The organism is Pseudomonas sp. MOIL14HWK12:I1, from assembly GCF_000510705.1.
In the GTDB taxonomy this organism is placed as follows: Bacteria; Pseudomonadota; Gammaproteobacteria; order Pseudomonadales; family Pseudomonadaceae; genus Chryseomonas; species Chryseomonas oryzihabitans.
In genome coordinates, this window is record NZ_AZNY01000003.1 from 612105 (window position 1) to 833981 (window position 221877).

The 221877-nt window shown below is 66.5% G+C and carries 210 protein-coding genes, 2 tRNA genes and 3 pseudogenes (2 of these 215 running past the window's edge); 100 read left to right on the plus strand and 115 right to left on the minus strand.

The window, feature by feature from the left end; all coding sequences use genetic code 11:
• The 4 genes in view from PSEK12I1_RS0102780 to PSEK12I1_RS0102795 are tightly spaced (each overlapping or abutting the next) and all read right to left on the minus strand, a layout consistent with a single transcriptional unit that may run on beyond the window.
• A protein-coding gene (locus PSEK12I1_RS0102780; protein WP_027600624.1) for an SDR family oxidoreductase crosses the window boundary here: on the minus strand, positions 1–164 show its 5' portion. Its footprint begins 646 nt before the window's first position; 164 of the gene's 810 nt are visible here — the first part of the coding sequence; it begins with the start codon at positions 162–164; the stop codon falls past the left edge of the window.
• A complete protein-coding gene (locus tag PSEK12I1_RS0102785) occupies positions 151–834 on the minus strand; it encodes a TenA family transcriptional regulator (RefSeq protein ID WP_027600625.1) in 684 nt (227 codons plus the stop codon). The genes PSEK12I1_RS0102780 and PSEK12I1_RS0102785 overlap by 14 nt, the downstream gene beginning before the upstream one ends.
• The gene (locus PSEK12I1_RS0102790; RefSeq protein ID WP_027600626.1) at positions 831–2312 is read right to left on the minus strand and encodes an AMP-binding protein; all 1482 of its coding nucleotides are present in this window, start codon (positions 2310–2312) and stop codon (positions 831–833) included. The genes PSEK12I1_RS0102785 and PSEK12I1_RS0102790 overlap by 4 nt, the downstream gene beginning before the upstream one ends.
• On the minus strand, positions 2302–2976 hold the full coding sequence (locus PSEK12I1_RS0102795; protein ID WP_027600627.1) for a thermostable hemolysin: 675 nt from the start codon (positions 2974–2976) through the stop codon (positions 2302–2304). Before PSEK12I1_RS0102795 ends, PSEK12I1_RS0102790 begins: the two co-directional genes overlap by 11 nt.
• 131 nt (positions 2977–3107) lie before the next feature.
• On the opposite strand from PSEK12I1_RS0102795, the gene PSEK12I1_RS0102800 reads away from it, so the two are divergent.
• Complete coding sequence (locus PSEK12I1_RS0102800) at positions 3108–3329, plus strand: hypothetical protein (protein WP_027600628.1); 222 nt, start codon at positions 3108–3110, stop codon at positions 3327–3329.
• Here PSEK12I1_RS0102800 and PSEK12I1_RS0102805 read toward each other — a convergent pair.
• From PSEK12I1_RS0102805 to phoB, 3 genes are read right to left on the minus strand one after another with little or no spacing between them, the layout of a single operon-like run.
• Positions 3326–5077: an ATP-binding protein gene (locus PSEK12I1_RS0102805; RefSeq protein WP_027600629.1), complete on the minus strand. Its 1752-nt coding sequence runs from the start codon at positions 5075–5077 to the stop codon at positions 3326–3328. The two genes, PSEK12I1_RS0102800 and PSEK12I1_RS0102805, sit on opposite strands and share 4 nt — an antisense overlap.
• Before the next feature lie 55 nt (positions 5078–5132).
• Positions 5133–6446 (minus strand): phosphate regulon sensor histidine kinase PhoR, encoded by a 1314-nt coding sequence (gene phoR, locus PSEK12I1_RS0102810; RefSeq protein WP_027597381.1) that lies wholly within the window; start codon positions 6444–6446, stop codon positions 5133–5135.
• Positions 6447–6464: 18 nt separating this feature from the next.
• Complete coding sequence (phoB, locus tag PSEK12I1_RS0102815; protein ID WP_007159925.1) at positions 6465–7154, minus strand: phosphate regulon transcriptional regulator PhoB; 690 nt, start codon at positions 7152–7154, stop codon at positions 6465–6467.
• Positions 7155–7313: 159 nt separating this feature from the next.
• Here phoB and PSEK12I1_RS0102820 point away from each other — a divergent pair, with 159 nt between their 5' ends.
• The 7 genes from PSEK12I1_RS0102820 to PSEK12I1_RS0102850 all read left to right on the plus strand — a co-directional run bounded on the left by PSEK12I1_RS0102820 (position 7314) and on the right by PSEK12I1_RS0102850 (position 15234).
• On the plus strand, positions 7314–8108 hold the full coding sequence (locus PSEK12I1_RS0102820; protein WP_027597382.1) for an IclR family transcriptional regulator: 795 nt from the start codon (positions 7314–7316) through the stop codon (positions 8106–8108).
• Positions 8105–9058 carry a 2-dehydro-3-deoxygalactonokinase gene (locus tag PSEK12I1_RS0102825; RefSeq protein WP_027600630.1) on the plus strand — a complete coding sequence of 318 codons (954 nt, stop codon included), beginning with the start codon at positions 8105–8107 and terminating at the stop codon, positions 9056–9058. The genes PSEK12I1_RS0102820 and PSEK12I1_RS0102825 overlap by 4 nt, the downstream gene beginning before the upstream one ends.
• Entirely contained in the window at positions 9051–9677 is a 627-nt protein-coding gene (locus tag PSEK12I1_RS0102830) for a 2-dehydro-3-deoxy-6-phosphogalactonate aldolase (RefSeq protein ID WP_027600631.1), read from the plus strand. Before PSEK12I1_RS0102825 ends, PSEK12I1_RS0102830 begins: the two co-directional genes overlap by 8 nt.
• Before the next feature lie 114 nt (positions 9678–9791).
• A complete protein-coding gene (gene dgoD, locus PSEK12I1_RS0102835) occupies positions 9792–10940 on the plus strand; it encodes a galactonate dehydratase (protein WP_017642356.1) in 1149 nt (382 codons plus the stop codon).
• A 314-nt stretch (positions 10941–11254) separates the two neighbouring features.
• Positions 11255–12580 (plus strand): MFS transporter, encoded by a 1326-nt coding sequence (locus PSEK12I1_RS0102840; RefSeq protein ID WP_037006612.1) that lies wholly within the window; start codon positions 11255–11257, stop codon positions 12578–12580.
• A 91-nt stretch (positions 12581–12671) separates the two neighbouring features.
• Positions 12672–13724 (plus strand): SMP-30/gluconolactonase/LRE family protein, encoded by a 1053-nt coding sequence (locus PSEK12I1_RS0102845; RefSeq protein ID WP_027600632.1) that lies wholly within the window; start codon positions 12672–12674, stop codon positions 13722–13724.
• A gap of 109 nt (positions 13725–13833) precedes the next feature.
• Positions 13834–15234, plus strand: a complete 1401-nt coding sequence (locus PSEK12I1_RS0102850) for a sugar porter family MFS transporter (protein WP_027597387.1) — start codon at positions 13834–13836, stop codon at positions 15232–15234.
• A gap of 45 nt (positions 15235–15279) precedes the next feature.
• On the opposite strand, the gene PSEK12I1_RS0102855 is transcribed toward PSEK12I1_RS0102850, so the two are convergent.
• Complete coding sequence (locus PSEK12I1_RS0102855) at positions 15280–15726, minus strand: hypothetical protein (protein ID WP_007159917.1); 447 nt, start codon at positions 15724–15726, stop codon at positions 15280–15282.
• A gap of 231 nt (positions 15727–15957) precedes the next feature.
• Here PSEK12I1_RS0102855 and PSEK12I1_RS0102865 point away from each other — a divergent pair, with 231 nt between their 5' ends.
• Positions 15958–17166 (plus strand): aldose 1-epimerase family protein, encoded by a 1209-nt coding sequence (locus PSEK12I1_RS0102865; protein ID WP_037006615.1) that lies wholly within the window; start codon positions 15958–15960, stop codon positions 17164–17166.
• Between the two features lie 18 nt (positions 17167–17184).
• Here the strand turns inward: PSEK12I1_RS0102865 and PSEK12I1_RS0102870 are convergent, their stop codons facing one another.
• On the minus strand, positions 17185–17586 hold the full coding sequence (locus PSEK12I1_RS0102870; RefSeq protein ID WP_026083995.1) for an acyl-CoA thioesterase: 402 nt from the start codon (positions 17584–17586) through the stop codon (positions 17185–17187).
• A 487-nt stretch (positions 17587–18073) separates the two neighbouring features.
• On the opposite strand from PSEK12I1_RS0102870, the gene PSEK12I1_RS0102875 reads away from it, so the two are divergent.
• The 5 genes from PSEK12I1_RS0102875 (at position 18074) to gltP (ending at position 23812) form a co-directional block, all read left to right on the plus strand.
• The gene (locus PSEK12I1_RS0102875) at positions 18074–19381 is read left to right on the plus strand and encodes an MFS transporter (protein WP_169742418.1); all 1308 of its coding nucleotides are present in this window, start codon (positions 18074–18076) and stop codon (positions 19379–19381) included.
• 167 nt (positions 19382–19548) lie between these two features.
• On the plus strand, positions 19549–20748 hold the full coding sequence (fdhA, locus tag PSEK12I1_RS0102880; protein WP_027597391.1) for a formaldehyde dehydrogenase, glutathione-independent: 1200 nt from the start codon (positions 19549–19551) through the stop codon (positions 20746–20748).
• Positions 20749–20892: 144 nt separating this feature from the next.
• Entirely contained in the window at positions 20893–21255 is a 363-nt protein-coding gene (locus PSEK12I1_RS0102885; protein WP_231501031.1) for a hypothetical protein, read from the plus strand.
• Positions 21256–21321: 66 nt separating this feature from the next.
• Positions 21322–22152 carry an aldo/keto reductase gene (locus PSEK12I1_RS0102890; protein ID WP_027600635.1) on the plus strand — a complete coding sequence of 277 codons (831 nt, stop codon included), beginning with the start codon at positions 21322–21324 and terminating at the stop codon, positions 22150–22152.
• Between the two features lie 310 nt (positions 22153–22462).
• On the plus strand, positions 22463–23812 hold the full coding sequence (gene gltP, locus PSEK12I1_RS0102895) for a glutamate/aspartate:proton symporter GltP (protein WP_027600636.1): 1350 nt from the start codon (positions 22463–22465) through the stop codon (positions 23810–23812).
• Positions 23813–23863: 51 nt separating this feature from the next.
• Here the strand turns inward: gltP and PSEK12I1_RS0102900 are convergent, their stop codons facing one another.
• The gene (locus tag PSEK12I1_RS0102900) at positions 23864–24709 is read right to left on the minus strand and encodes an NAD-dependent epimerase/dehydratase family protein (protein ID WP_027600637.1); all 846 of its coding nucleotides are present in this window, start codon (positions 24707–24709) and stop codon (positions 23864–23866) included.
• Positions 24710–24860: 151 nt separating this feature from the next.
• On the opposite strand from PSEK12I1_RS0102900, the gene PSEK12I1_RS0102905 reads away from it, so the two are divergent.
• The 3 genes from PSEK12I1_RS0102905 (at position 24861) to PSEK12I1_RS0102915 (ending at position 29335) form a co-directional block, all read left to right on the plus strand.
• Positions 24861–25793 (plus strand): hydrogen peroxide-inducible genes activator, encoded by a 933-nt coding sequence (locus tag PSEK12I1_RS0102905; RefSeq protein WP_007159908.1) that lies wholly within the window; start codon positions 24861–24863, stop codon positions 25791–25793.
• Positions 25790–27865, plus strand: a complete 2076-nt coding sequence (recG, locus tag PSEK12I1_RS0102910) for an ATP-dependent DNA helicase RecG (protein ID WP_027600638.1) — start codon at positions 25790–25792, stop codon at positions 27863–27865. Before PSEK12I1_RS0102905 ends, recG begins: the two co-directional genes overlap by 4 nt.
• A 75-nt stretch (positions 27866–27940) precedes the next feature.
• The gene (locus PSEK12I1_RS0102915) at positions 27941–29335 is read left to right on the plus strand and encodes an aminoacyl-tRNA deacylase and HDOD domain-containing protein (protein ID WP_027600639.1); all 1395 of its coding nucleotides are present in this window, start codon (positions 27941–27943) and stop codon (positions 29333–29335) included.
• A 104-nt stretch (positions 29336–29439) separates the two neighbouring features.
• On the opposite strand, the gene rpmG is transcribed toward PSEK12I1_RS0102915, so the two are convergent.
• Together rpmG and rpmB are read right to left on the minus strand one after the other, a co-directional pair.
• The gene (gene rpmG, locus PSEK12I1_RS0102920; RefSeq protein WP_007159904.1) at positions 29440–29595 is read right to left on the minus strand and encodes a 50S ribosomal protein L33; all 156 of its coding nucleotides are present in this window, start codon (positions 29593–29595) and stop codon (positions 29440–29442) included.
• A gap of 11 nt (positions 29596–29606) precedes the next feature.
• Positions 29607–29843, minus strand: a complete 237-nt coding sequence (gene rpmB, locus PSEK12I1_RS0102925; protein WP_007159903.1) for a 50S ribosomal protein L28 — start codon at positions 29841–29843, stop codon at positions 29607–29609.
• Between the two features lie 383 nt (positions 29844–30226).
• Between rpmB and PSEK12I1_RS0102930 the strand changes: the two genes are divergently transcribed.
• A complete protein-coding gene (locus tag PSEK12I1_RS0102930; RefSeq protein WP_027597397.1) occupies positions 30227–31804 on the plus strand; it encodes an ABC transporter substrate-binding protein in 1578 nt (525 codons plus the stop codon).
• Positions 31805–31827: 23 nt separating this feature from the next.
• Here the strand turns inward: PSEK12I1_RS0102930 and PSEK12I1_RS23505 are convergent, their stop codons facing one another.
• The 9 genes from PSEK12I1_RS23505 to PSEK12I1_RS0102975 all read right to left on the minus strand — a co-directional run bounded on the left by PSEK12I1_RS23505 (position 31828) and on the right by PSEK12I1_RS0102975 (position 43954).
• Positions 31828–32157: a Na+/H+ antiporter subunit G gene (locus tag PSEK12I1_RS23505; RefSeq protein WP_017642340.1), complete on the minus strand. Its 330-nt coding sequence runs from the start codon at positions 32155–32157 to the stop codon at positions 31828–31830.
• A gap of 14 nt (positions 32158–32171) precedes the next feature.
• Complete coding sequence (locus PSEK12I1_RS0102940) at positions 32172–32441, minus strand: K+/H+ antiporter subunit F (RefSeq protein WP_007159900.1); 270 nt, start codon at positions 32439–32441, stop codon at positions 32172–32174.
• Positions 32426–32923: a Na+/H+ antiporter subunit E gene (locus PSEK12I1_RS0102945; protein ID WP_027597398.1), complete on the minus strand. Its 498-nt coding sequence runs from the start codon at positions 32921–32923 to the stop codon at positions 32426–32428. Before PSEK12I1_RS0102945 ends, PSEK12I1_RS0102940 begins: the two co-directional genes overlap by 16 nt.
• A complete protein-coding gene (locus PSEK12I1_RS0102950) occupies positions 32920–34419 on the minus strand; it encodes a monovalent cation/H+ antiporter subunit D (RefSeq protein ID WP_027600640.1) in 1500 nt (499 codons plus the stop codon). Before PSEK12I1_RS0102950 ends, PSEK12I1_RS0102945 begins: the two co-directional genes overlap by 4 nt.
• The gene (locus PSEK12I1_RS0102955) at positions 34416–34745 is read right to left on the minus strand and encodes a Na+/H+ antiporter subunit C (protein ID WP_027597400.1); all 330 of its coding nucleotides are present in this window, start codon (positions 34743–34745) and stop codon (positions 34416–34418) included. The genes PSEK12I1_RS0102950 and PSEK12I1_RS0102955 overlap by 4 nt, the downstream gene beginning before the upstream one ends.
• 1 nt (position 34746) lies before the next feature.
• The gene (locus PSEK12I1_RS0102960) at positions 34747–37554 is read right to left on the minus strand and encodes a monovalent cation/H+ antiporter subunit A (protein ID WP_027600641.1); all 2808 of its coding nucleotides are present in this window, start codon (positions 37552–37554) and stop codon (positions 34747–34749) included.
• A 434-nt stretch (positions 37555–37988) separates the two neighbouring features.
• Positions 37989–39422: an efflux transporter outer membrane subunit gene (locus PSEK12I1_RS0102965; protein WP_027600642.1), complete on the minus strand. Its 1434-nt coding sequence runs from the start codon at positions 39420–39422 to the stop codon at positions 37989–37991.
• A complete protein-coding gene (locus PSEK12I1_RS0102970) occupies positions 39419–42595 on the minus strand; it encodes an efflux RND transporter permease subunit (protein ID WP_027597403.1) in 3177 nt (1058 codons plus the stop codon). Before PSEK12I1_RS0102970 ends, PSEK12I1_RS0102965 begins: the two co-directional genes overlap by 4 nt.
• 141 nt (positions 42596–42736) lie before the next feature.
• Positions 42737–43954, minus strand: coding sequence for an efflux RND transporter periplasmic adaptor subunit (locus PSEK12I1_RS0102975; RefSeq protein WP_027600643.1), 1218 nt, complete (start codon positions 43952–43954; stop codon positions 42737–42739).
• Positions 43955–44236: 282 nt separating this feature from the next.
• Between PSEK12I1_RS0102975 and PSEK12I1_RS24715 the strand changes: the two genes are divergently transcribed.
• Positions 44237–44557, plus strand: coding sequence for a hypothetical protein (locus PSEK12I1_RS24715; protein WP_037006619.1), 321 nt, complete (start codon positions 44237–44239; stop codon positions 44555–44557).
• On the opposite strand, the gene PSEK12I1_RS0102985 is transcribed toward PSEK12I1_RS24715, so the two are convergent.
• Positions 44554–45474, minus strand: coding sequence for a LysR family transcriptional regulator (locus PSEK12I1_RS0102985; RefSeq protein WP_027597405.1), 921 nt, complete (start codon positions 45472–45474; stop codon positions 44554–44556). The two genes, PSEK12I1_RS24715 and PSEK12I1_RS0102985, sit on opposite strands and share 4 nt — an antisense overlap.
• 149 nt (positions 45475–45623) lie before the next feature.
• Between PSEK12I1_RS0102985 and PSEK12I1_RS0102990 the strand changes: the two genes are divergently transcribed.
• A complete protein-coding gene (locus PSEK12I1_RS0102990; RefSeq protein ID WP_027600644.1) occupies positions 45624–46640 on the plus strand; it encodes a zinc-dependent alcohol dehydrogenase family protein in 1017 nt (338 codons plus the stop codon).
• A 69-nt stretch (positions 46641–46709) separates the two neighbouring features.
• On the opposite strand, the gene PSEK12I1_RS0102995 is transcribed toward PSEK12I1_RS0102990, so the two are convergent.
• The gene (locus PSEK12I1_RS0102995) at positions 46710–47771 is read right to left on the minus strand and encodes an acyltransferase family protein (RefSeq protein WP_027600645.1); all 1062 of its coding nucleotides are present in this window, start codon (positions 47769–47771) and stop codon (positions 46710–46712) included.
• 303 nt (positions 47772–48074) lie between these two features.
• Complete coding sequence (locus PSEK12I1_RS0103000; RefSeq protein ID WP_027600646.1) at positions 48075–48371, minus strand: YciI family protein; 297 nt, start codon at positions 48369–48371, stop codon at positions 48075–48077.
• Between the two features lie 196 nt (positions 48372–48567).
• Between PSEK12I1_RS0103000 and PSEK12I1_RS0103005 the strand changes: the two genes are divergently transcribed.
• Complete coding sequence (locus tag PSEK12I1_RS0103005; protein ID WP_027600647.1) at positions 48568–49524, plus strand: sulfonate ABC transporter substrate-binding protein; 957 nt, start codon at positions 48568–48570, stop codon at positions 49522–49524.
• A 5-nt stretch (positions 49525–49529) separates the two neighbouring features.
• Here the strand turns inward: PSEK12I1_RS0103005 and znuB are convergent, their stop codons facing one another.
• From znuB to PSEK12I1_RS0103020, 3 genes are read right to left on the minus strand one after another with little or no spacing between them, the layout of a single operon-like run.
• Positions 49530–50315, minus strand: a complete 786-nt coding sequence (gene znuB / locus PSEK12I1_RS0103010; RefSeq protein ID WP_017642327.1) for a zinc ABC transporter permease subunit ZnuB — start codon at positions 50313–50315, stop codon at positions 49530–49532.
• Positions 50308–51078: a zinc ABC transporter ATP-binding protein ZnuC gene (gene znuC, locus PSEK12I1_RS0103015; protein ID WP_027597409.1), complete on the minus strand. Its 771-nt coding sequence runs from the start codon at positions 51076–51078 to the stop codon at positions 50308–50310. The genes znuB and znuC overlap by 8 nt, the downstream gene beginning before the upstream one ends.
• Complete coding sequence (locus PSEK12I1_RS0103020) at positions 51075–51560, minus strand: Fur family transcriptional regulator (protein WP_027597410.1); 486 nt, start codon at positions 51558–51560, stop codon at positions 51075–51077. The genes znuC and PSEK12I1_RS0103020 overlap by 4 nt, the downstream gene beginning before the upstream one ends.
• A gap of 65 nt (positions 51561–51625) precedes the next feature.
• Here PSEK12I1_RS0103020 and znuA point away from each other — a divergent pair, with 65 nt between their 5' ends.
• From znuA to PSEK12I1_RS0103040, 4 genes are all read left to right on the plus strand, one after another.
• Positions 51626–52606, plus strand: a complete 981-nt coding sequence (gene znuA / locus PSEK12I1_RS0103025) for a zinc ABC transporter substrate-binding protein ZnuA (protein WP_027600648.1) — start codon at positions 51626–51628, stop codon at positions 52604–52606.
• A 518-nt stretch (positions 52607–53124) separates the two neighbouring features.
• Positions 53125–53802: a response regulator transcription factor gene (locus PSEK12I1_RS0103030; protein WP_007159882.1), complete on the plus strand. Its 678-nt coding sequence runs from the start codon at positions 53125–53127 to the stop codon at positions 53800–53802.
• The gene (locus tag PSEK12I1_RS23515; RefSeq protein ID WP_028700289.1) at positions 53799–55193 is read left to right on the plus strand and encodes an ATP-binding protein; all 1395 of its coding nucleotides are present in this window, start codon (positions 53799–53801) and stop codon (positions 55191–55193) included. The genes PSEK12I1_RS0103030 and PSEK12I1_RS23515 overlap by 4 nt, the downstream gene beginning before the upstream one ends.
• Before the next feature lie 61 nt (positions 55194–55254).
• The gene (locus tag PSEK12I1_RS0103040) at positions 55255–55707 is read left to right on the plus strand and encodes a thioesterase domain-containing protein (protein ID WP_007159880.1); all 453 of its coding nucleotides are present in this window, start codon (positions 55255–55257) and stop codon (positions 55705–55707) included.
• A 62-nt stretch (positions 55708–55769) separates the two neighbouring features.
• On the opposite strand, the gene PSEK12I1_RS0103045 is transcribed toward PSEK12I1_RS0103040, so the two are convergent.
• On the minus strand, positions 55770–57473 hold the full coding sequence (locus PSEK12I1_RS0103045) for a penicillin-binding protein 2 (RefSeq protein ID WP_027597412.1): 1704 nt from the start codon (positions 57471–57473) through the stop codon (positions 55770–55772).
• Between the two features lie 129 nt (positions 57474–57602).
• Here PSEK12I1_RS0103045 and PSEK12I1_RS0103050 point away from each other — a divergent pair, with 129 nt between their 5' ends.
• Positions 57603–57917, plus strand: coding sequence for a YkgJ family cysteine cluster protein (locus PSEK12I1_RS0103050; RefSeq protein WP_027600649.1), 315 nt, complete (start codon positions 57603–57605; stop codon positions 57915–57917).
• A 153-nt stretch (positions 57918–58070) separates the two neighbouring features.
• Here PSEK12I1_RS0103050 and PSEK12I1_RS0103055 read toward each other — a convergent pair whose 3' ends face one another.
• Both PSEK12I1_RS0103055 and PSEK12I1_RS0103060 read right to left on the minus strand, forming a co-directional pair.
• Positions 58071–58475, minus strand: coding sequence for a YkgJ family cysteine cluster protein (locus PSEK12I1_RS0103055; protein ID WP_027600650.1), 405 nt, complete (start codon positions 58473–58475; stop codon positions 58071–58073).
• A 3-nt stretch (positions 58476–58478) separates the two neighbouring features.
• Entirely contained in the window at positions 58479–59051 is a 573-nt protein-coding gene (locus PSEK12I1_RS0103060; protein WP_027597415.1) for a xanthine phosphoribosyltransferase, read from the minus strand.
• Between the two features lie 180 nt (positions 59052–59231).
• On the opposite strand from PSEK12I1_RS0103060, the gene PSEK12I1_RS0103065 reads away from it, so the two are divergent.
• Positions 59232–61289 carry a methyl-accepting chemotaxis protein gene (locus tag PSEK12I1_RS0103065; RefSeq protein ID WP_027600651.1) on the plus strand — a complete coding sequence of 686 codons (2058 nt, stop codon included), beginning with the start codon at positions 59232–59234 and terminating at the stop codon, positions 61287–61289.
• A gap of 51 nt (positions 61290–61340) precedes the next feature.
• On the opposite strand, the gene PSEK12I1_RS0103070 is transcribed toward PSEK12I1_RS0103065, so the two are convergent.
• From PSEK12I1_RS0103070 to PSEK12I1_RS0103120, 11 genes are all read right to left on the minus strand, one after another.
• Entirely contained in the window at positions 61341–61607 is a 267-nt protein-coding gene (locus PSEK12I1_RS0103070; protein WP_027597417.1) for a hypothetical protein, read from the minus strand.
• Positions 61608–61696: 89 nt separating this feature from the next.
• Positions 61697–62803 (minus strand): curlin, encoded by a 1107-nt coding sequence (locus PSEK12I1_RS0103075; RefSeq protein ID WP_027600652.1) that lies wholly within the window; start codon positions 62801–62803, stop codon positions 61697–61699.
• 76 nt (positions 62804–62879) lie between these two features.
• Complete coding sequence (bioD, locus tag PSEK12I1_RS0103080) at positions 62880–63551, minus strand: dethiobiotin synthase (RefSeq protein ID WP_027600653.1); 672 nt, start codon at positions 63549–63551, stop codon at positions 62880–62882.
• Between the two features lie 5 nt (positions 63552–63556).
• Positions 63557–64354 carry a malonyl-ACP O-methyltransferase BioC gene (gene bioC, locus PSEK12I1_RS0103085; RefSeq protein WP_027600654.1) on the minus strand — a complete coding sequence of 266 codons (798 nt, stop codon included), beginning with the start codon at positions 64352–64354 and terminating at the stop codon, positions 63557–63559.
• A complete protein-coding gene (locus tag PSEK12I1_RS0103090; protein WP_007159870.1) occupies positions 64335–65060 on the minus strand; it encodes an alpha/beta fold hydrolase in 726 nt (241 codons plus the stop codon). Before PSEK12I1_RS0103090 ends, bioC begins: the two co-directional genes overlap by 20 nt.
• Before the next feature lie 7 nt (positions 65061–65067).
• Positions 65068–66243, minus strand: a complete 1176-nt coding sequence (gene bioF / locus PSEK12I1_RS0103095) for an 8-amino-7-oxononanoate synthase (protein ID WP_027597422.1) — start codon at positions 66241–66243, stop codon at positions 65068–65070.
• Positions 66244–66380: 137 nt separating this feature from the next.
• The gene (bioB, locus tag PSEK12I1_RS0103100) at positions 66381–67430 is read right to left on the minus strand and encodes a biotin synthase BioB (protein ID WP_027600655.1); all 1050 of its coding nucleotides are present in this window, start codon (positions 67428–67430) and stop codon (positions 66381–66383) included.
• A 425-nt stretch (positions 67431–67855) separates the two neighbouring features.
• Entirely contained in the window at positions 67856–69406 is a 1551-nt protein-coding gene (locus PSEK12I1_RS0103105; protein ID WP_027600656.1) for a phospholipase D family protein, read from the minus strand.
• Positions 69403–70683: an FAD-binding oxidoreductase gene (locus PSEK12I1_RS0103110; RefSeq protein WP_027600657.1), complete on the minus strand. Its 1281-nt coding sequence runs from the start codon at positions 70681–70683 to the stop codon at positions 69403–69405. The genes PSEK12I1_RS0103105 and PSEK12I1_RS0103110 overlap by 4 nt, the downstream gene beginning before the upstream one ends.
• Before the next feature lie 173 nt (positions 70684–70856).
• Complete coding sequence (locus PSEK12I1_RS0103115) at positions 70857–71666, minus strand: bifunctional 2-polyprenyl-6-hydroxyphenol methylase/3-demethylubiquinol 3-O-methyltransferase UbiG (protein WP_027600658.1); 810 nt, start codon at positions 71664–71666, stop codon at positions 70857–70859.
• A 67-nt stretch (positions 71667–71733) separates the two neighbouring features.
• Positions 71734–72222, minus strand: coding sequence for an Lrp/AsnC ligand binding domain-containing protein (locus PSEK12I1_RS0103120; protein ID WP_007159864.1), 489 nt, complete (start codon positions 72220–72222; stop codon positions 71734–71736).
• 157 nt (positions 72223–72379) lie between these two features.
• Between PSEK12I1_RS0103120 and dadA the strand changes: the two genes are divergently transcribed.
• The 4 genes from dadA to PSEK12I1_RS0103140 all read left to right on the plus strand — a co-directional run bounded on the left by dadA (position 72380) and on the right by PSEK12I1_RS0103140 (position 75910).
• Entirely contained in the window at positions 72380–73678 is a 1299-nt protein-coding gene (gene dadA / locus PSEK12I1_RS0103125) for a D-amino acid dehydrogenase (RefSeq protein ID WP_027600659.1), read from the plus strand.
• The gene (locus PSEK12I1_RS0103130; RefSeq protein ID WP_027597427.1) at positions 73653–74009 is read left to right on the plus strand and encodes a RidA family protein; all 357 of its coding nucleotides are present in this window, start codon (positions 73653–73655) and stop codon (positions 74007–74009) included. Before dadA ends, PSEK12I1_RS0103130 begins: the two co-directional genes overlap by 26 nt.
• A gap of 93 nt (positions 74010–74102) precedes the next feature.
• Positions 74103–75173 carry an alanine racemase gene (alr, locus tag PSEK12I1_RS0103135; RefSeq protein WP_027600660.1) on the plus strand — a complete coding sequence of 357 codons (1071 nt, stop codon included), beginning with the start codon at positions 74103–74105 and terminating at the stop codon, positions 75171–75173.
• 182 nt (positions 75174–75355) lie between these two features.
• On the plus strand, positions 75356–75910 hold the full coding sequence (locus PSEK12I1_RS0103140) for a cupin domain-containing protein (protein ID WP_007159860.1): 555 nt from the start codon (positions 75356–75358) through the stop codon (positions 75908–75910).
• Between the two features lie 647 nt (positions 75911–76557).
• On the opposite strand, the gene PSEK12I1_RS0103150 is transcribed toward PSEK12I1_RS0103140, so the two are convergent.
• Entirely contained in the window at positions 76558–77109 is a 552-nt protein-coding gene (locus PSEK12I1_RS0103150; RefSeq protein WP_027600662.1) for a DinB family protein, read from the minus strand.
• A 148-nt stretch (positions 77110–77257) separates the two neighbouring features.
• On the opposite strand from PSEK12I1_RS0103150, the gene PSEK12I1_RS0103155 reads away from it, so the two are divergent.
• Both PSEK12I1_RS0103155 and PSEK12I1_RS0103160 read left to right on the plus strand, forming a co-directional pair.
• A complete protein-coding gene (locus PSEK12I1_RS0103155; RefSeq protein WP_231501030.1) occupies positions 77258–78235 on the plus strand; it encodes a glycosyl hydrolase 53 family protein in 978 nt (325 codons plus the stop codon).
• A 283-nt stretch (positions 78236–78518) separates the two neighbouring features.
• Entirely contained in the window at positions 78519–81131 is a 2613-nt protein-coding gene (locus tag PSEK12I1_RS0103160; protein WP_027600664.1) for a cellulase family glycosylhydrolase, read from the plus strand.
• 768 nt (positions 81132–81899) lie between these two features.
• Here PSEK12I1_RS0103160 and rep read toward each other — a convergent pair.
• Both rep and PSEK12I1_RS0103170 read right to left on the minus strand, forming a co-directional pair.
• Positions 81900–83912, minus strand: coding sequence for a DNA helicase Rep (rep, locus tag PSEK12I1_RS0103165; protein ID WP_027597433.1), 2013 nt, complete (start codon positions 83910–83912; stop codon positions 81900–81902).
• A 199-nt stretch (positions 83913–84111) separates the two neighbouring features.
• Positions 84112–84804 carry a hypothetical protein gene (locus PSEK12I1_RS0103170; RefSeq protein ID WP_027600665.1) on the minus strand — a complete coding sequence of 231 codons (693 nt, stop codon included), beginning with the start codon at positions 84802–84804 and terminating at the stop codon, positions 84112–84114.
• Between the two features lie 173 nt (positions 84805–84977).
• Here PSEK12I1_RS0103170 and PSEK12I1_RS0103175 point away from each other — a divergent pair, with 173 nt between their 5' ends.
• Positions 84978–85562 (plus strand): flavin reductase family protein, encoded by a 585-nt coding sequence (locus PSEK12I1_RS0103175; RefSeq protein WP_027600666.1) that lies wholly within the window; start codon positions 84978–84980, stop codon positions 85560–85562.
• Between the two features lie 39 nt (positions 85563–85601).
• On the opposite strand, the gene PSEK12I1_RS25190 is transcribed toward PSEK12I1_RS0103175, so the two are convergent.
• The 6 genes and pseudogenes from PSEK12I1_RS25190 to PSEK12I1_RS0103200 all read right to left on the minus strand — a co-directional run bounded on the left by PSEK12I1_RS25190 (position 85602) and on the right by PSEK12I1_RS0103200 (position 90111).
• On the minus strand, positions 85602–86315 hold the full coding sequence (locus tag PSEK12I1_RS25190; RefSeq protein WP_371099482.1) for a methyl-accepting chemotaxis protein: 714 nt from the start codon (positions 86313–86315) through the stop codon (positions 85602–85604).
• Positions 86301–87563 (minus strand): annotated as a pseudogene (locus PSEK12I1_RS25195) (methyl-accepting chemotaxis protein); the annotation flags it as partial. The gene PSEK12I1_RS25190 and the pseudogene PSEK12I1_RS25195, both read right to left, overlap by 15 nt.
• 101 nt (positions 87564–87664) lie before the next feature.
• Positions 87665–87994 (minus strand): Arc family DNA-binding protein, encoded by a 330-nt coding sequence (locus PSEK12I1_RS0103185; protein WP_042134592.1) that lies wholly within the window; start codon positions 87992–87994, stop codon positions 87665–87667.
• A gap of 29 nt (positions 87995–88023) precedes the next feature.
• Positions 88024–88665, minus strand: a complete 642-nt coding sequence (locus PSEK12I1_RS0103190; protein WP_027600668.1) for a LysE family translocator — start codon at positions 88663–88665, stop codon at positions 88024–88026.
• 1 nt (position 88666) lies between these two features.
• Positions 88667–89437, minus strand: a complete 771-nt coding sequence (locus PSEK12I1_RS0103195; RefSeq protein WP_007159850.1) for a 2OG-Fe(II) oxygenase — start codon at positions 89435–89437, stop codon at positions 88667–88669.
• A 35-nt stretch (positions 89438–89472) separates the two neighbouring features.
• Positions 89473–90111 carry an alanyl-tRNA editing protein gene (locus PSEK12I1_RS0103200; RefSeq protein ID WP_027597439.1) on the minus strand — a complete coding sequence of 213 codons (639 nt, stop codon included), beginning with the start codon at positions 90109–90111 and terminating at the stop codon, positions 89473–89475.
• Positions 90112–90203: 92 nt separating this feature from the next.
• Between PSEK12I1_RS0103200 and PSEK12I1_RS0103205 the strand changes: the two genes are divergently transcribed.
• The 3 genes from PSEK12I1_RS0103205 (at position 90204) to PSEK12I1_RS0103215 (ending at position 93350) form a co-directional block, all read left to right on the plus strand.
• Complete coding sequence (locus PSEK12I1_RS0103205; protein ID WP_007159848.1) at positions 90204–91187, plus strand: LysR family transcriptional regulator; 984 nt, start codon at positions 90204–90206, stop codon at positions 91185–91187.
• A gap of 199 nt (positions 91188–91386) precedes the next feature.
• Entirely contained in the window at positions 91387–92787 is a 1401-nt protein-coding gene (locus tag PSEK12I1_RS0103210; RefSeq protein WP_037006622.1) for a sugar porter family MFS transporter, read from the plus strand.
• Between the two features lie 77 nt (positions 92788–92864).
• A complete protein-coding gene (locus PSEK12I1_RS0103215; protein WP_027597441.1) occupies positions 92865–93350 on the plus strand; it encodes a UPF0158 family protein in 486 nt (161 codons plus the stop codon).
• A 3-nt stretch (positions 93351–93353) separates the two neighbouring features.
• Here PSEK12I1_RS0103215 and PSEK12I1_RS0103220 read toward each other — a convergent pair whose 3' ends face one another.
• The 5 genes from PSEK12I1_RS0103220 to PSEK12I1_RS0103240 all read right to left on the minus strand — a co-directional run bounded on the left by PSEK12I1_RS0103220 (position 93354) and on the right by PSEK12I1_RS0103240 (position 99351).
• Positions 93354–93878 (minus strand): glycine cleavage system protein R, encoded by a 525-nt coding sequence (locus PSEK12I1_RS0103220; RefSeq protein ID WP_027597442.1) that lies wholly within the window; start codon positions 93876–93878, stop codon positions 93354–93356.
• A 59-nt stretch (positions 93879–93937) separates the two neighbouring features.
• Positions 93938–94996: a phosphorylcholine phosphatase gene (locus tag PSEK12I1_RS0103225; RefSeq protein ID WP_027600670.1), complete on the minus strand. Its 1059-nt coding sequence runs from the start codon at positions 94994–94996 to the stop codon at positions 93938–93940.
• A gap of 136 nt (positions 94997–95132) precedes the next feature.
• Positions 95133–96413 carry an MFS transporter gene (locus tag PSEK12I1_RS0103230; RefSeq protein ID WP_027597444.1) on the minus strand — a complete coding sequence of 427 codons (1281 nt, stop codon included), beginning with the start codon at positions 96411–96413 and terminating at the stop codon, positions 95133–95135.
• A gap of 219 nt (positions 96414–96632) precedes the next feature.
• Complete coding sequence (locus PSEK12I1_RS0103235) at positions 96633–98366, minus strand: OPT family oligopeptide transporter (RefSeq protein WP_027600671.1); 1734 nt, start codon at positions 98364–98366, stop codon at positions 96633–96635.
• A gap of 70 nt (positions 98367–98436) precedes the next feature.
• The gene (locus PSEK12I1_RS0103240; protein ID WP_027597446.1) at positions 98437–99351 is read right to left on the minus strand and encodes a LysR family transcriptional regulator; all 915 of its coding nucleotides are present in this window, start codon (positions 99349–99351) and stop codon (positions 98437–98439) included.
• A gap of 270 nt (positions 99352–99621) precedes the next feature.
• Here PSEK12I1_RS0103240 and PSEK12I1_RS0103245 point away from each other — a divergent pair, with 270 nt between their 5' ends.
• Together PSEK12I1_RS0103245 and PSEK12I1_RS24720 are read left to right on the plus strand one after the other, a co-directional pair.
• Entirely contained in the window at positions 99622–100602 is a 981-nt protein-coding gene (locus PSEK12I1_RS0103245) for an aldo/keto reductase (RefSeq protein ID WP_027600672.1), read from the plus strand.
• Between the two features lie 68 nt (positions 100603–100670).
• Positions 100671–100823 carry a hypothetical protein gene (locus PSEK12I1_RS24720; protein ID WP_169742412.1) on the plus strand — a complete coding sequence of 51 codons (153 nt, stop codon included), beginning with the start codon at positions 100671–100673 and terminating at the stop codon, positions 100821–100823.
• A 94-nt stretch (positions 100824–100917) separates the two neighbouring features.
• On the opposite strand, the gene PSEK12I1_RS0103255 is transcribed toward PSEK12I1_RS24720, so the two are convergent.
• Genes PSEK12I1_RS0103255 through PSEK12I1_RS0103265 form a run of 3 tightly spaced genes read right to left on the minus strand, consistent with a single transcriptional unit; the run spans position 100918 to position 103018 of the window.
• On the minus strand, positions 100918–101898 hold the full coding sequence (locus PSEK12I1_RS0103255; RefSeq protein WP_027600673.1) for a DUF3618 domain-containing protein: 981 nt from the start codon (positions 101896–101898) through the stop codon (positions 100918–100920).
• On the minus strand, positions 101895–102308 hold the full coding sequence (locus tag PSEK12I1_RS0103260; RefSeq protein ID WP_027597449.1) for a phage holin family protein: 414 nt from the start codon (positions 102306–102308) through the stop codon (positions 101895–101897). Before PSEK12I1_RS0103260 ends, PSEK12I1_RS0103255 begins: the two co-directional genes overlap by 4 nt.
• Positions 102305–103018: a hypothetical protein gene (locus PSEK12I1_RS0103265; protein ID WP_027597450.1), complete on the minus strand. Its 714-nt coding sequence runs from the start codon at positions 103016–103018 to the stop codon at positions 102305–102307. The genes PSEK12I1_RS0103260 and PSEK12I1_RS0103265 overlap by 4 nt, the downstream gene beginning before the upstream one ends.
• A gap of 374 nt (positions 103019–103392) precedes the next feature.
• Here PSEK12I1_RS0103265 and PSEK12I1_RS0103270 point away from each other — a divergent pair, with 374 nt between their 5' ends.
• On the plus strand, positions 103393–103923 hold the full coding sequence (locus PSEK12I1_RS0103270) for a Dps family protein (RefSeq protein ID WP_017639603.1): 531 nt from the start codon (positions 103393–103395) through the stop codon (positions 103921–103923).
• Here the strand turns inward: PSEK12I1_RS0103270 and PSEK12I1_RS0103275 are convergent.
• Positions 103905–105158 carry a DNA-binding transcriptional regulator gene (locus PSEK12I1_RS0103275; RefSeq protein WP_027600674.1) on the minus strand — a complete coding sequence of 418 codons (1254 nt, stop codon included), beginning with the start codon at positions 105156–105158 and terminating at the stop codon, positions 103905–103907. The genes PSEK12I1_RS0103270 and PSEK12I1_RS0103275 overlap by 19 nt on opposite strands.
• Positions 105159–105343: 185 nt before the next feature.
• Between PSEK12I1_RS0103275 and xylA the strand changes: the two genes are divergently transcribed.
• From xylA to PSEK12I1_RS0103295, 4 genes are all read left to right on the plus strand, one after another.
• Positions 105344–106660, plus strand: coding sequence for a xylose isomerase (gene xylA, locus PSEK12I1_RS0103280; protein ID WP_027600675.1), 1317 nt, complete (start codon positions 105344–105346; stop codon positions 106658–106660).
• Between the two features lie 115 nt (positions 106661–106775).
• The gene (gene xylF, locus PSEK12I1_RS0103285; protein WP_027600676.1) at positions 106776–107777 is read left to right on the plus strand and encodes a D-xylose ABC transporter substrate-binding protein; all 1002 of its coding nucleotides are present in this window, start codon (positions 106776–106778) and stop codon (positions 107775–107777) included.
• 63 nt (positions 107778–107840) lie between these two features.
• Complete coding sequence (gene xylG, locus PSEK12I1_RS0103290) at positions 107841–109397, plus strand: D-xylose ABC transporter ATP-binding protein (RefSeq protein ID WP_027597454.1); 1557 nt, start codon at positions 107841–107843, stop codon at positions 109395–109397.
• Entirely contained in the window at positions 109397–110533 is a 1137-nt protein-coding gene (locus PSEK12I1_RS0103295; protein ID WP_007159830.1) for a sugar ABC transporter permease, read from the plus strand. Before xylG ends, PSEK12I1_RS0103295 begins: the two co-directional genes overlap by 1 nt.
• Before the next feature lie 322 nt (positions 110534–110855).
• Here the strand turns inward: PSEK12I1_RS0103295 and PSEK12I1_RS0103300 are convergent, their stop codons facing one another.
• On the minus strand, positions 110856–111140 hold the full coding sequence (locus PSEK12I1_RS0103300; protein WP_017639596.1) for a hypothetical protein: 285 nt from the start codon (positions 111138–111140) through the stop codon (positions 110856–110858).
• Between the two features lie 289 nt (positions 111141–111429).
• Between PSEK12I1_RS0103300 and PSEK12I1_RS0103305 the strand changes: the two genes are divergently transcribed.
• Complete coding sequence (locus tag PSEK12I1_RS0103305; RefSeq protein WP_027600677.1) at positions 111430–112749, plus strand: Na+/H+ antiporter family protein; 1320 nt, start codon at positions 111430–111432, stop codon at positions 112747–112749.
• Between the two features lie 70 nt (positions 112750–112819).
• Positions 112820–113761 (plus strand): GNAT family N-acetyltransferase, encoded by a 942-nt coding sequence (locus PSEK12I1_RS0103310; protein ID WP_027600678.1) that lies wholly within the window; start codon positions 112820–112822, stop codon positions 113759–113761.
• Here the strand turns inward: PSEK12I1_RS0103310 and PSEK12I1_RS0103315 are convergent.
• From PSEK12I1_RS0103315 to PSEK12I1_RS0103335, 5 genes are all read right to left on the minus strand, one after another.
• Positions 113758–113988, minus strand: a complete 231-nt coding sequence (locus tag PSEK12I1_RS0103315; protein ID WP_027597458.1) for a DUF2934 domain-containing protein — start codon at positions 113986–113988, stop codon at positions 113758–113760. The genes PSEK12I1_RS0103310 and PSEK12I1_RS0103315 overlap by 4 nt on opposite strands.
• 175 nt (positions 113989–114163) lie before the next feature.
• On the minus strand, positions 114164–114991 hold the full coding sequence (locus tag PSEK12I1_RS0103320) for an AraC family transcriptional regulator (protein WP_027600679.1): 828 nt from the start codon (positions 114989–114991) through the stop codon (positions 114164–114166).
• A 36-nt stretch (positions 114992–115027) separates the two neighbouring features.
• Positions 115028–115339 (minus strand): AzlD domain-containing protein, encoded by a 312-nt coding sequence (locus PSEK12I1_RS0103325; protein WP_027597460.1) that lies wholly within the window; start codon positions 115337–115339, stop codon positions 115028–115030.
• Complete coding sequence (locus PSEK12I1_RS0103330; RefSeq protein ID WP_027600680.1) at positions 115336–116028, minus strand: AzlC family ABC transporter permease; 693 nt, start codon at positions 116026–116028, stop codon at positions 115336–115338. The genes PSEK12I1_RS0103325 and PSEK12I1_RS0103330 overlap by 4 nt, the downstream gene beginning before the upstream one ends.
• Positions 116029–116111: 83 nt before the next feature.
• Positions 116112–116870 carry a ParA family protein gene (locus PSEK12I1_RS0103335; RefSeq protein ID WP_027600681.1) on the minus strand — a complete coding sequence of 253 codons (759 nt, stop codon included), beginning with the start codon at positions 116868–116870 and terminating at the stop codon, positions 116112–116114.
• Positions 116871–117099: 229 nt separating this feature from the next.
• On the opposite strand from PSEK12I1_RS0103335, the gene PSEK12I1_RS23520 reads away from it, so the two are divergent.
• Positions 117100–117894, plus strand: a complete 795-nt coding sequence (locus PSEK12I1_RS23520) for an OBAP family protein (protein ID WP_028700288.1) — start codon at positions 117100–117102, stop codon at positions 117892–117894.
• A gap of 9 nt (positions 117895–117903) precedes the next feature.
• Here the strand turns inward: PSEK12I1_RS23520 and PSEK12I1_RS0103345 are convergent, their stop codons facing one another.
• Positions 117904–118968, minus strand: a complete 1065-nt coding sequence (locus PSEK12I1_RS0103345; protein WP_027600682.1) for a zinc ribbon domain-containing protein — start codon at positions 118966–118968, stop codon at positions 117904–117906.
• Between the two features lie 54 nt (positions 118969–119022).
• The gene (locus tag PSEK12I1_RS0103350) at positions 119023–119868 is read right to left on the minus strand and encodes a membrane protein (RefSeq protein WP_027600683.1); all 846 of its coding nucleotides are present in this window, start codon (positions 119866–119868) and stop codon (positions 119023–119025) included.
• 127 nt (positions 119869–119995) lie between these two features.
• Here PSEK12I1_RS0103350 and PSEK12I1_RS0103355 point away from each other — a divergent pair, with 127 nt between their 5' ends.
• Both PSEK12I1_RS0103355 and PSEK12I1_RS23525 read left to right on the plus strand, forming a co-directional pair.
• Positions 119996–120685, plus strand: coding sequence for a YoaK family protein (locus PSEK12I1_RS0103355; RefSeq protein ID WP_051399154.1), 690 nt, complete (start codon positions 119996–119998; stop codon positions 120683–120685).
• A complete protein-coding gene (locus tag PSEK12I1_RS23525) occupies positions 120682–122313 on the plus strand; it encodes a hybrid sensor histidine kinase/response regulator (RefSeq protein ID WP_051399153.1) in 1632 nt (543 codons plus the stop codon). The genes PSEK12I1_RS0103355 and PSEK12I1_RS23525 overlap by 4 nt, the downstream gene beginning before the upstream one ends.
• Here the strand turns inward: PSEK12I1_RS23525 and PSEK12I1_RS0103365 are convergent.
• Positions 122306–122947 carry a response regulator transcription factor gene (locus PSEK12I1_RS0103365; protein ID WP_027600685.1) on the minus strand — a complete coding sequence of 214 codons (642 nt, stop codon included), beginning with the start codon at positions 122945–122947 and terminating at the stop codon, positions 122306–122308. The two genes, PSEK12I1_RS23525 and PSEK12I1_RS0103365, sit on opposite strands and share 8 nt — an antisense overlap.
• Positions 122948–123066: 119 nt before the next feature.
• On the minus strand, positions 123067–124470 hold the full coding sequence (locus tag PSEK12I1_RS0103370) for a NorM family multidrug efflux MATE transporter (protein ID WP_027597465.1): 1404 nt from the start codon (positions 124468–124470) through the stop codon (positions 123067–123069).
• Between the two features lie 105 nt (positions 124471–124575).
• Between PSEK12I1_RS0103370 and PSEK12I1_RS0103375 the strand changes: the two genes are divergently transcribed.
• The 3 genes from PSEK12I1_RS0103375 (at position 124576) to PSEK12I1_RS0103385 (ending at position 127957) form a co-directional block, all read left to right on the plus strand.
• Entirely contained in the window at positions 124576–125505 is a 930-nt protein-coding gene (locus tag PSEK12I1_RS0103375) for a LysR substrate-binding domain-containing protein (protein WP_027600686.1), read from the plus strand.
• A 161-nt stretch (positions 125506–125666) separates the two neighbouring features.
• Complete coding sequence (locus tag PSEK12I1_RS0103380) at positions 125667–127637, plus strand: methyl-accepting chemotaxis protein (protein WP_037006627.1); 1971 nt, start codon at positions 125667–125669, stop codon at positions 127635–127637.
• 128 nt (positions 127638–127765) lie between these two features.
• A complete protein-coding gene (locus tag PSEK12I1_RS0103385) occupies positions 127766–127957 on the plus strand; it encodes a hypothetical protein (protein ID WP_027597468.1) in 192 nt (63 codons plus the stop codon).
• On the opposite strand, the gene PSEK12I1_RS0103390 is transcribed toward PSEK12I1_RS0103385, so the two are convergent.
• Together PSEK12I1_RS0103390 and PSEK12I1_RS0103395 are read right to left on the minus strand one after the other, a co-directional pair.
• Positions 127954–129444, minus strand: coding sequence for a YifB family Mg chelatase-like AAA ATPase (locus tag PSEK12I1_RS0103390; RefSeq protein ID WP_027600687.1), 1491 nt, complete (start codon positions 129442–129444; stop codon positions 127954–127956). The genes PSEK12I1_RS0103385 and PSEK12I1_RS0103390 overlap by 4 nt on opposite strands.
• Before the next feature lie 63 nt (positions 129445–129507).
• Complete coding sequence (locus PSEK12I1_RS0103395; protein WP_027597470.1) at positions 129508–129807, minus strand: accessory factor UbiK family protein; 300 nt, start codon at positions 129805–129807, stop codon at positions 129508–129510.
• Positions 129808–130200: 393 nt separating this feature from the next.
• On the opposite strand from PSEK12I1_RS0103395, the gene glnK reads away from it, so the two are divergent.
• The 4 genes from glnK (at position 130201) to sutA (ending at position 132924) form a co-directional block, all read left to right on the plus strand.
• Entirely contained in the window at positions 130201–130539 is a 339-nt protein-coding gene (gene glnK, locus PSEK12I1_RS0103400; RefSeq protein ID WP_003096476.1) for a P-II family nitrogen regulator, read from the plus strand.
• Positions 130540–130587: 48 nt separating this feature from the next.
• Positions 130588–131928 (plus strand): ammonium transporter, encoded by a 1341-nt coding sequence (locus PSEK12I1_RS0103405; RefSeq protein WP_027597471.1) that lies wholly within the window; start codon positions 130588–130590, stop codon positions 131926–131928.
• A gap of 172 nt (positions 131929–132100) precedes the next feature.
• Positions 132101–132520, plus strand: coding sequence for a secondary thiamine-phosphate synthase enzyme YjbQ (locus PSEK12I1_RS0103410; RefSeq protein WP_007159806.1), 420 nt, complete (start codon positions 132101–132103; stop codon positions 132518–132520).
• 71 nt (positions 132521–132591) lie between these two features.
• Positions 132592–132924: a transcriptional regulator SutA gene (sutA, locus tag PSEK12I1_RS0103415; RefSeq protein ID WP_007159805.1), complete on the plus strand. Its 333-nt coding sequence runs from the start codon at positions 132592–132594 to the stop codon at positions 132922–132924.
• 263 nt (positions 132925–133187) lie between these two features.
• Here sutA and PSEK12I1_RS0103425 read toward each other — a convergent pair whose 3' ends face one another.
• Positions 133188–133523 carry a hypothetical protein gene (locus tag PSEK12I1_RS0103425; RefSeq protein ID WP_007159803.1) on the minus strand — a complete coding sequence of 112 codons (336 nt, stop codon included), beginning with the start codon at positions 133521–133523 and terminating at the stop codon, positions 133188–133190.
• A 210-nt stretch (positions 133524–133733) separates the two neighbouring features.
• The gene (locus PSEK12I1_RS0103435) at positions 133734–133946 is read right to left on the minus strand and encodes a hypothetical protein (protein ID WP_027597473.1); all 213 of its coding nucleotides are present in this window, start codon (positions 133944–133946) and stop codon (positions 133734–133736) included.
• A gap of 305 nt (positions 133947–134251) precedes the next feature.
• Here PSEK12I1_RS0103435 and PSEK12I1_RS0103440 point away from each other — a divergent pair, with 305 nt between their 5' ends.
• Positions 134252–134590, plus strand: coding sequence for a cupin domain-containing protein (locus PSEK12I1_RS0103440; protein WP_028700287.1), 339 nt, complete (start codon positions 134252–134254; stop codon positions 134588–134590).
• Between the two features lie 187 nt (positions 134591–134777).
• Here PSEK12I1_RS0103440 and PSEK12I1_RS0103445 read toward each other — a convergent pair.
• The 4 genes from PSEK12I1_RS0103445 to PSEK12I1_RS0103460 form a co-directional block, all read right to left on the minus strand.
• Positions 134778–134853: transfer RNA gene (locus PSEK12I1_RS0103445), tRNA-Phe, on the minus strand.
• Positions 134854–134939: 86 nt separating this feature from the next.
• Positions 134940–135212, minus strand: a complete 273-nt coding sequence (locus PSEK12I1_RS0103450; RefSeq protein ID WP_027597475.1) for an oxidative damage protection protein — start codon at positions 135210–135212, stop codon at positions 134940–134942.
• Complete coding sequence (gene mutY / locus PSEK12I1_RS0103455; protein WP_027600689.1) at positions 135209–136273, minus strand: A/G-specific adenine glycosylase; 1065 nt, start codon at positions 136271–136273, stop codon at positions 135209–135211. Before mutY ends, PSEK12I1_RS0103450 begins: the two co-directional genes overlap by 4 nt.
• Positions 136270–138495, minus strand: coding sequence for an AsmA family protein (locus PSEK12I1_RS0103460; RefSeq protein WP_027600690.1), 2226 nt, complete (start codon positions 138493–138495; stop codon positions 136270–136272). Before PSEK12I1_RS0103460 ends, mutY begins: the two co-directional genes overlap by 4 nt.
• A 295-nt stretch (positions 138496–138790) precedes the next feature.
• Here PSEK12I1_RS0103460 and PSEK12I1_RS0103465 point away from each other — a divergent pair, with 295 nt between their 5' ends.
• The 9 genes from PSEK12I1_RS0103465 (at position 138791) to PSEK12I1_RS0103505 (ending at position 146197) form a co-directional block, all read left to right on the plus strand.
• Positions 138791–140455 carry an OFA family MFS transporter gene (locus tag PSEK12I1_RS0103465; RefSeq protein WP_027600691.1) on the plus strand — a complete coding sequence of 555 codons (1665 nt, stop codon included), beginning with the start codon at positions 138791–138793 and terminating at the stop codon, positions 140453–140455.
• 144 nt (positions 140456–140599) lie between these two features.
• Positions 140600–141193, plus strand: coding sequence for an imidazoleglycerol-phosphate dehydratase HisB (gene hisB, locus PSEK12I1_RS0103470; protein ID WP_007159790.1), 594 nt, complete (start codon positions 140600–140602; stop codon positions 141191–141193).
• Complete coding sequence (hisH, locus tag PSEK12I1_RS0103475; RefSeq protein ID WP_027600692.1) at positions 141193–141831, plus strand: imidazole glycerol phosphate synthase subunit HisH; 639 nt, start codon at positions 141193–141195, stop codon at positions 141829–141831. The genes hisB and hisH overlap by 1 nt, the downstream gene beginning before the upstream one ends.
• Positions 141831–142088 (plus strand): DUF2164 domain-containing protein, encoded by a 258-nt coding sequence (locus tag PSEK12I1_RS0103480; protein WP_027600693.1) that lies wholly within the window; start codon positions 141831–141833, stop codon positions 142086–142088. Before hisH ends, PSEK12I1_RS0103480 begins: the two co-directional genes overlap by 1 nt.
• Positions 142089–142119: 31 nt before the next feature.
• Positions 142120–142857, plus strand: coding sequence for a 1-(5-phosphoribosyl)-5-[(5-phosphoribosylamino)methylideneamino]imidazole-4-carboxamide isomerase (hisA, locus tag PSEK12I1_RS0103485; protein ID WP_027597481.1), 738 nt, complete (start codon positions 142120–142122; stop codon positions 142855–142857).
• 10 nt (positions 142858–142867) lie between these two features.
• Positions 142868–143650, plus strand: a complete 783-nt coding sequence (hisF, locus tag PSEK12I1_RS0103490) for an imidazole glycerol phosphate synthase subunit HisF (protein WP_007159785.1) — start codon at positions 142868–142870, stop codon at positions 143648–143650.
• Between the two features lie 29 nt (positions 143651–143679).
• The gene (locus PSEK12I1_RS0103495; RefSeq protein ID WP_027600694.1) at positions 143680–144441 is read left to right on the plus strand and encodes an ABC transporter substrate-binding protein; all 762 of its coding nucleotides are present in this window, start codon (positions 143680–143682) and stop codon (positions 144439–144441) included.
• Positions 144442–144490: 49 nt separating this feature from the next.
• A complete protein-coding gene (locus PSEK12I1_RS0103500; protein ID WP_027597483.1) occupies positions 144491–145252 on the plus strand; it encodes an ABC transporter substrate-binding protein in 762 nt (253 codons plus the stop codon).
• A 183-nt stretch (positions 145253–145435) separates the two neighbouring features.
• Entirely contained in the window at positions 145436–146197 is a 762-nt protein-coding gene (locus tag PSEK12I1_RS0103505; RefSeq protein ID WP_027597484.1) for an ABC transporter substrate-binding protein, read from the plus strand.
• A 17-nt stretch (positions 146198–146214) separates the two neighbouring features.
• Here the strand turns inward: PSEK12I1_RS0103505 and PSEK12I1_RS0103510 are convergent, their stop codons facing one another.
• From PSEK12I1_RS0103510 to PSEK12I1_RS0103525, 4 genes are all read right to left on the minus strand, one after another.
• Positions 146215–146976 carry a divergent polysaccharide deacetylase family protein gene (locus PSEK12I1_RS0103510; RefSeq protein ID WP_027597485.1) on the minus strand — a complete coding sequence of 254 codons (762 nt, stop codon included), beginning with the start codon at positions 146974–146976 and terminating at the stop codon, positions 146215–146217.
• On the minus strand, positions 146973–148316 hold the full coding sequence (locus tag PSEK12I1_RS0103515; protein ID WP_027600695.1) for a S41 family peptidase: 1344 nt from the start codon (positions 148314–148316) through the stop codon (positions 146973–146975). Before PSEK12I1_RS0103515 ends, PSEK12I1_RS0103510 begins: the two co-directional genes overlap by 4 nt.
• A 29-nt stretch (positions 148317–148345) precedes the next feature.
• Complete coding sequence (locus PSEK12I1_RS0103520) at positions 148346–149629, minus strand: murein hydrolase activator EnvC (protein ID WP_027600696.1); 1284 nt, start codon at positions 149627–149629, stop codon at positions 148346–148348.
• A 133-nt stretch (positions 149630–149762) separates the two neighbouring features.
• Positions 149763–150374 carry an NAD(P)-dependent oxidoreductase gene (locus PSEK12I1_RS0103525; protein WP_027600697.1) on the minus strand — a complete coding sequence of 204 codons (612 nt, stop codon included), beginning with the start codon at positions 150372–150374 and terminating at the stop codon, positions 149763–149765.
• A gap of 182 nt (positions 150375–150556) precedes the next feature.
• On the opposite strand from PSEK12I1_RS0103525, the gene PSEK12I1_RS0103530 reads away from it, so the two are divergent.
• The 3 genes from PSEK12I1_RS0103530 to secB are packed head-to-tail and all read left to right on the plus strand — an operon-like array spanning position 150557 to position 151764.
• Positions 150557–150976 carry a rhodanese-like domain-containing protein gene (locus PSEK12I1_RS0103530; protein ID WP_007159777.1) on the plus strand — a complete coding sequence of 140 codons (420 nt, stop codon included), beginning with the start codon at positions 150557–150559 and terminating at the stop codon, positions 150974–150976.
• A gap of 41 nt (positions 150977–151017) precedes the next feature.
• Positions 151018–151272 carry a glutaredoxin 3 gene (grxC, locus tag PSEK12I1_RS0103535; protein WP_007159776.1) on the plus strand — a complete coding sequence of 85 codons (255 nt, stop codon included), beginning with the start codon at positions 151018–151020 and terminating at the stop codon, positions 151270–151272.
• Between the two features lie 27 nt (positions 151273–151299).
• Positions 151300–151764 carry a protein-export chaperone SecB gene (secB, locus tag PSEK12I1_RS0103540; RefSeq protein ID WP_007159775.1) on the plus strand — a complete coding sequence of 155 codons (465 nt, stop codon included), beginning with the start codon at positions 151300–151302 and terminating at the stop codon, positions 151762–151764.
• Between the two features lie 45 nt (positions 151765–151809).
• On the opposite strand, the gene rarD is transcribed toward secB, so the two are convergent.
• From rarD to PSEK12I1_RS0103565, 5 genes are all read right to left on the minus strand, one after another.
• Entirely contained in the window at positions 151810–152697 is an 888-nt protein-coding gene (gene rarD, locus PSEK12I1_RS0103545) for an EamA family transporter RarD (protein WP_027600698.1), read from the minus strand.
• 540 nt (positions 152698–153237) lie between these two features.
• Positions 153238–154212: a serine/threonine protein kinase gene (locus PSEK12I1_RS0103550; protein WP_007159773.1), complete on the minus strand. Its 975-nt coding sequence runs from the start codon at positions 154210–154212 to the stop codon at positions 153238–153240.
• A 110-nt stretch (positions 154213–154322) separates the two neighbouring features.
• Positions 154323–156212, minus strand: a complete 1890-nt coding sequence (locus tag PSEK12I1_RS0103555) for a PhoX family phosphatase (RefSeq protein WP_027600699.1) — start codon at positions 156210–156212, stop codon at positions 154323–154325.
• 65 nt (positions 156213–156277) lie between these two features.
• The gene (locus PSEK12I1_RS0103560; RefSeq protein WP_037006630.1) at positions 156278–157015 is read right to left on the minus strand and encodes a ComF family protein; all 738 of its coding nucleotides are present in this window, start codon (positions 157013–157015) and stop codon (positions 156278–156280) included.
• A 58-nt stretch (positions 157016–157073) separates the two neighbouring features.
• On the minus strand, positions 157074–157370 hold the full coding sequence (locus PSEK12I1_RS0103565) for a hypothetical protein (protein WP_007159771.1): 297 nt from the start codon (positions 157368–157370) through the stop codon (positions 157074–157076).
• Between the two features lie 112 nt (positions 157371–157482).
• On the opposite strand from PSEK12I1_RS0103565, the gene PSEK12I1_RS0103570 reads away from it, so the two are divergent.
• Together PSEK12I1_RS0103570 and PSEK12I1_RS0103575 are read left to right on the plus strand one after the other, a co-directional pair.
• Positions 157483–158184, plus strand: coding sequence for an alpha/beta fold hydrolase (locus PSEK12I1_RS0103570; protein ID WP_027600701.1), 702 nt, complete (start codon positions 157483–157485; stop codon positions 158182–158184).
• A gap of 70 nt (positions 158185–158254) precedes the next feature.
• Positions 158255–158842, plus strand: a complete 588-nt coding sequence (locus tag PSEK12I1_RS0103575) for a cupin domain-containing protein (RefSeq protein ID WP_081737515.1) — start codon at positions 158255–158257, stop codon at positions 158840–158842.
• Here PSEK12I1_RS0103575 and PSEK12I1_RS0103580 read toward each other — a convergent pair.
• Both PSEK12I1_RS0103580 and PSEK12I1_RS0103585 read right to left on the minus strand, forming a co-directional pair.
• Positions 158839–159261 (minus strand): DUF1810 domain-containing protein, encoded by a 423-nt coding sequence (locus PSEK12I1_RS0103580; RefSeq protein ID WP_027600703.1) that lies wholly within the window; start codon positions 159259–159261, stop codon positions 158839–158841. The genes PSEK12I1_RS0103575 and PSEK12I1_RS0103580 overlap by 4 nt on opposite strands.
• Positions 159262–159331: 70 nt before the next feature.
• The gene (locus tag PSEK12I1_RS0103585; RefSeq protein ID WP_027600704.1) at positions 159332–160666 is read right to left on the minus strand and encodes an MFS transporter; all 1335 of its coding nucleotides are present in this window, start codon (positions 160664–160666) and stop codon (positions 159332–159334) included.
• Positions 160667–160830: 164 nt separating this feature from the next.
• On the opposite strand from PSEK12I1_RS0103585, the gene PSEK12I1_RS0103590 reads away from it, so the two are divergent.
• From PSEK12I1_RS0103590 to PSEK12I1_RS0103655, 14 genes are all read left to right on the plus strand, one after another.
• The gene (locus tag PSEK12I1_RS0103590; protein WP_027600705.1) at positions 160831–161154 is read left to right on the plus strand and encodes a thioredoxin family protein; all 324 of its coding nucleotides are present in this window, start codon (positions 160831–160833) and stop codon (positions 161152–161154) included.
• 146 nt (positions 161155–161300) lie between these two features.
• Positions 161301–163106 carry a phenylacyl-CoA dehydrogenase gene (locus PSEK12I1_RS0103595; protein ID WP_027600706.1) on the plus strand — a complete coding sequence of 602 codons (1806 nt, stop codon included), beginning with the start codon at positions 161301–161303 and terminating at the stop codon, positions 163104–163106.
• Positions 163107–163293: 187 nt separating this feature from the next.
• Positions 163294–165063, plus strand: a complete 1770-nt coding sequence (locus PSEK12I1_RS0103600) for an acyl-CoA dehydrogenase C-terminal domain-containing protein (RefSeq protein ID WP_027600707.1) — start codon at positions 163294–163296, stop codon at positions 165061–165063.
• 359 nt (positions 165064–165422) lie between these two features.
• Positions 165423–165581 (plus strand): YqaE/Pmp3 family membrane protein, encoded by a 159-nt coding sequence (locus PSEK12I1_RS24215; RefSeq protein ID WP_007159763.1) that lies wholly within the window; start codon positions 165423–165425, stop codon positions 165579–165581.
• A gap of 262 nt (positions 165582–165843) precedes the next feature.
• The gene (locus tag PSEK12I1_RS0103610; protein WP_027600708.1) at positions 165844–169380 is read left to right on the plus strand and encodes a response regulator; all 3537 of its coding nucleotides are present in this window, start codon (positions 165844–165846) and stop codon (positions 169378–169380) included.
• A 3-nt stretch (positions 169381–169383) separates the two neighbouring features.
• Positions 169384–170202: a protein-glutamate O-methyltransferase CheR gene (locus tag PSEK12I1_RS0103615; protein WP_027597501.1), complete on the plus strand. Its 819-nt coding sequence runs from the start codon at positions 169384–169386 to the stop codon at positions 170200–170202.
• A gap of 1 nt (position 170203) precedes the next feature.
• Positions 170204–170791: a chemotaxis protein CheB gene (locus PSEK12I1_RS0103620; RefSeq protein ID WP_007159760.1), complete on the plus strand. Its 588-nt coding sequence runs from the start codon at positions 170204–170206 to the stop codon at positions 170789–170791.
• Complete coding sequence (locus tag PSEK12I1_RS0103625; protein WP_027600709.1) at positions 170784–171980, plus strand: hybrid sensor histidine kinase/response regulator; 1197 nt, start codon at positions 170784–170786, stop codon at positions 171978–171980. Before PSEK12I1_RS0103620 ends, PSEK12I1_RS0103625 begins: the two co-directional genes overlap by 8 nt.
• 96 nt (positions 171981–172076) lie before the next feature.
• Positions 172077–172895 carry an NAD(P)-dependent oxidoreductase gene (locus PSEK12I1_RS0103630; RefSeq protein WP_027600710.1) on the plus strand — a complete coding sequence of 273 codons (819 nt, stop codon included), beginning with the start codon at positions 172077–172079 and terminating at the stop codon, positions 172893–172895.
• 11 nt (positions 172896–172906) lie between these two features.
• Complete coding sequence (locus PSEK12I1_RS0103635; protein WP_027600711.1) at positions 172907–173785, plus strand: SMP-30/gluconolactonase/LRE family protein; 879 nt, start codon at positions 172907–172909, stop codon at positions 173783–173785.
• A 155-nt stretch (positions 173786–173940) separates the two neighbouring features.
• Positions 173941–175200, plus strand: coding sequence for an acyltransferase (locus PSEK12I1_RS0103640; protein WP_177323729.1), 1260 nt, complete (start codon positions 173941–173943; stop codon positions 175198–175200).
• A 58-nt stretch (positions 175201–175258) separates the two neighbouring features.
• Entirely contained in the window at positions 175259–175840 is a 582-nt protein-coding gene (locus tag PSEK12I1_RS0103645) for a DUF4337 domain-containing protein (RefSeq protein ID WP_027600713.1), read from the plus strand.
• Between the two features lie 135 nt (positions 175841–175975).
• A complete protein-coding gene (locus tag PSEK12I1_RS0103650; RefSeq protein ID WP_027600714.1) occupies positions 175976–176227 on the plus strand; it encodes a helix-turn-helix transcriptional regulator in 252 nt (83 codons plus the stop codon).
• Positions 176227–177414, plus strand: a complete 1188-nt coding sequence (locus PSEK12I1_RS0103655; RefSeq protein WP_027600715.1) for a type II toxin-antitoxin system HipA family toxin — start codon at positions 176227–176229, stop codon at positions 177412–177414. The genes PSEK12I1_RS0103650 and PSEK12I1_RS0103655 overlap by 1 nt, the downstream gene beginning before the upstream one ends.
• Before the next feature lie 330 nt (positions 177415–177744).
• Here the strand turns inward: PSEK12I1_RS0103655 and PSEK12I1_RS0103660 are convergent, their stop codons facing one another.
• From PSEK12I1_RS0103660 to PSEK12I1_RS0103685, 6 genes are all read right to left on the minus strand, one after another.
• Entirely contained in the window at positions 177745–178671 is a 927-nt protein-coding gene (locus tag PSEK12I1_RS0103660; RefSeq protein ID WP_027600716.1) for a DUF5655 domain-containing protein, read from the minus strand.
• Positions 178668–180299 (minus strand): hypothetical protein, encoded by a 1632-nt coding sequence (locus tag PSEK12I1_RS0103665; RefSeq protein WP_027600717.1) that lies wholly within the window; start codon positions 180297–180299, stop codon positions 178668–178670. Before PSEK12I1_RS0103665 ends, PSEK12I1_RS0103660 begins: the two co-directional genes overlap by 4 nt.
• Position 180300: 1 nt before the next feature.
• Complete coding sequence (locus PSEK12I1_RS0103670) at positions 180301–181632, minus strand: restriction endonuclease subunit S (RefSeq protein ID WP_027600718.1); 1332 nt, start codon at positions 181630–181632, stop codon at positions 180301–180303.
• On the minus strand, positions 181632–183839 hold the full coding sequence (locus tag PSEK12I1_RS23535) for an N-6 DNA methylase (RefSeq protein ID WP_037006631.1): 2208 nt from the start codon (positions 183837–183839) through the stop codon (positions 181632–181634). Before PSEK12I1_RS23535 ends, PSEK12I1_RS0103670 begins: the two co-directional genes overlap by 1 nt.
• 62 nt (positions 183840–183901) lie before the next feature.
• Positions 183902–184102, minus strand: a complete 201-nt coding sequence (locus tag PSEK12I1_RS24220) for a helix-turn-helix domain-containing protein (RefSeq protein WP_081737514.1) — start codon at positions 184100–184102, stop codon at positions 183902–183904.
• 137 nt (positions 184103–184239) lie between these two features.
• Positions 184240–185121 carry a competence protein CoiA family protein gene (locus PSEK12I1_RS0103685; protein ID WP_027600719.1) on the minus strand — a complete coding sequence of 294 codons (882 nt, stop codon included), beginning with the start codon at positions 185119–185121 and terminating at the stop codon, positions 184240–184242.
• Positions 185122–185303: 182 nt separating this feature from the next.
• Between PSEK12I1_RS0103685 and PSEK12I1_RS24225 the strand changes: the two genes are divergently transcribed.
• Positions 185304–186157 (plus strand): IS5 family transposase gene (locus tag PSEK12I1_RS24225; protein ID WP_155951386.1). Its coding sequence is split into 2 segments (ribosomal slippage): positions 185304–185646 and positions 185646–186157, totalling 855 coding nucleotides; the frame shifts between segments, so codons are not numbered across the junction.
• Here the strand turns inward: PSEK12I1_RS24225 and PSEK12I1_RS0103695 are convergent.
• The 7 genes and pseudogenes from PSEK12I1_RS0103695 to rpsU form a co-directional block, all read right to left on the minus strand.
• On the minus strand, positions 186154–186468 hold the full coding sequence (locus tag PSEK12I1_RS0103695) for a DNA-binding transcriptional regulator (protein WP_027600721.1): 315 nt from the start codon (positions 186466–186468) through the stop codon (positions 186154–186156). The two genes, PSEK12I1_RS24225 and PSEK12I1_RS0103695, sit on opposite strands and share 4 nt — an antisense overlap.
• Positions 186413–186809 (minus strand): annotated as a pseudogene (locus PSEK12I1_RS0103700) (toxin). The gene PSEK12I1_RS0103695 and the pseudogene PSEK12I1_RS0103700 overlap by 56 nt, the downstream one beginning before the upstream one ends.
• A gap of 47 nt (positions 186810–186856) precedes the next feature.
• Positions 186857–187930 (minus strand): site-specific integrase, encoded by a 1074-nt coding sequence (locus tag PSEK12I1_RS0103705; protein WP_027600723.1) that lies wholly within the window; start codon positions 187928–187930, stop codon positions 186857–186859.
• A gap of 128 nt (positions 187931–188058) precedes the next feature.
• Positions 188059–188135, minus strand: a tRNA-Ile gene (locus tag PSEK12I1_RS0103710).
• Positions 188136–188239: 104 nt separating this feature from the next.
• Entirely contained in the window at positions 188240–190093 is a 1854-nt protein-coding gene (gene rpoD / locus PSEK12I1_RS0103715; RefSeq protein WP_027597508.1) for an RNA polymerase sigma factor RpoD, read from the minus strand.
• Between the two features lie 76 nt (positions 190094–190169).
• Positions 190170–192077 (minus strand): DNA primase, encoded by a 1908-nt coding sequence (gene dnaG, locus PSEK12I1_RS0103720; RefSeq protein ID WP_027600724.1) that lies wholly within the window; start codon positions 192075–192077, stop codon positions 190170–190172.
• Positions 192078–192228: 151 nt separating this feature from the next.
• Positions 192229–192444: a 30S ribosomal protein S21 gene (rpsU, locus tag PSEK12I1_RS0103725; RefSeq protein ID WP_007159750.1), complete on the minus strand. Its 216-nt coding sequence runs from the start codon at positions 192442–192444 to the stop codon at positions 192229–192231.
• Positions 192445–192649: 205 nt separating this feature from the next.
• Between rpsU and tsaD the strand changes: the two genes are divergently transcribed.
• The gene (tsaD, locus tag PSEK12I1_RS0103730; RefSeq protein ID WP_027600725.1) at positions 192650–193675 is read left to right on the plus strand and encodes a tRNA (adenosine(37)-N6)-threonylcarbamoyltransferase complex transferase subunit TsaD; all 1026 of its coding nucleotides are present in this window, start codon (positions 192650–192652) and stop codon (positions 193673–193675) included.
• A gap of 45 nt (positions 193676–193720) precedes the next feature.
• Here the strand turns inward: tsaD and plsY are convergent, their stop codons facing one another.
• Positions 193721–194290: a glycerol-3-phosphate 1-O-acyltransferase PlsY gene (gene plsY / locus PSEK12I1_RS0103735; protein ID WP_007159748.1), complete on the minus strand. Its 570-nt coding sequence runs from the start codon at positions 194288–194290 to the stop codon at positions 193721–193723.
• Between the two features lie 110 nt (positions 194291–194400).
• Here plsY and folB point away from each other — a divergent pair, with 110 nt between their 5' ends.
• Together folB and folK are read left to right on the plus strand one after the other, a co-directional pair.
• Positions 194401–194754: a dihydroneopterin aldolase gene (gene folB, locus PSEK12I1_RS0103740; protein WP_027600726.1), complete on the plus strand. Its 354-nt coding sequence runs from the start codon at positions 194401–194403 to the stop codon at positions 194752–194754.
• Positions 194751–195284 carry a 2-amino-4-hydroxy-6-hydroxymethyldihydropteridine diphosphokinase gene (gene folK / locus PSEK12I1_RS0103745; protein ID WP_027600727.1) on the plus strand — a complete coding sequence of 178 codons (534 nt, stop codon included), beginning with the start codon at positions 194751–194753 and terminating at the stop codon, positions 195282–195284. The genes folB and folK overlap by 4 nt, the downstream gene beginning before the upstream one ends.
• A gap of 243 nt (positions 195285–195527) precedes the next feature.
• Here folK and PSEK12I1_RS0103750 read toward each other — a convergent pair whose 3' ends face one another.
• From PSEK12I1_RS0103750 to PSEK12I1_RS0103800, 11 genes are all read right to left on the minus strand, one after another.
• Positions 195528–196655 carry a multifunctional CCA addition/repair protein gene (locus PSEK12I1_RS0103750; RefSeq protein ID WP_027600728.1) on the minus strand — a complete coding sequence of 376 codons (1128 nt, stop codon included), beginning with the start codon at positions 196653–196655 and terminating at the stop codon, positions 195528–195530.
• A 52-nt stretch (positions 196656–196707) separates the two neighbouring features.
• Entirely contained in the window at positions 196708–198249 is a 1542-nt protein-coding gene (locus PSEK12I1_RS0103755; protein ID WP_027600729.1) for a SpoVR family protein, read from the minus strand.
• Complete coding sequence (locus PSEK12I1_RS0103760; protein ID WP_007159743.1) at positions 198246–199517, minus strand: YeaH/YhbH family protein; 1272 nt, start codon at positions 199515–199517, stop codon at positions 198246–198248. The genes PSEK12I1_RS0103755 and PSEK12I1_RS0103760 overlap by 4 nt, the downstream gene beginning before the upstream one ends.
• 76 nt (positions 199518–199593) lie before the next feature.
• Entirely contained in the window at positions 199594–201516 is a 1923-nt protein-coding gene (locus PSEK12I1_RS0103765; protein ID WP_007159742.1) for a PrkA family serine protein kinase, read from the minus strand.
• 378 nt (positions 201517–201894) lie between these two features.
• A complete protein-coding gene (gene glpE / locus PSEK12I1_RS0103770; RefSeq protein WP_027597514.1) occupies positions 201895–202221 on the minus strand; it encodes a thiosulfate sulfurtransferase GlpE in 327 nt (108 codons plus the stop codon).
• The gene (locus tag PSEK12I1_RS0103775; protein WP_027600730.1) at positions 202218–203039 is read right to left on the minus strand and encodes a symmetrical bis(5'-nucleosyl)-tetraphosphatase; all 822 of its coding nucleotides are present in this window, start codon (positions 203037–203039) and stop codon (positions 202218–202220) included. The genes glpE and PSEK12I1_RS0103775 overlap by 4 nt, the downstream gene beginning before the upstream one ends.
• Positions 203040–203047: 8 nt before the next feature.
• Positions 203048–203434, minus strand: coding sequence for a Co2+/Mg2+ efflux protein ApaG (gene apaG / locus PSEK12I1_RS0103780; RefSeq protein ID WP_007159739.1), 387 nt, complete (start codon positions 203432–203434; stop codon positions 203048–203050).
• 34 nt (positions 203435–203468) lie between these two features.
• Complete coding sequence (rsmA, locus tag PSEK12I1_RS0103785; protein WP_027597516.1) at positions 203469–204260, minus strand: 16S rRNA (adenine(1518)-N(6)/adenine(1519)-N(6))-dimethyltransferase RsmA; 792 nt, start codon at positions 204258–204260, stop codon at positions 203469–203471.
• A gap of 231 nt (positions 204261–204491) precedes the next feature.
• A complete protein-coding gene (gene pdxA, locus PSEK12I1_RS0103790) occupies positions 204492–205487 on the minus strand; it encodes a 4-hydroxythreonine-4-phosphate dehydrogenase PdxA (protein ID WP_027597517.1) in 996 nt (331 codons plus the stop codon).
• 50 nt (positions 205488–205537) lie between these two features.
• Positions 205538–206833: a peptidylprolyl isomerase gene (locus PSEK12I1_RS0103795; RefSeq protein ID WP_027597518.1), complete on the minus strand. Its 1296-nt coding sequence runs from the start codon at positions 206831–206833 to the stop codon at positions 205538–205540.
• Entirely contained in the window at positions 206814–209618 is a 2805-nt protein-coding gene (locus PSEK12I1_RS0103800) for an LPS-assembly protein LptD (protein ID WP_027597519.1), read from the minus strand. The genes PSEK12I1_RS0103795 and PSEK12I1_RS0103800 overlap by 20 nt, the downstream gene beginning before the upstream one ends.
• A gap of 119 nt (positions 209619–209737) precedes the next feature.
• Between PSEK12I1_RS0103800 and PSEK12I1_RS0103805 the strand changes: the two genes are divergently transcribed.
• Genes PSEK12I1_RS0103805 through PSEK12I1_RS0103815 form a run of 3 tightly spaced genes read left to right on the plus strand, consistent with a single transcriptional unit; the run spans position 209738 to position 212183 of the window.
• A complete protein-coding gene (locus PSEK12I1_RS0103805; protein ID WP_027600731.1) occupies positions 209738–210760 on the plus strand; it encodes an aminoglycoside phosphotransferase family protein in 1023 nt (340 codons plus the stop codon).
• The gene (murU, locus tag PSEK12I1_RS0103810) at positions 210757–211422 is read left to right on the plus strand and encodes an N-acetylmuramate alpha-1-phosphate uridylyltransferase MurU (protein ID WP_027600732.1); all 666 of its coding nucleotides are present in this window, start codon (positions 210757–210759) and stop codon (positions 211420–211422) included. The genes PSEK12I1_RS0103805 and murU overlap by 4 nt, the downstream gene beginning before the upstream one ends.
• On the plus strand, positions 211419–212183 hold the full coding sequence (locus tag PSEK12I1_RS0103815; protein ID WP_027600733.1) for a DnaJ domain-containing protein: 765 nt from the start codon (positions 211419–211421) through the stop codon (positions 212181–212183). The genes murU and PSEK12I1_RS0103815 overlap by 4 nt, the downstream gene beginning before the upstream one ends.
• Here the strand turns inward: PSEK12I1_RS0103815 and PSEK12I1_RS0103820 are convergent.
• Positions 212158–213168 carry a DUF3530 family protein gene (locus PSEK12I1_RS0103820; protein WP_027600734.1) on the minus strand — a complete coding sequence of 337 codons (1011 nt, stop codon included), beginning with the start codon at positions 213166–213168 and terminating at the stop codon, positions 212158–212160. The genes PSEK12I1_RS0103815 and PSEK12I1_RS0103820 overlap by 26 nt on opposite strands.
• Before the next feature lie 138 nt (positions 213169–213306).
• Here PSEK12I1_RS0103820 and rpe point away from each other — a divergent pair, with 138 nt between their 5' ends.
• From rpe to PSEK12I1_RS0103855, 7 genes and pseudogenes are all read left to right on the plus strand, one after another.
• The gene (gene rpe, locus PSEK12I1_RS0103825) at positions 213307–213984 is read left to right on the plus strand and encodes a ribulose-phosphate 3-epimerase (protein WP_027600735.1); all 678 of its coding nucleotides are present in this window, start codon (positions 213307–213309) and stop codon (positions 213982–213984) included.
• A pseudogene (locus tag PSEK12I1_RS0103830) lies at positions 213981–214830 on the plus strand (phosphoglycolate phosphatase). The gene rpe and the pseudogene PSEK12I1_RS0103830 overlap by 4 nt, the downstream one beginning before the upstream one ends.
• A gap of 72 nt (positions 214831–214902) precedes the next feature.
• Positions 214903–216381, plus strand: coding sequence for an anthranilate synthase component I (trpE, locus tag PSEK12I1_RS0103835; RefSeq protein ID WP_027600736.1), 1479 nt, complete (start codon positions 214903–214905; stop codon positions 216379–216381).
• A gap of 10 nt (positions 216382–216391) precedes the next feature.
• Complete coding sequence (locus PSEK12I1_RS0103840; RefSeq protein WP_027597527.1) at positions 216392–216985, plus strand: aminodeoxychorismate/anthranilate synthase component II; 594 nt, start codon at positions 216392–216394, stop codon at positions 216983–216985.
• Positions 216986–218035, plus strand: coding sequence for an anthranilate phosphoribosyltransferase (trpD, locus tag PSEK12I1_RS0103845; protein ID WP_027600737.1), 1050 nt, complete (start codon positions 216986–216988; stop codon positions 218033–218035).
• Complete coding sequence (trpC, locus tag PSEK12I1_RS0103850) at positions 218032–218859, plus strand: indole-3-glycerol phosphate synthase TrpC (RefSeq protein WP_007159725.1); 828 nt, start codon at positions 218032–218034, stop codon at positions 218857–218859. The genes trpD and trpC overlap by 4 nt, the downstream gene beginning before the upstream one ends.
• A gap of 269 nt (positions 218860–219128) precedes the next feature.
• The gene (locus PSEK12I1_RS0103855) at positions 219129–220910 is read left to right on the plus strand and encodes a BCCT family transporter (protein ID WP_027600738.1); all 1782 of its coding nucleotides are present in this window, start codon (positions 219129–219131) and stop codon (positions 220908–220910) included.
• A 58-nt stretch (positions 220911–220968) separates the two neighbouring features.
• Here the strand turns inward: PSEK12I1_RS0103855 and crp are convergent, their stop codons facing one another.
• Complete coding sequence (gene crp / locus PSEK12I1_RS0103860; protein WP_027597530.1) at positions 220969–221613, minus strand: cAMP-activated global transcriptional regulator CRP; 645 nt, start codon at positions 221611–221613, stop codon at positions 220969–220971.
• A gap of 209 nt (positions 221614–221822) precedes the next feature.
• Between crp and PSEK12I1_RS0103865 the strand changes: the two genes are divergently transcribed.
• Positions 221823–221877: the start of an OsmC family protein gene (locus PSEK12I1_RS0103865; RefSeq protein WP_007159722.1), read on the plus strand. The gene runs 368 nt beyond the window's last position; only the first 55 of its 423 coding nucleotides appear in the window; the start codon lies at positions 221823–221825; the stop codon falls past the right edge of the window.

Genomic DNA, 221877 nt, shown 5'->3' on the forward strand with positions numbered 1-221877 from the left:
AGGCGCAACCGGCCACCCAGGCGCTCGGCCAGGGGCTGCAGGGCGCGGGTGTCGCGGGCGACCGCCAGCACCTGGGCGCCGCCGGCGCAGAGTTGTTCCACCAGCGGCAGGCCGATGCCGCCGCTGGCACCGGTCAGCAGGATACGGCAGTCAGGCAGCTGCATGGCGCTGCTCCGGTTGCTGGCCGGCGCCGGGCAGGGCGCGGAACATGTCGGCATAGAGGCGATAGACCACCTTGGACACGTGGATCACCGCGGCCTGGTCGGCCGGATCGTCCAGGCGATCCATCAGCTGGCGGTAGGTCGCCATGTGTTCCTGGTCGAGGCTGCCGTGGGAGTCCAGGTAGCTGAAGGCCGTCGCCGGCAGGCCCAGCTGGCCGCGGATGGCGCCGGCGGCCTGGGTAGCCAGGGCGATGCTGGTGCCCTCGAGCACATTGACCATGCCGAACAGGCCGACCGGATTGTCGCGGGCGATGAAATCGTAGAGATAGGCCACCATCAGCTCGATGGGCAGTTCGGGGCGGCTGGCGCGTACCGCCTCGGCGTTGCCGCCGCAGGCGGCGATGTCACTGAGGATCCACTGGTCGTGGCCGTATTCCTCCTCGATGTATTCGCAGACCGCGCAGCGCAGCCATTCCAGCCGCGCCGGCAGGCGGGCGCCGCAGGCCATCATCAGCGGCGCGGTGTGGCGGACGTGGTGATAGGCCTGGCCGAGAAAGGCGACATAGCTCTCCAGGGCGACGTTGCCGCCCAGGGCGGCGCGGATGATGGGCACCTCGAACAGCGCCTGGCGTTCCACGGCGGTTTCGGCTTGCAGGGTGGCGAAGAAACTCATGCTGGTACCTCCAGAAGGTGCGAGAGCAGGGCCGCGTGATGCGCCTGGATGGCGTCGCGGCGAAGGCGTCCGGTCGCGGTGAGCAGGCCGTTGGCGGGGGTGAAGGGTTCGGCGAGGCGGCGCCAGGCGCCGATGCGGGCATAGTCGGGCAGGCGCTGGTTGAGGCGGGCGACCTGGTCGGCGAGCAGGCTGTCGGGCAGGTCCGGCTGCCGTGGCCAGAGCAGCGCCACCAGGTGCCGGGCACCTTCGCCCTGCACATAGGCCTGGGCGATGGGGCCGCCCTGGGTGAGTTCGGCCTCGATCCAGCCCGGATCGACATTGCGTCCCGAAGCCAGGCTGAACTGGTGTTTCTTGCGGCCACGCAGATGGAGATAGCCGTCGGCGTCGAATTCGCCGAGATCGCCGGTGGCCACCTCGTCGGTGGCGCTGCCGGGCTCGCCCAGGTAGCCGGCGAAATCGACGCCGCCGACCAGGATCTCGCCATCGGCGGCCAGGCGCAGGCGCACGTGGGGCAGCGGTTGGCCGACGCTGCCCGGGCGGTTGGCCTCAGGGCGATTGAGAGCCACCACCGAGGCGCACTCCGACAGGCCATAGCCCTGGAACAGCGGCAGGCCCAGGGCGCCGGCGCGGGTCAGCAGCGCCTCGCTCAGCGGGGCTCCGCCCACGGCGGCGAAGCGCAGCCCGTCCAGGCGCAGCAGCCCGCGTTCGCCCAGCTCCACGAGTCCCTGCAACAGCTGGGGCATGAGGATCAGACTGTGCGGCTGGCGCTCCTGCAGGCAGGCGGCCAGCTGGGCCCAGTCGATGCCGGCGGAGCCGCGGACACCCTGGTCCTCGGCCTTGAGCACCACCACCTCGGCACCGGCCAGCAGCGCGGCATAGACCCCGAGATTTTCCAGCAGGATGCCCAGCGACAGGAGCACCTGATGGCGTCGGGGCGCCAGGGTGCCGCTGGCGGCTTCCAGGCTGGCGGCCACCCGCAGCAGTTGTCCGGCCTTGAGGCAGACGCCCTTGGGGGTGCCGGTGGTGCCGGAGGTGTAGGTGAGCTTGGCGGTGCCCGCCGGCAGCGCGGTGGCTGCCGCGGCTGAACGCTGCCAGCCGTGGGGCCCCTCGCTGAAGCCTGCCGCGGTCCATTCCGCGGCGCGCTCGGGATTGCCCAGCAACAGATCGGCGCCACAGTCCTGCAGGACATGGGCGCGCTGCGCCGGGCTGAAGAAGTCCGGCAGGATGATGCAGGGCAGTCCGGCGCGCAGGGCGGCCAGGTCCCAGGCCAGCAACTCGGGCCCATTGGGCAGGTCCAGGGCCAGTCGCTTTATGCCGTGCTCGGTCAGCCAGGTGACGCGCCGGGCGATCTCCCGCCACAGCCGCAGATAGCTCCAGGTCTCCTGGGCGCCGCTCAGCGCGGGGCGCTCGCCGTCCCAGGCGACGTGGCGTTCCAGGGCCAGGAAAAAATCACTGACGGAGCGGGCTTCAGGCGACATGGCAGTCTTCCTCGCCAAGGGTGGGAAGGCCCAGGCGGGCGAAGATGCCGGCCTGCAGCAACTGTTGATAGCCCTGGTGGATGTCACCGGCGCAGACCTGGGGAGCGTTGGCGTAGTAGGAGCCCCAGCTCTCGCGCTCGGCGCCCAGGCAGGCCGGATCGGCCGCGCCCAGCACCTGGGGCGCCAGGCCGAGGCGATGAAAGCTGTTGATCAGGCGGGTGGCGCCGGTAAAGGTCACCCAGCGCCGGCCGCTGCGGGCCAGCAGCCAGGTGGTGACGACGATCAGCAGGCGCGCCTGGCCCGGACCCAGCGCCGCCAGATTGCCGACCTCCACCACCTCCGCGCGCTCGATCGGCCGACCGAGCGCCGCCGCCACCTGGGTCTCCACCGGCTGGGGCAGATAACGTTCGAGAAACAGCGACTGGTCCAGCGCGGAGCGGATCCCCACCGCCGCCTGCAGCACACCCTCGGCATCGCGCAGGGCGAGCAGCAGCGGCAGGAAGTGGCTGATGCGGGCGCCGTGCTCCAGGGCGAAACGCGCGCCGATGAAGGCTTCGGTCGCCTGCCGGCCCGGTGCCTCGCGCGGCTCCAGGCGGGCCAGCAGCGAACCGCTGCGGTCGGCCAGGGTAAAGCTGTACGGGGACTGCCAAGTCACGTCGAGCATCGCGACCTCTCCGGGGGAATACGAGGCGCAGTCTTGGCGGGCAAGCTGAAGGCAATCTGAAGCGCCGCTTCATCGCAGCTTCAGGTTGCCGGGCTAGGGTCGCCTTCCATATCCCCTGGTGGAGCCCTGCCATGTCCGAAGAAGAGCCCCTTGCTGCCGCTCCCGAGGAAGCCGCCGACAGCCACTGGCCGCTGGTGCGGATCCTGGCGGGCATCCTCGCCAGCGCCCTGATCGGCGGCGTCGGCCTGCCTCTGCTGGATGCCACCCGCGGGCCCTGGGATGCGGCGACCCTGCTGGTGACCGGGCTGCTCGGCTGGGGCTTCGCCCTGCTGGTGACGCTCTGCGTGCGCTAGCCGGCTGACTCCGGCGCGGCCGGCAGCCGCAGGGCAAAGACCGCGCCCTCGGCGCCGTTGCGGGCGGCCAGGCTGCCGCCCTGGGCCTGGACGATGGCCGAGGACACCGCCAGGCCGAGTCCCAGGCCTTCGCCGACCGGCTTGGTGGTGAAGAAGGGATCGAACACCTGGTCCAGGTGCTCGGCGGCGATGCCGCCACCGTTGTCGGCCACCTCCAGCAACCAGCTGTCCCCCTCCCGCGCGAGGCTGACCCGGACCTGCGGCCGGGGTCGCTCCGCCACGGCGTCGAGGGCGTTGCGCAGCAGATTGACCAGTACCTGCTCCAGGCGGATGGGATCGCCCAGCAACCAGGCCGGGCGCGGCAACTCCAGGATCAGCTCCACGGCCAGCTCGGCACGGCGGGCCTCCAGCAACTCCAGCGCCTGATCCACCACCCGCGCCAGATCGACCCGCTCGCGCAGGCCGGCGGGGGTCTTGCGCGCATAGGTCTTGAGGTGGGCGGTGAGACCGCTCATGCGGGTCAGCAGGCCATCGAGACGTTCCAGGGCGGCGCGGGCCTCGTCCAGCCGCCCGTGATCCAGCAGCAGGCGCAGACTCGCCAGGTGCATGCGTTGGGCGGTGAGCGGCTGGTTGAGTTCGTGCACCAGGGCCGCCGACATCTGCCCTAGGGCGGCCAGCTTGGCGGCCTGCACCAGGCCGTCCTGGGCGGTGCGCAATTCGGCGGTGCGGGCCTCCACCAGCTGCTCCAGCTCCAGGCGGCTGCGCTGGCGCAGGCGTTGCAGCCGGCGCCGTTGCGCCCAGAGGAGACCGGCGCAGACCAGCAGCAGCCAGACGCAGACGGCGGCCAGGGCCGCACCCGGACCGCCACCCTGCAGGTCGCGGGTGGGCCGGAGCAGGTGCAGGGTCCAGCCTTCGCTGGGCAGCGGCAGGCTGTCCCAGAGGTAGTCGGCGCTGCCTTCGGGGGCCTGGATGTGGGCCACCTGACGCTGCTCGCCGAGCACCCGTTCCTGGCGATAGGGCAGGGGTTGCAGGGTGCGCCGGTCGTATTGGCGGGTGGTGGCCAGTTCCGCGCGATCGGCCGGGGTCAGCTCGCGCAGCAGGCGATAGCGCCAGGCCGGGCGATTGGCGGCAAAGACCACGCCGCGGGCATCGCTGACCAGCAGCACCTCGGGGTGCTCGCCCCAACGCGCCTCGATGGCGGGGAATTCCAGCTTGACCACCACCGCGCCGAGAAAGCGCCCCTGGGCGTCCAGCACGGCATGGGAGAGGAAATAGCCGGGAATGCCGGTGGTGACCCCCACGGCATAGAAGCGTCCGCTGCCGCCGGCGAGGGTTTCGCTGAAATAGGGGCGGAAGGCGTAGTTGTGGCCGACGTAGCTGGTGGGCAGCCGCCAGTTGCTGGCGCCGATGGCCAGGCCCGTGCGATCCAGCAGTTCCAGGGTCGAGGATTGCGCCGCCGTGTTCAGGCGCTCCAGCTTGAGATTGAGGTGTTCGGTGGTGGCGGCGTCGGGCGGGGTGGTGAGGGCGGCGATCAGCTCGGGGTCCTGGGCCAGCACCGCCGGCAGGGCGCGAAAGCGGTCGATCAGGGTCTGCAGGCCGCTGGCGTGGAGGCGCAACTGCTCCTGGCCGAGCAGGCTGGCCTCGGCCAGGCTCGCCTGCTCGGCGCGGTGCCAGGCCTGGCTGCCCAGCAACAGACAGCCGATCAGGGCGAGCAGCAGGACCGGCAGCAGGCGCAGGGCTGGGGGCATGGCAGGAGACCGTGGCAGGGATGGCCGGACGATAGCACGGCGGGGAGGGGACGGCTCAGGCCGAGGCGGCGGTGCGCTGGGCGATCTGTTCGGGCTGGAAATCGCAGGTGAAGCAGCTGCCCTCGCCAGGCACGCTGTGGATGTCCAGGCCGCCGCGATGACGGATCAGCACGTGCTTGACGATGGCCAGGCCCAGGCCGGTGCCGCCGGTGCTGGAGGCGCGGCTGGCGTCGAGGCGATAGAAGCGTTCGGTCAGGCGCGGCAGGTGGCGGGCGTCGATACCGGGACCATTGTCCTGCACCGCGACATGGGCGCCTGCGGCGTCCTGCCAGGCACGCACCCGCACCTCGCCGCCTTCGGGGCTGTACTTGACCGCGTTGAACACCAGGTTGGAAAAGCAGCTGCGCAATTCGGTCTCGCTGCCCAGCAGGGCCAGACCCGGCTCGCATTCCAGGCTCAGGCGATGGCCCACGGCGCCGGACAGGGCGCGACCGTCCTGCAGGATGGAGGCGAGCAGCGGCTCCAGGGCGACCGGGCGGTTGTCGGCGGGATAGTCGGTGGCTTCCAGGCGGGCCAGCAGCAGCAGATCGTCGATGGTGTGCTGCATGCGTCCGGCCTGCTGCTGCATCTGCCCCAGCGCCCGCCGCCAGCGTGGAGTGGCGTGGTCGGCGTTGTCCAGCAGGGTCTCCAGGTAGCCGGTGATCACCGTCAGCGGGGTGCGCAATTCGTGGGAGACGTTGGCGACGAAATCCTTGCGCATCTGTTCCAGCTGATGGACGCGGGTCACGTCGCGCACCAGCAGCAGCCGATCGCCTTCGCCGAAGCGGGTGACCAGGATGTGCAGGTACTGGTCGTCGTTGAGTGGGGAGGCCAGTTCCAGCGGCTCGCCATAGTCGCCGCCGAGAAAATAGTCGGAAAAGCGCGGATGGCGCACCAGGTTGGTGATGGGCTGGCCGAGGTCCTGGGGCTGACGCAGGCCCAGCAGGGTTTCCGCGGCGCGGTTCCACCATTCCAGGTTGCCATGGCGATCCACCAGGATGATGGCGTCGCGCAGGGCCTCGGTGGAGGCCTGGGCGCGACCTATCACGGCGAGCAATTCCTCGCGCTGGCGCTGTTCGTGGCGCTGGCGCCGATAGAGCCGGTCGAACACCTCGCCCCACAGGCCCTCGGCTTCCGGCGGCGCGCCCGGGGCCTCGCTCAGCAGCCAGGCCTGCAGGCGCAACAGGTGCCTCAGGGTGACCGCCAGATAGACCGCCAGTCCCAGGGCCACCGCCAGGCCGACATGGCCGAAGGGCCAGCCGGCCAGGGCGCAGCCGGCGACCACGGTCGACAGCTGGGTGGCCAGGCGGGAGCGCCAGTTGATGTTCACGGCGGCGGTGATCCCGCGTCAGAGTTTGGTGGAAAAGCGATACCCGGTGCCGCGCACCGTCTGTACCAGGTTCTCGTAGGTCTCGCCGAGGGCCTTGCGCAGGCGGCGGATGTGCACGTCCACGGTACGTTCCTCGACATAGACGTTGCCACCCCAGACCTGATCCAGCAGCTGGCCGCGGGTATAGGCACGCTCCTGGTGGGTCATGAAGAACTGCAGCAGACGGTATTCGGTGGGGCCCATCTCGGCGGGCGCGCCGTCGATGGTCACCCGGTGGCTGATCGGATCGAGGATCAGGCCGTTGACCTCCAGCGGACCGTCGTTCTCCAGGTGCCCGGTGCGGCGCAGCACGGCCTTCAGGCGCGCCACCAGCTCGCGGGGCGAGAAGGGCTTGGTGATGTAGTCGTCGGCACCGGTCTCCAGGCCCTGGACCTTGTTGTCCTCGTCACCCTTGGCCGTGAGCATGATGATGGGGATGGCATCGGTCAGCTCGTCGCGCTTGAGGCGGCGGGCCAGTTCCAGGCCGGAGGTGCCGGGCAGCATCCAGTCGAGCAGGATGAGATCGGGCTTGCGATCGACGATCAGGGCGTGGGCGTCCTTGCTGTTGTCCGCCTCCAGGCATTCATAGCCCGCCATTTCCAGGGCCACGGCGATCATCTCGCGAATGGGCGCCTCATCGTCGACGATCAGGATGGATTTACCCGTCATGGAGCGCTCTGCCTCTCGAGTCCTTGCAATGTGCCGTGCATTAGATAGCGCCAATATTGCAGCTATGTGACAAGGCTGTCATATCTAACTTCTATCCCAACATATGGGATGACGTATCACATATTGAGATTTGCCGAAGAGGCTTCTAGAGTGAAGGCCATGAACGACAACAATTCCAACAAGGGCGAAGCGCCCAGCGGGGCCCAGGCCCTGTTCCGCGGCCTGGCCGTGCTAGAAGCCGTGGCCGCCGGGGCTGACAGCCTGGCCCAGGTCGGTGCCGCCATCGGCTGCACCCGCAGCACCACCCATCGGCTGGTCGCCGCCCTGACCCAGGCGGGTTATCTGCGCAGCGATGGCGGGCGGCTGATCCTCGGCAGCCATCTCATCGCCCTCGGCTACCAGGCCCGCGAGCAGCTGCCGCTGACCGGTGTGGCCCGGCCCCATTTGCAACGCCTGGCCCAGCACTGTGGCGACACCGTGCACCTGGGCGTGCGCGAGGGCGGCGATGTCCTCTATCTCGACAAGCTGCCCGGCAGCCGTGGCCTGGAGATGAGATCCCGGGTCGGGCTGCGCATGCCGCTGGCGCTGACCGGGGTCGGCAAGGCGCTGATGCTGGATCTCGCCGAGGGCGAGTGGGAAGCCCTCTATGGCGAAGGCGTGGCCCGGCGCACCGGCCAGCCCGGGCTGCGCGAGGATTTCCTGCCCTGGGCGGACTACCGTGCGCGGCTGCGGCGCCACGCCGCCGAGGGCTATGCCCTGGATCTGGAAGAAAACGAACTGGGCATCCGTTGCGTGGCCGCGCCCATCCGCGGCGCCGACGGCGCCATCGTCGCGGCCCTCAGCGTGGCCAGCGCCATCCCCTACATGCCCGAGGCGCGGCTGCACGAGTTGCAGCCCGAGGTCACTGCCTGCGCCCGGGCCATTTCCCGCGAACTTGGCTGGAGCCCCGCATGACCGCCACCCCGCACCTCATCGGCCTCGACTGGGGCACCTCGTCCCTGCGGGCCCAGCTGTTCGACGCCCAGGGCGCCGTGCTGGAAACCCGCAGCCGGCCCTGGGGCATCATGCATGTGCCCGACGGCGACTTCGCCGCGGCCTATCGCGCTCTGGTGGGCGACTGGCGCGAGGCCCAGCCGGACCTGCCCGCCATCGCCTGCGGTATGGTCGGCAGTCGCGGCGGCTGGCGTGAGGTGCCCTATGCCGACTGCCCGGCCGACGTCCACAGCCTGGCCGCCGGCCTGCTGCGCCTGGACACGGGCTGCGGCGACCTCCACCTGGTTCCCGGAGTGATGCAGCGCGGCGCCTTGCCCAACGTCCTGCGCGGCGAGGAAACCCAGGTGTTCGGCGCCCTCGAACTGGAGCCGGACCTGGCCGCGGAGGCCCTGCTGGTGCTGCCCGGTACCCACAGCAAGTGGGTGCGGGTGCGCGACGGTCGTCTCACCGACTTCGCCACCTACATGACCGGCGAGTTGTTCGCCGTGCTGCGCGAGCATTCCATCCTGGGTCGTCCGGCCAGCGAGGCCGGTCCCGAAGCCAGTGCCGAGGCCTTCCGCCTGGGTCTCACCACCGCCCGCGACGCCGGCGCCGAGGGCCTGTTCGGCCGCCTCTTCACCGCCCGCAGCCGGGTCCTGGCCGGCGAACTGGGCGCGGCGCACAGCCTCGACTACCTCTCCGGCCTGCTGATCGGCGAAGAGCTGCGCAGCCAGGTCGCCGCCCTCGCGGGCGCCACCTGTCCACCCCTGGTGCTGATCGGCGACGCGGCGCTCTGCCAGCGCTATCGCGACGCCCTGGCGCTATTCGACATCCACCAGGTCCGCCTGCTGGAGCAGGCCACCCGGGCCGGGCTCTGGCGCCTGGCCCAGGCCGCCGGCCTGCTCCCCACCTCTGGAGGCTCCCATGCTTGATACCTATCTCAAGGACCTGCCGCTGATCGCCATCCTGCGCGGCGTCACCCCGGACGAAATCGTCGCTGTCGGCCGCGCCCTGCATGACGCCGGCTTTCGCGTCATCGAGATCCCGCTCAATTCGCCGCAGCCCTACGAGAGCATCCGCCGGCTCACCGCCGAGCTGGGCGAGAGCTGCCTGATCGGCGCCGGCACGGTGCTCACCGAAGCCCAGGTGGCCGAGGTGGACGCTGCCGGCGGCCGCCTGATCGTCTCGCCCAACGCCAACCTGGCGGTGATCCGCGCCAGCAAGGCCGCCGGCCTGGTCAGCGCCCCGGGCGTGGCCACGCCCTCGGAGGGCTTCGCCGCCCTCGACGCCGGTGCCGACAGCCTCAAGCTGTTTCCCGCCGAGCAACTCGGCCCGGCGGTGGTCAAGGCCTGGCGCGCGGTCTTTCCCAAGGAGCTGGCGCTGCTGCCGGTGGGCGGCATCACCCCGGACAACATGGGCCCCTACGTGGCCGCTGGTGCCAACGGCTTCGGCCTCGGCTCGGCGCTGTACAAGCCGGGCCTGAGCGCGGCGCAGGTGAGCGCCAATGCCCAGGCGTTTGCGGCTGGGTGGGCGGCGGTAAAGAACGCTTAAAGCTCGCGGTCATGGACCGCTCCTACAGATACCCGGTGCCTCCGTAGGAGCGGCCCATGGCCGCGATTTATCCAATCTCCTCGATCCAACAATTCAAATCGAGAATTCCTGACCATGAAGATCACCAAACTCACCACCTATGTCGTCCCGCCGCGCTGGTGCTTTCTCAAGATCGAGACCGACGAAGGCATCCACGGCTGGGGCGAACCCGTGCTGGAAGGCCGCGCCCACAGCGTGGCGGCGGCGGTCGAGGAACTGGCCGACTACCTGATCGGCAAGGACCCGCGCAACATCGAAGACCACTGGACGGTGCTCTACCGCGGCGGCTTCTATCGCGGCGGCGGCATCCACATGAGCGCCCTGGCCGGCATCGACCAGGCGCTGTGGGACATCAAGGGCAAGGCCCTGGGCGTGCCGGTGCACGAACTGCTCGGCGGCCAGGTGCGCGACAGCATCCGCGTCTATTCCTGGATCGGCGGCGACCGCCCGGCGGAGACCGCGGCCCAGGCCCTGGAGCGCCAGGCCAAGGGCTTCACCGCCATCAAGATGAACGCCAGCGAAGAGATGCAGTTCGTCGACACCTACGACAAGGTCGACCAGGTGATCGCCAACGTCGCCGCCATCCGCGACGCCTGCGGACCGCACTTCGGCATCGGCGTGGACTTCCATGGCCGGGTGCACAAGCCCATGGCCAAGGTGCTGGTGAAGGAACTGGAGCAGTTCCGCCTGATGTTCATCGAGGAGCCGGTGCTCAGCGAGCACCACGAGGCGCTCAAGGAGATCGCCCTGATGAGCAACACGCCCATCGCCCTGGGCGAGCGGCTGTACTCGCGCTGGGACTTCAAGCGCATCCTCCAGGAAGGCTACGTCGACATCCTGCAGCCCGATCCCTCCCATGCCGGCGGCATCACCGAGACGCGCAAGATCGCCAACATGGCCGAGGCCTACGACGTCGCCATTGCCCTGCATTGCCCGCTCGGTCCCATCGCCCTGGCGGTCAACCTGCAGCTGGACGCCAACTGCTACAACGCCTTCATCCAGGAGCAGAGCCTGGGCATCCACTACAACCAGGGCAACGACCTGCTCGACTACATCAAGAATCCCGAGGTGTTCGACTACGCCGATGGCCACGTGAAGATTCCCCAGGGGCCGGGGCTGGGCGTCGAGGTCAACGAGGAATTCGTCAAGGAACAAGCCGCCATTGGCCATCGCTGGCGCAATCCGATCTGGCGGCACAAGGACGGCAGTTTCGCCGAGTGGTGAGAGACGCCCTCACCCCAACCCTCTCCCCAAGGGAGAGGGGGCAAGAGCAGGAGCGCGGAGTTTCGCTCTCGTTCGGACCGTCCCCTCTCCCTCTGGGAGAGGGCCAGGGTGAGGGAAAGCCGGACCACCGCCGCTGACCCCTCACCCCAACCCTCTCCCAAGGAGAGAGGGAGCAAGAACAGGAGCGCGGGGCTCGACCTCCGCACCGACCATCCCCTCTCCCTCCGGGAGAGGGCTAGGGTGAGGGCCGCCCCAGCAGCCTGACCCCAGACATCGACAACGCTCGCCACAACGTCAATTACAGGACCCGAGCCATGCCCACTCCCACCCACGCCTCCCCGGCGGCGGCCGCGGCCGCGCCGACCCTGGCCAAGCCCAGTCGGGCCCGCTTCTTCATCATGATGCTGCTGTTCGTCACCGTGGTGATCAACTACCTCGACCGCAGCAACCTCTCCATCGCCGCGCCGCACCTGGCCCAGGACCTGGGCATCGAGCCGGTGCACATGGGCCTGATCCTCTCGGCCTTCGGCTGGACCTACGCCGCCATGCAGATCCCCGGTGGCTGGCTGGTGGACAAGGTCGCCCCGCGCATCCTCTATCCGGTGGCCATCGCGCTCTGGTCGCTGGCCACCATCGGCCTGGGCTTCGTCGGCAGCTTCATCGGCCTGATCATCCTGCGCCTTGCCGTGGGGGCCCTGGAAGCACCGGCCTATCCGATCAACAACCGGGTGGTCACCACCTGGTTTCCCGAGCGCGAGCGGGCCACCGCCATCGGCTTCTACACCTCCGGTCAGTTCGTCGGCCTGGCCTTTCTCACCCCGGTGCTGATCTACCTGCAGCAGACCTTCGGCTGGCATATGGTCTTTGTCGTCACTGGTGGCGTCGGCATCCTCTGGGCGGCCATCTGGTACCTGGTCTATCGCGAACCCAAGGACTTCCGCGGTGCCAATGCCGCCGAGGTCGCGCTGATCCAGGAGGGCGGTGGCCTGGTCGACCTGGAACAGAAGAACCGCAGCCGCGCCGCCTTCCAGTGGCGTGACCTCTGGAGCGTGCTCAACAAGCGCAAGCTCTGGGGCATCTACATCGGCCAGTTCTGCCTCAATTCCACCCTCTGGTTCTTCCTGACCTGGTTCCCCACCTACCTGGTGAAATACCGCGGCATGGACTTCATCAAGGCCGGCTTCCTCGCCTCGCTGCCGTTCCTGGCCGCCTTTCTCGGCGTGATCTGCTCGGGGCTGCTGTCGGACTGGCTGATCCGTCGCGGCGCCTCCGTGGGCCTGGCGCGCAAGCTGCCGATCATCGGCGGCCTCCTGATCTCCACCAGCATCGTCGGCGCCAACTTCGTCGACTCGCCCGCGCTGATCATCGCCTGCCTGGCACTGGCCTTCTTTGGCAACGGCCTGGCCTCCATCACCTGGTCGATGGTCTCGGCCATGGCGCCGGAGCGGCTGATCGGCCTCACCGGCGGGATGTTCAACTTCATCGGCAACCTCTCGGCCATCTGCGTGCCCATCGTCATCGGCTTCCTGGTCAAGGACGGCAGCTTCGCTCCGGCCATCGCCTTCATCGGCGTGACCGCACTGATCGGCGCCCTCTGCTACGGCCTGGTGGTGGGCAAGGTGGAACGTCTGCCCGAATAAGGGCGACTAAAGTTGCGCCTTCCGCTCTGGTTGCGGAGGCGCTCTGCCACCGGCCGTGCCGGACCCATAACGACAACAAAGGAGTCTCCCCATGCCACTCGCCCGTCGCACCTTTCTTGGCGTGTCCCTGGCCGCCTCGGCCGGTCTGGTCGCCAGTCGCGCCCTGGCCGACGACAAGTTCGGTCTCACCCGCAACTGGGAGGGCAAGCCGCCCATCGTCATGCCCGATCCGGCCTGGGAGATCCACGACCCGGCCTTCAAGGGCCGCCTGGGCAACGCCTTCGTCGAACGGCTGTGGTCCGGCGGACTCTGGACCGAAGGCCCGGTGTGGATGGCCGACTGGCGCTGCCTGCTGTTCAGCGACATCCCCAATGCCCGGGTGATGCGCTGGAGCGCCGACGACGGCCATGTCAGCGTCTATGACGACCAGTCCCACAACGCCAACGGCCACACCCGTGATCGCGAGGGTCGACTTATCAGCTGCGAGCACGACAGCCGCCGCGTGACCCGCCGCGAGTTGAATGGCAGCGTCACGGTGCTGCTCGACCGCTTCGACGGCAAGCCGCTGAACGCGCCCAACGACGTGGTGGTCGGCGCTGACGGCGCCATCTGGTTCACCGATCCGGGCTACGGCATCCTCGGCGCCTACGAGGGCCACAAGGCCGAATTCGAGCTGCCCACCAACGTCTATCGCATCGATCCCCAGGGCAAGGCCACAGTGGCGGTGGGTGACTTCGGCCGCCCCAATGGCCTGGCCTTCGCGCCCGACGGCAAGCGCCTCTACATCAGCGACACCGCCGGCGGCGGCAATCCCGGCAAGCCCAATCACCTCAGGGCGTTCACCGTGAAGGACGACGGCACCCTCGGCGGTGGCGAGGTGCTGATCGACGCCAAGGAGCAGGGCGTGATCGACGGCTTCCGCGTCGACAGCGACGGTAACCTCTGGTGCAGCTGGGCCGGCTCGGCCGAGCAAAACAGCGTGCGGGTCTTCACGCCAGGCGGCCAGCCACTGGCCACCCTGCACCTGCCGGAAACCGTCTCCAACGTCGAATTCGGCGGCCTCAAGGGCAATCGCCTGTTCATCACCGGCGGTGGTTCGCTCTATGCCACCTATGTGAACGCCCAGCCCGCGCGGCTCTGGTAGGGGCTTCTCATCAGCCGAACCAAGGGTCGTTGGACAGGTCTGTAACAAACGGATACGGAACGACCCGCGACAACAAGATCGCCCACAAGGCGAGCGAGGAGCCTCAGTCATGAGCAACACCACTACCCACGCCGACGGTCACGTCACCGAAAAGGCGCAGCCCAAGGCGATCTTCGCCTGCCTGATGGCCGCCCTGGCCGGCCTCATGTTCGGCCTCGACATCGGCGTCATTTCCGGCGCCACCAAATTCATCCAGCAGGAATTCCAGATCTCCGATCAGGTGATCGAGTGGATCGTCTCCAGCATGATGGCCGGCGCCGCCCTGGGTGCGCTGGGCGCCGGTTCGCTGTCGGCCAAGCTGGGTCGCAAGAAGTCCCTGATGCTGGGCGCCATCCTGTTCGTCATCGGCTCGATCCTCTGTGGCCTGGCCACCTCGCCGACCATGCTGATCTTCGCCCGCTTCCTGCTCGGCCTGGCCATCGGCATCGCCTCCTTCACCGCGCCGCTGTACCTGGCCGAGGTCGCCCCGGAAAACATCCGCGGCTCGATGATCTCGCTGTACCAGCTGATGATCACCGCGGGCATCCTGATCGCCTTCCTGTCCAACACCGCCTTCAGCTACTACGAGGCCTGGCGCTGGATGCTCGGCATCATCGCCATCCCCGGGGTGCTGTTCCTGATCGGCGTCTTCGCCCTGCCGGACAGTCCGCGCTGGCTGATCATGGCCGGGCGCAAGCAGGAGGCCATCAAGGTCCTGCACAAGCTGCGCGGTGACGAAAAGGTCATCCAGCAGGAAGTCGCCGAGATCGAAGAGCAGCTCAAGGTGCCGCAGAAGGGCTGGTCGCTGTTCAAGGAGAACGCCAACTTCCGCCGCTCGGTGGGCCTGGGCGTGCTCTTGCAGGTGGTACAGCAATTCACCGGCATGAACGTGGTGATGTACTACGCGCCGCGCATCTTCGAAGGCATGGGCTACGACACCGCCGCCCAGATGTGGTTTACCGCCGCGGTCGGTCTGACCAATGTGCTGGCCACCTTCATCGCCATCTTCCTGGTCGACAAGTGGGGCCGCAAACCCATCCTCTATACCGGCTTCGTGGTCATGGCCGTGGGCCTGGGCGTGGTCGGCACCATGCTCGGCATGGGCAACCTGAGCCACGGCCAGCAGACCTTTACCGTGGTCATGCTGCTGATCTTCATCGTCGGCTTCGCCATGTCGGCCGGTCCGCTGATCTGGACCCTGTGCTCGGAAGTCCAGCCGCTCAAGGGCCGCGACTTCGGTATCGGCTGCTCCACCTTCACCAACTGGATCGCCAACATGATCGTCGGCGCCACCTTCCTGACCATGCTGGGCACCCTGGGGCAGGGCACCACCTTCTGGATCTATGCCGGTCTGAACGTGGTGTTCATCTTCCTGGTGTTCCTGCTGGTACCGGAGACCAAGGGCGTCACCCTGGAGCGCATCGAACGCAACCTGATGCAGGGCAAGCGCCTGCGCGACCTCGGTCAGTAGGCTCGAGCGCACAGGAAAACGCCCGGCGATGCCGGGCGTTTTTCATTACCGATCCCAGTGCTTGTGTCGGTGCTTGGCGTGCTTCCAGCCCTTGCCGGGGTGGTCGCGATAGCCCCGATAGCCGCGATCGTCACGTCCGCTGTCGCCCAGGTTGTTGCCCAGGGCACCGCCGGCACCGCCCCCCAGGGCCGCGCCGACCAGACCGCCGGTGCTGCCACCGACTCTATTGCCGATCACGTTGCCGCCCGCCGCGCCCAGGCCACCGCCGATGGCGGCCTCGGTTCTATTGCGCCGGTCAGCGCCCAGTACACCACCTGCTGCACCGCCGACGCCGGCACCGATGGCCGCACCGGTGCTGCCGCCGACCTGCTGGCCGACCAGAGTACCCAGTACGCCACCCACGGCGCCGCCGAGTCCGGCTTCGGTATTGCCCGCATACGCCGGGGCAACGCCCGCCAGGGCAAGCAACAAGAACAGGGCTGAAGGTTTCATGGAGTCCACTCCGTGGTAGAGACGAGCCGATCCTCGGCAAAAATCGCTGCCCTGGCAAGTACCGAACGGTCGTTTGAATGGTAAAGGTTGTCTTTACCCATTCCTTTGATTTCCCTGAACAAACCTATACGGAAATCGTCGGTCTCGCGCCTTTTCAGGGTCTGGAACGAGGTCTGCAGCCGGGCCCAGGCTGGTCTAGACTCAAGGCGATCGCGCCGCCAAGGGGACTCCATGATCCATGCTCGTCTGCTGTCCGGCTGTCTCCTGTTCCTTGTCAGCGCCAGCGCCTCGGCCTGGGAATACACCCTCATCGCCCCCGACAAGCCGGTGCAGAACTGGAGCATCAGCAGCGATCGCCTGGGCCTGCGCGATGGCCTGGCCTTCGCCGTCGGGGTGCACCGCCTGAGTGGCGGACGCCAGGAAGGCTCGGTGCTGATCGAGATCGACACCGGCGCCCTGCAGCTCACCGTGGTGGCGACCCGCGGCATGAACGTCCTGCGCGCCCAGGCCGGCACCCTGCGACTGGGCTGGGATTCGCCGGTGCGCGAGGTGGTCAATCCGGCCTTCGTCAACCTGGAGAGCCGCAATGGCCTGGGCTGGCTGGAAGGCTTCAACGAACTGGTGGCGCGCGCCGGCTTCGAGTGGGTCGGCCACCCCGGAATGGACCGGGGGCAACTGCTGACCCTGCACGGTCGGGCCAGCTACCTGCCGGCCAGCCAGGTGGTGCTGACCATCGACGAGCAGCCGCCGCACCGCATCAGCCTCAAGGGCGTGCTGCACGAGGAGGCCTTCAAGCAGGCCAACTTTCGCATCGACACCGAACTGGTCACTCACGCCGGGGCCACCGGCTTCACCCTGCACGATCGCCTGACCAACCAGGGAGCGCACGCCGCCGAGTACCAGGTGCTCTATCACAGCAATTTCGGGCCGCCGCTGCTCGGTGAAGGCGCCCGGTTCGCCGCGCCGGTGCGGGAGGTGTCACCCTTCGATGCGCGGGCGCGCCAGGAGCTGGCGGATTGGCAGACCTATCGCGCGCCCACGCCGGGCTATGGCGAGACGGTCTACAACCTCTATCCCTGGGGCGACGATCAGGGGCGCAGCCTCGCGGTACTGCACGATCGCAGTGCCCACCAGGGCGTGGCGCTGGCCTTCAATGTGCGGGAATTGCCGGTCTTCACCCTGTGGAAGAACACCGATGCCAAGGCCCAGGGCTATGTCACCGGCCTGGAGCCGGGCACCAGCTTTTCCTACAACCGCAGCCAGCAGCGGGCCCTGGGGCTGGTGCCGCGCATCGAAGCCGGCGGCACGCGCGACTTCACCCTCGACTATCGGCTGCTGGCCACCGCCGCCGAGGTCCGGCAGGCGCTGGAGCAGGTCGAAGGCATCCGCCACGGAAGGCCGACCCAGGTGCGCGAGGCGCCGCTGGCCCGGGAGCCCTAGCGGCAAGGCCGGCGGGTGCTAGCGCCGCGCGGGCAGGGGGCGGGTGCGGCCGCTGCCATCGATGGCCACGAAGACGAACACCGCCTCGGTCACCTTGCTCCACTCGCTGGACAGCGGATCGTCGCTCCAGACCTCGATGAGGATCTGGATGGAGCTGCGGCCCACCTCCAGGGTGTTGGTATAGAAGGAGAGCTGTGCGCCCACGGGCACCGGTGTCATGAAGGCCATGCGATCGATGGCCACGGTAGCCACACGCCCGGCGGCCAGGCGACTGGCCATGGCGCTGCCGGCCAGGTCCATCTGGGCCACCAGCCAGCCGCCGTAGATGTCGCCGAAGCCATTGGTCTCGCGGGGCAGCGCAGTGATCTGCATGGCCAGGTCGCCCTGGGGGATGGGATCTTCTTGTTCGAGCTCTTCGATCATGACAGGGCCCTCGGGAGCCCGGATAGGTAGGTAACGTTCAGCATCTGCACGCAAGAATGCTGCCAATCTCTCGGCGGAGATCGTTAGGGGGCTACAGTATAACGCCTGGGGCAGGGCGGCTCGACCGCTTTTGCACCAGGATGGAACAGCCATAGCTCGGCAGATGGGCCCTGAATGGGCACTGAATGAATAGCGGAAATTCCTTGCAGATTTGCTATCGTGGAGACCGTGCACGGCCAGGCAATCCAGAGGGCCCTGCACGTCCGATGATCAGGTAATGATCGGTAGACCTGCTGCCGCCGTGCTCCACAAGAGCGCAGGCGGCGCGGTGCAGGTCCGGCGCCCATCCGGCGACCCGCCCGATCCCTGCCAGCCGCTCCAGGCGGACGGTCACTCGGGGCCGCGTCTTGTCCGCTACACCCGGAGGGATGCCAGAGGCCGAATTTCCTTTGCGCTCCTCTCTTGTCCGGGATCCTCGATGAAACTGCAATCCGCCTCTGCGCCGCTCACGTCGCGCCCTCTGGGCCGCAACGACTACAAGACCCTCTCGCTGTCCGCCCTGGGCGGCGCGCTGGAGTTCTACGACTTCGTCATCTTCGTCTTCTTCGCCGCGGTGGTGGGGAAGCTGTTCTTTCCCGCCGACATGCCCGACTGGCTGCGACAGATGCAGACCTTCGGCATCTTCGCCGCGGGCTATCTGGCACGTCCGCTGGGCGGCATCATCATGGCCCACTTCGGCGACCTGCTCGGGCGCAAGAAGATGTTCACCCTGAGCATCTTCATGATGGCCCTGCCGACCCTGGGCATGGGCCTGATGCCCACCTATGCGCAGATCGGCGTGGCCGCGCCGATCCTGCTGCTGGTGCTGCGCATCATCCAGGGCGCGGCCATCGGCGGCGAGGTGCCCGGCGCCTGGGTGTTCGTCTCCGAACACGTCCCCGGCAAGCACGTCGGCTATGCCTGCGGCACCCTGACCGCCGGTCTCACCTTCGGCATCCTGCTCGGCTCGCTGATGGCGACCCTGATCAACACCGTCTTCACCCCGGTGGAAGTGGCCGACTACGCCTGGCGCTTTCCCTTCCTGATCGGCGGCGTCTTCGGCCTGTTCTCGGTCTACCTGCGCCGCTGGCTGCACGAGACGCCGGTGTTCGCCGAGCTGGCGATCCACAAGTCGCTGGCCGAGGAAGTGCCGCTCAAGGCCGTGCTGCGCGACCACCGCAGCAGCGTGATCCTGTCCATGCTGCTGACCTGGATGCTCACCGCCGGCATCGTGGTGGTCATCCTCATGACCCCGACCCTGCTGCAGACCCAGTACGGCTTCTCCGCCGCCCTGGCGCTCAAGGCCAACAGCCTGGCCATCGTCTTCCTGACCCTGGGCTGCATCGTCTCCGGCGCCCTGTCCGATCGCTTCGGCAGCGGCCCGGTGTTCATCGGCGGCGGTCTCATCCTGGCAGTGGCCAGCTGGGCGCTCTATGCCGGTCTCAAGGTCCATCCGGAATGGCTGTTCCCGCTCTATGCCCTGGCCGGCGCGGCGGTCGGCGTCATCGGCGGCGTGCCGCGGGTGATGGTGCTGGCCTTCCCGCCCAAGGTGCGCTTCTCGGGGCTGTCGTTCTCCTACAACGTGGCCTACGCCATCTTCGGCGGCCTGACCCCCATGGTCGTCACCCTGATGCTCAAGCAGCATCCGCTGGGCCCGGCCTGGTACGTCATGGGCCTGGCCCTGCTGGGCGTGGGCATCGGCTGCTACCTGCTCAGCCGCGAGCGCCGCGCCGCCGCCCTGGCACCCGCCTGATCCCGGCCGGTCATGCCGCCCGCCGTGGCGGCGTGACCGGGTTGGCCAGGCCGACCCGCAGGGGCGACCTCGGCATCGCCAAAAACGCCATCCCCACAGACGCCGCGCTTCGCGAGGACTAGGCTCGAACCGCTAGAGCCAGTCCAACAATAACAGCGAGGTGCAACATGTCCGGTAATCGTGGCGTCGTCTATCTGGGCGCGGGCAAGGTCGAGGTGCAGACCATTCCCTACCCGAAGATGGAAACCCCGCAGGGCAAGCGTATCGACCACGGCGTCATCCTGCGCGTGGTCTCCACCAACATCTGTGGTTCCGACCAGCACATGGTGCGCGGCCGGACCACTGCCCCCGAAGGCCTGGTGCTCGGCCACGAGATCACCGGCGAGGTCATCGAAGCGGGTCGTGACGTCGAGACCCTCAAGGTCGGCGATCTGGTCTCGGTGCCCTTCAACGTCGCCTGCGGTCGCTGCCGCACCTGCAAGGAGCAGGACACCGGCGTCTGCCTGACCGTCAATCCCTCGCGCGCCGGCGGTGCCTACGGCTACGTCGACATGGGCGGCTGGGTCGGTGGCCAGGCCGAATACGTGCTGGTCCCCTATGCCGACTTCAACCTGCTCAAGCTGCCGAATCGCGACGCGGCCATGGAAAAGATCCGTGACCTGACCTGCCTGTCCGACATCCTGCCCACCGGCTACCACGGCGCCGTCACCGCCGGCGTCGGTCCGGGCACCAGCGTCTATGTCGCCGGCGCCGGCCCGGTCGGTCTGGCGGCGGCCGCCTCGGCCCGCCTGCTGGGCGCCGCCGTGGTCATCGTCGGCGACGTCAACCCGGTGCGCCTGGCCCATGCCAAGGCCCAGGGCTTCGAGATCGCCGACCTGTCCCAGGACACCCCGCTGCACGAGCAGATCGCCGCGCTGCTGGGCACGCCGGAAGTGGATTGCGCCGTCGACGCCGTTGGCTTCGAAGCCCGCGGCCATGGTCACGAAGGCGCCAAGAGCGAGGCCCCGGCCACGGTGCTGAACTCGCTGATGGGCATCGTGCGGGTAGCCGGCAAGATCGGCATTCCCGGTCTCTATGTCACCGACGATCCGGGTGCGGTCGATGCCGCCGCCAAGCAGGGTGCCCTGAGCATCCGCTTCGGTCTGGGCTGGGCCAAGTCCCACAGCTTCCACACCGGCCAGACCCCGGTGATGAAGTACAACCGCCAGCTGATGCAGGCGATCATGTGGGATCGCATCAAGATCGCCGACATCGTCGGCGTGCAGGTGATCACCCTGGACGAGGCCCCCCGCGGCTACAGCGAATTCGATTCGGGCGTCCCGAAGAAATTCGTCATCGATCCGCACAAGCTGTTCAGCGCGGCCTAGCTATTGCACTAAGGATTTTGCCCGAGACTGCTGGCCATTTGGCATTTCTCGGGCAAGCCGTGCAGTCGTTTGGCGCACCAGGGGGTCTATCCCGCAGCGTCCACTTCGGGCGCTGTTTTTTTTGGTGCCACAGACGAGGCCAACATGACCCCGAATGTCCGTTCGACCCTTCACCGTATCCTTCCTTCACTGCTGGTGGCGGCCCTGTTGCTGCTGGGTAGCAACCCAGCCCGCGCCGAGGGCGGAGTGTCCTTTCGCTTCGCCGAAGAAGGACAGGGCTGGATGCTGCGCGGCCCGGTCGATGTGCTCAAGTGGCCCTTCGTCTACGACCGCAGTCGTGAGCGCGCGCGCAACACCCTGACGCGGCTGGACGGCGACACCCAGGTGCGGGTGATCGAGACCCGTTCCTTCCAGCGCTGGAAGCGCATCGAGGTGCAGCAGGACGGCCGTACCCTGCTGGGTTGGGTCGAGAGCTACAGCGTCCCCGAAGCCGTGCGGCTCGACTGATCGGGAGCAAAAGGCCACTGCCGCCAGTCACACCTCTGACAGTCATCAATCTCAGAGGAGCGACGCATGTCCGCGATCACCCGTCTTCAGCTCAACGACGGTCACCACATTCCGCAATTCGGCCTGGGGGTCTGGCAGACCCCGGCCGAAGAGACCGCCCAGGTGGTCAAGACCGCCCTGGACCTCGGCTACCGCCACATCGACACCGCCGCCATCTACGGCAACGAAGAGGGCGTCGGCCAGGCCATCGTCCAGGCCGGTCTGCCGCGTGACGAGCTGTTCGTCACCACCAAGCTGTGGAACGCCGACCAGGGCTACGACAGCGCCCTGCGCGCCTTCGACACCAGCCTGGCCAAGCTGGGTCTGGAGCATGTCGACCTCTACCTGATCCACTGGCCGCTGCCGGAAAAGGGCCTGTTCCTCGACAGCTGGAAGGCGCTGATCGAATTGCGCAACCAGGGTCGGGTGAAGTCAATCGGCGTGTCCAACTTCCGTCAGGCCGACATCGAGACCCTGCTGACCGAGACCGGGGTGGTGCCGGTGGTCAACCAGATCGAATGCCATCCGCTGCTGCAGCAGCAGGAGCTGCGCGACTTCAACACCTACAAGGGCATCGCCACCGAAGCCTGGAGTCCGCTGGCCCAGGGTGGCGAGCTGCTGGGCAGCCCGGTGTTGCAGCAACTGGCGGCCAAGCACGGCAAGACGCCGGCCCAGGTGGTGCTGCGCTGGCACATCCAGCTCGGCAACATCATCTTCCCCAAATCCAAGACGCCCAAGCGCATCGAAGAGAACATGCAGATCTTCGACTTCGCCCTGGACGACGAGGACATGCGGCAGATCGCCGGGCTGAACCAGGACAAGCGTCTGGGTCCGGACCCCGCGACCTTCAACGGCTGACGTTCAGGGGGCGCCGCGATGAGCGGCGCCTCTGTATGCCTGGCGCGCAAGGCGCCAGTGCCTGTATGCTGCGCGGCCCTTTCGGGACACCTCATGCCGGATCGGCATAGGGCAGGCGACAGCGGCATTAGACATACCCCGTTACCCTCTGGCAAAAGTGTGACGCCTTGGTGCTCCCAGTCCTTTTCGAGCACCGTTTCCGCAGCCTGAACGCACCCTCTCGTTGGCGTTGCATGCGCTTCGCGCATCACGACCCGACACGGTGACGTTCGTCCCGAACTCCATCCAAATAGAACAAAGGTGTCGGTACATGACCAAGCCCAAGCTCAGCCTCGCGTGGCAGATCCTTATCGGCCTCGTGCTGGGGATCGCCGTCGGCGCACTGCTCAACCACTTCAGCGCCGAGAAAGCCTGGTGGATCTCGAACGTCCTCAAGCCGGCCGGCGACATCTTCATCCGGCTGATCAAGATGATCGTGGTGCCCATCGTCATCGCCACCCTGGTGGTCGGCATCGCCGGCGTCGGCGATTCCAAGAAGCTCGGTCGCATCGGTCTCAAGACCATCCTCTACTTCGAGATCGTCACCACCCTGGCCATCGTCGTCGGCCTGTTCTTCGCCGACAGCGTGCAGCCCGGTGCCGGCATCGACATGAGCACCCTGGGCACCACCGATATCTCCCAGTACCAGAAGACCACCGCGGAAGTGCAGCATGACCACGCATTCATCGCGACCATCCTCAACCTGATCCCGTCCAACGTCTTCGCCGCCGTCGCCCGTGGCGAGATGCTGCCGATCATCTTCTTCGCGGTGATGTTCGGCCTGGGCCTGGGCGCCTTGCCGGAAGCCACCCGCGAGCCGGTGGTGCGGGTCTTCCAGGGCATCTCCGAGGCCATGTTCAAGGTCACCCACATGATCATGAACTACGCCCCCATCGGCGTCTTCGCGCTGATCGCGGTGACCGTGGCCAACTTCGGCTTCGCCTCCCTGCTGCCGCTGGCCAAGCTGGTGGTGCTGGTCTACGTCGCCATCGGCTTCTTCGCCCTCGGCGTGCTGGGCCTGGTGGCCAAGCTGTTCGGCTTCTCGATCTTCCGCATCATCCGCATCCTCAAGGACGAGCTGATCCTGGCCTATTCCACCGCCAGTTCGGAAACCGTGCTGCCGCGCATCATCGAGAAGATGGAGTCCTATGGCGCGCCCAAGTCCATCACCAGCTTCGTGGTGCCCACCGGCTATTCCTTCAACCTGGACGGCTCCACCCTCTACCAGAGCATCGCGGCGCTGTTCATCGCCCAGCTCTATGGCATCGACCTGTCGCTGAGCCAGCAGCTGCTGCTGGTGCTGACCCTGATGGTCACCTCCAAGGGCATCGCCGGCGTGCCGGGCGTGTCCTTCGTGGTGCTCCTGGCCACCCTGGGCAGCGTCGGCATTCCGCTGGAAGGCCTGGCCTTCATCGCCGGTGTGGATCGCATCATGGACATGGCGCGCACCGCCCTGAACGTGATAGGCAACGCCCTGGCCGCCCTGGTCATCGCCAAGTGGGAAGGTCTCTATGACGCCGAGAAGGGCGCCGCCTACTGGGCAGCCCTGCCGCACCTGAAGAGCACCGCCAAGGTCGAGGAGCGTCCTCAGGCCACCCGCGGTGAAGCCCTGCGCGACTGAGTGGCTGGCTAGCTGAGAACGGAGCCCGGCCCTGTGCCGGGCTCCGTCGTTTCAGCCGGCGAGAATGGCCGCGTAGCCCTCGCGATAGCTGGGGTAGCGGGGCGTCCAGCCCAGGGCCCGGGCGCGGGCGTTGCTGCATCTCTTGCTGCCGGCGCGGCGCAACTGGGCCTCGTCGGACCAGAAGGTGATGCCCAGGCGCGCCCGCAGCCAGTCGACCACCTCGTCCAGCGGCGCCGGATCGTCGTCCACGCCCAGATAGAGATCATCCAGGGCGACCCCTTCGCGATCCCGCTGCAGCAGCAGCGCCAGCAGGCCGGCGGCGTCCTCGACATGGATGCGATTGCCATACAGCGGCGGCTCGCGGGTCACCCGGGAGCCCTCGCGCACCTGGCGCAGCAGCGCCTCGCGTCCCGGGCCATAGATGCCGGTCAGGCGGACCACGCTGGCGGGCAGGCCACTGCCCAGCGCCAGGTCTTCCGCCTCGCGCAGGATGCGCCCGGAAAAGCGCTCGGGTTCGGCGGGAGCGGTTTCGTCGACCCAGGCGCCATCGCCCTGGGCATAGACGCCGCTGCTGGAGACGAACAGCAGGCGCTGCGGACGCTGGTCGCAGGCGGCCAGCCAGCCGAGCAGGTGGCGCAGGCCCTCGACATAGGCGGCGCGATAGCCGGCTTCGTCATGGTGGGTCGCGGCGGTGGCATAGACCACCTGGTCGAGGGGTTCGCGCGGCCAGGCGGCCGGCGGCGTGGCCTCGGCGAGATCGCCCGCGACCGGCAGCAACTCAGCGGGGAGGGCGGCGACAGTGCGCCTGAGGCCGAAGACCCGGTGGCCCTGGGCGACCAGTTGCAGGCCGAGACGGCTGCCGACATCGCCGCAACCGGCGATCAGGATGGTGCTCATCGGTGTTTCCTTCTGCAAAGGCCGGGACAGACGGCCAGGGTAGCCTGCGCCCGGCCGTGGTCCAACCCGAGAGCGCTGCCAGCTGCCCGTCGCGCTTGGCCGTTGATAGAGACAGCCGCTAAGATTGGCCGGCACCCCATGGAATTTGACTATGACCCTGACTGAACTGCGCTATATCGTCACGCTCGCCCAGGAACAGCACTTTGGCCGAGCTGCCGAGCGTTGCCACGTCAGCCAGCCGACGCTGTCGGTCGGCGTCAAGAAGCTCGAGGACGAGCTGGGCATTCTGATCTTCGAGCGCAGCAAGAGTGCCGTGCGCCTGACCCCCACCGGCGAGGGCATCGTCGCCCAGGCGCAAAAGGTGCTGGAGCAGGCCCAGGGCATCCGCGAGCTGGCCCAGGCCGGCAAGAACCAGCTCACCGCGCCGCTGAAGATCGGCGCCATCTATACCATCGGGCCCTATCTCTTTCCGCACCTCATCCCGCAGCTCAATCGGGTGGCGCCGGAGATGCCGCTGTACATCGAGGAAAACTTCACCCACCTGCTGCGCGACAAGCTGCGCACCGGTGAGCTGGATGCCGTCATCCTCGCCCTGCCGTTCAACGAGCCGGACGTCCTGACCCTGCCGCTGTACGACGAACCCTTCTATGTGATGATGCCGGCCCGGCACCCCTGGACCAAGCTCAAGGCCATCCCGCAGAACCAGCTCAGCGACAAGAGTCTGCTGCTGCTGGGTGAAGGCCACTGCTTCCGCGACCAGGTCCTGGAAGCCTGTCCGACCGTGCGCAAGCACGAGGAAAACAAGAATTCCACGGTGGAATCCTCTTCGCTGGAAACCATCCGCCACATGGTGGCCTCCGGCCTGGGCGTCTCGGTGCTGCCGTTCTCGGCGGTGGAGAGTCACCACTATGCGCCGGGGATCATCGAGGTGCGCCCCTTCGAGCGGCCGGTGCCCTATCGCACCGTGGCCATCGCCTGGCGCGCCAGCTTTCCGCGGCCCAAGGCCATCGAGGTGCTGGCCGACTCGGTCCGCCTGTGCTCGGTGGCGCGGCCTGAAGCCAAGGGCGTCGTGCAGCCGGCATGAGTGAACTGGCCGCGACGCCGGTCACCGCCCTCAAGGGGGTCGGCGCCGCCCTGCAGGAGAAGCTCGCGCGGGTCGGCCTGGAAACCCTGCAGGACGTGCTCTTCCACCTGCCGCTGCGCTATCAGGATCGCACCCGCATCGTGCCCATCGGCGCCCTGCGGCCCGGTCAGGACGCCGTGGTGGAGGGCATGGTCGCCTCCGCCGAGGTGCTCATGGGCCGGCGGCGCAGCCTGCTGGTGCGCCTGCAGGACGGCAGCGGCACCCTGTCGCTGAGATTCTTCCACTTCAGCCAGGCGCAAAAGGACGGCCTCAAGCGCGGCACCCTGCTGCGCTGCTATGGCGAGGTACGCCCGGGCGCCTCGGGCCTGGAGATTTACCACCCCGAATACCGCGCCCAGGACGAGAACGCCCCGGCGCCGGTCGAGCAGACGCTGACGCCCATCTACCCGACCACCGAAGGCCTCACCCAGCTGCGCCTGCGCCAGCTCAGCGCCCAGACGCTGGAGCGACTCGGGCCCGAATCCCTGCCCGACTGGCTGCCGCCGGAGATGGCCGCGCACTATCGCCTGGGTCCCCTGGCCGATGCCCTGCGCTACCTGCATCGACCGCCGCCGGACGCGGACCTGGAAGAGCTGGCCGAGGGCCGGCACTGGGCCCAGGAGCGGCTGGTCTTCGAAGAATTGCTCACCCACCAGTTGTCCCTGCAGCGGCTGCGCGAGACCCTGCGCGCCCAGCGTGCGGTGCCCCTGCCGGCCGCCCGCCGGCTGCCACAGTTGTACCTGGACAACCTCGGCTTCACCCCCACCGGCGCCCAGCAGCGCGTCGGGCGCGAGATCGCCCATGACCTGGCCCAGCCCGAGCCCATGCTGCGGCTGGTGCAGGGCGACGTCGGCGCCGGCAAGACGGTGGTCGCGGCCCTGGCCGCCCTGCAGGCCATCGAGGCCGGCTACCAGGTGGCGCTGATGGCGCCCACCGAGATCCTCGCCGAGCAGCACTTCCTCAACTTCCAGCGCTGGTTCGCCGCTCTGGACATCGAGGTGGCCTGGCTGGCCGGCAAGCTCAAGGGCAAGGCCCGCGCCAGCTCCCTGGAGCGCATCGCCGCCGGGGCGCCCATGGTGGTGGGCACCCATGCGCTGTTCCAGGACGAGGTGCGTTTCGCCCGCCTGGCGCTGGTGGTGATCGACGAACAGCACCGCTTCGGCGTGCAGCAACGCCTGGCGCTGCGCCAGAAGGGCGTCGACGGTCGCCTGGCGCCGCACCAGCTGATCATGACCGCCACCCCCATCCCGCGCACCCTGGCCATGAGCGCCTATGCCGATCTGGACACCTCGGTGCTCGACGAACTGCCGCCGGGACGGACGCCGGTCAATACCGTGAGCGTCACCGACAGCCGTCGCGAGGAAGTCGTGGAGCGGGTGCGCGCCGCCTGCCACGAAGGGCGTCAGGCCTACTGGGTCTGCACCCTGATCGAGGAATCCGAGGAACTCACCTGCCAGGCGGCCGAGACCACCTACGAGGAATTGCAGCTGGCCCTGGCCGAATTGCACGTCGGGCTGATCCATGGACGCATGAAGCCGGCGGAAAAGGCCGCGGTGATGGCCGAGTTTAAGGCCGGCAACCTGCAATTGCTGGTGGCCACCACGGTGATCGAGGTGGGGGTGGACGTGCCCAACGCCAGTCTGATGATCATCGAGAATCCCGAGCGCCTGGGTCTGGCCCAGTTGCACCAGCTGCGCGGCCGGGTCGGGCGGGGCAGCGCCGTCAGCCACTGCGTGCTGCTGTTCCATCCGCCGCTGTCGCAGATCGGTCGTGAGCGGCTGGCTATCATGCGCGAGACCAACGACGGCTTCATCATCGCCGAGAAGGACCTGGAGTTGCGCGGCCCGGGCGAGATGCTGGGGACCCGTCAGACCGGCCTGCTGCAGTTCAAGGTGGCCGATCTGATGCGCGACGCCTATTGGCTGCCGGCGGTGCGTGATGCCGCCCAGGAGTTGCTGGCCCGCTGGCCCAGTCATGCCGGTCCGCTGCTGGAGCGCTGGTTGCGCCATGGCCAGCAATACGGCCAGGTTTGACAAAGCTTATACAGACGACGCTACCTACGGAGCCGAATGGTTATACTCCAGGGCGTACGTGAGGAAGAAAATGCCATGACCGATGTAGCGCTCGCTTCGCCCCTCCCTGAGGTTCCCCCTTCGATCCAGCAGTTGCTCGCCCAGTTGAACCTGGCCTATCGGCCGGTCCCGGCGACGACGCGCCTGCCGCAGGCGAATCGGGTACACACGGTGCTTCTGAGCGACAGCGTCGGCATGCTGCTGGTGCTCTTGCCCGAGGATCAGCTGCTGGACCTGCGCCGGCTGGTGGAATTCACCGGGCGGCAGCTGGCAGTGGTGGCGCCGGAGCGGCTGATGCGCACCCTGGAGCGCTACGAACTGGATGTCCTGCCGGGGCTGCCGTCGCTGACCAATTCCCCCTGCCTGTATGACGAGCGACTGCTGGAAGCGCCGCGCCTGCTGCTGGAATCCGGTGAGCGCTCGCTGCTGCTGGAAGTTGAAACGTCTGACTATAGGCGCCTGCTGAATCAGGCCACCGCGGGCAGCTTCGGCATCCCGGCGGCCGGTATCCAGCCCAATCTGCGGCAACCGGAACGCGACGAGGCGGAGATCCTGCATGCCGCCACCGCCTTCACCGCGCGGCGCATCCGCCAGCGCCTGGAGGAGACGCTGGAGATCCCGCCGCTGTCCAAGACGGCGGAAAAGGTCATCAAGCTGCGGGTCGATCCCGAGGCCACGGTGGACGATCTGGCCAACGTGGTGGAGACCGATCCGGCCCTGGCGGCCCAGGTGATCAGCTGGGCCGCCTCGCCCTACTATGCCGCGCCCGGCAAGATCCGCTCGGTGGAAGACGCCATCGTGCGGGTGCTGGGTTTCGACCTGGTGATCAACCTGGCCCTCGGCCTGGCCCTGGGCAAGACCCTGAGCCTGCCCAGCGACCAGGCCCAGCAGGAAACTCCCTACTGGAAGCAGGCCATCTACACCGCCGCCCTGATCGAGGGCCTGGCGCGCTCCATGCCGCGCGCGGAGCGGCCGGAGATGGGCCTGGCCTATCTCGGTGGCCTGCTGCACAACTTCGGCTATCTGGTGCTGGCCCACGTCTTTCCGCCGCACTTCTCGCTGATCTGCCGCCACCTGGAAGCCAACCGCCAGCTCGATCACCAGGTCATCGAGCACCACCTGCTGGGCATCACTCGCGAGCAGATCGGTGCGGCCCTGATGCGCTGCTGGGAAATGCCCGAAGAGGTGGTGACGGCGCTGCGCTTCCAGGGCGATCCGGGCTACCAGGGCGAGCAGGCGGTCTATCCCAACCTGATTTTCCTGGCCGTGCAGCTGCTGCGCGCCGAGGGCATCGGCAACGGCCCGGCCCAGCCGATTCCCGACGAGCTCTATGCGCGGCTGAGCATCGATCCGGCCAAGGCGCGGGAGTGCATGCAGAAGATCCTTGGCGCCGAAGCCGCCCTGCGCGAGCTGACCGGTCAATTCAAGTAGCGGGCCGAGCGGCCTCCGGCGCCCCGGGCGCCGGAGCTGCCGGGCCGGACGCCAGACAACAAAAAACCCGCCGAGGCGGGTTTCTTGTTCAAGGGGGCGATCAATTACTTGATCTTGCCTTCCTTGTACATGACATGCTTGCGCACGACCGGATCGAATTTCTTGATTTCGATCTTTTCGGGCTTGGTGCGCTTGTTCTTGTCAGTGGTGTAGAAGTGGCCGGTGCCGGCACTGGAAATCAAACGGATCAATTCACGCATGACGAATCCCCTTAGAATTTTTCGCCGCGGCTACGCAGCTCGGACAGTACGGTTTCGATACCGCGCTTGTCGATGATACGCATGCCCTTGGCAGAAACGCGCAGACGCACGAAGCGCTTCTCGGATTCTACCCAGAAACGGTGGTGCTGCAGATTCGGCAGGAAACGACGACGGGTTTTGTTGTTAGCGTGGGAAACGTTGTTCCCAGTAATCGGACCCTTACCGGTTACTTGGCAAACTCTCGACATGGCTCAGCCCTCATAAACCTCATGCCAAACCCGGCATGGGTTGGCCGCTTGTAACTGTATTGATTCCTGTTTTGACGGGGAGAGCCGGCAAACGCCGGGGACCTGAAGCGGCCATACCCCGAAAAAAGAGCGCTGTTTTATACCAGAAGTACTCGGGCATAACAAGGTAGGGCGACGGATGAAATGCCCGCGCACCGGGCGCTGTGCGGGCCCGGCCGGAATGCCAACCGTTCGTCGGTCGGAAGCATTGTGACGGACGGACGGGTGGTCTAGTTTAGAGCGACTGCCAAACTCAATCCACGTCCGCCAGACGACCGCCCTGTCCGCCGTTGCCAGTCATCCGTGCGCCGTCTGCCCACTTCGGCTATACAAGGAATCGTTCTATGCGTTTCGCCGCCTTGCCACTGCTCTTTGCGCCCCTGCTGGCGCAGGCCGCCACGCTCAGTGTCTGTACCGAAGCCAGTCCGGATGGATTCGATGTGGTGCAGTACAACTCTCTGACCACCACCAACGCCTCGGCCGACGTGCTGATGAATCGCCTGGTGGAATACGATGCCAGCGAAGCCAAGCTGGTGCCGAGCCTGGCGCAGAGCTGGACGATCTCCAACGACGGCCTGACCTACGACTTCGCCCTGCGTCCGGACGTGAAGTTTCACCAGACCGACTACTTCACCCCCAGCCGTACCCTGACGGCCGACGACGTGGTGTTCAGCTTCCAGCGCATGCTGGACAAGGACCATCCCTGGCACGGGGTGGCCAAGAGCGGCTATCCCCATGCCCAGTCGATGCAGTGGCCCAAGCTGATCAAGAGCGTGGAAAAGACCAGCGACCTCGGTGTGCGTATCGTGCTCAACAGCCCGGACGCCACCTTCCTGCCGACCCTGAGCATGGGCTTCGCCTCCATCTACTCGGCCGAGTACGCCGAGCAGTTGCTCAAGGCCGGCAAGACCGAGCAGCTCAACGACGAGCCCATAGGCACCGGTCCCTTTGTCTTCAAGCGCTACCAGAAGGACGCCGTGGTGCGTTACGCCGCCAACCCGGACTACTTTGGCGGCAAGCCCAAGCTGGACGGGCTGATCTACGCCATCACCCCGGATTCGGCGGTGCGCCTGCAGCGACTCAAGCGCGGCGAGTGCCAGATCGCCCTGTCGCCCAAGCCCCAGGATCTGCAGAGCGCCCATGAGGACAAGAGTCTGCAGGTGCTGCAGACGCCGGCCTTCATGACCGCCTTCGTCGGCATCAACACCAGCCATCCGCCGCTGGACAACATCAAGGTGCGCCAGGCCATCAACCTGGCATTCGACAAGCAGAGCTATCTCAAGGCGGTGTTCCAGGACACCGCGGTGGCCGCCGACAACGTCTATCCGCCCACCACCTGGGGCTATGCCAAGGACGTGCCGGCCTATCCCTATGACCCGGCTAAGGCCAAGGCGCTACTGGCCCAGGCGGGCCTCAAGGACGGCTTCAAGACCACCATCTGGACGAGACCCAGCGGCAGCCTGCTCAATCCCAATCCGCAGCTGGGCGCGCAGATGCTGCAGGCCGACCTGAAGAAGATCGGCGTCGATGCGCAGATCCAGGTGATCGAGTGGGGTGAACTGATCCGCCGCGCCAAGACCGGCGAGCACGACCTGCTGTTCATGGGCTGGGCCGGCGACAACGGCGATCCGGACAACTACCTGACGCCGCAATTCTCCTGCGCCTCGGTGCAGTCGGGCCTGAACTTCGCCCGCTATTGCGACAAGACCCTGGATGGCGCCATCAGCAAGGGCAAGACCCTGTCCGACCAGATGGCGCGGGCCACGGTGTACCACCAGGCGCAGCGCATCATCCACGACCAGGCGCTGTGGCTGCCGCTGGCGCACCCGACGGTGACGGTGCTGGCCAAGAATGGCGTCGAGGGCTACCAGCCCAATCCCTTCGGCCGCCAGGACTTCAGCAAGGTCAGCGGCGGTCGCTAGCAGCGCGTGCGGCGCGGCCAGCCCTAGCGCCAGGGTTGGCCGTCGGTGCGCTCCACCTGCTTGACCTTCTGCTGGATGGCGGCACGCGCCAGCATATGGGCGCTGACCGGCGCGGTGATGAAGATGAACAGGGCGATCAGCAGCTCGTGCAGGCTGAGGCCCTCGCCCTGGACACTGAAGAACAGCATCGAGGCGATGATGGTGCTGCCCACGCCCAGGGTGGTGGCCTTGGTCGGACCGTGCAGGCGCATGAAGAAGTCCGGCAGCCGGTACAGGCCAATGGCGCCGATGAGGGCGAAACTGCTGCCGATGAGCAGCAGGGCGCAGATCAGGAGTTCGAGCCAGAAGGGCATGGGATAGCGCTCCGTTAATCGATGATTTCGCCATGCAGCATGTGCTTGCCCAGCGCCACGGTGCCGACGAAGCCGGTCACGGCAATGAGCAGCGAGGCCTCGAAGAAGACGTCGGTGGCCAGCCAGATGCCGAACAGGATGATGATCGCCAGGACGTTGATATAGAGGGTGTCCAGGGCCAGCACCCGATCCGGGATGTCCGGTCCCTTCACCAGGCGATAGACGTTGAGCACGGCGGCCACGCCCATCATCCCCATGCACAGCAGGGTCACGTAGGTGAGCATTCGAAGATCTCCTTGAGTGGGGCCTCATAGCGCGTCTTGACCTGGCGGATCACCTCGTCCTTGTCGGCGACATCCAGACCGTGCAGCAGCAGGGTCTTGCGATCGCCGCTGAGGCCTGACGACACGGTGCCGGGGGTGAGGGACACCACGCAGGCGAGCAGGGTGAGCAGGAATTCGTCCTCGATGTCGATGGGGACCTCGATGAAGGCGGGCTTGAGCGCCTCGGTCCGCCCCAGCACCAGCCGTGCGACGTGCAGGTTGGCGACGATGATGTCGTACAGCACCACCAGCATGTAGCGCAGCAGGAGCAGGGGGCGGCGCAAGCGGGGGGCGTGCAGCAGGAAATCCTGGCAGAGCAGCGGGATGCCCCAGCCGAGCAGCAGGCCCAGCAGCAACTGGCCCAGGCTCAGGCTGTTGTTGAGCAGCAGCCAGGTCAGGGTCAGCAGGACGGTGAGCAGTGGGTGCGGTAGCCAGCGCTTCATGGGCCAACTCCCCGGACGATATCGAAGTAGGGTGCGACGTCCAGCAGTTGCCGAGCGGTCTCCAGGGCGTAGCCATGCAGCGGCGCCGCCAGCGCCATCAGCAGCGGGCTACCCAGCAGCAGGCCGAGGGTGGCGGTGAGCTGGATGGGATCGAGGCGGACGTCCAGGGCCGCGCCTCGGCCGCGCCAGAACAGCGTGGTCCCGGCGCGGGACAGGGCGATGATCATGCCCAGTCCGCCGAGCAGCACCACCGGCCAGATGATCAGCGCCGGCCAGGCGGTGCCGGTGGCCTGCAGCAGCATCACCTTGCCGAGAAAGCCGGGGAAGGGTGGCAGCCCGGCGACGGAGACCGCGCCCAGAAAGAACAGCCCGCCGAGCAGCCGGGGGTGCGCCAGCGGCGGACCGCTGCCGAGGGTATCGCCCTGGACACCGCGCTGCTGGGCGATGAGATCCGCCAGCAGGAACAGGGCGCCGGCGATCCAGGTGCTGTGCACCAGATAGAAGAGACTGGCGGCGAGTCCGGCGACGCTACCCAGGGCCACGCCGGTCAGCAGCATCCCCACCGAGATGACCACCAGATAGCCGAGCAGGGTCTTGAGGTGATGGGCCGCCAGGGCGCCGAACACCCCGGCGGCCAGGGTGACCGCCGCCAGCGGCCAGAGCCAGGGCAGCACGTAGTGGGCGAGGGGACCGGCGGCGGCGCCGAACACCAGCAGAAAGACCCGGACGATGGCGTAGAGCCCGACCTTGGTCATGATGGCGAACAGGGCGGCGACCGGCGCACTGGCCGCCGAATAGGCACTGGGCAGCCAGAAATACAGCGGCAGCAGGGCGCCCTTGAGGCCGAACACCACCAGCAGCAGGAAGCCGGCGGCGGCCAGCAGCGGCGCCTGCGCGGGATCGGCGTTGGCCACCCTCAGGCCCAGATCGGCCATGTTCAGGGTGCCGAGCAGGCCATAGAGCAGGCCGATGCCGATCAGGAACAGCGCCGAGCCCACCAGGTTGAGCACCACATAGTGCAGGCCGGCGCGCACTCGGGCCGGTCCCGCGCCGTGCACCAGCAGGGCATAGGAGGCGATCAGCAGGATCTCGAAGAAGACGAAGAGGTTGAACAGGTCGCCGGTGAGAAAGGCGCCGTTGATGCCCAGCAGCTGGAATTGGAACAGCGCGTGGAAATCCGGACCGCGGTTGTCGTCGCCGCGGCAGGCGTAGAGCGCCGCGCCGGCGGCCAGTACCGCCACGGTCGCCAGCATCAGCGCGGCCAGGCGATCCAGCAGCAGGACGATGCCGAAGGGCGCCGGCCAGTCGCCCAGGGCATAGACCTCCAGCTGGCCGCCGTTTGCCCGCTGCAGGAGCAGCAGCGCCAGCGGCAGCAGGGTCGCGGTGGCGAGCAGCGACAGCCCGCGCGCGGTACGGGCGGACAGCCGCGGCCGCATGAGCAGGAAGGCACCCATGAACAGCGGCACGAGGATCGGCAGGATGATCAGGTGCTTCATCGGCGCGGCTCCTCGCCATCCACGTGGTCGGTGCGCAACTCGCCCAGGGCGCGCAGCGACAGGGCGACCACGAAGGCGGTCATGGCGAAGCCGATGACGATGGCGGTGAGCACCAGCGCCTGGGGCACCGGGTCGGCCTGCTCGGCGGCCTGGCCGATCACCGCCGGCACGCCGGTGCGCAGGCGACCCATGGCGAACAGGAAGAGATTGACCGCATAGGAGAGCAGGGTGAGGCCGAGCACCACCGGATAGAGACGCGCCCGCAGCAGCAGGTAGACGCCGCTGGCGGTGAGCACCCCGAGGGCCGTGCAGAACAGGATTTCCATGCTAGAGCACCTCCTGGCTGGAGCCGTCCGTGTCCTTCTCGTCCCGGCTGACGTGGCCCAGGTTGGAGAGGATCAGCAGGGTGGCGCCGACGACGGCGAGGTAGACCCCGAGATCGAAGATCAGCGCGGTGGCCAGTTCGGTCTTGCCGATCAGGGGGATGGCGAAGTAGTCGAAGGCGGTGGTCAGGAAGGGCCGGCCGAACGCCAGCGAGCCCAGCCCGGTGAGGGCGGCGATCAGCACCCCGAGGCCGCAGAGCGCGTGGTAGCTGATCGGCAGGCGCCGCTGGGTCCAGGTCACGCCGTGGGCCACGTACTGCAGGATCAGGGCAATGGCGGTGATCAGGCCGGCGATGAAGCCGCCACCGGGCAGGTTGTGGCCGCGCACGAAGATGAAGGCCGACACCAGCAGCGCCAGGGGCAAGAGCACCCGCGCCACGTTGTTGAGGATCATCGGGTGGCTGTCGCGCGACCAGGGCGTGCCCTTGGGATCGACCAGCGGATGCGGCAGGTGCAGGTGCTTGAGCAGGCCGTAGACGCCCGCCGCGGCGATGGCCAGCACGGTGATCTCGCCCAGGGTGTCGAAGCCGCGGAAGTCCACCAGGATGACGTTGACCACGTTGTAGCCACCGCCCCCGGACACCGAGTTGGCCAGGAAGAAGTCGCCGATGCCCTCATAGGGGCGGGTCAGCACGGCATAGGCCAGCAGCGCCACCAGCAGCCCCAGGCCGCCGGCCAGCAGCACGTCGCGCAGGCCGCGCAGGCTGCTGGATTCGATGGGGGTGCGATCGGGCATGAAGAACAGCGCCAGCACCAGCAGGATGATGGTCACCACCTCCACCGACAGCTGGGTCAGCGCCAGGTCCGGCGCCGAATAGCGGGCGAACAACAGGGACACGATCAGGCCCACGGTGCTCAGGGTCATCAGCGCCTTGAGGCGGTTGCGGTGGAAGAACACCGTCAGCACCGCGGTCAGCATGAGGATGCCCAGGCCCAGGGCGGTGAGCGGATCGAAGGGCGACAGGGCGACCGGGCCGTGGAGGCTGTCCAGGCCGGACAGCGCCGCCACCAGCAGCACCAGGGTGGCCGTCAGCATCAGGGCGATATAACCCTGCAGCGAGCCGCTCTCCAGGCGCCCGGTCAGGCGCTGGGCGAAGCCGATCAGCCGATTCAGGCCCTGTTCGAAGACCAGCCGCGCATCGACGTCGGGCAGGCCTTCCTGCCAGCGGAACAGCGGCTGACGGAAGGCATAGACCAGCACCCCGCCGACCATGGCCAGGATGCTCATCACCAGGGCGGTGTTGAAGCCGTGCCAGATGGCCAGGCTGTAGTCGGGCAGGCTGCCGCCGAGGGCGGCGCTGGCGCCGGCGGCCAGCAGCGGCGCCACGGTGTAGCCGGGCACCACGCCCACCAGCAGGCAGAGCAGCACCAGGATCTCCACCGGGATCTTCATGTAGCGCGGCGGTTCGTGGGGCGGATAGTGGGGCAGGTCGCGTGGCTCGCCGTTGAAGAAGACGTCATGGATGAAGCGCAGCGAATAGGCCACCGAGAAGACCCCGTAGAGCACCGCCACCGCCGGCACGATCCAGCTGAAGCTGCCGAACAGGCCGTGGTTGAGGGTCTCGTTGAAGAACATCTCCTTGCTCAGGAAGCCGTTGAGCAGGGGCACCCCGCCCATGGCCGCGGCGGCGACCATGGCCAGCACCGCGGTGTGCGGCATGTAGCGCCAGAGGCCGGCCAGGCGGCGCATGTCGCGGCTGCCGGTCTCGTGGTCGATGATGCCGGCGGCCATGAACAGCGAGGCCTTGAAGGTGGCGTGGTTGAGGATGTGAAACACCGCCGCCACGGTGGACAGCTGGGTATCGAGGCCGAACAGCAGGGTGATCAGCCCCAGGTGGCTGATGGTGGAATAGGCCAGCAGGCCTTTGAGGTCGTGCTGGAACAGCGCCAGGATGGCGCCCACCACCAGGGTGGTGAGGCCGGTGAGGGTGACGATGTAGAACCACCACTCGGAATCGGCCAGCGCCGGATAGAGGCGCGCCAGCAGGAAGACCCCGGCCTTGACCATGGTCGCCGAGTGCAGATAGGCCGAGACCGGCGTCGGCGCGGCCATGGCCTGGGGCAGCCAGAAGTGGAAGGGGAATTGCGCGGACTTGGTGAAGACGCCCAGCAGCACCAGGATCAGCGCCAGTGGATAGAGCGCATGGCCGGTGATCAGCGGGCCGGCGGCGAGGACGTCGCTCAGCTCGAAGCTGCCGACGATATGGCCGAGCAACAGGATGCCGGCGAGCAGGGCCAGGCCGCCGCCGCCGGTGACGGTCAGCGCCATGCGTGCGCCCTGGCGGGCTTCCCTGCTGTGGCTCCAGAAGCCGATCAGCAGGAAGGACGACAGGCTGGTCAGCTCCCAGAACACCATCAGCAGCAGCAGGTTTTCCGCCAGCACCACGCCCAGCATGGCGCCCATGAACAGCAGCAGGTAGGCGAAGAAGCGCCCGACCGGCTCGTCCTTGCTCAGGTAGTAGGTGGCATAGAGGATCACCAGCAGGCCGATGACCAGGATCATCAGGGCGAACATCAGCCCCAGGCCGTCCAGGCGCAGGCTGAGATTCAGCCCCAGCGCCGGCAGCCAGTCGACCCGGTGCAGCAGCACGCTGCCGTCGAGAACCGCGGGCAGTTGCGTGGCCAGCAGGGCCAGGGCCAGGGCGGGGGCCACGGCGGTGCCCAGGGCGCAGGCGCGCCGGCCGAAGCGATCGGTCGCCAGCGACAGCAGTGTTCCCAGGAAGGGCAACGCGATGATCAGCGCCAATACCATGCCTGCATCCTTTAGCTGAGCCGCCTCACGGCGGTTGGTAGATGGGGCTCCCTAGAGGCCTCGAGCGGCATTCGATCCCCGCGCCGGGACGCTTGCCGGGACGGCAAGGGGCGCGCGAAGCGATCTCTGAGTTTCGTACAAGAACCGGCGGTTTAATAACCTAAGGTGATAATAAAAGAGAGACCACAGATTCCTAGGCCTGTCTCCCTTACAAAATATTAGGAAACAGCCGCAAGGCGTCCAGCCTGGGGGGCAGGCACCGGCGGGCCGGGGCCCGGACCTCTTTGAGACCTCTGCAACGGGCTTTTGCTCGCGTCGCCGGGCAGGGGGTGCCCCGCTGCGGTGCCAGGGGCGTCGCAGCGGGGCGGGGGGAAGAAAAAAACCGACACGCCAAAGGAGCAGGGGAACACGCGTGCCGGGGGTAAGCGCCGGCGTCAGAGCGCCGGCGCGGGGGAAGCGTTGCCCTGGGCGAGACGCGCGGGTTGCACGTCCCAGCCGCCACCCAGGGCCTTGTAGAGGGCGACGATGCCGCGATAGAGCTCGATCTCGCCCTGGGCCTGCTGGTCCTCGGCGGCCAGGCGTTCGCGCTGGGCGTCGAGCAGCACCAGGAAGTCGGTGCCCCCTTCGCGGTAGCGGATCTCGGCCTGGTCGGCGGCGGCGCGGCTGGCCACCGACTGACGGATCAGCGCCTGCAGGCGCTCCTGGCGACGGCCGTAGTCGCTGAAGGCGTTGGCGCTCTCTTCCAGGGCGGTCAGCACCTGCTGCTCGTAGTTGGCCAGGGCTTCTTCGGAGCCGGCGCGGGCGCCGCGCAGGCGGGCACGGACGCTGCCCAGGTCGAAGGCCGGCCAGGTGATGCTCGGGCCGAGTCCCCAGGCCCGGGCGGCGCTGCTGCCGATCTGCGAACCGCGCCCGGCGGTGAAGCCGAGAAAGCCCGAGAGGCTGACCCGCGGGAAGAGATCGGCGGTGGCCACGCCCACGTCGGCGGTGGCGGCGGCCAGCCGGCGTTCGGCGGCGGCCACGTCCGGCCGGCGGCGCAGCAATTCGCCGGGATCGCCGATGGGCAGGCGCTTGGCGATGGCCGGCAGGGCCTTGGGTGAGAGATCCACGCTGAGGGCATCCGGGCGCTGGCCGAGCAAGGTGGCGATGCGATTGCGCGCGCGGGTGGCCTGGGCCTGGAATTCCGGCAGGCTGGCTTCGGTGGCCGCCAGCCGCGCTTCGCTGCGCTGCACGTCCAGGTCGCTGCCCATGCCTTCGTCCCTCAGGGTCACGGTCAGGCGGCGCGCTTCGCGCTGGTTGCCGAGGTTGTCGCGGGCGATGCGTTCGCGCAGCTGGGCGCCGCGCAGATCGCCATAGGCGTCCACCAGCTCGGCGATCAGGCTGACCTGCAGCGCGGCGAGATCCGACGCCGCGGCTTCGGCGCGGGCATCGCTGGCTTCCAGGGCATGGCGGACGCGCCCGAACAGATCCAGCTCCCAGGCCATGTCCAGGCCCAGGTCGTAGCGGTCGCTGTTGACCCGTTCCTCGGTGAAACCGGGTTGCTGGGCCTTGCCGAGCTGGCTGCTGGCACGGCTGGTGACCGTCGGATAGAGGTCGTTGGCGTCGTCGTCGCGCAGGGCACGGGCGGCGCGCAGCCGGGCGAAGGCGGCGCGCAATTCGCGGTTGCCGTCCAGGCTGCTGGCCACCAGGGCGTTGAGGGTCGGGTCCTCGAACTGGCGCCACCAGAGCGCCTCGAAGCGGCCCTGGTCGTAGGCGCTGGGCTGCTGGCTGGCCTTGAGCTGGACGGGTACCTGCTCAGGCGCCTGGTAGTGCGGGCCGACGGCGCAGGCGGAGACCGCCAGCGCCAGCAGCAGGGGAGCGAAAGCCTTCATGCCTGGGCCTCCTGGGCAACGGCGGAGCGAGCCTGGCGACGCTCCACGAAGGCGCGTACCAGCACATAGAAGAGCGGCGTGAGCAGCAGACCGAAGAAGGTCACCCCGAGCATCCCGGAAAACACCGCGACGCCCATGGCGTGGCGCATCTCGGCGCCGGCGCCGGTGGAGGTCACCAGGGGCACCACACCCATGATGAAGGCGAAGCTGGTCATCAGGATGGGCCGCAGGCGCAGGCGGCAGGCCTCCAGCACCGCGGCGACGCGGTCCTTGCCGGTGGCCTGCTGGTCCTTGGCGAACTCGACGATGAGGATGGCGTTCTTGCACGCCAGGCCCACCAGCACGATCAGGCCGATCTGGGTGAAGATGTTGTTGTCGCTGCCGGCCAGGATCACCCCGGTGATGGCCGAGAGCAGGGTCATGGGCACGATCAGGATCACCGCCAGCGGCAGGCTCCAGCTCTCGTACTGGGCGGCCAGCACCAGGAAGGCCAGGAGCACGCAGAGCGGGAACACCAGCAGGGCGGTATTGCCGGAGAGGATCTGCTGGTAGGTCAGCTCGGTCCATTCGAAGGTCATGCCGTTGGGCAACTCCTGCTTGAGCAGCCCCTCGATGGCCGCCTGGGCCTGGCCGGAGCTGTAGCCCGGCGCCGGCGCGCCGTTGATCTCGGCGGTGAGGAAGCCGTTGTAGTGCATCACCCGGTCGGGACCGGCGGTATCGCTGACCTTGACGAAGGTGGACAGGGGCACCATCTCGCCACGGTCGTTGCGCACCTTGAGCTGGCCGATCTGCTCGGGTTCCAGGCGGAAGCGCTGGTCGGCCTGGACGTTGACCTGGAAGGTACGGCCGAAGCGGTTGAAGTCGTTGGCGTAGACCGAGCCCAGGTAGGCCTGCAGGGTGTCGAAGATGGCGTCGATGGGCACCCCGTGAGTCTTGGCCTTCTCTCGGTCGATGTGGGCATCGATCTGCGGCACGTTGACCTGGTAGCTGGTGAACAGCGACTCCGGCGCCAGTTCCGGCAGCTGCCGGGCCTTGGCCAGCACGCTCTGGGTCTGGGCGTAGAGTTCTTCGTAACCCAGGTTGCCGCGGTCCTCCACCTGCAGGCGGAAGCCGCCGATGCTGCCCAGTCCCTGCACCGGCGGCGGCGGGAAGATGGCGATGATGGATTCCTGGATGGCGGCGAATTCGCCGTTCAGCTGGGCGGCGATGGCACCGGCGGACAACGAGGGATCACGGCGCTCCTCGAAGGGCTTCAGGGTCACGAAGACGATGCCGCTGTTGGGGCTGTTGGTGAAGCCGTTGATGGACAGGCCGGGGAAGGCCACGGTGCTTTCCACGCCCGGATGCTTGAGGGCGATGGCCGACATGCGGCGGATGACCTCTTCGCTGCGATCCAGGGTGGCGGCATCGGGCAACTGGGCGAAGGCCACCAGGTACTGCTTGTCCTGGGGCGGCACGAAGCCGGTCGGCGTCTTCACCAGGCCCAGGCCGGTCAGGCCGAGCAGCACCACATAGAGCACCAGTACGATGGAACCGCCGCGCAGCACCCGGCGCACGGCGCCGACGTAGCCGTGGCTGGCTTTCTCGAAAAAGCGGTTGAAGGGGGCGAACAGCCAGCCGCCGAATAGCCGGTCGAGCAGTCGCGAGAAACGGTCCTTGGGTGCGTCGTGGCCCTTGAGCAGCACCGCGGCCAGGGCCGGCGACAGGGTTAGGGAGTTGAAGGCCGAGATCACCGTGGAGATGGCGATGGTCAGGGCGAACTGGCGATAGAACTGCCCGGTGAGACCGGAGATGAAGGCGGTCGGCACGAACACCGCGCAGAGCACCAGGGCGGTGGCGATGATGGGCCCGGTCACCTCGCCCATGGCACGGCGGGTGGCGGCCACCGGATCGAGGCCGAGGCCGATGTTGCGCTCGACGTTTTCCACCACCACGATGGCGTCGTCCACCACGATGCCGATGGCCAGCACCAGGCCGAACAAGGACAGCGCATTGAGCGAGAAGCCGAAGGCGTGCATCACCGCGAAGGTGCCGATCAGCGACACCGGCACCGCCGCCAAGGGAATGATGGAGGCGCGCCAGGTCTGCAGGAACAGGATCACCACCAGCACCACCAGGATGATGGCTTCGAACAGGGTGTGCACCACGGCTTCGATGGAGCCGCGCACGAAGATGGTCGGGTCGTAGACGATCTCGTAGTCCATGCCCTGGGGGAAGCTCTGCTTGAGCTCGGCCATCTTGGCGCGCACCTGGTTGGACAGGTCGATGGCGTTGCTGCCGGGGCGCTGGAAGATCGGGATGGCCACCGCCGGCTGGTTGTTCAGCAGAGATCTCAGGGCGTACTGGTTGGAGCCCAGTTCGATGCGGGCGATGTCGCGCAGCCGGGTGATCTGGCCGTCGCTGCCGGCGCGCACGATGATGTTGGCGAATTCTTCCTCGTCCACCAGGCGGCCCTGGGTGTTGATGGCCAGCTGGAAGCTGGTGCTGCCCGGGGCCGGCGGCGCGCCGAGGGCACCGGCGGCGACCTGGCGATTCTGCTCGCGGATGGCGGTGACCACGTCGCTGGCGGTCAGGCCGCGCGAGGCCACCTTGTCCGGATCGAGCCAGACGCGCAGGGAATAGTCGCCCATGCCGAACAGCTGGACGTCGCCCACGCCGTCCAGTCGCGCCAGCTCGTCCTTGACGTTGATCAGGGCGTAGTTGGACAGATAGAGCATGTCGTAGCGCTGATCCGGCGAGGTCAGGTGCACCACCATCGCCAGGTCCGGCGAAGCCTTGTCGGCGGTCACGCCGAGGCGCTGCACCTCTTCCGGCAGCTTGGGCAGGGTGCGGGTGACGCGGTTCTGCACCTGCACCTGGGCGGTATCCAGATTGGTCCCCAGGGCGAAGGTGATGGTCAGGGTCAGCTTGCCGTCGGCGGTGGACTGGGACGACAGGTAGAGCATGTGCTCCACGCCGTTCATGGCCTGCTCCAGGGGCGCGGCGACGGTCTCGCCGATCACCTTGGGGTTGGCGCCGGGGAAGGTGGCGCGCACCACCACGGTGGGCGGGACGACCTCGGGGTATTCGCTGATCGGCAGCTGGAACAGCGAGATGGCCCCGCCGATCAGGATGATCAGCGAGAGCACGGCGGCGAAGATCGGCCGGCGGATGAAGAACTGGGAGAAGTTCATCGGGCTTTCCTTGGGCAACAGGCGGCCGTCGCGTCCATCGCGGCCATGGGCCGCTCCTACGGTAGGAGCGGTCCATGACCGCGATAGACGCGATGCCTGGACGGTGAAAGTCTGAAATGGGAAGAAGGTTGAGCCTGGGGTCTAGCGACTACCCACCTTGAGCGGCTGGGTGGGCGCCGGCAGGCTGGCGAGGACCGCGTCGCGCTGGCGCTTGAGGGCGGCCAGGGTGGTGGCATCGGCCATGGGCACCGACTGGGCGTCGACGGTCATGCCCGGACGCACTCGCTGCAGGCCGTTGACCACGATGCGATCGCCGGCTTCCAACCCCTTGCGCACGATGCGCAGACCTTCCAGGCGTGGGCCCAGATCGACGTTGCGATAGGCGGCCTTGTTCTGGCCGTCCACCACCAGCACGAATTTCTTGCCCAGGTCGGTGCCTACGGCGGCGTCCTGGATCAGGGTGCCTTCGTAGGTGCCGCTGCCCACCAGCCGTAGCCGGGCATAGAGTCCCGGGGTGAAGCGGCCGTCGGCATTGTCGAACACGGCGCGACCGTGGATGGTGCCGGTGCGCGGATCGAGCTGGTTGTCCATGAAGTCCATGTGGCCTTCGTGGGAGAAGTCGTCTTCGTTGGACAGCGCCAGGTAGACCGGGCTGGCCGCGCCGCGCTGGCCCTGGCGGGCGAGGGCCTGCTGCTTGAGGAAGACGCGCTCGTCGGCGTCGAAATAGGCATAGACCTTGTCGGTGGAGACCAGGGTGGTGAGGCGGGTGTCTCCGGCGTTGACCAGGTTGCCGGCAGTGACCTCCGCACGGCCGACGCGCCCGTCGATGGCGGCGCGGACCTCGGTGAAGCCCAGATTCAGGCGCGCGGCGTCCAGTTGCGCCTGGGCGGCGGCGACGCTGGCCTTGGCTTCCTGGGCGGCGCTGCGGCGGGCCTCGACGATTTCCGCAGAGATGGCGTTGCTGCTGCGCAGGCGTTCGCCACGGGCGGCTTCGTCGGCGGTGCGACTGGCGTTGGCGCGGGCCTGTTGCAGCTCGGCTTCGAGGCGCTTGACCTCGGCCTGGAAGGGGCGCGGATCGATCTGCAGCAGCAGGTCGCCGCGCTTGACCCGGGCACCCTCGTGGAAGAGCACGCGGTCGACATAGCCGGAGACGCGGGGACGCACCACCACGGACTCGGGCGCTTCCAGGCGGCCGGTCACCTCGTCCCATTCCACCACCGGTTGGCGCAGCACCTCGGCGGCGCTCACCTTGGGCGCGGGCGGCGCGGCGCTGGCCTGGGGATGGGAATCGCCGCAGGCGGCAAGGAACAGCGTGGAGGTCAGGGCCAGGGGGCCGAGGGTTTTCGCGAAGAGATCCATGTTCGAGTCCGCCCGAGGTGGAAAGAAGTCAGGGAGGCGAGTCTGCCGCCGGGGAAGGGCGCCGACGAATCGAAGGGCTCGAACTCATTTATCGATGACGATGATGGTTTTGCTGTAGGTATCGTTGGCGGTGATGGCGCTGAGCGTAGAGCGGCGACCTAGAGCCCTTCAGCTCGGCGTCCGCCCTGGGCTAGAGTGGCTGGCTGCAGACCCTGTCCTTGCCCAAGCGCGCCGCGGTGGTCGCCAGGCCCCGGTCGAGACCCCCGCCGCAGGAGGATGACGATGTCGCTATCCCGCTACACCCCGGTACTGGTCACCGCGCTGCTGGCCAGCGCGGCAACGGCCGCCCAGCCGGTCTTGCCGACGCCTGTGCCCTCCCATTCCGACTACCTGCTCCTGGCCGGCAACGGAGGAGCCGGCGGTGCGGGTGGCGCAGGCGGTAGCGGCGCGCTACCGGGCAAGGGCGGTAGCGGAGGCCAGGGTGGTGCCGCCGGACCTGGCGGCGTTCCCGGCGCCAAGGGTGCGGACGGTGCCGAGGGCGCCGTCATCCCTGAGCGTCGGACGCCTCGCGGCGATCAGGAGCCCGACGCCGACAAGCGCTAAAGACTGTCCGGATCGCCAATGAACATCTGGATGCGCGACCTCAGCCAGCGCTCGCCGGGGTCGTGATCCTGGGCGCCGCTCCAGGCCATGGGCAATTCATGGCTGCCGTCGCGCAGTTCTTCTGGCGGGTCTTCGTACCTCAGGCCACCGGTGCTGGCCAGCAGGCGCGCGGTGTAGTCCGGCACCATCACCAGCAGATCGGTTTCCGCCAACAGCGAACCCAGGCCGTTGAACTGGGGCACCGCCAGCACCACCCGGCGCTGGCGGCCGAGCTTGTCGAGCAATTCGTCGATATAGCCGGTGAGGTCACCGGCATAGGACACCAGGGCATGGGGCCGCGCGCAATATTCGTCCAGGGTCAAGCGCCCGGGTTTGCTGTCGGCGCGCAGCACCTTGAAGCCGAAACGCCGCACCGGCCGCCGCTTGGCATTGGCCGGCAATTCCTCGGTATAGCCCACCGCCACGGTGATCTCGCCGGAGGCCAGCATGCCGGCGGCGGTCAGGTAGTTCATCCGGCGCACCACCAGGGTGGTGCCCGGCGCCTCGATGCGGATGCGCCTGAGCAGCGGCGGCAGGAGGGCGAATTCGACGTCGTCGGAGAGGCCGACGCGAAAGACCCGGTCGGCGCTGGCCGGCTCGAAACTCTGGGTGCGGCTCACCGCGCTGGAGATCTGGTCCAGTGCCGGCGACAGCAGGGCGGCGATCTCCTGGGCCCGCGGCGTGGGTTCCATGCTGCGCCCGGTGCGGACGAACAGCGGATCGTCGAACAGGGTGCGCAGCCGTGCCAGGGCCGCGCTGATCGCCGGCTGGCCGAGAAACAGCTTTTCCGCGGCACGGGTGACGCTGCGCTCGAGCATCAGGGTCTCGAACACGATGAGCAGGTTGAGGTCGACGCGACGCAGATCGGTACGGTTCATTCGGGCCCCGGCAGGGAGTGGATCGATACCCCCGATGTCCATTATCGATGGGGATGCATAGAATCCTAAGGGAAGGCTGGTTAGAGTCCTAGTCATAGCAGTCCGCCTCGGCACACGTCCCGGGGTTGGCATCAACGCGAGGTAATGCCATGTCCCGCCTGATCCAGTTCACCGAATTCGGCCCGCCGGAGGTGCTCGCCTGCATCGACCGGCCCACGCCCATGGCGGGGCCAGGCGAGGTGCTGGTGCGGGTCCAGGCCATTGGCGTGAGCTGGTACGACGTGCTCTGGCGGCAGAATCTGGCCCCCGAGCAGGCCGTGCCGCCGGCCGGTCTCGGCTGCGAGCTGGCCGGGGTGGTCACCGCCCTGGGCGAAGGCGTGGCCGACCTGGCGGTGGGCGATCGCGTAGCCAGCTTCCTGGGTCACGACATCAATCGCTATCCGGCCTATGGCGATGACCTGGTCTATCCGGCCACCTCCCTGGTGCGCTACCCGGACGTGCTCACCCCGGTGGAAGCCGCGGTGCACTACAACCCGCTGCTTACCGTCTATACCGCGCTGATGCACCAGGCTCGGCTGCAACCGGGCGAATGGGTGCTGATCACCGATGCCAGTCGCTGCTGCGGTCCGGCCTCTATCCAGCTGGCCAAGGCCCTGGGGGCCCGGGTCATCGCCAGCACCCATGACGCCGGCGACCGTGACTACCTGCGCGAACTGGGCGCGGAAAGGGTCATCGCCGCCGAGGAAGAGGATCTGGTCAGCCGCATCGCCAGCATCACCGACGGTGTCGGCGTGCACGTGGCCCTGGATGCCCTGGGCGGTCCGCAACTGGCCCTGCTCGGCGAGGCCATGGCGCCCCGCGGTCGGCTGCTGCTCTACGGCCTCAATGGGGGCAACCAGACCCCGCTGCCGGCCTGCGCGGCCTTCAAGAAGAAATTCAAGCTGTACATCCACTGCGTCCAGGACTTCACCGGCCAGCCGGAGATGGGTCTGGAGGCGGATTGCGCCGCGGTGCGCGAGGCCCTGCAGCACATCGACCAGCTGACCCGCGATCGCCTGCTCAAGGCGCAGATCAAGCAGGTCTTTCCCTTCGAGCAATTCGTCGAGGCCCACCGCTGCATGGAGCAGTGCCCCACCCGGGGTCGGGTCGTGCTCAGCGTCGACTGATCCGCCAGACAATGAAAAAACCCACGCCAAGGCGTGGGTTTTTTATGGCGGGTCGTCCGAGCCGGGCGCCTAGGCGGTGGCTTTCTTCTGCAGCGGCGGCGTAGCCCGATTGACCCGGGTCTTGGCGCCAAAGAAGGCCACGCTGAGGAAGTGCAGCGGACTGATGCGTTCCAGCACCAGCTTGAGCGCCACCGGCAGGAACAGGCCCATGACCATGCTGACGGTAAAGACCACCCAGACGTCATGCACCTGCAGCTTGTTCAGCACGATGCGGGCACCGGCGGTGCCGAAGACGTGGAACAGGTAGATCTCGAAGGAGAAATAACCCAGCCAGGCCAGCGGCTTGAAGTAGAAGCGGCGGGCGATCAGCAGGCTGATGGCGGCCAGGCCCAGAGCGGTGCCGACCACGGCCATGTCGTTCTCGTCGAGATCCACCAGCTCGAACAGATAGGCCTGGTCGATGATCACCAGGATCGCCAGGGCCACGGCCATGGTGGTGACGTTGCGCTGGGTGATGAGTTGCGCGCCGAAGCGGTAGAGACCCAGGCCCAGGAGGAAGAAGGGGAACAGCTGCACCGCCTTGTAGAGGCTGAACAGGTCCGGGAAGCTCTCCCAGGCGAAGGACGCCGCCAGCGCCACGGCGAACACCAGGCCGAAGTTGCGCAAGGTCAGCAGCAGGCCGGCCTTCTCCAGCAGGGCGATCACCACGAAGATGCAGAAGATCGACTGCAGGAACCAGAAGTGCGCATAGCTGAAGAAGTAAATGCTGAAGATGTCGGTCAGCTGCGGCTTGTAGTTGGTGTTGGGCACGGCCATCTGCAGGGCGAAGAACAGCGTCGACACCACCAGCAGGGGAATCCCGATGCGTTTGAACTTGCCTTGGTAGAAGCGCGACAGGTCGCTGCCGGTGTTTACCGGGCGCAGCGCATAGACGTAGCCGGAGATGGCGGTGAACAGCGGCATCCGGACATAGACGAGCGAATCGTAGAGATAGCGCAGCACGGAGTCGTCGGGCACCTTCATGCCCAGGGTCGACGAACTGCCGATGACGTGGCCCGCTACCATCAGAAACAGCGCCAGTCCGCGAATCGTCTCGATGCGCAGATCCTTTTCAGGCGTGGTCTTGGTCATGCTGAGTCCTCTGTACTAGCTAAGCGAGACAGCGTTTCCACAGGAGTGGGAAAGGATGTCGGCGCATCAGATCATCTGAGCCCGGTGAGCTTAGGCTAGTTCGTTAGCTTCCTTGCGGTAGCGCCGGGAAAACTCGGGCTTTTCTTGCGCTGCATCACTTTTCTGTGAAGCGATTCCTAGAAGTGTGAACTTGCAACGGCTGCGAACGGCGTTGATTAAGGTGGCATTTTGCCAGGCTTAAGGGCTTCTTAAGCCAATTCGCGGTAGGGCGGAGGCGGCCGGTCAGGCCGCCCTGGAGAGCACCTAGACGAACGCCTTGCCGTCCAGAATCGCCTTGCGCCAGCGGGTGATGCGCACCTCGCCGGGCAGTCCGGCGCTGGTGAAGGGATCCCGGGCGATGAAGGCTTCGGCTTCGGCGCGGGTTTCCACATCGACGATGTAGACGCTGCCGGTGGCGGTCTCGCCGTCGTCGCTGAGCTTGGCGCCGCAGGCCAGCAGCGCGGCGGCGTTCTCGCGCAGGAAGTCCAGGTGGGCCGGGCGATGCTGCTGGCGCAGGGCCAGGCTGTCCGGCTTGTCGAAGGTCTCGATCAGAAAAGGCATGGCAGGCTCCGATAGGATCGGCGACCCCGGTGGTCGCCGCTGGCGCAGGGTGGCGCGATCCTGGGGCCAGCGTCAATCGGACCTTGGCCGACCCTCGCTGCCTGGCTGGGCATAGCCTTAGCAGAGAAACGTATTAAACATTCGGGTCTAGATAGGCCAGGCTGACCTTTCCAAATGGAATATAAGGAAGGTCGCCATGTTTCGCTCCTCTCTTCGACGCTGGCTGGCGCGGGGCGCCGTTCTGTTGCTGGCGCTCGGGATGCTCGCCCCGGTCCAGGCCGCCGACCAGGCGCTGCGCATCGGCTATCAGAAAGGCGGAGGTCTGCTGGCCGTGCTCAAGGCCCAGGGTACCCTGGAGCAGGCCCTGGGCGCCCAGGGCTACCAGGTGAGCTGGCGCGAATTCCAGGCCGGGCCGCAACTGCTGGAGGCGCTCAATGCCGGCAGCATCGACGTCGGCTATACCGGCTCGCCACCGCCGATCTTCGCCCAGGCGGCCGGGATCGACCTGGTCTACCTGGGCGCCGAACCGGCCAGCGAGGCGGTGGAGGCCATCCTGGTGCCAACCGCCTCGCCGATCCGCGACGTCGCCGGCCTCAAAGGCAGGAAGGTGGCGGTGCAGAAGGGATCGAGCGCCAACTTCCTGCTGGTCGCCGCCCTGGAAAAAGCCGGGCTGAGCTTCAAGGACATCCAGCCGGTGTATCTGCCGCCTGCGGATGCCCGCGCCGCCTTCGTCAATGGGTCGGTGGACGCCTGGGTGGTCTGGGACCCCTATCTTGCGGCCATCCAGCAGAGCCAGCCGGTGCGCGTGCTCGCCGACTACAAAGGGCTGCTGCACGCCAACAGCTTCTATGAGGGCTCCCGCCGCTTCGCCGACGCCCATCCCGAGGCGATCCGCCTGCTGCTGGCGGAACTGGCCAAGGCTGGTGCCTGGGCCAATACCCACAAGCCGGAGGTGACACGCATCCTGGCCGAGCAGATCGGACTGCCGGAAGCGGTGATCGCCACCTGGCAGGCGCGTACCGGTTATGGTGCGACGGCGCTGACGCCGGCGATCATCGCCACCCAGCAGCAGACCGCCGACATCTTCAAGGCCCAGGGGCTGATCCCCCGGGCGGTGGACGTCAGCCAGGCGGTCTGGCAGGCGCCGCGCTAGAGGGCCTAGGCGCGGCGGGGCAACAGGTAGCCCAGCAGGAACATCCCGGCGGCGGCCACCACCACCGAGGGGCCGGCCGGGGTGTCCTGGTACCAGGACAGCGTCAGCCCCAGGCACACCGCGGCCATGCCCAGCAGGCTGGCGCCACAGGCCATCTGCTCCGGGCTGCGGGCGTGGCGCTGGGCGGTGGCGGCGGGAATGATCAGCAGCGAGGTGATCAGCAGCACCCCGACGATCTTCATGGCCACGGCGATGACGATGGCGACCAGCAGCATCAGCGCCAGGCGGATCCAGGTCACCGGCAGGCCTTCGACCTGGGCCAGTTCCTCGTGCACGGTGATGGCCAGCAGCGGCCGCCACAGGCAGGCCAGGGCTACCAGCACCAGGGCGCTGCCGCCAAGGATCCAGCGCAGATCGCCGGGACCCACCGCCAGCAGATCGCCGAACAGGTAGCTCATCAGGTCGATGCGCACCTCGTGCATGAACGACAGCGCCACCAGCCCCAGTGACAGGGTGCTGTGGGCGAGGATGCCGAGCAGGGTGTCGGCGGCCAGCCCCCGACGACGCTGCAGCACCACCAGCACCACGGCGAGGGCCAGGCAGCCGACGGTGACGGTCAGGGTCGGGCTGACATCCAGCAAGAAGCCCACGGCGACTCCGAGCAGGGCGGCATGGGACAGTGTATCGCCGAAATAGGCCATGCGCCGCCAGACCACGAAGGAGCCGAGGGGACCGGCGACGAGGGCGAGGGCGAGACCGGCGAGCAGGGCATACAGCAGAAAATCAGCCATGCTTGCAGTGGGCTCCATGGACATGCGGGGTCTTGACCACGCCGCCATGCAGGTCGTGGGCGTGATCGTGGTGGTGGTGATAGACCGCCAGGTTGCGCGCGCTCTGGCCGAACAGCGCCTGATAGGCCGGATCGCCACTGACCTGCTCGGGATGGCCCGAGCAGCAGATGTGCCGATTCAGGCAAATCACCTGGTCGGTGGCGCCCATCACCAGGTGCAGGTCGTGGGACACCATCAGCACGCCGCAGCCATGGCGCTCGCGCAACTGGCCGATCAGCCGGTACAGCTCGCTCTGGCCATTGATGTCGACGCCTTGCACGGGTTCGTCGAGCACCAGCAGCTCGGGCTGACGGAGCAGGGCGCGGGCCAGCAGCACCCGCTGCAACTCGCCGCCGGAAATGCTCTGCAGAGGGCTGTCGATGACGCCTTCGGCGCCCACTTCGCCGAGGGCGGCCAGGGCACTGGCGCGATTCACGCCCGGCACCAGGCGCAGGAAGCGCAGCACCGACAGCGGCAGGGTGGCATCCACCTGCAGCTTCTGCGGCATGTAGCCGATGCGCAGCCGCGGGCGACGCCAGACGCTGCCGCGATCGGGCGTCAGCAGCCCGAGCACGCTGCGCACCAGGGTGGTCTTGCCGGCGCCATTGGGGCCGATGAGGGTGACGATGCGGCCGGGATCCAGGGTCAGGCTGACCTGCTCGAGCACCGGCTGGCCGGCAAAGGTCACGCCGACCTCCTGCAGCCGGATCAGCGCCTCGCTCATGCCTGCTTCCGGCAGGCGGCGCACTGACCGACCACTTCCACGGTCTGGCCTTCGACCTGGAAGCCCACGGCGCTGGCGCCGTCGAGGATCGCCTGGTGCACGGCCGGCTGTTCCAGCTCGATGCTCACCTGGCAGCTGCGGCAGATCAGGAACTGGCCCTGGTGGGCCTCGCCGGGATGGTTGCAACCGACGAAGGCGTTGAGGGAGGCGATGCGGTGCACCAGGCCGTTCTCGACCAGGAAATCCAGCGCCCGGTAGACGGTGGGCGGGGCAGCGCGGCGGCCGTCCTGCTCGCTGAGCACGGCCAGGATGTCGTAGGCGCCGAGCGGCTTGTGGCTTTGCCAGACCAGCTCCAGCACCCGCTTGCGCAGCTCGGTGAGGCGCACGCCGGCGCGGCTGCAGAGGGCGTCGGCCTCGGCCAGCGCGTGGGCGACGCAGCGCGAATGATCGTGGGGCCGAAAGGCCAGGGGGGCGTCGGTCATGAAACAGTACCTTGGGAGCCAGGACGTTATTATATTGCACCTCTCTTAAGAATCGGGATTTTCACGTGCCGCGCCTCCTACCCCTCGTCGCCTCCCTGCTGCTCGCCTGCACCCTGCTGCCCGCCCAGGCCGAGGTGAAGGTGCTCACCAGCATCAAACCCCTGCAACTGATCGCCGCCGCCATCCAGGACGGCGCCGGCCAGCCCGCCGTGCTGCTGCCGCCGGGTGCCTCGCCGCACCACTACGCCCTGCGGCCCTCGGACCTGCGCCAGGTGCGCGAGGCCCGGCTGGTCTACTGGATCGGCCCGGATCTGGAGGCCTTCCTGCCGGCGGTGCTCAAGGAGCGCCAGGGCCCCAGCCTGGCCGTCCAGGAGCTGCCCGGCTTGCACCTGCGCCGCTTCGGTGCCGAGCATGCGGACGCCCATGACGACGATCACGGCGACGAGCACGAGCACGAGCACGAGCACGGCGAGGAGCAGGGCGGCGAGCCCGAATACGCCCACGACCACGATCATCGTCCGGGCAGCCTGGATGCCCACCTCTGGCTGAGCCCGGCCAATGCCCGGGTGATCGCCGCCCGCGTGGCCGCCGACCTGAGCCAGGCCGATCCGGCCAACGCCAGCCGCTATGCGAGCAACCTCAAGGCCTTCGAAAGCGGACTGGCCGCCAAGGACCAGGCCCTGCGCACCCAGCTGGCGCCGCTGGCCGGCAAGCCCTATTTCGTCTTCCACGAAGCCTTCGACTACTTCGAGGAAGCCTATGGCCTGAGCCATCGCGGCGTCTTCGCCCTGGGCGCCGACGTCCAGCCCGGCGCCCGCCACGTGGCCGCCATGCGCGACGAACTCAAGGCCGCCGGGCCGACCTGCGTCTTCACCGAGCCGCCGCTGCAGCCAAAGATCGCCACTACCCTGAGCAGCGGCCTGCCGGTGACCCTGGTGGAACTCGATCCCCTCGGCGCCCGCATCCCGGCCAACGCCGGCGGCTATGCCCAGCTGCTGCAGAACGTGGCCGACACCCTGGGCGGCTGCCTGGGCAAGCTGCCCTGAGGCCTCGTCCGGCGGCGGATCGGCCGAGGCCACCGTCCGTCGCTCTCGGGCCACTTCGCGGCCGTTCAGCTAGCGTTCAGGACGAGTTCAGGCAGCGTTCAGGGCCATTGGCCTAATCTGCAACTGTCAGATCAGCAACGCCGAGGTCGCCCGGATATGTTCACCCTAGCGCAGCTCCCGCTACGGCAGATCGTCCGGACACTTCGACCCGACCTGGCGATGTTCATCCTTGTAACTCCACTACAGGGTCACCAAGTCAGCTCTGGTCCCCTGTAGCCGTCTCGCGACGGAGCCGTCCCCCAACGGCAGTTTCCGATCCCCATGAAGTGCTCCTTACCTCTCCAACTGGAGAGGTTTTTTTTGCCCGGAACAAAGTCAGTGATCCCAGCCATTCCCTTCCCGCTCTCGCCGCCGGCCGGCTCCAGGCGCCATAATCGGCACCAGGGCGCCGCTGCGCGAAGCACGCGACAGGCGCAGTCGCGGCCAGAGAACGTCTCGTTAGCTGTTCAGGAGTCTGCATGAAGATCCTCGTCGTCGAAGACGAAAACCTGCTGCGCCACCACCTCAAGGTGCGTCTGGGTGAAGCCGGTCATGTCGTCAATGCCGTGGCCGATGCGGAAGAAGCGCTCTACAGCGCCCGCGAATTCCATCACGATCTCGCCATCATCGACCTGGGCCTGCCCGGCATGAGCGGTCTCGATCTGATCCGCCAGCTGCGCAACCAGGGCGCCACCCTGCCGATCCTCATCCTCACCGCCCGCGGCAGCTGGCAGGACAAGGTCGAGGGGCTCGGCGCCGGGGCGGACGACTATGTGGTCAAGCCCTTCCAGTTCGAAGAGCTGGAGGCGCGCCTCAACGTGCTGTTGCGCCGTTCGGCGGGTTTCGTCCAGCCGAGCATCCGCGCCGGTTCGCTCAAGCTCGACCTGGGCCGCCAGCAGGCCTTCAACGAAGAACAGCCGCTGCAGCTGACCGCCTACGAATACCGCCTGCTGGAGTACCTGATGCGCAACCACCAGCAGGTGATCACCAAGGAGAGGCTCATGGAGCAGCTCTACGACGATGACGGCGAGCACGACAGCAACGTCATCGAGGTGCTGGTGGGGCGCCTGCGGCGCAAGCTGGAGGCCAGCTGCCAGATGCAACCCATCGAAACGGTCCGGGGCCGCGGCTACCTGTTCACCGAGCGCTGCCAGTGATCCGTTCCTTTCGCGTGCGGCTGCTGCTCAGCGCGGCCCTGCTGGTCAGCGTCTGCCTGGCGCTGATCGTGCCGGCGATCCGCAACGCCTTCGACCGCACGGTGGAAAACTTCGTCGCTGCGCGGCTGGAGGCCAACGCCAACACCCTGATCGGTGCGGCGCGCGCCATCGACGGCCGGCTGGCGATGCCGGAGATGATCGCCGAAGAGGTCTTCGACCGGCCCGGCTCGCCGATCCTCGGCTATGTCTACGACCAGAACGGCCGCCTGCTGTGGCGCTCGCGCTCGGCGATCAAGGAGCGGCCCAACTACAAGCCGACCTTCGACGGCGGCGGGGTCAAGCTGGTCAAGGCCACCGACGACCAGGGGCAGGGCTTCTTCGTCTTTGATCGCGAGGTGCTGCTGGGCAATCCGCCGGTGGCGGGCTTCAGCGTGGTCACCATGCAGCCGGCCGAGGAATACGAGCGGCTGCGCGCCACCTTCCTGCACCAGGTGATTCTCTGGCTGGTGGGGGTGCTGGGCGCCCTGTTGCTGCTGCTGGCACTGGTCATGCAGTGGAGCCTGCGCCCGCTGCGCCGTCTCAGCCAGCAACTCGATGCGGTGGAGACCGATCAGCGCGAGCTGCTCGACGAAAACAACGTGCCCAGCGAGATCAGCCGGCTGATCCGTTCGCTCAACCGCCTGCTCGACCACGAACGGCTGCAGCGCGAGCGCTATCGCGACACCCTCGGCGATCTCGCCCACAGCCTCAAGACGCCGCTGGCGGTGCTGCAGGGGGTGACCGAGGAATTGCGCCGCCGGCCGCAGCTGGATCAGGAGGTCGGCACCCTGCAGACCCAGATCGAGCGCATGAACCAGCAGGTGATGTACCAGCTGCAGCGGGCCACGCGCCAGGGCGGCGCGGTGCTCAGCCGGCCGCTGGAGCTGGCGCCGCTGCTGGAGTCGCTGTTCAGCACCCTGGACAAGGTCTATGCCGAGAAACGCGTCCAGGCGGAAATGGACCTGCCGCCGAATCTGCGGGTGCAGGCCGAGGAAGCCGCCATGCTGGAGGTGTTCGGCAACCTGCTGGAAAACGCCTATCGGCTCTGCCTGACCCAGGTACGGGTCAGCGCCCGTCGGCACACCGAGCACTGGATCCTCGACATCGAGGACGACGGCCCGGGGATTCCCGCCGAGCGCCGCGAGAGCGTGCTGCGCCGCGGCATGCGCATGGACAGCCGGCACCCCGGGCAGGGCATCGGCCTGGCCGTGGTGCAGGACATCCTCGAAGGCTATCGCAGCAGCCTGACCATCGACGAATCGAGTCTGGGCGGCGCCCGCTTCCGCTTCCGCCTGCCAGCGGCCATTTCCCCGGAGCGGCCTTCCTTGGTGCACAATGGCGCCAGGACGTGACCCATGGGTCATGGCTTGCGTCTGCTCCTGATAGTGAAATTCTGTCTGTAAGGACCCCGGCATGAGCCGCGACTGCCGTCATCTCGAATCCCTGTTGCACCACGATATTCCCATCACCAAGGCCCTGGGCCTGGAAGTCCGCGACTGGAGCGAGCAGCGCCTGCAGCTGCATGCCCCGCTGGACGCCAACATCAACCACGCCAGCACCATGTTCGGCGGCAGCCTCTATTGCGTGGCCGTGCTGGCCGGCTGGGGCTGGCTGTACCTGCGCCTGCGCGAAGCCGGCATCGAGGAAGGCCATATCCTCATCCAGGAAGGCCAGATCAGCTATCCGCGACCCATCACCACCGATGCCCTGGCCTATGGCGAGCCGCCCGAGGCGCGCGCCTGGGAACGCTTCGAGACCACCTTCCGCCGTCGCGGGCGCGCGCGCATCACCCTGCAGTCGCGGATCGTCAGCGAGAGCGGCGAGGACGGGGTGCGCTTTACCGGTCAGTACGTGCTGCACCGCTGAGAGCGGACGCGGCATGCAAAAGGGCGACCCTGGGGTCGCCCTTTTTCGTTTCCGTCAGCCGCTCAACCGTGGGAATGCGGTTCGGTCTTGGCCTGCTGGGCGGTATTGGTGTCGGGCAGGTTGTCCGGCGGCACGGCCAGGGCGCGCAGGGCGCCGGACATGATCTCGCTGAAGGTCGGCGCCGAGACCAGGCCACCGAAGTAGCCTTCCTTGGTCGGGGTATCCAGCATCACCGCCAGCACCAGCTTGGGATCGGCCGCCGGCGCCATGCCGACGAACAGCGAGCGATAGGCGTGCTCGGTGTAGCTGCCGGAGCCGGCCTTGCGCGCGGTACCCGACTTGCCGGCCACGTGATAGCCGGGCACCCGGGCGCGGATCACGCCGCCTTCGTCTTCCACCACGTGGTTGAGCATGGCGCGCAGGCGCCGGGCGATGGTCGGGTCCATGGCCTGGACGCTCTGCTGCTTCTGGTCCTTGAGCAGGGTCAGGGGGGTCAGCAGGCCGTCGTTGGCGATCACCGAATAGGCCTGGGCCAATTCGGCGACGTTGACCGCCAGGCTGTAGCCAAAGGACATACTGGCCGTGGCGATCTGCGACCACTTGGTGTGGCCGGGCAGGTAGCCGGCGTTCTCGCCGGGAAAGCCCAGCGCCATGGGATTGCCGAAACCGACCCGGCTGAGCTGTTCGTAGATGGGCAGCGGGCCGATCTGCAGGGCCACCTTGCTCATGCCGATGTTGGACGAGTTGAGCAGCACCCCGGTCATGGTCAGCACGCCGCGCTTGGCCACGTCGTGGATGGTGTGACCGTCGATGGTCATCCAGCCCGGCGCCACGTCCACGGTGCTGTTCTCGTTGAACTTGCCCGAGGCCAGGGCCACCGACATGCTGAACGGCTTGATCACCGAGCCGGGCTCGAAGGCGTCGGTCAGGGTGCGGTTGCGCATGTTGGGGATCTGCAGGGTGGCGCGGTTGTTGGGGTTGTAGGAGGGGAAGTTGGTCATCGCCAGGATCTGGCCGGTCTTGGGATTGACCAGCACGGCCGACCCGGACTGGGCGCCGAACTTCTCCACCGCCGTCTGCAGGGCGCGATAGGCGATGAACTGCAGGCGCAGGTCGATGGACAGGGCCACGTCCTTGCTCGGTTGCGGCTGGCGCACCACGCGGATGTTCTTGACCACCGAGCCGCGCGGATTGATCAGCACCTCGCGCACCCCGCCGCGACCGGCCAGCCAGTCTTCGAAGCCCAGTTCCAGGCCCTCCTGGCCATGGCCGTCGATGTTGACCATGCCGATCACCTGGGCCACCAGGTCGGAGCTGGGGTAGTAGCGCTTGTACTCCTTGATCTGGCGCACCCCGGGCACGCCGAGGGCCATGATGTTCTCGCCGTCGATGGGCGACAGGGCCCGCGCCAGGTAGAGGAAGTGCTTTTCCGGATGGCCGAGGATCAGGTTGCGCAGTTCGGCTTCGGGCTTGTGGATGGCCTGGGCCAGGCGCCCCAGCTGGTCGGCGCTGTCCTGCATCTCGGACGGATTGCACCAGATGGTCACCACCTCGGTGGAAACCGCCAGGGGCGCGCCGTTGCGGTCGGTGATCATGCCGCGGGTCACCGGAATGGCGATGTGACGCACCGAGCGGCGATCGCCCTGGTCGCCCAGAAAGGCGGCATCGAACAGCTTGAGGTAGGTGATGCGGCCGGCGACCACGCAGGTCAGCAGGACCAGCACGACGACCACGACATAGAAGCGATAGCGGGGTGCGGCCGTCATGGCGGCTCCTGCGCGAGAAGAGGGCTTGGGCATGGTCACAACTGGTTACAACCGTCAGGGACGCGCATGGTAACTGCTCCAGCCATCGGCCGGAAACCGCTGGGCGGTCGGGGGCGGTACACTGCGCACATGAGCGACATCCCCCTGCACGATCTTTCCACCCCAACCGTGACCTGCGAGAGCTGTCAGGCCTGGTGCTGCCGCCAGGAAGTCCTGCTGTTCGACGATGCCGGCGTGCCCGCCCGCTACATCGAGGAAGACTGGACCGGTACCCGCATGAAGCGCCTCGACGACGGCTGGTGCGCCGCCCTGGATCGCGAGCAGATGAATTGCAGCATCTACGAGGTGCGGCCCTGGGTCTGCCGGATCTTCGACATGGCCGGCCCGGAGTGTCTGGAGGAGCGGGCGGATATGAAAAGGGCGATGGAGAGTGGCGATTTCTAGCGGCTCGCCTGAAAGGCTAGGCCGTCGGGAAGTCTTATCGCGGCCATGGGCCGCTCCTACAGGAGATGAGGCTTTTGTAGGAGCGGCCCACGGCCGCGATAGTCCAAGTCAGAGCGGTCGCTACGGCGCACCGGCATGGCCGCGATCAGGGATTCAACGCAGCTTCTGCGGCTTGTAGGCGCAATACCCCGGGCGCGGACCGACCCTTGGGTGGTTGCGGCAGGTTTCCGGACGCTGGTCGTAGATGGTGCACAGCCGCGTCTTGGGATGCAGGTAGACGCAGTCGTTGTTGGACAGCCGCACCAGGGTGAACAGCCCGGTCTTGGCGTTGAGGCGCTCGACCACGCCGTCCTTCTTGAGTCGCTTGGCGATGTCCTTGAGCGGCTCGCCCTTCTCGAATTCGTCCACCACGCCCATGCGGATCAGATCGGACAGGCGGGCTTCCACCGGCAGGGTGCAGCAGCTGGACACGCAGTCCAGGCACATGGCCTTGTCGTAACGGATCCAGGTTTCGGTGCGATCGAGATCGGCCCCGAGAATGCGCAGTATCTGAGCCATGGCTTACTCGGCGAAGGTGACCTGACCATCGGCCAGGGAAGCGACGCGGGCCAGGGATTCGACGCGATAGCCCTGGGCGTCGAGTTCGGCGCGACCGACCTGGAAGGACTTCTCGATGACGATGCCCAGCCCTGCGACCTGGGCCCCGGCCTGACCGATGATGGAGATCAGCGCCTTGGCCGCCTTACCGTTGGCGAGGAAGTCGTCGATGATCAGCACCCGGTCGTCGGATGACAGATGCATGGTCGAGACGGCTATGGTGCTCTCCGTCTGCTTGGTAAAGGAATAGACGCTGGCCACCAGCAGGTTGTCGGTCAGGGTCAGCGACTGGTGCTTGCGGGCGAAGATCACCGGCACGCCCAGCTCCAGTCCGGTCAGCACCGCCGGGGCGATCCCCGAGGCTTCGATGGTCACGATCTTGGTGATGCCGGCGTCGGCGAAGCGGCGGGCGAACTCCTGACCGATGTCGCGCATCAGCGCCGGATCGATCTGGTGGTTGAGGAAGGCATCGACCTTGAGCACCTGCTCGGAGAGTACTTGGCCTTCGCTGCGAATCTTGGCTTTGAGGCGTTCCACGCGGACGGTCCTTTAACGGCAACGCCCGGGCCTGAGTGCAGGACCGGGTCTGGGAATACGGGAGGGCGGCGATTGTGCCCTATCTTTCAAGAAAGTCGTTAGTTTGCCGACAAATCGTCCTATAGCTATCCGCAACGGATAGCCGACGCTTGCCGGTGGCTGGCACAGGAGTGGTCGAACATGGGTGTTTTGTTGTCACCGGGTATGCGCGTGCTGAGCCAGTTCGGCTTCGCCCGCAAGTTCGCCCTGCTGCTGGTGCTGTTCATCCTGCCGCTGGCGGTCAGTCTCTGGCTGCTGGGCGCCGATTTCCAGGCCAAGCTGGCCACTGTCAGTGGCGAGCGCAGTGGCGTGCGACTGCTGCAACGGCTGGATGCCGTGGAAGAAGAACTCACCCTCCGGCGCAACCTGACCGCGCGCTGGAAGGCGATCGACACCAGTCGCCAGGAGACGCCGGCCGTGCAGGCCGCCATAGCCGCTCTGGAAAGTCGCAACGACAGTCGGCGCGAGCGGCTCGCCCAGCTCGGACAGCAACTGGAGAGCGAAGGGGCCAGCGCCGATGTGCAGGCGCGCTTCAAGACCCTGCAGCAGGCGCTCGCCGGGCTGGAGGTCAGCGATCTGCGCAGCCTGGGCTGGTGGCCGGACGGCTACGACAGATTCACCGCCGCCCTGGGCGCCGTGCAGGCGCTGCGCGAGGAGATCGCCCTGGACAGCGGCCTCATCCTCGATCCTTGGATGGAAACCTACCTGCTGATGCAGATCGGCACCACCCAGTCGGTCGAGTTGTACGAGCGCCTTGGCCGCCTGGCCAGCGTTGGTCAGGCCAGTGTGGTCTCCGGCCAGTTCAGCCTGCAGAGCCGCCTGCAGTTGCGCGATCTGCGCGCCCGCGTCGGCGATTCCAGCGAGAGCCTGGCCAAGGTCGCCGTGCTGCTCGGCAACAAGCTGCCCGCCGACATGGCCGGCTGGAAGGATGATTACCAGAAGCTCAGCAGCCAGCTGGACGCCAGTCTCAAGACCCTCGATCAGGGAGTGTTCGGCGGCGAGATCACGCTCAAGCCGGAGCAGTTCGAAGCCACCCTGGACGGGGTCCTGCAGGGGCTGCAGACCTTCCGCCAGCAGACCCTGAAGAATCTGGACCAACGGCTGCAATACTATGGCGCCGATGCCGTGCGCAGCTTTGCCGCCATCGCCGCCGGCTTCGGCCTGCTGCTGGTGGTGACCTGCTACCTGCTGCTGTGCATGCAGGCCGCCATTCGCGGCAGCGCCCGGCGCATCACCAACTTGGCCGAAGGCCTGCGTGACGGCGACCTGACCCGTTCGGCCCAGGTGACTGGCCAGGACGAACTGGCCGAGATCGGCCGCGCGCTGGACCTGGCCGTGGTGCAGCTGCGCGGCAGTCTGCAGGCGGTCGAGCAGGAGAGTCGCCAGGTGGGCACGGCGTCCGGGGAGCTGGGTCAGCAGGCCGAGGCGGCGCTGGGCGCCGTCGAAGCCCAGCGCCAGCAGATCACCCAGATCGCCACCGCCGCCACCGAACTGGCCGCCACCGCCCAGGGCGTGGCCCAGAGTTGCGAAGAGGCCGCCGGGCGCGCCGAGCAGATGCGCGGCATCGCCGAGGCCAGCCAGAGCGACAGTCGCCAGACCACCGCCAGCATCCAGCGCCTCAACCAGCGCCTGGACGAGACAGCTGCGGCCATGGCCCAGGTCAATGCCCAGGCCGGGCAGATCCAGCAGGTGGTGGACGTCATCCGCGGCATCGCCGAACAGACCAACCTGCTGGCGCTCAACGCCGCCATCGAGGCGGCCCGGGCCGGTGACCAGGGAAGGGGCTTCGCGGTGGTCGCCGACGAGGTGCGTTCGCTGTCGCAGCGCACCCAGGCTTCCACGGCGCAGATCGCCGGGACCGTTGGCAGCCTGAGCGGCACCGTGGCCCAGGCCGTGTCTCTGATGCAGGAGGCCTGCGGCCAGGCCGCCAGCGATGCCCAGTCGATCACCGGGCTGGGGCGGCGGCTGGAAGAGATCGCCGAGTCGGTGCAGGGCGTCTCCGACACCCTGGTGCAGATCGCCACCGCCGCCGAACAGCAGGCGGTCACCGCCGACCAGGTCAGTGGCAATATCCAACAGATCGATGGGGCCGCGGCCGATCTGCTCGGCAATGCGCGCACGGTGCAGAGCACGGCGGTGGGTCTGGAGGCGGGCAGCCGCACCCTGACGGCCAACACCACCCGCTTCCGCCTGGGCTAGCACGCAAAAGGGGCGCCTTTCAGGGCGCCCCTTCTACTCAAAGCTTTCTGATCAGGCCCGGGTATCGAGCAGCCGGCCCAGGGTTTCCTGCGAGGCCTGCATGACCTTGGTACCGGCCAGCGCCTGGTACTTGCCGACATCCAGATTGACCAGCTCGCTGGCCAGATCGGCCTGGCTGTTGGTGGTCGCGCCCAGGGCTTCCTGTTCGTTGCGCGCCGTCTGGGAGGCGAGGGCGGCACCGGCCTTTTCGACCGTGCGGCTACCGTTCTGGTAGGCCTGCACCCCGGCATAGAGCGAATTGCTTGAAGTCACGTTCATGGACAGGGTCCTCGACGGTGATGTCAAAGGGCTATTGAAGCAGCTTTGACGCCAAAGAACCAGCAGTCCCTGTCACCGCCTGTGTCCGGCTATTGCTGGATCGTCGCCCGATTGCCCTGGCCGCTCTGGCGCAGGTCGAGGCTGTTGCCCGCACCGGCCTGACTGATGGAGGCGTACTGGCTGGCGCCCTGCTGGCTGACGCTGACCTGGGCGTCGCTGGCCAGTCCCGCCTGCAGCAGATGGCCGTCGCCCAGTTGCTCGACACTCAGCTCGAGGTTGTCGCCCACCCCGACCGCACTGATCTCGTTGTCGTTGCCCTGGGTAGTCAGGGTCAGGCGCGAATCCTCACCGCCGATCAGGACGCCGGCGCTGTTGCGATTACCCTGCTGCTGCAGTTCGAGGCGGTTGCCATTGCCGGTCAGATTCACCTGGACGGCATTGTCGTCGCCGAGTTGCCGCGCGCTGACGCGCTGGGGGCTGGCGTCGAGGCCGTTCTGCTGCACCGCCGCCTGGTTGCGGTTGCCGATCTGGATCAGCTGGACGTCCTGCTGCCGCGCGCCCTGGCGAGCGCCAGCGCGGTTGTCGTCGCCGCGCTGCTCGACCACCGCCCGGTTGGCGGTGCCGCCCTGCAGCAGCTCGACCTCGTTGCGCGCGCCCAGGCTCAGCACCTCTTGGAGGTGATCCTCGCCCACCTGCCTGAGTCGCGCCGCGCTGTCGCGACCGTCCTGGAACAGATTCAGCCCGTTGCGCGCGCCCTCCTGCTCGATGCGCAGCCGCTGGTCGTCACCGCCCTGGCGCACCAGGGCTTCGTCGAGCAGGCCGCGCTGGACGATCTCCACCGTATTGCGCTGGCCATGGCCCTGGTAGACATAGGCGTGGCTCTGGCTGGCTTCGCCCTGGTCGATGCTGACCTCGCGCGCGCCACCGGCCGCCTGGGTGACATTGGTGAAGTTGCCCACGCCGCCCTGCTCGACGCGGGTACGGTCGCCCCGGGAGGCGCTCTGGGTGAGATAGGCCTGGCTGGCACGACCGCTCTGGCTGACCTCCAGGGTGCCCTGGCGGGTATCCGGCGCCTGGCTCAGGAAGGCGCCGAGGCGCTCGCCGCGCTGCTCCACGCGGGTCTGGTTGTCCAGCGCCCAGGTGGTGCTGGTCAGGCCGAGCAGGCCCAGGCAGGTCAGGAACTTGAAGGTAGGCACTCGGGCGATCCGGCAGCGGCAGACAGGGCAGTCTGCCGCCGGCCCGGCCCACCGGCCATCGCCCGAAAGACTGATATCAGCCGGGCAGGCGCAGGTGCGCGGCGACCGCCGCCGGCGTGGCCGCGGCCAGGTACGGCACCGTGCCCAGGCAGGGCGCCGGCAGGCGTTCGTGCAGGGTGGCCAGGTTGTTGTCCAGGCGCAGGGTGGCCGGTGCCACCAGGTTGGCCACCCAGCCGGCCAGGGTCAGGCCGTCGGCGAGGATGGCCTCGGCGCTGAGCAGGGCGTGGTTGATGCAACCCAGGCGCACGCCCACCACCAGGACGACCGGCAGACCCAGCTCGCGGGCCAGATCGGACAGGGACTCCCGGCCGGCCAGGGGCACGCGCCAGCCGCCGGCGCCTTCCACCAGGGTGAAGTCGGCCTGCAGCGCCAGGATCCGCCGCACCGGGGCGGCCAGGGCGGCGACGCTGAGGTCGATGCCGGCTTCGCGGGCTGCCAGATGCGGGGCGATGGCGGGTTCCAGGGCGATGGGATTGATGTCGGCGTAGTCGAGCGGCAGCGAGGTCTCGCCGAGCAGGGCCAGGGCGTCGCCGTTGCGCAGGCCCGCGGCGGTCCGTTCGCAGCCGGAGGCCACCGGCTTGACCCCGGCGGTGGCGAGACCCTGCAGCCGGGCCCGGTGCAGCAGGCCGGCGGCGATGGTGGTCTTGCCGATCTCGGTGTCGGTGCCGGTGACGAAGTAGGCGGACATGGGGGTCATTCCTTGCGCAGCAGGACGTGGATCACCTGGTAGGTGGCGGGCAGGCCGGCGGGCTCGCGCAGGCTCTCGTAGGCCTGGGTGAAGGCGGCCAGGCGCTGGCGACCGGTGAGGCCCTGGGGACGTCCCTGGTTGAGGTTGTGGGCGCCGATGGCCTTGAGGTGCTGGGTCAGGGCGCGCAGATCGGGGAAGTGCAGCCGCTCGGGCGCGACCTCCAGCGTCAGCCCCTGCAGGCCGCTGGCCTGGGCGGCGGCGACATAGGCCGTCTGGGGGCGGAAGCGATTGACGTGCACCTGGTCGTCCACCCGGGCCCAGCTCTGGCGCAGTTCGTCGAGGGTGCCGGCGACCAGGCTGCTGAAGGCCAGCACGCCACCCGGGCGCAGGATGCGCCGCGCCTCGGCGAGCACCCTGGGCAGGTCCGGACACCACTGCAGGGCCAGGCTGGAGACGATCAGATCGCAGCTCTCCGCCCGCAGCGGCAGGCGTTCGGCGTCGGCGGTCAGGTAGTGGCCGGCACCGGCGCCCTGGGCGCGGGCGTGGCGGAGCATGCCGGGCGCCAGGTCCAGGGCCAGGCCTTCGGCCTGCGGATGACGGCGGGCCAGGGCGCGACTGCAATAGCCGGTGCCACTGCCCAGGTCCAGCCAGCGTTGCGGGTCAAGAACCGGTAGCCGGGCGAAGAGGCCGTCGGCGACCCGGCGTTGCAGCAGGGCGGCGCCGTCGTACTGCGCGGCGGCGCGGGAAAAGGACAGCGCCACCTGGCGCTTGTCGGGCAATACGTCAGCCATCGCGTCCTGCATAGATGAATTCACGGATACGGGTGGCCACCTCGTCCGGGCGTTCCAGGGGCAGGCCATGGCTGGCGTGCTCCAGGACCTCGACCTGAGCATTGGGCAGCTCGTCGCGCAGTGCCTGGGCCGCCGCGGCCGGCACCAGGGCGTCGTGGGCGCCGAACAGGTGCAGCTGGGGACCGCTGAAGGCCTGCAGGGCGGCGCGGGTGTCCAGGCGTGCCAGCAACTCCAGGCCGGCGATGACCACCTCGGGCTCGATCTCCGGCAGGGTCACCTGCAACTGGCGGGCGAGGGTGCGGCTGTCGCGGGCGCCCTGGGCCACCAGCAGGGTGAAGCGCCTGAGGGTCTGGTCGGCATCCAGCGAGCAGGCCTCGAAGAAGTCGGTGAAGACGCTGCGCGCCATGGCGGTCTGCCAGCCGGCGCGGGCGACGAAGCAGGGATTGCTGGCCAGGGTGATGAGACCGTGCACGCCCTGGGGGCGGCGCAGGGTGAATTCGCTGGCGAGCATGCCGCCCAGCGACCAGCCGGCCAGCCAGCCGCCTTCGGCGATGCGGGCTTCCAGGTCGGTGAACCAGTCCTGGGTGTCGGCCAGGGCCGGCAGCGGCTCGATCAGCACGTCGAGAAAGGGGGCCTGCTCGACGAGTTCGTCACGCAGGGGCTCCAGCGGAGCACTGCCCAGGCCCCAGCCGGGCAGCAAGATCAGGGTATCGCGCATTGGTCGGTCACTTATCCGCGTCAGGCGGTAATTCGGCCATGGCCTGGGCCAGAGCGTCGAGCAAGAGGTCCACGTGCGCTTCGCGATGGGCCGCCGTCAGGGTCACCCGCAGACGGGCACTGCCGGCCGGTACGGTGGGCGGTCGGATGGCGGTGACCAGGATCCCGCGTCGGCGCAGGGCGGCGGAGAGTGCGAGGGCGCGCGCGCTGTCGCCGACCAGGATCGGCTGTATCGGCGTGGCGCTGAGCATAAGGTCCAGGCCGAGGGCCGTCGCGCCCCTGCGGAATCTCTGGATCAAAGTGTGCAGAAGCTCACGGCGCCAGCCCTCCTCACGGACGAGCTGCAGGGCGGCGAGGGTGGCGCAGGCCACCGCCGGCGGCTGGCTGGTGGTGTAGATATAGGGGCGGGCGAACTGGATCAGCGTCTCGATCAGTTCCTCGCTGCCGGCGACAAAGGCCCCGGCGGTGCCGCAGGCCTTGCCCAGGGTGCCGACCAGCACCGGGACCTGGCCCTGATCCAGGCCGAAGTGCTCGACGATGCCGCCGCCGCTGGCGCCCAGGGTGCCGATGCCGTGGGCATCGTCCACCAGGGTCCAGGCGCCGTGGCGCTGGGCGACCTCGCAGAGCTCAGGCAGGGCGGCCAGATCGCCGTCCATGCTGAAGACGCCGTCGGTGACCACCAGGGTGTCGCCCTCGGCCTTGGCCAGGCGCGTGGCCAGGCTGGCCGGATCGTTGTGCAGATAGCGGCCGAAGCGCGCGCCGCTGAGCAGACCGGCGTCGAGCAGGGAGGCATGGTTGAGGCGGTCTTCCAGCACGGTGTCGCCACGCCCGACCAGGGCGGTGACGGCTGCCAGGTTGGCCATGTAGCCGGTGGAGAACAGCAGGGCGCGTGGCCGCCCGGTGAGGTCGGCCAGGGCTTCTTCGACCTGGTGGTGCGGACCGCTGTGGCCGATCACCAGGTGCGAGGCGCCGCCGCCCACGCCCCAGCGCTCGGCGCCCGCGCGCAGGGCGGCGATCACCTGGGGATGATTGGCCAGGCCCAGGTAGTCGTTGCTGCAGAAGGCCAGCAGGGACTCGCCATCCACCACCACCTCGGGGCCCTGGGGCGCTTCCAGCAAAGGGCGGCGCCGATAGAGGTGCTCGGCGTGACGCTGGGCCAGGCGGGCGGCGAGGTCGAAGGCCATGGGGAGTCTCGGTAGCGTTGGAAGGCCCCTCACCCCAGCCCTCTCGCGAGGGGAGAGGGGGTGGTCTGGAGCGCGGGTTGGGCGGTGGTTTACCCTCACCCCGGCCCTCTCCCAGGGGGAGAGGGGAACGGCAGGGGTCAGGCGGTGGCGGCGTCGTAGAAGAGTTCGCCGTTGCGCTGCTCCACCAGGGCCTGCTCGATGGCGGCCTGGTGCACCTCGTCGGCGTGCTCTTCGCGGGCTTCGGGCTGGATGCCGAGGCGGGCGAACAGCTGCATGTCCTTGTCGGCCTGGGGATTGCCGGTGGTCAGCAGCTTCTCGCCGTAGAAGATGGAGTTGGCGCCGGCCAGGAAGGCCAGGGACTGCATCTGCTCGTTCATCTGCTCGCGACCGGCGGACAGGCGCACATGGGACTTGGGCATGAGGATGCGCGCCACCGCCAGGGTGCGGATGAAGTCGAAGGGATCGACGTCCTTCTCTTCGGCCAGCGGGGTGCCCTGGACCTTGACCAGCATGTTGATCGGCACCGACTCGGGGTGCTCGGGCAGGTTGGCCAGCTGGATCAGCAGGCCGGCACGGTCGTCCACCGACTCGCCCATGCCGAGGATGCCGCCGGAGCAGATCTTCATCCCGGCTTCACGAACGTAGGCCAGGGTCTGCAGGCGCTCGCCGTAGGTGCGGGTGGTAATGATGTTGCCGTAGAACTCCGGCGAGGTGTCCAGGTTGTGGTTGTAGTAGTCCAGGCCGGCGTCGGCCAGGGCGCGGGTCTGCTCCTGGTCCAGGCGGCCGAGGGTCATGCAGGTCTCCAGGCCCAGGGCCTTGACGCCCTGCACCATCTGCAGCACGTAGGGCATGTCCTTGGCGGAGGGATGCTTCCAGGCGGCGCCCATGCAGAAACGGGTGGAGCCGATGGCCTTGGCCTCGGCGGCCGCCTCCAGCACCTTCTGCACCTCCATCAGCTTTTCCTTTTCCAGACCGGTGTTGTAGTGGCCGGACTGGGGGCAGTACTTGCAGTCTTCCGGGCAGGCGCCGGTCTTGATCGACAGCAGGGTGGAGACCTGCACGCGATTGGGATCGAAGTGCTGGCGATGCACGCCCTGGGCCTGGAACAGCAGGTCGTTGAAGGGCTGCTGGAACAGGGCGCGGACTTCGGCGAGAGTCCAGTCGTGACGCAGGGCGGTAGCGCTCATGGGAGATCCTCGATGCATAGGACGGCCGGGTGCCGGAGCGGGGCCGATTAATGCGGTCGACCTTAGCCGAAGTCCTGGTCGACTACTGCTCATAAAATGAGCAATTGCCGGATTTTTCGCAGGGAGATTGATGGGGTGTGGTTTGGGACACGGTGGCGCGTGGATCGGGTCCGTTGAGCTTCACCGGGTTCGGTACGGGGTAAGTCGTAGGACTAATGCCAATCGCGGCTATGGGCCGCTCCTACAAAGGCATCACTCCCTGTAGGAGCGGTCGCTACGGCGCACCGGCATGGCCGCGATAAAGACGGTTGCTCCTACAGCAGCCGGATATTCCGTAGGAGCGGCCGCAGCGGCGGACCGTCATGGCCGCGATAGCCCCAACCTGAGCGACCTGGTTGGCTTCGCTACGCTCAGCCCAACCTACGTCAGAGCATCCGCTCCAGCCCCACGGCCTTGACCACCCAGGCGTTGAAGCGGCGCCAGGCGCTGCCCGGTTCGTGGTGCAGCACCCGCGGCTGGCCGTCGCGTTCGCTGACCCACTCCAGGCGCACCTGCCCGCGATCCTCGACGCGCTTGACCGCATAGGAGACGCTCGGGTCCATGCCCTGCCGCATCAGCTGGCGCAGGCGACCGGTGAGGACCGGGCTGTCCACCAGGACGCCGACCTCGGTATTCCACAGCACCGAGCGCGGATCGAAGTTGAAGGAGCCGATAAAGGACCAGCGCCCGTCGATGGCCATGGCCTTGCTGTGCAGACTGGATTCGGATTCGCCAAAGCTGTAGGGCAGCGCGGATCGCTTCTGGTCCGGGCGGGCGCGCAACTCATAGAGCCTGACCCCCTGGGCCAGCAGCGCCGCGCGATAGGGCGCGTAGCCGGCGTGCACGGCGGGCACGTCGGTGGCTTCCAGGGCGTTGGTCAGCACCCGCACATCGACGCCGCGGGCGGCCAGGCCGCCCAGGTAGGCGACCCCCTGATTCATCGGCACGAAGTAGGAAGAGACCAGCAGCAACTCGTGCTGGGCGCCGTCCAGGGTCGGTTGCAGCTGATGGGTGAGCAGCAGCTGCCAGTCCGGTTCGTCCTCGGCCAAGACCTTGCGCGGCGCATCCCAGAACGCCTGGGCGTGGGCCCAGGTCAGCTCCTGCAGCCAGCCGTCGAGCTGGGGCGCGGTGGCGTAGCGCCGCAGGCGGTTGTACAGCGCCAGGTCGCGGGTGCGTTCGCTGTCGAGGTAGTGATGCAGCCGCGCGCGCGGCCGCACCAGGGCGGTGGGCGAGGGGGCGAACCAGCGCAGCCGCCGGGCCGGCTGGCTCAGCGGACTGTTCCAGTACTGGTCGAAGCTGGTGCCCAGCTGGCGCGCCACCGGGCCGGCGGCGAGCAGGTCGAGATCGGTGAAATTCATCTCCGGGCGGGCATCGAAGTATTCGTCGCCCAGGTTGCGTCCGCCGACGATGGCCACGCTGTCGTCGGCCAGCCACAGCTTGTTGTGCATGCGGCGGTGCTGGTGGTTGAGATCCACCAGCCGGCCCAGGGCCCGGGTCGGACCGGTGCTGCGGCCCAGGTGCAGCGGATTGAAGACGCGGATCTGCACATTGGGATGGGCCGCCAGCACGGCGATCTGGTAATCGTTGCCGTCGCTGCTGGTGTCGTCGATGAGGAAGCGGATGCGCACGCCGCGATCCGCGGCCTTGAGCAGTTCATTGACCAGCAGCCGCGTGGTCAGGCCGTCGTGGACGATGTAGTACTGGATGTCCAGGCTGCGCTGGGCCTTGCGGATCAGCTCGGCGCGGGCGGTGAAGGCGTCGGTGCTGGTTTCCAGCAGGCGCAGTCCCGACAGACCCGGATGGGCGGCGCCGGCGGCGCGCACCTGGCTGTCCAGGGCGGTGCCGGCGACCGGCAGCACCTGGGAGGCGTGGCGCGGAATCGACGTGGCGCAGCCGGCCAGCAGCGCCAGCAGCAGGGGGACGAGCAGGCGGATCACAGGCTGTCCTTGAGGCGATACCAGAGCATGCCCAGGGCCAGCAGCGGCGACCTCAGGTGGCGACCGCCGGGAAAGCGCGCATGGGGCACCCGGGCGAAGAGGTCGAAACCGGCCGACTGAGCCAGGATGGCCTCGGCCAGCAGGTGACCGGCCAGGTGGGTGGCGTTGACCCCATGACCGGCATAGGCCTGGGCATGGAAGACGTTGGGGTGCTCGCGCAGCCGACCGATCTGCGGCAGGCGATTGGCGCCGATGCCGATCATGCCGCCCCAGGCGTAGTCGATCCGCACATCCGCCAGTTCGGGGAAGACCTCCAGCATCTTCGGCCTCATATAGCCGGCGATGTCCCGGGGATCGCGCCCGGAATAGTGGCAGGCGCCGCCGAACAGCAGGCGGCGGTCGGCGGAGAGGCGGAAGTAGTCCACCGCCACGTTCTGGTCGCAGACCGCGCGATTGCCCGGCAGCAGCCGCGCGGCGCGCTCGGCGGAGAGCGGCTCGGTGGCGATGACATAGCTGCCGGCCGGCAGGACCTGGGCGGCGAGGTCGGGTTGCAGGTCGTCGATATAGGCGTTGCAGCAGAGCACCAGGGTGTCGGCGCTGACCCGGCCGCGGGCAGTGTGGACGCGCACCCGGGGGCCGTATTCCAGGCGGGTGACCTGGCTGTCTTCGTGCAGCTGCACGCCCAGCGCCCGGGCCGCGGCGGCTTCGCCGAGGGCCAGGTTGAGCGGATGCAGGTGGCCGGAGCCCTCGTCGATCAGAGCACCCTGGTAGCGCTCGGAACCCACCACCTCCCCCAGGCGGGCCTTGGGCACCAGTCGCAGCGGATGGGGGTAACCCAGCGCCTGCAGCGCGGCATGCTCTTCCTGCAGGTGCCGCCAGTGGCGCGGCTTGTTGGCCAGGTCGGCGAAGCCCCAGGTGAGCGCGCAGTCGATGCCGTGGCGGGCGATGCGCTGGCGTACCCGATCCACCGCCTCGAAGCCCAGCCGCTTGAGTTCGCGTACCCCTTCGGCACCTATGACCGACTCGAATTGCTCGACGTCATGGCCGACGCCACGGATCAGCTGACCACCGTTGCGGCCGCTGGCGCCCCAGCCGATGCGGCGGGCTTCCAGCAGCACCACCCGGGCGCCCCGCTCGGCCAGCTCCAGGGCGGTATTGAGCCCGGAAAAGCCCCCGCCGACCACGCAGACATCCGCCTGGACCTCGCCCTCCAGGGGCGGAAAGTCCAGGTCCAGATTGGCGGTGGCGGCGTAATAGGAAGGCGCGTGGGGCTGCATAGGCGGCGTCTGATTTAGCAGGCGAAAGGGACGAGAGCCTGTTCAAAGTCTTGCGAGCTAGAGCCAGACAAGGAGAACAGACTTGAGGAAGCGGAGTTTACACAGAGTAAATGAGCATTCCGAAAGTCTGTTCGACGCGGTTTGGCCGACGCGCAGCTGACTTTGAATAGGTTCTAAGCCGTCGGGCGTTGGGCGACCAGGGTAAAGCTCATCGGCAACTGGGCGGTCTGGCCGATGTAGCCGTCATAGTCGGCCTCGCGATTGGAGTGCGGATGCTCTTCCAGCCGTTGCAGCCTCAGTCCGGCGTCCAGGCAGGCGGTGACGATGGCCCCCAGGGTATGGATATGCCAATAGCTCGGCGCGCCCTGGCCGTGATCCAGGCCGTCGTAGGTGATGAGGTCCGCGCTGACCAGCGGCTCGCGGCGGAAGTAGCTGTAGCGCGGCACCAGCGGCTGGTCCGCATGGGGCTCGAAGACTTCCAGGAAGGGATGGGTCTCGTAGATCACCAGGCGTCCGCCCGGTGCCAGCAGGCTCTGCACCGCGGCGAAGAAGGCCGGCAGGTCCGGCATCCAGTTCAGCACGCCGATGGTGATCAGCACCAGGTCGTGCTGGCCGAGCCCGGCGGGCAGGGCATAGATGTCGGCGGCCACCAGTCGCGGCGCCAGGCCCGCGGCTGTGGCCAGCTGCTCGCCCTGGGCGAGAAAGGCCGGCGACTGGTCGATGCCCAGGGCGGGCCGGGCGCCGAAGGCCGCCAGGGAAAGCAGTTCGCGGGCATTGTTGCAGCCGACCTGGGCGCAACTCAGGCCGCGGATGTCCAGTGCGGTGAGGGTGGCGGTCAGGCAGGCATCGAGGACCGAGAAGCCGGGTTGGCGAGCCTGTTCCAGCAGGCGCTGCCAGTCCTCGCCCTGGGCATGCAGCGGCGCCGACACCTCCCAGGCCTGGCGATTGGCGGCGGTGATGAGCTGACGCTGGTGGGGATCCATGGGCGGCCTCCTTGGCTGTCGATGCAAAACCCGCAGCCTAGACGGTGAACCCCGGGGTCGCCAGCCGTCAGTCCGGCACCGGCAGGCTCAGGGTCTCCTTGATCTCCTCCATCACGATGTAGCTCTTGGATTCGCGCACATGGGGCAGCTTGAGCAGGATGTCACCCAGCAGCTTGCGATAGGAGGCCATCTCGGAGATGCGCGCCTTGACCAGGTAGTCGAATTCGCCGGAGACCAGGTGGCATTCCAGCACCTGGGGCAGCTTGAGCACGGCGCGGCGGAATTCCTCGAAGGTGTCGCCGGACTTGTAGTCCAGGCTCAGCTCGACGAACACCAGCAGCCCGGCCTTGAGGTGCTGCGGATTGAGGCGGGCGTTGTAGCCCTGGATGATGCCTTCGCGCTCCAGCCGGCGGACGCGCTCGGTGCAGGGCGTGGTGGACAGCCCCACCCGTTCGCCCAGCTCGGTGAAGGAGATGCGGCCATCGTCCTGGAGGATGCGCAGGATGTTGCGGTCGATCTTGTCCAGCTCGCGTCTGGCCTGGTGATGGGTACGCATCGCGGGGGTCTCTGCCAAAGGGGTCTTTACCGGAAAATTACTCCGAATATAGGCAATTCTTCAGTGATTAGCACTGCGAGCGGCTTTCTATACTTGCCGTATCTGCCTTCATTCCGACGAAAGCCGGCGAAATCCTCTCACCGGCCAGGAGCTAGCGATGCGTGTACTGGTTTTGGGGAGCGGCGTCATCGGCACGACCAGCGCCTACTATCTGGCCCGTCAGGGTTTCGAGGTGGTCGTGGTCGATCGCCAGGCCGGTCCCGCCCTGGAGACCAGCCATGCCAACGCCGGTCAGGTCTCGCCTGGCTATGCCTCGCCCTGGGCCGCGCCCGGCGTGCCGCTCAAGGCGCTGAAGTGGCTGTTCCAGAAGCATGCGCCCCTGGCCATCCGCCTGACCGGCGACAGCAACCAGTACCTGTGGATGGCGCAGATGCTGCGCAACTGCACCGCGGCGCGCTATGCGGTCAACAAGGAGCGCATGGTGCGGCTGTCCGAATACAGCCGTGACTGCCTCGACGAGTTGCGACAGGACACCGGCATCGCCTACGAAGGCCGCCAGCTGGGCACCACCCAGATCTTCCGCACTCAGCAGCAGGTGGAGGCCGCGGCCAAGGACATCGCCGTCCTGGAGCGTTCCGGCGTGCCCTTCGAATTGCTCGACCGCGACGGCGTGGCCCGGGTCGAACCGGCGCTGGCGGCGGTCAAGCACAAGCTGGCCGGCGGCCTGCGCCTGCCCAACGACCAGACCGGCGACTGCTTCCTGTTCACCAATCGCCTGGCCGAGGAAGCCCGCCGCCTGGGCGTGGAATTCCGTTTCGGCGCCGAGATCCAGCAACTCAGCGCCAATGGCGATCGCATCGACGGCGTCAGGGTCGATGGCGAACTGCTCACCGCCGATCACTACGTGCTGGCCCTGGGCAGCTATTCGCCGCAATTGCTGGCACCCCTGGGCATCCGTGCGCCGGTCTATCCGCTCAAGGGCTACTCGCTGACGGTGCCCATCGTCGATGCCGCCATGGCACCGACCTCGACCATCCTCGACGAGACCTACAAGGTCGCCATCACCCGCTTCGACGATCGCATCCGCGTCGGCGGCATGGCTGAGATCTGCGGCTTCGACCTGAACCTGGATCCGCGCCGCCGCGCGACCCTGGAAATGATCACCGGCGATCTCTATCCTCGCGGTGGCGACCTCGCCCGGGCCAGCTTCTGGACCGGTCTGCGACCCGCCACCCCGGACGGGACCCCCATCGTCGGCGCCACCCGCTATCGCAACCTGTTCCTCAACACCGGGCACGGGACGCTGGGCTGGACCATGGCCTGCGGCTCCGGTCGCCTGCTGGCCGATCTGATCGCCCGCAAGCAGCCGCAGATCAGCGCCGAGGGTCTCGACATCTCCCGTTATTCCGCTACCCAGGAGTCCCCGCGCAATGCCCGTACAGCGTCTGCACACTGATCGCCGCCTCAGCGAAATCAACATCCACAACGGCACCGTCTACCTGGCCGGCCAGTTGGCCGACGACTTTTCCGGCGACATCTATCAGCAGACCCGCGAGACCCTGGCCAACGTCGATAAATTTCTTGCCGAGGCCGGCAGCGACAAGCAGCACATCCTGGTGGTGACCATCTTCCTGCGCGACATCGCCCTGCACTTCGAGGGCATGAACCGTGCCTGGGACGAATGGGCCGCCCAGGGCGCCACCCCGGGTCGCACCACCGTCGAAGCCAAGCTGGCCAAGCCGGACATCCTGGTGGAAATGAACGTCATCGCCGCCGTCAAGGCGTAAGACCGCTAGTCCCCCTCTCCCCCTGGGAGAGGGCCGGGGTGAGGGCGTTGTCCAGCCCTCCTGTCCCTCACTCTTCCCCTGCCGAGACCTCCCATGCGTCCCGCCCGCGCCGTCATCGACCTCGCCGCCCTGCGCCAGAACTATCGCCTGGCACTTGAACTCTCCGACGCCCGCGCCCTGGCGGTGATCAAGGCCGATGCCTATGGCCATGGCGCCGTGGCGGTGGCCAGTGCCCTGGCGGGCGAGGCCGACGGCTTCGCCGTGGCCTGCATCGAGGAGGCCCTGGAACTGCGCGCCGCCGGGATCCGCGCGCCCATCCTCTTGCTGGAAGGCTTCTTCGGCATCGACGAGCTGCCGCTGATCGCCGAGCACGAGCTCTGGACGGTGATCCACGCCGACTGGCAACTGGAGGCCCTGGAGCGGACCGCCCTGTCGCGACCGCTGCAGGTCTGGCTGAAGCTGGATTCGGGCATGCACCGGGTCGGCTTCTTTCCCCAGGACTATGCCGCCGCCTACCGGCGACTGCTGGCCAGCGGCAAGGTCAGCGGCATCGTCAAGCTGACCCACTTCGCCCGCGCCGACGAACCGGACAGCCCGGCCACCGCGGCGCAGATCGCCACCTTCCGCGCGGCCACCGAGGGCCTGCCCGGTCCCACCAGCCTGCGCAATTCGCCGGCGACCCTGGGCTGGCCCCAGGCGGCCGGCGACTGGGTGCGCCCCGGGCTGATGCTCTATGGCGTCTCGCCCTTCGCCACGGCCCAGGCCGCCGCCGAACGCCTGCAACCGGTGATGACCCTGACCTCGCGGGTGATCGCCGTGCGCGAACTGCCGGCTGGCGAGCCAGTAGGCTATGGCGCCCGCTACGTCACCGCCGGGCCGACCCGGGTCGGGGTGGTCGCCCTGGGCTATGCAGACGGCTATCCGCGCCATGCGCCCAACGGCACCCCGGTGGCCATCGAAGGGCGTCCCGGCCAGCTGATCGGGCGGGTATCCATGGACATGCTGACCGTCGACCTCACCGATCATCCCCAGGCCGGGGTGGGCAGCGAGGTGGAATTCTGGGGCCGCCAGGTGTCGGTGGCGGACCTGGCCGAGCGCTGCGACACCATCCCCTACCAATTGCTGTGCAACCTCAAGCGGGTGGCGCGCAGCTATCGCGACTAGGCCCTGGACGGGGCCTTTGCCCGCTGCCGCCGCCAGGCGAGTGCCGCCCGGGGGCCACACGTCCGCCGTAGTGTTGTAAATCTCGAACAGCGTTGCCATGATGCTGAACACCGTGCCACGGCACGCCCTCAGCGCGTGGCCTGGCCACGTCTCACCCGCCTGCTCGAGGAGTCTTTTCCACCTTGGACGTCGGTGCCCGCCTGCAAACCATCCGTACCCTCAAGGGCCTGTCCCAGCGCGAACTCGCCAAGCGTGCCGGGGTGACCAACAGCACCATCTCGATGATCGAGAAGAACAGCGTCAGCCCCTCCATCAGTTCGCTGAAAAAGGTGCTGGCCGGCATTCCCATGTCGCTGGTGGAATTCTTTTCCCTGGACCTGGAGCAGGACACGCCGACCCAGGTGGTCTATCGCGCCAATGAGCTCATCGACATCTCCAGCGGCGCCCACACCGTGCGCATGCGCCTGGTAGGCCGCGCCCATCCCAGTCGCGCCCTGGCCTTTCTCGACGAGACCTATCCGCCCGGCGCCGACACCGGCGAAGAGATGTACGCCCATGAAGGCGAGGAGGCCGGCCTGGTGGTGGAAGGCCGCCTGGAGCTGACCGTGGGCGGCGAGGTGCACATCCTCGAACCCGGCGACAGCTACTACTTCGAAAGCAGCCGCCCGCACCGCTTCCGCAATCCCTTCGAAGCCCCCGCCCGGCTGATCAGCGCGACCACCCCGGCGAATTTCTAAGCGCTTGCGCTATGGCGGTCGCAGGGTGGAAAACGGCGCAGCCTTTTCCACGTTGAAGTGAGTGTCTGGGGCGGCCCTCACCCCAACCCTCTCCCGGAGGGAGAGGGGGCTATCCGAGTGAGCGCTCGAGTTCCTCTGTCCGCGTAGGGTGGAAAACGGCGCAGCCTTTTCCACGTTGAAGTGAGTGTCTGGGGCGGCCCTCACCCCAGCCCTCTCCCGGAGGGAGAGGGGGCTGTCCGAGTGGGCGCTCGAGTTCCTCTGTCCGCGTAGGGTGGAAAACGGCGCAGCCTTTTCCACCTGGAGGCCGGTGCCTGGGGGCGCCCTCACCCCAGCCCTCTCTCGGAGGGAGAGGGGGCTGTCCGAGTGGGCGCTCGAGTTCTTCTGTCCGCGTAGGGTGGAAAACGGCGCAGCCTTTTCCACCTGGAAGCCGGTGCCTGGGGCGGCCCTCACCCCAACCCTCTCCCGGAGGGAGAGGGGGCTGTCCGAGTGGGCGTTTGTCCCCAGCGCTCCTGGACAGATCGCGATCGGCCGCCGCGATAGGAATTTCAGCAGCGAATCGCGGCCATGGGCCGCTCCTACAGGGGGGATGCTTTTGTAGGAGCGGTCGCTACAGCGCACCGGCATGGCCGCGATAAAGACAGTTGCTTCTACAAAGCAGTCCCCCACAACGCCTCCTCATCGATCCCCAGCGCCGCCAACTCCGCCCGGCGTAGTGGTTCGTCCTGGGCGAGAAAGAATTCGTCCAGTTGCGGTGGCGCCACGCCGCTGGCCAGGAGCAGGGCGTGGGCCTGGCCGCGGTGGTGCAGCTGGTGCACGAAGAGGTGCTGCAGGGTGCGCAGTCGCCCTTCCCGGACCGGGCCGCTGGCGCGGGGCAGGGTGATGAGCTGGCTCAGTTGCGGCGGAGCGAGGCCGCGGCACAGCGCGATCAGGCGCTGGTCGCTGGCGGTCTGGGCTGCATGCAGCGTCGCCAGGTCGGGCCAGTCCGTGTCCTGGTAGGGCCGGGGCTGGTCGTGCAGGGCATCGAGATAGAAGCGATCCACGTCGAGCAGATGGCCGAGCAGGGCCCAGAGCGAGCCGAAGAAGGCGGCGGGTTGGGGCGCCCGCAGGGCTTCCGGTGACAAACCGGCGCAGGCCGCCAGCAGGCGATGGTTCGACCAGCGATTGTTGCAGGCCTGGGCCAGCAGCAGGAGAGCGGTCATGGGCAGGTCCTCGACAAGGCGCGCGGACACCTACTGTAACGCGCCTGGTTGTGCGGGGGGTCGCAGCCTGGAGGCGTCCATGATTGAGGGGCTGTCGGCACTTTGCCATGCTCCGCCGCTCTGCTGCCCACCTGCAAGGATGCGCCTGATGCCTCGAATGTTGCCCTGGTTGGGCCTGGTCGCCGCCCTGTGCCTGGGTGGCCCGGTCCGCGCCGCCGAATCCGTCGCCCTGCCCGAGCTGCCCTACATCCCCCTGGGCGTGGTCGGTCACGACAACAACGCCGCCTATCCCGATGCGCAGATGGAAAGGCGCCTGCAACTGCTCGACCGCTACAACCTGCGCAGCTACCGCTCCGGCGAATTCCTGTTGCTGGATCAGCCGCGCCTGGATCGCCTGGTGGCCCTGGCCCGCCAGTACCGCATCACCCTGCGACCGGTGATCACCCAGCAGCTGACCCAGGCCCAGGCCTATGCCCTGGCCAAGCGCTATGCCAAGGACATCAAGATCTGGGAGATCGGCAACGAGCAGGATCACTCGCGGGTCGGCGCGGGTATCCGCATCAGTCGCCTGGTGGACATCTACCGTGGCATCCGCCGCGCCTCCGACGAATTGGACGCCGGCCTCAAGACCACCATCAACGTGATGTCCTGCAATTCCTACGACACCGGGCCCAAGGCGCGTTGCCCGGGCGATCGCCTGGGCTCCATGTGGTTTCTCGATCAGGCCAAGGCGGCCGGCTTCGATTTCGACTACATCAGCTTTCACTACTACCCGCACTACCAGGATCGCGGCCACTGGATGGATCTCTACCTGGGGCAGATGCGCGCCATGGCGGAAAAGTACCGGACGCAGATCTTCTACAACGAGGTCAATTGCGCGGAGATCTACAAGGGCACCACCGACGGTGGCCGGCCGGGGGATCGCAGCTGTTATGACAGCCTCGAATACATCCTCTCCGAGCTCAATGGGCGCTATCGCGACATCGTCCGCGAGATCAACGTCTACGAGCTGCTCGACGAGCCGACCCATCCAGTTGCCCATGAGCGTCACTTCGGGCTGATGTACGACCTGGACCGGCCCAAACCGGTCATGGAACTGGTCCGTCGCTATGCCGGCACGCCCTGAGCCGCCAGAAAGCGGACAAACCTGACTTTATCGCTGGGACAGGTCTTTCGGGTGACCAGACGGTCACCGACGAACGGTAGACAAAGTGCCATCATCGGCACCGTACATCTGGCAAAACGCTGCGTTTACCCCTGCTTCGTGATGGCACGGGTTCTTATTGGTCTAGCGCTTGCACTAGGCTTTGCAGGTGTTGGGGAAACGATCTTCCCCGGCAGTTTTCCTGCTGTACCGAGGTGGGATGCACGGATCGAATCGCGCACCTCGGCCTATCTGGTTCCTTTGCATGACAATCCTTAGCTCCATCTCCCGCCGCCTGCCGCGTCAGGCGCTGCTCTTGCCTGCCCTGTTCGCCACCGCTTCGCTTGCCACCTCCGCCCAGGCCGTTGACCTGGTCGGTCTCAACTTCTCCGGCGCCACCTTCGCCGCCCAGATCCTGCCCGGTGTCAACGACCGCAACTTCATCTTCCCGGCCGAGAGCCATTTCCAGCAGTGGAGCGCCAAGGGCGTGAAGCTGGTGCGCTTTCCCATTCTCTGGGAGCGCCTGCAACCGTCCATGGGGGTCAATCTCGATCCCACCTATGCCGGCCTGATCGATCGCACCCTGGGCTACGCCCAGAAGTATGGCGTCAAGGTCATCCTCGATCTGCACAACTACGCCCGTTACCAGGGCAAGGTCATCGGCGCGGGCGAAGTCCCCTACGAGGCCTTCCAGAATCTCATGACCCGCGTCGCCCAGCGCTGGGGCACCCATGCGGCGCTCTATGGCTACGACATCATGAACGAGCCCCACGACGCCGTGAGCAACTGGCCGACCGCTGCCCAGTACGGCATCGACGGTGTGCGCGTGGTCGATTCGACCCACCCGATCTTCATCGAAGGCAACGGCTGGGCCGACACCACCCGCTGGCCGCAGTGGAACGATGCGCTGCTCAAGCTCAAGGATCCGGCCAACAACCTGATCTTCATGGCCCAGGCCTTCTTCGACACCAGCCTGAACGTGGCGACCCTCTCGCCGAGCTATGGCGTCGAGCGCCTCAAGCCCTTCGTCTCCTGGCTCAAGACCAACAACAAGCGCGGCTTCATCGGCGGCTTCGGCGTACCTGACACGGATGCGCGCTGGTTGCCCATCCTCGACGGCATGCTGGCCTATCTGAAGCAGAACTGCATTCCGGCCACCTACTGGGCCGCCGGCCCGGGCTGGGGCACCTACAACCAGGCGGTCGAGCCGATCAATGGCAAGGACCGTCCGCAGTGGGCGGTGCTGGCCAAGTACCTGGACAAGGACAGCTGCGCCGGCATCGGCCCGCAGGTGACTCCGACCGCTACCACGCCGCCCAAGACCGAGACCGCTACCAGCGGCGCGACCGCCGGCAGCACCGGCGGGACCGGGGCCTCGGGCACTGCCGGGGCGACCACCGGCACCACCACCGGCGCCGTGCCCGCCACGGGTAGCGGCACCACGGGCACCACCACGGGCGGTGCCACGACAGGCGCTACCACCGGTGCGGCCACCGGTACCACCGCCAACGCCGCGACCTCGTCCAAGCTGACCACTGTCGAGCAGCTCTACCTGGCCTACTACGGTCGAGCGGCCGATGCCGGTGGCCTCAACTACTGGGCCTCGCGCCTGGCCAGCGACATGAGCGTCGAGCAACTGGCAGCCACCTTCGCCGCCAATGGCGAGTCGACCGCCCTCTATGGCGCGCTGAGCGGCGCCGCTCTGGTCAACCAGGTCTACCAGAATCTCTATGGCCGTAGCGCCGACAGCAGCGGCAGCGCCTTCTGGACCAGCCGCCTGGCCAATGGTGTCACCTCCCGCGCCAATCTGCCGTTGGAAGTCCTGCGCGCCGCCGCTGGCGACGACAAGACCGCCTTCGACAAGAAGGTGAGCGCGGCGCTGGCCCAGGGCACTGCCACCACGACCACGCCGACCCCCGCGGCCAGCGTGCAACCGGTGCAGAACGTGGTCCAGCCGGTTACCGGTGGGACTGTTGCCTCGGCTCCGCTGAGCGGCTACAAGAACATCCCGCTGGGGGTGGTCGGCCACGACAACAGCGCGGCCTATCCGCCGGCCGAAATGGAAGCCCGCTTGCAGGTCCTGGCTGCGCGCAACCTGCGCACCTATCGCTCCGGCGAGTATCTGGTGATGAACCTGCCCGAGCTGGATCGGCTGGTGGCCCTGGCCCGCAAGTACAACATCACCCTGCGACCGGTCATCACCCACAAGCTGACCCAGGCGCAGGCCTATGCCCTGGCCAAGCGCTACGCCAACGACATCAAGATCTGGGAAGTCGGCAACGAGCAGGACTATTCCAAGGCGGGAGCGCAGGATCGCATCAACACCCTGGTCGGCATCTATCGTGGCATCAAGCAGGCCTCGGACGAGCTGGGCGCCAACCTCAAGACCACCATCAACGTGATGGCGTGCAACTCGGATGACCGCACCGCCACCGCCCGTTGCCCGGGTGATCGCAATGGGGCCATGTGGTTCCTCGACCAGGCCAGGGCGTCGGGCTTCAACTTCGACTACATCAGCTTCCACTACTACCCGTACTTCGATGACAAGGGCTACTGGATGGACATGTACCTGGGGCAGATGCGCGCCATGGCCACCAAGTACAAGACCAAGGTGTTCTTCAACGAGATGAACTGCGGCAACGTCTACCAGGGCAACACCGACGGCGGCCGTGACGGCGATCGGGCCTGCTACGACAGCGTCAAGCAAATGCTCACGGTGCTCAACACCAGCTACAAGGACGTGGTGGCCGAGATCAACGTCTACGAACTGCTCGACGAGCCGAGCCTCTCGGTGATCCACGAGCGCCACTTCGGGATGATGTACGACCTCAAGCGTCCCAAGCCGATCTTCGACATGGTGACCAGCTTCGCCAAGTAAGACCCCGGCGCGGCCAGACCGCCGCCCCCGCTACCTGACCGGTAGCGGGGGCGGTGTCGTTTTGGGGGTTAGAAATGGGGGGAGGGTGTCAGTCCGGCGTGGGGCGGGCCCTCACCCTGACCCTCTCCCAGGGGGAGAGGGGACTGCTCGGCGTGGGGCGAGTCACCGGAGTAACTTCGGACGCCCCCTCTCCCTTTGGGAGAGGGCCGGGGTGAGGGTGTCAGTCAGGCATGGGGCGGGCCCTCACCCTAACCCTCTCCCAAGGGGAGAGGGGACTGATCGGCGTGGGGCGAAGCCTGGGATGACTTCGGACGCCTCCTCTCCCTTTGGGAGAGGGCTGGGGTGAGGGTGTCAGTTCAGAGTGAAGCGGGCCCTCACCCTAACCCTCTCCCAAGGGGAGAGGGGATTGCTCGGTGTGGGGCGAGTCACCGGAGTAACTTCGGACGCCCCCTCTCCCTCCGGGAGAGGGCTGGGGTGAGGGTGTCAGTCAGGCCTGGGGCGGGTCCTCACCCTAACCCTCTCCCAGGGGGAGAGGGGACTGATCGGCGTGGGGCGAAGCCTGGGATGACTTCGGACGCCCCCTCTCCCTCCGGGAGAGGGCTGGGGTGAGGGTGTCAGTCAGGCCTGGGGCGGGTCCTCACCCTAACCCTCTCCCAGGGGGAGAGGGGACTGATCGGCGTGGGGCGAAACCTGGGGTGACTTCGGATACCCCCTCTCCCTTTGGGAGAGGGCTGGGGTGAGGGAGCCACCCACTGGAGACCTTCCTCCTCAACCCCGCTTGAGCATCGCCCGCATCGCCGCAAGGGCATCGTTGCCGCGGGCGGCCTTCTGTTCCTGGGGCGCTTCTTCCAGACCTTCCCACTGCAGGTCCTCGGGCGGCAACTCATCCAGGAAGCGACTGGGGGTGCAGTCGATCAGCTCGCCGTACTGCTTGCGCCGGGTGGCATAGGTGAAGGCCAGGGTCTGGCGCGCGCGGGTGATGCCCACGTAGGCCAGGCGGCGCTCCTCCTCGATGGTGTCGGCCTCGATGCTGGAGCGGTGCGGCAGGATCTCCTCCTCCATGCCCATGATGAACACATAGGGGAATTCCAGGCCCTTGGAGGCGTGCAAGGTCATCATCTGCACCCCGTCGGCGCCTTCCTCTTCCTCCTGCTGGCGTTCGAGCATGTCGCGCAGGACCAGCTTGGCGATGGCGTCCTCGATGGTCATCTGGCCGTCTTCATCCTTTTCCAGGATGTTCTTCAAGGCATCCAGGAGGAACCAGACGTTGCCCATACGGAAGTCAGCGACCTTGTCGGAGCTGGCGTTCTGGCGGATCCAGTTCTCGTAGTCGATGTCCATCACCATGCTGCGCAGGGCGCCGATCGGATCCTCACCCGCGCAATTCTTGCGTACCCCGTCCATCCAGCGCTTGAAGCGCCCCAGGCGTTCGGTGAAGCGGGCGTCCAGGTGCTCACCCAGGCCGATCTCGTCGGCGGCGGCGTACATCGAGCGATCCCGGCTGCCGGCGTAGTTGCCGAGCTTTTCCAGGGTGGTGGAGCCGATCTCCCGGCGCGGTACGTTGATCACCCGCAGGAAGGCGTTGTCGTCGTCCGGATTGACCAGCAGGCGCAGGTAGGACATCACGTCCTTGACCTCCTGGCGGGCGAAGAAGCTGGTGCCGCCGGAGAGCCGGTAGGGGATCTGGTGGTGCTGGAGTTTCAGCTCCATCAGCTTGGCCTGGTGGTTGCCGCGATAGAGGATGGCGAAATCCGCGTAAGGCCGCTGGGTCTTGAGGTGCAGGGTGAGGATCTCCAGGGCGATACGCTCGGCCTCGCCGTCCTCGTTCTTGCAGCGCAGCACCCGGATCGGATCGCCGTGGCCCATCTCGCTCCACAGCTGCTTCTCGAACACGTGGGGATTGTTGGCGATGAGCACGTTGGCGCACTTGAGGATGCGGCTGGTGGAGCGGTAGTTCTGCTCCAGCATCACCACCTTGAGCGAGGGGAAGTCGTCCTTGAGCTGCATCAGGTTTTCCGGCCGCGCACCGCGCCAGGCATAGATCGACTGGTCGTCGTCGCCCACCACGGTGAATTGGGCGCGCTCCTGCACCAGCATCTTCACCAGCAGGTATTGGCTGGTGTTGGTGTCCTGGTATTCGTCCACCAGCATGTAGCGGATGCGATTGCGCCAGCGCTCCAGCACCTCGGGGTGTTCCTGGAACAGCTTGACCGGCATCAGGATGAGGTCGTCGAAATCCACCGCGTTGTAGGCCTTGAGGGTGCGCTGATAGTGCAGGTAGACCACCGCGGCGGTCTGCTCCTTGGGGGTGCGCGCCTTTTCCAGGGCCTCGTCCGGCAGGATGAGGTCGTTCTTCCAGTTGCCGATGTAGTTCTTGATCTCGTCCAGGCCGTCGTCGCCCTGGTATTCCTTCTGCATGATGTCGGTGAGCAGCGCCTTGATGTCGCCCTCGTCGAAGATCGAGAAGCCGGGCTTGTAGCCCAGATGCGCGTACTCGCGGCGGATGATGTTCAGCCCGAGGTTGTGGAAGGTGGACACGGTCAGGCCGCGGCCTTCGCCGGCCTTGAGCAGGCTGGCCACCCGCGCCTTCATCTCGCGCGCCGCCTTGTTGGTAAAGGTCACGGCGCAGATGTACTGGGCGCGGATGCCGCACTGCTGCACCAGGTAGGCGATCTTGCGGGTGATGACGCTGGTCTTGCCGGAGCCGGCACCGGCCAGCACCAGCAGGGGACCGCTGATGTAGGCCACGGCTTCGGCCTGGCGGGGGTTGAGCTTGGACATGGCGGACCGGGGTGATGACGCTGGGCAAGAATTCTACCAGCGCCGGTCCCCGCGGTCAGAGCCTGATTCAAAGTCTGCTGCGCGTCGGCCAACCTGCGTTGAAAAGGCCTTCGGAATGCTCATTTACACTATGTAAACTCCGCTTCCTCAGGCCTTTTCGCCTCGTTTGGCTCTAGCTCGCGAGACTTTGAACAGGCCCTTAGGGCTTGGGCGGTGGCGCGACGAAGGTCAGCTGGCGCGGATAGCCGTACTTCTCGCCTGGCAGTACCGGGCTGTCGAGAAACACGCCCATGCTGCGACCGAATTCGCTGACATGGGTGACGGCATAGTCCTGGCCATCGGCCAGGCGAACGATGGCGCCCGGCTTGAATTCCTCGCGATTGCGCTCGGTGACCGGGATGGAGATGCCGGCGGCCTTGCGGTAGATGCCCTTGAGCCAGTCCTGGTTGGTGAAGTCGTTGATCGGGGTGTTGAAGCGACCCGGCAGGCGCTGCAGATGGCGTCCGGTGCCGGGGGCGTCATCCACCGCCAGGCGTCTGGGATAGCCCACGGTCTCGGCGTCCAGCGGCTTGCCCTCGACGAACACCGCCAGGTTGTCGCCGACCCGCTGGACTTCGGTGATGGCGCGCCATTCGCCATCGCCCAGCTGGACCTGGCGGCCGCTGATGAAGCCTTCGACGTTGGCCGGGGTGGCCGGAATGGTCAGACCGGCCACCCGGCGCAGGACGCCGCGATCCCAGTCTTCGTTGCTGAAATCGTTGATGGAACTGGACAGCAGCGGCTGGGTGAGCGGAGCGCTGTGCGCCGGCTTGGCGACCTGGGCATGGGCCAGCGGCAGACCCAGGCAGCAGGCGCAGAGCAGCAGGAGGGAGCGGGCCAGGCAGGTGGGCATAGGGGTCATCCTTAACGCAGGTTTCTTGTTGGTCCCGGGCCGGGAGTGGGCGATAGACCCCTGATGTCTCCCGGCGTTTGGCGAGCGCGTCGCCAAGCGGCAATTTTTTACCCGCGCGGCGCCGAACGGCAAGGGCTGCGTTACCCTGGGGCTTTTCCCGCCGGAGTCCCTCCATGAATTCGACCCTTGCCGCCGTCCCCCTGGCCAAGGCCTATCGGCTGCTCAACCACGGTCCCACGGTGCTGGTCAGCGCCGCCCATGCCGGTCGGCGCAACGTCATGGCCGCGGCCTGGGCGATGGCGGTGGATTTCGAACCGGGCAAGGTGGCGGTGGTGCTGGACAAGCAGACCTGGACCCGCGAACTGCTGGAGGCCGAGGGCAGCTTCGTGCTCAGCGTGCCCTGCGCCGCCCAGGTGGATCTGGTGCAGACGGTGGGCAACACCAGCGGCCGCGAGCTGGACAAGTTCGCCGCCTACGGCATCGAGACGCTGGCGGGCGAACAGGTCAGCGCGCCGCTGATCGCCGGCTGCGTGGCCTGGCTGGAATGCCGGCTGCTGCCCGAGGCGCACAATCAGCAGGACTACGACCTGTTTCTCGGCGAGGTGGTCGCCGCCCGGGCCGATACCCGGGTGTTTCGCGAGGGGCGCTGGGATTTTCGCGGCCAGGACGGCCTGCGCACCCTGCACCACGTCGCCGGCGGCCATTTCCTGGTGATCGGCGACGGCATCCAGGGGCAGCTGTTGACGCCCAAGGTCTGAACCCGACGACGCCAGCGCCTGGCGTCGTCGCGAGCAGGGTCAGACGCGGAAGCGCGCGACCATCTGCTGCAGATCGCCGCCCAGGCGGGCCAGCTCGTTGACCGAGGCGGCGGCATGGGCGTTGGCGGTGGCCGACTCCTCGGCCAGGCCGCTGACCTTGACCACGTTGCCGTTGATCTCCTCGGCCACCAGGCTCTGCTCTTCCACCGCGGTGGCGATCTGCTGATTGAGACTCTGGATCTCCGCCACCGCCTGGTAGATGACCTCCAGGGCGCGCTCGGCGTCCTGGGCCAGGGTCACGGTGCCCAGGGTGCGGTCGCGACTGGCCTGCATCCGCGCACTGGCTTCGGTGGTGCCCTGCTGCAGGGTGGCGATGAGTTCGCCGATTTCCTGGGTGGACTCCTGGGTCCGTTGCGCCAGGGAGCGGACCTCGTCGGCCACCACGGCGAAGCCGCGGCCCTGTTCACCGGCGCGGGCGGCTTCGATGGCGGCGTTGAGCGCCAGCAGGTTGGTCTGCTCGGCGATCGCCTTGATCACGTCGATGACGCTGCCGATGCGACCGCTGGCACTGTCCAGGCGCTCCATGGCATCGCTCAGGCCCTGCACCTCTTCGGCGGCCAGGGTGATTTCCTCGGCCGCGCGCTTGACCGTGCGGCTGCCTTCGCGGGCCATGCTGTCGGCGTTCTGCGCGGCGCTGGAGGCGTTGGCGGTGTTTTGCGCCACGTTGTGCACCGTGGCCGCCATCTCGTTCATGGCGGTGGCCACCTGCTGCATCTCGTCGCGCTGCTGGGTGACGCCGCGGCTGGTCTGGACGCCAAAGGCCGAGAGTTCGTCGGCCGCGCTGCTGAGTTGCCCCACGCCATTGGCGATGCCCCCGACCAGCTGACGCAGGTCATCGGCCATGGCCTGGGTGGTGCGTTGCAGTTCGCCCAGTTCGTCGCGGCGGCTCACCTCGTTGCGCTGGGTGAGGTCGCCGGCGGCGACGCGCTTGAGCATGGCCATGGCGGTCGCCAGCGGCTGGGTGATCTGGCGGGTGATCAGCCAGGCGGCGGCGATGCCGATCAGCAGGGCGATCAGGCTGCTCAGCAGCAGCTTGAGCAGGGCGGCCTGGCGCTCGGCGGCGGCGGACTTGAGCTGACCCTCGCCCAGCTGATCCAGCAACTGCACCAGCTTGTTGCCCTGCTCCTGCAGACTGGCGACGGCGGCCTGGGCCTGACGGTTCTGGGCGACGATGGATTCGAAGAAGGCGCGATAGCGGGTCACGTCCTGGGTGGCGCTGTAGAGGCGGGCGGCGGTGTCGCCGTCGATCTGCTTCTGAGCAGTGGCCAGCGTCTTGAGCAGCTCGTCGATGACCTTGAGGGTCGCCTGGGACTTGCTGTCATCCGGGGTGCCGAGGAAGCGACGGATGGCCAGACGCACACCGACCATCTGCGCCTTCATCTCGGCCAAGGCCTTGAGGTCGGCGGTGCTGTAGCTGCCACCCGGGGAAAAGACCAGCTCGAACAGCTGATCGAGGGTCTCGGTAACGGTGTCGGAAACCTGGGTCAGTTCCTTCTGCGCCCCGGCGCTGGCCTGGTTGGCCTGCTGCAGGGCGGCGAAGCGCTCCTGATAGGTTTTCATCTCCCGCTGGATATCCTGCAGGATGGCGACGTTGGCCGGGTTGGTCAGCAGGCTGAGGCCCTTGCCGATGTCTTCCGTCACGCTAGCCAAGGTGGCCTGTTGCCGGGTGGCATTGGCGGCGCTAGGATCGAGCAGATAGGCCTTTTCGTCGATCCTGACGCTGAGGACATCCGCCTTGAGCTGACCGCTGTAGCGCGTCTTGTTGATGCGCTCGAGCAGGGTATTGGCGGTGAAATAGCCGAACAGGGCCACCACCGTCACCATGACCAGCAGGGCGCCGAAGCCCAGGGCCAGCTTCTTGGAAATGCCGAGATTGCTCAGCCAGGAGGCTTTGGATACAGACATGGGGATTCCGGAAGAGAGTGCGAAGACCCCCTTCATCGGCTGTCCCGATCGATACTTGAAAGCCGCACGTCAGAGCCGCCTGGTTGGCGGCTCCGGAACCGACGGCCGGTTCGCTGCGGGGCCCGAACCGGCCGGATTCAGGCGGTTTCGCGCGTGTTCACCGGCACGGGCAACTCCAGCTCCAGCACCGAGATCAGCGCATTCTGCTGACGCTCGTTGAGCTGGCGAAAGCGCTGTAGCAGCAGTTGCTCGCTGGCATTGAGCAACTCGTCGTCCGCGTCGACCTGCTGCTGCTCCAGCACCCCGTCCTGCACCAGGCTGCGTTCCAGCCAGGCGACGATCTCGGTGTTCATGCTGTGGCGATGGGAGCGGGCCACGGCGGCGATGCGTTCACGCATTCCATCGGGCAGGCGGACGACGAACTTTTCCGTGGGAATACCAGCGGGAGCGCGGTGGACGTAGGGCATGGAGGACCTCCAAGACGAATGGACTGACGTCAAAGCGCCGACAACAGCAGTCGACCGGCGAAGAAAACCAGCACCAGGCCCATGGCTCGTTCGAACCAGTGGCCCAGGCGCAGGAAGGTCTGGCGAACGCGCGGACTGGAAAACAGCAGGCTGACCAGGGCGAACCAGCCGGCGTTGACCGCGCACATCCACAGGCCATAGAGGCCCTGGACGGTCAGTGGCGTACTGCCGCTGACCACGGTGGTGAAGATGGCCAGGAAGAACAGGGTGGCCTTGGGATTGGTGGCGTTGGTCAGGAAGCCGGTGAGGAAGGCCTTGCCGGGCGACTGCCGTTGCAGATCGGCCTGCTGCCACTGGCTGTCGTCCAGCGGCGCGGCGGTGGGCTTGCTGCGGATCAGGTTGAAGCCCAGCCAGAGGATGTAGGCGCCGCCGACCACCTTGGCGACGCCCAGCAGCCAGGGCGTGGCGTGCATCAGGGCGCCGATGCCGAGCAGGGTGTAGAGCACGTGCACCGAGATGCCGGCGCCGATGCCCAGGGCGGTACAGAGGCCGATCAGGCGGCCGAATCTCACGCTCTGGCGCACGGTCACGGCGAAGTCCGGACCGGGCGCCAGCACGGCGAGGAAGTGGATGGTCGCCAGGGCGAGGAATTCGCTCAGGTAGGGGGACATGTCAGCTCCAGTACGTGAGGGGTTCGGCCGCCCCGCGATAGCCGACGAAGCACGACAGCGACAGGCGCGGCTGGTCGTTGCCGGGGGTCACGGCGTGCATGCGGCGGGAATTGAAGAGGATCAGATCGCCCGGTTCGGGGCGGATGGTCAGGCAGGGCGGGCCGAGCCGGTCGGGTTCGATGCCGTAGCTGTCGCCGCGCATGGCGTCGAAGGCCTCCGGCGACAGCTCGCGCGACCAGAGCTGCAGTTCGCCGCCGACACTGGGCATGGTCAGGTAGACGTTGCAGGCCAGCTGGGCGACCAGGCTTTCGGCTTCCTCGCTGCCCGGCGCGTCCTTGGCGAAGATGTCGTGGTGGGCGAGAAAGCGCACCCCCGGCTTCACCACCCGCGACAGGCCGACGTACATCTTGCGGCCCCAGAGGGTCTGCAGGCGGGCCCCGGCCGGCCAGACCTCGTCGAGGGTGCAGCGCACCAGGTCGATGGGATTGAGGTAGGGGCGGCAGCGGCGGCGCAATTCTTCCAGGTTGCTGGTGACGCTGGCGAAATAGTCGTCCATCTGCGCGCGCTGGTGCTCCGCCTCGTAGAAGGCCATGCCGATGCGGCCGATGCTGGGGGCGTTGGTGTAGGTGGCGAAGCCGTTGCCGAGGATCTGCTGGCCGAGGTCGTCGGCCAGCGGACGCGGCACGAAGTGGCGCACGCGCACGGCCAGCAGGCGTTCATCGGTGAGACGGAGCAGACTCTCGGTGTCGAGAGCGTCGAGTTCGAGCAGCATGGCGCTTCCTTTCTGCGGGTGAGGTGAGCGGTTGATCAGGCGCCAGCCATGTCGTAGCTCACCAGCAGGCGTCCCTTCTTTTCCTTGACGCCCAGGGCGCTCAGGGCACCGACCGCGCGCAGGGAGCGCACGTGGGTTCCGCCGCAGGCATAGCGCGCCACGTCCTCGCCAAAGCGCACCTGGCGCTGGCCATCGGCCTGCACCTCGATCTGCAGCGGCAGGTCTTCTTCCACCAGGGCGTCGAAGTGCGCCTGCAAGGATTCGACGTCCAGGGCGCAGGTATCCTCGCCCGGAATGAATTCGATGCGGCCTTCGCCCGGCCAGTGATGGGCCTTGACCGGCTTCCAGCCATGGGTCTCGCCGATGTGACCGAGCAGGTGCCCGGCCGAATGCAGCCGCGAATGCAGCTGGCGCCGGCCTTCGTCGACCCGGGCCAGCACACGGCCGGGCGGCAGGGGGCGGGTGGTGTGGTGCAGGATACGGTCGCCGTCCTGGACCACCCGGGTCACCTCGGCGGTGCCGATCCAGCCGGTGTCGCTGGGCTGGCCGCCGCCCTGGGGATGGAAGGGCGTGGCCAGCAATTCGACGACATAACCGTCCTCGGCGGCGCTACAGGCGTGGACCTCGACCTCGGCGATCAGGCTGTCGCTCAGGAAATACAGGCGCTCGGTCATACGTCTACTACCTAGAAAACGAGAAACATCCTCATTCTAAAGAGCGCACGCAAGGGTGATAATCCACCCTCCCTCCAAAGGAATTTTGCGCTGTGAGCATAAATCTTCCCCTGCCGCTGCTCAGCGAGATGGCCATCTTCGTGCGGGTGGTGGAGAGCGGCAGCTTCTCTGCGGCGGCCCGTCAGCTGGGTCTGACCCCATCCTCCACCAGTCGCAGCGTGGCGCGCCTGGAGAAGGCTTTGGGCACCCGGCTGCTCAATCGCAGCACGCGCAAGCTGCGCCTGTCGGAGGCGGGGGAGGAGGTCTATCGGCGCTGCAGCGACATGGTCGGCGCCGCGCGGGCGGTGCTGGAGGTCAGTGGCCAGTTCAACCAGGCGCCGGCCGGCATCGTCCGGCTGTCGGTGCCCAAGGCGGTGGGGAGCACGGTGATCCATCCGCACATGGCCGACTTCCTGCGCCGCTATCCGGCGGTGGACGTGCAGTTGCTGCTGGAAGACCGCTATGTCGATCTGATCGACGAGAACGTCGACCTGGCCATCCGCATCACCGATCGGCCGCCGCCCGGGCTGGTGGGTCGTCAGCTGCTGACCATCGAGCACCTGCTCTGCGCCACGCCGCAGTACCTGGCCGAGCACGGTCAGCCCGCCCATCCCCGCGATCTGGCCGGGCACAGCTGCATCTACCTGGCGGAGGAACCGGCCGATTCACGCTGGAAGTTTCGCCAGGGCGCCAAGGTGGTCCACGTCAATGTGCGCGGTCGCTATGCCGCCAATCACACCGGGGTGCGCCTGGACGCGGTGCTCAACCACATCGGCATCGGCAGTCTGCCCCTGTTCACCGCCCAGGCGGCCCTGGCCCGTGGCGAGATCATCCAGGTGCTGCCGGAGTGGTCCTTTCTGCCGCACTACCACGGCGGCGCCTGGCTGCTCTATCCGGCGACGCGCCACCTGCCGCCCAAGCTCAAGGTGTTCATCGACTTCCTGGTCGAGCGCCTGGGCGATCAGGCTCTGCGCCCGGGGCAGGGCGCAGCGGCGCTGCCCGAGCAGCGCTTCCAGGAACTGACCATCGGCAGCTAGCCGCTGCCGGTCGCCAAGCGTGATGCTTTTCACAAGTCCTGTTACAACTGGCATCATTAGGTGAAACGATTCACCTAACGTTTCTCTGCCTGCCGCATCGCGCTTTTCCCTGGGCCATGCTCCCCCACGGCCCGCCCGCGCGGGTGGATCAGGTCGCCGCCGCGATCCTTGCCCTGGCAAAACAAGAAAGGATTTCCCCATGCTCGCTTCATCACCCTCGCTCGCCGCACCCGTGGCGGCCACCCCGCGCAAGGGGCTGGTCGTGCTCATCGCCGTGATCGCCGCCCTGGGCGGTCTGCTGTTCGGCTACGACACCGGCATCATCGGTGTCGCCCTGCTCGGCCTCGGCCGCGAATTCGCCATGGACGACACCGTGAAGCAACTGGTGACCGGCGCCATCATCTTTGGCGCCCTGTTCGGCTGCCTCGGCACCGGTCCGATCTCCGACCGCCTCGGCCGCCGCAAGACCATCATCGGCGTGGCCCTGGTGTTCGCCCTGGGCTCGGTGCTCTCGGCGCTGTCGCCCAACGTCACCTTGCTGATCCTGTCGCGCTTCCTGCTCGGCCTGTCGGCCGGCAGCTCCACCCAGATCATCCCGGTGTACATCGCCGAGGTGGCGCCGCCGGAGCACCGCGGCAAGCTGGTGGTGCTGTTCCAGTTCATGGTGGTGTTCGGCATCACCGTGGCCTATTTCACCGGCTTCGCCCTGGACGAACACTGGCGCTGGATGTTCGGCCTCGGCCTGGTGCCGGCGCTGATCCTGCTGGCGGGCATGGCGGTACTGCCGGAGAGTCCGCGCTGGCTGCTGGTCAAGGGTCGCGAGGGCGACGCCCTGGCGGTACTGGAACGGGTTCGTGGCGGCGCCGCTGCCGCCCAGGCCGAACTGGCCGAGATCAAGACCGTGAGCAACGCCCCGGAAGGCAACTGGAGTGACCTCTTCTCGCCCTGGGTCCGTCCGGCCCTGCTGGTGGGCGCCGGCATCGCCATGTTCTCGCAGATCACCGGCAACAATGCCCTGATCTACTACGCACCGACCATCCTTACCCAGGCCGGCTTCTCCGACCAGACCGCGGTGCTGGCCACCGGCTGCAGCACCATCCTGGTGGTGATCATGACCGTGGTCGGCAGCTTCCTGGTGGATCGCATCGGTCGTCGCCGCTACCTGCTGACGCTGATTCCCGGCTCCATCATCGCCCTGGCGATCATGGGCTACCTGTTCCAGGGCGCCGGTCCCCAGACCGATGTCGAGCGCTGGACGGTGGTGGCCTGCCTGGCCGCCTACCTGATGCTCAACTGCGGCGGTTTCGGCGTCTGCATCTGGCTGATCAACGCCGAGGTCTATCCGCTGTTCGTGCGCGGCAAGGGCGCCAGCGTCGGCGCCTTCAGCCACTGGGGCTTCGACCTGCTGGTGACCCTCACCACCCTGAGCCTGGTGACCAAGCTGGGCGCCGCCCATACCTTCTGGCTCTATGCCGGGATTTCCCTGGTGGCGCTGCTGTTCATCTGGCGCCTGGTGCCGGAGACCAAGGGCAAGAGCCTGGAGCAGATCGAGCACGACCTGCGCGAGCGGCGCTTCTTCCCCTATCAGCGGAAAGGCTGAACGCAGCTTCCGGTGCCAGGTCGCAACAGGAGCGGAGATAGAACTCCGCTCCTGTTCGCCTGTGCCGGAGTCCTGCCATGCGCCCCCTCACCCTCGACCTCGATCTGCTGGCTGCCGCTCTGGACAGCCGGGAGCGAGGTACCCACTTCCTCGACCTTGCCAGCGGCGCCCTGCGCCTGCTCGATCCGGACGATCTCAGTCTGGAAGAACGCGAGGAACTGGAAGATCCCGAACGCTACCTGCCGCTGCCGCGCCTGACCCAGGACGATCGCCTGGAGCTGCGCGAGGCCTTTCTGCACCAGCTGCGCCATCCCCACGCCCAGCCCTTGCTGCGCGCGGCCCTGGAGAGTCGGCGACCGATTCGCACCTTCGACTACGAACTGGAGCTCTTCCCCTCGGTGCGCGAGGCCTGGCAGGCCTTCGCCCTGAGTCGCCTCAAGGAGGAGGTGCTGGTGCTGCTGGACGAAGCCGGCCTGGAAGCCCTGCCGGCGGACGGGCGGATGCCGCTGCCGGACGATGTCCCCGAGGGCATCCGGCGACGGCTGGAGAAGGGGCGGAGCTAGGGCCTAGTCGTGCCCGTGGCGATAGAGCTTGAGCTCCACCATCAGGTCGTCGGTGAGGGTTTCCAGGTGGGCCTGCAGCGCCTCGAGTTCGAGGTCCGCTGGGAGCGCCAGCAGGGCGGTGGCGTGGAACAGCACCTCGCTGCTCATGGGTGCCGGGCGGGTCTCGGTGGACAGGCGTTCGACGTTGACCCCGACCTGGTGCAGCGCCCGGGTGATGTCGCGGACGATGCCGACCCGGTCATTGCCCAGGAGATCCAGCTGCACCAGAGGCGCACCCACCGGCGCCGGCTGGCCGGGTTCGCCGACCAGGATGCGCAGGCCGGGAATGGCCAGCTGCTGCAGCGTCTCCACCAGGCCATTGCGCAATTCCGGTTCCACTTCCACCGAAAGGATGCCGGCGAACTGGCCGGCCAGGTGGGCCATGCGGCTTTCCAGCCAGTTGCCGCCCTGGGCGGCCACGCAGTCGGCCAGGGCTTCCACCAGACCGGGGCGATCGGGGGCGATGACGGTCAGGACCAGGTGTTCCATGGCGGGCTCCAGGGCGGGCTGAGGGAGTCCCCAGTCTAGCCCGCCCGATCGCTGCGGGCCTACTGGATGTCTTCGGGCTTGACGATCACCCAGTGCTTGTCCGCGTTCACCGCCACCCCGGCCTTGGCCTGGCCTTCGGCGTTGCTCTTCATCATCGCCTCGATCTGGGTGCGGTACTTGGACTTGCGGTCGATCCACAGGTGGATGCCGTTCTTGGCGGCGTCCACGCCCTGGAACAGCATGGGGCCGTCGCTGACCGGGGTGTCGCCGCCGACCAGGATGGGTTTCTTCCAGGGATCTATGTAGGTGAGGATGGCCGCGTACTTGCCGGCGAACCAGGTGGCCGGGGTCCAGAGGTAGGGCGTGACCTGCAGCTTCAGGTTGGCCTGGGGATCGTACTTGCCTTCGGCGATCTGCTTGCGGGCGGTGGTCAGGGCGCCGGTGGCCGGGTCCTTGAGCAGGGTGGTGACGCCAATGACGTTTTCCGGTTTCACGCCGTAGCCGTAGTGCGGATCGGACGCCACCATGCGCACCAGCTCCTCATGGGCGGCACTGATCACATAGACCTCGATGCCGTTCTCCATCAGCTTGTGATAGAGCTCCTGCTGGCCGGTGAAGGGCTTGGGCGGATTGATCTCCACCGTCTCCACCTTGTCGTCCTTGCCGTAGTAGGTGGCGGGGATCGGCTTGCCGTAGGCCATCAGCTCGTCGACGTAGCCCTTGAGCTGCTGCAGGGTGAAGCCGGAAAACACCTGGGCGACCCAGGGGTAGCAGACCAGGTCGTCGACCTCGCACAGCCGGTAGTAGTAGCTGTTGAGGCTTTCCTTGTGGCCACCGACATCCTTGAAGGGAATCAGCTTGAGCGAAGGGTCGAGGGTGTCGCGGGTCAGCACGCCCTTCATCTCCAGGAAGGGCAGCAGGGCCTCTTCCAGGTCGTAGCGATAGCTGGTGTTGTCCATGTCGAACACCGCGTAGTTGCCCTGGTTGGCATTGGCGGCGATCAGGGCGTCGAGCTGGCGGGCGGCATCGGCCGGCCAGTGGGTCAGCTCGGTGGCGGCAGCGGTGAGGCTGAGCAGACCGCCGGCCAGGCCGGCGAGAAGGCGGGGAAGGGTGGACATCGGCGGACTCCGGCACGGCGACCGCGGTATGCGGTCATCTGGTCTAGACCATAACAAAAGGTCATGACAGTTCGATGCGCGGAGCGACCTGGGTGGACGCGAGAGCGGCAGGACCTGCCGCTCTGCGACAGGGCTGTCAGGCCGTGACGGTCTTGAAGCGCGGCTCGGTGTTGCCCTTGAACAGGGTCAGGGTCGCGACCAGGCCGAGGACGGCCGCTACGGTCAGCCACATGCCCGGGGCGGCCTTGTTGCCGGTCTCCTGGATCAGCCAGGTGCAGACCATCGGGGTGAAGCCGCCAAAGGTCGCGGTGGCCAGGCTGTAGGCCAGGGAGAAGCCGGTGGTGCGCACATGGGCAGGCATCACCTCGGTCAGGGCTACTACCATGCCACCGTTATAGGTGCCATAGAGGAAGGACAGCCACAGCTCGACCATCAGCAGGCGCGAGAAGCCCGGGGCGTGGGTCAGCCAGATCATCGCCGGGTAGGCGGTGAGGATGGCCAGTACGGTGGCGAAGATCAGCAACGGACGGCGGCCGATGCGATCGCTCAGGGCGCCCATCACCGGCAGCCAGATGAAGTTGGAAACACCCACGCAGGCGGTGACGATCAGGCTGTCCAGCGCGGTCAGGTTCAGCTCGTGCTTGCCGAAGGTCGGGGTGTAGGCGGTGATCAGGTAGAAGGAGGCGGTGGTCATGGAGACCATGGCTACGCCCGCCAGCACCACGCCGAAGTTCTGGCGGATGGAGGTCATGGTTTCGCCGAAGGTCGGGCGATGCTTGCGCGCCTCGAATTCCGGGCTCTCTTCCAGGGAACGACGGATGATGAACAGGAAGGGCACGATCAGGCAGCCGATCAGGAAGGGGATGCGCCAGCCCCATTCACCCATTTCGGCGGGCGACAGCCAGTGGTTGAGCAGCGCGCCCAGCACGCCGGCGAAAACCACCGCGACCTGCTGGCTGGCGGACTGCCAGGAAACGAAGAAGCCCTTGCGGCCGGGGGTGGCGATCTCCGACAGGTAGACGGACACGCCGCCCAGTTCGACACCGGCGGAGAAGCCCTGCAGCAGGCGGCCGAGCAGCACCAGCAGCGGTGCGGCGACACCCAGGGTGGCATAGCCCGGCACCACGGCGATCAGCAGGGTACCCAGGGCCATCAGCGCCAGGGTGACGATCAGGCCGTGGCGACGGCCGTGCTTGTCGATGTAGGCGCCGAGGAAGATCGCCCCCAGGGGGCGCATCAGGAAGCCGGCGCCGAAGGTGGCCAGCGACAGCATCAGGGAGGCGAGTTCGTTATCGCCGGGAAAGAACGTCTTGGCGATGGCCGTGGCATAGAAGCCATAGACCATGAAGTCGTACATTTCGAGGAAGTTTCCGCTGACGACGCGGAAGATGGATTTGGCTTTCGAGGTGGTGGCCATGACTGCTAGCTCGGATTGGGTTTGTTATGGAGACAGCTCGCGCAGGGCGCCCAGACCTCTCGCGGGTGGGTCGCGCTATTTGTAACCTTATGTGTTGCAAAAGCGCGCTGGCAAGCTGAATCGGACCAGAACCCCCGAATTTCATGGGTTTGAAAGGTTATTGAAAGCTTCGCGACATTACGTCTGGAAATTATTGTCCAGTTGACACGTTGTCGCAGTTCAGGATGCGAGCATTTGCCAGAAAGCCGCCCCCACCCCGGCCAGACTTTCCCCGGCGATGAGGCCGGCCGCGGCGGCCAGGGCGAAGCGCTCGGCCAGCCCCGGTGCCCGCCAGCGCACCAGGGCGGTGAGCAGTGCGCCCAGGGTCATCATCAGCGACACCGAGGCCGGCAGGATGAAGGCCAGCCCCAGGGCCGCCGAGCTGGGCAGCCAGTGCGCGCGACGGCTCGGCAGCAAGGCTTCGGCCAGGCCCAGCAGCAAGCCGGCCAGGGCGCCCAGGACGATGCCCAGGCGCATGGCCCCGTCGAGGGCGCCCAGGCCCTGGGTCAGGGTTTCCGCCACCGCCTTCCACTGGGCCACCGCCGGCGCCGGCCAGGCGGCGCCGAGCAGCAGTGCCTGGGGATCGGGAATCAGCAGCCGATAGGTGAGCACCCCGGTTACCGCACCGAGCGCGATGCCCAGGCACTGGGCGACCACCTGCTTGGCCGGGGTGGCGCCGATGGCCTGGCCGACCTTGAAGTCGTTCATCAGGTCGGTGCTCTGGCCCGCCGCCCCGCCCGCGGTGTTGGCGCCCATGAGGTTGATGTTGACCTGCCCGGGGGCGGCCAGGCCAAAGGTCAGCTGCGACAGCTGGCCGATGGCGCCGATGGGGGGAATGCCGGTGGCGCCGACCACCCGCGCGGCCATGGCGGCGAGAAACAGCGCCAGGGGCAGGGCCAGCAGGGCCAGCCAGGGATCTATGCCGAACAGCCGCACCTGCAGCAGCACCACCAGCAGAGCCGCCGCCAGCAGCAGCGCCAGCGGCCAGGCGCGCGGCCGCTGCCAGCCCTGGCGACGGCGTTCGGCGCGGGGCAGGGTGATCAGCCGCACGGCCAGCGCAGCCAGGGTGGCGCTGACCATCAGACTCACCCCGGGCCAGAGTAGCCATTGCACCAGGAAGGCGTATTGCGGACCGCTGGCCTCCGCCGGCAGCGCGGCGACACCACTGGCTAGCAGCCAGGGCGCGACACCGCCCCAGGCCAGCAGGGTGCCGAGCAGCAGTGACAACCCGACCCTCAGGCCGATGATGCCGCCAAAGCCGAGCAGCAGCAGCGAGGGATCGAAGCTGAAGGTCAGGCGTTCCAGGGCTGGCGAGGGCGCGACTCGCGGCAGCGTCCAGGCGAAGGTGTCCACCAGCTTGACCGCCGCCGACAGCGCCAGGGCGCCCAGCAGCACCCGCAGGCGGGCCAGGGCTTCGGCGCCACTGGCATAGACCTGGCGCAGGGCTTCCAGGGTGGCCAGGCCCTCGGGAAATTTCAGGCTGGCATCGGCCAGCAGCAGGGGCCGGAGGTACCAGGCCACCCAGATGCCGAGAAAGCTCACCGCGAACACCCAGCCCATCAGCGGCAGGGTCGGCAATTCCTGGCCGGTCAGCAGGGTGTAGGCCGGGATGGGCGCGACCAGGCCGCCGGAGACGATGCTGGCCGCCGCCGAGGCCACGGTCTGGTTGATGTTGCTCTCGTGCAGCGTCCAGCCCGGTTGCTGCAGGCGGCGCCCCAGGCGGTGCCAGAGACCGTAGCTCACCAGCAGGGCGATGATCGACATGTTGAACGACCAGCCGATCTTGAGGCCGGCATAGACATTGGCCGGGGTCAGCAGGATGCCCAGCAGCGCCCCGGTGAGCAGCGCCCGGGGGCTGAGTTCGCGCTCCACGGGCAGCGGCAGGTCGGATGCGGCGGCGTTGGCTGCGGGCAAGAGGGCCTCCTCGGTCAGGCAATCATGGCGTGGTCAGGGGACCCCCGGGCGCGGCGGTTGGTTCGCGCCCTCAGGGGTGGCGTCCGGTCCAGGTCTGGCGCAGGGCCTCGATCAACTGGCGCAGGCCGGGTGGCGGCTGGCGCCGACTCGGGTAGTAGATGCACAGCGGCGCGCCGGGCGAGGCCCAGTCCGGCAGCACCTGTTCCAGGCGACCGTCGCGCAGTTCGTCGGCCACCCGCCATTCCAGGCAATAGGCCAGGGCCAGGCCGTCGAGGGCGGCCTGGATCGAGGTCTCGGTCTCGTTGACCGTGAGCGGACCCGGCACGTCGATCGTCCGGGTGCTGGCGCCACTGCCCAGCTCCCAGCGATAAAGGGCGCCGCTGCCCAGCCGCAGGCGTACGCACTGGTGGTCGGCAAGCTCCTCCGGCTGCTGCGGCCGGCCGTGGCGCGCCAGGTAGGCGGGGGCGCCCACCACGATCCAGCGCAATTCGTCGGTGAGCGGCAGGGCGACCATGTCCTGGGGCACGGTATCGCCATAGCGGATGCCGGCATCGAGGCCGTCGGCGACGATGTCCACCGGGCGATCCTCGACGCTGATGTCCAGCTGCAACTGCGGATAGGCCGCCAGCAGCCGGGGCAGGGTCGGGGTCACCAGCAGCCGCGCCGCATCCCGGGGCACGCTCAGGCGCAGGCGGCCGACCGGGGCGTCGCGGTGCTGGTCCAGTTCGCCCAGCGCCTCGCCAATCAAGGCAAAGCCCTGTTCGAGTTTTTCCGCCAGCGCCGCGCCGGCCAGGGTCGGTACCACCGAGCGGCTGGTGCGATTGAGCAGCTTGACCCCCAGGCGCGTCTCCAGCTGGCGCAGGGCATGGCTCAGCGCCGAGGTGGTGACGCCCAGCTCGATGGCGGCCTGGCGAAAGCTGCGCCGCCGGACCAGGGCGACGAAGACGTTGAGATCGGCCAGTTCGCCGCGGTTGAGGGTCGGCATGTACAGTCCTCGCGCGATAAGAGCCTGTCCAAAGTCTGCTGCGCGTCGGCCAAACGGCGTTGAAAATGCCCTGGAAGGCCAGCCCCGTCGGAATGCTCATTTACCATTCGTAAACTCCGCTTCCTCAGGCATTTTCGCCTTGTTTGTCTCTAGCTCGCGAGCCTTTGAACAGGCTCTAAAGGTCAAGCGTTCGTTGAGCCCTATTCAACGCCTTTTGAATTAGCCTCACAAGGCTAACCCTTCCGACTGGCGTCTTCGCCTGGAGATCCTATGAGTGAAACCCTGCGTATCCCGGGTATCGATACCCCCGTTTCCCGCATCGGCCTCGGTACCTGGGCCATCGGTGGCTGGATGTGGGGCGGTACCGACGAAGCCCGTTCCATCGAGACCATCCGCGGCGCCGTGCATGGCGGCATCAACCTGATCGATACCGCGCCGGTGTACGGCTTCGGTCGGTCCGAGGAGATCGTCGGCAAGGCCCTGGAAGGCATCCGCGACCAGGCGGTGATCGCCACCAAGGTAGCCCTGGAGTGGCCCAACGAAGAGGTGCGCCGCAACGCCAGCGCGGCCCGCATTCGCCAGGAGGTGGAGGATTCCCTGCGGCGCCTGCGCACCGATCGCATCGATCTCTATCAGGTGCACTGGCCCGATCCCCAGGTGGCCCACGAAGAAACCGCGGGTGAGCTGGAGCGCCTGCGGCAGGAGGGCAAGATCCTCGCCATCGGCGTGAGCAACTATTCGCCCGAGCAACTGGAGGCCTTCCGCCAGTTCGCCAATCTGTCCACCGTGCAGCCGCCCTACAACCTCTTCGAGCGCGCCATCGAGGCCGATGTGCTGCCCTATGCCCAGCGTCACGGTCTGGTGGTGCTGGCCTATGGCGCGCTCTGCCGCGGCCTGCTGTCCGGACGTATGCATGCGCAGACGCAATTCGACGGCGATGACCTGCGCCAGGGCGATCCCAAGTTCCAGGCGCCGCGCTTCGCCCAGTACCTGGCCGCGGTGGAGGCACTGACCGCCTTTGCCCGCGAGCGCCATGGCAAGTCGGTGCTGGCCCTGGCGGTGCGCTGGATCCTCGACCAAGGGCCGACCATCGCCCTCTGGGGCGCGCGCAAGCCCGAGCAGTTGCAGGGCCTGGACGAGGCCTTCGGCTGGCGGCTGTCCGCCGAGGACCTGGCGGCCATCGACGCCATCCTCGCCGAACACGTCAAGGATCCGGTGGGGCCGGAGTTCATGGCGCCGCCCCTGCGTTGATCGGCGGGGCCAGGGCACCCTGGCCCCGCCGCGTTGCCTAAGCTACTCAGCCACAAGAGGTGAGGATCATGGCCAAGCGCGACGATCTCGATCACAAGCCGGAAAACGCCGGCAAGGTCGGCGAGACCCACAAGGAACTCAACCAGGGCGGTGAAGAACAGCGCCCGCAGGACAGCAAGCGACCCGAGCAGCCCAAGGAGAATCCGGATCCGGGTTACTGATAGGGGCACGGAAAGTGAAGGCGCCCGGGTGCAGACCCGGGCGCCTTCGTTTTTCAGGACCGGGGTCAGCGGCTGACCTCGGCCATCCTGCCGGTCAGAAGCTGCGTGGCGGCGTGGCCATGCCGCTCTCGTCGCCGACCGCGCCCGGGGTATTGCCGTTGGCCACGGTACGGCCGACATTCATGCCCGCGGTTGCCTGGGTGGCGCCGAGGGTGCTGCCGGTGCCTGCCCTCGGCGAGCCCGCCATGGACTCGACCCCGGCGTCGGGATCGTTGCCCAGATTTTCCGGCGCAGGAGTGCCCGTGTCCGCCGGCTGGCTGCGGTGGTCCTGGCTGGCCTGGCGCGCCTCTTTCGCCACGTCCTGGCCTGCCGCCTTGACCTGCTCGTAGCCACTGCTGGCGGCCTGCTTGGCCTTGGCGGTCAGCTTGTCGCTGTGCTTGCCCAGGGCGCGGTCCTCGGTCTCGGTGCGTGGCAGGGCAGCGCCCAGCAGGGCGCCGAGGGCGATGCCCAGCGCACCCACCACCAGAGGTTGCTCGCGTAGCAGGGTATCGAAGGTGCCCTTGAGCTGTTGCGCCTGGTCCGTCAGGGTGTCCTTGGCCTGCGCCGCGGTATCGCTCAGCCGCTCCCCGGTCTGGGAGGCCTTGGCCGAAACGCTCTCGCCCAGGCCGGTCACCTTGTCGCGCACATCGTGACTGCCACGGTTCAGGGAATCGCGGGTATGGCCGGCGCTGTTGGCGACCGAGTCCAGCGCACCGGACAGCTTGTCCTTGAGCGGAGTGCCCGTGGTGGCCGGAGCCGGCGTGCGATTCTGTCCCAGCGCCAGCCACAGCAGGCCCACCGAAGTCAGCACCGCCGGCACCGGATTGGCCTTGAGGGTATTGCCCAGGTTGTGGGCGAATTCGCCGCTGTGGCCCTTGGTGTAGGACAGTGCTTGATCGAACAGCTGGCCGGGCGACAGGCGGCTTTCCAGGGCGCCCACCAGGTCTTCGATACGCTCGCGCTTCTGGTCGATCTCGCGCTCGAGCTCGTCGGGATTCTTGCGGGATTCCTGATCGATCTGATCGGTGATGCTCATTGTGCGGCCCTCCGTACGGCGTCCTTGTCCTTCTGCAGGCTGTTGACGGTGCGATCAGGGGTGAAGTGGGACGGCTCGAACTGCTTCTTGCCCGACTGCACCATGATGAAACCGATCACCATGACCACGGCGCCCACCAGCAGGGCGGCGGCCCAGGGCGTGAGGTACTGGGAGAGGAAATAGACGACGCCCATGAGCAGCACGATGAAGCCGGCCAGCAGTACGATGGCGCCTGCGGCGACGCCGGCCACGCCGGCCTTGGTGGTGCGCAGGGATTCGCCCAGTTCGGCCTTGGCCAGGGCCAGTTCCTTGGTGAACAGCGCCGGCACTTCCTGGACCAGCTGCTTGACCAGGCCGACGACCGAGGTGTCGCCCTCGGTGGGGCGCGGAGTGGGGTTGTCGTTGATCATGGCTGCTTGCCTCCGCTCAGGGTGGGTCGATCCAGCTGGCTGGATGAGGTGCCGGTGTTCAGGTTGCTGTCGCTGCGGGCCGGGTTGATCGCCGCGCCACCGATGGGATCGCCACCACGGGTGGTGGTCGGGGTATGGAGGTCGGGACCCTTGGGAATGTTGTTGGTGTGGATGACGTCGGCACCCGCCGCCGGCTCCACCAGTTCGTTTTCCGCCGCGACCGAGGGGGTGGTCAGTGAGGGCACCGCGTCCGCGCCGCCGACGCGCGAGCTGCTGCCGGTATCCGGCTGGCTGGAGGCCTTGAGAAAGCGCGACAGGCCGAAGCCGATGGCGATGCTGCCGGTCAGGAACAGCGCCGGGTTGTCGCGGGCCAGGGTGCCGGCCTGCTGCAGCAGCTGCTCGGCGTTCTTGCCGCGCAGATCCTCGGCCAGACCGGTCAGGCTCCGGGCCATGTCGCTGACATAGTGCGCCAGGCCCAGGGTGTCCTTGTCTTCCAGTTCGTCGGCCGCCGCCTGGGCGCTCTGGGCAATGGCACCCAGCTGGTCGGCCGCGGTGTCGCGGTAGTGCTCGAAGTGGGCGGCACCTTCCTGCTTGGCGTCTTGCACCGTGTCCTTGGCGACCTCTTTCAGGTCATGCAGATGGGCCTCTGCCGTAGAACCGTCCTTGGTCTGCGAGGGTTGTCCCTGGGCGGGATTGAGGGGCGTCGTCATACGCTGTTACCTGTGTGCAGAACCTTGTCGTGGCCGGCAGAGAGCTCTCGGCGACCGTTCGTGTGCCTTGCCTTTTAGGTGACCGGGCGGAACGAGCAGGGGTTCTTACGCGGCGTCGGTTTGCTGGCAAAGCTGACAAACGGTTTTACCTACACATCTAGCTACAAGCGCAGCGGCCGTGGCGAAAGAGGGCCTCTGGGACGGGCAATGAAACGCAGTCGCAACATAGGCAACCATTCGTCATGCCCATGGTGGCGATATGCAAATTCGATGAACGATTTTTCGTCCGGTGCGGTCGATTTCTGCAGACGTTGATGTTCGCGCCAATGCAAGCGAACCCCTTTTCCTCTTCACGTCCTGACAGGAGATCTCTCATGGCCGTTGCCAATGCCAAGCAAGAACTCAAGACCGTTTCCAGCGTCAAGCAGAAGGCCCATCAGGGCGAAGACGCCACCCTGCAGAACCAGCAGGCCGTCGGCGAAGCCCTGGCCGTGCTGCTCTCCGATGTCTTCGCGCTGTACATCAAGACCAAGAACTACCACTGGCACATGAAGGGCTCGCACTTCCGCGACTACCACCTTCTGCTGGAAGAGCAGGCTACCCAGCTGTACGGCATCACCGACCTGATCGCCGAGCGGGCGCGCAAGATCGGCCAGCCGACCGTGCGCTCCCTAGAGCAGATGGTGCAACTCAAGCGCCTGGCCAGCAGCGATGCCACCGATCTGTCGGCGGATCAGATGCTGACCGAGCTGCATGACGACAACCAGTCGCTGGCGGCCTACATGCGCACCACCCACACCCTGACCGACGACGCCAACGACGTCTCCACCACCAGCCTGCTGGAAGAGTGGATCGACCAGGCCGAAGAGCGTGCCTGGTTCCTGGGTCAGACCGTCGGCAAATAAGCCGCGGTAGCGACCTGAAAGCCCGTCTCCGGACGGGCTTTTTCATGGGCGCTCGCCAGGGGTCTGGGATTCGACTGGTACTGCCGCGGGGTGCAGCCGAATTCCCGGCGAAACACCGCGTGCAGGTACTGCGCCGAGGTGAAGCCGCAGCGCCGGGCGACCTCGGCCAGGCCCGGCGCCTCTTCCTGCAGCGCCACGGCCGCGGCGGCCAGCTTGAAGCCGAGGATCTCGTCGTGGACGCTGCGCCCCAGCTCGCGGCGAAAGGACGTCTCCAGCGCCGAACGGGAGATGCCGACATAGCTGGCCACCTGCTCGGTCTTGATGCCCTGGCAGGCGTACTGGCGGATGAAGTGCAGGGCGCGCATCACCTGGGGATGGCGCACCGGCTGGTGACGACTGGAAGCCTGGACGTTGATCCCCTCCGGCGGAATCAGCACCCGTGGCGCCCCCAGTTCGACGCCGTGCAGCCGCTGGTGCAGCAGGCGCGCCGCCTCGCGGCCGATGGCCTCGGTACCCTGGATCACCGAGGTCAGGGGCACTCGGGTCAGGGTGCGCGCCAGGGGATCGTTGTCGATGCCCACCAGCGCCACCTGTTCCGGCACCGGGATGCCGGCGGTGAGGCAGGCCTGCAGGAGTTGCCGCGCCCGGGCGTCGGTCACGGCGAGGATGCCCACCGGCTTGGGCAGGGCCTCCAGCCAGGCGATCAGCTGTTCCACCGCCGTGTCCCACAGCGGTGCGCTGGTCTCCAGGCCGCGATAGATCTCCACCGGCAGGCCGTCGCGGCGGAGCAGGGCGGCAAAGGCCGTCTCGCGCTCGCCGGCCCAGCGATTGGTGTCGGCGGCGGGCAGGCTGAAGCAGGCGAAGCGGGTCAGCCCGGATTCGATCAGGTGGTCGTAGGCCAGGCGTACCAGGGCGGCGTTGTCGGTGGCCACGTAGGGAATGCCGGGCGGGTAGTCGCCAGGGGTCGCGTAGGAGCCGCCGACGGCAACCACCGGCAGCGCGCTGTGAGCCAGGGCGGCGCTCACCGCCGGGTCGTCGAAGTCGGCGATGATGCCGTCGCCCTGCCAGCGCTCGATGCCCTTGAGCCGGCAGAGGAAATCCTCTTCCAGGAACAGATCCCAGCGCGCCCGGGTGCCGCTCAGGTAGTTGCCGATGCCGGCGAGGATGCCTCGGTCGTAGATCTTGCTGCCGTTGAACAGCAGGGCGACGCGGTGGACGGGCGGCTGGCTGGGCATGGCGGCGTTTCCGGCAGGAGGCGCGGGCGGGGCTCCAGACTACGACCGCCGCCTGCGCGCCTCAAGCGGCAAAATCGCACCTGGCTCTGGTGATTTTCACAATAGGCAGCCCGGGCAGCGGCGCTACCATCGACGCAAACCGGTACGCCGTATCGGGTGCGACAGATAAGAACAAGGACAACGCCATGGCTTATTTCCCCAATGTCGAAAAGGTCTGCTACGCCGGTCCCGACAGCGATTCCCCGCTTGCCTTCCGCCACTACGAAGCCGACCGCCTGGTCATGGGCAAGCCCATGCGCGAGCACCTGCGCATGGCCGTCTGCTACTGGCACACCTTCGTCTGGCCAGGTAGCGATGTCTTTGGTCAGGGCACCTTCCAGCGGCCCTGGCAGGCAGCGGGTTCGCCCCTGGAGCAGGCCCGCGCCAAGGCCGCCGCCGCCTTCGAATTCTTCAGCAAGCTGGGCGTGGACTACTACTGCTTCCACGACACCGACGTCGCCCCGGAAGGCGCCAGCTTCGCCGAGTACCGCGAGAACTTCGCCCGTCTGGTGGACGAGCTGGAGCGCCACCAGAGCGACACCGGCCTCAAGCTCCTGTGGGGCACCGCCAACTGCTTCAGCCACCCGCGCTATGCCGCCGGCGCCGCCAGCAATCCCGATCCGGAAGTCTTCGCCTGCGCCGCCACCCAGGTCTGCACGGCGATGAACGCCACTCACCGCCTGGGCGGCGAGAACTATGTGCTGTGGGGCGGCCGCGAAGGCTACGAGACCCTGCTCAACACCGACCTTGCGCGCGAGCGCGAGCAACTCGGCCGCTTCATGCAGATGGTGGTGGAGCACAAGCACCGCATCGGCTTCCAGGGCGATCTGCTGATCGAGCCCAAGCCCCAGGAACCGACCAAGCACCAGTACGACTATGACGTGGCCACCGTCTTCGGCTTCCTGCAGCAATTCGGGCTGGAGAAGGAGATCAAGGTCAACATCGAGGCCAACCACGCGACCCTGGCCGGGCACAGCTTCCAGCACGAGATCGCCAGCGCCGTGGCCCTCGGCGTATTCGGCAGCATCGACGCCAACCGCGGCGATCCGCAGAACGGCTGGGACACCGACCAGTTCCCCAACAGCGTCGAGGAAATGACCCTAGCGATCTACGAGATCCTCAAGGGCGGCGGCTTCACCCGCGGCGGCTTCAACTTCGACGCCAAGGTGCGCCGCCAGAGCCTGGACGACGTCGACCTGTTCCACGGCCACGTGGCGGCCATGGACACCCTGGCGCTGTCGCTGGAGCGCGCCGCGGCGCTGTTGCAGGACGACCCCCTGGGCAAGTTCAAGGCCGAGCGCTATGCCGGCTGGGACCAGTCCCTCGGTCAGCGCATCCTCGGGGGCCAGCTGAGTCTGGAACAACTGGCCGAGCACACCTTCAGCCAGGGCCTGGTGCCCCAGCCGGTGAGCGGTCGCCAGGAGCTGCTCGAAGGCGTGGTCAACCGTTACCTGTATCGCTAGCGACCGCGAGCGGGTCGGCAGAAAAGCCTGGCTGACCCGCTTGTGCAAGCGCGCTGAATCGTTACACTCAAATCCGTTCTCTCGCTCCACAACAACAATAACCAAGGACGCCACCATGACTTTCAAGACGACCCTGCTCGCCGGTCTGCTCGCCCTGTGCACCACCGGTTTCGCCCAGGCCGACGCCCAGCATCCCAAGATCGGTTTCTCCATCGACGACCTGCGCCTGGAGCGCTGGGCCCGTGACCGCGACTACTTCGTCGCCGCCGCCGAGCAACTCGGCGCCAAGGTCTATGTGCAATCCGCCGACGCCAACGAGCAGCGCCAGCTGTCGCAGATCGAGAACCTGATCTCCCGCGGCGTGGACGCCATCGTCATCGTGCCCTTCAACGCCACGGTGCTGAACAACGTGGTGGCCGAGGCCAAGAAGGCCGGGGTCAAGGTGATCTCCTATGACCGCCTGATCCTCAACGCCGACATCGACGCCTACATCTCCTTCGATAACGAGAAGGTCGGCGAGATGCAGGCCGGTGGCGTGCTCAAGGCCCAGCCCAAGGGCAACTTCTTCCTGCTCGGCGGCGCGCCCACCGACAACAACGCCAAGATCCTCCGTCAGGGCCAGATGAAGGTCCTGCAGCCGGCCATCGACAAGGGCGACGTCAAGATCGTCGGCCAGCAGTGGGTCAAGGAGTGGAACCCGACCGAGGCCCTGGCCATCGTCGAGAACGCCCTGACCGCCAACGACAACAAGATCAACGGCATCGTCGCCTCCAACGACGCCACCGCCGGCGGCGCCATCCAGGCCCTGGCCGCGCAGAAGCTGGCCGGCAAGGTCGCCGTGTCCGGTCAGGACGCCGACCTGGCCGCCATCAAGCGGGTGATCGCCGGGACCCAGACCATGACCGTCTACAAGCCGCTCAAGCTGATCGCCTCCGAGGCGGCCAAGCTGTCGGTGCAACTGGTGCGCAACGAGAAGCCGGGCTTCAACTCCAGCTACGACAACGGCACCAAGAAGGTCGACACCCTGCTGCTCACCCCCACCGAGCTGACCAAGGCCAACGTCGACCTGCTGGTCAAGGACGGCTTCTACACCCAGGCCCAGATCGACGGCAAATAACCACTGGCCACCGGCTGGCCGTCTGACGCCTGGCGTCGGGCGGCCCCTGGGCAAGGAGCGGCCATGGCCGACTATCTGCTGGAAATGCACGGCATCGCCAAGAGCTTTGGCGGGGTGCGGGCGCTGGATGGCATCGATCTCAAGGTGCGTCCGGGCGAATGCGTAGGGCTGTGCGGCGAGAACGGCGCCGGCAAGTCCACCCTGATGAAGGTCCTCTCGGCGGTCTATCCCCACGGCACCTGGGAAGGCGAGATCCGCTGGGACGGGCGACCCCTGGAAGCCCAGTCCATCGCCGAATCCGAGGCGGCCGGCATCGTCATCATCCACCAGGAACTGACCCTGGTGCCCGATCTGTCCGTGGCCGAGAACATCTTCATGGGCCACGAACCGCGCCGCTTCGGCGGGCGGCTAGACTATCCGACCATGCTGCAGCGCTCGGCCGAGCTGATGCGCCGGCTCAAGGTGCCGGACATGAACGTGGCCCTGCCGGTGTCCCAGTACGGCGGCGGCCTGCAGCAACTGGTGGAAATCGCCAAGGCGCTGAACAAGAACGCCCGGCTGCTGATCCTCGACGAACCGACCTCGGCGCTCACCACCTCCGAGATCGCCGTGCTGCTGGACATCATCCGCGACCTCAAGGCGCAGGGCGTCGCCTGCGTCTACATCTCGCACAAGCTCGACGAGGTGGCGGCCATCTGCGACACCATCACGGTGATCCGCGACGGCAAGCACATCGCCACCACGCCCATGGCCGAGATGGACATCGACCGCATCATCACCCAGATGGTCGGCCGCGCCATGACCAACCTCTATCCGCAGATCCCCCATGAGATCGGCGAGGTGATCTTCGAGGCGCGTCACTTCACCTGCCTGGACGTCGACAATCCCCAGCGCAAGCGCGTCGACGACGTCTCCTTCGCCGTGCGCGCCGGCGAGATCCTCGGCATCGCCGGGCTGGTGGGCGCCGGGCGCACCGAACTGGTCTCGGCCATCTTCGGCGCCTACGACGGCCGCTACGAAGGCGAGGTCTGGCTCAATGGCCAGCGCATCGACACCCGCACCCCGCTGAAATCCATTCGCGCCGGCCTCTGCCTGGTCCCGGAGGATCGCAAGCGCCAGGGCATCATTCCCGACCTGGGCGTGGGCTCGAACATCACCCTCACGGTGCTGGACCGATTCGCCCACCTGAGTCGCATCGACAGCGAGGCGGAACTGTCCTGCATCGACACCGAGATCGCCCGGCTGCAACTCAAGACCAGCAGCCCCTTCCTGCCCATCACCGGCCTCTCCGGCGGCAACCAGCAGAAGGCGGTGCTCTCCAAGATGCTGCTGGCGCGGCCCAAGGTGCTGATCCTCGACGAGCCCACCCGCGGCGTCGACGTCGGCGCCAAGTTCGAGATCTACCGACTGATCGGCCTGCTCGCCGCGGAGGGCGTGGCCATCGTCATGGTCTCCTCGGAGCTGGCCGAGGTGCTCGGCGTCTCCGACCGGGTGCTGGTGCTCGGCGAAGGCCGGCTGCGCGGCGATTTCCCCAATGAGAATCTGACCCAGGAGCGGGTACTGGCCGCGGCCCTGGGCACCACCGAACGGGCGGTCGCCCAAGCCCGGGAGCACTTCTGATGCACGCCGTGAAACAGCTGTTCACCCGTTACAAGATGCTCGCCCTGCTGATCGCCGTGGCCCTGATCTGGCTGTTCTTCAGCTGGCAGACCGAAGGCGGCTTCGTCACCCCGCGCAACCTCTCCAACCTGCTGCGGCAGATGTCCATCACCGGCATCCTCGCCTGCGGCATGGTGCTGGTGATCATCGCCGGCGAGATCGACCTCTCGGTGGGCTCGCAACTCGGCCTGCTCGGCGGGGTGGCGGCGATACTCGACGTCACCTACCACGTACCCCTGCCGATCACCCTGCTGGCGGTGGCCGCCGGTGGCCTGCTGATCGGCCTGATCAACGGCTATCTGAGCGCCTATCGCGGGATACCGTCCTTCATCGTCGGTCTTGGCGGCATGCTGGCCTTTCGCGGCGTGCTGCTCGGTCTCACCGGTGGCGTCACCGTCGCCCCGGTGTCGCCGGAACTGGTCTACCTCGGCCAGGGCTATCTGCCGCCGGCCGTGGGCAGTGCCCTGGGCGTGCTGCTGTTCGCCGTGGCCGTGGTGCTCACCTGGCGCCAGCGCAGCAAGCGCAAGACCCTCGGCCTGACCCTCGCGCCGCTGTGGCGCGACGTGCTGCGGGTGGTGGTGATCGGCGTGGTGCTGGCGGCCTTCATCCAGACCCTCAACCGCTATGACGGCATCCCGGTGCCGGTGCTGATCCTGCTGGTGCTGCTCGGGGTGTTCAGCTACATCACCAGCCAGACGGTATTCGGCCGGCGCATCTATGCGGTGGGCAGCAACCTGGAAGCCACGCGGCTGTCGGGCATCAACGTCCAGGCGATCAAGCTCGGCATCTTTGGTCTGATGGGCGTGATGTGCGCCCTGGCCGGTCTGGTCAACACCGCCCGCCTGGCCGCCGGCTCGCCTTCGGCCGGCACCATGGGCGAACTGGACGCCATCGCCGCCTGCTTCATCGGCGGCACCTCCATGCGCGGCGGCTCGGGCACCGTCTACGGCGCCCTGCTCGGCGCCCTGGTGATCGCCAGCCTGGACAACGGCATGTCCATGCTCGACGTGGACAGCTACTGGCAGATGATCGTCAAGGGCGGCATCCTGGTTCTGGCCGTCTGGGTCGACGTCAGCACCCGCACCAGCCGGCGCTGAGCGGGATGACCAGTGGTGGATGAGGCTGCGCCGTCATCCACCCTAAGACAAAGCCTCCATCTCACTCCAAATGACCCCCTCTCCCTCAGGGAGAGGGCCGGGGTGAGGGCACAGCCAACGCCCACTCTTTCCGGCAAGCGCCGTCCGTAGCGTGGAAAACCGCAAAGCGTTTTCCACTGGCTGACTCGGGATCCGAGGTGGATGAGGCTGCGCCGTCATCCACCCTACGGCAAAGCTCCCTCTCACTCCGTATCGCCCCCTCTCCCCCTGGGAGAGGGCTGGGGTGAGGGAGACTCAGCCTGCGCTCAACCCCCAACCCCGCTCAACTCTCGAACCGCTGCACCCGCGGACCGCGCTGGCGCAGGTCGGCGAGGCTTTCCGGGCTCAGGGTGCCGATCGCCCGATCGAGGTCGCGCTGCAGGTCCTTGATTACGGTGGCCAGGGTGGCGGTGCATTCCAGGCTGCACAGGGGAATGGCCTTAGTGACCGTGACCGCGCGGGCGGTGTCGGTGACGGTGAACAGCAGAGTACGATCGGCGCGACGGGGGACCGCCAGGCAGGAGTGCGGACTGAAGGCGGTGATCAGCATGTCGATGGCGTCTTGCATGGGCAGTTCGTCCTTGGCGTGACCGTGAAAGCGTCCGCGTCAGACGCCTTCCGTCCATGAAAGGTTCACTCCAGAGCGCCTGCATTAAGGTGGGGTCATGCCAAGGCATACGGCACGTCGGCTCGCCCGGCTGCAAGCGACTCGCGCCAGGCGCCGCCAGGGCTTTTCCACCCGCCCGCGGCAGCGGCCATTGTGGATAAGCCGTACGCCCCGCCATCCATCCCCGGCCTTTGACGCCCGCGCCGGGCTGCGGCAGAGTGCGCGCCCCTTTGGTGGTGCGGAGTCGGCGATGAATGCGGTGGTGGTGGCGGTAGGACTGATGCTGGTCCTGAGTCTGGCGCGGGTGCACGTGGTGGTGGCGATGATCGCCGGCGCCGTGGCCGGTGGTCTGGTCGGCGGCCTTGGGCTGGAAGGCACCCTGCTGGCCTTCAACGCCGGCCTGGGCAATGGCGCCAAGGTGGCGCTCTCCTATGCGCTGCTGGGCGCCTTCGCCGTGGCCATCAGCCAGTCGGGGCTGGCGCACATGCTGGCCGATCGCGCCCTGGCGCTGATGGAACGCCAGGCGGCCCAGGGCGGACGCTCGCTGCGCTGGGCGCTGCTCGGCCTGCTGCTGGCGGTGTCCATCGCCTCGCAGAACATCCTGCCCATCCACATCGCCTTCATCCCGCTGCTGGTGCCGCCGCTGCTCTATGTGCTGACGCGCCTGGAGCTGGATCGCCGGCGGCTGTCCTGCGTCATGACCTTCGGCCTGATCGCCCCCTACATGTTCCTGCCGGTGGGCTTCGGCAGTCTCTATCTGCACGACATCCTCCTGGCCAGCGTGGCCCGCGCCGGGGTGGACGTCAGCGGCGTGGACCCCAGTCGCGCCATGCTGCTGCCGGCCCTGGGCATGGTGGTCGGCCTGCTGCTCGCGGTCTTCGTCAGCTATCGCCGGCCGCGACAGTACGATCTCAACCTGGTGGCGCGCACCGAGCGGGCCGACCGTCCCTACAATGGCCGCACCCTGCTGGTGGCGCTGATCGCGGTGATCGCCGCCTTTGGCGTGCAGCTCTGGCTGGACTCCATGATCCTCGGTGCCCTGGTCGGCTTCGTGGTCTTTACCGCCACCGGCGTGGTGCGCTGGCGCGAGGCGGACGACCTGTTCAGCGAGGGGGCGAAGATGATGGCGGTGATCGGCTTCATCATGCTCACCGCCGGCGGCTTCGCCGAGGTACTGACCGCCACCGGCCAGATCAAGGACCTGGCCGCCACCGCCGCCGGCCTGATCGGCGACAACCGCGCCCTGGGCGCGCTGCTGCTCCTGCTGCTGGGCATGCTGGTGACCCTGGGCATTGGCTCGTCCTTTTCCAGCGTGCCCATCCTCGCCGCCATCCTCGGCCCGCTGTGTCTGCACCTGGGCTTTTCGCCGCTGGCCATCGTCTGCCTGATCGGCACCGCCGGCGCCCTCGGCGACTCGGGTTCGCCGGCTTCGGATTCCACCCTGGGCCCCACCTCCGGCCTCAACGTGGACGGCCAGCACAGCCATATCTGGGACACCGTGGTGCCGTCCTTCCTGCACTTCAGCCTGCCGATGCTGCTGTTCGGCTGGGCCGCGGTGCTGCTGCTGTAACCGGCGATTGCCGCCCGGGCGCAAAGCTCCAGCCGGGCGGGTCCAAGGCCTACAGCCAAGGAGTCGCCCCATGTCCACCCCCGCCTTCAGTGTCGAACCCCTGACCGCCGCCGACCTGCCGGCCACCACCGAGGTGGTGCGCCTGGCCTTCGCCACCTGGATGGGCGCCGCCGAACCGGGCGAATTCTGGAACGACCGCGACTATGTGCGCAGTCGCTTCGCCGCACCCCACACCGCCTGGTTCAAGGCCCTCGACGGCGCGCGGCTGGTCGGCGCCATCTGCGTCACCCGCTGGGGGCGCCACGGCATCCTCGGCCCGCTGGCGGTGCATCCGGACTACTGGGACGCCAAGGTGGCCAAGGCGCTGATGGGCGCCGCGGTCGCGCAGCTCGATGCTTGGCAGCTGGTGCATGCCGGACTCTTCACCTTTCCCGACAGTCCGCGTCACCTGGGGCTCTACCAGGGCTTCGGCTTCTGGCCGCAGACCCTGACCGCGGTGATGGCGCGGCCGGTGCAGGCGCAGGCCGCGCCGCCGGCGCTGCGCTTTTCCCTGGCGGCCGAACCCGACCGGCTGCTGGCGGCCTGTGTCGACGTGGGTCGGGCCAACGCGCCGGGGCTGGATGTCTCCGCCGAGATGGCCGCGGTTCGCGCGCAGGGGCTCGGCGAGAGTCTGCTGCTGCAGGATGCGCAGGGCCGGGCGGAGGGCTTCGCCGTCTGCCACTTCGGGCCCCACAGCGAGGCGGGTACCGGGGTCTGCTATGTGAAGTGCGCGGCGGTGCTGCCCGGCGCGGGCGCGGAGGCGCGTTTCGCCCGGCTGATCGCCGCCTGCGACGGCCTGGCCCGGGACCACGGTCAGCAGCGACTGCTGGCCGGCGTCAATACCGCTCGCCGGGGCGCCTACCAATGGCTGCTGGCTCAAGGCTTTCGCAGCGAGATCCTGGGCATCACCCTGCACCGGGGCGACGCCCATTACGATCACCCCGAGGTCTGGCTGCTGGACGACTGGCGCTAGGCCTTGGTGCTGTCTTCAGGAGTCTTCTTGCGCGAGCGGCTGCGCGGCTTGGGTGCCGGCGGGGCGACGCTGCTCTGGATGCCGCCGACCTGGGTCAGGTTGTCGTCGGGTTGGTCTTCCAGTTCGCGATTGGCCTGGAACCAGTGCTCGAAATCCTGGCCATGGGGACGACCTTCGCGTTCCCAGATTTCATAGGCGCGCTGGCGGATGCGTTCTTCGAGGGTCATACCGGTAACTCCAAAGGGGCAGGGGAGAGCGGCCGGCAGCGCCGGCGCTCTTCCTGACTAGGCCCGAGGCGACCGGAAAAAGTTTCTCCGAGGCTTGCGGTGAGTCAGGCGCCGTTGCCGCTTGCCGGGCTCTGGCAGGCCGCTTTTGCGGGCAGGACCGTTCGTCGGGCCCTGGCTAGCCCTGCCAGGCGCGGCGGTAGGCGCCTGGCGCCACGCCGTAGGCCTGCTTGAACTGGCGAGTGAGATGGCTCTGGTCGGCAAAGCCCAGCTGCAGGGCTACCTCCAGGGGCGCCCAGCCGGCACGCAGCAGGCCCTGGGCGCGGGTCAGTCGCTGCTGCTTGAGCCAGGCGTGGGGCGGCAGGCCCGTCGCGCGGCGGAACACCCGCAGGAAATGAAAGGGCGACAGCCCTACCGCCTGGGCCAGTTCTTCGAGGCTGGGCGGTTGCTGCAACTGCTGGCCGAGCAATTCACGGGCGCGCTGCACCGCCAGGGGTTCGCGGCCCGGTTCCGCCAGGGCGCCCAGGCGGGCATGGCGGCCGAACAGCAGGAGCAGCGCCTCGCGCCAGGCGGTCTGCTGCTCCAGCGCCTCGGCGCCACCATCGGCCAGCCGATGCAGCTGGCCGAAGGCCGCGCTCACCTGAGGGTCGTGCAGCACGCTGGTGGCGAAGGCCGGGGTGGCGTCCAGCGGGCGTCCCAGCTCGGCGAACACGGGGCCCAGCTGCGCCAGCGTCGGATAGAAGCCGCGGTACTGCCAGCCTTCCTCGACCGCCGTGGCCCCGGTGTGCAACTCGTCCGGATTGATCAGCACCATGCTGCCGGCCGCGGCCAGGTGCTCGGCGCCGCGGTGGCGAAAGCGCTGGGCGCCGCGCTCGATCACGGTGAACACATAGCCTTCGTGCACATGGGGCGCAAAGCGCTGACGGCGATAGCGGGCATACAGCAGCTCGACGCCGCCCAGGCCGCGGGCCGGCCAGAGGCGGGCGTTTTCTTGTTGTCCGTTCATGGCTCTCTCGTGGCCCCGATGGGTTCCACCTTCGGGCTAGAGGAGCCAGCGTAGCAGGTAGAACACGCCCATGCTGAGGATCACCGTGGTCAGCACCCGTCGCGTCCAGAGCATCAGCCCCACCGCGGTCAGGGCCGCCAGCGGGTAGGGATCGACCAGGGTCGCGGCAAGCGACGTTTCGCCGGAGAACAGGATGGGGCCGCAGATGGCGGTGAGCATCCCGGGCACGGCGAATTCCAGGAAGGTGCGCAGGTTGCGGCCCAGGCGCAGCGGCAGGCGCGGTTCGAGAAAAAGATAGCGATTGCAGAAGACCAGGGCGGCCATGCCGAGCACGGTGGCGAGGATCATGGCAGGCGCTCCCGCAGGCGGCGGACCAGAAAGCCCACGCTCATCCCCGCCAGGCCGCCCAGCACCAGGGCGCCCTGCCAGTGCAGGTGATGCAGCCACACCGACACCAGCAGCGCGGTGAGCACGCAGGCCACGGTGGCCAGGTCGCGCACCAGGGGCACCACCAGGGCGATGAAGGTGGCGGCGATGGAGAAGTCCAGGCCCAGGGCACCCAGGTTGGGCAGCACCCGCCCCAGCAGCAGCCCGGCCAGGGTGAAGAGATTCCACAGCAGATAGAAACTCAGGCCCATGCCCAGGGCGCGCCAGCGGTCGAAGCTGGCCGGTTGCTCGGCATGGTTCAGGGCGAAGAATTCGTCGGTGAGCAGGAAGCCGAAGCCCAGCCGCCAGGGCAGCGGCTGGGGCGCCAGGACGCGTCTCAGGTGCAGGCCATAGAGCAGGTGCTGGGAGGTCAGCAGCAGGGTGGTCAGCAGGATGGCGGCGAGGCCCGCGCCGGCCTTGAGCATGCCCAGAGCCACCAGTTGCGCCGCCCCGGCGAACACCAGCAGGGAAAAGGCCTGGCCTTCCAGCACGCTGAGTCCGGTCTCGATGGCCAGGGCGCCGACCAGGAGGCCCCAGGGCGCGCAGGCCAGCGACAGCGGCATGATCTGCCAGGCGCCCTGGAGGAAGGCGCGGCGGCGGGAAGCGGTCATCGGCACGGCTCCGGAGGGCAGGGGATACCCAGGGTGCCGCGCCGCGTCGCCGCCGTCTTGAACGTTCTTGCGCTGGGGCGCCTTCAGCCTTCCAGCAGGGCGAACAGTTCCAGGTACTGCCGGGTCAGCTTGTGGCCCGGGTCCAGGTGGATCAGCGGGCGATGCTGCTGGTGGGATTCGCGCATCTTCACCGAAGACATCAGCGGCGCCGCCAGCACCGGCAGGTCACGCGCCTGGAGTTCCTCGATCAGCTGCCGCGGGGTGCTGGCCTGGGCGTGGTACTGGTTGATGACGATGCCCTCGACGGCGAGCTTTTCGTTGTAGTCCTCGCGGATCTCCTCCAGCTCCTCGATCAGGTCGTAGAGCGCCTGCTGGGCGAAGACATCGCAGTCGAAGGGGATCAGGCAACGATCGGTGGCGATCAGCGCCGAGATGCTGTAGAAATTCAGCGCCGGCGGGGTGTCCAGGTAGATGCGGTCATAGTCTTCGCCAAGCTTGTCGAGGTACTTGGCGAGCTTCTGGATCTTGTACTTGGATTCGAGCTTGAACTGCAGCTCGGTCAGCTCGCCCGAGGCGGCGATCAGATCCAGATTCGGCCAGGCGGTGGCGTGGATGTTGGCCTGGGCCTTCTTGCCGCCGCTCAGGGTCTGCTTGAAGAAATCGGCGATGCCGTGGGGCAGGTCGTCGCCCACCTCGCCGGTGAGGTACTGGCTGGAGTTGGCCTGGGGATCGAGGTCCACCAGCAGGGTGCGATAGCCCTCGTGGGCGCTGATGGCCGCCAGGTTGCAGGCGATGCTGGACTTGCCGACACCGCCCTTCTTGTTGAAGACCACGCGGCGCAGGGCATGACCGGAGGGAGAGCTGTGTGCGTTCATTGAGTCGTCCCGACAGTGAGAGGAGCCTGGGTGCAAAGGTGTGGCTGTGGCGTTTCGCTTATACCGAAAGGCCAGGCGCGGACGATGACGAATTTATGGCCGTTGCATGACATTCGTATGACGAGCCTAGCGCAGCGGTGGAACCTAGGCGTCTGCCCGGGCTTCGAACTCGGCAAGCTCCCGTCGAGAATGCGCCATGACCCTCTGCCGACTCCCCGCCTTGCTGCTGCTCGCCTGCGCTCCGCTGGCCCAGGCCGCCAACGACACCCAATCGCCGGTCCCGGTGCCGGGTGCCCCCGCCCAGACCGATACCCGGGTGCTCGAAGCCGGCGCCGATGTCCTGCAGCGCAAGCCGCCCATCGCCGCCCTCAACACCTACCTGGACGGCTTCCACTTCTACAACGGCCATCCCCACAGCCAGATGGAGGCCCATCACTATTGCAGCGTCTTGGGCGAAGAGATGTTCCAGTGCGTGATCTACGACGGCAACGTCGCCGATGCCAAGCTGATGGGCGTCGAGTACATCATTAGCGAACGGCTGTTCAAGACTCTGCCCGAGGCCGAGAAGGCGCTCTGGCACAGCCATGTGCACGAGGTGAAGTCGGGCCAGCTGGTCGCGCCCGGCGTACCCCAGGTGGCCGAACACCGGCTGATGGACAAGCTGGTGCATACCTACGGCAAGACCTGGCATACCTGGCATACCGATCAGGATCTGGAGCTGCCCCTGGGCGTGCCTCAGCTGATGATGGGCTTCACCGCCGACGGCCAGCTCGATCCCAAGCTGCTCGCCGAGCGTGATCGCCGCCTGGGTATCTCGTCCAGCGAGACCAGGGCCGCCCGTGCCGACCTGCCGACCCCCGCGGTCGCCCCCGGCGCCAATGCCTGGCAGCAGGGCCAGGTCATCCAGCTGCAGGACCCCACCGGCCAGTTGCACAAGCACGACGGCGAGCACACCGAAAAGGGCGTCAATACCAGTTCGAGCAAGCCCTGAGGCCTGCCATCAAGGCGCGCCCGCCAGACTTCGCTCGGACCCACGCGCCGCCGTCCCGCAGGCGTGGCAGAAATGCGCGAAGGCGCTCTTGCGCGTCTGGCAGGCGCCGCAGTGGTCATGCAGGCCGATGCCGCAATGGGGGCAGAAGTCGATCCCCGGGTCCTTGAGGTCCACCGGTCGCTCGCAGCCCGGGCAGACGCCCTTGGCCAGCCGCGCCAGGGCGGTGTCGTAGTGCAGCTCTTCGCGTCTGACGGTGTCCGGCTGGGCTTCCTTGAGCGCCAGGCGGGCGCGATAGTCCTGCAGGGCGCGGATGGCGTAGCGCCCGCCCAGGACCGTCAGCAGGATGCCCACCAGATAGCGCACATAGCCGCCATAGCTGGGCAGATAGGGCACCAGCTCGACGAAGAAGGCGAACAGCGCGAAGAAGATGAAGCCCCAGACGAAGGGCCACCAGGTGCTCTTGCGCTGGCGGACGAACAGCCAGGCAGCAACGGCGAGCAGGGGAAGCGTCAGCGCCAGGCGATAGAGAAAGACCCGCAGTTCGGCCTGCTGGCGGGCGTCGAGCCAGGCCTGCTGGGCCGCGTCGCTCAGCTCGACCAGGCTACGCGCGGCGGCGGCCGCGTGCTGCTCGGCATCCAGTAGCGCCTGCTCCTGGCGTTCGACCTCCTGCTCGGCGGCGCGCTCGCCGGCCTTGAGCGCGTCCAGGGCGCGGCTGCGGGCGATCAGCTCGGCGTCCTGCTCGGGGCGCTGGGTGGTCTGGCGGGTCGCCAGCCAGTTGTCGAAGGTCTCGCGATTGGCCGTGTAGCTACGCGCGGCGGCGGCCTGCTGCAGCTGGGCCTGGTCGAGGGCGTCCTGGGCCGCGCGCCGGGCCTGGTTCGCCTGGCGCTGGTCCGCTCGCGCCGTGGCGGTGGCTGCCGGATCCATGAAGTCTTCCAGACCCTGCTGGCGCTCCACCTGGGGCAGATCGCCGACCAGGGTGCCGCCCAGGCCGATGAGAAAGCCGGCGAACACCAGCGCCAGCAGCCAGAGGCCGCGGTTGAACCACTTTTCCGAGAGTCGCAGCGATTTGCCCATGGGTCCCTCCAGGTCGAAAGAAGGCACAGCTTAGCCGCTCCCCGGGTGCCCCGCTCAGGCCAGCTTGATCGCCACCACCCCGGCGACGATGGCCAGGCCGGCGCAGACGCGCCCCAGCGGCAGACTCTCGTGCAGCCAGAAGACCCCGATCAGCAGGGCGAACAGCACGCTGGTCTCGCGCAGCGCCGAGACCAGGCCGATGGGCGCCTGGGTGGTGGCGACGATCACCAGACTGTAGGCCAGCATCGACATGACCCCGCCAGCCAGCCCGGCGCGCCAGTGCGGACCGAGTCCGGCGAAGGCCGAGCCGCCGCGACTCAGGCGCAGCACCAGCGCGGCCACCACGCCGTTCACCGCGAACAGCCAGAGGGCATAGGCCACCGCATCACCGCTGGCGCGCGCACCCAGGGCATCGGCCAGGGTGTAGGCGGCGATGAAGCTGCCGGTGGTGAAGGCGCAGACCAGCAACGCCAGGCTGGGCGGCGTGCCGCGCCGGGCCCCGAGCAGCGCCATCAGGGCGAGACCGGTCACCAGCAGGCCGAGACCGAGCAGGGCGGGCGGCGACAGCACTTCGCCGAGGGCGAGAAAAGCCACTCCGCTGACCAGCAGCGGGGCGCTGCCGCGGGAGAGCGGATAGACCTGGCCCAGGTCGCCATAGCGATAGGCGCGGGCAAGAAAGGCGTTGTAGCCGATGTGCAGCAGGGCGGAGAGGGCGATCCAGGGCCAGGCCGCGGCCGCGGGCAGGGCCACGAAGGGCAGGGTCAGCAGGGCGGCGACGCCGGCGCCGATCTGGATCAGGCTGGCGGTGAGAAAGCGATCGAGGCCGATCTTGAGCAGGGCGTTCCAGCCGGCGTGCAGCAGGGCGGCGAGCAGTACCAGGGCGAACAGGGGCGTGGTCACGAGGCCTCCGGCCAGGCGGGTCCATCAGTCTAGCCCAGGGCGCCTTCCGGAGCGTCGCCCATGGCGTCGGGGCGCGTCACGTCGCACACTGATGGCCGTCTTTTTTCGCTCAGCCAGGATGGCTGCCATGCACACCTCTTCCCCCCTTCCACCCGCCGCTCTGCCGGTCGCGCCGCGCCACGGCGCGGTCGGCCTGGCGCTGGTCGCCGGCCTGTCGCTGCTGGCCGGCATGACAGATGCCATCGGCTTTCTCGCCACCGGCGATTTCGTCTCCTTCATGAGCGGTAATACCACCCGTCTAGCAGCCGAGGTGGCGGCAGGCCGCTGGGCTGCGGCGGGGCACCTGGCGCTGGCCATCGGCACCTTCGTGCTGGGCAATGCCGGCGGCGTGCTGCTGCAACGGCTGACCCGCCAGCGCGCCTGCCTGCTGCTCGGCCTGCTGGCCCTGCTGTTGGCGCTGGCGGCCAGTCTGCCCCTGGGCCCGCTGGCGCTGCTGACCGGAGTGTTCGCCATGGGCATGGTCAATGTGGTGGTGGAGCAGGTCTATGGCCTGCCCATCGGCCTCACCTACGTCACCGGCGCCCTGTCGCGCTTCGGGCGCGGTCTGGGTCACTGGCTGCTGGGCGAGCGGCGACGCGGCTGGCGCATCCAGCTGGTGCCCTGGCTGGGCATGCTGCTCGGCGGAGTGCTCGGCGCTGCGCTGGAAGCGGGACTGGGCCTGGCGGCCTGGTACGCCAGCGCGGCCCTGGCCGCGACCCTGGCGGTGATCTTTCGCCTGATCCCGCGGGCCTGGCAACTGGGCTATCTGGCGTCATGAGCGCCGCGACCGAGACCCTGGGGGTCAGCGCCCGCGATCCCGAACTGGGCCAGGCCAAGGTTCGGCTGGCCTTCATCCTGCCGGCCTCGACCTACATCATTGGCGCCTGGGCCTGGGGGCTGTTCGACACCGCCATCCTGCTGGCCAACCTGCTCTGCTACGCCCTGTTCGCCGTGGCGGCCATCGGCCTGTTCGTCGAGGTCCGGCGGCGGCCGGGGGTCAAGCCCTGGCGACGGCTGCTGGCCATGAGCCTGGACTTCAGCGCCATCACCTTTTCCTCCATCACCAGCGGCGAGGCCCTGCTGCCGCTGTTCGGCGTGCTGCTCTGGGTCACGGTGGGCAATGGCCTGCGCTATGGACGTGGCTACCTGCTGCTGGCCACCGGACTGTCGCTGACCGCTCTCGCCGCCATCATTGCCGGGATGCCCTTCCTGCAGCGCTATCCGACGGTGGCCCTGATGATGCTGATGACCGCGCTGCTGGTGCCCGGCTACGTGCATTTCCTGCTGACCCGCATCCAGGATTCGCTGCGCGAGACCCAGGCGGCCAACCTGGCCAAGGCGCGCTTCCTGGCGCAGGCCAGCCATGACCTGCGCCAGCCGATCCATTCCATCGGCCTGTTCACCGCCTGCCTGCGCGACGGCCAGCTGAGCGCCGATCAGGGCCGGCTGGTCGACAACATCGACCGCTCCCTGCTCGGCGTCGAGCAGCTGTTCCGCTCGCTGCTGGACATCTACACCCTCGATCAGCAGCAGGTCAGTCCGCGGCGCACGGTGGTGGACCTGGATACCCTGTTCGGCGACCTGGTGCGGCAGAATGCCGAGGCGGCGCGCTGGGCCGGGGTGGAGATCCGCTGGCGCGCCTGTGGGCTGCAGGTCTACAGCGACCCGGCGCTGCTGCTCACCTCGCTGCAGAATCTGCTGTCCAACGCCCTCAAGTACGCCCCGGGCAAACCTCTGCTGCTGGCGGTGCGCCGGCGCCAGGGCCAGCTCGCCCTGGTTGTCTACGACCAGGGACCGGGCATCGCCGCCGAGCACCTGCCGCACCTGTGCGAGGAGTTCTACCGGGTACGGGAGACGCGCGATCGCGACATCGAAGGCGTCGGCCTGGGGCTGTCCATCGTGCAGCGCATCGCCACCCTGCTCGATCTGCAGCTGACCATCCGTTCGCGCCCCGGCCGCGGTACCGCGGTCAGGCTCCAGGGCCTGCCGCTGGCCACCTTGCCGCTGGAAGCGCGGCCACGGCCGGTGAACGGCCCCCAGCACCTGCTCGCCGGCTGGCGGGTGCTGCTCATCGAAGACGATGCCAACGTGCTGCTGGCCACCGCGACCCTGCTGCGCAGCTGGGGTTGCGAGGTCACCACCGCCACCAGCATCCCCGCCGGTGCCGTGAATTGCGACCTGGTGATCACCGATTTCGATCTGGATCGCAGCGCCTCGGGCGCCGACTGCATCGCCTATCTCAATCGGCTGCAGGGCCGGCGCATCCCGGCCATCGTGGTGACCGGGCACGACATTCCGCAGGTCCAGCAGGCGCTGGGCGACGCCGAGATCCCGGTGCTGGCCAAGCCGGTGCGACCGGCGGAATTGCGCGCCCTGCTGCTGGCCTTTCGCGTCGCGGCTAGCTGAGCGAGCGCTGGGCGCCGAGGCCGGCCTTGGCGCCAAAGGCGGCCGCCGCCGCGCGGGTGCCGACGCCCAGGGTGCGCAGCAGCGCGGAAACATGGATGCGCACGGTAAAGGGCGAGATGGCCAGGATCCGGGCGATCTCCTTGTTGCTCAGGCCCTGAGTGATCAGGCCGAGGACCTCCAGCTGCCGCGGCGTCAGCGCCTGCAGCCGGTGGTCGGGCGCCAGACTGGCCGGAGCCAGATTCGGCATGGCATAGCGCACCACTGGTTGCCCGGCGAGGCAGTCGGCGATCGCCTCGGCCATGGCCGCTGGCGGCAGCGCCTTGCCGATGAAGCCATCCACGCCCGCCGCCAGGATATGCTCGATCACCGTGGCGTCTTCCAGCATCGAGACCACGATCAGGGTGCTGCGCTTGAATTCCTGGCGCAGGGCGCGCAGCGAAAAGCTCAGGTCCTGGCCAGGATAGAGCAGGTCCAGCAGGAGCCCGCTGGGCGGCTCGCCCTGGCGTGCCAGTTCCAGGACCTGTTGCAGGCTGTCGGCCTGCTCCACCTGCGCCTGCGGCTGCAGTTGGCGCAGGATGCGCACCAGGCCTTCACGAAACAGCGGATGGTCGTCGGCGACGATGAAACGTTGCATCTCTGGCTATCCTGGGGGCCCTGGACACCGGGCGCTACGCCGGGGTGGCCCAAAATGTCTAGTCTAGCGCAGGCCCCAAGGGTGGACCACTTGGTAAAACGCTTGGGCTGCCGCAGCGCTCAGCCGTCTTGCGCCAGGCCACGCGGCGCGGCCAGCGGCTCCGACAGGTCCTGCACGGCACCTGCGCCCAACTGCCGCCGCATCAGCCACTCGAAGGCGCCGGTCAGCAGCAGCGCCGCACAGGCCAGGCCGAATGCCAGGCCCCACCAGACGCCATGGGGGCCGATACCCAAGCGGACGCCCAGCAGCCAGGCGCCACTGGCGCCGATCAGGCAGTAGCAGAGCAAGCCGCCGTAGAAACCCAGGCGCGCCTGGCGGATGCCGCGCAGTGCCCCCTGGGCGATGCTCTGGGTGCCATCGAAGATGACGAACACCGCCGCGATCAGCACCAGCTGCCGCGCCAGCTCACTGACCGGGCTGTGGCCATCCGGCAGAAACAACCCCACCAGCCAGGTGGGAAAGCTCCAGAACAGCAGGGCGATGCCCAGCATCACCAGCGCGCCGCCGCCGATGGCCAGCCGCCCCACCAGCAGGGCCTCGCGCGGCCGCCCGGCGCCCTGGTGCTGGCCGATACGGATGCTGGTGGCGTAGGAGAGGCCGGCTGGCAACATGAACACCAGATACACCAGCTGATTGGCGATCTGATGGGCCGCCAGGGCGGTGGCGCCGAGGGCGCCCATGCACAGCGCCGCGGAGAGGAACAGGCAGGCTTCCACCGCATAGGTACCGCTGATCGCCAGGCCCTGGCCGAGGGTGTCGGCGAGGGCACGACGATCCGGGCGGCGCAGATAGCGGCGCAGGGGATAGGCGGCATAGGCCGGATGGCGGGCGATATACAGCGCCAGGCCCAGGGCCGCGCCATTCATCACCACCGCGGTCACCGCGCCGATGCCTGGCAGCCCGGGTTGCGGCAGGCCGCCCCAGCCGTGCAGCAGCGCCAGGTTGAACAGGGCGTTGAGCAGCGCCGCCCCCAGCACGATGGTCAACACCGGTCCGGGTCTTTCCAGGGCGCTGGTGAAACCCCGCAGCGTCATGAACAGCAGATGGCCGGGCAGGGCGAAGGCCAGGCAGCGCAGGAATACCCCGGCCGCCTGGCGACTCTCTTCCGGCTGGCCGGCCAGGGCCAGCAATGGCTCGATATGCCACAGCAGGGTGCCGGCCAGCAGTGCCAGCACCGCGGCGATCCAGATCCCGGCCGCCGTCACCGCTGCCACGCCCTCGGTATCGCCCGCGCCCCGGCGCAAGGCCGCCAGGTTGGCCACCGCGGTGATCACCCCCACGCAGATCACCGAGACGAAGGAATAGACCGCCGCCCCCAGGCCCCCGCCGGCCAGGGCGGCCGGGCCCAGGCGGCCCATCATCAGGGTGTCGGTGAAGACCATGGCCACATAGGCCAGCTGCGCACCGATCAGGGGCAGGGCGAGGCGCAACAGCGCGAGCAACTCGTGACGCGGCAGAGACATGGGTGGATCTCGCTGAGCAGGGCCGACTTTGACAAGAACTCATTGTTGGATGCGGTCGCGCCTTCCACAATCGGAAAATAGCCATGCCATCCATGAGTCAGAGTCATGTCCGACGTCCCCTCGCGGCTGCCGCCGCTGTATGCCCTGCGCGCCTTCGAGGCCGCCGCTCGCCATGGCTCCTTTACCCGCGCGGCTCAGGAGTTGTCGCTGACCCAGAGTGCGGTCAGTCGCCATGTGCGGACGCTGGAAGAGACCTTTGGCTGCCGCCTGTTCGAGCGCGCCGGCCGTCAGCTGGCGCTGACCGAGCCCGGCAAGCTGCTCCTGCCGGGGCTGAGCGAGGGCTTCGAGGCGTTGGCGCGGGCCTGTGGCAATCTCGCCGTGGCCGAGGGCACCCTGAGACTCAAGGCGCCCACCACCCTGTCGCTGCGCTGGCTGCTGGCGCGGCTGGCGCGCTTTCGCCAGCTCAGTCCGCAACTGGACATCCAGCTCACCAGCGTCTGGATGGCCAGCGACCGGGTCGACTTCGTCCACGAGCCCTTCGATTGCGCGGTGCTGCTCGGTGATGGCCGCTTCCCGGCGGACTGGGAGGTGGTGCCGCTGTTCGAGGAGTGGCTGGTGCCGGTCTGCTCGCCGGCCGCCGCGCGTGAAGGCGTCTGGGACCCGGCGCGCCTGCAGCGGGAAGAGCTGCTGCATCCCACCTTCGACCGCCGCGACTGGCGCCGCTGGCTGCAGGCCATGGGCCTGACCCAGGCGGTGCCCCTGACGGGTGGCCAGGTGTTCGACACCCTGGAGCTGGGCATGGCCGCTGCCGCGCGGGGCTACGGGGTGTCCATCGGCGATCTGGTGATGCTGGCCGAAGACGTGGCGGCCGGACTCATCGCCTTGCCCTGGCCCGAGGCGGTGGCCAGCGGCGATGCCTATTACCTGGTCTGGCCGCGCAATCGCCGGGGGCAGGCGCGCTTTCGCCAGCTGGCTGACTTCTTGCAGCGCGAAGTGGCGTCCCAGAGCCTTCCGGAGGTCATTCGCCATAAATAAGGCGCCAGACTGCTGTCATTGGCTTTAGTTCATCGTACCTCTGCCGATAAGATAACAGTTAACCCCTAAGAAGACCGCCCTAGAGCGGTCGGTCGCCTGATATAGCCCTTGCCCTCAAATTCGTACTGCCCTACAGGGATGTAGGCGCTTTGGAGCCCCCTATGGTCATTTCCCCGCGTCGTAGTATCGCCCGACAACTTGCCTTGGCCCTCAGTCTGGTACTGATTGTCGTGATCGCCGGCAGCTGTCTGTTCGCCCTCCATGCCCTGAGCGTGTCCATCGAAGGCACCCAGCGCAAGCACCTGGGCAGCGAGGCCCGACTGCTCTCCGATCAGCAGCAGACCTTTCTCAGCACCCTGAAGATCAGCACCCAGCGCCTGGCCAACCTGTTCGAGCGCCGCTTCGATGGCGGCCTGAGCCTGGCCGGCGAGCGACTGCCCCTGGGCAGCGCCACGGCCCCCGCGCTGCTGTTCGCCGGTCAGGCGCTGAACAGCGACTTCAGCCAGGTCGACGACTTCACCCGGCTGACCGGTGGCGTCGCTACCATCTTCGTGCGCGATGGCGACGACTTCACCCGTATCACCACCTCGCTGAAGAAGCAGGACGGCAGCCGCGCCATCGGTACCCAGCTCGATCGCAAGCACCCGGCCTATGCCGGTCTGCTGCAGGGCCAGAACTACGTCGGGCGCGCCCAGTTGTTCGGGCGCTCCTACATGACCCAGTACACCCCGGTCCGCGACGGCGCCGGCAAGGTCATCGCCGTGCTCTTCGTCGGCTTCGACTACACCGACGCCCAGGCCCAGCAAATGGCCCAGCTGACCCAGCTGCGCATCGGCGAGACCGGCTCCTTGGCCCTGCTCGACGAGCAGGGCAACTGGCTGGTGCCGCCGGCCAATGCCAAGCAGGCCAACGAGCTCCTCGCCGCCCTCAAGAACGATCCCAAGCAGCACGAACACACCTGGCAGGACGGCAACGAGGACTTCCTCAGCGTCAGCGCGCCGGTCGCCGGCGAAGGCTGGACCGTGGTCGCCACCCTGCCCAAGGCCGAGCTGGACGCGCCGGTGCACGCCGTGGGCCTGCGCCTGGCCATCGGCAGCCTGATCGCCCTGGTGCTGGCGGTACTCGCCTCGGTCGTCCTGCTGCGCCACAAGCTGAAGCCGCTGGGCCAGCTGGTGGAGCGGGCCCAGGCCCTGGGTCGCGGTCAACTCAGCGTGCGGGTCGAGGCGCGCAGCCACGACGAGATCGGCGAACTCGCCCGGAGCTTCAACCAGATGGCCGATGCCCTGGCCTCCACCGTCGAGCAGGTCCGTGGCTCTTCGCGCGCGGTCACCGAGCGGTCCCAGCAACTGAGCCAGCTCTCCGACCAGACCCTGAGACGCTCCGCCGAGCAGTCCAGCCAGATCGACAGCATGGCCAGCGCCGTGGAGGAATTCAGCGCCACCGCCCAGAACATCGCCGACGGCATGCAGCGCACCGAGCGTCTGGTGCAGGAAAACGCCCAGCAGACCCGCACCGGTACCCAGGCCATGCAGGGCGCCTCGGGCGCCCTGGAGCAGATCGCCGATTCCCTGGCCAGCACCGCGGAACTCATCAAGGGCCTGGACGGCCGCTCCCAGCAGATTGGCGGCATCATCGGCGTCATCAGCGGGATCGCCGAGCAGACCAACCTGCTGGCGCTCAACGCCGCCATCGAAGCCGCGCGGGCCGGTGAGCAGGGCCGCGGCTTCGCCGTGGTCGCCGACGAAGTCCGGCAGCTGGCCGGTCGCACCAGCGAAGCGACCCGCGAGATCTCGCAGATGATCGGCGCGGTGCAGGGCGAGACCCAGCGCGCCATGGGCGCCATCGACGAAGGCAATCGCCTCATGGAGCAGGGCCTGGCGCGTAACGCCGACGTGGCCCAGGCGCTGCGCAGCATCGACCAGCAGGTCGCCGAGGCGGTGGAGCAATTCTCCGGCATCGCCCAGGCCACCGCCGAGCAGAGCACCACCGCCACCGCCCTGAGTCGCAACATCCAGGCGATCGCCGTGGACAACGCCGCTCAGCGCGATGCCGCCGAGGTGCTGGCCGGTACGGCGGGCGAGCTGCGTCATCTGGCGGAAGACCTGAGCGCCGAAGTAGGGCGCTTCAGCTGACCGGACCTTTCCGGCAGCAGCGAAAGGGAGGCTCAGGCCTCCCTTTTTCATTCCTGCGCACCTTGGCCCTTGCCTGGCCGCAATACTCTGACTACTGTATGCAAATACAGTATAAGCGGAGGGGTGTCATGGGCGTATCCAACGAGGCGGTGCAGGCCGTCGAACGCATGCTGACCACGCTGCGGGCGGAGCGGGACGACTATCGGGAGCTGGCCCACCAGTGGCGGGCCATGTGCTTCGAGCTGGCGCAGGAAAACCAGGCGTTGCGCGATCGCCTGCAGGAGCCGCCACGCCACTACGGCCCGCCTGCCGGCGCCTAGTGACTCGCCCGATACTGCAGGGCTTCCGCCATCTGCGGTCGCTGGATCTCGTCCTCGCCGGCGAGATCGGCCAGGGTACGGGCCACCTTGACCACCCGGTGCAGGGCGCGCAGGGACAGATTCAGGCGTTCCCCCGCACCTTCCAGCCAGCGCTGATCGGCCTCGCCAAGGGCACAGACCTGGTGCAGCTGATCGAGACCGAGCAGGGCGTTGGGGCGACCCTGGCGCGCCAGCTGGAGGGCGCGGGCGTCGGCCACCTGGCGTGCGGCCTCCGCCGTGGTGAGTTCGCTGACCACTGAAGCGCCCAGGCGCAGGTGCTCGCGGGCCACGGTCAGGTGCAGGTCGATACGGTCCAGCAACGGACCGGAGAGCTTGCCGCGATAGCGCTGGATCTGCTCCGGGCTGCAGCGACAGCGGCCGCTGGGATCGCCCAGATAGCCGCAGGGGCAGGGATTCATCGCCGCCACCAGCTGGAAGCGCGCCGGAAAGCGCACCCGCTCCCGCGCCCGGGCGATGACGATCTCGCCACTCTCCAGGGGCTCGCGCAGCACCTCCAGCACCTTGCGATCGAATTCCGGCAACTCGTCGAGAAACAGCACCCCGCGGTGGGCCAGGGTGATCTCGCCGGGACCGGGACGGCTGCCACCGCCCACCAGCGCCGGACCGGACGCCGAATGATGCGGCTGGCGAAAGGGTCGCTGCGGCCAGTGTTCAAGCGGCTCGGGGCCGGCCACCGAATGGATGGCGGCCACCTGCAGCGCCTCTTCTTCGTCCAGGGGCGGCAGCAGTCCCGGCAGGCGACTGGCGAGCAGCGTCTTGCCGGTTCCCGGTGGGCCGGCCAGCAGCAGGTTGTGGGCACCGGCCGCGGCCACCACCAGGGCGCGCTTGGCCGCGTGCTGGCCCTGGACCTCGGCGAGATCGGGATAGGGCAGCGGGGTGCGCAGCAGGCCACTGGGCTGATAGGGCGCCAGTACGGCCTGGCCACTCAGGTGACCGGCGAATTCCAGCAGGTGATCGACCGCCAGCACTCTGAGGCCACTGGCCAGGCAGGCTTCCTCGGCATTGGCGCGGGGCACCACCAGGATCCGCCCGGCGGCCCGGGCCGCCAGCGCTGCGGGCAGCACGCCGCGCACCGCCCGCACCGCGCCCGACAGGGCCAGTTCACCCAGGCACTCGTAGCCGTCGAGGCCCTGCGCCGGCAGCTGCCCGCTGGCGGCGAGGATGCCGACGGCCAGGGCCAGATCGAAACGCCCGCCGTCCTTGGGCAGGTCGGCGGGCGCGAGATTGAGGGTGATGCGGCGACTGGGGAATTCGAAGCCGGCGTTGAGGATGGCGCTGCGCACCCGATCCTTGGCTTCGCGAACGGCGGTTTCCGGCAGCCCGACCAGGGTGAGGGCGGGCAGGCCGTTGGCCAGGTGCGCCTCGACGACCACCGGCGGCGCTTCCACGCCCACCTGGGCGCGGGTATGAACGAGGGCAAGCGACATGATCTCTCCTTGATCGTGATTCGCCAGACTCAGGGCTGCACCATCCTGGCGCGCCCTTGGGGATCAGTCGGCGGGCGCGACGTCCGTGGCCGGGGTAACCGGCGGCTTGACCTCGGCGGTTTGCGGCTTTTCCAGCTCGGTGAGGCGCGCTTCGAGGGCTTCCAGGCGCGCACGGGTGCGGGCCAGCACGGCCATCTGGGCATCGAATTCGTCGCGGCTGACCACATCGAGCTTGCTCAGGGCGCCTTGCAGCAGTGCCTTGAACTGGCTTTCGATCTCGGCCTTGGGCAGCGGCGAGTCCTGACCGAACAGCCGGCTGGCCTGCTGAGTCAGGGAATCGAACAGCGAACGGGTCGTGGACATGGTTATCCCCTGCAATGGATCAAAGCTCGAGTGTAGCACAGCGGGCTTCCGGCCCTCCGGCAGCGGCCTTGCACCGCTTTGGTGCCAACCCCGGCCCAGAGCTGTTCGCTGTTGGTGCAAAGTCCTGCCCGCAGGGCCAGGTCCTGCCCCTTCAGGAGGCGCGCCAGCCGGGCTGGCGCTCGAAATCCGTACGCCTTCACAAACCTGGCAAGCTTTCTGCTACTGCCGATGCAGAGACGGGCGTCAGAGGGCGCCTGGGGTGGAGGCGCGCTCTGGCCGCTTCTGCCGTGACCGCGGCGATTACCACGCCAACGGTTAAACAGACGGTCACTGCGCTAGACTTGGACCGGGGTTTGTTTTCCTGGGGCCAGTCAACTCAATCGGGAGAAGTTCATGAAACTAGTCACCGCCATCATCAAGCCGTTCAAGCTCGACGACGTGCGTGAGTCGCTGTCCGAGATCGGTGTGCAAGGCATCACCGTTACCGAGGTCAAGGGCTTCGGCCGTCAGAAGGGCCATACCGAGCTCTATCGCGGCGCCGAATACGTCGTCGACTTCCTGCCCAAGGTCAAGATCGACGTCGCCATCGCCGACGATCAGCTCGACCGCGTCATCGAGGCCATCACCAAGGCCGCCAACACCGGCAAGATCGGTGACGGCAAGATCTTCGTGGTGAATCTCGAGCAGGCCATCCGCATCCGCACCGGCGAAACCGACACAGACGCCATCTGACGCCTTAACCGACCGCCCAACCCCACACGAGCCCCAGGAGAAACAACGATGACTCTGCGCACCTACGCAGGGCTAGGAGCCCTCATGTCTTTCGTAGCGCTGCCGGGCCTGGCCATGGCCCAGGAAGCGGCTGCGGCACCAGCCATCAACAGCGGGGATACGGCCTGGATGCTGGTCTCGACGGCCCTGGTGCTGTTCATGACCATCCCGGGTCTCGCGCTATTCTACGGCGGCATGGTGCGTGCCAAGAACGTCCTCTCGGTGATGATGCAGTGCTTCGCCATCACCGGTCTCGTCAGCATCCTGTGGATGGTCTACGGCTACAGCCTGGCCTTCGACACCACCGGCATGGAAAAGGGCGTCACCAACTTCAATTCCTTCATCGGCGGTCTGGGCAAGGCCTTCCTGTCCAGCCTGCAGCATGATGCCGTGACCTCGGCTACCGCCCTGTTCCCGGAAAGCGTCTTCGTCACCTTCCAGATGACCTTCGCCATCATCACCCCGGCGCTGATCGTCGGTGCCTTCGCCGAGCGCATGAAGTTCTCCGCCATGCTGGTCTTCACCGGCCTGTGGTTCACCTTCGTCTACGCCCCCATCGCCCACATGGTCTGGAGCGGTGACGGCGGCCTGATGTGGGACTGGGGCGTGCTGGACTTCGCCGGCGGCACCGTGGTGCACATCAACGCCGGTGTGGCCGGTCTGGTCGCGGCCCTGGTCCTGGGCAAGCGCAAGGGCTATCCCACCACCCCCATGGCGCCGCACAACCTGGGCTACACCCTGGTCGGTGCCGCCATGCTGTGGGTCGGCTGGTTCGGCTTCAACGCCGGTTCCGCCGCCGCCGCCAACGGCACCGCCGGCATGGCCATGCTGACCACCCAGATCGCCACCGCCGCTGCCGCCCTGGGCTGGATGTTCGCCGAGTGGATCACCCACGGTAAGCCGAGCGCCCTGGGCATCGCTTCCGGCGTGGTCGCCGGTCTGGTCGCCATCACCCCGGCCGCCGGTACCGCCGGCCCCATGGGCGCCCTGATCATCGGCCTGGCCGCTGGCGTGATCTGCTTCTTCACCGCCACCAGCCTCAAGCGCAAGCTCGGCTACGACGACTCCCTGGACGCCTTTGGCGTGCACGGCATCGGTGGCATCGTCGGCGCCCTGCTGACCGGTGTCTTCGCCGCTCCGTCCCTGGGTGGCTTCGGCACCGTTACCGACATCGGCGCCCAGCTGTTCATCCAGTTCAAGGGCGTGGCCTTCACCATCGTCTACACCGGCATCGTCACCTTCGTGATCCTCAAGGTGCTGGACGTGGTCATGGGTCTGAGAGTCAACGAAGAAGAGGAAACCGTAGGTCTGGACCTCACCCTGCACAACGAGCGTGGCTACAACCTGTAAGCCACCACTCTGGAAAAAGGCGCCGCGAGGCGCCTTTTTCATGTCCGCCATACGGCTGGAACAACCGCCATCCTGCTGTGTCTAGACTGCACGCAAGCGGTGAGCAATCACCGCTTTGCTTTTCCGATCGTCGCGCTAGAATGCGCGCCCAGTCAGTCGGCGGGGGTTGTTCATGTGGCTGCAGCGGAGCTTTTCCCTGCGCGCGCGGGCGCGTGGTTTCCATCTCGTCACCGCTGAGGTGCTGGAGCAGCTGCCCGAGCTTGGCGAGTGCCGGATCGGCCTGCTGCACCTCTGGCTGCAGCACACCTCGGCCTCGCTGACCATCAACGAGAATGCCGATGGGGCGGTACGCCGCGACTTCGAGCGGTTCTTCAACCAGCTGGTGCCCCAGGGACAGGCCGGTTACGAACACGACTATGAAGGGCCGGACGACCTGCCTGCGCATTTCAAGAGCAGTCTGCTCGGCTGCAGCCTGAGTCTGCCGGTCCAGGCGGGTCGCCTGGCCCTGGGAACCTGGCAGGGCATCTACCTGGGCGAGCATCGCGACCAGGGTGGCGCACGGCGACTGATCGCGACGCTGCAGGGCGAATAGCCAGGAATTTTTTTTAGGAGGCCGCGTCAAAACGCGCGGTCCGATTTTGCCAAAGTGTGTGGAGGCGGTTTATGAGCGACGAAGATCTGGAGCAGGACGACCTGGAGACAGGCGCGGAAGAAGAGGGCGATAACGAAGACTTCGCTGCCGCAACCGACGACGCCGAGCAAGAGGAAAGCGGGGACAGCGAAGCGCCCGCGTCCGGGAGCAAGGCCAAGAAGAAGCGTGAAGCCGAGCCCGAGGAATTGCCTTCGGTGGAAGCCAAGCAGCGCGAGCGGGATGCGTTGGAAAAGGCCATGCAGGACTTTCTGGCCCGCGGTGGCAAGGTGCAGGAAATCGACGCCAATGTGGTCGCCGATCCGCCGAAGAAGCCCGACAGCAAATATGGCAGTCGTCCCATCTAGGACCGTGCCATACCGCCTTCGAAACCCCGCCTCGGCGGGGTTTCGTCTATCTGGCGATCACAACAGCGCCATCACCATGATGAAGCCGGTGAAGGCTGCAGCCATGGTCGCAAGGCAAGCCATGCAGATTACATCATCTCTCTCATACATGTTGGCAGCGCCCTAAAGCCTAATGGGTGATGGCATTCTGCTCCTCTGGCAAACATCTCCCTGTGTGGCTCATCGCAAAAGGCCATCATCTCGCCGTCGTGATGCCAAGCAGTTCACCAATGGCGCGGGGGCCCGTAATAGGGACGGGGTTCATAGGCCGGCTGGTAGGGGTAGTAGCCCGGTGGCGCCGGCCGCCAATGGGGCGCGGCATAGCCGGGCTGCGGATAGGGCTGGTAATAGCTGTAGGGATAGCGATCCCTGCGGTAATAGGGGTGGTGCCGGTGATGCCGTCGAAATTCGCCCGCCGGCAGGAATTCGCCGCCCTCGGCGACGGCTGCGGGGCCGCCTGCCCAGGGTTGCCCACGCTCGGGGCCCTCGTAGGCGGCGGCCAGGCCGCTGGCGGTCAGGGTGGCGGTCAACAGCAGAATCAACGACGCTCGCGATGCCATGGTGCTCTCCTCGCGGCGCTCGATAGGCCGCGTCACCATGAAACACCTTTGGCGGTCAGCGGACGTCAGGCCAGGTAAAGGTCTGGTAAGGCCGCCCGTAGGCTCAGGCCCAGTCCAGGCCCTGCATGCCCACGGCGACGATGAGCGCCATGGCCAGCAGGCCGATGCCGCACATCAGGATGGTCAACTCCAGTTGATCCAGGCGCCGCTTCATCCCTGCCACCAGTGCCATAGGGTAAAGCCGATCAGCGCCATGACCAGGCTGAGAAACAACCGGTTCAACCAGAGGCTGACGCCACTCAGGAGTCTGAGCCAGAAGGGTGCGGCGGGCTCGACGGCGCGCGGGTCGGGTTGAGCAGCGGCGTCCTGGGGGAGAGCGCCGGGCAGAGCGGGAGCGACGAGGGGAAGCGAGGGAATGGGCATGCAGCGAGCGCCTCCGTGCGCCTGGTGCGAAGTCCGACTGACCACAGCGGTCAGCCAAGGTCGAGCGGCACCCTGGACGGGCTGCCACTGCTGCGATCGATCATCGCCGAAATCCCCTGCAGCCGGGAAACGACCTCCTGAAACCGTCGGGCGGATCGCACTCCTGACCGCAAATAGCCGCGGACCCGGTGGCCTGGCCGCGGGCTCCGAGTGCGGAGGAGCCCTGCGCGGCTTGAGCGCCCGTGCGGACCGGTGCAGGCTGGATGACCTCGGCGCCCTGGCGCCAGCCCCGGAGGGAAAACGTCATGAGCAATCTGTTTCGCGACCTGCCCGATGCCTCCGCGGCGGAGGTGTTCACGGCCCTGCTGGAGCGGCCCGGCTGTCGTATAGAGCGGATCGTCTCCCAGGGCCAGACGACGCCGGCAGCGGCGCCCTGGCGGCAGGCCCATGAGGAATGGGTGCTGCTGCTGAAGGGCGCCGCGCGGATCGCCCTGGAGGGGCGGGAGGTGGCACTCGAACCGGGCGATACGCTGTTCATCCCGGCTGATGTCGAGCACTGGGTGACCTACACCGATCCCGCGGTAGCCACGGTGTGGCTGGCGATCCATCTCGGTGCGGTGGACGAGGCTTCAGCACCCGCGTGAGCAGAGCGGCACCGAACTCTTCAGACCAGGCGCCCGCAGCGCGGGTCGTTGCAAAGACGTCCTGAGCGGCAGGGAAGGGACGCGCCCGGGGTTTGGACGCGAGCGGGTAGGAATCGCAGGCACAAAAAAACCGGCGCTAGGCCGGTTTCTCTGATTTCCAGATCCCGCAGGATCCGGAAGCTTGTCTTGGTGCCCAGGGACGGAATCGAACCGCCGACACGGGGATTTTCAATCCCCTGCTCTACCAACTGAGCTACCTGGGCAACGGGGCGCATTAAAAGCGTTTCTCGACCTTGTGTCAACAGTGAGCCCAAAAAAATTTAGATTTTTCGGGCGCTTAGCCGTCGACTCAGGCGCTGGGGGGTACGTAGCCCTCGGCCTGGGCGTAGTCTTCACCGGACAGGAACTTGTCCATCTCGGCCTGCAGGAACTTGCGATCCTCGGTGTTCATCATGTTCAGCCGACGCTCGTTGATGAGCATGGTCTGGTGCTTCTGCCACTCTTCCCAGGCCTGCTTGGAGACGTGCTGATAGATGTCTTCGCCCTTGGCGCCAGGATAGGGCGGACGATCGAGGCCAGGCAGCTCCTGCTTGTGCTTGCGGCACATCACGGTGCGGGTCATGCGGGTTCTCCTTTGAGCGCCTGCTCGGCGCGCTTGAGCAGTTTCTGCACCGGGGCGGCAAGGCCCAGGCGCGGCGGGGAGGCGAGGTTATACCAAAGCCAGTCGCCCTCGGCCACGCGGTGCTGGCGGTGGTCCACCTGGACCAGCCAGGGTTCGATGGCCAGCTGGAAGTGACTGAAGGTGTGCACCAGGCCGGGCAGCGCCTGGCGTTCGTCGATGACCAGGCCCTGGCGTTCGGCGAGGGCTTCGAGCTCGGCCACGTCGGCCACCTCCGGCGGCCCCCAGAGACCGCCCCAGAGACCGGTCGAGGGGCGGCGCTGCAGCAGCACGGCGTTGGCGTCGTTGACGAACAGCGGCATCAGCGTCTGCCGCTGGGGCAGCGTCTTGCGCGGCTTGGGCGTGGGAAACTCGGTTTCCTGGCCCAGCAGGTGGGCGCGGCAGCCCGGCTTGACCGGACACAGCAGGCAACTGGGCTTGCTGCGGGTGCAGAGGGTGGCGCCCAGGTCCATCATCGCCTGGGTGTAGGGGCCGACCCGCTCGCGGGGCATCAGCCTGTCGGCCACGTCCCAGAGGCGGCGGGCCACGGCGGGTTCGCCGGGATAGCCGGCGGTGGCGGTGTAGCGGGCCAGGACGCGCTTGACGTTGCCGTCGAGAATCGGCGCGCGGATGCCCATGCTCAGGCTGGCGATGGCGCCGGCGGTGGAGCGACCGATGCCGGGCAGCTCGGCCAGGGCCTCGACGCTACGGGGAAATTCGCCGCCATGGCGCTCGACCACGGTCTTGGCGGCCTTGTGCAGGTTGCGCGCGCGGCTGTAGTAGCCAAGACCGGTCCAGAGGTGCAGGACCTCGTCTTCCGGGGCGGCGGCCAGCGCCTCGACGGTGGGCAGCGCCTGCATGAAGCGATCGAAATAGCCCAGCACGGTGGCGACCTGGGTCTGCTGGAGCATGATCTCCGAGACCCAGACCCGATAGGGCGTCACGGCCTGTTGCCAGGGCAGATCCTTGCGACCGTGCAGGTCGTACCAGGCCAGCACGGCGGTACCAAAGTCGTCATCAGTCATCGACGTTGCAACAGCCCTCGGATGGCGTTCTGGATGTCGGGACTGATCTTATCACCGAGCTTCTCTTCGATTTTTTCGTTCAGACGATTGCCGGCGGCGCGGGCGACGATCTGGCCCATGGCTTCGCGATCCAGGCGACAGGCCTTGGCGCCCAGTTCCAGGGGGCCGCGGCACTGCAGGGGCCACTCGATGTCGGCATAGCGCTCGCCGACCTGGCAACCGGGGTCGGCGGCGGCATTGGTGTCGCCCTGCACGGTGATGCCCAGGCGGTAGTCGAGACCGAGGGTGCGCAGGTCGATGTCGCCCGCGCCCTTTACCGCAAGGCCGGGCACGCTGACGCTGAGGTCCTGGTTGCGGGCCACGCCGTTGACGATGCTGAGGCTGCCGCTCAGCTGGCGGAAGGGGGTGTTCTGGCCGCCATGGGGCAGCTCCAGCGGCTTGCGATTGAGCAGGGCGATGCCCTGGCACAGCTGGCTTTCGACATTGGCGTCGATCAGCTGGCCGTTGCGCAGGGCGAAGCGCGCGGTACCGCCCAGGTTGTCGATCAGGCTGCGCTGGCTGGCGCCCGAACTGCGCAGATCGGCGTCCAGGTCGAGCAGCCCTTCCACCGGCGGCTTCTGGCCCTGGGCCTGGAGGATGCGCTCCACCGGTACACCCTTGATGCGCTCGCGGGCGGTCAGTTGCGGCTGGACGCCCCGCACGTCGAGGGCGCCCTCGGCTGCGAAGCGCCCGCCGAACAATTCGCCTTCCAGGGCGCTGAGCTGCAACTGGCCATCGGCGGCCCTGGCCTTGAGGCTGGCGCCTTCGAAGGGCAGGCGATTGAGGGTCAGGTGCTGCAGGCCGAGATCGACCTCGGCGTCCAGGCTGCGCAGGCGCTCCACCGGCAGCAGGGTCTCCTGGCTCCAGGCGTGCTGGGTCGGGGCCTCCGGCAGCGGCGAATTGCCCTGGGTGGCGATGGCATCGACCTGGGCGACCTCTTCCTGGCGTGCGCCATTGGCCTGGCGCGCCGCGGCGGCCTTGGCCGGCAGGTAGCGATCCAGGTCCAGGCGGTCGCCGCTGAGCTGGACGCGCAGGGCGCGGCGGGCGATGTCGGCCACGGCGACCCGGCCCTTGAGGGTGCTGTCGTCCAGCTGGAAATTGAAATCGTCCAGCGCCAGGGCGTTGCGGCTGGCCTGCACCTGGGCATTCATCTCGAAGCGCTGCAGGGTCTTGGCATCGGCCATGGCCGGCAATTCGACGCCGATACTGTCGAGGAAGGCGCGCAGGTCGAGGCGAGCGATGGAGACGCGCCCGGCCAGCTGCGGATCGCTTTCCAGGCCGGTGAGCTTGAGATCGCCCAGGGCCTTGAGGTCGTTGGCGGTGAGCTTGAGGCTGGTCCACTCGGCCGTCTGGGCGCGGCGGTCGACGGCCAGTTGGCCGCTGGCGGAGTAGTTGACCAGCTTGCCGTTGAAGGGCTCGCCGCTGGCGTCGCCGGTCAGCTGGAGGTCGTCCAGGGCGTACTGCTGGCTGGCGGGATCGAAGCGGAATTTGCCGTTGAGCAGCACGGTGGCGTTGACCGGCGGCTGGGTGGTGCTGGCAGTGCCGGCCAGCTTGATGGGAATGGACGTGCCGGCGTAGATGGCACCGGTCTCTAGGTCGATGCCGTCGAAGGCATAGCGCGCGCCGCTGCGGGCGTCGCTGTATTCGACCCGCGAATTGCGCACGGTCAGGCTCTCGACATTGAGCTTGAGCGGCTGGCGACCCGCGCTCGGCTCGCCTGGCGCGGAGGCGCCGCCGGAGGTATCGGTAGGCGCGGCGCCCGTGTCCGCCTTGGGTGCCGGGCGGCCGATCTCGGCCCAGTTGGTGCGGCCCTGCTCATCGCGACTGGCGGTGAGGTCCAGGCCGTCGATCTTGATGTCGCTCATCTCCAGGTCGCGCCGCAGCAGCAGCGGCAGCAGGCGGACCGAGAGGATCAGCCGCTGCACCTGGGCCAACTGGCGATCCGGGGTGGCGGCGCTGGCCAGGGTGGCGTCGTGCAGTTCGACGCCCAGCCAGGGAAACAGACTCCAGCCGATGTCGCCCTTGAGTTGCAGGTCGACGTTGGCCTTGTCGCGCGCCAGTTGGCGGATCTCGTCCTTGTAGTCGTTGGGATCGACCAGGTGGGTGAGGGCGAAGCCTACGGCGACCAGCAGGAGCAGCAGGCCGACGAGGACGATACCCAGCACTTTGGCGAAAGCTTTCATGACGAGGAAATTCCTGTTCCGGCGGGCGATGGCGCGACTGGCCAGTATAGGGGCTCGGCCGGCCCCGATGACATCGAGGTGTCGGCGCTGTGACAGCAGTGGTACTCGCCCGTTTCGTCGGATGACTGATGCCGCCCGTACCCTGGTAAATCAGCAGGGCTGGCAGTTGGCCAGGGTGCGCTTTAATGTCGCGCACCTCTGGTCGGTTGGCGCCGTTTCTTTGACTCGTTTAAGGGGAAGCGTGCAGGGAATGTCCACCGGCCTGGACGCTATACACTAGAAAAGGGCTGAACCCATGAGCACTACTCTCACTGCTGGCGGTGTCGCTTCGGCACGTCCGGCTTTCCTTTCCAAGGAGCGCATCGTCGCCCGGCCCGGTTTCAACCGCTGGCTGGTCCCGCCGGCCGCCCTGGCCATCCACCTGTGCATCGGCATGGCCTACGGCTTCTCGGTCTTCTGGCTGCCGCTGTCCAAGGCGATCGGCATCACCGCCGCCGTGGCCTGCCCGGTCGAGATGGGCTTCTTCGAGCAGATCTTCAGTGCCACCTGTGACTGGAAGATCTCCCAGCTCGGCTGGATCTACACCCTGTTCTTCATCTTCCTCGGCTGCTCCGCCGCCCTGTTCGGTGGCTGGCTGGAACACGCCGGTCCGCGCAAGGCCGGGGTCGTCTCGGCCCTGTGCTGGTGCGGTGGTCTGCTGATCTCCGCCCTGGGCATCTATACCCACCAGATCTGGATGCTGTGGCTGGGTTCGGGCGTGATCGGCGGTATCGGTCTGGGCCTGGGCTACATCTCGCCGGTGTCGACCCTGATCAAGTGGTTCCCGGACAAGCGCGGCATGGCCACCGGCATGGCCATCATGGGCTTCGGTGGCGGCGCCATGGTGGGTGCCCCCCTGGCCGACCTGCTGATGCGCCACTTCGCCTCGGCGACCGAGGTCGGCGTCTGGCAGGCCTTCCTGGTCATGGCGGTGGTCTACTTCGTGTTCATGATGAGCGGTGCCCTGGGCTATCGCGTACCGCCGACCGGCTGGAAACCCGCCGGCTGGACGCCTTCGACCAAGAAGGCGCAGAACGCCATGATCACCAATCGCCACGTCCACGTGAGCAAGATCTGGGGCATCCCGCAGTTCTGGCTGGTCTGGGCCGTGCTCTGCCTGAACGTGACCGCCGGCATCGGCATCCTCGGCATGGCGTCGCCGCTGCTGCAGGAAGTCTTCGGTGGTCGTCTGCTGGGCAACGGCCTGGCCTACGGTGAACTCAGCGCCGATCAGCTCAAGCAGATCGCCGCCATCGCCGCCGGCTTCACCGGTCTGCTGAGCCTGTTCAACATCGGCGGTCGCTTCTTCTGGGCATCCTTCTCCGATTACATCGGCCGCAAGATGACCTACTTCGTCTTCTTCACCCTGGGTTTCGTGCTCTATGCCATCGTGCCCTGGACCGGTCACCTGGGCAGCGTGGCGCTGTTCGTCTTCGCCTTTTGCCTGATCCTGTCCATGTACGGCGGTGGTTTCGCCACCGTGCCGGCCTACCTCGCCGACCTGTTCGGTACTCAGATGGTCGGCGCCATCCACGGTCGCCTGCTTACCGCCTGGGCCGCCGCCGGCGTCTTCGGTCCGGTGCTGGTCAACTACCTGCGCGAGTATCAGCTGAGCATGGGCATCCCCCGCGCCCAGGTGTACGACATCACCCTGTACATCCTGGCCGGTCTGCTGGTGCTGGGCTTCATCTGCAACCTGATGGTGCGTCCGGTGGCCGACAAGCACTTCATGACCGAGGCCGAACTCGCCGTCGAGCGCGCCAATGGCCACGACAGCAACGCCGGCAGCGCCCAGGTGCTGGAGTGGAGCGCCGATCCCAAGACCAAGCCGCTGGCCATCGCCGCCTGGCTGGCCGTGGGCATCCCGCTGGCCTGGGGCATCTGGATCACCCTGCAAAAGACCGCCGCCCTGTTCAGCTGAGTCACAGCCGAACCGGACGGTAATGGGGCGTCCCCACGCGGGCGCCCCTCGCGGTGGGACGCCTCGTCCCGCCGCGCTTTCGATCCAGCCCCCGCGCCCCTATAATATCGGCCCTTTCGCCCACCGATTTTCGCGGAGCAGGCTATGGCCGAACGCAAGGCAACCGTCGAGCGCAACACCCTGGAAACCCAGGTCAAGGTATCCCTGGATCTGGACGGCACGGGCGCAGCGCGCTTCGACACCGGGGTCCCCTTCCTCGAGCACATGCTCGACCAGATCGCCCGCCACGGGCTGATCGACCTCGATATCCACTGCCGCGGCGACCTGCACATCGACGACCACCACACGGTGGAAGACATCGGCATCACCCTCGGCCAGGCCTTCGCCAAGGCGGTCGGCGACAAGAAGGGCATCCAGCGCTATGGCCATGCCTATGTGCCCCTGGACGAAGCCCTGTCGCGGGTGGTCATCGACTTCTCCGGCCGGCCCGGGCTGCACTGGAACGTGCCCTTCACCCGCGCCACCGTGGGCCGCATGGACGTCGATTTGTTCCTCGAATTCTTCCAGGGTTTCACCAATCACGCCCAGGTGACCCTGCACGTCGACAACCTGCGCGGCGTCAACAGCCACCACCAGATCGAGACGGTGTTCAAGGCCTTTGGCCGCGCCCTGCGCATGGCCCTTGCCGAAGACCCGCGCATGGCCGGCGTCATGCCCTCCACCAAGGGGTGCCTGTGATGCAGACGGTAGCCGTCATCGACTATGGCATGGGCAACCTGCACTCCGTGGCCAAGGCCCTGGAGCATGCCGGTAGCCACCAGGTACTGGTGACCGGCGATCCCGCGGTGATCCGCGAGGCGGACCGCATCGTCCTGCCCGGCGTCGGCGCCATCCGCGACTGCATGGCCGAGATCCGCCGCCAGGGCATCGATGAGCTGGTCCGTGAAGTCAGCCAGGACCGCCCCTTCCTCGGCGTCTGCGTCGGCATGCAGGCGCTGATGCAGCGCAGCGAAGAGAACGGCGGCGTGGATTGCATTGGCCTGTTCCCCGGCGCCGTACGGCGTTTCCCGGGCGGCATGCAGGAAGAGGGCGAGAGCCTCAAGGTGCCGCACATGGGCTGGAACGAGGTCAGCCATGTGCTCGACCATCCGCTCTGGCACGGCATCCCCGATCGCGCCCGCTTCTATTTCGTGCACAGCTTCTATGTCGAGGCCGGCAATCCGCGCCAGGTGGTCGGTCGCGGCCACTATGGCCTGGATTTCGCCGCGGCGCTGGCCGACGGCTCGCGCTTCGCCACCCAGTTCCACCCCGAGAAGAGCGCCGACTGCGGCCTGCAGCTCTATGCCAACTTCCTCGCCTGGGACGGCCGCTGGTAATGGCGCGCAAGCCGCCCGCGCCGCTGGTGACGCTCGATCCCGAGCAGAGCCAGCGCCTGGTCACGGCCTTGCAGACCCTGCTGGACGACCGCTTCGAGGTCCGCCTGGGGCGGTTCGAAGTCGAGGAGCTGCTGGATTTCTTCGCCCGCGAGTGCGGGCCGCTGTACTACAACAAGGCGGTTGCCGACGTGCAGACCCTGCTCAGGGAGCGTGTCGACAGCCTGGAAAGCGACATCTGGGCGCTGGAAAAGCCCTAGATCGCCCTCACCCCCGAGCCAAGGTATTGCCATGCTGATCATCCCCGCCATCGACCTCAAGGACGGTGCCTGCGTCCGCCTGCGCCAGGGGCGCATGGAAGATTCCACCGTGTTCTCCGACGATCCCGTGGCCATGGCCGCCCAGTGGGTCGACGGTGGCTGCCGCCGGCTGCACCTGGTGGATCTCAACGGCGCCTTCGAAGGCCAGCCGGTCAATGGCGAGGTGGTGACCGCCATCGCCAAGCGCTATCCCGGCCTGCCGATCCAGATCGGCGGCGGCATCCGCTCGCTGGAGACCATCGAGCACTATGTCCGCGCCGGCGTCAGCTACGTGATCATCGGCACCAAGGCGGTCAAGCAGCCGGAATTCGTCGCTGAAGCCTGCCGCGCCTTCCCCGGCAAGGTCATCGTCGGCCTGGACGCCAAGGACGGCTTCGTCGCCACCGACGGCTGGGCCGAGGTCAGCGAATTGCAGGTCACCGACCTGGCCCGCCGCTTCGAAGCCGACGGCGTCAGCGCCATCGTCTACACCGACATCGCCCGCGACGGCATGATGCAGGGCTGCAACGTGCCGGCCACCCGCGCCCTAGCCGAAGCCACCAGCATCCCGGTGATCGCCTCCGGCGGCATCCACAACCTGGGTGACATCCAGAACCTGCTCGACGCCCGCAGCCCGGGCATCATCGGCGCCATCACCGGTCGGGCGATCTACGAGGGCACCCTCGACGTCGCCGAGGCCCAGGCGCTGTGCGACAACTTCAAGGTCTGAGGACTCAGTCATGGCGCTGGCGAAACGCATCATCCCCTGCCTGGACGTGGACAATGGCCGCGTGGTCAAGGGCGTCAAGTTCGAGAACATCCGCGATGCCGGTGATCCGGTGGAGATCGCCCGCCGCTACAACGAGCAGGGCGCCGACGAGATCACCTTTCTCGACATCACCGCCAGCCACCAGGGTCGTGATACCACCCTGCACACCGTGGAGCGCATGGCCAGCCAGGTGTTCATCCCGCTGACCGTGGGCGGCGGCGTGCGCACCGTGCAGGACATCCGCAACCTGCTCAATGCCGGCGCCGACAAGGTGTCGATCAACACCGCGGCGGTCTTCACCCCGGAGTTCGTCGGTGAAGCCGCGGCGCGCTTCGGTTCCCAGTGCATCGTGGTGGCCATCGACGCCAAGCGCGTCAGCGGCCCCGGCGAAACCCCGCGCTGGGAGATCTTCACCCATGGTGGACGCAAGCCCACCGGCCTCGACGCCGTGGCCTGGGCGCAGAAGATGGAAGGCCTGGGCGCCGGCGAGATCCTGCTCACCAGCATGGACCAGGACGGCATGAAGAACGGCTTCGACCTGGGCGTGACCCGCGCCGTCAGCGAGGCGGTGGGCATCCCGGTGATCGCCTCCGGCGGCGTCGGCAATCTGCAGCACCTGGCCGACGGCATCCTCGAAGGCAAGGCCTCTGCGGTGCTGGCGGCGAGCATCTTCCATTTCGGCGAATGCACCATTCCCGAGGCTAAACGGTACCTGGCCGAAAAAGGGATTGTGATACGCTCCACAAAATCTTAAGCACCGGCGGTGCCGGCAGGGAGAGGGGCGTGCGCAAGGGAATCTGGGCCTGCTTGGCCGGTTTGCTGCTGGTATCGACGACTGCGGTCAGGGCGGAGCTACCGGCGGGTTATCAGCTGACGCTGCTGACGGAAAACTTCCCGCCCTACAACTTCTCCGTGGATGGCAAGAACTTCGCCCGCGAGGGCGAGCTCAAGGGCATCGCCGTCGACATGGTCCGCGAGATGTGCCAGCGCGCCGGCATCTCCTACAACCTCACCCTGAGATTTCCCTGGGAGCGGATCTACGGCATGGCCCTGGATCAACCCGACCACGGGGTCTTCGTCACCGCCCGGCTGCCCGAGCGCGAGGGGCTGTTCAAGTGGGTCGGCCCCATCGGCCCGGACGACTGGGTGCTGCTCGGGCGCGCCGACAGCCACCTGCAGCTGCGCAGCCTGGACGACGTCCGCAAGCAGCAGCTCAAGATCGGCGCCTACAAGGGTGACGCCATCGCCGAGAGTCTCGCCCAGCAGGGCTTCCAGCCGGATCTCGCGCTGCGCGATCAGGAAAACGTACAGCGCCTGGTCAAGGGACAGATCGATGTCTGGGCCACCGGTGACCCCGCCGGCCGCTACCTGGCCCGCCAGGAAGACGTGACCGGACTCAAGATGCTGCTGCGCTTCAACAGCGGCGAGCTGTTCCTGGCGCTGAACAAGCAGACCCCCGACGAGGTGGTACAGAAGCTGCAAAAGGCCCTCGACGAGATGCGCCAGAGCGGCGCGGTTCAGACCATTTTCAATCGTTATCTGTGATCCCGGCGGGCCGAGCGATCGGCGCGGACGGTCGCCTGAGGAGAGAGCTATGCGCAAGTCCTGGTTGGCCATCGCCGCCGTACTGTTGAGTTGCACCCTGGGCCTGGGGACGGCCCGGGCGGAATTGCCAGCGGGCTATCGCGTGGTGCTGCTGACCGAGAACTTCCCGCCCTTCAACATGGCGGTGGACGACAAGAATTTCGCGCGTGACGATGCCATCGACGGCATCAGCGCCGATCTGGTGCGCGAAATGTTCAAGCGCGCCGGGATCGACTACAACCTCTCGCTGCGCTTTCCCTGGGATCGCATCTACAACCTGACCCTGGAGAGCCCCAACTACGCGCTGTTCTCCGTGTCGCGCACCGAATCGAGGCTGCCGCTGTTCAAGTGGGTCGGGCCGCTGGGCAAGACCCGCAAGGTGTTCATGGCGCTGTCCGGCAGCACCCTCAAGGTGCCGGACCTGGCCACGGCGGCCCGGCTGCGCGTCGGTGCCTACAAGAATTCCGCGGTGAGCCTGATGATCCAGGAGAAGGGCATCGTTCCCATCGATGCCCTGCGTGATCAGGAGAACATCGCCAAGTTGCAGAAGGGCGAGATCGACGTCTGGGCCACCACCGACGTGGTCGCCCGCTACCTGGCCAAGCAGCAGGGCGTCAGCAATCTGCAGACCCTGCTCAGCTTCCAGGAATCCGACCTCTACCTGGCCTTGAACAAGGACACCCCCGACGAGGTGGTGACCCGCCTGCAGCAGGCGCTGGATGCCATGCGCCAGGAAGGTCTGGTCGACAGCATCACCAACAACTATCTCTAGTGCGCCGCCTGGCGGTGGGCGTGGACGCGAGGGGCCAGGAGTTCCGGATCGGCCAGGCGGCCAGACCGGGATCGACTCAGGACTGACGACCGCGGCGCAGCCAGCGGCAGTGAGCGCTGAATGTTGTAAAGGGATATTCGACGAAACCTCGGAAATGCGGCCGTGCGTCGCCAGGGAGTTGCAATGCAAAAGCTGTGGTTGCGTCTTGCAGGTGTAGTCTTGGGTTGCACCCTGGGTCTGACCCAGGCCCGTGCCGAGTTGCCGGATTACTACCAGGTCGTGCTCCTGACCGAGAATTATCCTCCCTTCAACATGTCGGTCGATGACAAGAACTTCGCCCGCGATGACGCCATCGACGGTATCGCCACCGATATCGTCCGCGAGATGTTCAAGCGGGCCGGCATCAAGTACAGCCTTTCGCTGCGCTTCCCCTGGGACCGCATCTATCGGCTGACCCAGGAGACGCCCAACTACGGCCTCTTCTCCGTGGCCTACACCGAGGCGCGCAAGGATCAGTTCAAGTGGGTGGGCCCTTTCGGCCGCTCGAGCTGGACCCTGCAGGCGCTGCCTGGCAGCAAGCTGGACGTCAAGACGCTCAAGGACGCCGCCCGCTATCGCATCGGTACCTATCGCAACGATGTGATCAGCAAGACGCTGACCGCCCAGGGCATTCCGGTCATCGACGCCCTGCGCGATCAGGAGAACGTCGACAAACTGGTGAAAGGCCAGATCGACATCTGGGCTACCGCCGATCCTGTCGGCCGCTATCTCGCCAAGCAGCAGGGGGTGACCGGCTTGCAGACGCTGCTGCGCTTCAACGAGGTGGATCAGTATCTGGCGTTGAACAAGGACACCCCTGACGAGGTGGTGATACGCCTCAGGGCGGCGCTGGAGCAGATGCGCAAGGAAGGAGTGATCGACAGCATCACCAACAACTACCTCTGACGCCTGGAGGCCGCTCGCTAGCGATAGCGACCGGCGCGGCCGTGCCCGGGCATGGCCTGGTTGGCCCGCAGGGCGATCATCTGCGGCAGGTCGATGACCTCCACGCCCTGGGCCTTGAGCAGCGGCAACTGCTGGGCCAGCACCGCCAGGGTCGCCGGGTGCGGATGGCCGATCAGCACCGCGCTGCCCTGGCGCTGGGCCAGGCGCACGCCTTCGGCCAGCTGGGCCGCCACCGCCGCCGGGGTGGCGTCGTTGTCGAGAAAGACATCGCGCGAGACGCTGGCCAGGCCGATCTTCTGGGCTTCCGCCGCGGCCACGGTGGCCGCGCTGGTGCGGCTGTCGAGAAACAGCAGGTGACGCTCCTGCAGGACCTGCATCAACTCGGCCATGGCGGGGCGGTCCGCGGTCATGCGACTACCTTCATGATTGTTCACCCCATCCGCCTCGGGTACCCGTTCCAGCGCCCGGTCCAGGCGTTGCAGGCGCTCGGCCGAGGACATCTCCGGATGCCAGGCATAGGGACCGCCGGCCGGGTCCATGGGCAGGTGCAGCAGCACGGTGCGTCCGGCGCGGTGGGCCACGGTGGCCAGTTCGGCGGCGTAGCGGGTCTCGGGGATGATCGCCAGGACCACCGGCGCGGGCAGGGCCAGGACCTGCCGATCCCGCGCCGGATTCTGCCCGAGGTCGTCGATGACGATGGTCAGCTGCGCGGTGGCGGCCTGGGCGAGGGTGCCGACCAGGGCGAGCGCCCCGGCCAGTAGCCAGCGTCCCGCCCTCACGGGGTATGGGTGACGTTGAGTCCCTTGAGCAGCGACAGCGCCTGGGAGAGCTGGAAGTCGTCATCCTGCGGCCGCGGACTCTGGTTGGGCGCCTTGCTGCCGGTGGGCCGATCGGCGCCGCCATTGCCATTGCCCAGGTGACCGGCCAGATCGGCTTCGCGGAAGTATTCGTCGCCGCCGCTCTGCGGGGTGACCTTGGCCGGCGCCACGGCGATGTCCGGGGTGATGCCCTGGGCCTGGATGGAGCGCCCGCTCGGCGTGTAGTAGAGCGCCGTGGTGAGCTTGAGCGCGCGGTCGTTGTTGAGCGGCAGCACCGTCTGCACCGAACCCTTGCCGAAGCTGTCGGTGCCCATGAGGATGCCGCGCTTGGAATCCTGCAGGGCACCGGCGACGATTTCCGCGGCCGAGGCGCTGCCGCCATTGATCAGCACCACCAGGGGCACCTTCTCGCTGGGATCGGCGGCATCGGCCGAGAAGCGCAGCTCGGAGTTGGGCAGGCGGCCCTTGGTGTAGACGATCAGACCGTGGGTCATGAAGGCATCGGCCACCTCGACCGCCGACTGCAGGACCCCGCCTGGGTTGTTTCTCAGGTCGAGGATCAGGCCCTTGAGCTTGCCCTTGTTCTCCTGACGCAGCTTGCCGAGCGCCTTGACCGTCTCTTCGCCGGTATTGACCTGGAACTGCGAGATGCGCAGCAGGCCGTAGCCGGATTCGAGCAGCTGGCTCTTGACGCTGTTGACCTTGATCACCGCCCGCGCCAGCTTGACGTCGAACGGCTGGCCGCCACCGCGGACGATGGTCAGCACGATGGGGCTGCCCGGCTTGCCGCGCATCTTGTCGACGGCTTCGTTGATGGCCTGGCCCTTGGTGGGCTGACCGTCGATCTTGACGATCAGGTCGCCCGGTTGCAGGCGCGCCTTGGCCGCCGGGGTGTCGTCGATGGGCGAGACCACCTTGATGAAGCCGTTCTCCTGGCCGACTTCCAGGCCCAGGCCGCCGAATTCACCGCTGGTGGTTTCCTGCAGTTCGGCGAAGTCCTTGGGTTCCAGATAGGCGGAATGCGGATCCAGGTTGCTGAGCATGCCCTTGATGGCGTTCTCCAGCAGGACCTTGTCCGACACCGGCTCCACATAGGCGGCCTTGATGCGGTCGAACACCTCGGCGAAGGTGCGCAGCTCGTCCAGCGGCAGCGGAGCACTGGCCGGTGCCGCGGGCGCGGCGCCCGGTGCGACCGGCGTCACCGCAGCCGGCGTGCTCTGCGACGATTGCGCCTGGACGACTCCGACGCCGCTGAACAGCAGGGCGAGGACCAGGACGGTGGGACGAAAGCGATGCGGCATGTGCAGCTCCTAAACCGAGGTGTGTCGCACTATCCCTGAGCACGGCACCAGATGACCGGGTCCGTCGGGCGGCCCTGTTGGCGGATGGCGAAGTACAAGGCGGAGGCTTCCTGACCGCCGCTGGCGCCGACGGTCGCGATGGCATCCCCGGCCTTGACCACGTCACCCGCAGACTTGAGCAGGCTCTGATTATGTCCGTACAGGCTGAGATAGCCATTCCCATGATCGATGATAACCAGTTGGCCGGCGCCTCTTAGCCAGTCGGCGAAGACCACCCGGCCATCGTGCACCGCCTTGACCCGGGTACCGGCTCCGGCTGCGATCAGGACACCGTCCCATTTCGCGCGGGGGTCGTCGCCGCGGGCACTGCCGAAACGCGCCACCAGACGGCCATCGACCGGCCAGGGCAGCTTGCCGCGGGCATTGGCGAAGGCGCCGCCATAGGCAGGTGCTGCACTAGACACCGCCAGTTCCGGGGCGTTCGAGGGGCGCGGGGCTTTCGGCTCGCTTTGCGCCTGGCGCCGTGCCGCTTCCCGTGCTTCGGCGGCGCGGGCTTCGGCCAGTTGCCGCTGACGGGCTTCCTCCGCTTCGCGGGCCTGGCGCGCGAGGGTTTCCTCGATGGTCTTGAGCACCTTGTTCAGCGCGGCCTGATCCTGCTCGCGGTTCTCGATCTCGCGACTCTTGTCGCGGTAGTCCGCGTTGATCTTGGCCAGCGCCGCCTGGCGCTCCTTGCGTACCTCGGCCAGCTCCGCCTGACGCTTTTCCAGGTCTTCGCGACGGGCGACCAGGTCGCTCTGCTCCTGCTGGATGCCCTGTTCCACCTCGCGGATCTCGCGCAGGGTGTCGTTGAAGGTGGCGAGCTGATCCAGCCGGGTGCGATTCAGGTAGTTGTAGTAGGTGAGGGTGCGGCTGACCTTTTCCGGATGCTCCTGGTTGAGCAGCAGCTTGAGGTATTCCTGGCGTCCGCTCTGGTAGGCGGCCCGCACCTGCACGGCGATCAGCTGTTGTTGCTCAGCGCGAGACTGGTCGAGCTTCTTCTTGCGCCCGTCCAGCTCTTGCAGCTTTTTTTCGCCGTTCTCCAGCTGCTTCTGCAGCGAGTCCACCTGCTTTTCCAGCTCGCCCATCTGGGTCTCGGTGCCCTGCAGCTGCTTCTGCACGCCGGACTTCTCGGCCTGCACCTGCTTGAGGACCTTCTGCATCTCCTGGATTTCCCGGCGGGTCTGCTCGATCTGCCGCTGGGTATCGGCGCGATCGTCGGCCAGGGCGGGAGCGAGAACGCTGGCAAGCAGGAGAAGGGCGAGAACACGGCGCATGCGAGGTCGTACGTTTCTAGGGCGAAGCGCCTAGTATGCCCGTCACATCCGGCAAAAAAAACGGCAAGGCACGCCGTTCAGCGTTCACGGCCCGACCAGGCGGCCAGGCTGCGAACGAGGGGGCATTTCCGTTTCAGTAGCCGACGGTGAAGCGGGTACGGTGATGAACGGGACGTTCGACCTCGTCGAGCAGGGCCACGGCGAAGTCTTCGTAGGAGATGTGGCTGTCCCCGGCCGCATCGAACAGCAGGGTATCGTCGCCCAGGCGGAAGCGGCCCGTGCGGGTGCCCGGGGCGAAGACCATCTGCGGACTGACGAAGACCCAGTCGAGGTCGCTGACCCCGCGCAGGGCGTCCAGGGTAGCGATACCGGCCCCGGCTTCGCTGCGGTATTCCGCGGGAAAGGCCGGCGCATCGAACAGTCGCGAGCCGTCCGGCAGCTTCAGGCTGGCGGCGCCGCCAACGATCAGCAGGCGCGGGATGCCAGTGGCTCTGGCGAAGTCGATCAGCGTATCCGGTGCGATGTCGGCGAATCTCAGGCTGCTGACCAGCACGTCATGGCCGGACAGCGCCTTGGCCGCCTGCGGATCCTTGGCGTCGCCGGCAACCACGTTCAGGTCGGCACGGGACGCCAGGCGCGCGGGTTCCCGCACCAGGGCGGTGACCCGGTGGCCACGGGAGAGGGCTTCATCGAGCAAGCGACTGCCGACGTTACCGGTGGCGCCGAGCAGGGCGATGGAGGTCATGGCTGGATTCCTCGTAAATGAAGGGAAGCCAAGCCTAGGCAGAGCGACGGAAGCCGCCAAGGAGGCAGTTCGGGATGAGCTGGTTACCTGCGGATAACCCGGGGGCGGCGAGGGTATGGCGCCATCGGGGGGCTGTGTATACTGGCCAGCATTTTTAGCCCTCCTTGGATAGTTCTTTCATTATGGAATTTCTCGGTCGGGTGGTCGAATTCGCCACCCATCATCCGCTGCTCGTCGCCGCCTTCCTCGCCATCGTCGCCCTGATGCTGTTCAACGAGACCCGTCGGGGCGGGCGCAGCCTGTCCACCGGCGAACTCACCAACCTGGTCAATCGCGAAGAGGGCGTGGTGCTCGACATCCGCCCGAGCAAGGACTTCGCCGCCGGGCATATCGTCGGCGCGTTGAACATCGCCCAGGAGAAAGTCGCCAGCAGCCTGTCTCTACTGGAGAAGCACAAGGCCAAGACCCTGATCGTGGTGGACAGCGCCGGCCAGCAGGCCGGCGCCGTGTGCGGCGATCTGCAGAAGGCCGGCTTCACCGCCGCTCGGCTGAACGGCGGCATCGCCACCTGGCGTGCAGAGAATCTGCCCCTGGTGAAGTGAACCCCTAGCGTGGCCGCCTCATCGGCCACTGGAGACCGCGCATGTCTGACGTCGTCATCTATACCAGTGCCTGGTGTCCCTATTGCCATCGTGCCAAGCACCTGCTCGATCGCAAGAACGTGGCCTACCGGGAAGTCTCCGTCGACGGCCAGCCGGCGCTGCGCAGCGAGATGGCCCGCAAGGCCGGTCGCACCAGCGTGCCGCAGATCTGGGTCGGCAGCACCCACGTCGGCGGTTGCGACGATCTCTATGCCCTAGACCGAAGCGGACGTCTCGATCCGCTGCTGTCCGCCTGACCAACACTCATCACTCAAGGCCCTACCATGACCGACCAAGCCAATGGCGCCCAGGAAGACGGCGCTCAGTTCTCCCTGCAACGCATCTACATCCGCGACCTGTCCTTCGAAGCGCCCAAGAGCCCCGAGATCTTCCGTCAGGACTGGCAGCCCAACGTCAACCTGGACCTGGCCACCCGCCAGAAGACCCTGGGCGACGACTTCCACGAAGTGGTGCTGACCCTGACCGTGACCGTCAAGAACAACGAAGAGACCGCCTTCATCGCCGAAGTGCAGCAGGGTGGCATCTTCCTGATCAAGGGCCTGGACGCCGCCTCCATGGCCCATGCCCTGGGCGCCTTCTGCCCCAACATCCTGTTCCCCTACGCCCGTGAAGCGCTGGACAACATGGTGGTGCGTGGCTCCTTCCCCGCGCTGATGCTGCAGCCGGTGAACTTCGACGCCCTCTACGCCCAGGAACTGGCGCGCATGCAGACCGCCGGCGAAGCCTGATCGGCGCCGCTGCGGTGACGAACGCCCCTTGCCAGGGGCGTTCTGCTATCTGGCCTTCAGCTTGCGACTGGCGCGCCAGAGATCGAAGCTGAACACGGCAAGGCCCGTCCAGATGCAGATGAAGGCGAACAGCCGCTCGCGGGGGAAGGGTTCGTCGTAGAGCCAGACCGCCTGGATCAGCACCAGGGTCGGCGCCAGGTACTGCAGGAAGCCCAGGGTCGAATAGGGCAGCTTGCGCGCCGCGGCGTTGAAGCACAGCAACGGGATCAGGGTGACCGGCCCGGCCAGCACGATCAGCAGGCCCAGCGAGGATTGCCAGGTCTCCGCCTGCAGACTCACCCCCGGGGTCAGCAGCGGCAGCGCGACCAGGGCGATCGGCACCAGCATCCAGCTCTCCACCACCATGCCCGGCAGCGCGGCTACCGGCGTCTGCCGCCGCACCAGTCCATAGAAGGCGAAAGTCAGCGCCAGCGCCAGGGAGACCCAAGGCAGTTGCCCCAGGGTCCACAATTGCTGGGCGACGCCCAGCACCGCCAGGCCCACGGCGATCCACTGCAGCGGCCGCAGGCGTTCACCGAGGATCACCAGGGCGAGCAGGATGTTGACCAGCGGATTGATGTAGTAGCCCAGGCTGGCCTCGACCACATGGGCGTTGTTGACCGCCCAGATGTAGACCAGCCAGTTGCAGGCCACCAGGGCGCCGGACAGCGCCAGCCAGAGCAGCCGTCGCGGGTGGGCGCGCAACTCCGCCCACCAGCCGCGATGGCGCCAGACCAGCAGCAGCAAGGCGCTGAACAGGGCGGACCAGAGGATGCGCTGGAACAGGATTTCGGTCGCCGGCAGGGCCGCCAGCAGCTTGAAGAACAGCGGAAACAAGCCCCACAGCCCATAGGCGGTGAGGCCCAGGGCATAACCCTGGCGCAAGGCAGACATGAGAGGTCCTTAGGCAGGCAACGTTCTTGTCCGGGCAGGATAGCCTAAGGGGCGGTGTGATGTGGGAGTGACGACAGCAAGCGTTTGCCTGCTGCGCCACTGCGCTATCGCGGCCATGGCGGCCCGCCGATGCGGCCGCTCCTACGGAGACTCCTGTGCCTGTAGGAGCGGCCCATGGCCGCGATCAGTGCTGTAGCGTGGAAAACGACGCGGTCTTTTCCACTGAGGAGTTCATCGCGCGTCCTACCCTCACCCCCGCCCTCTCCCAGAGGGAGAGGGGGTATCCGAGCCCGTAGCGTGGAAAACGGCGTAACCTTTTCCACTGAAGAGTTCATCGCACGGCTTACCCTCACCCCAGCCCTCTCCCGGAGGGAGAGGGGGGTATCCGGGCCTGTAGCGTGGAAAACGGCGTAGCCTTTTCCACTGAAGAGTTCATCGCACGGCTTACCCTCACCCCAGCCCTCTCCCGGAGGGAGAGGGGGATATCCGGGCCTGTAGCGTGGAAAACGGCGCAGCCTTTTCCACTGCGTCGCAGCAAGCCTAGAACAGCCGCAACGGCGCCTCGTCCAGGGCGGCGCGTTGTTCGCGCAGGGTGAGGATCTGGTCGCCCCAGTAGCGTTCACTGCCGAACCAGGGAAAGCTCTTGGGAAAGGCCGGATCGTCCCAACGACGTGCCAGCCAGGCGCTGTAGTGCATCAGCCGCAGGGTGCGCAGCCCCTCGATCAGGGCCAGTTCGCGCGGCTGGAAGTCGTGGAATTCCTCGTAGCCGTCCATCAGCTCGGACAGCTGCGTCAGCCGCTCCTGGCGATCGCCGGCCAGCAGCATCCAGAGATCCTGCATGGCCGGACCGTGGCGGCAGTCGTCGAGGTCGACGATATGGTAGGCGTCATCGCGGCAGAGCAGGTTGCCCGGATGGCAGTCGCCGTGCAGGCGGATGACGTCGTAGCTGACGCTTTCGAAGAGTTCGTCGAGACGCTGCAGCAGGTCGCGCGCCACCGATTCATAGGCTGGCAGCAGGCTCTGGGGAATGAAGTTGCCGGTCAGCAGCGTGTCCAGCGAGGCATGGCCATAGCCCTGGACGTCCAGCGTCTCGCGGTGCTGGAAGGGGCGGCTGGCGCCCACCGCGTGCAGGCGACCCAGCAGCTGGCCGAGTCGATGCAGCTGATTGAGATCACCCGGCTCCGGCGCCCGGCCACCGCGGCGGGGAAAGAGCGCGAAGCGAAAGCCGGCATGATTGAACAGCGTCTGGCCGTCGCGCTGCAGGGGCGCGACCACCGGCACCTCGCGCTCTTCCAGTTCGGCAGAAAAGGCGTGCTCTTCCAGAATGGCCGCGTCGGTCCAGCGATCCGGGCGATAGAACTTGGCGATCAGCGGGGTCTCGCCTTCGATGCCGATCTGGTAGACGCGGTTCTCGTAGCTGTTGAGGGCCAGTACCCGGGCATCGCTGAGATAGCCCAGGCTTTCGATGGCGTCGATGACGAGGTCGGGACTCAGATTTTCGAACGGATGAGACATGGCGCGCTCCTCGGTCACGGGGGACGATGGCGATTGCCACCCTGCATCCGGGAGATGCTAGCGCATGCCCGAGCCCCATGGCGAAGGCTCGAGCGCTATCCGCTCGCCGGTCAGGCGCCGATCACACCGCCATCTTCGCGGCTGATGACCATTACCGAAGAGCGTGGCTGGCCGTTCGGCTGGGCCTCGGGAAAGCTCGAACCGCCTTCCTCGCCCGGGTGCTGGATGCCGACGAACATCGTCTTGTAGTCCGGCGAAAAGGCCAGGCCGGTGACCTCGCAGCCGACCGGACCGACCAGGAAGCGGCGCATCTCGCCGCTGCGCGGATCGGCGCAGAGCATCTGATTGTTGCCCATGCCCTCGTAATCGCCCTTGTTGCTGTACTTGCCGTCGGTGAGCACCCACAGCCGGCCGGCGGCGTCGAAGCCCAGGCCATCGGGACTGTTGAACATGTTCTCGGCGTTGATCTGCTGAGAGCCCGCTTCCGGCTTGCCCGGGTGCACCTTGGGATTGCCGGCGATGACGAAGAGGTCCCAGTCGAAGCTCAGGGCCGCGGCATCGTCACCGCTCTCGCGCCAGCGCACGATCTGGCCGTAGAGGTTGTTGGCGCGGGGATTGGGGCCGCCCACCGGCATGCCGTCCTCGCCGCGCTTGGTGTTGTTGGTCAGGGTGCAATAGACCTGGCCGTCCTTGGGGCTGACGGCGATCCACTCGGGTCTGTCCATGCGCGTGGCGCCGACCTGGGTGCCGGCCTGGCGGGCGTGGATGAGCACCTCGGCCTGGCTGGCGAAGCCGTTGGCGGCGGTCAGGCCGTTCTCGCCATGCACCAGCGGCAGCCACTGGCCGCGACCCTTCGGGCGGTTCGGATCACGATCGCCCTCGTCGAAGCGAGCGACATAGAGGGTGCCGTGGTCGAGCAGGTCGCGATTGGCCTTGGGATCGTCCTGCAGGCGCTCGCGGCTGACGAACTTGTAGATGAATTCGCCACGTTCGTCGTCGCCCATGTAGACCACCACGCGGCCATCGCGGGTGCGGGCGAGGGCGGCGTTCTCGTGCTTGAAGCGCCCCAGGGCGGTGCGCTTGACCGGCTTGGCCTGGGGATCGAAGGGATCGATTTCGGTGATCCAGCCGTGACGATTGAGTTCGTGGGGATTCTGCGCCAGGTCGAAGCGATCGTCGTGCAGGTGCCAGTCGTTCTCCACGCTGGCGTGCTTGACGCTGTAGCGCTTCTGGGCGGCGTCGAACTTCAGGTTGGCATCGCGACTGCCGAAGACGTCGGTGAAGTTCTCTTCGCAGGTCAGATAGGTGTGCCAGGGGGTGGCGCCGCTGGAGCAATTCTGGAAGGTGCCCAGCACCTCGCGTCCGGCCGGGTCGGCGGCGGTCTTGAGCAGGTCATGGCCGGCAGCCGGACCGCTGACGGCGATGGGCGTGTTGCCATGCACGCGGCGGTTGTAGGGCGAGCCCTGGACGAAATGCCACTGGCCACCCACGCGCTTCACCTCGATCACCGAGACGCCCTCGGCGGCCTGGGCCTTGCGGGTGTCTTCCAGGGACTTGGGCGGCGTGCCGTGGCTGAGCAGATAGCGGTAGTTGGTGTATTCGTTGTTGATCGCCATCAGCGCCCGATCCGGATCGTCCGGGAAGAGGTAGAAGGCCATGCCGTCATTGTTGTCGCCGAATTGTACCGCCTGGTCGGCGGCGCTCGGGCTGCCATCGGGACGAAAGGCCGGACCGTCGGCGTGCAGCGGCTGGCCCCAGCTGATGAGCACGCTGGCGCGATAGCCGGGCGGCACCACCAGGGTGTCGGCGGTGGAGGCGGGGATGTTGGCGAAGCCGATCAGCGGATTGCCCGAGGCTTCGCTGACGGCGTCGGCCAGGGCGCTGCGACCGAGCAGGCCGCCGCCCAGGAACAGGGCGGCACCGGCCAGGGCGCCGGCACCGATGAAGCGCCGGCGGCTCAGTTGGACGAGGCGTTCGAGATCGGTCTGGTCGTTGTGCATGCTGATGGCTCCCTCACGGTGTGCAGGCGAGGCTAGTCAGACTAAATGACGGTTTGGTGACAGCGCTACTCGCCGGGTGGCGGCGTCCGCGCCAGGCAATAGACATCCACCCGCCGGGCGCCCGTGCGCTTGAGCAGGCGCGCCAGGCTGTCGGCGGTGGCGCCGGTGGTGAGGACGTCGTCCACCAGAGCCAGATGGCGACCCTCCAATCCGGCGTCCTGCACCAGGGCGAAGGCCTGCCGGAGATTGCGCCGCCGCTCGCTGGCGCTCAGGCCCTGCTGGCTGTGCTGCTCCTCCACTCGCTGCAACAGTCCGCCATCCGCCGGTAGCTTCAAGGACTTGCCGAGCCAGCCGGCCAGCAGTGCGGCCTGGTTGAAGCCGCGCTGGCGCAGGCGCAGGGGCGAGAGAGGAACGGGCAGCAGGCACTCCGGGCGCGGCTGACCTTCGTCGAACAGGTGCTGCAGATGCCGCGCCAGCAGCGCCCCGGCCAGACGGCCGAGACTCCCGTGATCGCGGTGCTTGAATCTGTTGATCAGGGTGTCGACCGGAAAGGCATAGCGCCAGGGCGCCAGCACCTGGTCGAAGGCCGGCGGCTTGGCCAGGCAGCCGCCGCAGAACAGGCCGTCCACCGGCAGCGGCAGGGCGCAGCCCTGGTAATGGGGGCCGAGCCAGGGCAATTCGCTGTCGCAGCCTTCGCACAGGGGCAGTCCGGCCGGCAGCCAGGCGGCGCAGAGGGCGCAGCTGGTCCCGGGCCGCAGGCGTTGCCAGTGGCGCTTCAAGGCCTGGGAAAGGGGTGGGGTCATGACGGCGTCCGTGCCGAGCGAGAGCCCTACTGTGCCAGGCGGAGCGCCTGGCGACCAGTCAGCCGCGGATCAGCCAGCTCATCACCATCAGGCCGAGAATCAGCCAGATGACGCCGCCCACCACCGAGCGCGCCATGAAGGCGCGTACCGCGGCGTAGAGCAGCAGCAGGCCGATGGCCAGGACGACGAAGCTAATATAGGAGTCGTCCATGCCGATGGAGCGGGCCATGCCATGGAGAAAGTCGTGCACGGCGTCGGCGAGGCCGCCGAGCACCGAGCCGAACAGATCGATAATGAAACGGATGACCTGGCCGAGCGCGGCGCCGAGCCAGTCGAAGAAGCCTTCAGTACGCATGGATGTTTCCGGATCCTTGGCAATGTCCCTTGGAACCCGCGAAGCCCACGGGGTTCGCTGGTGATCCGCGCTACACTGCGCGTTTTCCGCAGTGTCTCTCAAGTCCTTAGTGATGACCGCTACCGATACCCTTCCGCTGATCCTGCTTCCCGGCCTGCTCTGCGACAGCCGTCTCTGGGCCGCTCAGGCCGCCGACCTGGCCGACGTCTGTCCGGTGCTCATTCCCGACCTCACCCGCGACCTGGGCATCCCTGCCCTGGCGCGCCGGGTGCTGGCCGAGGCGCCGCCGCGCTTCGCCCTGGGCGCCCTGTCCATGGGCGGCTACGTGGCCTTCGAGATCCTGCGCCAGGCGCCGGAACGGGTAGCGCGGCTGGCGCTGTTCGACACCATGGCCAGCCCGGACGCCCCGGAGCGCGCCGCCCAGCGCCGCGCCATGCTCGAACTGGCCGAGCGCGGGCGTTTCCTCGGTATCAGTCCGCAACTCTTGCCGCGGCTGATCCACGCCTCGCGCCTGGGCACGCCGGTGGCCGATACCGTACTGGCCATGGGCAAGGCGGTGGGCAAGGAGGCCTTCCTGCGCCAGCAGCAGTCGATCATCGACCGCCCCGACTCACGCCCGACCCTGGCAGGGATCCGCATCCCGACCCTGATCGTGGTGGGCGCCCAGGACCAGCTGACCCCGCCGGCCGAAGCCGAGCTGATGCACGCCGGCATCCAGGATTCGCGCCTGGTGGTGCTGGACGACTGCGGTCACCTGCCGCCGCTGGAACTGCCGGAGCGCACCTCGGCGCTGCTGCGGGAATGGCTGGCCTGACCCCTCGTCGCGGGCGCTGAACCCGGGCACCAGGCCGGCCTCCATTGGCAAAGCCCCGAGGGAGTCCCGCATGCCGCATCGTCCGTCTCTGTCCGTCCTTTCCCTGATGCTGGGCCTGGCGCCCGCCGCCCTGGCCCTGGCCGCGCCGGTGGGTGCCGGTCAGCCCGAACAACTGCATTTCGCCGACGATGGCGTCATCCCCAACAGTCGCCTGCCCGTATTGCTCTATCGCCAAGTTCCCCTGGCCGGCTCAAACCGCGCCGCCGCCCTGGAGCGGCTGTTCGCCGACAACGCCTGGCCGCCGCAATGGCGCTATGGCGTCTACGATTATCATCACTATCACCCCAATGCCCATGAAGTCCTTGGCGTGGCGCGCGGGCAGGCGCGGCTGCGGCTGGGTGGCGAGCAGGGGCAGGATGTGGAGGTGACCGCGGGCGACGTGGTGGTGCTGCCGGCAGGGACCGGGCACCGCAACCTGGAATCCAGCGCGGATTTCCTGGTGGTGGGCGCCTATCCGCCCGATCGGCAGGACTTCATCACCCAGCGCGCCGATCCGGCCGCCCATGCCCGTTCAGTCGAATTGATCGCCCAGGTGCCTGTGCCACTGACTGATCCGGTGACCGGACGGGAAGGGGCGCTACCCGAGCTCTGGCGCTAGCAGAGTCGCGTCAGGGTGGCTTCGTCCGGCTGGCCGGCGAAAAAGGTCTTCAGCGCCTGGCGAAAGGGTTCGGGGTCTTCGGCCACGGCGGCGAAGAGGGTCAGGCAGGAATGGAATTTGAGATCGTCCGGCTGGCCGAACAGCGCCGTGGCCGACAGCTGCGGATGCTCCAGCGCGGCGGCGGTGATCTCCCGCAGGCGGGGTCCCAGCAGCGGATGCGCCAAGTAGGCACTGGCCTCGTCGCGGGAGGCGATGGCGTAGCGCTGCGCCGTCTCGCTGCGGCCCAGCCCCTGGATCTGCGGAAAGATGAACCACATCCAGTGGCTGCGCTTGCGCCCGGCGCGAATCTCCGCCAGGGCGGTGGCATAGGTGTCGGCCTGGGCGTCGAGGAAGCGTTGCAGATCGTGAGCGGCGGGCATGGCGAAACTCCGGGCCTTTTGCCTATCGGCAGATGGACCCGGAGGAAGTGCCGGTCAAGGGACGAGCGGTCTAGCCTCGCACCGCGCGATAGGTCGTTTCACCGCCTTCGCTGACCTCGTCCAGATCGATACGCGAGGTCTCGGGCAGACTCAGGCCGCCGATCAGGCCGAGCAGGGCGATCAGGATCAGGTAGAGCGCCGGCGAGAGATTGCTGCCGGTGGCGCCGATCAGCCAGGTCGCCATCAGCGGCGCGGTGCCGCCGAAGATGGTGTAGGCCAGGTTGTAGGTGATGGCCCCGGCGGTGTAGCGCGTGCGGGTGGGGAAGACCTCGCTGAGCAGCGGTGCGGTCACCACGTTGCACAGCACCGCCCCGGCGCCCAGCAGTAGGGAGCCCAGCAGGGCGCTGCCGAACTGGCCGCTGCTGGCCAGCAGCAGCGCCGGATAGACGCCCACCGCCAGCACCAGGCTGGCCAGCACAGTGGTCATGCGCCGGCCGATGCGGTCGGTAACGCGTCCCAGCACCGGACAGGCCGCCGCCGCCGCGAACAGGGTGATCAGGCTGATGGCCAGGGCCGCGGCCCGGTCGAAGCCGCCGGCCAGTTGCAGGTAGGTGGAGAAGTAGGTGGTGAACATATAGAAGGACAGCGCCGTCAGCGAGATGAAGGCGCCCAGGCGCAGGATCGAGCGACCCTGCAGCCTGAGCGTCTCGCCCAGCGGCGAATGGCTGACCTCATGGTCCGCTTCCAGCGCCTGGAAGGCCGGGGTCTCGTCCAGCTTCAGCCGCAGATAGAGACCGATCAGGCCCAGCGGCGCGGCGGCCAGGAAGGGGATGCGCCAGCCCCAGTCGGCCATGGCGGCGGCGCCCAGCAGTCGCTCCAGGCCCCAGGCGGTCAGGGCCGCGCTGGCAAAGGCGAGAAAGGTCGAGACCGGTACGAAGCTGCCATAGCGCCCGCGGCGATCGCGCGGTGAATGCTCCATCACGTAGGCGCAGGCCCCGGCGTATTCGCCGCCGGCGGAAAAGCCCTGGGCGCAGCGGATCAGCGTCAGCAGGATCGGCGCCCAGATGCCGATGGTGGCGTAGCTGGGCAGGATGCCGATCAGGGCGGTGGCGCCGGCCATGATCAGGATGGTCAGGGCCAGGGTGCGCTTGCGGCCGATGCGGTCGCCCAGCAGGCCGAAGACGATGCCGCCCAGTGGCCGGAAGGCAAAGGCCACGGCAAAGACGGCAAAGGTCTTGAGCAGGCCGGCGGTGGCGTCGCCACTGGGAAAGAAGTGCGCCGCGAGCAGGGTGGCGAGAAAGCCATAGAGGGCGAAATCGAACCATTCGACGAAGTTGCCGATGGATGCGGCGGAGATGACCTTGCGCAGGGTGGCGGGTGAAACGGAAGTCGCTGTCTGGCTCATGGCGGGCCTCGGGAAAGGGCGGAGACGGAGGCAGAAATGGAGCGCCTTGTTTTATTGTCATGACATCGGGGCGTACCGCAGGATCGACCCTAGTCCTTTTCCCGTGACCGAGCAGTCCCGCCAGCGACTTGTCCACCGTTGGAACCGACTTCAGGAGTCCCGCCATGACCATGACGACCACCTATGCGGAAAAGGAGCCCGCCCGCGCTGATGTCGACGCCCTGCCGGGTGTCACCCTGCTGGAATTCGGCGCACCCTGGTGCGGACACTGCCGCGCCGCCCAGCCGCTGCTGGCCACGGCGCTCGCGGACTACCCCGGCGTGCGCCATCTCAAGATCGAAGACGGTCCCGGCCGCCGCCTGGGACGCTCCTTTCGCGTCAAGCTCTGGCCCACGCTGATCGTCTTCAAGGACGGCCAGGAACTGGCGCGGCTGGTACGTCCGGCGACGGCGGCGGCCCTGGACGAAGCCCTGGCCCTGGCGGACTGACCGGTCGTTCCGCTCGTCCTCGCCACGCTTGACAAGGCCAGGCCTGGAACATTAGTTTCAAACGACTGTTTAAACGCCCTGGCGGTAGGTCCGCAGCGACGCTGCCGCCACCCTCGACAACAAGCATTCGCAAAGAGGTAACAGTCATGCCCGATTACAAAGCCCCCCTGCGGGACATCCGCTTCGTCCGCGACGAACTCCTGGGCTATGACGCGCACTACCAGAGCCTGCCCGGGTGCGGCGACGCCACTCCCGACATGGTCTCCGCCATCCTCGAAGAAGGCGCCAAGTTCTGCGAACAGGTCCTGGCGCCGCTCAATCGCATCGGCGATCAGCAGGGCTGCACCTGGAGCGAAGACGGGGTGAAGACCCCCGATGGCTTCAAGGAAGCCTATGCCCAGTTCGTCGAAGGCGGCTGGCCGAGCCTGGCGCACAACCCGGCCCACGGTGGCCAGGGCCTGCCCGAGTCCCTTGGCATCTCTCTCTCGGAAATGGTCGGCCAGGCCAACTGGTCCTGGGGCATGTACCCCGGCCTGTCCCACGGCGCCATGAACACCCTGGAGCAGCACGGCACCGACGAGCAGAAGCACACCTACCTGGAAAAGCTGGTGACCGGCGAATGGACCGGCACCATGTGCCTGACCGAACCCCACTGTGGTTCCGACCTGGGCATGCTGCGCACCAAGGCTGAGCCGCGTGCTGACGGCAGCTACGCCATCACCGGCACCAAGATCTTCATCTCCGCCGGTGAACACGACATGGCCGAGAACATCGTCCACATCGTGCTGGCCCGCCTGCCCGACGCCCCCGCCGGCACCAAGGGCATCTCGCTGTTCATCGTGCCCAAGCGCCTGCCCGACGCCAGCGGCGCGGCCGGCGAGCGCAACGCCGTGCACTGTGGTTCCCTGGAACACAAGATGGGCATCCACGGCAACGCCACCTGCGTGATGAACTTCGACGGCGCCACCGGCTTCCTGATCGGCCCGCCGAATCGCGGTCTGAACTGCATGTTCACCTTCATGAACTTCGCCCGCATCGGCACCGCCCTGCAGGGCCTGGCCCATGCCGAGGTGGCCTTCCAGGGCGGTCTGAAGTACGCCCGCGAGCGTCTGCAGATGCGTTCCCTGACCGGTCCCAAGGCGCCCGAGAAGCCCGCCGATCCCATCATCGTGCACCCCGACGTGCGCCGCATGCTGCTGACCATGAAGGCCTTCGCCGAAGGCAGTCGGGCGATGATCTACTACACCGCCAAGCTGGTGGACATCCTCAAGTACAGCCAGGACGAAGAGCAGAAGCAGCAGGTCGAGACCCAGCTGGCCTTCCTCACCCCCATCGCCAAGGCCTTCATGACCGAGGTGGGTTTCGAGGCGGCGAGCCACGGCGTGCAGATCTACGGCGGCCACGGCTACATCGCCGAGTGGGGCATGGAGCAGAATCTGCGCGATGCCCGCATCGCCATGCTCTACGAGGGCACCACTGGCATCCAGGCCATCGACCTGCTGGGTCGCAAGGTGCTGATGACCCAGGGTGAATCCCTCAAGGCCTTCACCAAGGTGGTGCACAAGTTCTGCCAGGCCAACGCCGAGAATGCCCAGCTCAAGGCCTTCGTCGAGCCGCTGGCCAAGCTGAACAAGGAGTGGGGCGAGATCACCCTCAAGGTCGGCATGGCCGCCATGAAGGATCGCGAAGAGGTGGGCGCCGCCGCCGTCGACTACCTGATGTACTCCGGCTACTGCTGCCTGGCGTACTTCTGGGCCGACATGGCCCGGGTCGCCGCCGAGAAGCTGGCCGCCGGTACCGAGGAGGCCGCCTTCTACCAGGCCAAGCTGGCCACCGCGCGCTTCTACTATGAGCGCCTGCTGCCCCGTACCCGCGCCCATGCCGAGGCGCTGCTGGCCGGCGCCGGTAGCCTGATGGCCCTGGCCGAGGAAGACTTCGCCCTCGGCTACTAAGGCGTCGCCGTTCCACTGAAAACCCCGCTCCGGCGGGGTTTTCGTCTTTTCGCGTCCGCGAAAAAAACACCTACTGCAGACCTCCGATCGGCTGACCATCGGGTCAGATCATGAACCTATGTCTCCCTTCCGGTTCGGTCTTACACTCGGGTCATACCGATAAGAACACCTTCCGAGGAGACTCGACATGGCCGACTACACCCCGCCGCTTCGCGATATCCGTTTCGTGCTGGATGCCGTCTTCAAGGTCAAGGACCGCTGGAGTCAGTGGCCCGCCCTGGCCGAGGTGGTGGACGGCGAGACCGCCGATGCCATCCTCGAAGAAGCCGGCAAGCTGTGCGCCCAGGAACTGGCGCCGCTCAATCGCAACTCCGATGAAGAAGGCTGCCACTGGCAAGCCGGTGAAGTGACCACGCCCCAGGGCTTCCGCCAGGCCTACCAGGCCTTTGCCGAAGGCGGCTGGGTGGGGGTTGGTGGGGATCCCGAATACGGCGGCATGGGCATGCCCAAGGTGCTCACCGCCCAGGTCGAGGAAATGATGCACGCCAGCTGCCTGGCCTTCGGTCTCTATCCGATGCTTAGCGCCGGCGCCTGCCTGGCCCTGCACGCTCATGGCAGCGAAGCCCTGAAGCAGGCCTACCTGCCCAATCTCTACAGTGGCCAGTGGGCCGGCTCCATGTGCCTGACCGAGCCCCATGCCGGTACCGACCTGGGCCTGATCCGCACCCGCGCCGAGCCCCAGGCCGACGGCAGCTACCGGGTCACCGGTACCAAGATCTTCATCACCGCTGGCGAGCACGACCTCACCGAGAACATCATTCACCTGGTGCTGGCCAAGCTGCCCGATGCGCCGGCCGGTTCCCGGGGCATCTCGCTGTTCCTGGTGCCCAAGATCCTGGTGGACGAGGCGGGCGCCCTGGGCGCGCGCAACGCCGTGGCCTGTGGCTCCCTGGAACACAAGATGGGCATCAAGGGCGCCGCCACCTGCGTGATGAATTTCGATGGCGCGGTCGGCTATCTGGTGGGCGAGGTCAACAAGGGCCTGGCCGCCATGTTCACCATGATGAACTACGAGCGCCTGGGCGTCGGCATCCAGGGTCTGGGCTCGAGCGAACGCTCCTACCAGAACGCCCTGGCCTATGCCCGCGAACGCCTGCAGAGCCGCTCCCCGGCCGGTATCCAGCAGGCCGCCAAGAACGCCGATCCCATCATCGTCCACCCCGATGTGCGGCGCATGCTGCTGACCATGAAGGCGCTGAACGAAGGCGGCCGGCTGTTCTCCAGCTATGTGGCCCTGCAACTCGACACCGCCAAGTACAGCCCCGAGCCGGCCGAGCGCGAACGCGCCGAAGCCCTGGTGGCGCTGCTCACCCCGGTGGCCAAGGGATTCCTCACCGATCTCGGCCTGGAACTCTGCGTCGCCGGCCAGCAGGTGTTCGGCGGCCATGGCTACATCCGCGAATGGGGTCAGGAACAGCTGGTGCGCGACGTGCGCATCACCCAGATCTACGAAGGCACCAACGGCATCCAGGCCCTCGATTTGGTCGGCCGCAAGCTGGCCGGCAGTCGTGGCGCCCTCTACCGGCCCTTCAGCGAAGAGGTCCATGGCTATCTCGCCAGCCTGCCGGCGGACAACGAATTCGCCGCGCCCCTGCGCCAGGCCCTGGATCAGCTGGACGGCGCGACCGAGTGGCTGCTGCAGGCCGGCGCCAGCGACCCCCATGAGCTCGGCGCCGCCTCGGTGGACTACCTGCACCTGTTTGGCTATGTCGCCTATGCCTATCTCTGGGCACGGGCCGCGGCTGCCGCGGCGGAGCAGGACGCGGCCTTCGCCGAAGCCAAGCTGGCCACCGCACGCTTCTATTTCGCCCGCCTGCTGCCGCGCACCCTGAGCCTGGCGGCCGCCGTGCGCAGCGGCGCCCAGCCGCTCTACGCCCTGGCCGAGGAGGCCTTCTAAGCTGTTGACGGAAAAGGTGAAAAGCCATGTCGTGTAAGCTTTGGCTTACATGACATCGCCGCGATAAGCCATCGCCTACACCCGGGTAGCTGCGTAATCTACACCCATCGGATCGCGGTACAGGATGTACCCAGCGCTCCAGATGACTTCAAGGAAATGTGGCCAGGATGGCCCCCCGGCAAGGATGTCAGGCAGAGACTTACAGGGATAGATGGCCAAGGATTGGCGGCCCGACAAGGATGTTGGGTTAAGTCTGCGAAACCCCGCTTCGGCGGGGTTTTTTATTGCCTGCCGGAACCTGATTCAGGCCCTGCCAGTCTTAGAGGCATCTTCTTGCCTGCCTGCTACTGGAGCCTGAAATGGACCTCATCCGCCTCATCTTCGCCATCATCCTGCCGCCCGTGGGCGTCTTTCTCCAGGTCGGCTTCGGCGGCGCCTTCTGGCTGAACATCCTGCTGACGCTGCTGGGTTACATTCCGGGTATCATCCATGCCGTCTGGGTGATTGCTCGTCGCTGAACCCACGGCCGGATCGCGGCCCCGGTGCCGCAAGCGACTGGCTGACCTAGGGGTCAGCGCAACCGAAGCGGCAGGGGCTTGAGGGCAAGAGGTCCGCGCTAGGCGAGGGCGCTTCCTGCAGCCCTGTTCGAGGCCTGCCGGCCCACCACACCGGTATCCTTGATCGACCGCCGGTGGTGCCACGGTCAGTGACGACACCCCTCCGCAGGCCGAGGCTTTGCCGTCGCCGACCGTTTTGTCCCGTACAAGGCTTTCAGACCCCATGAATCGCGAGTCGCCCCTCGATCAGAAGCATTTCAGCCAGATCCTCAAGCGCAATCTCTCCCTGCCTCTGAGCATCGGTGTCTTCAGCGCGATCTTCTTTATCGCCATCATCTATTACCTGCTGAAGGTCACCCAGTGGGTCGAGCATACCGACCGCGTCATCAGCGAGGCCAATGCCAACTTCCGCCTGGTGGTCGACCTGGAAACCGGGATGCGCGGCTATCTGCTGAGCGGCAATACCGCGTTCCTGCAGCCCTATGAACGCGCGCTGCCCAATGTCGAGCCGCAGCTCGATGAATTGAAGAATCTGGTCAGCGACAGTGCCGTGCAGATCCGGCGCCTGGAACGGATCGAAGCGGTGCATCGCGAGTGGCGCGACTATGCGAGCCGGGTGATCGATGCGCGGCGGTTGGGTGGCGATTTCCAGACGCCGCTGAACGATGGCCAGGGCAAGAACCGCATCGACAGCATCCGCCGCGACTACACCGATTTCATCGCCTACGAAGAGCAGATGCGCGCCGAGCGCACCGAGACGGCCAGTCGCATGACGGTGATCTTCGTCGCCGCCTTCCTCATCGTCAGCCTGCTGCTGTCGGGCATCATGGCCTTCTTCGGGCGCCGCGAGCTCATGCGACTCTCCGCGACCTATACCCGGCTGCTCGATCAGCAGGCCGAGCACACCGACAATCTGGAACGGCAGAGCTGGTTCCGTTCGGGCCAGAATCAGCTGTCGGAAGCCGTCATCGGCCAGGCGTCACTGGCGCCCTTGGGGCAGAGCATCCTGCAATTCCTGGCGCGCTATCTCGGCGCTGCGGCCGGCGCCCTCTATGTGCGGCTCGACGACGGCAGTCTGGAGCGCGTCGCCGACTACGCCCTGGACGACGAGGGCCGTCGTCGGCGCCAGCGCCTGGCGCCGGGCGAGGGGCTGGCCGGTCAGGCGGTGCTGGACGGTCGCGTCATGGCGCTGGAGCAGTTGCCCGCCGACTACCTCAAGGTCAATTCAGCCCTGGGTGAACGCCAGGCCAGCGCAGCGCTCATCGTGCCCATCGAGAACGACGGCCGGGTCAATGGCGTGGTCGAGCTGGGCTTCCTGCGTGCCCTGCGCCCGCAGGACGAGGAACTGCTGACCCTGATCGCCGATTCCATCGGCTCCTCGGTGGAAGCCGCGCGCTATCGCCAGCGCCTGCAGCAGGTCCTGGCGGAAACCCAGCAGCTCAACGAAGAACTCCAGGTGCAGCAGGAAGAACTGCGCACCGCCAACGAAGAACTGGAAGAGCAGTCCCAGGCGCTCAAGGAGTCCCAGGTCCATCTGGAGCAGCAGCAGGCGGAGCTGGAGCAGACCAACGAGCAGCTCTCCGAACAGGCTCAGGAACTGCTGCAGCAGCGCGACGTGCTGGACGACCGCAACAACCGCCTCAACGAAGCCCAGCAGATGCTGGAAGACCGCGCCCGTGAGCTGGAGCGCGCCAGCCAGTACAAGTCCGAATTCTTGGCGAACATGTCCCACGAATTGCGCACACCGCTGAACAGCTCGCTGATCCTGTCCAAGCTGCTGGCCGACAACCCGGCCGGCAACCTCAGTGGCGAGCAGGTGCGCTACGCCGAATCCATCTATTCGGCGGGCAATGACCTGCTGACCCTGATCAACGACATCCTCGACATCTCCAAGGTCGAGGCCGGCATGCTGGAGATCCGCCCGGAGCAGATGTCCGTGCGCCGCCTGGTGGAAGCCCTGAAGACCGCCTTCGAGCCGGTGGCCCAGAACAAGGGTGTCGCCTTCGTGGTGGAGCTGGACGCGCGGATGCCGCCGGCCTTCTTCAGCGATCGCCAGCGGGTCGAGCAGATCCTCAAGAATCTGCTGTCCAACGCCTTCAAGTTCACCGAGCACGGCCAGGTGACCCTGCGCCTTTCGCTGGAAGACGGCCAGCCCAGCTTCGCTGTGAGCGATACCGGCATTGGCATCGCCGCCGAGCAGCAGGAGCTGATCTTCGAGGCCTTCCGCCAGGCGGATGGCGCGATCACCCGTCGCTATGGCGGCACCGGCCTGGGACTGTCGATCTCCCGTGACCTGGCACTGCTGCTAGGCGGCACCCTGAGCGTCACCAGCCAGCCGGGGGAGGGCAGCACCTTCACCCTGCGCCTGCCGCTGGAGTATCAGGAAGCCGCTGCGCCTGCTCTACCCATTACCCCGGTTACCGCCCCTGCCGCGAACACCGCGCCGGCCGCGGCATCCGCGCCCCTGCCGGCCCTGGCCGCCACCCCGCGTCCGCCAGCTGCACCGCCGATCACCGAGGCGGCGGCTCCCGTGGGAGCGGCCTTCGCCGACGACCGGGACGACTGGCCCTATCCGGATCGCCGGGTCCTGGTGATCGAAGACGAGGTGCCCTTCGCGCAGATCCTCTTCGATCTGGCCCACGAACTGAAATACAGCTGCCTGGTGGCCCATCGCGCCGAGGAAGGCTTCGCCGCGGCCTTGGAATACCGTCCGGACGCCATCCTGCTGGACATGGGCCTGCCCGATCATTCCGGTCTCACGGTGCTGGAACGGCTCAAGGAAAACCCGCTGACCCGCCACATCCCGGTGCACGTGGTCTCGGCCTCGGATCGCATCGAGACGGCCATGCACATGGGCGCGGTCGGCTACGCCATCAAGCCCACCACCCGCGACGAACTCCGCGAGGCCTTCACTCGCCTGGAAGCCAAGTTCGCCGCCGGCATCAAGCGGGTGCTGCTGGTGGAAGACGACGCCCTGCAGCGCGACAGCATCGCCAAGCTGATCGGCGACGTGGACGTGGAGATCACCGCGGTGGAGATGGGCAGCCAGGCCCTGGAACTGCTGCGCGACGAGGTCTACGACTGCATGGTCATCGACCTCAAGCTGCCCGACATGGAAGGCGGCGAGCTGCTCCAGCGCATGGCCAGCGAAGACATCTGCTCCTTCCCGCCGGTGATCGTCTACACCGGGCGCAGCCTGACCCGCGACGAAGAGGCGGCGCTGCTCAAGTATTCGCGCTCCATCATCATCAAGGGCGCGCGCTCGCCCGAGCGGCTGCTCGACGAGGTGACCCTGTTCCTGCACAAGATCGAGGCCGACATGCCGCTCGATCGCCAGCGCATGCTGGAAAGCGCCCGCAGCCGCGAGAAGGCCTTCGACGGCCGCACCCTGCTGCTGGTGGACGACGACGTGCGCAACATCTTCGCCCTCACCAGTGCCCTGGAGCAGAAGGGCGCCAAGGTGGAGATCGCCCGCAATGGCCTGGAGGCGCTGGAAAAGCTCGACAACAGCGACACCATCGACCTGGTGCTGATGGACATCATGATGCCGATGATGGATGGCTACGAAGCCATGCGCGAGATCCGCAAGCGGCCGCACATGAAGAAGCTGCCGATCATCGCCATCACCGCCAAGGCCATGAAGGACGACCAGGAGCGCTGCCTCGCCGCCGGCGCCAGCGACTACCTGGCCAAGCCCATCGACCTGGACCGGCTGTTCTCGCTGATCCGCGTCTGGATGCCGTCGCTGGAGCGGCTGTAGGTCATGAGCGAACGGCTGCAGGACATCGAGCTGAGGTTGCTGCTGGAAGGCATCTTCCTGAGGTACAGCCACGACTTCCGCAACTACTCCAAGGCCTCGCTCAAGCGCCGGGTACTGCAGGCGCTGACGCGCTTCGACTGCCCGAGCATCTCGGCGCTGCAGGAGCGGGTGCTGCGCGATCCGGCGCTGTTCGCCGAGTTGCTGCAATTCATCACCATCCCGGTCAGCGAGATGTTTCGCGATCCGGGCTACTTCCTCGCCCTGCGCCAGCAGGTGGTGCCGGTCCTGCGCACCTATCCCTCGCTCAAGGTGTGGATCGCCGGCTGCAGCACCGGCGAGGAGGTCTTCTCGATGGCCATCCTGTTCCAGGAGGAAGGGCTGCTCGACCGCACCCTGTTCTATGCCACCGATATCAATCCGCGCTCCATGGAAAAGGCCCGCCAGGGCATCTTTCCGCTGGAGCGGATGCGCGCCTACACCGCCAGTTACCAGAAGGCCGGCGGCACCCGCGCGTTTTCCGACTACTACACCGCAGCCTATGACGGCGCGCTGTTCGACAAGTCGCTGATCGCCAACGTGACCTTTGCCGATCACAGCCTGGCCACCGACAGCGTCTTCTCCGAGACCCAGCTGGTGTCCTGCCGCAACGTGCTCATCTACTTCAACAAGAATCTGCAGAATCGGGCGCTCGGGCTGTTTCACGAGTCCCTGAGTCACCGCGGCTTTCTCGGTCTGGGCAGCAAGGAGTCGCTGGACTTCTCCGCCTATGCCAACCACTTCGAGCCGGTGGTGAAGCAGGAACGGCTGTTCCGCAGGCTCTAGCATGTTCCCGCCCCGCAAGCCGTTGCGCCTCATCGTCATCGGAGCCTCTGCCGGCGGGCTGCAGGTCCTGCTGCGCCTGCTCTCGACCCTGCCGGCCAGCTACCGTCTGCCGCTGGCCGTGGTGCTGCACCTGCCGGACGATCGCACCTCGCGCCTGGCCGAACTGTTCCAGGCGCGCTTGGCCCTGCGGGTGCGCGAGGCCGAGGACAAGGACGCTATACTGCCGGGCACCCTGTATTTCGCGCCGCCGGGTTATCACCTGCTGGTGGAGGACGACTTCACTCTGTCGCTGTCCCGCGACGAGCCGGTGCAGTTCTCCCGGCCGTCCATCGATGTCCTGTTCGAAAGCGCGACCGACGCCCTGGGCGAACAGGTCTGCGGCATCCTGCTGACCGGTGCCAACCATGACGGTGCCAGCGGCCTGCACGCCCTGGCTCAGAACGGCGGAGTCACCGTTGTCCAGTCGCCGCAATCGGCCGAGGTGCCGACCATGCCTGAGGCGGCCTTGAAGAGATTCCACCCGGATTTCGTGCTGGATGTGCCGGGCATCCATCTATTGCTCATCGAGCTGGAACGCGACCATGGCTGAAGTACCCGTCGAACAGGCGAAGCTCCTGCTCGTAGACGACCTGCCGGAAAATCTCCTGGCGCTGGAAGCCCTGCTGCGCAGCGAGGCGCTGGAGATCTTCCAGGCCAGCTCCGCCGAGGCCGCGCTGGAGCTCCTGCTGATGCACGAATTCGCCCTGGCGATCCTCGATGTGCAGATGCCGGGCATGAACGGCTTCGAACTGGCGGAGATGATGCGCGGCCTGGAAAAGACCCGGCACATCCCCATCGTCTTCGTCAGCGCCGCCGGCCGCGACCTCAACTATGCCTTCAAGGGCTACGAGAGCGGTGCGGTGGACTTCCTGCACAAGCCCCTCGATGTCCATGCGGTCAAGAGCAAGACCCGGGTGTTCGTCGACCTCTACTGGCACCGCAAGCGCCTGGCCGAGCAACTGGTGGCCCTGGAGCAGAGTCGCCAGGAGCAGGAGATCCTGCTGGCCGAGCTGCGCCAGACCCAGGTCGAGCTGCAGCAGGCGGTACGCACCCGCGACGACTTCATGTCCATGGTCTCCCATGAACTCAAGACACCGCTCAACACCCTAATGCTCGAAGCCCAGCTGCGCCGCATGTACCTGGACAAGGGCAAGCTGGAAGCCTTCACCCCCGACAAGCTGGCCGGCATGGCCGAGCGCGACGAGCGGCAGATCCAGCGCCTGGTGCACCTGATCGATGACATGCTCGACATCTCGCGCATCCGCACCGGCAAGCTGTCGATCCGCCCCTCGCAGTGCGATCTCGCCGCCCTGGTCAACACGGTGGTGGACAGCTTCGCCTCGCAATTCGCCGCGGCCGGCTGCCCGGTGGAGTTGCACGCCGAAGGCCCAGCGCCCGGCTACTGGGACGAATTCCGCATCGAGCAGGTGATCACCAATCTGCTGACCAATGCCATGAGATACGGCGCCGGGCGTCCGGTGGAGATCTCCCTGCGCAGCGATGGCGCCGATGTGGAACTGAGCGTCAAGGACCATGGCATCGGCATCCCGGTGGAGCACCAGGCGCTGATCTTCCGCCAGTTCGAGCGCGCCAGTGGCACCGAGAACATCGCCGGCCTGGGCCTGGGCCTCTATATCGCCGACCAGATCGTCAAGGCGCACCACGGCAGCCTGCACGTGGAAAGCATCGCCGGACAGGGTGCGACCTTCCGCCTGCGGCTGCCCTGTCTGCCGGCCTAGGTAGCATTGACAGGACCCCGGGCGCCCGCGAGAATCGCGAAAAGAGGTGGGATGTCATACCTCTTGCCAGATAACTCCATAAGAAGGCGCCCGTTCATGTCCGAAGTCTCCTCGTCACCCTTCCATCGACTCCTGCTCACTGGCGCTGCCGGTGGCCTGGGCAAGGAGTTGCGCCAGCGGCTTAAACCCCATGCCGAGATCCTGCGGCTGTCCGATATCGCGCCGATGGCGGCGGCCGAAGGCCCGGCGGAAGAGGTGATGACCTGCGACCTGGCGGACAAGGCCGGCGTCCATGCGCTGGTGGAAGGTGTCGACGCCATCCTGCATTTCGGTGGCATCTCCACCGAACACGCCTTCGAGCCCATCCTCGAAGCCAACATCCGCGGCACCTTCAACCTCTATGAGGCCGCGCGGCGCCACGGGGTGAAGCGCATCGTCTTCGCCAGCTCCAACCATGTCATCGGCTTCTATCGCCAGGACCAGCGCATCGACGCCAGCGTGCCTCAGCGCCCGGACAGCTACTACGGCCTGTCCAAGGCCTTTGGCGAGGACCTGGCGACCTTCTATTTCGATCGCTATGGCATCGAGACGGTGAGCATCCGCATCGGCTCTTCCTTCCCCGAGGCGCAGAATCGCCGCATGCTCGCCACCTGGCTGAGTTACGAAGACCTGACCGACCTTATCCTGCGCAGCCTGACCACGCCGGACGTCGGCCATACCATCGTCTATGGCGCCTCCGCCAACCGTGACAGCTGGTGGGACAACCGCCTCGCCGCGCACCTGGGCTTCCAGCCCAAGGACAGCTCCGAGCCATTCCGCGCCAAGGTCGAAGCCCAGCCCATGCCGGCAGCGGACGATCCGTCGATGGTCTACCAGGGTGGTGCCTTCGTCGCCACCGGTCCCTTCGACGACTGAGGAGGGCCGCCATGACCGCCGAATTGCTCGTCGATGCCCGCAACGCCACCGGTGAGTGTCCGGTCTGGCAGGTTGCCGAACAGGCGCTCTACTGGGTCGATATCCCGGCCAAACGGCTGCATCGCTGGACCCCGGCTGGCGCCCTGGACAGCTGGAGCGCACCGGAAATGCTCGCCTGCATCGCCACCCGCGAGGATGGCGGCTGGCTTGCCGGCCTGGAAAGCGGCCTCTTCGCCCTGCAGGCCGAGGCTTCTGGCCAGCTGAGCGGCGAACGCCTGGTCGCTCTCGACCATGCCCAGCCGGCGATGCGATGCAACGACGGTCGCTGCGATCGCCAGGGCCGCTTCCTGGTGGGCACCATGGTGCAGGACATGGCCCAGGGCGCGCCGGCTGGACGCCTCTACAGCCATGCCGCGGGCGAGGACGCCCGGCTGCTGCTGGACGACCTCATCGTGCCCAATGGCCTGGCCCTGAGTCCCGATGGCCGCACCCTTTATCTGTCCGACTCCCATCCCAGCCGTCAGCTGATCTGGGCCTTCGACTACGACCCGGATACCGGCACACCCAGCAACCGGCGGCTGTTCGTCGACATGAACGCCCATCCCGGCCGACCCGATGGCGCCGCGGTGGATGTCGACGGCTGCTACTGGATCTGCGGCAACGATGCCGGCCTGATCCATCGCTTCACCCCCGAGGGCCGCCTGGATCGCTCCCTGAGCGTACCGGTCAAGAAGCCGGCCATGTGCGCCTTTGGCGGGCGCAACTTGGATACCCTGTTCGTGACTTCCATCCGTCCGGGTGGCGATCTCAGCGACCAGCCGTTGGCGGGTGGACTCTTCGCCTTGGATCCCGGGGTGCAGGGGTTGCCGGAGCCCGCATTCGCGGGATGAATCGGTCTCGGGGAGCGCAGGACCTCCGGGCGGCGGAGTCCTGAGCGGCACATGGCAACGTCTGGAAACCGGCTGTCATGCTTTTGTCATGAACATCAGCAGAGCTCCGGCCCAGGCGGCTTATAATCAGGGTCTATCCGCCCTAAATCGCCGTCATGACCTCTTCAGTTGCAAGCCGCCCCACCGCCCGTTACTACGGCCTGGAATGGCTGAGATTCCTCATGGCGCTGTACATGGTCGTCTACCACCTGGGCGGGCTCTACAGCGATCTGCCGGATGCCTTCCGCCGGCTGGCCGGCATGGGCTTCTTCGCCACCAGCACCTTCTTCCTGCTGTCGGGCTTCTTGCTGGCCCACGTCAGCCTGGATCACCAGGGCGCGCTCAAGGGCAGCTCCCGCGGCTTCGTCCTACGGCGGCTGTGCAACCTCTATCCCATCCACCTGCTGACCCTGCTGGTCGCGCTGGGGCTGTCCTATTGGTTATCACAGGATTCCTGGCTGGAACACGGGGTGCCGGTCTACTACAACCAGCACCCCTATCTGCAGCTAGAGGAGGGCAGCGAGCTGGACGAGATGCTGCCGCTGTCCTGGCTGGCCGCCACCACCCACGTGCTCCTGCAACTGCTGCTGCTGCAATCCTGGGAGCCGCGCTTTCTCTGGCTCAACGGCGCCGCCTGGTCGATCTCGGCGCTGCTGTTCTTCTACCTGCTGTTTCCGCTGCTCGGCCCGCGGCTGATGCGCCTGCGTCGCTGGGCCCTGGCCGCCGCAGCGCTCTGGGGGCTCTATCTGCTCGGTCCGCTGGTGGCCACCTGGGCCCAGGCCTTCGATACCGTGACGGTGGGCGTCATCCACCGCAATCCGCTGATCCGCCTGCCGGAATTCCTGCTCGGCATCCTGCTCTATCGCGCCGTGCAGGAGCCCTGGGTGGCAGCGAAGACCCAGCGCCTGCGCCTGCCCCTGCTGCTGTTCGGCCTGACCGGCCTGTGGCTGGGCGCGCTGCTGCTGGAAGGCGATGGCCGCCGCTGGTTCTACCTGGTCCACAACGGCCTGCTGACACCCTTCCAGGCCGCGGTGCTGCTGGCCTGCGCCACCTTCGGCGAACCCGGTCGCGCCGGCGTGCGGCGCCTGGCCCAGCGCCTCGGCGAGGCCTCGCTGTGCATCTTCGCCGTCCACACCCCGCTGATCGGCGTGCTCGAACCCTGGACCCGCACCCTGCTGGGCTGGATGCACCTGGCCGGCGACAGCCTCGAAGACCTGGCCGAAGACGTCGGCGAGGCGCTGGCGCTGCCCATCCCCATTCCCGGCTGGATGCTGCCGCTGCACCTGGTGCTCATCGTCCTGCTCGGTCTGGCCATGCAGCGCTGGGTGGCCGGTCCGCTGCGCCGCTGGCTGCAGGCGCGCTTGCCCCAGTCTTAAGGAGGCGTTAAGTAGACCCGGCTAGCCTCGCCGCAGGAATCCGCAGCGGAGCTGAGCCTTGTCCAGCGAATACGAAGTCCACGGCCCCCACGACCACGAGGTGGAACACGCCGCCCACGGCGCCCATCGCCGCGACAGCCTCACCGGCCGCATCGCCGTCACCACCGCCATCCTGGCGACGCTAGGCGCGCTCTGCGCCTACCAGGGCGGCAACGCCGAGAGCCTGGCGCTCTATTACAAGAACGAAGAAGCCATCGCCAAGACCGAAGCCGCCAACCAGTGGGGCTACTATCAGGCCAAGGGCGAAAAACAGAACCTCGCCGACCTCGGCGCTGCCCTCGCGACCAACCCCGACACCGCCCAGCGCTTCTCCCTGGACAGCCAGCGCTACGCCCAGCAGAAAGCCGAGATCCGTAACAAGGCCGAAGCCCTGGAAGCCAAGGTCGACGCCAACGAAGCCCTGAGCGAAACCCAGCTCCACCGCCACCACCGCTGGGCCCAGGCCACCATGCTGATGCAGGTCGCCATCTCCCTGGCCGCCATCACCCTGCTGACCCGGCGGCGCTGGTTGCAGGCGGCGGTGTATGGGGTGGCGGGGGGAGGGGTGGTGGTTGGGGTGTTGGCGTTGCTGCACGTCTAGCCATTCAGGTGATGCCAGAGCGCGTCCATCAGGCACGCAAAAGGCACGTCTTGCCACAACGATAGAATTGGCTTTACTGGAAGCTTCAGGTTTCGTATACGTTACAAATAACCGAATTTGTTACGTATGCAGAACATGGATAGCGAGCTGATCAGTCAACGTCTTGGTAGCCAACTCCGCCAGCGGCGCCTCAATCGAGGCCTTACTCAAGCAGGCCTCGCCGAGCTGGCAGGCCTTACCCGGCAAAAGATCATCGCCGTGGAGCGGGGAGACTCTCGTGTCGGTATGGCAGCCTACGCACGAGCACTCGCAGCCTTGGATTGCGAGCTGGCAATAATCCCTGCCGCCTTGCCGACCTTGGACGAGATTCAGGGGGTATTCGACTGATGAAGACCCGGCTGCGAGTCGCAACCCCGGCAGGCGGGAGCGGAGCGCTCATGGCTCAGGATGGCGACTACCTGTTTCGCTACCAGGACGATGCTTCGACAAGGGCTGCCATCAGTCTGCTGATGCCGGTGCGCCTGGATGACTATCGCCGCCGCGAACTGCATCCGATCTTCCAGATGAATTTGCCGGAAGGCTATGTACTGGAGCAGCTACGCAACAGGTTGGCCAAGCTGGTACCTCTGGATCCCATGGCTCTGCTGGCCCTGACAGGCAGTAGTTCGCCAATCGGTCGCGTGACGGTGACGTCGCCTGAGATCGATACACTGCTGGAACGCCAGCGCTTCCCAGGCGAACGGCTCAGCGAGATTCTCGCCTGGGATGGCACGGAAGACCTGTTCGTCGAATTGGTGGATCGCTACATCCTGCGCGCCGGTATTTCCGGCGTACAGCCCAAGGTGTTGGTGCCCGAGCGGGAGGATGCCCGCTTCACCTCGAGAACCGCCGAGTTGATCATCAAGAGCGGTCGAGACGAATTTCCGGGCCTGGCGATCAACGAATACCTCTGCATGTCCGTGGCCCGCGAAGCAGGCATTCCGGTGCCCGAGTTCCATCTCTCCAGCAATGCCAAGCTCTTCGTCATGCGCCGGTTCGACCGCGACGAACATCTTGAACCTCTCGGCTTCGAAGATATGGCTGCCCTGATGGGGCTGGCGGCGGAGCAGAAGTACAGCAAGAGCTATTCGGCGATCGCCAAGGCCATCCGCCTGTTCTGTGCGCCCGAACATGTCCGGTCTTCGCTGGCGCAACTCTTCGCCACGGTGAGCCTAAGCTGCATCCTCGGCAATGGCGATGCGCATCTGAAGAACTTCGGCTTGCTCTATGCCGACCCTGCCCAGCGTGATGCACGGCTGGCGCCCGCCTACGACATCGTCAACACCACCGCCTACCTTCCCGAGGATGTCCTGGCGCTGGAGTTGATGGGCAACAAGTCGCTGTTCGCTTCGCGCCAGGGTTTGCTGGATTTTGCGGAAGTCTGCGATGTTCAACGACCGGCTGAGGTGATCCGCGCCCAGCTGGAAGCGCTGGAGCGGGTACTGCAGCGTTCGACTGAGCTTTGCAGCCAGGCGCCACAGATCGCCGCTGCCATCCGGCACAGCGCCGCGCCCTTCGTGCAGACGTTCGGCTAAAGCAGTAGGACTCGAGAAGGCAGGGCAAAAGCCCAAAACCTAGGCACAAAAAAGCCGCGCAAAGCGCGGCTCCTGAAAGCTGGTAGGCCCGCACGGACACGAACCGTGGACCAAAGGATTATGAGTTGCCTAGAAACGCTGTAAGCCCAGTGAAATCGGGCGTAGCTTATCGTAGGTAAAGTTGGCTGAAAGCATTGTCGTAGAGCGGTTTAAGCGTAGTTTGGCGAAATTTGTAAAAGCTGGGCACTGTACCGCCAGTGTACTGTTTTTTGTACCTGGCCCCCTACTGGGCCGGCTACCACTGTAGCTTTGCCGGATCGTCTTCAGAGTTTAGTTCTCCTGATAGCTACGTTCGATCAGGTGCTTGGCGCGCTCCAGGTCGGCTTGGCTGCGTAAGCTCAGCTCCAGGTCGCCCGTTCCCCAGTGGCCGATAGCGCGTACATCACGGCTGAAACCTTCGACCAATTCGACAGAATCTGGATTGAGCTTGAGCATCAGCAGCAGGCGCTTGGGTTGGGGTACTAGGCTGGCAAAGTTTTTTAGGCGGCGAAACGCCACATAGAGCTTCAGATGTTTTTCCTGCACATCATCCCCAATGGAGTGCAGGTAGCTTTTGGTCGTATCGAACAGAGTGACAATCTCTGGCGTAGCCTGGGACAGCTGCTCCTGCCAAGTCTTATCCTTGCCCACTAGCACTGACTTGCTTGGCTCGATAGCAGCTGCTTTAGATGTAGTTGAGGCGTCTGTCACGCTCACACTATTGACTAGTTCCAAGAGTAACAAATCATCACCAAAAATCTTGTAGCGGATCAACTCGATATTGCGCTGGATCAGTTGCACTGCATGTTGGTCGTAACGTGTGAAGTCGGCGGCAATGCATAGCAAGCGAGTGCCACTCCATTCGATCTGATGGGCAGCATCCTTCCCGAGTTTTTCCATTACCAGCCAGCGAAACTCAGCCTGATGATCAAGTAACCAGTCCAAGTAGAATAATCCCTGATTGATCACGTTCTCGTTGCTGTGTCGCTTGTACTCAACGATTACTGGGCAGCCATTTTCGTCTAGACCAAGGGAGTCGATTCGACCCTTATGGGTTTTGCCCGTGGCGTATTCGCTGGCGAGAAAACGCACCCCCAAGAAGCACTCCATCTGTGTTTCTATCAAGCTTTGTAGCTGCTTTTCTACTGCAACGGAGCGGCCGGGAAGCTCAATCGCGTCTTGTTGTCCATTCAGACGGAACAGCTGAATATCACTCATGCGCCTTCTTCCATAATGTGAGCGCCAGAGGCCTTTAGGATGGCCTTCAATTCGGGGAGGATTTTGTTTGGAATTTCCGCAGCCTGAGTAATGGCTACATATTTGAAAGTGTTTAAATCAAATGGCACTTGGTCTTGAGCGGTAGTCGGCTCGAATAAGAAAATAAGCCGATTTTCTTCGTGATGCTTTAGTGCGTAGCCGGCTTCAATATAAACGTTGGGGCGATGGCCGGTTAGGTCGCAAATTATTATGTCGGACGAAGAAATGGCTTCGTACATTCGGTTATGAATCGGAAAAGACCCACCCTCCTCGGTGCCCATGTCGACCAATTCCAAGGTGACTCCATGTTGCTGCTGGAGATTGCTTAGAGTCTGCCGAAGTTGTTGCAGGCGTAACGTGGCTTTGTTGTGGGCGTCATTCGGAGCGTCCGGCGCTGGGTACCAGCGCGCTAGAAAGACTCTCTTCGGAACTCGAGATTGGGCAGCTTTATAGGTTTTGAGAAGTTGCTCTGCTGGAGATAAAGGATCAAGCAAATTTGTTATTCCTTGCCCACCAAGCCAACGGCTAAGGCGGTCGAGATAGTTTACCGTCCAGCGGACTTTTTGCTCATGATCTTGTCCTTCTGCCTCTCTCCAGACCCGTGCTGCCAGCTCGAAGAAGCTGTAGGTTTTGCATAGCGATGGATGGTTTACGGTCAGTTGGGTAGCGATATCCGCCAGCGCAGCAAACAGGTTGTCGGCAAAGCTGGTCAAGGTTTGTCGATCGCGGGCAATAGTCTCGTCCATACTGATAAGGTTGCGAGCCGACTCCCAAAGTGTGGTCAATGGACGCTCGCCGAAGCGTTGCCGAGCCGGTTGCGGTAGACCTCGCAGGCGGTCGGCCAATAGCCGCGTTAGGTGCAGCGCCGGGTTGTAGGCGAATTCGTTATCCGGCGTCATGGCGTGCGCTGGGTCTTGCCCCAGCAGCAGCCGAAGACCGTGTTCCGACTCCAGCGGTAGGGCTGTGCTGTTGATGGTGTGGAAAATCAGCGATTCAGAGAAGTCGTCTGCATCATTGTTCACCGGACCGAGCAGCACCATGCAGAATGGAGCGAGGTACTTGGTCGGTGTGTTGGGGTCTTCGGTAAGCTGTTCGGCCAGATGCAGGCGATGATTGCCGTCGATGCGGCGAATGATTTTATCCTGCTTAAGCTGCCCCAGGTCGCCTCGCCGCACGCGCAGCCGCTGCATCCGTATGGTCGGACTTGAATATCGGCGGGAGATATCCACTAGGCTATCGTTGTCGCTTCTCACCCCGAAAACCGTTTCGCCCAACCCCTGTTCGTCCGGGGCGATCTCGCCCCGATTGACTATGAGTTTGACCGGCGCACGAACGGAAAGAATTATCTCTGGGAGGAAGCGATTCTCGCTCTGTTCCAGGTAGTTCTTGATCTCCTCGGCGTGTTTGGCCGATTCCACTCGCTGATGGCCTACCACCCTAAAGCCCTGCTCTCCATCCTCCATCTTGTAGGGGACGGAGATGGCTGCCAGATCGCGCAGATCGGCAAAGCCCCTGATAATGCGGAAGATGCCCAGCACGCTTTCCGAGAACAGTCCCTCGAATTCGATGTATTGGCGGCCTCGCGACATATTAGTACACCTCCACCGGGCGGGTGCCGAGAATCATTTTCTCTATATCTTTTTTCCGTTGGGCAAGCTTTTCATTAGCCGCCGAGATGTTTGCCAGAATCTGTTGCCGCCGGTCGGCAAAGCTTTTTTGAACCTCTGTTGGAATTTCAGGAAGCCTGATTTCGGCCAGGTTTGCGTAGTACATCCGTTGTTTAACGCCGCCGACACGGTTAAAAGCCACGAGTGCAAGGAAGTAGTTTGTCCTAAGCATAAGTGCCATAAAGGCAGGTAGAAAGCCGCCTTTCAGCCGCCACACCTGGTATTCAGGGCTTGTGATCGCATCCACGGGTACTTCGGGCACGATGCCGAGGGAACCGACATTAGCGCGTGTGGGGTTGTGAAAGAACCAGTCTTTTTCAATTTTCTTGTAAGGCGCATTGAAATCCTTTCCGACCTGCATAGAACTTAGAAAGACACCTTCCTTGTTATTCACTCCATAAATGGGCCATTCCTTTTCCGGCTCATCCCAGGGCCTGACGGTTTCAGCGCATTCCTCGGTGTAATCACCTAGTCGTATAAAATTAGGGTTCGCCGTTATGAAAGCGGCGGCACGACCCGCTTTGACATCCCATTGCTGAGTGTTCTCGTAATTGGCGAGGAATACTTTGGAGCGGGTAACCTGGCCAAAATCTTTTGTCTGCTTGACGAGCCACGAATGAAGCTCCAACACCAAATCTGACAAAGCGGTATCCGCCGCTGCGCGTTCCAGCTTGGCAGCCTCCCAATGGGCCACAATTTTCTGCTGAATCGGCAGCGCGGGGATGGGGACTTTTACCCCCTCAAGCTGGGTTGGTTGAATCCGTTTTCGGCCCGATGCGCCGCTGATCATCGAATTCAATAGCTTTTTGAACGCCTCTGTTCGGAATAACAGTTTCACGTATTCAGAATCTGTTCTCTGAAAATCGACGGAATAAACTGGAAATTCTGAGGTGACGCACATGCAGTCAATGCCATTGGGAGCAAGCCCTATTGCCCCGTTGCGCACATCAATTTTTGAAAAAACCACGTCACCGGTGTAGACACGAAACAGCCGCCCTTTGACGTCCTTTATGCGGACCGGCTCGCGTGGTTCAATCGAACCATCAAAGCGAATGGTCAGCAGAGTAACCATGGACTCGAGAGTCAGCGTTTCTAAAGCGGCTTCGTTTCGTCGCCTGAGGATGCTGACCAACGGTTTGATGACCTCATCTGGCCAGCTCCAGTTAACAGCGAACTGAGCTGCAACGCTCCAAGTCTGCAAGCCGCTGAAACTAACGCTAAAGGCCCGCGGTCTGGCTTGAGCCACTTCGCCCATTATTCAGCCCCTCCCGCAACGGCAAAGGCGCTCGGGTCGGAGAGATACTCGCGATACCACTCCAGGCAGGTCTTGTCACAATTGGCCGGCTGCCGGTCGTTGGGGTAAAGCTCGTTCTGGTCCTCCTCACCAGTGGCGGAGATGCCGACCTTTTCCGCCTCGTACATGAAGATGGGGTAGTCGAAGCGCTCCTTGAGCAGTTGCCGGGTTTCGGTGATCTGACGGATCTCTATTGCTTTCAGGTAGTCCTTGAGCTCCTTTTGCAGGGCCTGCCGTTGCTCGGCGTCCTTCGCCTGCTTGGCTGCCTCGATTTCGCTATCCAGCCGTTCCCGTTCCGCTTTGATCTCATCGGCATACCGGGCTTCGATCTCCGCCTTTGCAGTGGCGTAGGTCTCGTCAAACTGTTGCTGCTCCTCCTCGGTGAATTTTTGCAAGAAGAGCAGCGAGCATTTCACGCTGGCCCCGGAGCTGACAAAGGTCTCCTGCGGTAGACTGACCACGGCGCGGAGGAAGGCTCGGTCTTCGGTGAATTCGCGCACGTAGGTGAGTGAGGGGTTATTGAAAATGCCTTCCGGCAGCACGATAGCGAGGCGGCCTCCAGGTTTGAGTAAGTCAAGGCATCGCTCGATAAAGAGCACTTCGGTCTTAATCTTGGCCTTATCGCTTTTTGGTAATTCGAACAGGCTGGTAATGGGCTTATTTAGTGCCGCTTGCACACGATTTTGAGCCTGAAGATAGAGGTCCCCATACTCATCGAGATAACGTAACTTGGCAACGGCGCTCACCTTGATATCTGACTCTAGAATTTTGTCGGTAGGTTCGACATTCGCCCCAAAAGGGGGGTTAGTGAGAACAATGTCGAAACGCCCTTCGAAGATGCCATTAACATTTAGAAAACCATCGTGGTGGTGAACGCCGCCGTGGCCATCGCCGTGCATGATCATATTCATCTTGCTGGTACGTGCCATGCGGTCGTTGGCGTCGGTACCATAGATGCAACGATTTGAGAGCTTCCACAGCCTGGAACCTTCAATCTTTTGGTCGATAAGCGTCTGTATTTCGTTGAACTTGTCTTGGAGCTTCTTAGCACGCTGCTCTTCGGTCAGTGACTCGTCTTCTTCGACTTTGGCCTTGAACACGTTGTACTCTCGATCGGCGTCAGCAAGGATTTTTTCCCGGACTATCTCGAACACACGGATCAAAAAACCGCCTGAACCACTAGCCGGATCGCAGACGATCTCACCTTCTTTGGGATCGACCATATGCACCATAAATTCGACAATAGTGCGTGGGGTGAAGAACTGGCCGATTTCGCCCCGGAAAGTACGGCCGAGGAATCGCTCAAAAGCAACGCCTTTTACGTCCTCACTGGTGTCAGAGAGGTTGTATTTTTCTAATTCTTTGACGATGGCCTCACCGGTGGCAGGCTTTAGGTTGATGCGTTCATCTTCATCGAAAATCTTGTCGGTGGCGTATGCGAGCTTGGTTTGTTGAAACAGATTGTCGAGCGGATTCTCGGCGATCTGGCTTTTCAGCACATCGACGGTAAAGAGGTTGGTTTTATTGCGTCGAGTCAGCAGTGAACGTTCCACATAAACCTTGATGAAAAGTACCTTGGCGATTTCATCGAAGGCGGCTGCCGGATCTTTTTTCTCCCGGTTGCGGATGATGTTGTGGCATTTGTGCAGCAGATCGGCGAACTCCTTTTCCTTAAAGGCGCGGAGCTTGGAAAGTAGCTCCTCAATGTCCTTGTCCGAGGCATCGCCATGGGGAATATTCTCGATTTCTTCCGTGTAGCCGGGCACTTTGTCTTTCTTGACCCGCCAGTACTTGGTTTCCCGTGAGTTATGGGTAACGAAGAATGGTGCATTCCAGAATCGTGCGTAGTTCTCGCCTTGTGCGTAGTCAATAGGCTTGATAGTGACGTTATCGGATTTACATTCCACGATAATGAATGGCGGGTTGTCTTCTGCCTTGTCTTGAGGCGTGCGCCATATGACAAAATCCGCTCTGGCTCTGGCTGATCCTCTACCTGTCAGTTCTTGTTCTTCTGCAATTTGATCGAGAGTAAAACCATATTCGTTTACCAGTACGAGCAAGTACTCCTGTCGAACTGTCTCTTCTGGTGTCTCTACAAGCCATTTGCTGCGTACATGGCTCCAGATTTTTCCTTTCTTGTTGTCGCGCTTAAGATCCAGATTGCTCATGTTTTTTCTCATTCATTAAATCGTTTGGGCTTGGCTAGAGCGTGTAGTGGCCTGCGGCGCTATTACGTGGCTTGTGAATTCCCGGCTTCATTAGCGCCGCCAGCACGAACCCAGTCATCAATCTCTGACAATTGAAACTTCCATAGTCGTCCTATGCGATGTGCTGGTAATCCCTTCTGCTCTCTCCAGCGATAAACAGTGTCTTTAGCCACTCCGAGATGTTGTGCGACGTGCTCGGCGGTAACCCACGGTTCGGTGTTCATGGTGGCTTTACCCCGGATGTTGGGAGGCAATGGTCGTCCAAAGTCGTCTGTAGTCTATCAAAGCTGGTCAAGCAGAAGGCTGGTGATCTGGTTGTTGCAGGGAGCATAGATTTTCAGCTGACGTGCTTGACTGCTCATCAGTTCTGATCCAGTGCTTGCAGCCTGGCCAGAATCTCTTCGCGGCTGTTAGGGTAGTAAATCCAGTTCTTGTACCTGGGGTTGTATTCCCCGCCCAACTGGTTGCGCCAGGTTTTAAGTAGCTCTGTGATCTGGGGGTTAAATGACCAGGAGCGGACGGCAATTGAGCCGCTGGGCAGCGTTCTGGCAGATACCCACATCTGCATGATGACGAAGCGCTGCTCTTGCTGCGCGGGTGTCGTCCGGGGCGGGGGGGTATCTGCGAGTGAACGTGGATCTGGCATTTGCATTTCAAGTGCCTGCGCGATCGTCGGCGCCTCGGGGTGGATCCAGCTTTTGTGGTGTGGCTGATGAAGGATGTAGTTCTTGGCAGCCTCGGATGGTATCGGCTGAGAGCTCTGCAGCAGGTCGTTTAGGTCTAGTTCTATGGTCGGCGTGCCAGCCCCCTTGATGCGCTCCAGCTTCTCCTCATCAATGAACGAAGTGACGGCAATCTCGATGAACAGCCGTGAGCCATCTTTCAGCTCGGCGATCAGGTCTGGCTGAAAGCCCTGTTGCCGTATCTCCGGAGTGACGGTTTCAAAGTCCCACCAGCTGCTTGTGTCTTCACTGTTGGGGTAGACGCCGGGGAGGTGTGGTAGCTGCATACCGAGTCCATCGCAGATGACCTCCTTGGCATAGAGGTGGAGAAGGCTTTCGCGTTGGATGTAGCAGCTCTTCTTCTGTGAGACGTGGGCAAAATGGTGCTCCCGTATCGGCCCTTTCCGGGCCATGACAGATTCACCGCAGCTTACGCAGGTGCAATTGCAAGCTATGCCACGATGGGCGTTTTCAATGGTGATCAGCCGACCGTTTGGGTCGAGTGCGACGAACATGGTCATGGTGCAGGCCTCTGGTGTGAAGACGGCTCCAAGAGTCATGATTCGAGCGGGGGCAAACATCCCCCCAACCTCCTGCAAAGGGGTTATGTGTAGGTATGGATATGGCTGCAGCCCTTTGAATTAGGTTCTGTACGAAAAGTCGGTACAGGTAGAATCGCCACCATGATTGGCTGGAGGCCCACATGGCAAGGCGCTACGAACTCCCAGATGCGGGCTGGGAGTTGATCAAGGATCTGGTTGCCCCGGAACAGAAGATGGGCCGACCTCGAAGTGATGATCGGCTGGTGCTCAACGGCATCTTTTGGATCCTCTGCTCCGGAGCCGCCTGGCGTGATCTGCCGGAACGTTTCGGCCCGTGGTCGACGGTTTATCAACGGTTCCGTGACTGGCGAGACGACGGCACGTTTAACCGAGTACTTGAGCGATTGCACGTCCGGTTGAATCAGGAAGGCCTGATCGACCTGGATACGTGGATGATCGACTCCACCGCGGTGCGTGCAGCCCGAGCCTCTTCTGGCGCCGGGAAAAAGGGGGGCCAGAAGAACCGGTAGATCATGCATTGGGACGTAGCCGAGGCGGCCTAACCACCAAGATTCACCTGATCTGCGATGCCAACGGGATACCTCTCCGCTTCATGCTGTCACCCGGGCAGGCCAGCGACATTGGCCATGCTCAGCCACTCTTAGATCAGGTACGTATCCCCGGAAAGTCGGGACGACCTCGTAAGCGCTGCCGTTGGTTACTGGCAGACAAAGGTTACGATGCCGAGCATCTGCGCCAGTACTGCGACCGCTACCGCATGCAGCCGGTGATTCCGCAGCGCGCCATGAAGCGCAAACCCAAGCCAGGACTACCCCGACTGTTTGATCGTCCGAAATACCGGCAGCGGAACATCATCGAGCGGATGTTTGGCTGGCTAAAAGAGAACCGGAGAATTGGCACCCGTTACGACAAGCTCGCCAGGAGTTTTGCCGCAATGGTCACGCTGGCTTGCACGCTGCGATGTCTGCGGCAGTACTTTTCGTACAGAACCTAGCCAAGGGCTGCAAGGTGCTCGACAGTTTCAGGATACTTTTGCACCAGACGAATCAGCGTAGTCGCCTGGGCGTTTGGCTTGGCTCGGCCTTGTTCCCAGTTCTCCAAGGTGCGCGGGTTGGTGCGCAGATACATGGCGAAAACCGGGCGTGACATGTTCAGCTTCTGGCGGATCTCCACCAGCTCCTCGGAGCTGACTTCGCACAGTTCGGGTAACTGGACTTTGTGCGAGCGCAGAGTCACCTTGCCTTGGCGTTCATCCTCCAAAGCCTCGAAGCCCTCGACCAGCTCGGCAAAGATGTCTCGTTTCATGGTGTCGTCCTCGCATCAATTTCTGCTTGCAGCAGCCCCTTGAGTAATTTCTTCTGCTGCTCGTTCAGGTCGTCCTGGACGTCCTTCCCATACAGGGTAAACAGCCAGAACTGCGCGCCACCCAGCCACCAGTAGTAGATGACTCGGATGCCGCCGCGCTTGCCTTTCTGTCGTCGCTCGTCGGCGAAGCGAATCTTTCGTAGGCCGCCGGTTCCCTGGATCACGTCGCCGGCTTCCGGGTTCTTCATCAGCAGGCGCTGGAAGCTGCGAAAGGCCTCATCGTCCAGGTAGTCCGCTCGATGGCGCTCAAAGGGCGGTAGTTCGACAAATAGTGCTTTCATTGTCTGTACGTTATCTGCGTATAGTTTGTGGTGCGTTTAACGCACCGTCAAGGCGCCTTGCGCTGGCGTTTCAACTTGTCCAGCTTGCCGACGAGGTCCTCGGCCCGCAGGTGGGTGTAGCGCTTTAGCATCTGCATCGACTTATGCCCGCTAATGGCCGAGACCTCCTGGTCGGATAGGCCGCCCTCGACCAGCCGGCTGACAGCCTCATGACGCAGATCGTGGAAGCGCAGGTCGGGCATGCCGAGTTTCTTCTTCAGCAGTCCCCAGGTCTTGGTGAAGGCATAGGGGCGACGTTTCTCGTCCTTTCCCGGTTCGCCAAAGAACACCAGGTTGCAATCCTTGGGACGCACAGGGTTCTCCAGGGCGGCCTTAAAGGCTTCGGTGGCCAGCTTGGTGAGGGGGACAGTTCGGGCGCTGTCATTCTTGGTGTCTGCGAGGCGCACCACGCGCTTTTTGAGATCGACCTGATAACAGCGCAGACCAGTGATCTCCGACGAGCGCATGCCCGTTTCTAGGGCGATGCGCACGATCCAGCCGAGCATAGGGTTGCTGTGGTTATTAACTGCGGCGAGCAGGCGTCTTTCCTCGTCGGCAGTCAGCCTGCGGTCGCGGCCATCTCCCGGGCTGGGTTTGCGGATATTCAGCACTGGATTGAAGGTCAGTCCCAGGCCCCACTCCTGGATTGCCACCGTGTAGAGGTGACTGAGCAGGGCCAGCTCAAGCCGCACGGTATTGTTGCTGGTGGGGACGCCGCGCTTGCTCAGGGTGCCGAGCCGGGTGTCGCGGTAGTTGGCGATGATCTCGGCGGAGAGAGCGGCCAAGGAATATTTGCCCAGGTGCTGGATGAGCTGCTTGGCCTTGGTGGCCTCCGCCTTGCGTGTGGTTGGCTTCTTGCTCGGCGTCACCTCGGCCAGATAGCGCTCAAGGGCTTTCTCCAGCGTCAGGCGCTCGGAGCCGCTTCGCTGGATATACACGCCGCGCACCATTTCATCTTCGGTGCGGCGTGCCCAGTCTTCGGCATCGCGTTTGGTACGGAAGGTTTTTGTGTTGGTCGGCCAGCCCGTTTTGCGGACTACGGCCTTCCATGTGCCGGCAGGGGTTTTAACGATTGTGGCCATCTGAAAAGGACTCCAAAGGCAGGCTGGCGTACCAGCACTGTACCGATTTTGTACCTTTGGACCATAGGACTGATCCAGATGCCACAACCTTATAAAGCTTAAAGCCGCGCAGTGCGCGGCTTTAAAGGTGGTGGGCCCACACGGACTCGAACCGTGGACCAAAGGATTATGAGTCCTCTGCTCTAACCGACTGAGCTATAGGCCCTATAGCGCGGTGGAGTATACCGGGGGTGGCAGGGATCGCCAAACCCTTGTCGGGCATAAAAAAACCGGAGCCTGGGCTCCGGTTTTCTGTACTGCGCTGGCGCCTTACTCGTCGAGGAAGGAGCGCAGGTGTTCGCTGCGGGACGGGTGGCGCAGCTTGCGCAGGGCCTTGGCTTCGATCTGGCGGATACGCTCGCGGGTGACGTCGAACTGCTTGCCCACTTCCTCGAGGGTGTGGTCGGTGTTCATGTCGATACCGAAGCGCATGCGCAGGACCTTGGCTTCACGGGCGGTGAGGCCGGAAAGCACGTCGCGGGTGGCTTCCTTGAGGCTTTCGCTGGTGGCCACTTCGATCGGGGACTGCATGGTGCTGTCCTCGATGAAATCGCCCAGGTGCGAATCCTCGTCGTCGCCGATGGGCGTCTCCATGGAGATCGGTTCCTTGGCGATCTTGAGCACCTTGCGGATCTTGTCCTCGGGCATCTCCATGCGCTCGCCCAGCTCTTCCGGGGTCGGCTCGCGGCCCATCTCCTGCAGCATCTGGCGGGAGATCCGGTTCAGCTTGTTGATCGTCTCGATCATGTGCACCGGAATCCGGATGGTGCGCGCCTGGTCGGCGATGGAGCGGGTGATGGCCTGGCGAATCCACCACGTGGCATAGGTGGAGAACTTGTAGCCACGGCGGTATTCGAACTTGTCCACCGCCTTCATCAGACCGATGTTGCCTTCCTGGATCAGATCGAGGAATTGCAGACCGCGGTTGGTGTACTTCTTGGCGATGGAGATCACCAGACGCAGGTTCGCCTCGACCATTTCCTTCTTGGCGCGGCGGGCCTTGGCCTCGCCGATGGACATGGCGCGGTTGATGTCCTTGATCTGCGAGACCTTCAGCTCGTAGTCACGCTCCAGCTCGGCCAGCTGGGCCTGCTTGGCCTGGATGTCGGCCTGGAAGCGTTCGAGACCTTCGGCGTACTTGGGCTTGCCCTTGAGCAGGCCGGCGGTCCACTCGGTGTTGGTCTCGTTGCCGGGGAAGTGGCGCAGGAAGTCGGCACGCGGCATGCGCGCATCGCGCACGGCCAGCTGCATGATGGCGCGCTCGAGGCCACGCACGCGCTCCAGGGACTCGCGCACGCGGGTCACCAGGGCTTCGTACTGCTTGGGCACCAGCTTGATCGGCGAGAACAGCAGCGCCAGGGCGACGAATTCTTCCACGGCGCGATCGTCGTCGCGGCCGTGCTTCTTCAGCACCTTCTGGGTCTTTTCCAGCTGCTCGGCAACCGCGCCAAAACGCAGGCGAGCCTCTTCCGGATCCGGACCGCCGTCGCCTTCTTCCTCGGCGTCGTCGTCGCTCTCTTCTTCGTCGTCCTTCTCGTCGTCCACGGCCTTGGCATCGGCGGCCTTGTTCGGGACGGGCAGCTCATCGCTCTCGTTCGGCAGGCTGCCGTCGTCGGGATCGATGTAGCCGGCAAGGACGTCGGACAGGCGACCGCCTTCGGTGGTGACGCGGGTGTATTCGCTGAGGATGTAGTCGACGGTGCCCGGGAACTGGGCGATGGCGCCCATGACTTCGCGGATGCCTTCCTCGATGCGCTTGGCGATCTCGATCTCGCCTTCGCGGGTCAGCAGTTCCACGGTGCCCATTTCACGCATGTACATGCGCACCGGGTCGGTGGTGCGGCCGACATCGCTCTCCACTGCGGCCAGGGCGGCAGCGGCTTCTTCGGCGGCGGCTTCGTCGGTATCCGTCTCGGCCAGCAGCAGGGCATCGGCGTCCGGCGCGGTCTCGAATACGTTGATCCCCATGTCATTGATCATGCGGATGATGTCTTCCACCTGTTCCGGATCTGAAATATCCTCCGGTAGGTGGTCATTGACCTCCGCGTAAGTCAGGTAACCCTGCTCACGACCGCGGGCGATCAATTCTTTCAGACGGGATTGCTGTTGCGCTTTTCCGGACATAGGTACCCTTCCACTGAAGGCTTAGGCGGGCAAAAATAGCTGAACATTATAGCCGGTTAGAAGGTTGTCGTGCCAGTTAGGTCACGGACCCCGCCGGACGGCTGAGGAGTTCGCGTAGGCGGTCCTTGTCTTCGGAGCTCAGTTCGCTCTGTCGCGCCTTGCGTAGGAGTTGCTCCAGCAGGCGATCACGCTGGCTGGCGGCTAACCTCGTTATGGTGTCGAAAAACTGTTGTTCAAGGTTGTCTCCGGCAATCAGCCATTCTTTTTCCGCCAGAGCGCGCAGCAGTCGACCCTGTTCGGTGCCGTGCCAGCGGGCGATGAGCGCCAGGGTGCTCTGCCCGGGCTTCTTCTGCAGCGCCTCGACCAGGGCGACCAGCAACTGGGCGTACTGATCGCTTTCCTCGGCCAGGTTGCGCGCGTCCTGCACCGCCTGGGCCAGGGTCGGGTGGTGCAGCAGGCTGCGCAGCGCGGCCAGCACCGGGGTCTCCACCTTGACCGGTGGCTGACGGGGAGGGCGCTCGCCGCCACCCTTGCCGTTGAAATCCTTTTTCCAGCCCTTGCCGTCGCGCCCGCCCTTGCCTTCGCGGCGGGGCGTCCACTGCTGCTGCGCCGGGGCTTCCTCGGCATGGGCATAGGCGTAGTCGCCATAGTCCAGGGGCGGGGCGTCCTGCGGCGGGGCGGACGGCGCCAGCTGGCTCAGGGCATCGTTGCCGAGGCCGGTGAGTTCGCTCAGGCGCTGGCGCATCAGCAGGCGCAGGTTGTTGCCGGGAATCTTCTCGATCAGCGGCGCCGCCAGGGTGGCCAGGTGCGCCTTGCCTTCCAGGGTCGCCGGGTCCGCTTCGATCATCAGTTGCTGGAAGAAATACTCGGCCAGCGGCTGGGCCTGCTGGACGAAGCGCGCCTGGAAGGCGTCGGCGCCCTCGGCGCGCACCAGGGTGTCCGGGTCCTCGCCCTCGGGTAGGAACAGGAAGCGCACCCGGAAGCCGTCCTTGAGCACCGGCAGGGCCGATTCCAGGGCGCGCCAGGCGGCGCTGCGACCGGCCTGGTCGCCGTCGAAGCAGAACAGGATGCTCGGCACGATGCGGAACAGCCGCTTGATGTGCTCTTCGCTGGTGGCGGTGCCCAGGGTGGCCACTGCATTGCGGATGCCTTGCTGGGCCAGGGCGATGACGTCCATGTAGCCTTCCACGACGAGGATCTCGTCCAGGTCGCGATTGTGCTTGCGCGCCTCGAACAGGCCGTAGAGTTCCTGGCCCTTGTGGAACACCGGGGTCTCCGGCGAGTTGAGGTACTTGGGTTTGTCGTCGCCCAGCACCCGGCCGCCAAAGGCGATGACCCGGCCCCGGCTGTCGCGGATCGGAAAGATCACCCGGTCGCGAAAACGATCGTAACGCTTGCCGCTTTCGGCGTTCTCCACCAGCAGGCCGGCGTCCAGCATGGCCTTCTGCTGCAGGTCGTCGCCGCCCAGGTGCTTGCCCAGGTTGTCCCAGCCCGGCGGGGCGAAGCCCAGGCCGAAATCGCGGGCGATCTCGCCGGTGAGGCCGCGCTTCTTCAGGTAGTCGACCGCCGCCTGGCGCTTGGGGTGGTTGCGCAGCGCCAGGCGATAGTATTCGGCGGCGGCGGCCAATAGCGGGTAGAGCGGGGAATCCGTGGGTTGCCGCGGCTTGCGTCGACCACCGCTCTCTTCGCGCGGCACGTCCACGCCGGCCTTCTTGGCCAGCTCCTCGACCGCCTCGGGGAATTCGAGGTTGTCGTGGTCCATGATGAAGCCCAGGGCGTTGCCGCCGGCGCCGCAGCCGAAGCAGTAGTAGAACTGCTTGTCGGGGCTGACGCTGAAGGAGGGCGTCTTCTCGTTATGGAAGGGGCAGCAGGCCATCCAGTTCTTGCCGGCCTTCTTGAGCTTCACCCGCGCGCCCACCACCTCGACGATGTCGGTGCGATTGAGCAGGTCGTCGATGAAGCCTTGCGGGATAAGTCCGGCCATGGTCAGCGTCTGGATAGAGGGGCGAGGAGCGGAGGATGGAGCGAGGAGGGCAGTCTAGCGCCAGAGTGCGCCAGGGCGAAGCGGGAAGGCCAGAAACAGACAACCCGACCAGAGGTCGGGTTGTTTGATGACGCCAGAGGAGCGCTGTAACTCAGTACAGACGCTCGCGACGGCGCTGCTCGCGCTGTACTTTCTTGGCGTGGCGCTTGACCGCGGCGGCAGCTTTACGCTTGCGCTCGGCGGTGGGCTTTTCGTAGAACTCGCGGCTACGAACTTCGGCCAGTACACCGGCCTTCTCGCAGGAACGCTTGAAACGACGCAGCGCTACGTCGAAGGGTTCGTTTTCTTTGACTTTGACGTTGGGCATCCAGGTCGTACCTTCAAATTTACCGAGGTTTAATCCAACGCTAGCGGCAAAAGGGCACGGGAAGCGTCGGTTTTTAAGGGTTGCGGATAGTAACGCTTCAACTGCCCCGCTGCCAAGCCCCGGCGGACGAAAAGCGCTGGCCGGTGCTGGAAGCGGCGCTTATCATGCGCAGCCTGACATTCTATACCCTCGAAGGCTTATCTCCATGCGTGTTCTGGGACTGGAAACGTCCTGCGATGAAACCGGCGTCGCCCTCTACGACAGCGAGCGCGGCCTGCTGGCCGATGCGCTGTTCAGCCAGATCGATCTGCACCGCGTCTACGGTGGCGTGGTACCGGAGCTGGCCTCGCGCGATCACGTCAAGCGCATGCTGCCGCTGATCCGCGAAGTGCTGGACGCGGCGGGCAGCCGTCCTGAAGACGTGGATGCCATCGCCTACACTGCCGGCCCCGGCCTGGTCGGCGCCCTGCTGGTGGGCGCGGCCTGTGCCCAGGCGCTGGCGCTGGCCTGGGGCGTGCCCGCCCTGGGCGTCCACCACATGGAAGGTCATCTGCTGGCGCCCATGCTCGAAGAGCAGCCGCCGCAATTTCCCTTCGTCGCCCTGCTGGTCTCCGGTGGCCACACCCAGCTGGTGCAGGTCGATGGCATCGGCCGCTACAGCGTGCTGGGCGAGTCCCTGGACGATGCCGCCGGCGAAGCCTTCGACAAGACCGCCAAGCTGCTGGGTCTGAGCTATCCCGGTGGACCGGAGATCGCCCGCCTGGCCGAGCGCGGCGTGGCGGGGCGCTTCGTCTTTCCGCGCCCCATGACCGATCGGCCCGGCCTGGAATTCAGCTTCAGCGGCCTCAAGACCTTTACCCTCACCACCTGGCAGCGCTGCCGGGCGGTCGGTGACGACAGCGAGCAGACCCGCTGCGACATCGCCCTGGCCTTCCAGACGGCGGTGGTCGAGACCCTGGCGATCAAGTGCAAGCGCGCGCTGAAGCAGACCGGGCTCAAGTCGCTGGTGATCGCCGGTGGCGTCAGCGCCAACCGCGCGCTGCGCGAGAACCTGGAGCAGATGCTCGGCGAACTGGGCGGCCAGGTCTTCTATGCGCGGCCGCGCTTCTGCACCGACAACGGCGCCATGATCGCCTATGCCGGTTGCCAGCGGCTGCTGGCCGGCCAGCAGGAAGGCCCGGCCATCGCCGTCAAGGCGCGCTGGCCCATGGAGCAGCTGGCGGCGCTCTGAGACGGGCGGAGGGCGCCAGCGGACAATCCCCGGACGGCGCCAGGGTCAAAAATGACGCTCGGTCCCCTGGCGCAGGGCGCGCAGGTTGTGGCGGTGGCGGATCAGGATGAGCAGGGCGAGCAGCAGCATCGGCGCCAGCAGGTCCGGACGTTGCCAGGCGAACAGCGGCAGGATGCCGAGCACCGCGACCAGGGACGCCAGGGAAGCGATCCTCAGGCTGGCGAACACCGCGGCCCAGAGCACCAGCCCCAGTAGCGCCGCTGGCGGATAAAGGCCGAGCAGCAGTCCGGCCGCCGTGGCGACGCCCTTGCCACCGCGGAAGTGGAAATACAGCGGATAGAGATGGCCGACCACGGCGGCCAGCCCGATCCAGGCCTGCTGCAGGGGCGCAAGCCCCAGTTGCTGGGCGATCAGTACGGGGATCAGGCTCTTGCTCAGGTCGCCGGCGAGGGTCAGCAGGGCCAGCTTGCGTCCGGCCAGGCGCAGCATGTTGCTGGCGCCGGGATTGCCGGAGCCGTCGTGACGCGGGTCGCGGGTGCCGAACAGGCGACTGAGCAGCACGGCGAAGGACAGCGAGCCCAGTAGATAGGCCAGCAGGAGCAGCAGCCAGAACATGGTAGGGTTCCGCGCCAGGAGAAGGCTCGATTCTACCGACAGCCCGCCGCCCGACGATAGGCCGGCGGTGACGATCACACAGAGCACGACAAAGGTGCGAGGCAAAGGCAGTGGACAAGGTTTTCATCGAGGGACTCGAGGTCGACACCGTGATAGGGGTGTACGACTGGGAGCGTGACATCCGCCAGTGCCTGCGCATCGATCTCACCATGGGCTGGGACATCCGCGCGGCGGCGGCGAACGACGAACTCGAGCACACCCTGAACTACGCGGCAGTGGCCGAGCGCATCACCGCCTTCGCCCACGAGACCACCTTCGAATTGGTCGAGACCTTCGCCGAGCGCCTGGCCGCCCTGCTGCAGGCGGAATTCAAGCTGCCCTGGCTGCGCCTGCGCATCACCAAGCCCGGCGCGGTGCCGACCGCTCGTGGCGTGGGCGTGGAGATCGAGCGGGGGCAGGCGTGACCCGGGTCTATCTGGGGCTGGGCAGCAACATCCAGCGCGAGCAGCACCTGGGCATGGCCCTGGACGAACTCGCCGAGCTGCTGATCGATCTGCACTGCTCGCCAGTGTTCGAAAGCGAGGCAGTAGGCATCCGCAGTGCGCCCTTCTTCAATCTCGTCGTAGCCGGCGACACCGACCTCGATCCCGCCACCTTGAGTCAGAGACTCAAGGCCATCGAAACCCGCAGCGGGCGCTATGCACCGGATCGCCAGGGTCTGCCACTGGACATCGACATCCTGCTGCACGGCGACCTGACCGGCGAGTTCGCCGGCCTGACCCTGCCGCGCGCCGAGATCCTGCGCAACGCCTTCGTGCTCTGGCCACTGGCCCTGCTGGCCGGCGAACGACGGCATCCGGACAACGGTAGGCGCTTAGACGAGCTGTGGCAGGAGATGCGTGGCCAGACCACCCAGGTGCTGCGGCCGGTGGCGTTCCGCTGGAAGGGTATGGAACTGACGCCAGACGCGTTGCTGGGCGCCGATCGAGTGTAGCGCGACGGTCGTTGGGCTTCGCTGCGCTCAACCCAACCTGCGGGAACTCTTCTCCCTCTCCCTTTGGGAGAGGGCTGGGGTGAGGGCACGCCTCGCGAAGGCTCCCCAGTGGAAAAGGCTGCGCCGTTTTCCACGCTACGGTTCTAGCACAGGCTTCGCTTCGCTCGGACAACCCCCTCTCCCTCAGGGAGAGGGTTGGGGTGAGGGTCGCTGGGGAAGAGCTGCGCTGTGCTCAGCGCCAACCTACGAAAGCTGCGCCAGGGCCTCGATGCGGGCTTGCTTGAGGGCCTCGCCCAGGGCGGCACCCTTGAAGCCCTGGGCGACCAGCGGCTGGACCGCGACCCCGCGCACTACCTCGGCCGCCTGACGCAGCAGCGCCAGCGGTGGCTCGCCCTCGGCGGGCCTGACCGCTGCGGCACAGGCGCAGGCCTGGAGGAACTCCTCGAAGCGCGCCGGGCGGCGCAGCACGTCGAAGCCCTGCAGCAGCTCGAACCAGGCCTCCGGGGTCAGCTGTCGGGCCTGCAGCGCCGTGGGCCAGTGGCGCGCCAGCAGCAAGGCCAGCTCGGCGGGATCGCGTGGCACCTTGAGGCGGGCGTTGAGGGCGGCGTGCTGCTCTTCCGGTACGTCCAGCAGCAGGCAGGCCCAGCGCACGTTCAGCGAGGCCTGGACCTCGGCGCTCTGGCGCAGGATGGCATAGACCCGGGCACCCGGCTCGGGCTGCTCGCCGGCGAAGCTGGCAGTCACCTCCGGCAGCAGCGCGGCCAGGGCGCCGCAGTTGTGCAGCACCCGAATGAAAACATCGGGTCGCTCTTCGAGCAGGGCGCGGGAGATTTCCTTCCACAGCCGTTCGGCGCTCAGGGCATCCAGCTCGCCGCTGGCGACCATGTCCTGCATCAGCAGCAGCGTCTCGGGCGCCACCTGGAAACCCAGGCTGCAATAGCGGGCGGCGAAGCGGGCGACCCGCAGCACGCGCAGCGGATCTTCGGCGAAGGCGGGAGAGACGTGGCGCAACAGGCGCGCCTGGAGATCCGCGCGCCCGCCATAGGGATCTATGACCTGGCCGTGGTCGTCTTCGGCCATGGCGTTGACGGTCAGATCGCGGCGGATCAGATCCTGCTCCAGGGTGACATTGGGCGCGGCGTGAAAGGTGAAGCCGCCGTAGCCACGCCCGCTCTTGCGTTCGGTGCGGGCCAGGGCGTATTCCTCGCCGGTCTGGGGATGCAGGAACACCGGGAAGTCGGCGCCCACCGGGCGATAGCCCTGGGCAGCGAGGGCTTCGGCGGTGGCACCCACCACGACCCAGTCGACCTCCGTTACCGGGCGACCGAGCAGGCGATCCCGTACGGCACCGCCCACCTTGTAGATTTGCATAGAAAAAGACCTCCTTGCGGAGGTCTAGGATAGCCCGAAAGATCGGCTCGACTCAGATCGGCGAAGCCAGATCCAGACGCCGGTCGTGATCGCGGCTCTCGTGGCGGGGTGGAACCTGGAAGCTCTGGGCCACGTCGTCGCCCCTCATGCTTTCCAGGCGGATATCGAAACCCCAGAGTCGGTGCAGGTGCTTGAGCACCTCGTCCGTGGAGTTGCCCAGCGGCTTGCGGTCATGCTGGAAGTGGCGAAGGGTGAGCGAACGATCGCCACGCCGATCGACATTCCAGATCTGCACATTGGGCTCGCGATTGCCCAAGTTGTACTGGGCAGCCAGTTGCTCGCGGATCAGCCGATAACCGCCGTCGTCGTGGATGGCCGCCACCTCCAGTTCGTCACGCTGGTCGTCATCGAGGATGCTGAACAGCTTGAGGTCGCGGATCACCTTGGGCGAGAGGTACTGCAGGATGAAGCTCTCGTCCTTGAAGCTCTTCATGGCGAAGGTGACGGTGGCCAGCCAGTCGCTGCCGGCGATCTCGGGGAACCAGCGGCGATCTTCGTCCGTGGGGTCCTCGCAGATGCGGCGGATGTCGCGGAACATGGCGAAGCCCAGGGTGTAGGGGTTGATGCCGCTGTAGTAGGGGCTGTCGAAGCCCGGCTGGTAGATCACCCCGGCGTGGGATTGCAGGAATTCGAACATGAAGCCTTCGGTGACCAGGCCCTCGTCGTAGAGATCGTTGAGCAGGGTGTAGTGCCAGAAGGTGGCCCAGCCCTCGTTCATCACCTGGGTCTGGCGCTGGGGATAGAAGTACTGGGCGATCTTGCGCACGATGCGGATCACCTCGCGCTGCCAGGGCTCCAGCAGTGGCGCGTGCTTTTCCACGAAATAGAGGATGTTTTCCTGGGGTTCGCTGGGGAAGCGCGCCCCTTCGTCGTGGGCTTCCTTGCCGACCATCTTGGGAATGGTCCGCCAGAGGTCGTTGACCTGACGCTGCAGCTGCTCTTCGCGCTCCTTCTGCCGCTGGCGTTCCTCGGCGGCGGAAATGGGATAGGGCCGCTTGTAGCGGTCCACCCCGTAGTTCATCAGCGCATGGCAGGAATCGAGCAGTTCTTCCACGGCATCGATGCCATGGCGTTCCTCGCACTGGGTGATGTACTGCTTGGCGAACACCAGGTAGTCGATGATTGAGCTGGCATCGGTCCAGGTGCGGAACAGGTAGTTGCCCTTGAAGAAGCTGTTGTGGCCGTAGCAGGCGTGGGCGATCACCAGTGCCTGCATGGTCATGGTGTTCTCTTCCATGAGGTAGGCGATGCAGGGATCGGAATTGATCACGATCTCGTAGGCCAGCCCCATCTGGCCGCGGCTGTAGTGCTTCTCGGTATGGAGGAAGTGCTTGCCATAGGACCAGTGGTTGTAGCCGATGGGCATGCCGACGGAAGCGTAGGCGTCCATCATCTGCTCGGCGGTGATCACCTCGATCTGGTTGGGATAGGTGTCCAGCGCATAGCGCTTGGCGATCCGGGCGATCTCCCGGTCATAGGTCTGGATCAGCTCGAAGGTCCATTCCGAGCCGGTGGAGATGGGCTCACGTTTCATGACACGAGTCTCCGCTGGAACAGTTCGCGGAACACGGGATAGATATCCCCCGCCGAGACGATCTGCTGCTGCGAGAAGGAATCCGGGAAGCTGCCCCGGACGTTCTCGTATTCGTACCACAGCGCCTGGTGCTCGCGCGGGGTGATTTCCACATAGGTGTAGTACTGCATGAACGGCAGGATCTGCTTGGTCAGGATCTCCCGGCAGATGGGCGAGTCGTCGTTCCAGTTGTCGCCGTCGGAAGCCTGGGCGGCATAGAGATTCCATTCGTTGACCGGATAGCGCGCGGCCATGACTTCCTGCATCAGCTTGAGGGCGCTGGAGACGATGGTGCCGCCGGTTTCGCGGGAGTAGAAGAACTCTTCCTCGTCCACTTCCTTGGCGCTGGTGTGGTGGCGGATGAACACCACCTCGATGCGCTCGTAGTTTCTCTTGAGAAAGAGGTAGAGCAGGATGTAGAAGCGCTTGGCGATGTCCTTGGTCGCCTGGGTCATGGAGCCGGAGACGTCCATCAGGCAGAACATCACCGCCTTGGAGCTGGGGCTGGGCTGCTTGGAGAGCAGGTTGTACTTGAGGTCGAAGGTGTCGAGGAAGGGCACCTTGTCGATACGCGCGCGCAACCGCTCGATCTCGGCCTCCAGCGCCTGGATGTCACCCAGGTTGTCGGGCTCTTCCACCCGCAGCCGTGCCAGTTCGGCCTTGGCTTCGCGCAGCTTGTTGCGGCTGCCGCCGGAGAGGGCGATGCGCCGGGCATGGGAGGCACGCAGGGTGCGGATGATGTTGATGCGGGCGGGGTTGCCCTCGTTGCTGATGCCGGCGCGTACCGTCTTGAAGGTGTCGGTGCCGGTCAGCTGCTTCTTGACCAGGTTGGGCAGCTCCAGATCCTCGAACATGAAGTCGAGGAATTCGTCCTGGGTGATCTGGAAGGCGAATTCGTCCATGCCTTCGCCGCTGTTGCTGGCCTTGCCCTGGCCCTGACCACCGCCGCCGCCTTGGGGCCGCGGGATGCGCTCGCCGCTGACGAATTCCTTGTTGCCCGGGTGGACGATGGTCTGGCGTCCGCCCTTGCCCTGGTACAGCGCGGGTTCGTCGATGTCGCGGGCAGGAATGCTGATCTGCTCGCCGTGCTCCATGTCGGTGATGGAGCGCCGACTAACGGCTTCCTCGACCGCCTTCTTGATGTGCTCACGATAACGCCGCAGAAAACGCGTGCGGTTCACCGTGCTCTTGTTCTTGCCGTTTAGACGCCGGTCGATGACATAACTCATACAGGCCCTCCGGGCTATTGCAGGACGCCACGACGACGCGGCAGGCGCGTCGTCGCGGGTTCAGCCTCAGGCTGCCTTACTGCGACTTGCGTACCCGTGAATACCACTCGGACAGCAGTCGCACCTGCTTCTCGGTGTACCCGCGCTGGACCATGCGGGTCACGAAGTCGCTGTGCTTCTGCTGGTCTTCCTTGCTGGCCTTGGCATTGAAGCTGATGACCGGCAGCAACTCCTCGGTGTTGGAGAACATCTTCTTCTCGATCACCGCACGCAGCTTCTCGTAGGACAGCCAGCTCGGATTCTTGCCGTTATTGTTGGCACGGGCGCGCAACACGAAGTTGACGATCTCGTTGCGGAAATCCTTCGGATTGCTGATGCCGGCCGGTTTCTCGATCTTTTCCAGTTCCTCGTTGAGGGAGGCGCGATTGAGGATCTCGCCGGTTTCCGGATCGCGGTATTCCTGGTCCTGGATCCAGAAGTCGGCATAGAGCACATAGCGGTCGAAGATGTTCTGGCCGTATTCGCTGTAGGACTCGAGGTAGGCGGTCTGGATCTCCTTGCCGATGAATTCCACGTAGCGCGGCGCCAGGTATTCCTTGATGAATCTCATGTAGCGCTCGCGGGTCTCGGCCGGGAATTGCTCGGCTTCGATCTGCTGCTCCAGCACATAGAGCAGGTGCACCGGGTTGGCCGCGATCTCGTTGGCGTCGAAGTTGAACACCCGCGAGAGGATCTTGAAGGCGAAGCGGGTCGAGAGGCCGTTCATGCCCTCGTCGACGCCGGCGCTGTCGCGGTATTCCTGGATCGACTTTGCCTTGGGATCGGTGTCCTTGAGATTCTCGCCGTCATAGACGCGCATCTTCGAATAGATGTTGGAGTTTTCCGGTTCCTTGAGGCGCGAGAGCACCGAGAACTGGGCCAGCATCTTCAGGGTATCCGGCGCGCAATGGGCGCTGGCCAGGGAGCTGTTGACCAAGAGCTTGTCGTAGATGTGGATCTCGTCGGAGACGCGCAGGCAATAGGGCACCTTGACGATGTAGATCCGGTCGATGAAGGCCTCGTTGTTCTTGTTGTTGCGGAAGGTGTGCCACTCGGATTCGTTGGAGTGGGCCAGGATGATGCCGCTGTAGGGCAGGGCGCCGAGGCCTTCGGTGCTGTTGTAGTTGCCTTCCTGGGTCGCGGTCAGCAGGGGGTGCAGGACCTTGATCGGGGCCTTGAACATCTCCACGAATTCCATCAGGCCCTGGTTGGCCCGGCATAGGGCGCCGGAATAGCTGTAGGCGTCCGCATCGTTCTGCGGGTATTCCTCCAGCTTGCGGATGTCCACCTTGCCCACCAGCGCGGAGATGTCCTGGTTGTTCTCGTCGCCCGGTTCGGTCTTGGCGATGGCGATCTGGTTGAGGATGGAGGGGTAGAGCTTGACCACCCGGAACTTGCTGATGTCGCCGCCGAATTCCTGCAGGCGCTTGGCCGCCCAGGGCGACATGATGCTGCGCAGGTAGTGACGGGGGATGCCGTAGTCCTCTTCGAGGATCTGGCCGTCTTCGTCGGGATTGAACAGCCCGAGGGGCGATTCGAATACCGGCGAGCCCTTGATGGCGTAGAAGGGGATCTTCTCGATCAGGTGCTTGAGTTTCTCCGCGAGGGACGACTTGCCGCCGCCCACCGGGCCGAGCAGATAGAGGATCTGCTTCTTCTCTTCCAACCCCTGCGCCGCATGGCGGAAGTAGGACACGATCTGTTCGATGCAGTCTTCCATGCCATGGAAGTCGGCAAAGGCCGGATAGCGGCGGATGACCTTGTTGGAAAAGATGCGCGACAGGCGTGAATCACTGGTGGTGTCCACCAGTTCGGGTTCGCCGATGGCCATGAGCATGCGCTCGGCGGCACTGGCAAAGGCGGTACGATCCTTCTTGCAGATCTCAAGGTATTCCTGAAGGGAATACTCTTCCTGGCGAGTCGCTTCAAAACGCCCCTGGAAGTGACTGAAAATGCTCATGACGTCTCCTCGCTGGATACCCTGGACCAGCTTGGAATCGATGCCTGGAGCCTTGCCTTGCTGCCGGTGGGGAGCGGTCATGCCGGGCGACGAAAGATAACGTCTCTAATACCTTCGCGGTCGTCTTGCCTAATCGATCCTTACACGCCTGCAGAATTAGGGTCGGGTTTCGAGAGACGCACGAAGGAGACCGATGGAAACGGTCCCCCTGGAATTCCCCCGAATCTCCAGTGGTTACACCGATGGTCCAAAGCCGGTTATCGAGCCCGCCGTTTCCGGAGGGCCTGATTCCAGAATAGTCCTATCTGCGAGATGTGGAAGAGCCAATTCGGTTTATTCTTGTAACGACAGCGTCAATCGGCTGTGCTAGAGGCCCGCTCAAGCCTGGCCGCTGGCGGTCTCGTCGGGATAGCGGGTGCGCCAGTTTTCGAAGCCGCCGTCGACGCTGTAGACCTGGCTGAAGCCCTGGCCGGCCAGGAAGGCGGCCGCACTCTGGCTGGAGTGACCGTGGTAGCAGAACACCAGCAGCGGCGCGTCCAGATCGGCGGCGGCTATGAAGTCGTGGATGTTCTGGTTGTCGAGCCGCTGCGCCCCGGCGACGTGCAGGGAGGCGTAGCTGTGCGGATCGCGGATGTCGACGATCTGGGCGCCCTGGCTACGCAGCTCCAGGGCCCGCTCGGGGGAGATACAGGTGAATTCGCTCATTTCTTCTCCTTGCAACTGCAGAGATGACGACGGTTGCCGTCGACGTCGAGCAGGGTCATGTCGCCGCCCCAGACGCAGCCGCTGTCGAGGGCCTCGACATTGGGCGCCGCGCAGCGACCCTTGAGCGCGGCCCAGTGGCCGAACAGGATGCGCACGTCGCGGGTCAGCCGGTGCTCATGGCTGAACCAGGGGGCGAAGCCGGCCGGTGCGCTGTCCAGGCCTTCCTTGCTCTTGAATTCCAGACGACCTTCGGCGCTGCAGAATCTCATGCGCGTCAGGTAGTTGGTGATCAGGCGCAGGCGTTCCTGGCCTTGGAGATCATCTTGCCAGAGCGCCGGCTCGTTGCCATACATCTGCTCGAGAAAGGGCACGTGGGCCTGGTCATCGCGCAGCACGGCTTCGACTTCGCCGGCCAGACTCAGCGCCTGACCCAGCGTCCACTGCGGTGGCAGGCCAGCGTGGACCAGCACGCAATTGCGCTCCGCATCGTGCTGGATCAGCGGCAGATGGCGCAGCCAAAGCAGCAATTCGTCGCGATCGGGGGCGGCGAGGATGTCGCTCAGGGTGTCCTGTTTCTTCAGCCGGGCGCCGCCCAGGGCCACCGCCAGCAGGTGCAGGTCGTGGTTGCCCAGGACGCTGACCAGCGAATCGCGCATCGCGTACAGGTATCTCAGGGTTTCCAGGGACTGAGGTCCGCGGTTGACCAGATCCCCTACCAGCCAGAGGCGGTCCTGCGCAGGATCGAAGCGGACCTCGTCGAGGAGGCATTTGAGCGGGTCGAGGCAACCTTGCAGATCGCCAACGGCGTACAGCGTCATCGGGACTCCTAGTGCAGCGAGCCGGGTACGGCCAGGCGGAAGGTGGGGATGGCGGCTTCGAAGAGATGGCCATCGCTGGCGACCATCTGGTAGCTGCCCCTCATGCTGCCGACCTGGGTCGGCATCAGGGTGCCGCTGGAGTAGCTGTGGGTTTCGCCCGGGGCGATCAGCGGCTGTTCGCCCACCACGCCCGGTCCGCGCACTTCCTGCGCCTCGCCATTGCCATCGGTGATGATCCAGTGGCGGCTGAGCAGCTGCGCCGGGAGCTGGCCGTCGTTGCGGATGCTCACGTCGTAGGCGAAGGCGTAGCGCTCCTGGCTGGCACTGGATTGCTCGGGCAGGTAGCGGGTGGTGACCTGCACGGTGATGAGATAGCGCGGATCGGGCTCGGTCACGGGAGAATTCTCTGCGGAGGCGGGTGGAAAGGCTTCAGCTGGACGCCAGCTGGTTGGCCAGGCGCACATAGGCGGCCAGGTCCAGCTGCTCGGGGCGCAGCCCCGGATCGACGTCGGCGGCCTCGATGGCGGCGCTGTCCAGGGTACCCTTGAGGGTGTTCCTGAGGGTCTTGCGGCGCTGGCCGAAGGCCTCGCGGACGACGCGCTCGAGCAGCACCGGATCGCGGGCCACATGGGGCCGCTCGGTGTGGGGCACCAGGCGCACGATCGCCGAATCCACCTTGGGCGGCGGATTGAAGGCGCCTGGACCGACGTTGAACAGGTGCTCCACGCGGCAGTGGTACTGCACCATGATCGACAGCCGTCCCCAGTCGCCATTGCCGGGCACCGCGGCCAGGCGTTCCACCACTTCCTTCTGCAGCATGAAGTGCATGTCGGCGATGATGTCGGCGAAGCTGAGCAGGTGGAAGATCAGCGGCGTGGAGATGTTGTAGGGCAGATTGCCCACCACCCGCAGTCGATCGCCGGCGGCGATGCTGGAGAGGTCGTATTTCATGGCGTCACCCTGGTGCAGGGTGAACAGCGGATTGAGGCCGAACTTGAGTCGGAGCAGGGGAATCAGGTCCTGATCCAGCTCGATGACGTCGAGCCGGGCGCCGCTGCCGAGCAGGCCCTCGGTCAGGGCGCCCTGGCCCGGACCGATTTCCAGCAGGCGCTCGCCGGATCGCCCGTGGATGGCGCGCAGGATGCGATGGATCACCCCGGCGTCGTGCAGGAAATTCTGGCCGAACCTCTTGCGGGCGCGGTGTTGGTAGAGCTCGGTCATCAGGTGCTCCGGCGCAGGCAGCGGGCCTGCGATTTCAAGACGGCAAAGACCCACCAGTTTAGCAGACCCTTGGCCGTCACCGGAGCGCTCAGAGTCTCTTCATAACCTGCTGCGCGTCGGCCAAACTGCGTTGAAAAGACCTTCGGAATGCTCATTTACCATTCGTAAACTCCGCTTCCTCAGGGCTTTTCGCCTTGTTTGGCTCTAGCTCGCGAGGTTATGAATAGCCTCTTAGGTCACCGAACGGCGATGGGCCGCCATGCTGTAGGCGGTCTCCAGGGCCACCTTCAGACTGCCGGTGTCGATGCGTCCGCTGCCGGCCAGGTCGAGGGCGGTGCCATGGTCGACCGAGGTGCGGATGATCGGCAGGCCCAGGGTCACGTTGACCGCCGCGCCGAAACCCTTGTGCTTGAGCACCGGCAGGCCCTGGTCGTGGTACATGGCCAGGACGGCATCGCAGTGCTCGAGGTGCTTGGGGGTGAAGAGGGTGTCGGCGGGCAGCGGTCCGACGAGATCAAGGCCTTCGGCGCGCAGGCTGTCCAGCGCCGGCTCGATGATCTCGATCTCTTCCCGGCCCAGATGACCGCCCTCGCCGGCATGGGGATTGAGACCGCAGACCAGGATGCGCGGCCGGGCCACGCCGAAATAGCGCTGCAGATCGCCATGCAGGATGCGGGTCACGTCCAGCAGCGTCTGGTGGTCGATGGCATCGGCCACTTCGCGCAGCGGCAGGTGGGTGGTGACCAGGGCCACTCTCAGGCCGGCGGTCGCCAGCAGCATCACCACCTGCGGGGTGTGGGTCAGTTCGGCGAGGAATTCGGTATGGCCGGAAAAGGCCACGCCCCCGTCGTTGATCACGCCCTTGTGCACGGGCGCGGTGATCATGCCGGCGAAGGTGCCGTCGAGGCAGCCCTGGCCGGCGCGCGTCAGGGTGTCCAGGACATAGGCGGCGTTGGCGGTGTCGAGCTGGCCGGTCACCACCGGCGCACCCAGCGGGGTGTCCCAGACATAGAGGGCACCGGCGGGTGCCGGGCGGTCGGGCCAGGCCGCGGGGGCGACCTTGATGAGCTCGATGGCGAGTCCCAGTTCGAGCGCGCGGGCGGCCAGGAGGTCGCGGCTGGCGATGGCGATCAGGGCGTGGGGCTGGGCCACGCGGGCCAGCAGCAGACAAAGGTCGGGACCGATACCGGCGGGCTCACCGGGGGTCAGGGCGAAGCGCAGGGCCATGGCGGGCTCCGGAAACAAGAAGGCCGCAGGGGGTGCCTGCGGCCTCGGGGTTACTGCTTGATCTCGACGTAGGCTTCGTCGCGGATCTGCCGCAACCAGGTCTGCAGCTCCTGGTCGTACTTGCGGCTACGCAGGAGATTCAACGCCTGCTGCTCGCGGGCCTGCTGGGTATTGTCGGTGGCCCGACGACCCAGGACTTCCAGGATGTGCCAGCCGAAGGCGGTGCGGAACGGCTGCGACAGCTGGTTGACCGGCGAGTTGTTCATGACCTCGCGGAATTCCGGGACCAGGGATTCCGGATTGATCCAGCCCAGGTCGCCGCCATTGAGCGCCGAGCCCGGATCTTCCGAGAAGCTCTTGGCCAGGGTGGCGAAGCTCTCGCCGTTCTGGATGCGCTCGCGCAGGCGCGCGGCCAGACGCTGGGTCTCGGCATCGCTGCGCACGGCATTGGGCTTGAGCAGGATGTGCCGGACGTGCACCTCGTCGACGATGCTGGCCTCGCCTCCGCGCTTCTCTTCCACCTTGAGGATCACGAAGCCGCCAGGTACGCGCACGGGCTGGGTGATGCCACCGACGCCGACACTGCCGATCAGGCGGTCGAAGGGCGGGGGCAGTTGGGCAGCCTTGCGCCAGCCGATCTCGCCGCCGTCGAGGGCGTTGTCCCCGGCCGAGCGGGCGATGGCCAGCTGGTTGAAGTCGGCGCCCTGACGCAGCTGGTTGTAGGTGTCCTGGGCCTGGCGCGCGGCGGCGTCGAGACCGGCATTGCCGGCGTTGTCGGCCACCGGGATCAGGATGTTGGCCAGCCGGTATTCTTCGGACAGCTGCAGCTTGCCCAGGTCCGAGGCGAGGAAGTTCTGCACCTCCTGCTGGGTGACCTGCACGCGCTGACCGACCTGGCGCTGGCGCACCCGGCTGATCATCATCTCGCGACGGACCTGCTCGCGCGCGGCATCGTAGGAGAGACCGTCGCGGGCCAGGGCCTGACGGAATTCGGCCACGCTCAGGCCATTGCGCTGGGCGATGGTGGCGACGGCCTGATTGAGTTCCTCGTCGGAGATCTTCACGCCCATGCGGCCGGCCAGCTGCATCTGGATGTCTTCCAGGATCAGCCGCTCGAGCACCTGCTGGCGCAATTCGCTTTCCGGCGGCGCCGCGGCGCCGCGGCGGGTGATGTTCTGCTTGACCTCGTTGAGTCGCTGATCGAGCTGGCTCTGCATGACCACGTCGTTGTCGACGATGGCCACGACCTTGTCCAGCGGTACCACGGCAGCCTGAGCCAGGGGGGTGAGGGCGAGCGCCGCGCCCAGGGCGAGCGGGCGCAGGGCGTTACATAGCTTGGTCTTCACGTTCACGATAGCCTTGAATGCCTCTGTCCAGGAAGCCTTCGGTCTTGCCGCCGAAGACGTTGCCGAGTCCCTTGAGCACGATCTGCAGGAAGATCCCGCGATCGGCTTCGGAGCTCTGGGCGGTGTAGAAGACGTCGTCTTCGCTCTTGAGCCAGTAGCGGCTGATCAGGCGCAGCTTCCAGCAGCAGTTGTCGTACTCGAAGCCACCGAAGGCTTCCAGGGTACGGCTCTTGTTGTAGTCGAACTGCCAGCGGGCGATGGCGGACCACTGGGGCACGATCGGCCAGATGAAGGAGATGTCGTGCTGGTCGACCTTGTAGTCGTCGCTGTTGTAGGTGAAGCGGCCGAAGTTCGGATCGAACACCCGGACGTTGTCACGATAGCGATAGCCGACGTTGAGGATCTTGCCCGGCTCGGCTTCCGGCTGGTAGTGGAACATGACGCTGCCGGAGTCGGTCTGGTGCAGGGTCGGATCCCAGTTGAACTCGCCGTTCACGCGCCAGTCGCGGTTGAAGCGATACATGCCAGCCAGGGCATAGGGCGAACGCGAGGTGGTGGCCTGGGGATTGTCGATGTTCTGACCCAGGCTGCGGGCATAGGCCAGGTCGTCCTTGGTCAGGCCGGGCAGCTGGACATCGCGGTCACGGAAGTAGAACAGCTGGCCGAAGCTGACGTTGGCGCGCTCGAAGCCGTTGGGCTCGATGAAGCGGCTGGTGGCACCCAGGGCCAGCTGGTTGGCGTCGCCGATGCGGTCGCGACCGGTGAAGCGGTTGTCGCGCCACAGCGAGCTGTAGCTGAAGGTGTATTCGCCGGTATCGAACACTGGCAGATCGTCTTGGTCGCGATAGGGTACATAGAGGTACTTGGCGCGGGGTTCCAGGGTCTGCTTGCCGCCTTCGCCGAACAGATTCGAGGTGCGGTCGAAGTAGAGGCCGCTGTCGAGACTGAAGATCGGCACCGAACGGGTCGGGCTGTCGTTGAAGCTGGTCACGCTGGAACCGGCCGAGGCGCGACGACCACCGCCGACCAGCGGCGAATTCAGGTCGTTCTGACCGGTGCTGTCCAGGTCGAGGTCGTAGCGCGTGTAGGCATAGCGCACCGACGGCGTCAGGAAGCCCCAGGACGCGGTCATCGGGCGGGCGATGCCCGGCTCGACATGGTAGCGATTGCCTTCGGCGCGGGTCAGGCCGAAGAGATTGACGTCCGGGCGGTTGCGCACGTTGGTGCGATTGCCGTTGTCGTCCAGGTCGAAGTAGGTGTTGTCGTCGAAGCTGCGGGTGAAGCGCACCGCCTCGGTGTCGTAGGTGAAGTCCAGGCCGCCCGGGTTGTAGGGCAGGGCGCCGGTCAGGGTCAGCTGCGGCAGGCGGTTGTAGGGCGTCACGTCGGAGACCGTGGCCAGCTGGTAGGCCTGGGCGTTGAGGCCGGCGACAAAGGTGTCGCCACGGTAGGTCAGGCGGCCCTGCTGGTTGACGTAGGTCGGCTTGTTGATGCCGAGGTCGGTGTCCAGGTCCTGGAAGTAGTAGGGATCGCTGATGCGGGTGTAGTCGACCTCGGCCATCAGGCGCGAATCCAGGCCGCTGCGGTTCTTCCAGCCGTACAGCCAGCGGTTGTCGGTGGCTTCCGGTTCGCCCTCGTGCTCCGGATCGGTGTCCTTGAGGTAGGAACCGTAGACCTCGCCTTCGCTGCTGCGGGTCAGGTAGCGGAAGTCACCCTCGGTCTGCAGGCCATGCTTGGCCATGTAGCGCGGATAGAGGGTGGCGTCATAGTTGGGCGCCAGGTTGAAGTAGTAGGGCGTGGTGATCGCGAAGCCGGTGTCGCTGGAGGTGCTGATCGAGGGCGCCAGGAAACCGGACTGCCGACGGTCGTCGATCGGGAAGTAGATGAAGGGCGTATAGAGGACCGGAATGTCCTTGACCCGCAGCGTCGCGTTGGTCGCATAACCCAGGCCGGTGGCCGGGTTCAGGGTCACGGTGTTGCCCTTGACCTGCCAGGCGTTGCTGCCCGGTTCGCAGGTGGTGTAGGTGCCATCCTTGAGGCGGATGATGGCGTCGTCGCCACGCTTGGCATAGAGCGCGCTGCCGCGGGCGCGGCTCTGGTGCATGACGAATTCGGCGTTGTCGACCTGGACCTGGCCGTTGTCCAGCTGCAGATCGGCCTTGTCGCCGACCATCAGCAGGCCATTGTCGCGGAATTTGACGTTGCCCTTGAGCTCGCCGCGATTCTCCAGCTGGTGCAGGTTGGCTTCCTGGGATTCCACCTGCATGCCGCCCTGCCGCAGTACCACGTCGCCGGCCAGGGTGGCGACCTGCTGCTCCTGCTCGTAGCGCGAGGCCTTGGCCGAGACGTAGGTCGGGGCCTTGGACGTCGGGGTGTCGTCGTACATGCCCGGGCGCTGCGGCTCGACATAGGCGCCACTGCAGTAGGGGCCGGTCTCGGCCAGCTGGGCCGGGGTCAGCTGATCGCGCGGGACCCAGTCCAGGTGGCTGTAGTCGGCGCTGCGGGACTTGAGGGCACGACCCTTGCTCTCGGTCACCAGCACGGCATCGTCGCCCTTGCGTGCGGCCGGCTCGGCGGCGACGCCCTGGGTCTCGCCCTTGCTGGGACGGGGCGGGATGGCCGCGGTCGGTGCCTGGGTGTTGCACGACCAGCCACCACCGGCGCCGGCACTGCAGCTGAACTGCTCGGCGGGTGCGGCGATAAGGGCGGTGACGGGCTGCATGGCGAGCAGGCTGCCGGTTACCAAGAGGGGGAATTTTCTGCGAAACGCGGGGGTTTTCACGGCCATCCTTAAAGTCGTCCTGCACGCCGGCCATTAAGGGGCCGCGGCCTCTCGATGGGCTCAAAAAGATAGCGGATAATAAAACATGACCTGCGCATCGGCTAGGGCCGGGGGATCCGCTGTAAATGACTGAAGATGTTCGCTTAAACCAGATAGAAGACTGGCTGACCACCGTTCTACCGGAAATTTTCCGGGAGCAGGCCTGGGGTGAGGTGCCCGTGGGCAGCCTGACCGCGGCCAGCAGCGATGCCAGCTTTCGCCGTTATTTCCGCTGGGCGGGCGAGGGCCGCAGCTTGATCGTGATGGATGCGCCGCCGCCACAGGAGGACTGCCGTCCGTTCGTCCAGGTGGCCGCGCTGCTGGCCGCCGCCGGGGTCCATGTGCCGCGCATCCTGGCCGAGGATCTGGAGCGGGGATTCCTGCTGCTGAGCGACCTCGGCACCCTGACCTACTTGGAGGTGATCAATGCGGCCAATGCCGACGATTATTTCCAGGCGGCCATCGACGCCTTGCTGGCTTTTCAGGGCAGGCAGCCGACGAACGGCAGCCTGCCGCTCTACGACAGGGCTCTGCTCGCCCGCGAGTTGAGTCTGTTTCCGGAGTGGTACGTGGGCCGCGAGCTGGACACGACCTTGAGCGCCAGCCAGCTCGATCGCTGGCAGGCCATCTGCGAGGTGCTGATCGACAACGCCCTGGCGCAACCCCAGGTGCTAGTCCATCGGGACTTCATGCCGCGCAACCTGATGCTCAGCACGCCCAATCCGGGGGTGCTGGACTTCCAGGATGCGGTCATCGGCCCGGTGACCTATGACATCACCAGCCTGTTCAAGGACGCCTTCCTCAGCTGGCCGGAGCCGCTGGTGCAGCGCTGGCTGCTGGGCTACTGGGAGCAGGCCCGCGCCGCCGGCATTCCGGTGCAGGCCGAGTTCGCCGATTTCCAGCGAGCCTCGGACCTGATGGGCGTGCAGCGCCATCTCAAGGTAATGGGCATCTTCGCCCGCATCTGGCACCGCGACGGCAAGCCGCGCTATGTCGCCGACACCCCGCGCTTTATCGCCTATATCCGTACCGTGGTGGCACGCCGCCCCGAGCTGGCCGGCCTCGGCGCCTTGCTCGACGAGCTGCATGCCGAGCGGGCCGAGGCATGAAGGCCATGATCCTGGCGGCGGGCAAGGGCGAGCGGATGCGACCCCTGACGCTGAGCCTGCCCAAGCCGCTGATCGAGGTGAACGGCCGGCCGCTGATCGAGCACCACATCCGGGCCCTGGCGGCGGCGGGCATCACCGAGCTGGTGATCAATCACGCCTGGCTGGGCGCCCAGCTGGAAGCCGCCCTGGGCGATGGCAGTCCGCTGGGGGTCGCCATCCGCTTCTCCCCCGAGGGTGAGCCGCTGGAGACCGGAGGCGGCATCTTCCGTGCGTTACCGCTGTTGGGCAGCGCGCCCTTCGTGCTGGTCAACGGCGACATCCGTACCGACTTCGTCTTTGGCAGCCTGACCCTGCCGGCCGGTTGCCTGGCGCATCTGGTGCTGGTCGACAATCCGCTGCATCACCCGAGCGGCGACTTCGGCCTGGTGGACGGGCGGATCACCCTGGACGCCCCGGAGAAGCTCACCTACAGCGGCATCGCCGTGCTTCATCCGCACCTGTTCGCCAGTTGCACGGCCGGAGCCTTCAAGCTGGTGGACGTGCTGCGGCCGGCCATTGCCGCCGGGCAGGTCTCGGGCCAGCGACTGGACGGTCGCTGGGTGGACGTCGGTACCCTCGAGCGGCTGGCGGAAGCGGAGCGGCTGTTCGAGGCGGCTTCTTGAAGATCTGGTTCTGGCCGCTGACGCTGCTGGGTTTCCTGGCCGGCTGGGCGGTGGCCAGCATTCCCGGTGCGCTGCTGGTGGCGCTGCTCGCTCATGCCGGCGAGCGGCAACTGGGGCTGACCTCCCTGGCGGGCTGGAAGGCGCGCTGGCAGGGGCGCCCCGGGCGCTTCGAGCACCAGGCGCAATTCCAGATGCTCGGCCGGCTGGCCAAGCGCGGCGGGCGGGTGCTGACCGCCCACATCCGCCAGGCCGAAGGCGAGATCGAACGTCTGGGGCTGGGCGCCGACGACCGCAAGAAGGCCATCGCCGCCTTCGAGCAGGGCAAGGGTGGCACCCTGCCGTCGACGGCCGATCTGCAGCGCCTCAGCGAGCGCAGCGAAGGCATCCTGCGCGCCTGCTGGCGCATGGTCTGGATCAGCGGCAGCGTGCGCCCCGGCGATCGCGACGAGATCCTCGGCTGGGGCCAGGCGATGGGTCTGGCCGAAGCCCAGGTGCTTGCCTTGCAGCCGCCGGTACAGACGGCGCCACGCCAGCCCAGCAATGAAGAGAAGTATCGCAAGGCGCTGCAGTTGCTCGGCGTCACCGATGACGCCGACGCCGCTACGGTCAAGCAGGCCTATCGGCGGCTGCTCTCGCGCCATCACCCCGACAAGAAGGCCGGCGCCGGGGCCGGCCAGTCGGCGGTCTATGCCGCTGCCCAGCGCACCGCCGAGCTGCATGCCGCCTACCAGGTGATCAAGACGCGGCGGGGCTTCCGCTAGCGGCCGGTGGCAGCCGATCCAGCCAGGCGCGCAGGCGGCGGACGGTCTGTTCCTGCTCGGCGGCCCGGTCGCCGGGAATCACCGGCAGATCGATCTGCCGATAGCCCTTGTTGGCCTTTTGCGCCGCGCGTTCCTTGCGCCGCTGGGCGGCCGCTCCGGGGGCGTGCACCAGGTCGGCGATCTGCAGGTCGGTCTTGCCCATGGTGGCGTCCAGCCGCGGCGGCATGCCCTGGGGTTCGCGGGCGTCGATGAGCACCAGTTGCTTGACCTCGGCCGGTTCCTTTTCCGCCAGATAGCGCGCCGCCCAGTAGGCGCCGGTGCCGTGACCGACCAGCACGATGGGGCTGGCGCCCTGTTGCAGCGCCAGGTCGATGCCGGCGGCGATGCGTGCCAGTACCCGGGTGGCCTGGGCATTGGCCGCGGCTTCGGGATCCACCGGTGCGACCGCCGCCTGGGCCGGTTCGCCGCTGCCGGCTTCGGCCTGGGTCGGGGCGGCGGGCGCCGTACCGCTGCCGCCGGTCACCGGCGGTGCTGCCTGCTCGCTGTTGGCCTGGGCGTCGGTGTCCGCCGGCGCGGTGTCCCGCTCGATCGCCACCACGGGGTCATAGGGATCGGGCAGGCTCAGGCTGATGGTCTGCCAGCCGAAGGTGGGCAACTGCTGGCGCACGGGCGCCACCACATTGGGCCAGTCGGCCGATTCGCCATCGCCCGGCACCAGCACCACCGTTCCGGCGGCCTTGGCCCGGGCGGCGGGCACTAGCAGGGCGAGAAAGGATTCGTCGCCAGCCTGCAGGGTCTTCTGCTGCTCGGCGGGCAGTTGCCGCATCAGCGCCTGCTGCTGCTCCTGGCTGCGCTCCAACGCCGGGGCCACGGCGGCCGGCGCCGCCGGCGTTTCCGGTGCCGGGGTGGGCGCCTCTTCGGCAAGCACCGGGGCGGCAAGGCCGAGCAGGAGGAGGCAGAGCGGCAGCAGGGCGGGCGACGACATCGACGGGAATCCTCGACAGGGGGACGGTTGACCCTGGCGAGCCTACCGCCGTTCGCCCCGTCGGGGCAGCGGGAACGCCCGAGCCGCAGACGGATCTCCGTTACAATGCCGCCACTTAACCTTCGCCGAGGCTATCCCATGCAACCCTTCGCCATCGCTCCCTCGATCCTGTCCGCCGATTTCGCCCGCCTGGGCGAGGAGGTCGACAAGGTCCTCGCCGCCGGTGCCGACATGGTCCATTTCGACGTGATGGACAACCACTATGTGCCCAATCTCACCATCGGCCCCATGGTCTGCAAGGCGCTGCGCAACTACGGGGTGACCGCGCCCATCGACGTGCACCTGATGGTCAAGCCGGTGGATCGCATCATCGGCGATTTCATCGAGGCCGGCGCCACCGACATCACCTTCCACCCCGAGGCCTCCGAGCACATCGATCGCTCGCTGCAGCTGATCAAGGACGGCGGTTGCCGGGCCGGCCTGGTGTTCAATCCGGCCACCTCGCTGGATGCCCTGAAGTACGTCATGGACAAGATCGACATGGTGCTGCTGATGAGCGTCAACCCCGGCTTCGGCGGCCAGAAATTCATTCCCGGCACCCTCGACAAGCTGCGCGAGGCACGCGCCCTGATCGACGCCTCGGGCCGGCCGATCCGCCTGGAGATCGATGGCGGGGTCAACGTCAAGAACATCGGCGAGATCGCCCGTGCCGGGGCCGATACCTTCGTCGCCGGCTCGGCCATCTTCGGCCAGCCCGACTATGCCGCGGTGATCCAGGCGATGCGCGCCGAACTGGCCAAGGCCCGCTCGGTATGAGCGCCCTGGTACGCCTCGGTGGCGGGCATCCGCCCGCCCTGGTGATGTTCGACCTCGACGGCACCCTGCTGGATTCGGCGCCGGACCTGGCCGCCGCGGTGGATGCCATGCTTGAACGCCTGGGCCGCGCGCCGGCGGGACTGGACAAGGTGCGGCTGTGGATCGGCAATGGCGCCCGGGTACTGGTACGCCGGGCACTGGCGGATGACATGCGGCATGACGCGGTGGACGATGCCGCCGCCGACGAGGCCCTGGCGCTGTTCATGGCGCTCTATGGCGGCAGTCACGCCCTGACCCGCGTCTATCCCGGCGTGCTGGACAGCCTGGCGCTGCTGCGCACCCTGGGCGTGCGCCTGGCGGTGATCACCAACAAGCCGGAACGCTTCGTCGCGCCGCTCTTGGCCGACATGGGGCTGGGCGACTTCGACTGGATCGTCGGCGGCGATACCCTGCCGCAGCAGAAGCCCGATCCGGCGGGCCTGCTGTGGGTCATGCAGCAGGCGGGGGTAGCGGCCGGCCAGGCCCTGTTCATCGGCGATTCGCGCAACGACATCCGCGCCGCCCGGGCCGCCGGGGTGCGCTGCGTGGCCCTGAGCTACGGCTACAACCATGGCGAGCCCATCGCCAGCGAGCAGCCGGATCTGGTCGTCGACGATCTGCGCGAACTGTTCATCTAGCCGCCGAAGTGGCCGGCCGGTTGCCATGCCGCGCCGGCTAGGCTAACGTGGCCCTTCAACCCCCGCCCCAAGAGCAAGAGATCGCATCGTGGTGGTCACCCGCACAGGCTCCTCGCGAGCATGGATGAAAGTCATCAAGGCCCTGGCCCGTTGGCGCTGGCGCGCCTGATTTCGTCCCTGCCGGTATCAGACCGGCACGCTGTGCACCCGACCTTTCGTTTTCCTCGCCACGAGGCTGATCATGACCCGCGACGACTTCCTGCGCCTGGCCGCTCAAGGCTATAACCGCATTCCCCTGGCCTTCGAAACCCTGGCCGACTTCGACACCCCGCTGTCCCTCTATCTCAAGCTGGCCGATGCGCCCAACTCCTATCTGCTGGAGTCGGTGCAGGGCGGTGAGAAATGGGGCCGCTATTCGATCATCGGCTTGCCCTGCCGGACCCTGCTGCGTGCCCGCGGGTACGAGGTCACGGTGCACGAGGGCGAGCGAGAGCTCGAGGCGGCCACCGTCGAGGATCCGCTGGCCTTCGTCGAGGCCTTCAAGGCCCGCTATCGCGTGCCGGTGGTGCCCAATCTGCCCAAGTTCGATGGCGGCTTGGTGGGCTACTTCGGCTATGACTGCGTGCGCTATGTCGAGAAGCGCCTGGGCGCCAGTCCCAATCCCGATCCGCTGGGCACCCCGGACATCCTGCTGATGGTCTCGGACGAAGTTGTGGTCTTCGACAACCTGGCCGGCAAGCTGCACTGCATCGTGCTCGTCGATCCGAGCCAGCCGAACGCCTATGAGCAGGGCCAGGCCCGACTCGCGGCGCTGCGCGAGCGCATTCGCCAGCCCATCGCCCCGCGCCTGGGCCTGGACTTCGCCGCGGTAGGCAGCGGCAGCGAACCGGCCTTCCGCTCCAGCTACAGCCGTGCCGACTATGAAAACGCCGTAGAGCGGATCAAGGACTACATCCTGGCCGGCGACTGCATGCAGGTGGTGCCCTCGCAGCGCATGACCATCGATTTCCAGGCTGCGCCCATCGACCTCTATCGGGCGCTGCGCTGCTTCAACCCCACGCCCTACATGTATTTCTTCAACTTCGGCGACTTCCATGTGGTGGGCAGTTCGCCCGAGGTTCTGGTGCGGGTGGAAGACGGCGAGATCACCGTGCGCCCCATCGCCGGGACCCGTCCACGTGGTGCCACCGAAGAAGCCGATCTGGCGCTCGAGCGCGACCTGCTGGCCGATGCCAAGGAGCTGGCCGAGCACCTGATGCTGATCGACCTGGGCCGCAACGACGTGGGCCGGGTCTCCACCACCGGCAGCGTGACCCTGACCGAGAAGATGGTCATCGAGCGTTATTCCAACGTGATGCACATCGTCAGCAACGTCACCGGCCGGCTCAAGCCCGAGCTCTCCGCCATGGACGCCCTGCGCGCCATCCTGCCGGCCGGCACCCTTTCCGGGGCGCCGAAGATCCGCGCCATGGAGATCATCGACGAACTGGAACCGGTCAAGCGCGGCATCTACGGCGGCGCCGTGGGTTACCTGGCCTGGAACGGCAACATGGACACCGCCATCGCCATCCGCACCGCGGTGATCAAGGACGGCGAACTGCACGTGCAGGCGGGCGGCGGCATCGTCGCCGACTCCCAGCCGGCGGCGGAGTGGGAAGAGACCCTCAACAAGCGTCGCGCGATGTTCCGCGCCGTCACCCTTGCCGAACAGTCCGTCTGAGGAATCCACCATGCTGCTGATGCTCGATAACTACGATTCCTTTACCTACAACCTGGTGCAGTACCTGGGCGAGCTGGGCGCCGAGGTCAAGGTGGTGCGCAACGACGAGGTGCCGGTCGAGGCGCTGGACGACCTGGCGCCGGAGCGCATCGTCGTCTCCCCCGGTCCCTGCACGCCCAACGAGGCGGGCATCTCCCTGGCCACCCTGGAGCGCTTCGCCGGCAAGCTGCCGGTGCTGGGCGTCTGCCTGGGCCATCAGAGCCTGGGCCAGGCCTTTGGCGGCGAGGTGGTGCGGGCGCGCGAGCCGATGCACGGCAAGACCAGCCCGGTCTACCACAACGGCGAAGGCGTCTTCGCCGGCCTGCCCAATCCCTTCACCGTGACCCGCTACCACTCGCTGGTGGTCAAGCGCGAGACCCTGCCCGAGTGCCTGGAGATCACCGCCTGGACCCAGCATCCGGACGGCAGCATGGACGAGATCATGGGCCTGCGGCACCGCGAGTTCATGATCGAGGGGGTGCAGTTCCACCCCGAGTCCATCCTCACCGAGCATGGGCACGACCTGCTGGCCAACTTTCTCCAGCAGCAGGGAGGACGGCGCTAGATGGACATCAAGCAGGCCCTGAACCGCATCAGCGGACAACTCGACCTCAATGTGGCGGAAATGCAGGCGGTGATGCGCCAGATCATGACCGGTGGCGCCGACGAGGCGCAGATCGGTGCCTTCCTCATGGGCATGCGCATCAAGAGCGAGACCATCGACGAGATCTGTGGCGCGGTCAGCGTGATGCGCGAACTGGCCACCCCTGTGGTGCTGCCGAGCCTCGATCACGTGGTCGACGTGGTGGGCACCGGTGGCGATGGCGCCAACATCTTCAACGTCTCCTCGGCCTCGGTGTTCGTGGTCGCGGCGGCCGGCGGCAAGGTGGCCAAGCACGGCAATCGCGCGGTGTCCGGCAAGAGCGGCAGCGCCGATCTGCTGGAGGCCGCGGGCATCTACCTGGAGCTGACGCCCGAGCAGATCGCTCGCTGCGTCGAGCAGGTGGGCGTCGGCTTCATGTTCGCCCAGTCACACCACAGCGCCATGCGCCATGCCGCCGGGCCGCGTCGCTCCCTGGGGCTGCGCACCCTGTTCAACATGCTCGGCCCTCTGACCAACCCGGCCGGCGTGCGCCACCAGGTGGTCGGGGTGTTCAGCGCCGCGCTGTGCCGGCCGCTGGCCGAGGTGCTGCAGCGCCTGGGCAGCCACCACGTGCTGGTGGTGCACTCCCGCGACGGCCTGGACGAATTCAGCCTGGCCGCGGCGACCCAGGTGGCCGAACTCAAGGACGGCAGCATCAGCGAATACCAGGTGCTGCCGGAGGATCTGGGCATCAAGAGCCAGACCCTGGTCGGCCTGACGGTGGACGGCCCCGAGGCCTCCCTGGCGCTGATCCGCGACGCCCTCGGCCGACGCAAGACCGAAGCCGGGCAAAAGGCCGCCGACATGATCGTGCTCAACGCCGGCGCGGCGCTCTACGCCGCGGATCTCGCCCATAGCCTGCATGAAGGGGTACTCTTGGCCCACGACGCGCTCTACAGCGGCCTGGCCCGGGAAAAGCTGGACGAGCTCGCCCATTTCACATCCGTCTATCGCGAGGAGGGTCGCCCGTGAGTGTGCCAACCGTGTTGCAGAAGATCCTGGCCCGCAAGGCCGAGGAAATCGCCCAGCTCAAGGCCCGGACCAGCCTGGCCGAACTCGAGGCCCAGGCCCGTGCCGCCGACGCCCCGCGCGGCTTCGCCCGCGCCCTGCAGGCCCAGGTGGCGCGCAAGGAGGCGGCGATCATCGCCGAGGTGAAGAAGGCCTCGCCGAGCAAGGGCGTGATCCGTGAACACTTCGTGCCGGCCGAGATCGCCCACAGCTATGCCCTGGGCGGGGCCACCTGCCTGAGCGTGCTCACCGACGTGGACTTCTTCCAGGGTGGCAACGCCTATCTGCAGCAGGCGCGCGCCGCCTGCCAGCTGCCGGTGATCCGCAAGGACTTCCTCGTCGATCCCATCCAGGTGGTGGAAGCCCGGGCCATCGGCGCCGACTGCATCCTGCTGATCGTCGCCGCGCTGGACGACGGCCTGATGGGCGAGCTGGCCGCCACGGCCAAGGACGTCGGTCTGGACGTGCTGGTCGAGGTGCATGACGGCGCCGAGCTGGAACGCGCCCTGACGGTGCTGGACACCCCGCTGGTGGGGGTCAACAACCGCAACCTGCACACCTTCGAGGTCAGCCTGGAAGCCACCCTCGATCTCTTGCCGCGCATCCCCCAGGATCGCCTGGTGATCACCGAGAGCGGCATTCTCAATCGCGCCGACGTGGAGCTGATGGAAACCAACGAGGTGCGCGCCTTCCTGGTCGGCGAAGCCTTCATGCGCGCCGACGAACCAGGCCAGGAGCTGCAGCGTCTGTTCTTCCCGGATCGCCGCTTCCCGCTCAGAGACGCCTGAGACCAAGGTCGTCCGCACGAGGCCCCGGGACCACCCCGGGGCCTTTTTCTTTCCACAGGGTGATCCAGGTCGACTCGCGCCCACCCCGGGCGGCGGGAACGACCTCCGTGTGCCCGCTGCCGACGCAGGGCTTTGTTTCTGTAGGGATAAACCCGGTTAATGGCCTCCGACTCGTTGCACCGTGGCGAGTCGCGGAGGCGGCTGGCCGTCGCAGGACGAGCCAGGACTCCGCCGCACCAGGCCATCCATAACCAGGGCATGCGAGAACCATGGCAACGGAAGAAAAAAGCGAAACACTTGCTATCAGCGTCACCGATCCCTCCCGGACCGAGGAGGCGCGACGGGATCGGCGACTCGCCGGCACCACCGACTGGGTGGTCTTCGGCGTCACCAGCATCGCCGCGCTGGCCTTCGTGATCTGGGGCTTCGTCAGCCAGGCCAGTCTGGCCAGCAGCGCCTCGACCGCCCAGGGCTGGGTGATCACCCATTTCGGCTGGCTGTTCGTGCTCACCTCCACCGGCTTCGTGGTCTTCGTCATCTGGCTGGCCGCCAGTCGCTATGGGCGGATCCCCCTGGGGCGCGACGACGAGCAACCGGAATTCCGCACCCTCTCCTGGGTGGCGATGATGTTCAGCGCCGGCATGGGCATCGGCCTGATGTTCTTTGGCGTCGCCGAGCCGCTGTCGCACTATCTCAATCCGCCGCCCGGCGGCGCCGCGGGACAGAGCAGCGCCGCCCTGCAGGTGGCCATGGCGACCACGCTGTTCCACTGGACCCTGCACCCCTGGGCCATCTACGCCGTGGTCGGCCTGGCCATCGCCTATGGCACCTATCGCCGCGGCCGCTGCCAGCTGATCTCGGTGGCCTTCCGCCCGCTGATCGGCGAGCACGCCAACGGCCCCCTCGGCCGCGTCATCGACATGATGGCGATCTTCGCCACCCTGTTCGGCTCGGCCGCCTCCCTGGGCCTGGGCGCCCTGCAGATCGCCGGCGGCCTGGAGCACAACGGCTGGATCGAGCAACCGGGAAAGATGCTCTACATCAGCATCATCACGGTTCTGACGGTGGCCTTCGTCATCTCCGCCGTATCCGGGGTCGAGAAGGGCATCCAGTGGCTGTCCAACACCAACATGGTGCTGGCGGTGGCCCTGGCCGTGTTCGTCTTCGTCGTCGGTCCGACCCTGCTGATGCTCAACCTGCTGCCCACCGCCATCGGCGACTACATCGACCTGCTGCCGGAGATGATGGCGCGCACCAGTGCCAGCGGAGGCGAGGCCATGGGCAACTGGCTGTCCAGCTGGACGGTGTTCTACTGGGCCTGGTGGATCTCCTGGACACCCTTCGTCGGCATGTTCATCGCCCGCATCAGTCGCGGCCGCACCATCCGCCAGTTCGTCACCGGGGTCCTGCTGGTGCCGAGTCTGGTCAGCGTGGTCTGGTTCGTCATCTTTGGCGGCGCGGCCATCGATGCCATGCGCCAGGGCGCCTTCACCCTGGTCGACGGCGCGGTGAACAGCAACTTCGCCCTCTATGACCTGCTGGCCAGCTATCCCTGGGTCTCGGTGACCTCGGTGCTGGTCATGGTGCTGGTGGCGATCTTCTTCGTCTCCGGCGCCGACGCCGCCTCCCTGGTGATGGGGACCCTGTCCGAGCGCGGTACCACCGAGCCCTCGCGGCGCACGGTGATCTTCTGGGGCGCCCTCACCGGCGCGGTGGCGGCGATCATGCTGGCCATCGGCGACCCGGGCAATCCGGGCGCGGCGCTCAACGGCCTGCAGAATCTGACTATTGTGGTCTCGCTGCCCTTCGTGGTGGTGATGGCGCTGCTGTGCCTGGCGCTCTATCGCGATCTGCGCAGCGATCCGCTGATGCTGCGGCATCTGCGCGGTACCGAGCTGATCGAGAAGGCGGTGCTCTATGGCGCGGTCAAGCACGGCGAAGAATTCCATTTCGTCGTGGGTGAGCCCAAGGCCAAGGGGAGCGAAGAGAAGACCGTCGACGGGAAGGCCACGGTGCGGGTGGAAAAGGTGTCGCGCAAGGTCGAGAGCTGACGCTCTGGACGGGCGGGGGCCGTGGCCCCCGCCTGCAGGCAGGGGCTAGCGGACGGGCTCAGCGGGTGCCGAACACCACCATGGTCTTGCCCTTGACGTGGACCAGACCCTGTTCTTCGAGGGACTTAAGGACCCGACCGACCATCTCGCGGGAGCAACCGACGATGCGGCCGATCTCCTGGCGGGTGATCTTGATCTGCATGCCGTCCGGGTGGGTCATGGCATCGGGCTGCTTGCACAGGTCGAGCAGAGTGCGGGCCACGCGACCGGTGACGTCGAGGAAGGCCAGGTCGCCGACCTTGCGGGTGGTCTGGCGCAGGCGCTCGGCCATCTGGCGACCCAGGGAGAACAGCATGTCCGGATCCTGCTGACTCAGTTCGCGGAACTGGCTGTAGCTGATCTCGGCGACTTCGCACTCGGTGCGGGCGCGGACCCAGGCGCTGCGCTCGGGCTCGCTGCCTTCCTTGGAGAACAGCCCCATCTCGCCGAAGAAGTCTCCGGCGTTGAGATAGGCGATGATCATTTCGCGGCCTTCATCGTCTTCGATGAGGATGGTCACCGAACCCTTGAGGATGAAGAACAGGCTTTCGCTGTTGTCGCCAGCGTAGATGATGGTGGTTTTTGCCGTGTAACGGCGACGCGAGCAATGCGCTAGCAGCTTGTCGATGTGCTGTAACTTCGCGGGTGGGATGATAGCGGCCATGCTGATTCCTGAGGTTGAAAGCTAACCTGAGTCGGGGGCACCGATGTCCGAACCGGTGCATGCACAGGCTGCGCCGGTTCCAATTCAAAGACCGGATAAGAACATGCGCAGCTTAAATGCGAGCTGAATAACCCTTCACTGCTTACCAGTTTACGCCATCCAGCATGTTAAGCTGATCACCATTTGTATATATAAGTAGGACGAAAGCGATGAAAGCGCGCATCCAGTGGGCAGGCGAGGCCATGTTCCTCGGTGAATCCGGCA

Bases quoted from the DNA above. Each gene is read 5' to 3' on its own strand.
- PSEK12I1_RS0102785 (WP_027600625.1), bottom strand. From the start codon at position 834: ATGAGTTTCTTCGCCACCCTGCAAGCCGAAACCGCCGTGGAACGCCAG.
- PSEK12I1_RS0102790 (WP_027600626.1), bottom strand. From the start codon at position 2,312: ATGTCGCCTGAAGCCCGCTCCGTCAGTGATTTTTTCCTGGCCCTGGAA.
- PSEK12I1_RS0102795 (WP_027600627.1), bottom strand. From the start codon at position 2,976: ATGCTCGACGTGACTTGGCAGTCCCCGTACAGCTTTACCCTGGCCGAC.
- PSEK12I1_RS0102800 (WP_027600628.1), top strand. From the start codon at position 3,108: ATGTCCGAAGAAGAGCCCCTTGCTGCCGCTCCCGAGGAAGCCGCCGAC.
- PSEK12I1_RS0102805 (WP_027600629.1), bottom strand. From the start codon at position 5,077: ATGCCCCCAGCCCTGCGCCTGCTGCCGGTCCTGCTGCTCGCCCTGATC.
- phoB (WP_007159925.1), bottom strand. From the start codon at position 7,154: ATGACGGGTAAATCCATCCTGATCGTCGACGATGAGGCGCCCATTCGC.
- PSEK12I1_RS0102820 (WP_027597382.1), top strand. From the start codon at position 7,314: ATGAACGACAACAATTCCAACAAGGGCGAAGCGCCCAGCGGGGCCCAG.
- PSEK12I1_RS0102825 (WP_027600630.1), top strand. From the start codon at position 8,105: ATGACCGCCACCCCGCACCTCATCGGCCTCGACTGGGGCACCTCGTCC.
- PSEK12I1_RS0102830 (WP_027600631.1), top strand. From the start codon at position 9,051: ATGCTTGATACCTATCTCAAGGACCTGCCGCTGATCGCCATCCTGCGC.
- dgoD (WP_017642356.1), top strand. From the start codon at position 9,792: ATGAAGATCACCAAACTCACCACCTATGTCGTCCCGCCGCGCTGGTGC.
- PSEK12I1_RS0102840 (WP_037006612.1), top strand. From the start codon at position 11,255: ATGCCCACTCCCACCCACGCCTCCCCGGCGGCGGCCGCGGCCGCGCCG.
- PSEK12I1_RS0102845 (WP_027600632.1), top strand. From the start codon at position 12,672: ATGCCACTCGCCCGTCGCACCTTTCTTGGCGTGTCCCTGGCCGCCTCG.
- PSEK12I1_RS0102850 (WP_027597387.1), top strand. From the start codon at position 13,834: ATGAGCAACACCACTACCCACGCCGACGGTCACGTCACCGAAAAGGCG.
- PSEK12I1_RS0102855 (WP_007159917.1), bottom strand. From the start codon at position 15,726: ATGAAACCTTCAGCCCTGTTCTTGTTGCTTGCCCTGGCGGGCGTTGCC.
- PSEK12I1_RS0102865 (WP_037006615.1), top strand. From the start codon at position 15,958: ATGATCCATGCTCGTCTGCTGTCCGGCTGTCTCCTGTTCCTTGTCAGC.
- fdhA (WP_027597391.1), top strand. From the start codon at position 19,549: ATGTCCGGTAATCGTGGCGTCGTCTATCTGGGCGCGGGCAAGGTCGAG.
- PSEK12I1_RS0102885 (WP_231501031.1), top strand. From the start codon at position 20,893: ATGACCCCGAATGTCCGTTCGACCCTTCACCGTATCCTTCCTTCACTG.
- PSEK12I1_RS0102890 (WP_027600635.1), top strand. From the start codon at position 21,322: ATGTCCGCGATCACCCGTCTTCAGCTCAACGACGGTCACCACATTCCG.
- gltP (WP_027600636.1), top strand. From the start codon at position 22,463: ATGACCAAGCCCAAGCTCAGCCTCGCGTGGCAGATCCTTATCGGCCTC.
- PSEK12I1_RS0102900 (WP_027600637.1), bottom strand. From the start codon at position 24,709: ATGAGCACCATCCTGATCGCCGGTTGCGGCGATGTCGGCAGCCGTCTC.
- PSEK12I1_RS0102905 (WP_007159908.1), top strand. From the start codon at position 24,861: ATGACCCTGACTGAACTGCGCTATATCGTCACGCTCGCCCAGGAACAG.
- recG (WP_027600638.1), top strand. From the start codon at position 25,790: ATGAGTGAACTGGCCGCGACGCCGGTCACCGCCCTCAAGGGGGTCGGC.
- PSEK12I1_RS0102915 (WP_027600639.1), top strand. From the start codon at position 27,941: ATGACCGATGTAGCGCTCGCTTCGCCCCTCCCTGAGGTTCCCCCTTCG.
- rpmG (WP_007159904.1), bottom strand. From the start codon at position 29,595: ATGCGTGAATTGATCCGTTTGATTTCCAGTGCCGGCACCGGCCACTTC.
- rpmB (WP_007159903.1), bottom strand. From the start codon at position 29,843: ATGTCGAGAGTTTGCCAAGTAACCGGTAAGGGTCCGATTACTGGGAAC.
- PSEK12I1_RS0102930 (WP_027597397.1), top strand. From the start codon at position 30,227: ATGCGTTTCGCCGCCTTGCCACTGCTCTTTGCGCCCCTGCTGGCGCAG.
- PSEK12I1_RS23505 (WP_017642340.1), bottom strand. From the start codon at position 32,157: ATGCCCTTCTGGCTCGAACTCCTGATCTGCGCCCTGCTGCTCATCGGC.
- PSEK12I1_RS0102940 (WP_007159900.1), bottom strand. From the start codon at position 32,441: ATGCTCACCTACGTGACCCTGCTGTGCATGGGGATGATGGGCGTGGCC.
- PSEK12I1_RS0102945 (WP_027597398.1), bottom strand. From the start codon at position 32,923: ATGAAGCGCTGGCTACCGCACCCACTGCTCACCGTCCTGCTGACCCTG.
- PSEK12I1_RS0102950 (WP_027600640.1), bottom strand. From the start codon at position 34,419: ATGAAGCACCTGATCATCCTGCCGATCCTCGTGCCGCTGTTCATGGGT.
- PSEK12I1_RS0102955 (WP_027597400.1), bottom strand. From the start codon at position 34,745: ATGGAAATCCTGTTCTGCACGGCCCTCGGGGTGCTCACCGCCAGCGGC.
- PSEK12I1_RS0102960 (WP_027600641.1), bottom strand. From the start codon at position 37,554: ATGGTATTGGCGCTGATCATCGCGTTGCCCTTCCTGGGAACACTGCTG.
- PSEK12I1_RS0102965 (WP_027600642.1), bottom strand. From the start codon at position 39,422: ATGAAGGCTTTCGCTCCCCTGCTGCTGGCGCTGGCGGTCTCCGCCTGC.
- PSEK12I1_RS0102970 (WP_027597403.1), bottom strand. From the start codon at position 42,595: ATGAACTTCTCCCAGTTCTTCATCCGCCGGCCGATCTTCGCCGCCGTG.
- PSEK12I1_RS0102975 (WP_027600643.1), bottom strand. From the start codon at position 43,954: ATGGATCTCTTCGCGAAAACCCTCGGCCCCCTGGCCCTGACCTCCACG.
- PSEK12I1_RS24715 (WP_037006619.1), top strand. From the start codon at position 44,237: ATGTCGCTATCCCGCTACACCCCGGTACTGGTCACCGCGCTGCTGGCC.
- PSEK12I1_RS0102985 (WP_027597405.1), bottom strand. From the start codon at position 45,474: ATGAACCGTACCGATCTGCGTCGCGTCGACCTCAACCTGCTCATCGTG.
- PSEK12I1_RS0102990 (WP_027600644.1), top strand. From the start codon at position 45,624: ATGTCCCGCCTGATCCAGTTCACCGAATTCGGCCCGCCGGAGGTGCTC.
- PSEK12I1_RS0102995 (WP_027600645.1), bottom strand. From the start codon at position 47,771: ATGACCAAGACCACGCCTGAAAAGGATCTGCGCATCGAGACGATTCGC.
- PSEK12I1_RS0103000 (WP_027600646.1), bottom strand. From the start codon at position 48,371: ATGCCTTTTCTGATCGAGACCTTCGACAAGCCGGACAGCCTGGCCCTG.
- PSEK12I1_RS0103005 (WP_027600647.1), top strand. From the start codon at position 48,568: ATGTTTCGCTCCTCTCTTCGACGCTGGCTGGCGCGGGGCGCCGTTCTG.
- znuB (WP_017642327.1), bottom strand. From the start codon at position 50,315: ATGGCTGATTTTCTGCTGTATGCCCTGCTCGCCGGTCTCGCCCTCGCC.
- znuC (WP_027597409.1), bottom strand. From the start codon at position 51,078: ATGAGCGAGGCGCTGATCCGGCTGCAGGAGGTCGGCGTGACCTTTGCC.
- PSEK12I1_RS0103020 (WP_027597410.1), bottom strand. From the start codon at position 51,560: ATGACCGACGCCCCCCTGGCCTTTCGGCCCCACGATCATTCGCGCTGC.
- PSEK12I1_RS0103030 (WP_007159882.1), top strand. From the start codon at position 53,125: ATGAAGATCCTCGTCGTCGAAGACGAAAACCTGCTGCGCCACCACCTC.
- PSEK12I1_RS0103040 (WP_007159880.1), top strand. From the start codon at position 55,255: ATGAGCCGCGACTGCCGTCATCTCGAATCCCTGTTGCACCACGATATT.
- PSEK12I1_RS0103045 (WP_027597412.1), bottom strand. From the start codon at position 57,473: ATGACGGCCGCACCCCGCTATCGCTTCTATGTCGTGGTCGTCGTGCTG.
- PSEK12I1_RS0103050 (WP_027600649.1), top strand. From the start codon at position 57,603: ATGAGCGACATCCCCCTGCACGATCTTTCCACCCCAACCGTGACCTGC.
- PSEK12I1_RS0103055 (WP_027600650.1), bottom strand. From the start codon at position 58,475: ATGGCTCAGATACTGCGCATTCTCGGGGCCGATCTCGATCGCACCGAA.
- PSEK12I1_RS0103065 (WP_027600651.1), top strand. From the start codon at position 59,232: ATGGGTGTTTTGTTGTCACCGGGTATGCGCGTGCTGAGCCAGTTCGGC.
- PSEK12I1_RS0103070 (WP_027597417.1), bottom strand. From the start codon at position 61,607: ATGAACGTGACTTCAAGCAATTCGCTCTATGCCGGGGTGCAGGCCTAC.
- bioD (WP_027600653.1), bottom strand. From the start codon at position 63,551: ATGTCCGCCTACTTCGTCACCGGCACCGACACCGAGATCGGCAAGACC.
- bioC (WP_027600654.1), bottom strand. From the start codon at position 64,354: ATGCAGGACGCGATGGCTGACGTATTGCCCGACAAGCGCCAGGTGGCG.
- PSEK12I1_RS0103090 (WP_007159870.1), bottom strand. From the start codon at position 65,060: ATGCGCGATACCCTGATCTTGCTGCCCGGCTGGGGCCTGGGCAGTGCT.
- bioF (WP_027597422.1), bottom strand. From the start codon at position 66,243: ATGGCCTTCGACCTCGCCGCCCGCCTGGCCCAGCGTCACGCCGAGCAC.
- bioB (WP_027600655.1), bottom strand. From the start codon at position 67,430: ATGAGCGCTACCGCCCTGCGTCACGACTGGACTCTCGCCGAAGTCCGC.
- PSEK12I1_RS0103110 (WP_027600657.1), bottom strand. From the start codon at position 70,683: ATGCAGCCCCACGCGCCTTCCTATTACGCCGCCACCGCCAATCTGGAC.
- PSEK12I1_RS0103115 (WP_027600658.1), bottom strand. From the start codon at position 71,666: ATGGATCCCCACCAGCGTCAGCTCATCACCGCCGCCAATCGCCAGGCC.
- PSEK12I1_RS0103120 (WP_007159864.1), bottom strand. From the start codon at position 72,222: ATGCGTACCCATCACCAGGCCAGACGCGAGCTGGACAAGATCGACCGC.
- dadA (WP_027600659.1), top strand. From the start codon at position 72,380: ATGCGTGTACTGGTTTTGGGGAGCGGCGTCATCGGCACGACCAGCGCC.
- PSEK12I1_RS0103130 (WP_027597427.1), top strand. From the start codon at position 73,653: ATGCCCGTACAGCGTCTGCACACTGATCGCCGCCTCAGCGAAATCAAC.
- alr (WP_027600660.1), top strand. From the start codon at position 74,103: ATGCGTCCCGCCCGCGCCGTCATCGACCTCGCCGCCCTGCGCCAGAAC.
- PSEK12I1_RS0103150 (WP_027600662.1), bottom strand. From the start codon at position 77,109: ATGACCGCTCTCCTGCTGCTGGCCCAGGCCTGCAACAATCGCTGGTCG.
- PSEK12I1_RS0103155 (WP_231501030.1), top strand. From the start codon at position 77,258: ATGCCTCGAATGTTGCCCTGGTTGGGCCTGGTCGCCGCCCTGTGCCTG.
- PSEK12I1_RS0103160 (WP_027600664.1), top strand. From the start codon at position 78,519: ATGACAATCCTTAGCTCCATCTCCCGCCGCCTGCCGCGTCAGGCGCTG.
- rep (WP_027597433.1), bottom strand. From the start codon at position 83,912: ATGTCCAAGCTCAACCCCCGCCAGGCCGAAGCCGTGGCCTACATCAGC.
- PSEK12I1_RS0103170 (WP_027600665.1), bottom strand. From the start codon at position 84,804: ATGCCCACCTGCCTGGCCCGCTCCCTCCTGCTGCTCTGCGCCTGCTGC.
- PSEK12I1_RS0103175 (WP_027600666.1), top strand. From the start codon at position 84,978: ATGAATTCGACCCTTGCCGCCGTCCCCCTGGCCAAGGCCTATCGGCTG.
- PSEK12I1_RS25190 (WP_371099482.1), bottom strand. From the start codon at position 86,315: ATGAACGAGATGGCGGCCACGGTGCACAACGTGGCGCAAAACACCGCC.
- PSEK12I1_RS0103185 (WP_042134592.1), bottom strand. From the start codon at position 87,994: ATGCCCTACGTCCACCGCGCTCCCGCTGGTATTCCCACGGAAAAGTTC.
- PSEK12I1_RS0103190 (WP_027600668.1), bottom strand. From the start codon at position 88,665: ATGTCCCCCTACCTGAGCGAATTCCTCGCCCTGGCGACCATCCACTTC.
- PSEK12I1_RS0103195 (WP_007159850.1), bottom strand. From the start codon at position 89,437: ATGCTGCTCGAACTCGACGCTCTCGACACCGAGAGTCTGCTCCGTCTC.
- PSEK12I1_RS0103200 (WP_027597439.1), bottom strand. From the start codon at position 90,111: ATGACCGAGCGCCTGTATTTCCTGAGCGACAGCCTGATCGCCGAGGTC.
- PSEK12I1_RS0103210 (WP_037006622.1), top strand. From the start codon at position 91,387: ATGCTCGCTTCATCACCCTCGCTCGCCGCACCCGTGGCGGCCACCCCG.
- PSEK12I1_RS0103215 (WP_027597441.1), top strand. From the start codon at position 92,865: ATGCGCCCCCTCACCCTCGACCTCGATCTGCTGGCTGCCGCTCTGGAC.
- PSEK12I1_RS0103220 (WP_027597442.1), bottom strand. From the start codon at position 93,878: ATGGAACACCTGGTCCTGACCGTCATCGCCCCCGATCGCCCCGGTCTG.
- PSEK12I1_RS0103225 (WP_027600670.1), bottom strand. From the start codon at position 94,996: ATGTCCACCCTTCCCCGCCTTCTCGCCGGCCTGGCCGGCGGTCTGCTC.
- PSEK12I1_RS0103230 (WP_027597444.1), bottom strand. From the start codon at position 96,413: ATGGCCACCACCTCGAAAGCCAAATCCATCTTCCGCGTCGTCAGCGGA.
- PSEK12I1_RS0103240 (WP_027597446.1), bottom strand. From the start codon at position 99,351: ATGCCGACCCTCAACCGCGGCGAACTGGCCGATCTCAACGTCTTCGTC.
- PSEK12I1_RS0103245 (WP_027600672.1), top strand. From the start codon at position 99,622: ATGAGTGAAACCCTGCGTATCCCGGGTATCGATACCCCCGTTTCCCGC.
- PSEK12I1_RS24720 (WP_169742412.1), top strand. From the start codon at position 100,671: ATGGCCAAGCGCGACGATCTCGATCACAAGCCGGAAAACGCCGGCAAG.
- PSEK12I1_RS0103255 (WP_027600673.1), bottom strand. From the start codon at position 101,898: ATGAGCATCACCGATCAGATCGATCAGGAATCCCGCAAGAATCCCGAC.
- PSEK12I1_RS0103260 (WP_027597449.1), bottom strand. From the start codon at position 102,308: ATGATCAACGACAACCCCACTCCGCGCCCCACCGAGGGCGACACCTCG.
- PSEK12I1_RS0103265 (WP_027597450.1), bottom strand. From the start codon at position 103,018: ATGACGACGCCCCTCAATCCCGCCCAGGGACAACCCTCGCAGACCAAG.
- PSEK12I1_RS0103270 (WP_017639603.1), top strand. From the start codon at position 103,393: ATGGCCGTTGCCAATGCCAAGCAAGAACTCAAGACCGTTTCCAGCGTC.
- PSEK12I1_RS0103275 (WP_027600674.1), bottom strand. From the start codon at position 105,158: ATGCCCAGCCAGCCGCCCGTCCACCGCGTCGCCCTGCTGTTCAACGGC.
- xylA (WP_027600675.1), top strand. From the start codon at position 105,344: ATGGCTTATTTCCCCAATGTCGAAAAGGTCTGCTACGCCGGTCCCGAC.
- xylF (WP_027600676.1), top strand. From the start codon at position 106,776: ATGACTTTCAAGACGACCCTGCTCGCCGGTCTGCTCGCCCTGTGCACC.
- xylG (WP_027597454.1), top strand. From the start codon at position 107,841: ATGGCCGACTATCTGCTGGAAATGCACGGCATCGCCAAGAGCTTTGGC.
- PSEK12I1_RS0103295 (WP_007159830.1), top strand. From the start codon at position 109,397: ATGCACGCCGTGAAACAGCTGTTCACCCGTTACAAGATGCTCGCCCTG.
- PSEK12I1_RS0103300 (WP_017639596.1), bottom strand. From the start codon at position 111,140: ATGCAAGACGCCATCGACATGCTGATCACCGCCTTCAGTCCGCACTCC.
- PSEK12I1_RS0103305 (WP_027600677.1), top strand. From the start codon at position 111,430: ATGAATGCGGTGGTGGTGGCGGTAGGACTGATGCTGGTCCTGAGTCTG.
- PSEK12I1_RS0103310 (WP_027600678.1), top strand. From the start codon at position 112,820: ATGTCCACCCCCGCCTTCAGTGTCGAACCCCTGACCGCCGCCGACCTG.
- PSEK12I1_RS0103315 (WP_027597458.1), bottom strand. From the start codon at position 113,988: ATGACCCTCGAAGAACGCATCCGCCAGCGCGCCTATGAAATCTGGGAA.
- PSEK12I1_RS0103320 (WP_027600679.1), bottom strand. From the start codon at position 114,991: ATGAACGGACAACAAGAAAACGCCCGCCTCTGGCCGGCCCGCGGCCTG.
- PSEK12I1_RS0103325 (WP_027597460.1), bottom strand. From the start codon at position 115,339: ATGATCCTCGCCACCGTGCTCGGCATGGCCGCCCTGGTCTTCTGCAAT.
- PSEK12I1_RS0103330 (WP_027600680.1), bottom strand. From the start codon at position 116,028: ATGACCGCTTCCCGCCGCCGCGCCTTCCTCCAGGGCGCCTGGCAGATC.
- PSEK12I1_RS23520 (WP_028700288.1), top strand. From the start codon at position 117,100: ATGACCCTCTGCCGACTCCCCGCCTTGCTGCTGCTCGCCTGCGCTCCG.
- PSEK12I1_RS0103345 (WP_027600682.1), bottom strand. From the start codon at position 118,968: ATGGGCAAATCGCTGCGACTCTCGGAAAAGTGGTTCAACCGCGGCCTC.
- PSEK12I1_RS0103355 (WP_051399154.1), top strand. From the start codon at position 119,996: ATGCACACCTCTTCCCCCCTTCCACCCGCCGCTCTGCCGGTCGCGCCG.
- PSEK12I1_RS23525 (WP_051399153.1), top strand. From the start codon at position 120,682: ATGAGCGCCGCGACCGAGACCCTGGGGGTCAGCGCCCGCGATCCCGAA.
- PSEK12I1_RS0103365 (WP_027600685.1), bottom strand. From the start codon at position 122,947: ATGCAACGTTTCATCGTCGCCGACGACCATCCGCTGTTTCGTGAAGGC.
- PSEK12I1_RS0103370 (WP_027597465.1), bottom strand. From the start codon at position 124,470: ATGTCTCTGCCGCGTCACGAGTTGCTCGCGCTGTTGCGCCTCGCCCTG.
- PSEK12I1_RS0103375 (WP_027600686.1), top strand. From the start codon at position 124,576: ATGTCCGACGTCCCCTCGCGGCTGCCGCCGCTGTATGCCCTGCGCGCC.
- PSEK12I1_RS0103380 (WP_037006627.1), top strand. From the start codon at position 125,667: ATGGTCATTTCCCCGCGTCGTAGTATCGCCCGACAACTTGCCTTGGCC.
- PSEK12I1_RS0103385 (WP_027597468.1), top strand. From the start codon at position 127,766: ATGGGCGTATCCAACGAGGCGGTGCAGGCCGTCGAACGCATGCTGACC.
- PSEK12I1_RS0103390 (WP_027600687.1), bottom strand. From the start codon at position 129,444: ATGTCGCTTGCCCTCGTTCATACCCGCGCCCAGGTGGGCGTGGAAGCG.
- PSEK12I1_RS0103395 (WP_027597470.1), bottom strand. From the start codon at position 129,807: ATGTCCACGACCCGTTCGCTGTTCGATTCCCTGACTCAGCAGGCCAGC.
- glnK (WP_003096476.1), top strand. From the start codon at position 130,201: ATGAAACTAGTCACCGCCATCATCAAGCCGTTCAAGCTCGACGACGTG.
- PSEK12I1_RS0103405 (WP_027597471.1), top strand. From the start codon at position 130,588: ATGACTCTGCGCACCTACGCAGGGCTAGGAGCCCTCATGTCTTTCGTA.
- PSEK12I1_RS0103410 (WP_007159806.1), top strand. From the start codon at position 132,101: ATGTGGCTGCAGCGGAGCTTTTCCCTGCGCGCGCGGGCGCGTGGTTTC.
- sutA (WP_007159805.1), top strand. From the start codon at position 132,592: ATGAGCGACGAAGATCTGGAGCAGGACGACCTGGAGACAGGCGCGGAA.
- PSEK12I1_RS0103425 (WP_007159803.1), bottom strand. From the start codon at position 133,523: ATGGCATCGCGAGCGTCGTTGATTCTGCTGTTGACCGCCACCCTGACC.
- PSEK12I1_RS0103435 (WP_027597473.1), bottom strand. From the start codon at position 133,946: ATGCCCATTCCCTCGCTTCCCCTCGTCGCTCCCGCTCTGCCCGGCGCT.
- PSEK12I1_RS0103440 (WP_028700287.1), top strand. From the start codon at position 134,252: ATGAGCAATCTGTTTCGCGACCTGCCCGATGCCTCCGCGGCGGAGGTG.
- PSEK12I1_RS0103450 (WP_027597475.1), bottom strand. From the start codon at position 135,212: ATGACCCGCACCGTGATGTGCCGCAAGCACAAGCAGGAGCTGCCTGGC.
- mutY (WP_027600689.1), bottom strand. From the start codon at position 136,273: ATGACTGATGACGACTTTGGTACCGCCGTGCTGGCCTGGTACGACCTG.
- PSEK12I1_RS0103460 (WP_027600690.1), bottom strand. From the start codon at position 138,495: ATGAAAGCTTTCGCCAAAGTGCTGGGTATCGTCCTCGTCGGCCTGCTG.
- PSEK12I1_RS0103465 (WP_027600691.1), top strand. From the start codon at position 138,791: ATGAGCACTACTCTCACTGCTGGCGGTGTCGCTTCGGCACGTCCGGCT.
- hisB (WP_007159790.1), top strand. From the start codon at position 140,600: ATGGCCGAACGCAAGGCAACCGTCGAGCGCAACACCCTGGAAACCCAG.
- hisH (WP_027600692.1), top strand. From the start codon at position 141,193: ATGCAGACGGTAGCCGTCATCGACTATGGCATGGGCAACCTGCACTCC.
- PSEK12I1_RS0103480 (WP_027600693.1), top strand. From the start codon at position 141,831: ATGGCGCGCAAGCCGCCCGCGCCGCTGGTGACGCTCGATCCCGAGCAG.
- hisA (WP_027597481.1), top strand. From the start codon at position 142,120: ATGCTGATCATCCCCGCCATCGACCTCAAGGACGGTGCCTGCGTCCGC.
- hisF (WP_007159785.1), top strand. From the start codon at position 142,868: ATGGCGCTGGCGAAACGCATCATCCCCTGCCTGGACGTGGACAATGGC.
- PSEK12I1_RS0103500 (WP_027597483.1), top strand. From the start codon at position 144,491: ATGCGCAAGTCCTGGTTGGCCATCGCCGCCGTACTGTTGAGTTGCACC.
- PSEK12I1_RS0103505 (WP_027597484.1), top strand. From the start codon at position 145,436: ATGCAAAAGCTGTGGTTGCGTCTTGCAGGTGTAGTCTTGGGTTGCACC.
- PSEK12I1_RS0103515 (WP_027600695.1), bottom strand. From the start codon at position 148,316: ATGCCGCATCGCTTTCGTCCCACCGTCCTGGTCCTCGCCCTGCTGTTC.
- PSEK12I1_RS0103520 (WP_027600696.1), bottom strand. From the start codon at position 149,629: ATGCGCCGTGTTCTCGCCCTTCTCCTGCTTGCCAGCGTTCTCGCTCCC.
- PSEK12I1_RS0103525 (WP_027600697.1), bottom strand. From the start codon at position 150,374: ATGACCTCCATCGCCCTGCTCGGCGCCACCGGTAACGTCGGCAGTCGC.
- PSEK12I1_RS0103530 (WP_007159777.1), top strand. From the start codon at position 150,557: ATGGAATTTCTCGGTCGGGTGGTCGAATTCGCCACCCATCATCCGCTG.
- grxC (WP_007159776.1), top strand. From the start codon at position 151,018: ATGTCTGACGTCGTCATCTATACCAGTGCCTGGTGTCCCTATTGCCAT.
- secB (WP_007159775.1), top strand. From the start codon at position 151,300: ATGACCGACCAAGCCAATGGCGCCCAGGAAGACGGCGCTCAGTTCTCC.
- rarD (WP_027600698.1), bottom strand. From the start codon at position 152,697: ATGTCTGCCTTGCGCCAGGGTTATGCCCTGGGCCTCACCGCCTATGGG.
- PSEK12I1_RS0103550 (WP_007159773.1), bottom strand. From the start codon at position 154,212: ATGTCTCATCCGTTCGAAAATCTGAGTCCCGACCTCGTCATCGACGCC.
- PSEK12I1_RS0103555 (WP_027600699.1), bottom strand. From the start codon at position 156,212: ATGCACAACGACCAGACCGATCTCGAACGCCTCGTCCAACTGAGCCGC.
- PSEK12I1_RS0103560 (WP_037006630.1), bottom strand. From the start codon at position 157,015: ATGACCCCACCCCTTTCCCAGGCCTTGAAGCGCCACTGGCAACGCCTG.
- PSEK12I1_RS0103565 (WP_007159771.1), bottom strand. From the start codon at position 157,370: ATGCGTACTGAAGGCTTCTTCGACTGGCTCGGCGCCGCGCTCGGCCAG.
- PSEK12I1_RS0103570 (WP_027600701.1), top strand. From the start codon at position 157,483: ATGACCGCTACCGATACCCTTCCGCTGATCCTGCTTCCCGGCCTGCTC.
- PSEK12I1_RS0103575 (WP_081737515.1), top strand. From the start codon at position 158,255: ATGCCGCATCGTCCGTCTCTGTCCGTCCTTTCCCTGATGCTGGGCCTG.
- PSEK12I1_RS0103580 (WP_027600703.1), bottom strand. From the start codon at position 159,261: ATGCCCGCCGCTCACGATCTGCAACGCTTCCTCGACGCCCAGGCCGAC.
- PSEK12I1_RS0103585 (WP_027600704.1), bottom strand. From the start codon at position 160,666: ATGAGCCAGACAGCGACTTCCGTTTCACCCGCCACCCTGCGCAAGGTC.
- PSEK12I1_RS0103590 (WP_027600705.1), top strand. From the start codon at position 160,831: ATGACCATGACGACCACCTATGCGGAAAAGGAGCCCGCCCGCGCTGAT.
- PSEK12I1_RS0103595 (WP_027600706.1), top strand. From the start codon at position 161,301: ATGCCCGATTACAAAGCCCCCCTGCGGGACATCCGCTTCGTCCGCGAC.
- PSEK12I1_RS0103600 (WP_027600707.1), top strand. From the start codon at position 163,294: ATGGCCGACTACACCCCGCCGCTTCGCGATATCCGTTTCGTGCTGGAT.
- PSEK12I1_RS24215 (WP_007159763.1), top strand. From the start codon at position 165,423: ATGGACCTCATCCGCCTCATCTTCGCCATCATCCTGCCGCCCGTGGGC.
- PSEK12I1_RS0103610 (WP_027600708.1), top strand. From the start codon at position 165,844: ATGAATCGCGAGTCGCCCCTCGATCAGAAGCATTTCAGCCAGATCCTC.
- PSEK12I1_RS0103615 (WP_027597501.1), top strand. From the start codon at position 169,384: ATGAGCGAACGGCTGCAGGACATCGAGCTGAGGTTGCTGCTGGAAGGC.
- PSEK12I1_RS0103620 (WP_007159760.1), top strand. From the start codon at position 170,204: ATGTTCCCGCCCCGCAAGCCGTTGCGCCTCATCGTCATCGGAGCCTCT.
- PSEK12I1_RS0103625 (WP_027600709.1), top strand. From the start codon at position 170,784: ATGGCTGAAGTACCCGTCGAACAGGCGAAGCTCCTGCTCGTAGACGAC.
- PSEK12I1_RS0103630 (WP_027600710.1), top strand. From the start codon at position 172,077: ATGTCCGAAGTCTCCTCGTCACCCTTCCATCGACTCCTGCTCACTGGC.
- PSEK12I1_RS0103635 (WP_027600711.1), top strand. From the start codon at position 172,907: ATGACCGCCGAATTGCTCGTCGATGCCCGCAACGCCACCGGTGAGTGT.
- PSEK12I1_RS0103640 (WP_177323729.1), top strand. From the start codon at position 173,941: ATGACCTCTTCAGTTGCAAGCCGCCCCACCGCCCGTTACTACGGCCTG.
- PSEK12I1_RS0103650 (WP_027600714.1), top strand. From the start codon at position 175,976: ATGGATAGCGAGCTGATCAGTCAACGTCTTGGTAGCCAACTCCGCCAG.
- PSEK12I1_RS0103655 (WP_027600715.1), top strand. From the start codon at position 176,227: ATGAAGACCCGGCTGCGAGTCGCAACCCCGGCAGGCGGGAGCGGAGCG.
- PSEK12I1_RS0103660 (WP_027600716.1), bottom strand. From the start codon at position 178,671: ATGAGTGATATTCAGCTGTTCCGTCTGAATGGACAACAAGACGCGATT.
- PSEK12I1_RS0103665 (WP_027600717.1), bottom strand. From the start codon at position 180,299: ATGTCGCGAGGCCGCCAATACATCGAATTCGAGGGACTGTTCTCGGAA.
- PSEK12I1_RS0103670 (WP_027600718.1), bottom strand. From the start codon at position 181,632: ATGGGCGAAGTGGCTCAAGCCAGACCGCGGGCCTTTAGCGTTAGTTTC.
- PSEK12I1_RS23535 (WP_037006631.1), bottom strand. From the start codon at position 183,839: ATGAGCAATCTGGATCTTAAGCGCGACAACAAGAAAGGAAAAATCTGG.
- PSEK12I1_RS24220 (WP_081737514.1), bottom strand. From the start codon at position 184,102: ATGAACACCGAACCGTGGGTTACCGCCGAGCACGTCGCACAACATCTC.
- PSEK12I1_RS0103685 (WP_027600719.1), bottom strand. From the start codon at position 185,121: ATGACCATGTTCGTCGCACTCGACCCAAACGGTCGGCTGATCACCATT.
- PSEK12I1_RS0103695 (WP_027600721.1), bottom strand. From the start codon at position 186,468: ATGAAACGAGACATCTTTGCCGAGCTGGTCGAGGGCTTCGAGGCTTTG.
- PSEK12I1_RS0103705 (WP_027600723.1), bottom strand. From the start codon at position 187,930: ATGGCCACAATCGTTAAAACCCCTGCCGGCACATGGAAGGCCGTAGTC.
- rpoD (WP_027597508.1), bottom strand. From the start codon at position 190,093: ATGTCCGGAAAAGCGCAACAGCAATCCCGTCTGAAAGAATTGATCGCC.
- dnaG (WP_027600724.1), bottom strand. From the start codon at position 192,077: ATGGCCGGACTTATCCCGCAAGGCTTCATCGACGACCTGCTCAATCGC.
- rpsU (WP_007159750.1), bottom strand. From the start codon at position 192,444: ATGCCCAACGTCAAAGTCAAAGAAAACGAACCCTTCGACGTAGCGCTG.
- tsaD (WP_027600725.1), top strand. From the start codon at position 192,650: ATGCGTGTTCTGGGACTGGAAACGTCCTGCGATGAAACCGGCGTCGCC.
- plsY (WP_007159748.1), bottom strand. From the start codon at position 194,290: ATGTTCTGGCTGCTGCTCCTGCTGGCCTATCTACTGGGCTCGCTGTCC.
- PSEK12I1_RS0103750 (WP_027600728.1), bottom strand. From the start codon at position 196,655: ATGCAAATCTACAAGGTGGGCGGTGCCGTACGGGATCGCCTGCTCGGT.
- PSEK12I1_RS0103755 (WP_027600729.1), bottom strand. From the start codon at position 198,249: ATGAAACGTGAGCCCATCTCCACCGGCTCGGAATGGACCTTCGAGCTG.
- PSEK12I1_RS0103760 (WP_007159743.1), bottom strand. From the start codon at position 199,517: ATGAGTTATGTCATCGACCGGCGTCTAAACGGCAAGAACAAGAGCACG.
- PSEK12I1_RS0103765 (WP_007159742.1), bottom strand. From the start codon at position 201,516: ATGAGCATTTTCAGTCACTTCCAGGGGCGTTTTGAAGCGACTCGCCAG.
- glpE (WP_027597514.1), bottom strand. From the start codon at position 202,221: ATGAGCGAATTCACCTGTATCTCCCCCGAGCGGGCCCTGGAGCTGCGT.
- PSEK12I1_RS0103775 (WP_027600730.1), bottom strand. From the start codon at position 203,039: ATGACGCTGTACGCCGTTGGCGATCTGCAAGGTTGCCTCGACCCGCTC.
- rsmA (WP_027597516.1), bottom strand. From the start codon at position 204,260: ATGACCGAGCTCTACCAACACCGCGCCCGCAAGAGGTTCGGCCAGAAT.
- pdxA (WP_027597517.1), bottom strand. From the start codon at position 205,487: ATGGCCCTGCGCTTCGCCCTGACCCCCGGTGAGCCCGCCGGTATCGGT.
- PSEK12I1_RS0103800 (WP_027597519.1), bottom strand. From the start codon at position 209,618: ATGGCCGTGAAAACCCCCGCGTTTCGCAGAAAATTCCCCCTCTTGGTA.
- PSEK12I1_RS0103805 (WP_027600731.1), top strand. From the start codon at position 209,738: ATGACTGAAGATGTTCGCTTAAACCAGATAGAAGACTGGCTGACCACC.
- murU (WP_027600732.1), top strand. From the start codon at position 210,757: ATGAAGGCCATGATCCTGGCGGCGGGCAAGGGCGAGCGGATGCGACCC.
- PSEK12I1_RS0103820 (WP_027600734.1), bottom strand. From the start codon at position 213,168: ATGTCGTCGCCCGCCCTGCTGCCGCTCTGCCTCCTCCTGCTCGGCCTT.
- rpe (WP_027600735.1), top strand. From the start codon at position 213,307: ATGCAACCCTTCGCCATCGCTCCCTCGATCCTGTCCGCCGATTTCGCC.
- trpE (WP_027600736.1), top strand. From the start codon at position 214,903: ATGACCCGCGACGACTTCCTGCGCCTGGCCGCTCAAGGCTATAACCGC.
- PSEK12I1_RS0103840 (WP_027597527.1), top strand. From the start codon at position 216,392: ATGCTGCTGATGCTCGATAACTACGATTCCTTTACCTACAACCTGGTG.
- trpD (WP_027600737.1), top strand. From the start codon at position 216,986: ATGGACATCAAGCAGGCCCTGAACCGCATCAGCGGACAACTCGACCTC.
- PSEK12I1_RS0103855 (WP_027600738.1), top strand. From the start codon at position 219,129: ATGGCAACGGAAGAAAAAAGCGAAACACTTGCTATCAGCGTCACCGAT.
- crp (WP_027597530.1), bottom strand. From the start codon at position 221,613: ATGGCCGCTATCATCCCACCCGCGAAGTTACAGCACATCGACAAGCTG.